The sequence below is a fragment of the Mucilaginibacter pineti genome (genome assembly GCF_900101875.1).
GTDB classification, from domain to species: Bacteria; Bacteroidota; Bacteroidia; order Sphingobacteriales; family Sphingobacteriaceae; genus Mucilaginibacter; species Mucilaginibacter pineti.
Genome location: NZ_FNAI01000012.1, coordinates 1 through 215,185, shown reverse-complemented (window position 1 = coordinate 215,185; position 215,185 = coordinate 1). Strand labels below are relative to the sequence as shown.

182 protein-coding genes and 1 pseudogene are annotated in these 215,185 nt (G+C 42.3%); 89 read left to right on the top strand and 94 right to left on the bottom strand.

The features are described from left to right. The 8 genes and pseudogenes from BLS59_RS23095 to BLS59_RS23060 all read right to left on the bottom strand — a co-directional run. Positions 1-317 (bottom strand): annotated as a pseudogene (locus tag BLS59_RS23095) (sugar phosphate isomerase/epimerase); the annotation flags it as partial. 6 nt (positions 318-323) lie between these two features. Then, positions 324-1,475 carry a Gfo/Idh/MocA family protein gene (locus BLS59_RS23090; protein WP_240315318.1) on the bottom strand — a complete coding sequence of 384 codons (1,152 nt, stop codon included), beginning with the start codon at positions 1,473-1,475 and terminating at the stop codon, positions 324-326. A 91-nt stretch (positions 1,476-1,566) separates the two neighbouring features. Then, positions 1,567-2,133 carry a gluconate 2-dehydrogenase subunit 3 family protein gene (locus BLS59_RS23085; protein WP_091153023.1) on the bottom strand — a complete coding sequence of 189 codons (567 nt, stop codon included), beginning with the start codon at positions 2,131-2,133 and terminating at the stop codon, positions 1,567-1,569. Positions 2,134-2,270: 137 nt separating this feature from the next. Continuing rightward, a complete protein-coding gene (locus tag BLS59_RS23080; protein ID WP_091153021.1) occupies positions 2,271-3,701 on the bottom strand; it encodes a Gfo/Idh/MocA family protein in 1,431 nt (476 codons plus the stop codon). A gap of 37 nt (positions 3,702-3,738) precedes the next feature. Next, a complete protein-coding gene (locus tag BLS59_RS23075) occupies positions 3,739-5,418 on the bottom strand; it encodes a GMC oxidoreductase (protein ID WP_091153019.1) in 1,680 nt (559 codons plus the stop codon). Between the two features lie 458 nt (positions 5,419-5,876). Further along, complete coding sequence (locus tag BLS59_RS23070) at positions 5,877-6,791, bottom strand: sugar phosphate isomerase/epimerase family protein (protein ID WP_091153017.1); 915 nt, start codon at positions 6,789-6,791, stop codon at positions 5,877-5,879. 170 nt (positions 6,792-6,961) lie between these two features. Next, positions 6,962-8,041 (bottom strand): fatty acid desaturase, encoded by a 1,080-nt coding sequence (locus tag BLS59_RS23065; protein ID WP_091153016.1) that lies wholly within the window; start codon positions 8,039-8,041, stop codon positions 6,962-6,964. Between the two features lie 377 nt (positions 8,042-8,418). Further along, a complete protein-coding gene (locus BLS59_RS23060) occupies positions 8,419-8,985 on the bottom strand; it encodes an acyl-CoA thioesterase (protein ID WP_091153014.1) in 567 nt (188 codons plus the stop codon). A gap of 201 nt (positions 8,986-9,186) precedes the next feature. Between BLS59_RS23060 and BLS59_RS23055 the strand changes: the two genes are divergently transcribed. Continuing rightward, positions 9,187-9,888, top strand: a complete 702-nt coding sequence (locus BLS59_RS23055; protein WP_091153012.1) for a toxin-antitoxin system YwqK family antitoxin — start codon at positions 9,187-9,189, stop codon at positions 9,886-9,888. 137 nt (positions 9,889-10,025) lie between these two features. Here the strand turns inward: BLS59_RS23055 and BLS59_RS23050 are convergent, their stop codons facing one another. Both BLS59_RS23050 and BLS59_RS23045 read right to left on the bottom strand, forming a co-directional pair. Then, positions 10,026-10,523, bottom strand: coding sequence for an FKBP-type peptidyl-prolyl cis-trans isomerase (locus BLS59_RS23050; RefSeq protein WP_091153010.1), 498 nt, complete (start codon positions 10,521-10,523; stop codon positions 10,026-10,028). Positions 10,524-10,549: 26 nt separating this feature from the next. Then, positions 10,550-12,559: a thioredoxin domain-containing protein gene (locus BLS59_RS23045; protein ID WP_091153008.1), complete on the bottom strand. Its 2,010-nt coding sequence runs from the start codon at positions 12,557-12,559 to the stop codon at positions 10,550-10,552. Positions 12,560-12,814: 255 nt separating this feature from the next. Between BLS59_RS23045 and BLS59_RS31800 the strand changes: the two genes are divergently transcribed. The 3 genes from BLS59_RS31800 (at position 12,815) to BLS59_RS23030 (ending at position 16,859) form a co-directional block, all read left to right on the top strand. After that, a complete protein-coding gene (locus BLS59_RS31800; protein ID WP_091153006.1) occupies positions 12,815-14,779 on the top strand; it encodes a M1 family metallopeptidase in 1,965 nt (654 codons plus the stop codon). A 188-nt stretch (positions 14,780-14,967) separates the two neighbouring features. Then, positions 14,968-15,339: a BlaI/MecI/CopY family transcriptional regulator gene (locus tag BLS59_RS23035; RefSeq protein WP_091153004.1), complete on the top strand. Its 372-nt coding sequence runs from the start codon at positions 14,968-14,970 to the stop codon at positions 15,337-15,339. Then, positions 15,336-16,859: a M56 family metallopeptidase gene (locus BLS59_RS23030; protein WP_091153002.1), complete on the top strand. Its 1,524-nt coding sequence runs from the start codon at positions 15,336-15,338 to the stop codon at positions 16,857-16,859. Before BLS59_RS23035 ends, BLS59_RS23030 begins: the two co-directional genes overlap by 4 nt. 60 nt (positions 16,860-16,919) lie before the next feature. Here the strand turns inward: BLS59_RS23030 and BLS59_RS23025 are convergent, their stop codons facing one another. Further along, the gene (locus BLS59_RS23025; RefSeq protein ID WP_091153001.1) at positions 16,920-17,864 is read right to left on the bottom strand and encodes a hypothetical protein; all 945 of its coding nucleotides are present in this window, start codon (positions 17,862-17,864) and stop codon (positions 16,920-16,922) included. A gap of 209 nt (positions 17,865-18,073) precedes the next feature. Here BLS59_RS23025 and BLS59_RS23020 point away from each other — a divergent pair, with 209 nt between their 5' ends. From BLS59_RS23020 to BLS59_RS23010, 3 genes are all read left to right on the top strand, one after another. Next, positions 18,074-20,371 carry an ATP-dependent helicase gene (locus tag BLS59_RS23020; protein ID WP_091153043.1) on the top strand — a complete coding sequence of 766 codons (2,298 nt, stop codon included), beginning with the start codon at positions 18,074-18,076 and terminating at the stop codon, positions 20,369-20,371. Positions 20,372-20,506: 135 nt separating this feature from the next. Beyond that, positions 20,507-20,875, top strand: coding sequence for a helix-turn-helix domain-containing protein (locus BLS59_RS23015; RefSeq protein ID WP_091152999.1), 369 nt, complete (start codon positions 20,507-20,509; stop codon positions 20,873-20,875). Between the two features lie 220 nt (positions 20,876-21,095). Then, positions 21,096-21,392: a hypothetical protein gene (locus BLS59_RS23010; protein WP_091152997.1), complete on the top strand. Its 297-nt coding sequence runs from the start codon at positions 21,096-21,098 to the stop codon at positions 21,390-21,392. A gap of 195 nt (positions 21,393-21,587) precedes the next feature. Here the strand turns inward: BLS59_RS23010 and BLS59_RS23005 are convergent, their stop codons facing one another. Then, positions 21,588-23,024 (bottom strand): tetratricopeptide repeat protein, encoded by a 1,437-nt coding sequence (locus BLS59_RS23005; RefSeq protein WP_091152995.1) that lies wholly within the window; start codon positions 23,022-23,024, stop codon positions 21,588-21,590. Between the two features lie 559 nt (positions 23,025-23,583). Here BLS59_RS23005 and BLS59_RS31795 point away from each other — a divergent pair. The 5 genes from BLS59_RS31795 (at position 23,584) to BLS59_RS31775 (ending at position 25,424) form a co-directional block, all read left to right on the top strand. Further along, on the top strand, positions 23,584-23,739 hold the full coding sequence (locus BLS59_RS31795; RefSeq protein ID WP_162842748.1) for a hypothetical protein: 156 nt from the start codon (positions 23,584-23,586) through the stop codon (positions 23,737-23,739). 63 nt (positions 23,740-23,802) lie between these two features. Further along, on the top strand, positions 23,803-23,946 hold the full coding sequence (locus BLS59_RS31790; protein WP_162842747.1) for a hypothetical protein: 144 nt from the start codon (positions 23,803-23,805) through the stop codon (positions 23,944-23,946). 42 nt (positions 23,947-23,988) lie between these two features. After that, the gene (locus tag BLS59_RS31785) at positions 23,989-24,138 is read left to right on the top strand and encodes a hypothetical protein (RefSeq protein WP_162842746.1); all 150 of its coding nucleotides are present in this window, start codon (positions 23,989-23,991) and stop codon (positions 24,136-24,138) included. A 67-nt stretch (positions 24,139-24,205) separates the two neighbouring features. Beyond that, positions 24,206-25,204 (top strand): hypothetical protein, encoded by a 999-nt coding sequence (locus tag BLS59_RS31780; RefSeq protein WP_162842745.1) that lies wholly within the window; start codon positions 24,206-24,208, stop codon positions 25,202-25,204. Between the two features lie 49 nt (positions 25,205-25,253). After that, a complete protein-coding gene (locus BLS59_RS31775) occupies positions 25,254-25,424 on the top strand; it encodes a hypothetical protein (RefSeq protein WP_162842744.1) in 171 nt (56 codons plus the stop codon). Positions 25,425-25,614: 190 nt separating this feature from the next. On the opposite strand, the gene BLS59_RS22990 is transcribed toward BLS59_RS31775, so the two are convergent. Together BLS59_RS22990 and BLS59_RS22985 are read right to left on the bottom strand one after the other, a co-directional pair. Beyond that, a complete protein-coding gene (locus tag BLS59_RS22990; protein WP_091152989.1) occupies positions 25,615-26,235 on the bottom strand; it encodes a dihydrofolate reductase family protein in 621 nt (206 codons plus the stop codon). Positions 26,236-26,302: 67 nt separating this feature from the next. Further along, positions 26,303-26,863, bottom strand: a complete 561-nt coding sequence (locus BLS59_RS22985; protein WP_091152988.1) for a dihydrofolate reductase family protein — start codon at positions 26,861-26,863, stop codon at positions 26,303-26,305. Positions 26,864-27,307: 444 nt separating this feature from the next. Between BLS59_RS22985 and BLS59_RS22980 the strand changes: the two genes are divergently transcribed. After that, the gene (locus tag BLS59_RS22980; RefSeq protein ID WP_091152986.1) at positions 27,308-28,684 is read left to right on the top strand and encodes a dipeptidase; all 1,377 of its coding nucleotides are present in this window, start codon (positions 27,308-27,310) and stop codon (positions 28,682-28,684) included. 186 nt (positions 28,685-28,870) lie between these two features. Continuing rightward, a complete protein-coding gene (locus BLS59_RS32570) occupies positions 28,871-28,996 on the top strand; it encodes a hypothetical protein (RefSeq protein WP_262492973.1) in 126 nt (41 codons plus the stop codon). Positions 28,997-29,069: 73 nt separating this feature from the next. Here the strand turns inward: BLS59_RS32570 and BLS59_RS22975 are convergent, their stop codons facing one another. Beyond that, entirely contained in the window at positions 29,070-29,528 is a 459-nt protein-coding gene (locus tag BLS59_RS22975) for a GNAT family N-acetyltransferase (RefSeq protein WP_205411337.1), read from the bottom strand. 13 nt (positions 29,529-29,541) lie between these two features. Continuing rightward, entirely contained in the window at positions 29,542-30,639 is a 1,098-nt protein-coding gene (locus BLS59_RS22970; protein ID WP_091152984.1) for a mandelate racemase/muconate lactonizing enzyme family protein, read from the bottom strand. A gap of 187 nt (positions 30,640-30,826) precedes the next feature. Between BLS59_RS22970 and BLS59_RS22965 the strand changes: the two genes are divergently transcribed. Continuing rightward, entirely contained in the window at positions 30,827-31,582 is a 756-nt protein-coding gene (locus tag BLS59_RS22965; protein ID WP_091152982.1) for a DUF4290 domain-containing protein, read from the top strand. A 78-nt stretch (positions 31,583-31,660) separates the two neighbouring features. Here the strand turns inward: BLS59_RS22965 and BLS59_RS22960 are convergent, their stop codons facing one another. Further along, a complete protein-coding gene (locus tag BLS59_RS22960; RefSeq protein WP_091152980.1) occupies positions 31,661-32,056 on the bottom strand; it encodes a protease inhibitor I42 family protein in 396 nt (131 codons plus the stop codon). Between the two features lie 251 nt (positions 32,057-32,307). On the opposite strand from BLS59_RS22960, the gene murA reads away from it, so the two are divergent. Then, positions 32,308-33,615: a UDP-N-acetylglucosamine 1-carboxyvinyltransferase gene (gene murA / locus BLS59_RS22955; protein ID WP_091152978.1), complete on the top strand. Its 1,308-nt coding sequence runs from the start codon at positions 32,308-32,310 to the stop codon at positions 33,613-33,615. Between the two features lie 193 nt (positions 33,616-33,808). Continuing rightward, entirely contained in the window at positions 33,809-35,374 is a 1,566-nt protein-coding gene (locus tag BLS59_RS22950; RefSeq protein ID WP_091152976.1) for an ArnT family glycosyltransferase, read from the top strand. A 14-nt stretch (positions 35,375-35,388) separates the two neighbouring features. Here the strand turns inward: BLS59_RS22950 and BLS59_RS22945 are convergent, their stop codons facing one another. Next, positions 35,389-36,261, bottom strand: coding sequence for a hypothetical protein (locus BLS59_RS22945; protein WP_091152974.1), 873 nt, complete (start codon positions 36,259-36,261; stop codon positions 35,389-35,391). A gap of 95 nt (positions 36,262-36,356) precedes the next feature. After that, positions 36,357-37,715, bottom strand: a complete 1,359-nt coding sequence (locus BLS59_RS22940) for a pyridoxal-phosphate dependent enzyme (protein ID WP_091152973.1) — start codon at positions 37,713-37,715, stop codon at positions 36,357-36,359. 170 nt (positions 37,716-37,885) lie between these two features. On the opposite strand from BLS59_RS22940, the gene BLS59_RS22935 reads away from it, so the two are divergent. Further along, entirely contained in the window at positions 37,886-43,765 is a 5,880-nt protein-coding gene (locus BLS59_RS22935) for a carboxypeptidase-like regulatory domain-containing protein (protein ID WP_091152970.1), read from the top strand. Positions 43,766-44,071: 306 nt separating this feature from the next. On the opposite strand, the gene BLS59_RS22930 is transcribed toward BLS59_RS22935, so the two are convergent. The 8 genes from BLS59_RS22930 to BLS59_RS22895 form a co-directional block, all read right to left on the bottom strand. Then, entirely contained in the window at positions 44,072-44,926 is an 855-nt protein-coding gene (locus tag BLS59_RS22930; protein WP_091152968.1) for an AMP nucleosidase, read from the bottom strand. 146 nt (positions 44,927-45,072) lie between these two features. Then, positions 45,073-46,311, bottom strand: a complete 1,239-nt coding sequence (gene clpX, locus BLS59_RS22925) for an ATP-dependent Clp protease ATP-binding subunit ClpX (protein WP_091152966.1) — start codon at positions 46,309-46,311, stop codon at positions 45,073-45,075. 169 nt (positions 46,312-46,480) lie between these two features. Next, positions 46,481-47,203, bottom strand: a complete 723-nt coding sequence (locus tag BLS59_RS22920) for an ATP-dependent Clp protease proteolytic subunit (protein WP_091152964.1) — start codon at positions 47,201-47,203, stop codon at positions 46,481-46,483. Between the two features lie 315 nt (positions 47,204-47,518). Continuing rightward, positions 47,519-48,874 carry a trigger factor gene (gene tig / locus BLS59_RS22915; protein ID WP_091152962.1) on the bottom strand — a complete coding sequence of 452 codons (1,356 nt, stop codon included), beginning with the start codon at positions 48,872-48,874 and terminating at the stop codon, positions 47,519-47,521. 92 nt (positions 48,875-48,966) lie between these two features. Next, the gene (locus tag BLS59_RS22910; RefSeq protein WP_091152961.1) at positions 48,967-49,968 is read right to left on the bottom strand and encodes a c-type cytochrome; all 1,002 of its coding nucleotides are present in this window, start codon (positions 49,966-49,968) and stop codon (positions 48,967-48,969) included. Positions 49,969-50,005: 37 nt separating this feature from the next. After that, complete coding sequence (locus BLS59_RS22905; protein ID WP_091152959.1) at positions 50,006-50,731, bottom strand: head GIN domain-containing protein; 726 nt, start codon at positions 50,729-50,731, stop codon at positions 50,006-50,008. Between the two features lie 118 nt (positions 50,732-50,849). Beyond that, positions 50,850-51,464 carry a GIN domain-containing protein gene (locus tag BLS59_RS22900; protein WP_091152958.1) on the bottom strand — a complete coding sequence of 205 codons (615 nt, stop codon included), beginning with the start codon at positions 51,462-51,464 and terminating at the stop codon, positions 50,850-50,852. A 230-nt stretch (positions 51,465-51,694) separates the two neighbouring features. Next, entirely contained in the window at positions 51,695-52,102 is a 408-nt protein-coding gene (locus BLS59_RS22895) for a hypothetical protein (RefSeq protein WP_091152956.1), read from the bottom strand. A 220-nt stretch (positions 52,103-52,322) separates the two neighbouring features. On the opposite strand from BLS59_RS22895, the gene BLS59_RS22890 reads away from it, so the two are divergent. Both BLS59_RS22890 and BLS59_RS22885 read left to right on the top strand, forming a co-directional pair. Further along, complete coding sequence (locus BLS59_RS22890; protein WP_091152953.1) at positions 52,323-52,565, top strand: helix-turn-helix domain-containing protein; 243 nt, start codon at positions 52,323-52,325, stop codon at positions 52,563-52,565. 195 nt (positions 52,566-52,760) lie between these two features. Then, positions 52,761-53,279, top strand: a complete 519-nt coding sequence (locus BLS59_RS22885; protein WP_091152951.1) for a hypothetical protein — start codon at positions 52,761-52,763, stop codon at positions 53,277-53,279. 167 nt (positions 53,280-53,446) lie between these two features. Here the strand turns inward: BLS59_RS22885 and BLS59_RS22880 are convergent, their stop codons facing one another. The 5 genes from BLS59_RS22880 to BLS59_RS22860 all read right to left on the bottom strand — a co-directional run bounded on the left by BLS59_RS22880 (position 53,447) and on the right by BLS59_RS22860 (position 59,691). Continuing rightward, positions 53,447-54,043: a GIN domain-containing protein gene (locus BLS59_RS22880; RefSeq protein ID WP_091152949.1), complete on the bottom strand. Its 597-nt coding sequence runs from the start codon at positions 54,041-54,043 to the stop codon at positions 53,447-53,449. A 313-nt stretch (positions 54,044-54,356) separates the two neighbouring features. Then, the gene (locus tag BLS59_RS22875) at positions 54,357-56,000 is read right to left on the bottom strand and encodes a M56 family metallopeptidase (protein ID WP_091152947.1); all 1,644 of its coding nucleotides are present in this window, start codon (positions 55,998-56,000) and stop codon (positions 54,357-54,359) included. Further along, the gene (locus BLS59_RS22870) at positions 55,997-56,365 is read right to left on the bottom strand and encodes a BlaI/MecI/CopY family transcriptional regulator (protein WP_091152945.1); all 369 of its coding nucleotides are present in this window, start codon (positions 56,363-56,365) and stop codon (positions 55,997-55,999) included. The genes BLS59_RS22875 and BLS59_RS22870 overlap by 4 nt, the downstream gene beginning before the upstream one ends. A 148-nt stretch (positions 56,366-56,513) precedes the next feature. Beyond that, positions 56,514-58,406, bottom strand: coding sequence for a RecQ family ATP-dependent DNA helicase (locus tag BLS59_RS22865; RefSeq protein ID WP_091152943.1), 1,893 nt, complete (start codon positions 58,404-58,406; stop codon positions 56,514-56,516). A 151-nt stretch (positions 58,407-58,557) separates the two neighbouring features. Continuing rightward, positions 58,558-59,691 (bottom strand): alpha/beta hydrolase, encoded by a 1,134-nt coding sequence (locus tag BLS59_RS22860; protein WP_091152941.1) that lies wholly within the window; start codon positions 59,689-59,691, stop codon positions 58,558-58,560. Positions 59,692-60,037: 346 nt separating this feature from the next. On the opposite strand from BLS59_RS22860, the gene BLS59_RS22855 reads away from it, so the two are divergent. The 4 genes from BLS59_RS22855 to BLS59_RS22840 all read left to right on the top strand — a co-directional run bounded on the left by BLS59_RS22855 (position 60,038) and on the right by BLS59_RS22840 (position 67,071). Then, entirely contained in the window at positions 60,038-62,980 is a 2,943-nt protein-coding gene (locus BLS59_RS22855; RefSeq protein ID WP_091152939.1) for a SusC/RagA family TonB-linked outer membrane protein, read from the top strand. 18 nt (positions 62,981-62,998) lie between these two features. Next, positions 62,999-64,600, top strand: a complete 1,602-nt coding sequence (locus BLS59_RS22850) for a RagB/SusD family nutrient uptake outer membrane protein (RefSeq protein WP_091152937.1) — start codon at positions 62,999-63,001, stop codon at positions 64,598-64,600. Positions 64,601-64,678: 78 nt separating this feature from the next. Further along, positions 64,679-65,707, top strand: coding sequence for a SusE domain-containing protein (locus BLS59_RS22845; RefSeq protein ID WP_091152935.1), 1,029 nt, complete (start codon positions 64,679-64,681; stop codon positions 65,705-65,707). A 215-nt stretch (positions 65,708-65,922) separates the two neighbouring features. Beyond that, on the top strand, positions 65,923-67,071 hold the full coding sequence (locus BLS59_RS22840; RefSeq protein ID WP_162842743.1) for a TlpA disulfide reductase family protein: 1,149 nt from the start codon (positions 65,923-65,925) through the stop codon (positions 67,069-67,071). A 297-nt stretch (positions 67,072-67,368) separates the two neighbouring features. Here BLS59_RS22840 and BLS59_RS22835 read toward each other — a convergent pair whose 3' ends face one another. Beyond that, positions 67,369-68,655: a citrate synthase gene (locus BLS59_RS22835; protein WP_091152931.1), complete on the bottom strand. Its 1,287-nt coding sequence runs from the start codon at positions 68,653-68,655 to the stop codon at positions 67,369-67,371. A gap of 155 nt (positions 68,656-68,810) precedes the next feature. Between BLS59_RS22835 and BLS59_RS22830 the strand changes: the two genes are divergently transcribed. Beyond that, entirely contained in the window at positions 68,811-72,095 is a 3,285-nt protein-coding gene (locus tag BLS59_RS22830; RefSeq protein WP_091152929.1) for a PAS domain-containing hybrid sensor histidine kinase/response regulator, read from the top strand. On the opposite strand, the gene BLS59_RS22825 is transcribed toward BLS59_RS22830, so the two are convergent. The 3 genes from BLS59_RS22825 to BLS59_RS22815 all read right to left on the bottom strand — a co-directional run bounded on the left by BLS59_RS22825 (position 72,088) and on the right by BLS59_RS22815 (position 76,073). Beyond that, on the bottom strand, positions 72,088-74,172 hold the full coding sequence (locus BLS59_RS22825) for a prolyl oligopeptidase family serine peptidase (protein WP_091152927.1): 2,085 nt from the start codon (positions 74,170-74,172) through the stop codon (positions 72,088-72,090). The two genes, BLS59_RS22830 and BLS59_RS22825, sit on opposite strands and share 8 nt — an antisense overlap. Positions 74,173-74,278: 106 nt before the next feature. Further along, positions 74,279-74,815 carry a DUF3347 domain-containing protein gene (locus BLS59_RS22820; RefSeq protein WP_091152924.1) on the bottom strand — a complete coding sequence of 179 codons (537 nt, stop codon included), beginning with the start codon at positions 74,813-74,815 and terminating at the stop codon, positions 74,279-74,281. Positions 74,816-74,825: 10 nt separating this feature from the next. Next, positions 74,826-76,073: an ABC transporter permease gene (locus BLS59_RS22815; RefSeq protein ID WP_091152923.1), complete on the bottom strand. Its 1,248-nt coding sequence runs from the start codon at positions 76,071-76,073 to the stop codon at positions 74,826-74,828. A gap of 225 nt (positions 76,074-76,298) precedes the next feature. Between BLS59_RS22815 and queA the strand changes: the two genes are divergently transcribed. Together queA and BLS59_RS22805 are read left to right on the top strand one after the other, a co-directional pair. Beyond that, positions 76,299-77,348: a tRNA preQ1(34) S-adenosylmethionine ribosyltransferase-isomerase QueA gene (queA, locus tag BLS59_RS22810; protein ID WP_091152921.1), complete on the top strand. Its 1,050-nt coding sequence runs from the start codon at positions 76,299-76,301 to the stop codon at positions 77,346-77,348. 195 nt (positions 77,349-77,543) lie between these two features. Continuing rightward, positions 77,544-78,263, top strand: a complete 720-nt coding sequence (locus tag BLS59_RS22805) for a 2-C-methyl-D-erythritol 4-phosphate cytidylyltransferase (RefSeq protein WP_091152918.1) — start codon at positions 77,544-77,546, stop codon at positions 78,261-78,263. Positions 78,264-78,304: 41 nt separating this feature from the next. Here the strand turns inward: BLS59_RS22805 and BLS59_RS22800 are convergent, their stop codons facing one another. The 3 genes from BLS59_RS22800 to BLS59_RS22790 all read right to left on the bottom strand — a co-directional run bounded on the left by BLS59_RS22800 (position 78,305) and on the right by BLS59_RS22790 (position 79,424). Next, positions 78,305-78,454: a lmo0937 family membrane protein gene (locus tag BLS59_RS22800; RefSeq protein WP_110585189.1), complete on the bottom strand. Its 150-nt coding sequence runs from the start codon at positions 78,452-78,454 to the stop codon at positions 78,305-78,307. A 108-nt stretch (positions 78,455-78,562) separates the two neighbouring features. Further along, on the bottom strand, positions 78,563-78,784 hold the full coding sequence (locus BLS59_RS22795) for a DUF2795 domain-containing protein (RefSeq protein WP_002996718.1): 222 nt from the start codon (positions 78,782-78,784) through the stop codon (positions 78,563-78,565). Between the two features lie 91 nt (positions 78,785-78,875). After that, entirely contained in the window at positions 78,876-79,424 is a 549-nt protein-coding gene (locus BLS59_RS22790) for a cob(I)yrinic acid a,c-diamide adenosyltransferase (RefSeq protein ID WP_091152914.1), read from the bottom strand. 226 nt (positions 79,425-79,650) lie between these two features. Between BLS59_RS22790 and BLS59_RS22785 the strand changes: the two genes are divergently transcribed. Continuing rightward, complete coding sequence (locus BLS59_RS22785; RefSeq protein WP_162842742.1) at positions 79,651-80,670, top strand: chitinase; 1,020 nt, start codon at positions 79,651-79,653, stop codon at positions 80,668-80,670. Between the two features lie 30 nt (positions 80,671-80,700). Further along, on the top strand, positions 80,701-81,489 hold the full coding sequence (locus BLS59_RS22780) for a hypothetical protein (RefSeq protein WP_091152911.1): 789 nt from the start codon (positions 80,701-80,703) through the stop codon (positions 81,487-81,489). A gap of 41 nt (positions 81,490-81,530) precedes the next feature. Here the strand turns inward: BLS59_RS22780 and BLS59_RS22775 are convergent, their stop codons facing one another. The 6 genes from BLS59_RS22775 to BLS59_RS22750 all read right to left on the bottom strand — a co-directional run bounded on the left by BLS59_RS22775 (position 81,531) and on the right by BLS59_RS22750 (position 87,307). Continuing rightward, positions 81,531-82,733, bottom strand: coding sequence for a sensor histidine kinase (locus tag BLS59_RS22775; RefSeq protein WP_091152909.1), 1,203 nt, complete (start codon positions 82,731-82,733; stop codon positions 81,531-81,533). A 132-nt stretch (positions 82,734-82,865) separates the two neighbouring features. Then, entirely contained in the window at positions 82,866-84,515 is a 1,650-nt protein-coding gene (locus BLS59_RS22770) for a serine hydrolase domain-containing protein (RefSeq protein WP_091152907.1), read from the bottom strand. A 105-nt stretch (positions 84,516-84,620) separates the two neighbouring features. After that, positions 84,621-85,361, bottom strand: a complete 741-nt coding sequence (locus tag BLS59_RS22765; RefSeq protein ID WP_091152904.1) for an ABC transporter ATP-binding protein — start codon at positions 85,359-85,361, stop codon at positions 84,621-84,623. Positions 85,362-85,500: 139 nt separating this feature from the next. Then, a complete protein-coding gene (gene gatC, locus BLS59_RS22760; protein ID WP_091152902.1) occupies positions 85,501-85,791 on the bottom strand; it encodes an Asp-tRNA(Asn)/Glu-tRNA(Gln) amidotransferase subunit GatC in 291 nt (96 codons plus the stop codon). Further along, entirely contained in the window at positions 85,788-86,519 is a 732-nt protein-coding gene (locus tag BLS59_RS22755) for a lysophospholipid acyltransferase family protein (RefSeq protein ID WP_091152900.1), read from the bottom strand. Before BLS59_RS22755 ends, gatC begins: the two co-directional genes overlap by 4 nt. A gap of 38 nt (positions 86,520-86,557) precedes the next feature. Beyond that, positions 86,558-87,307 carry a lysophospholipid acyltransferase family protein gene (locus BLS59_RS22750; RefSeq protein ID WP_091152899.1) on the bottom strand — a complete coding sequence of 250 codons (750 nt, stop codon included), beginning with the start codon at positions 87,305-87,307 and terminating at the stop codon, positions 86,558-86,560. Positions 87,308-87,346: 39 nt separating this feature from the next. On the opposite strand from BLS59_RS22750, the gene trpS reads away from it, so the two are divergent. From trpS to BLS59_RS22705, 9 genes are all read left to right on the top strand, one after another. After that, positions 87,347-88,342, top strand: coding sequence for a tryptophan--tRNA ligase (gene trpS, locus BLS59_RS22745; RefSeq protein WP_091152897.1), 996 nt, complete (start codon positions 87,347-87,349; stop codon positions 88,340-88,342). A gap of 139 nt (positions 88,343-88,481) precedes the next feature. Continuing rightward, entirely contained in the window at positions 88,482-89,096 is a 615-nt protein-coding gene (locus tag BLS59_RS22740; RefSeq protein ID WP_091152896.1) for a deoxynucleoside kinase, read from the top strand. A 117-nt stretch (positions 89,097-89,213) separates the two neighbouring features. Continuing rightward, the gene (gene kdsB, locus BLS59_RS22735) at positions 89,214-89,942 is read left to right on the top strand and encodes a 3-deoxy-manno-octulosonate cytidylyltransferase (RefSeq protein ID WP_091152894.1); all 729 of its coding nucleotides are present in this window, start codon (positions 89,214-89,216) and stop codon (positions 89,940-89,942) included. A gap of 167 nt (positions 89,943-90,109) precedes the next feature. Then, complete coding sequence (locus BLS59_RS22730) at positions 90,110-90,688, top strand: hypothetical protein (protein WP_091152893.1); 579 nt, start codon at positions 90,110-90,112, stop codon at positions 90,686-90,688. Positions 90,689-90,718: 30 nt separating this feature from the next. After that, a complete protein-coding gene (locus BLS59_RS22725; protein WP_091152891.1) occupies positions 90,719-91,312 on the top strand; it encodes a hypothetical protein in 594 nt (197 codons plus the stop codon). A gap of 195 nt (positions 91,313-91,507) precedes the next feature. Continuing rightward, the gene (locus BLS59_RS22720; RefSeq protein WP_091152889.1) at positions 91,508-93,118 is read left to right on the top strand and encodes a CTP synthase; all 1,611 of its coding nucleotides are present in this window, start codon (positions 91,508-91,510) and stop codon (positions 93,116-93,118) included. 26 nt (positions 93,119-93,144) lie between these two features. Continuing rightward, on the top strand, positions 93,145-94,977 hold the full coding sequence (yidC, locus tag BLS59_RS22715) for a membrane protein insertase YidC (protein ID WP_091152887.1): 1,833 nt from the start codon (positions 93,145-93,147) through the stop codon (positions 94,975-94,977). Between the two features lie 329 nt (positions 94,978-95,306). Further along, a complete protein-coding gene (locus BLS59_RS22710) occupies positions 95,307-96,671 on the top strand; it encodes an exonuclease domain-containing protein (protein ID WP_091152885.1) in 1,365 nt (454 codons plus the stop codon). Between the two features lie 327 nt (positions 96,672-96,998). Then, positions 96,999-97,535, top strand: a complete 537-nt coding sequence (locus tag BLS59_RS22705; RefSeq protein WP_091152883.1) for a pyridoxamine 5'-phosphate oxidase family protein — start codon at positions 96,999-97,001, stop codon at positions 97,533-97,535. Positions 97,536-97,704: 169 nt separating this feature from the next. Here the strand turns inward: BLS59_RS22705 and BLS59_RS22700 are convergent, their stop codons facing one another. From BLS59_RS22700 to pyrF, 5 genes are all read right to left on the bottom strand, one after another. Beyond that, on the bottom strand, positions 97,705-99,807 hold the full coding sequence (locus BLS59_RS22700) for a S9 family peptidase (protein ID WP_205411336.1): 2,103 nt from the start codon (positions 99,805-99,807) through the stop codon (positions 97,705-97,707). An 81-nt stretch (positions 99,808-99,888) separates the two neighbouring features. Continuing rightward, positions 99,889-101,877, bottom strand: coding sequence for a S9 family peptidase (locus BLS59_RS22695; protein WP_091152881.1), 1,989 nt, complete (start codon positions 101,875-101,877; stop codon positions 99,889-99,891). Between the two features lie 309 nt (positions 101,878-102,186). Further along, positions 102,187-102,411, bottom strand: coding sequence for a hypothetical protein (locus BLS59_RS32080; protein WP_205411340.1), 225 nt, complete (start codon positions 102,409-102,411; stop codon positions 102,187-102,189). Between the two features lie 35 nt (positions 102,412-102,446). Next, on the bottom strand, positions 102,447-102,707 hold the full coding sequence (locus BLS59_RS32075) for a transposase (protein WP_205411335.1): 261 nt from the start codon (positions 102,705-102,707) through the stop codon (positions 102,447-102,449). A gap of 159 nt (positions 102,708-102,866) precedes the next feature. Continuing rightward, a complete protein-coding gene (gene pyrF, locus BLS59_RS22685; protein WP_162842749.1) occupies positions 102,867-103,697 on the bottom strand; it encodes an orotidine-5'-phosphate decarboxylase in 831 nt (276 codons plus the stop codon). Positions 103,698-104,048: 351 nt separating this feature from the next. On the opposite strand from pyrF, the gene rho reads away from it, so the two are divergent. The 3 genes from rho (at position 104,049) to purS (ending at position 106,806) form a co-directional block, all read left to right on the top strand. Continuing rightward, positions 104,049-105,683, top strand: a complete 1,635-nt coding sequence (gene rho, locus BLS59_RS22680; protein ID WP_091152877.1) for a transcription termination factor Rho — start codon at positions 104,049-104,051, stop codon at positions 105,681-105,683. A 92-nt stretch (positions 105,684-105,775) separates the two neighbouring features. Then, the gene (gene pssA / locus BLS59_RS22675; RefSeq protein WP_240315317.1) at positions 105,776-106,513 is read left to right on the top strand and encodes a CDP-diacylglycerol--serine O-phosphatidyltransferase; all 738 of its coding nucleotides are present in this window, start codon (positions 105,776-105,778) and stop codon (positions 106,511-106,513) included. A 38-nt stretch (positions 106,514-106,551) separates the two neighbouring features. Beyond that, positions 106,552-106,806, top strand: a complete 255-nt coding sequence (purS, locus tag BLS59_RS22670) for a phosphoribosylformylglycinamidine synthase subunit PurS (protein WP_091152873.1) — start codon at positions 106,552-106,554, stop codon at positions 106,804-106,806. A 184-nt stretch (positions 106,807-106,990) separates the two neighbouring features. Here the strand turns inward: purS and BLS59_RS22665 are convergent, their stop codons facing one another. Beyond that, positions 106,991-107,368 (bottom strand): Hpt domain-containing protein, encoded by a 378-nt coding sequence (locus tag BLS59_RS22665; RefSeq protein ID WP_091152871.1) that lies wholly within the window; start codon positions 107,366-107,368, stop codon positions 106,991-106,993. A 12-nt stretch (positions 107,369-107,380) separates the two neighbouring features. Next, positions 107,381-107,869, bottom strand: a complete 489-nt coding sequence (gene folK, locus BLS59_RS22660; RefSeq protein WP_091152869.1) for a 2-amino-4-hydroxy-6-hydroxymethyldihydropteridine diphosphokinase — start codon at positions 107,867-107,869, stop codon at positions 107,381-107,383. Between the two features lie 87 nt (positions 107,870-107,956). On the opposite strand from folK, the gene sppA reads away from it, so the two are divergent. From sppA to BLS59_RS22615, 9 genes are all read left to right on the top strand, one after another. Further along, positions 107,957-109,744 carry a signal peptide peptidase SppA gene (gene sppA, locus BLS59_RS22655; protein WP_091152867.1) on the top strand — a complete coding sequence of 596 codons (1,788 nt, stop codon included), beginning with the start codon at positions 107,957-107,959 and terminating at the stop codon, positions 109,742-109,744. A gap of 66 nt (positions 109,745-109,810) precedes the next feature. After that, positions 109,811-110,287, top strand: coding sequence for a hypothetical protein (locus BLS59_RS22650; RefSeq protein ID WP_091152865.1), 477 nt, complete (start codon positions 109,811-109,813; stop codon positions 110,285-110,287). A gap of 112 nt (positions 110,288-110,399) precedes the next feature. Then, positions 110,400-112,073, top strand: coding sequence for a DNA polymerase/3'-5' exonuclease PolX (locus BLS59_RS22645; RefSeq protein WP_091152862.1), 1,674 nt, complete (start codon positions 110,400-110,402; stop codon positions 112,071-112,073). 102 nt (positions 112,074-112,175) lie between these two features. Next, complete coding sequence (rfaE1, locus tag BLS59_RS22640) at positions 112,176-113,159, top strand: D-glycero-beta-D-manno-heptose-7-phosphate kinase (RefSeq protein ID WP_091152861.1); 984 nt, start codon at positions 112,176-112,178, stop codon at positions 113,157-113,159. Positions 113,160-113,245: 86 nt separating this feature from the next. Then, on the top strand, positions 113,246-113,812 hold the full coding sequence (gene gmhA, locus BLS59_RS22635; RefSeq protein ID WP_091152859.1) for a D-sedoheptulose 7-phosphate isomerase: 567 nt from the start codon (positions 113,246-113,248) through the stop codon (positions 113,810-113,812). 205 nt (positions 113,813-114,017) lie between these two features. After that, complete coding sequence (rfaE2, locus tag BLS59_RS22630; protein WP_091152857.1) at positions 114,018-114,521, top strand: D-glycero-beta-D-manno-heptose 1-phosphate adenylyltransferase; 504 nt, start codon at positions 114,018-114,020, stop codon at positions 114,519-114,521. A gap of 10 nt (positions 114,522-114,531) precedes the next feature. Next, positions 114,532-115,497, top strand: coding sequence for a glycosyltransferase family 9 protein (locus BLS59_RS22625; RefSeq protein WP_091153038.1), 966 nt, complete (start codon positions 114,532-114,534; stop codon positions 115,495-115,497). A 112-nt stretch (positions 115,498-115,609) separates the two neighbouring features. Next, positions 115,610-116,305: a porin family protein gene (locus BLS59_RS22620; RefSeq protein ID WP_091152855.1), complete on the top strand. Its 696-nt coding sequence runs from the start codon at positions 115,610-115,612 to the stop codon at positions 116,303-116,305. Between the two features lie 125 nt (positions 116,306-116,430). Further along, positions 116,431-116,910, top strand: coding sequence for a SixA phosphatase family protein (locus BLS59_RS22615; RefSeq protein ID WP_091152854.1), 480 nt, complete (start codon positions 116,431-116,433; stop codon positions 116,908-116,910). 82 nt (positions 116,911-116,992) lie between these two features. On the opposite strand, the gene dprA is transcribed toward BLS59_RS22615, so the two are convergent. After that, positions 116,993-118,090, bottom strand: coding sequence for a DNA-processing protein DprA (dprA, locus tag BLS59_RS22610; RefSeq protein ID WP_091152852.1), 1,098 nt, complete (start codon positions 118,088-118,090; stop codon positions 116,993-116,995). 495 nt (positions 118,091-118,585) lie between these two features. Here dprA and BLS59_RS22605 point away from each other — a divergent pair, with 495 nt between their 5' ends. Then, a complete protein-coding gene (locus BLS59_RS22605) occupies positions 118,586-118,960 on the top strand; it encodes a BlaI/MecI/CopY family transcriptional regulator (protein ID WP_091152849.1) in 375 nt (124 codons plus the stop codon). After that, complete coding sequence (locus BLS59_RS32565; RefSeq protein WP_091152847.1) at positions 118,960-120,693, top strand: M56 family metallopeptidase; 1,734 nt, start codon at positions 118,960-118,962, stop codon at positions 120,691-120,693. The genes BLS59_RS22605 and BLS59_RS32565 overlap by 1 nt, the downstream gene beginning before the upstream one ends. 316 nt (positions 120,694-121,009) lie before the next feature. On the opposite strand, the gene rsmG is transcribed toward BLS59_RS32565, so the two are convergent. Genes rsmG through BLS59_RS22585 form a run of 3 tightly spaced genes read right to left on the bottom strand, consistent with a single transcriptional unit; the run spans position 121,010 to position 123,340 of the window. Further along, positions 121,010-121,636 carry a 16S rRNA (guanine(527)-N(7))-methyltransferase RsmG gene (gene rsmG, locus BLS59_RS22595; RefSeq protein ID WP_091152845.1) on the bottom strand — a complete coding sequence of 209 codons (627 nt, stop codon included), beginning with the start codon at positions 121,634-121,636 and terminating at the stop codon, positions 121,010-121,012. Continuing rightward, positions 121,626-122,231: an RNA polymerase sigma factor gene (locus BLS59_RS22590; RefSeq protein WP_091152843.1), complete on the bottom strand. Its 606-nt coding sequence runs from the start codon at positions 122,229-122,231 to the stop codon at positions 121,626-121,628. Before BLS59_RS22590 ends, rsmG begins: the two co-directional genes overlap by 11 nt. Beyond that, a complete protein-coding gene (locus tag BLS59_RS22585) occupies positions 122,222-123,340 on the bottom strand; it encodes a glycosyltransferase (protein WP_091153036.1) in 1,119 nt (372 codons plus the stop codon). Before BLS59_RS22585 ends, BLS59_RS22590 begins: the two co-directional genes overlap by 10 nt. Before the next feature lie 320 nt (positions 123,341-123,660). Here BLS59_RS22585 and tgt point away from each other — a divergent pair, with 320 nt between their 5' ends. The 5 genes from tgt to BLS59_RS22560 all read left to right on the top strand — a co-directional run bounded on the left by tgt (position 123,661) and on the right by BLS59_RS22560 (position 129,095). Then, on the top strand, positions 123,661-124,791 hold the full coding sequence (gene tgt, locus BLS59_RS22580; RefSeq protein WP_091152842.1) for a tRNA guanosine(34) transglycosylase Tgt: 1,131 nt from the start codon (positions 123,661-123,663) through the stop codon (positions 124,789-124,791). An 82-nt stretch (positions 124,792-124,873) separates the two neighbouring features. Next, the gene (locus tag BLS59_RS22575) at positions 124,874-125,977 is read left to right on the top strand and encodes an LptF/LptG family permease (protein ID WP_205411334.1); all 1,104 of its coding nucleotides are present in this window, start codon (positions 124,874-124,876) and stop codon (positions 125,975-125,977) included. After that, positions 125,977-126,876: a DMT family transporter gene (locus BLS59_RS22570; RefSeq protein ID WP_394330852.1), complete on the top strand. Its 900-nt coding sequence runs from the start codon at positions 125,977-125,979 to the stop codon at positions 126,874-126,876. Before BLS59_RS22575 ends, BLS59_RS22570 begins: the two co-directional genes overlap by 1 nt. A gap of 1,048 nt (positions 126,877-127,924) precedes the next feature. Beyond that, on the top strand, positions 127,925-128,203 hold the full coding sequence (locus tag BLS59_RS22565) for a LapA family protein (protein WP_091152840.1): 279 nt from the start codon (positions 127,925-127,927) through the stop codon (positions 128,201-128,203). Between the two features lie 4 nt (positions 128,204-128,207). After that, on the top strand, positions 128,208-129,095 hold the full coding sequence (locus BLS59_RS22560; protein WP_091152838.1) for an NAD(P)-dependent oxidoreductase: 888 nt from the start codon (positions 128,208-128,210) through the stop codon (positions 129,093-129,095). A gap of 190 nt (positions 129,096-129,285) precedes the next feature. Here BLS59_RS22560 and ispE read toward each other — a convergent pair whose 3' ends face one another. After that, positions 129,286-130,086 carry a 4-(cytidine 5'-diphospho)-2-C-methyl-D-erythritol kinase gene (gene ispE / locus BLS59_RS22555; RefSeq protein WP_091152836.1) on the bottom strand — a complete coding sequence of 267 codons (801 nt, stop codon included), beginning with the start codon at positions 130,084-130,086 and terminating at the stop codon, positions 129,286-129,288. Positions 130,087-130,483: 397 nt separating this feature from the next. On the opposite strand from ispE, the gene BLS59_RS22550 reads away from it, so the two are divergent. The 5 genes from BLS59_RS22550 (at position 130,484) to BLS59_RS22530 (ending at position 137,652) form a co-directional block, all read left to right on the top strand. After that, positions 130,484-131,305, top strand: a complete 822-nt coding sequence (locus BLS59_RS22550; RefSeq protein ID WP_091152835.1) for a thymidylate synthase — start codon at positions 130,484-130,486, stop codon at positions 131,303-131,305. A gap of 246 nt (positions 131,306-131,551) precedes the next feature. Further along, positions 131,552-132,034 carry a dihydrofolate reductase gene (locus BLS59_RS22545; RefSeq protein ID WP_091152832.1) on the top strand — a complete coding sequence of 161 codons (483 nt, stop codon included), beginning with the start codon at positions 131,552-131,554 and terminating at the stop codon, positions 132,032-132,034. Positions 132,035-132,149: 115 nt separating this feature from the next. After that, the gene (secDF, locus tag BLS59_RS22540) at positions 132,150-135,143 is read left to right on the top strand and encodes a protein translocase subunit SecDF (RefSeq protein WP_091152830.1); all 2,994 of its coding nucleotides are present in this window, start codon (positions 132,150-132,152) and stop codon (positions 135,141-135,143) included. 174 nt (positions 135,144-135,317) lie between these two features. Continuing rightward, positions 135,318-136,631 carry an NAD(P)/FAD-dependent oxidoreductase gene (locus BLS59_RS22535; RefSeq protein ID WP_091152828.1) on the top strand — a complete coding sequence of 438 codons (1,314 nt, stop codon included), beginning with the start codon at positions 135,318-135,320 and terminating at the stop codon, positions 136,629-136,631. A gap of 172 nt (positions 136,632-136,803) precedes the next feature. Beyond that, on the top strand, positions 136,804-137,652 hold the full coding sequence (locus tag BLS59_RS22530) for a hydroxymethylglutaryl-CoA lyase (RefSeq protein WP_091153030.1): 849 nt from the start codon (positions 136,804-136,806) through the stop codon (positions 137,650-137,652). A 615-nt stretch (positions 137,653-138,267) separates the two neighbouring features. On the opposite strand, the gene BLS59_RS22525 is transcribed toward BLS59_RS22530, so the two are convergent. Together BLS59_RS22525 and BLS59_RS22520 are read right to left on the bottom strand one after the other, a co-directional pair. Beyond that, a complete protein-coding gene (locus BLS59_RS22525) occupies positions 138,268-139,497 on the bottom strand; it encodes an ROK family protein (protein WP_091152827.1) in 1,230 nt (409 codons plus the stop codon). A gap of 332 nt (positions 139,498-139,829) precedes the next feature. Further along, entirely contained in the window at positions 139,830-142,247 is a 2,418-nt protein-coding gene (locus BLS59_RS22520) for a glycoside hydrolase family 3 N-terminal domain-containing protein (RefSeq protein ID WP_240315316.1), read from the bottom strand. Between the two features lie 153 nt (positions 142,248-142,400). Here BLS59_RS22520 and BLS59_RS22515 point away from each other — a divergent pair, with 153 nt between their 5' ends. Further along, on the top strand, positions 142,401-142,997 hold the full coding sequence (locus tag BLS59_RS22515) for a hypothetical protein (RefSeq protein ID WP_091152823.1): 597 nt from the start codon (positions 142,401-142,403) through the stop codon (positions 142,995-142,997). A gap of 255 nt (positions 142,998-143,252) precedes the next feature. Here BLS59_RS22515 and BLS59_RS22510 read toward each other — a convergent pair whose 3' ends face one another. From BLS59_RS22510 to BLS59_RS22495, 4 genes are all read right to left on the bottom strand, one after another. After that, positions 143,253-143,570: a ferritin family protein gene (locus tag BLS59_RS22510; protein WP_091152821.1), complete on the bottom strand. Its 318-nt coding sequence runs from the start codon at positions 143,568-143,570 to the stop codon at positions 143,253-143,255. 538 nt (positions 143,571-144,108) lie between these two features. Then, a complete protein-coding gene (locus BLS59_RS22505; RefSeq protein ID WP_091152819.1) occupies positions 144,109-145,446 on the bottom strand; it encodes a histidine-type phosphatase in 1,338 nt (445 codons plus the stop codon). A 190-nt stretch (positions 145,447-145,636) separates the two neighbouring features. Beyond that, the gene (locus BLS59_RS22500; protein ID WP_091152817.1) at positions 145,637-147,025 is read right to left on the bottom strand and encodes a polysaccharide lyase domain-containing protein; all 1,389 of its coding nucleotides are present in this window, start codon (positions 147,023-147,025) and stop codon (positions 145,637-145,639) included. A gap of 11 nt (positions 147,026-147,036) precedes the next feature. Continuing rightward, the gene (locus BLS59_RS22495) at positions 147,037-149,814 is read right to left on the bottom strand and encodes a TonB-dependent receptor (RefSeq protein WP_091152816.1); all 2,778 of its coding nucleotides are present in this window, start codon (positions 149,812-149,814) and stop codon (positions 147,037-147,039) included. Between the two features lie 255 nt (positions 149,815-150,069). Here BLS59_RS22495 and BLS59_RS22490 point away from each other — a divergent pair, with 255 nt between their 5' ends. Both BLS59_RS22490 and BLS59_RS22485 read left to right on the top strand, forming a co-directional pair. Then, positions 150,070-151,026 carry a hypothetical protein gene (locus BLS59_RS22490; protein ID WP_091152814.1) on the top strand — a complete coding sequence of 319 codons (957 nt, stop codon included), beginning with the start codon at positions 150,070-150,072 and terminating at the stop codon, positions 151,024-151,026. A gap of 77 nt (positions 151,027-151,103) precedes the next feature. After that, positions 151,104-151,949, top strand: a complete 846-nt coding sequence (locus tag BLS59_RS22485; RefSeq protein ID WP_091152812.1) for an endo alpha-1,4 polygalactosaminidase — start codon at positions 151,104-151,106, stop codon at positions 151,947-151,949. 26 nt (positions 151,950-151,975) lie between these two features. Here the strand turns inward: BLS59_RS22485 and BLS59_RS22480 are convergent, their stop codons facing one another. The 3 genes from BLS59_RS22480 to BLS59_RS22470 all read right to left on the bottom strand — a co-directional run bounded on the left by BLS59_RS22480 (position 151,976) and on the right by BLS59_RS22470 (position 155,778). Next, entirely contained in the window at positions 151,976-154,714 is a 2,739-nt protein-coding gene (locus tag BLS59_RS22480; protein WP_091152810.1) for a glycoside hydrolase family 78 protein, read from the bottom strand. 317 nt (positions 154,715-155,031) lie between these two features. Beyond that, positions 155,032-155,238, bottom strand: a complete 207-nt coding sequence (locus BLS59_RS22475) for a helix-turn-helix domain-containing protein (RefSeq protein WP_091152808.1) — start codon at positions 155,236-155,238, stop codon at positions 155,032-155,034. Positions 155,239-155,241: 3 nt separating this feature from the next. Next, on the bottom strand, positions 155,242-155,778 hold the full coding sequence (locus BLS59_RS22470) for a DUF2975 domain-containing protein (protein ID WP_091152806.1): 537 nt from the start codon (positions 155,776-155,778) through the stop codon (positions 155,242-155,244). 211 nt (positions 155,779-155,989) lie between these two features. On the opposite strand from BLS59_RS22470, the gene BLS59_RS22465 reads away from it, so the two are divergent. After that, positions 155,990-156,199 (top strand): DUF5808 domain-containing protein, encoded by a 210-nt coding sequence (locus tag BLS59_RS22465; protein WP_091152803.1) that lies wholly within the window; start codon positions 155,990-155,992, stop codon positions 156,197-156,199. Positions 156,200-156,288: 89 nt separating this feature from the next. Continuing rightward, positions 156,289-156,723: a hypothetical protein gene (locus BLS59_RS22460; protein ID WP_143014216.1), complete on the top strand. Its 435-nt coding sequence runs from the start codon at positions 156,289-156,291 to the stop codon at positions 156,721-156,723. An 87-nt stretch (positions 156,724-156,810) separates the two neighbouring features. On the opposite strand, the gene BLS59_RS22455 is transcribed toward BLS59_RS22460, so the two are convergent. The 3 genes from BLS59_RS22455 to fdhD are packed head-to-tail and all read right to left on the bottom strand — an operon-like array spanning position 156,811 to position 160,396. Next, positions 156,811-159,138 (bottom strand): FdhF/YdeP family oxidoreductase, encoded by a 2,328-nt coding sequence (locus BLS59_RS22455; RefSeq protein ID WP_091152799.1) that lies wholly within the window; start codon positions 159,136-159,138, stop codon positions 156,811-156,813. Positions 159,139-159,140: 2 nt separating this feature from the next. After that, positions 159,141-159,491, bottom strand: coding sequence for a DUF7009 family protein (locus BLS59_RS22450; protein WP_091152796.1), 351 nt, complete (start codon positions 159,489-159,491; stop codon positions 159,141-159,143). Continuing rightward, positions 159,491-160,396, bottom strand: a complete 906-nt coding sequence (gene fdhD, locus BLS59_RS22445) for a formate dehydrogenase accessory sulfurtransferase FdhD (protein WP_091152795.1) — start codon at positions 160,394-160,396, stop codon at positions 159,491-159,493. The genes BLS59_RS22450 and fdhD overlap by 1 nt, the downstream gene beginning before the upstream one ends. A 405-nt stretch (positions 160,397-160,801) precedes the next feature. On the opposite strand from fdhD, the gene BLS59_RS22440 reads away from it, so the two are divergent. After that, on the top strand, positions 160,802-161,245 hold the full coding sequence (locus BLS59_RS22440) for a KTSC domain-containing protein (RefSeq protein WP_091152793.1): 444 nt from the start codon (positions 160,802-160,804) through the stop codon (positions 161,243-161,245). 77 nt (positions 161,246-161,322) lie between these two features. On the opposite strand, the gene BLS59_RS22435 is transcribed toward BLS59_RS22440, so the two are convergent. Next, positions 161,323-161,907, bottom strand: a complete 585-nt coding sequence (locus BLS59_RS22435; RefSeq protein WP_091152792.1) for a nucleotidyltransferase family protein — start codon at positions 161,905-161,907, stop codon at positions 161,323-161,325. Between the two features lie 298 nt (positions 161,908-162,205). Between BLS59_RS22435 and moaA the strand changes: the two genes are divergently transcribed. The 5 genes from moaA (at position 162,206) to BLS59_RS22410 (ending at position 167,344) form a co-directional block, all read left to right on the top strand. Next, positions 162,206-163,195, top strand: a complete 990-nt coding sequence (moaA, locus tag BLS59_RS22430) for a GTP 3',8-cyclase MoaA (protein ID WP_091152790.1) — start codon at positions 162,206-162,208, stop codon at positions 163,193-163,195. A 111-nt stretch (positions 163,196-163,306) separates the two neighbouring features. Continuing rightward, a complete protein-coding gene (locus tag BLS59_RS22425; protein WP_091152789.1) occupies positions 163,307-164,503 on the top strand; it encodes a molybdopterin molybdotransferase MoeA in 1,197 nt (398 codons plus the stop codon). 135 nt (positions 164,504-164,638) lie between these two features. After that, the gene (moaC, locus tag BLS59_RS22420; protein WP_091152787.1) at positions 164,639-165,109 is read left to right on the top strand and encodes a cyclic pyranopterin monophosphate synthase MoaC; all 471 of its coding nucleotides are present in this window, start codon (positions 164,639-164,641) and stop codon (positions 165,107-165,109) included. Then, a complete protein-coding gene (locus tag BLS59_RS32065; protein ID WP_205411333.1) occupies positions 165,090-166,280 on the top strand; it encodes an NTP transferase domain-containing protein in 1,191 nt (396 codons plus the stop codon). Before moaC ends, BLS59_RS32065 begins: the two co-directional genes overlap by 20 nt. Beyond that, entirely contained in the window at positions 166,277-167,344 is a 1,068-nt protein-coding gene (locus tag BLS59_RS22410; protein ID WP_091152785.1) for a HesA/MoeB/ThiF family protein, read from the top strand. Before BLS59_RS32065 ends, BLS59_RS22410 begins: the two co-directional genes overlap by 4 nt. A 469-nt stretch (positions 167,345-167,813) precedes the next feature. On the opposite strand, the gene BLS59_RS22405 is transcribed toward BLS59_RS22410, so the two are convergent. From BLS59_RS22405 to BLS59_RS22365, 9 genes are all read right to left on the bottom strand, one after another. Further along, on the bottom strand, positions 167,814-168,236 hold the full coding sequence (locus tag BLS59_RS22405; RefSeq protein ID WP_091152783.1) for a molybdenum cofactor biosynthesis protein MoaE: 423 nt from the start codon (positions 168,234-168,236) through the stop codon (positions 167,814-167,816). Then, positions 168,236-168,661: a GNAT family N-acetyltransferase gene (locus BLS59_RS22400; RefSeq protein WP_091152781.1), complete on the bottom strand. Its 426-nt coding sequence runs from the start codon at positions 168,659-168,661 to the stop codon at positions 168,236-168,238. The genes BLS59_RS22405 and BLS59_RS22400 overlap by 1 nt, the downstream gene beginning before the upstream one ends. 142 nt (positions 168,662-168,803) lie before the next feature. Then, positions 168,804-169,046, bottom strand: coding sequence for a MoaD/ThiS family protein (locus tag BLS59_RS22395; protein ID WP_090464779.1), 243 nt, complete (start codon positions 169,044-169,046; stop codon positions 168,804-168,806). Between the two features lie 138 nt (positions 169,047-169,184). Continuing rightward, positions 169,185-170,345, bottom strand: coding sequence for an aldose epimerase family protein (locus BLS59_RS22390; protein ID WP_091152779.1), 1,161 nt, complete (start codon positions 170,343-170,345; stop codon positions 169,185-169,187). 44 nt (positions 170,346-170,389) lie between these two features. Then, a complete protein-coding gene (locus tag BLS59_RS22385) occupies positions 170,390-171,442 on the bottom strand; it encodes a UDP-glucose--hexose-1-phosphate uridylyltransferase (protein WP_091152777.1) in 1,053 nt (350 codons plus the stop codon). 343 nt (positions 171,443-171,785) lie between these two features. Continuing rightward, entirely contained in the window at positions 171,786-172,655 is an 870-nt protein-coding gene (locus BLS59_RS22380; protein WP_091152775.1) for a TIGR01459 family HAD-type hydrolase, read from the bottom strand. Positions 172,656-172,703: 48 nt separating this feature from the next. Further along, positions 172,704-173,741 (bottom strand): hypothetical protein, encoded by a 1,038-nt coding sequence (locus BLS59_RS22375; protein WP_091152773.1) that lies wholly within the window; start codon positions 173,739-173,741, stop codon positions 172,704-172,706. Between the two features lie 118 nt (positions 173,742-173,859). Next, on the bottom strand, positions 173,860-174,249 hold the full coding sequence (locus BLS59_RS22370) for a GxxExxY protein (RefSeq protein ID WP_091152772.1): 390 nt from the start codon (positions 174,247-174,249) through the stop codon (positions 173,860-173,862). A 197-nt stretch (positions 174,250-174,446) separates the two neighbouring features. Next, positions 174,447-175,805, bottom strand: coding sequence for a glutamine synthetase family protein (locus tag BLS59_RS22365; protein WP_091152770.1), 1,359 nt, complete (start codon positions 175,803-175,805; stop codon positions 174,447-174,449). 127 nt (positions 175,806-175,932) lie between these two features. Between BLS59_RS22365 and BLS59_RS22360 the strand changes: the two genes are divergently transcribed. Further along, positions 175,933-176,343: a gamma-glutamylcyclotransferase family protein gene (locus BLS59_RS22360; RefSeq protein ID WP_162842741.1), complete on the top strand. Its 411-nt coding sequence runs from the start codon at positions 175,933-175,935 to the stop codon at positions 176,341-176,343. A gap of 61 nt (positions 176,344-176,404) precedes the next feature. Here the strand turns inward: BLS59_RS22360 and BLS59_RS22355 are convergent, their stop codons facing one another. The 3 genes from BLS59_RS22355 to BLS59_RS22345 form a co-directional block, all read right to left on the bottom strand. Continuing rightward, positions 176,405-177,415 (bottom strand): glutamine synthetase beta-grasp domain-containing protein, encoded by a 1,011-nt coding sequence (locus BLS59_RS22355; RefSeq protein ID WP_091152766.1) that lies wholly within the window; start codon positions 177,413-177,415, stop codon positions 176,405-176,407. A gap of 378 nt (positions 177,416-177,793) precedes the next feature. Then, a complete protein-coding gene (locus tag BLS59_RS22350; protein ID WP_205411332.1) occupies positions 177,794-179,245 on the bottom strand; it encodes a tetratricopeptide repeat protein in 1,452 nt (483 codons plus the stop codon). A gap of 77 nt (positions 179,246-179,322) precedes the next feature. Then, a complete protein-coding gene (locus tag BLS59_RS22345) occupies positions 179,323-180,042 on the bottom strand; it encodes an RluA family pseudouridine synthase (RefSeq protein ID WP_091152762.1) in 720 nt (239 codons plus the stop codon). 146 nt (positions 180,043-180,188) lie between these two features. On the opposite strand from BLS59_RS22345, the gene BLS59_RS31335 reads away from it, so the two are divergent. Next, complete coding sequence (locus tag BLS59_RS31335; protein ID WP_143014215.1) at positions 180,189-180,674, top strand: hypothetical protein; 486 nt, start codon at positions 180,189-180,191, stop codon at positions 180,672-180,674. Between the two features lie 157 nt (positions 180,675-180,831). Here BLS59_RS31335 and BLS59_RS22335 read toward each other — a convergent pair whose 3' ends face one another. From BLS59_RS22335 to gatB, 3 genes are all read right to left on the bottom strand, one after another. Then, positions 180,832-181,521: a response regulator transcription factor gene (locus tag BLS59_RS22335; protein WP_091152760.1), complete on the bottom strand. Its 690-nt coding sequence runs from the start codon at positions 181,519-181,521 to the stop codon at positions 180,832-180,834. A gap of 106 nt (positions 181,522-181,627) precedes the next feature. Beyond that, positions 181,628-182,779 carry a TlpA disulfide reductase family protein gene (locus BLS59_RS22330; RefSeq protein ID WP_091152758.1) on the bottom strand — a complete coding sequence of 384 codons (1,152 nt, stop codon included), beginning with the start codon at positions 182,777-182,779 and terminating at the stop codon, positions 181,628-181,630. 72 nt (positions 182,780-182,851) lie between these two features. After that, entirely contained in the window at positions 182,852-184,321 is a 1,470-nt protein-coding gene (gene gatB / locus BLS59_RS22325) for an Asp-tRNA(Asn)/Glu-tRNA(Gln) amidotransferase subunit GatB (RefSeq protein ID WP_091152756.1), read from the bottom strand. A gap of 217 nt (positions 184,322-184,538) precedes the next feature. Here gatB and BLS59_RS22320 point away from each other — a divergent pair, with 217 nt between their 5' ends. After that, positions 184,539-185,078 carry a hypothetical protein gene (locus BLS59_RS22320; RefSeq protein WP_091152754.1) on the top strand — a complete coding sequence of 180 codons (540 nt, stop codon included), beginning with the start codon at positions 184,539-184,541 and terminating at the stop codon, positions 185,076-185,078. Positions 185,079-185,299: 221 nt separating this feature from the next. Here BLS59_RS22320 and alaS read toward each other — a convergent pair whose 3' ends face one another. Next, entirely contained in the window at positions 185,300-187,975 is a 2,676-nt protein-coding gene (gene alaS / locus BLS59_RS22315; protein WP_091152753.1) for an alanine--tRNA ligase, read from the bottom strand. 249 nt (positions 187,976-188,224) lie between these two features. Here alaS and BLS59_RS22310 point away from each other — a divergent pair, with 249 nt between their 5' ends. The 6 genes from BLS59_RS22310 (at position 188,225) to BLS59_RS22285 (ending at position 194,006) form a co-directional block, all read left to right on the top strand. Further along, positions 188,225-188,560: a MerR family transcriptional regulator gene (locus tag BLS59_RS22310; RefSeq protein WP_091152751.1), complete on the top strand. Its 336-nt coding sequence runs from the start codon at positions 188,225-188,227 to the stop codon at positions 188,558-188,560. A 113-nt stretch (positions 188,561-188,673) separates the two neighbouring features. After that, a complete protein-coding gene (locus BLS59_RS22305) occupies positions 188,674-190,776 on the top strand; it encodes a ComEC/Rec2 family competence protein (protein WP_091152749.1) in 2,103 nt (700 codons plus the stop codon). A 75-nt stretch (positions 190,777-190,851) separates the two neighbouring features. Continuing rightward, positions 190,852-191,502: a hypothetical protein gene (locus BLS59_RS22300; protein ID WP_091152747.1), complete on the top strand. Its 651-nt coding sequence runs from the start codon at positions 190,852-190,854 to the stop codon at positions 191,500-191,502. Between the two features lie 68 nt (positions 191,503-191,570). Further along, a complete protein-coding gene (locus BLS59_RS22295) occupies positions 191,571-193,448 on the top strand; it encodes an LTA synthase family protein (RefSeq protein WP_091152745.1) in 1,878 nt (625 codons plus the stop codon). Positions 193,449-193,539: 91 nt separating this feature from the next. Beyond that, the gene (locus tag BLS59_RS22290; protein WP_091152743.1) at positions 193,540-193,752 is read left to right on the top strand and encodes a hypothetical protein; all 213 of its coding nucleotides are present in this window, start codon (positions 193,540-193,542) and stop codon (positions 193,750-193,752) included. Beyond that, the gene (locus BLS59_RS22285; RefSeq protein ID WP_091152741.1) at positions 193,752-194,006 is read left to right on the top strand and encodes a type II toxin-antitoxin system RelE family toxin; all 255 of its coding nucleotides are present in this window, start codon (positions 193,752-193,754) and stop codon (positions 194,004-194,006) included. Before BLS59_RS22290 ends, BLS59_RS22285 begins: the two co-directional genes overlap by 1 nt. Positions 194,007-194,199: 193 nt before the next feature. On the opposite strand, the gene BLS59_RS22280 is transcribed toward BLS59_RS22285, so the two are convergent. Genes BLS59_RS22280 through BLS59_RS22265 form a run of 4 tightly spaced genes read right to left on the bottom strand, consistent with a single transcriptional unit; the run spans position 194,200 to position 197,503 of the window. Then, entirely contained in the window at positions 194,200-194,820 is a 621-nt protein-coding gene (locus BLS59_RS22280) for a hypothetical protein (RefSeq protein ID WP_091152740.1), read from the bottom strand. A 3-nt stretch (positions 194,821-194,823) separates the two neighbouring features. Next, complete coding sequence (bioA, locus tag BLS59_RS22275) at positions 194,824-196,089, bottom strand: adenosylmethionine--8-amino-7-oxononanoate transaminase (RefSeq protein ID WP_091152738.1); 1,266 nt, start codon at positions 196,087-196,089, stop codon at positions 194,824-194,826. After that, positions 196,086-196,529, bottom strand: coding sequence for an NUDIX domain-containing protein (locus BLS59_RS22270; RefSeq protein ID WP_091152736.1), 444 nt, complete (start codon positions 196,527-196,529; stop codon positions 196,086-196,088). Before BLS59_RS22270 ends, bioA begins: the two co-directional genes overlap by 4 nt. Continuing rightward, a complete protein-coding gene (locus BLS59_RS22265) occupies positions 196,529-197,503 on the bottom strand; it encodes a cation diffusion facilitator family transporter (RefSeq protein WP_091152734.1) in 975 nt (324 codons plus the stop codon). Before BLS59_RS22265 ends, BLS59_RS22270 begins: the two co-directional genes overlap by 1 nt. Positions 197,504-197,593: 90 nt before the next feature. Between BLS59_RS22265 and BLS59_RS22260 the strand changes: the two genes are divergently transcribed. After that, the gene (locus tag BLS59_RS22260; protein WP_205411331.1) at positions 197,594-198,787 is read left to right on the top strand and encodes a pyridoxal phosphate-dependent aminotransferase; all 1,194 of its coding nucleotides are present in this window, start codon (positions 197,594-197,596) and stop codon (positions 198,785-198,787) included. A 143-nt stretch (positions 198,788-198,930) separates the two neighbouring features. On the opposite strand, the gene BLS59_RS22255 is transcribed toward BLS59_RS22260, so the two are convergent. From BLS59_RS22255 to BLS59_RS22240, 4 genes are all read right to left on the bottom strand, one after another. Further along, positions 198,931-199,503, bottom strand: coding sequence for a hypothetical protein (locus tag BLS59_RS22255; RefSeq protein ID WP_143014214.1), 573 nt, complete (start codon positions 199,501-199,503; stop codon positions 198,931-198,933). A 409-nt stretch (positions 199,504-199,912) separates the two neighbouring features. Further along, entirely contained in the window at positions 199,913-203,086 is a 3,174-nt protein-coding gene (locus tag BLS59_RS22250) for an efflux RND transporter permease subunit (RefSeq protein ID WP_091152730.1), read from the bottom strand. Between the two features lie 74 nt (positions 203,087-203,160). Then, positions 203,161-204,336 (bottom strand): efflux RND transporter periplasmic adaptor subunit, encoded by a 1,176-nt coding sequence (locus BLS59_RS22245; RefSeq protein ID WP_091152728.1) that lies wholly within the window; start codon positions 204,334-204,336, stop codon positions 203,161-203,163. 71 nt (positions 204,337-204,407) lie between these two features. Next, the gene (locus BLS59_RS22240; protein WP_091152726.1) at positions 204,408-205,760 is read right to left on the bottom strand and encodes a TolC family protein; all 1,353 of its coding nucleotides are present in this window, start codon (positions 205,758-205,760) and stop codon (positions 204,408-204,410) included. A 366-nt stretch (positions 205,761-206,126) separates the two neighbouring features. Here BLS59_RS22240 and spt point away from each other — a divergent pair, with 366 nt between their 5' ends. The 6 genes from spt to BLS59_RS22210 all read left to right on the top strand — a co-directional run bounded on the left by spt (position 206,127) and on the right by BLS59_RS22210 (position 215,104). Further along, positions 206,127-207,332, top strand: a complete 1,206-nt coding sequence (gene spt / locus BLS59_RS22235) for a serine palmitoyltransferase (protein WP_091152724.1) — start codon at positions 206,127-206,129, stop codon at positions 207,330-207,332. A 93-nt stretch (positions 207,333-207,425) separates the two neighbouring features. After that, positions 207,426-208,544 carry a GNAT family N-acetyltransferase gene (locus tag BLS59_RS22230; RefSeq protein ID WP_091152722.1) on the top strand — a complete coding sequence of 373 codons (1,119 nt, stop codon included), beginning with the start codon at positions 207,426-207,428 and terminating at the stop codon, positions 208,542-208,544. After that, positions 208,541-209,530 (top strand): NAD-dependent epimerase/dehydratase family protein, encoded by a 990-nt coding sequence (locus tag BLS59_RS22225; RefSeq protein WP_091152720.1) that lies wholly within the window; start codon positions 208,541-208,543, stop codon positions 209,528-209,530. Before BLS59_RS22230 ends, BLS59_RS22225 begins: the two co-directional genes overlap by 4 nt. A gap of 211 nt (positions 209,531-209,741) precedes the next feature. After that, positions 209,742-211,064, top strand: coding sequence for an inositol-3-phosphate synthase (locus tag BLS59_RS22220; RefSeq protein WP_091152718.1), 1,323 nt, complete (start codon positions 209,742-209,744; stop codon positions 211,062-211,064). Positions 211,065-211,770: 706 nt separating this feature from the next. Continuing rightward, entirely contained in the window at positions 211,771-214,335 is a 2,565-nt protein-coding gene (locus BLS59_RS22215) for a DUF5686 and carboxypeptidase-like regulatory domain-containing protein (RefSeq protein ID WP_091152716.1), read from the top strand. A 28-nt stretch (positions 214,336-214,363) separates the two neighbouring features. Further along, positions 214,364-215,104, top strand: a complete 741-nt coding sequence (locus BLS59_RS22210; protein WP_091152714.1) for a CDP-alcohol phosphatidyltransferase family protein — start codon at positions 214,364-214,366, stop codon at positions 215,102-215,104. The last annotated feature ends 81 nt before the right edge of the window (positions 215,105-215,185 follow it).

The following is a 215,185-nucleotide window of genomic DNA, read 5'->3' as shown; positions in this document are numbered from 1 at the left end:
CGATAAGCTTCGGGTGCAAAGCCATCAAACAGCTGATCGTAAACCGGGTTTACCGCAACCAGCTGACCCTGCAAATGGGTTGAAAGTTCGGTAATCTCCAGTCCTGCGGCATTTACAATACCTTTTATTTCGTCGGCGTAAGTTTTGCTTTCGGCTGCTTTCTGTAAGTCGATGAAACGGGCATCAAGCGTTGGTAGCTGAACGCCTTTGTAGCCCAAACCTGCTGCCCATTTACAAATGGATTCCAGACTATTAAACGGGGCTGTATCGCCTATGAATTGGGCTAAAAATATTGCCGGTCCTTTAATGGTTGTCATATTATATTAGATTGTAAATTCAGTCCACTTTTTATCTGATTTGCCCGAGGCTATTACATTTTCAATAAATGCCATACCACGGATGCCTTCTTTAATACTTGGATAATCCTGTTCTTCGGGCGTAGCTATTTTACCTTCCAAACCAGCCTTAACCGTTAACGCGAAGTTGCGGTACAGGTTGGCAAAAGCTTCCAGGTATCCTTCGGGATGCCCGGCAGGTGTACGTGTGTTATGCGATGCAAAAGAACTTACATAGCCGCCGCCTGTACGCCATATTTCCGTTGGTTTATCAGTATACATAAGTGTCAGTGAATTGGCATCGGCCTGGTGCCATTCCAAACCGCCCTTTTCGCCATAAACACGAATTTTTACATTATTTTCTTCGCCAGCAGCTATTTGTGTTGCAGTTAGTACGCCGCTTGCGCCATTGTTAAATTTAAGCAGGGCCGCGCCGTCGTCATCCAGTTTTCTGCCTGCTACTACTATATTAATATCGGCGCAGATCTGCGTTACCTCTAATCCCGATACATACTCGGCAAGGTTAAACGCGTGTGTACCAATATCGCCCATAGCGCCTGCAATTCCGCTTTTACCCGGATCGGTACGCCATGATGCCTGTTTATTATCGTCACCCTCCAAAAAGCTGCTGAGCCACCCTTGTGGATATTCTACATAAATTTTACGGATGGTGCCCAGTTTGCCTGCCTTTATTAATTGCTTAGCTTCCTTGATCATAGGGTAGCCGGTGTAGGTGTGGGTAAGACAAAACAGCTTACCGCTTGCCTTTACTACTTTATCAAGCTCCTTTGCTTCGGCCAGCGAAAAGGTCATGGGTTTATCTAAAACCACGTGAAAACCATTCTCCAAAGCCGCTTTGGCCGGATCGAAGTGCACATGGTTGGGAGTTACAATGCTAATAACCTGCACACGCTCATTTTCAGGGATTTGTTTTTCCTTTTCAATAAGCTCGGTGTAGGAGTTGTAGATACGGTTGGCGGGTAAACCCAGCAACAAGCCGCTTGCCTGCGATTTTTCGGGATTGCTGCTAAAAGCACCGCAAACCAATTCATATTCGTCGTCGATGCGGGCAGCTATACGGTGTACGGCACCAATAAATGCACCCTGACCGCCGCCGATCATTCCTAATCTTAATTTCATTTGTAGTGAGTGGTTGATTAAGTTGATTAGTGAGTGGTTTCATTAGTTTATAACCATTCTCCACTCACCTAATCAACTAAAAACTAATTTATCAAGTTGCCCAGGCTTTATCGCCTTTTTTGTAGGGCAAATTACCATCGTATTTTCCGGGTGTTTCAATATAGCGTAAAGCTTGTGTAGCACCGGGTTGTGAAGTAAAGAAGCCAAGCAAGGTTAATTCCTTCATCATCCGGAAATAATGATTGGGCTCTTCGGGCTTTTTGGTTTTGGCGTAGGCTTTTTGTTCCTTATCCAAATCGGTAAGTAATTGGGTACGTTGTTGCGGCGTTGTTTCCATAAACTTTTTACCAAACTTTTTACCGCTTGCGCTGTCTACATCAGCCATGCCTTTCACAAATACCTTTTGATCATCGGGTGTATAACAATCCTGAACCATAACAACCATAAAGTTGCCAATATTGGCAGCCTTAGCACCCGGAGTTGTGGTAGCCGGGAGGATGGTTTCACCAACCTCATTCAAAAAAGCAACATCGTTTTCATTAAAAAGATCGTTAACTTTTTTTGCCGCCGGTTTACAGCCCGAAATAAAAAACTCGGCCCCTATTACGGTTCCGCCAAGTATTAAACCTACCCTGCTAATTGCATCTCTTCTGTTCATATTTCAATTGTTGAATTACTGAATTATTGAATTATTGAATATAAATAGCCAATCTGTTGAATTATCAATTTGGTTTGCGGTATTATTCGTTACTCAAAAATCAATAATTCAACAGATCAGTAATTCAATAATTAAACTTACGCTTTAAGTTCAAAACCTTCGCGGTATTGGCGTTTAATGTATTGGTTAACGGCATCAAAGTTGGTTACTTTCATAGCTGTGTTATCCCATACTAATTTTATACGGCCACCTTCCAGCTCATGACCACGAACCGCAAGGTTAGCCATCAATAATGCCTCGGTAAGCGGACCAGCTTTATCAAACGACGAGCTTAATTCTGTTTTACCATAACCAGCCAAACAACCTTCAACCCATTGCGCGTAATGACCATTGGCACCACCAGGTACACGTGCCCATTTTTGCGGAGCCTTGGCATCCTTGGTGCGTGCTGTTGGTAACAACGTTGGCGCATCAGAGTAAGTACTGGCGTACATTTTTCCTTTTGTACCAATGAAAAGAGTTCCGTTGCCTTCTTCGCCGCCAAATTGTTCGCTTGGTAACAATTCTTCTGGTCTTTCTGGCTGTATACCGCCATCCATCCAGTGCAGGGTAACATCACCTTTAGTTTTATTAGTTTTAGGGAACGTTAAGGTAATGTGGCTTGATGGAGGGCAGCTTTCAGGGAAGTGACCTTCTTTAAATTCATCAACATAAACACTACCAACGCTGGCCTGTACATCTTTGGCATATTGAATACCCAACACACGGAAAGGTGCCTCAACAAGGTGGCAACCCATATCGCCAAGGGCGCCGGTTCCGTAATCCCACCATCCGCGCCAGTTAAACGGCACTAATTTATCTACGTAATCTTTTTTAGGTGCTGTACCCAACCAAAGGTTCCAATCCAACTCTTGCGGGATGTTTGGCTGCGGCGCAGGCCATTTGATACCTTGCGGCCATACTGGGCGGTTTGTCCAGCAGTAAACGGTATGCACATCGCCAATTAAGTTGGCATCATACCATTCAGACATCAGGCGGGTACCATCATTTGATGATCCCTGATTACCCATTTGTGTAACCACTTTATATTTTTTGGCAGCCTCGGTTAATAAACGGGCTTCCCATATATCATGCGTCATTGGTTTTTGCACGTAAACGTGTTTGCCCAACTGCATGGCATGGTAGGTAATAATAGCGTGGTTATGATCTGGGGTTGAGATTGATACAGCATCAAAGTTCTTGTGCTCCTTATCGTACATCTCGCGCCAGTCTTTATAATACTTTGCTTTAGGGAACGAAGCGCGTGATTTTGCAGCTCTTCTGTCGTCCACATCACATAAGAAACCAATCTCGGCTTTACCGCTTTTATAAAAGTTAGCTATATCGCTTTCACCTTTACCGCCGGCACCTACACCTGCAATAACAAGGCGATCGCTGGGTGCAATAAAACCTTTACCGCCCAATACAAAGCGCGGAACGATCATGAAACTTGCAGCAGCTATAGAGCTGGTTTTAATAAAATCACGCCTTGAAGGACTTGGTGTGATGGGGTCTTTTTCTTCAGTCATAGATATTTGTTAATTAGTATCAGGATTAATTTAATATTTAGATCTCGTTCTTTTTTAACAACTCAACAGCATGATTAGCGGCGCGCGCGGTCATGGCCATATAGGTAAGCGAAGGGTTTTGACATGCCGATGAGGTCATGAATGAACCATCGGTAACAAAAACATTTTTAGCATCCCAAACCTGGTTCCACTCATTAAGTACCGATGTTTTAGGATCGCGGCCCATACGTGCAGTACCCATTTCATGGATGCCACGGCCCAAAAATGGATTAACGCTATAAGTTTGTACATCTTTTACGCCTGCAGCTTCCAATATTTCTTTGGCATCGCTTTCCATATCCTTGCGCATTTTCAGCTCATTATCTTTCAGCTCGGCATCAAAGGCAATTACAGGCAGTCCCCATTTATCTTTCTTGGTTTTATCCAGGCTGATCTTATTATCGTGATTTGGCAATGTTTCGCCAAAGCCACCCATGCCCATTTCCCATGAACCCGGTTCTGTCAGCGCATCTTTAAAGGCTCCGCCAATATTCATTTCGGCAATATCGCGGCTCCAGCCTTCGCGGCTTGCACTGCCCTGGTAACCAAACCCACGAATGTAATCGCGTTTATCGCCATTAAGGTTACGGAAACGCGGGATATAAAACCCGTTGGCCCGCCTGCCGAAATAGTATTTATCTTCATAGCCCTCAACCCGGCCAGATGCACCAACATTAAGGTGATGATCCATCAGGTTATGGCCCAATTCGCCGCTGCTGCTGCCTAAACCGCCGTCCCAAACATCGGTTGCTGAGTTCATTAAAATCCAGGCCGAGTTTACTGTAGATGCGTTGAGGAATACAATTTTGGCGAAGTACTGATAAGTTTGGTTGGTTTCGGCATCCAAAACCTCAACCCCTTTAGCTTTTTTGGTATCCTTATCATAAAGGATCCTGGTAACTATGGACCATGGGCGAACTGTTAAATTCCCTGTTGCCATAGCCGCAGGCAAAGTAGCAGACTGTGTACTAAAATATGCCCCAAACGGACAGCCTAACCAGCATTTATTACGATACTGACAATTAGTACGATTATTATGCGGCAAGGTGATATTTGCGGTACGCCCGATGATCATGGGGCGCAGCTCTTTGTAATATTCTTTTAAACGTTTAGCAACATCCTTTTCAACCACATTCATTTCCATCGGCGGCATAAAATCACCGTCGGGAAGTATGGACAGGCCATCGCGGTTGCCAGAGATCCCGGCAAACTTTTCGGCATAGCTATACCAGGGCGCTATGTCTTTATAACGAATAGGCCAGTCTACAGCTATACCATCCTTTAGGTTAGCTTCAAAATCAACATCGGCCCAGCGGTATGACTGCCTGCCCCACATTAATGAACGACCGCCAACGTGATAACCACGAAACCAGTCGAATCTTTTTATCTCGGTATACGGACTGTCTTTATCACTGGCCCAATAATCAAGATTTACCTCATTGAGCGGATAATCGCGCTTTAAAACGGGATAATCATCAATCATTTTTTGGGTACGGCCACCCCTGTGCGGAAAATCCCAGGGATTTTTTGTGGCGTTTACATAATCTTTAACGTGTTCAATGTTTCGGCCACGTTCCAGCATAATGGTCTTTAAACCCTTTTCTGTTAGTTCTTTGGCAGCCCATCCACCCGAAATTCCTGAGCCAATGACTATTGCGTCATAAGTGTTTGCAGACATACGATTTTATTATTGGTTAAAATAATTTAGCACTTAGGTTACTCCGTTAAATGTATGAATAAAAATTATTTTACAAATATTTCATAGTGTTTTTTTTACACCATGAAGGCAATTCACATTGATTTTCGCAATCGATTGCTGTTGCCACGTTATACCCTATTATTTTTTAATTATTACCTGTTTGATTGTCAGGTTATAAACTACTTTTTGCCGCCGAAAACAACCAGCAAACCATTAACGGCAACTCCTATATATTTTAAACTTTGCTAATATTTAACCACTTACTTTAAATTGATAAATGGTTTTAGCATTACTGAATTAATACTTGCGGAATATTTTGCAGGTATTAACTCATGAATTTATTTTGTTTTGGTTTTATAACGATATTAATGTGCTTGTTAATACTTGTTACAAGTAATAACTGTTCAAAAATTTCTGCGTAATGTAGGGGATTTAAATTAATAACCCCATTTTTTCATGATTTGTAAGTCAATTTTTACACAATCGATGGGGTCTTGTTCCTGGTATGATTCCTGTTCAACAATAAACAATGATGTGCCGCCTTTTTTGCTTGCTGCTTTTAAAATATCCTTAACAGGTAAAAGTCCTTTACCCAATATGCAGCTCTCTGTATCGTCGCCATCTTTGGCTACCGGAAGTTTTATCTCATCCTTAACATGCATTGATTCAAACCGACCGGGGTATTTATTAATAAAATCGAGCGCTTTACCGCCGGTGCTGAACATGTTGCCAATATCCATTTGCTGTGTTACCAGTTCGGCATCGGTATTTTGAATAATAAAATCATACAAGGTGATATCTCCCACCTTGGTACTGATCTCAAAATTATGGTTATGATAGCCAAATTTCATCGCCGATTTTTTACATAACTCGCCGCATTTGTTAAACTGCTCCATAAAGCGCTTTAAAGCCTCGGTGTCTGTCCGCACTTTTTCATCAAGCCAGGGGCTTATCACATATCGCTGGCCAATGATGGCGGCATCTTCAATTGTATATTTCCAGGCATCAGTGAAATCTTTTTTTGCATCGTCCCAGTGCTGAGCCGTCATTACGGTGTGGCCGCTTGGCATTTTTAAACTCAGGTCTGTAAGGATCTTTTTAAACTCCTTTGCGGTATAACCATAAAATTTACGATCAATATAATTGGCATGCTCTACATGAAAATAACCGGCATCGGCAATTTTAGTAAGCGTTCCTTTCGCATCTGCCTTCATAGCATCGCGCACACTATACAATTGAACCCCTACCCGCTGCAAACGACCTGTACCAGCCAGCAAGCTATCAGGTAATAAAGCAGCGCCGGCAACGGCCAATGCCCCTGTTTTTAAAAATGATCTGCGTGTGGTTTGCATAGTTAGTTGGTTTATTATTGGTTTACTAAGGTATAAAATACTGCTTGCAATTAGCTAATACTATCTTAACCACAACGAGATCTTTTAATCTATCATTAAAAAAGCTATCCCAAAAAAAAGGAGCAACCAATTACGGTTGCTCCTTTTCAAAATATCTTGATTATAAGGTATTATTCAACCACAACAAATACCGGCTTTGTTTTAACCAGGGCAATGGCGGGTTGTAGGGTTACTGCCTCTTTATTGCAATACTCTGCCAGGAATTGTTTTTTTGAATCGCGGTATGAACTTACCGCGCCTATAATACTCATGAATTTAATGTAACACCAGGCCAGATCAAGCTGATGGCGTTTAAAACCAGAGCGCGCACTCTTTGGAAACAGATGGTGGTTATTGTGCCATTCGCCGGCAACGTAGCCCGGCCATAATTGGTTTATTGACATATCATCGCGGTTATGGTCAACACCATCGCGGCGTTTATCCTGCCCCTTGCCATGTCCTTCGTAATTAAACGTACGTACACCTACTGCCCATACGCCTGCCGATCCGAATACCGCACAAGCTAATGGCATGCCCCCCATCAAATAAAAGGCGGTGAACCAAAATCCCCAATTAAGGATGATGCCTGCGATGGTACGGTAAGGGTTAGCTATAGTACCCCATTTTTGGTATTGTTTATAAGTGTTTGGTATTACCCCTACGTGTTTCATGAGGTTAACACATTTTTTATAATCGGCCTCGCTTAAATTGCGAGCCACCGGCTGGTGGTTAACATCGGCCAAAAAGCAATACAGAAAACCGCCTTGTGCGTTGTAAGGATCGCCGGGCTGATCTGATAGCGCATGATGAACGTGGTGCGATACCGCGTAAATTTCTTCAGGAATTATTTTCAGCGTAAGGTTTTGTGTAAAAAAACGCCAGAATTTATTAGTAAAGGTATAAGCGCCATGCGTACAGTAGCGGTGATGCCATATAGTACCGTGGGTACCCATGATAATCATACTATAAACAAAAGCTACTATAAGGCCTGTTACGGTAAAATATTTAAAAAAGAAAAGACCAAGGAAAGGCGCAAGGCACAATACCAGCGTCCAGCTTAAAAAGGATAACCAGTTTTTTTTATCCTTAAATACATTCAACCTCGAAAAAAATTCTTTTACAATTTTACCATTGGTGGGTTTTGAAAGGTTACCATCCTTATCGGTCCATCCGTATGAGGGTGGTTCGAGCACTGTGTTTAAGAAAGCCATTAAGTTTGCAGGGAGTTAAATAAATTTGATCGGCATTAAAATTAAATGTGAGTGTTTGGGCACAAAAATAAATTGTCACAATATAGTCAAAAAATAACCATATCGCAGTTTTATAAAGATATAAATGAGTTTGCTAAGTTTATAGATAAAGTTAAAACGTTTTCGGAATAATTAAATTGCTTTTAAACGAGTTTATATTTTAGCACATTGGGGAGTAACGGCTTGGTTTAAGTATAAAAGCTTATTCATTTATTAATACAAAAAAGGTACAATTTTTGTTAAGTATGCTTAAATTACCTCTAACGACGGCTGAAACTAAAGGAACTGCTACGGCAATTTTTTGAAATACTGATACCGGCTCATGTTAAGCATATAACTTACCCTGCTACGAGGCAGCGCTCGCCGGTAAGCATTTGAATACAATGCTCATAATTATCGGGCATTTTTATCTGCTCCACTTCCTTCACATAACTTTGTTTGATCTCTTTACGCCTGCGGGCCTCGATAAAGCGCCTCACCTGTTCACGGTGTTCCAGGATAAGGCCGGGTACTTTGGCGGGTTTATTACTATCGTCTTTAGCTACCATTGTAAAGTAACTGGTATTGGTATGCTTTACCGAGTTATTCTTGATGTTTTCAGATATCACCCTAATGCCCACTACTAATGATGTATTACCTACATAATTAACCGATGCCATAAGCGATACCAACTCCCCAACCTCAACCGGCTGCAAAAAATCGACCGTATCAATAGATGCAGTTACGCAATAATTACCCGCGTGCTTGGCTGCACATACATAGGCCACCTTATCCATCAGCGACAGCAAAATACCCCCGTGAATCTTGCCGCCAAAATTGGAATAGGAAGGTATCATTAATTCGGTAATGGTAGTTTCAGAAAAGCTTACCGTTTTATAGTCGGATTGATCAGTTAGGGCCGTCATAGGGGTTCAAAAGTTAATGCTACAAGTTTAAGCATCCGGTGCTATTAATGCAACAATAGGAACCATACCAACGCATTTAAATAATGACAGCAGAAACCAGGGAGGCTTTTAAACCTTTTTAACAGCTGGTGGTCTAATTAAATAGATTTGCTTTGATATTAATTTGAAGCTGTTTTATATTTACCAAAAACCCACTATCCTTTGAAAAATATTTTTCTGTTTATAACCTGCATATTTTTTATTAATAAAGGCTTTGGGCAACAAGCGCCCGAAACTACAGAGCGCAGTCACAAAATCTCTGACGATGTATCGGAAAAATTCCATGTACTTAAAGATAATAAGGGGATCAAAGAAGGCTTGTACCAAGCCTATTATAATAAAAAAACCGCTATAGCCAGCGGCATGTTCAGCAATGATAAAAAGGTGGGAGTTTGGCATTTTTTTGATTCAAAGGGCAATCTGCTGCAGAATTTTGATTATACCAGTAAAAAACTGCTTTATGAAGCACCCGAACTAAAGACAGACTCAAGGCTTGGGTATTTTGTTGATAAGGAATTAACAGACACCGACCGCACAACCAAACCTGTTAAAGCCGGCGGCAGGTATTACGGTTACCTGCCTTATGCCTTATTGTTTAAACTCCCCGGCAGCCTTATGGATATAAACAGGGTGGCTTCCTATGCGGTTATTGAACTACTGGTAAGCCCGGGAGGGCGACTGGCCGATTATAAGGTACACCTGGTTAGCGGCAATTTTCAAAAAACATTTAAAATGAACCTTAATGCGCTAAATGACGAGGACAAGGAGTTTATACCCGCCACAGTTAACGGCGAGCCGATAGGCTGCCGAATATCCATAACCTGCAGCATTGATTTCCATGGCAGGCTTAATTGTATTGAATAGGAGTGCCAGTGGTGGTAAGACCGGCGTAAAAAACTATCAGCTTTATATTAACTACAGCTCGAATTTATTTTATTGCACATAAAAAATAAGGCCCGTAATGTAAATTACGGGCCTTATTGATATAAAATCACCAGTAATTAGTGGGCGTGGTGACCATCCGGACCATGTGCATGGCCGTGTGATAATTCTTCTGGAGTGGCAGGACGAACGTTAAGGATATTACCTTTAAAGTGTAACTCCTGGCCAGCCATTGGATGGTTAAGGTCAACAATTATCGAATCTTCGGCAATTGATACTACCTGCGCCTGGAAACGGTTGCCGTTGTTATCCTGTAAAGGTAAAATGCTGCCAATTTCAGGAAGCTCTGTTCCCTGGAACATTTCTTTAGGCAGATTGGCTACTGCTTCGTCATCATATTCGCCATAGGCATCAGCTGCTGATAAGCGAAATTCGTAAGCATCGCCTGTTGAAAGGGTGCTTAAATTCTCTTCAAATTTGGGCAGCATTTGTCCGGCACCAAATAAAAAGGTTAAGGGTTGTTCTTGTGTGGCACTTTCTGTTAAAGTTTCGGTACCATCCTGGTCAACATACAAATCGTAAGTTAATGACACTACGTGCTGAGATTCAATCTTCATTGTAAAGTATTTTTATAAATAAGCAATCAGGCCTGCATTTGTTTTAATGCGTCGGCCGTGTTATTAGCAGGTAATCCGCAGGTTTTATCTTTACAAACAAAAATTTGTGTCGATGCGCCAAACTTATCCTGCAGCAAAGGTAAAATTCCTTTATTACCACCCAATATAATTTTATTGGGGATGTAATTATTTTCTATTTCAGTCCTAACAGTTTCGGCGTTGGCACCAGTTATAGCAACTTCATATACGCCAAACACTTCATCAAGCAATAGCATAGTCCAGTTTGAATAGGCGGTGCCGTACTTTGCAAGCAGCGGCATAATGTTGCGTAACAGCTGCGCCGAAACCGCTGCATAGCTTTCGTTATCAAAAAGCAAGCCTAACTTTTTAAGGTTACGCGCCATTGCCGAATTTGATGCCGGCGTAACGCCATCCATAATTTCCGATTTCCGCGCTATCAGTTGCTCGTCGTCATCGGCGGTATAAAAGAAAATGCCGTTGGTTTCATCATAATAATGGGCTATGGCGGTATCTGTAAGGTTTTTTGCATGGGTTAGCCAGGCTTCATTAAAAGTAACCTCATACAAAGCGATAAGTGCATCTATGATATTGGCATAATCATCCAAAAACGCTACGGTATTTTCAACTGCCGAATTGCCGCTGTAAACCCGTGATAATCTGCCATTTTGACTAAGCAAAGGGTTTAATATAAAATCGGCATTCTTTAAGGCAAGATCAAGATAAGCCGGTTTGTTAAATGCGCGGTAAGCTTCGCAAAGGCCTTTCAGCATTAAACCATTCCATGAGGCCAGTATCTTATTGTCCAACCCCGGCCTTATCCTATGCTTGCGGGCCTCGAATACTTTTTGACGGGATACCTTAACTTGCATCAGCAGGTCATCAACCCTAAGCCCTAATTTTTCGGCAAGCTGCTCATCCGTTTCTTTGCGGAACAGTACATTGGAGTGTTCCTCCTCCCAGTTTCCATCATCAGTTATATGGTAATAAATGCAAAACAGATCAGCATCCTTGCCTAAAATTTCTTCTATCTCTGTTTTAGTAAATATGTAGTATTTACCCTCCACTCCTTCGCTATCGGCATCAAGCGCCGAGTAAAAACCCAGGTTGGGCGAGGCCAGTTCATTCGTACAGAAATTGATTATTTGATCGACAATATCTGCGTACAATTCATCGGGTTGCCAGGTATATGCTTCGGCATAAAGTGTGATAAGCTGTGCATTATCATACAGCATTTTCTCGAAATGCGGTACATGCCAGCGTCCATCAACCGAGTAACGGGCAAAACCGCCGCCCACATGATCATAAATACCGCCGAAGGCCATTTTATGCAGGGTAAGCTTTACTTGTTTGGCAACGTCATCGTCATGCATAATATGCGCATAGCGCATAAGCAGCTGCCAATTATTAGGCTGTGGAAATTTTGGAGCACTGCCTGTACCACCTTCGTGTTTATCAAAGTAGCGCTTCCAGTTATCGCCGATCAACTGAATGTCGGCTTTTGTATATTCGGGTTGTTCACTTATAAATTCAACCGATTCATATTTTTGAATGCCCTCTGTTAAGCGAACGGCATAATCTTCGGCTTCGTCGGGTTTTTGTTTGTAAAAATCGGCCAGGTTAAACAGCAGCGATGTCCAATCGTTTTTGCGAAAGTAGGTACCGCCATAAATAGGCCGCTGATCTGGCAAGCAGATACAATTAAGCGGCCAGCCGCCCCTGCCGCTCATTAGTTGTACAGCGCTCATATATATCTGGTCAACATCCGGGCGTTCTTCCCTATCTACCTTAATGCAAACAAAAAACTCATTCATAACGGCAGCCACAGCCTCGTCCTCAAAGCTTTCATGCTCCATCACATGGCACCAATGGCAGGCCGAGTAGCCAATGCTTACCAAAATCAACTTGTTTTCGGCTTTGGCTTTATCCAGCGCCTCTTTACCCCAGGGGTACCAGTTAACCGGGTTATTGGCGTGTTGTAATAGATATGGTGATGTTGAATTTGCTAAACGATTCATAGTATGCAAAGGTGCGGATATAATTGAACCTGTAGGTTAAATAGGTTTTATTTAGAAAAGTTTTTACGGGAGGGTGATTAATAGCATTGACCATGCACATGCTTAGGCAAACATCTGGTTATAGCTCCGTAACATCTCCATTACAACCATCCAAAAATGTGTCAAATTCATTTATCTGCAATGCTTTAGCTGTTCAATTTACCAAACTCACAAAATATTTCCTTTTCTTTGCACCTTTATTACCAATATTTAAAAATGCGCTATTTAAGACTGATCAACATTTTAAGCGCTGTTGGCTTATTTGCAACTGCAACCCCGGCCGCGGCACAAACAACCGATTCGATAAAATACAATCACCAGGACCTCTTCGGCCCAATTACCTGGCCTGTTACCGGTCAAAGTACCCGTACCGCCAGCGGACAACCATCTGCTACCTATTGGCAAAACCGTGCCGACTACCAGATAAAAGCCTCCCTTAACGAAGGCAAAGACACTACCGTTACCGGCGAAGTAAACATCACCTATACCAATAACAGTCCTGACAAACTTGATTATTTATGGCTGCAACTGGATCAAAACCTTTTCAGGCCCGATTCGCGTGGTGCTGCTGTAACCCCGGTAACCGGCGACCGTTTTGATGTGCGTGGCTTTAGCCGTGGTGGTTACAACATTGCCTCGGTTACTGTTACCTACAAAGGCGATACCTATACCGTTACCCCAGTAATTACCGATGCCCGTATGCAGGTGCGCCTGAATGTACCTATGGATGGTAAAGGCCAAAAGATACAGGTTAAGGTTAATTACGATTTCGCTATCCCCTACTACGGCGCCGACCGTATGGGCCGCAAGAAATTTAAACAAGGTTATGTTTACGAAATTGCAGAATGGTACCCGCGCATGTGCGTTTATGATGATGTAGAAGGATGGAACACGCTGCCTTACATGGGCCTTGGTGAGTTTTATTGCGAATACGGCGATTTCGATTATTCCATTACCGCGCCTGCCAACATGGTAGTTGTAGGATCGGGCGATTTGCAAAATGCCGAAGAAGTGCTTACACCTGCACAGCTCGCCAAATACAACCAAGCAAAAAATAGCGACAAAACGGTAACAATCATCAGCGCCGAAGAAGTTGGCAAAGCCGCTACCCGTCCGTTTAAAGGAACTTTAACCTGGCATTATAAAATGCAAAACAGCCGCGATATTGCCTGGGGCGCTTCAAACGCGTTTATTTGGGATGGCGCAAGGGTTAACTTCCCATCGGGCCGTAAAGGTATTGCTATGTCTGCTTACCCGGTTGAAAGTTCTGGTAACGATGGCTGGGGCCGCTCTACCGAGTACCTGAAAAATAGCATGGAGATCTACTCAAAAGCGTATTTTGAATATCCGTGGAACTCGGCGGTAAACGTATCTGGTGTTGCGCTGGGTATGGAATATCCGGGTGCTATATTTTGCCTGAGCAACTTGAAAAAAGGTGGTCTTTGGGGCGATGTTACGCATGAGATAGGCCATAACTGGTTCCCGATGATTGTTGGATCAAACGAACGCAAATACATGTGGATGGATGAAGGCTTTAACACTTTTATCAATGAGTACGCCAGTCTGCAATTCAATAACGGCGAATATGCCGATACCAGCAAACAGGCGCAGCACATTCTGGCCGGTTTCCGCAAAAGTAAAGACCCGTTGATGACCGCTCCTGAGGCTATCGGCCTTAATGATTATGGTCAGTATTATAACAAAACCGCTTTAGGTTTAGATATGCTGCGCAACGTAGTGCTTGGTCATGATCGTTTTGATTACGCTTTTCATGAATACATTAAACATTGGGCATTTAAACACCCGCTGCCTTATGACTTTTTCAGGGCGATGAATGACGCCGCCGGCGAAGACCTTAACTGGTTCTGGAAACCGTGGTTCTTTACCACCTGGAAGCTTGACCAGGCTGTTACTTCTGTTAAATACGTGAAGGATAATGCTCAAAACGGCGCGCTTATCACCATCAGCAACTTGGAAAAAATGGCTATGCCTGTTGACATGCTGATAACCCAAGCCAATGGCAAAACCGAAACATTACACCTGCCTGTTAACGTTTGGCAGCGTAATGGCGTATGGACTTTCAAATATCCATCAACATCGGCCATAAAATCTATTGTGATAGATCCCGAGCATGAATTACCAGATGTTGACCTTCAAAACAATGTTTACAAGGCAGACTAATCATTAGTCATTAGTCAGAAGTCAGAATTGCAAAAGGCAGGGAGTGTTTTACTTCCTGCCTTTTTTTGTGCTTTTATTATCCTTTGTCCTTCTGTCCTTTAGTCCTTTCTCTCGAAATATTTAAAAAATATTTTGAATTGTGATTTTATACTCTACATTTGTAGAGTAGTTTCTAAAAACATAGAGCAATGAAGTTAACCACCGCCGAAGAACAATTGATGGAGTTCATATGGGAACTTAATGAGGCCTATATGAAAACCATTATTGATAGCTATCCCGAGCCTAAACCTGCCACTACCACCATCGCCACTTTACTAAAACGGATGCAGGATAAAGAGTTTGTAGGTTACAAACTCATGGGTAATTCCCGTTTATATTATCCACTGGTTTCCAAGTCCGATTATTTTTCTAAACATGTTAACAAGCTTATCAAGAATTTCTTTGGCAATTCGGCATTACAGTTTGCTTCGTTTTTCACCAAGGAAACAAACCTTACTCAAAACGAACTGGAGGATCTGAAAAAAATTATCGATAACGAAATAAACAAGAAAAAATCATGATCGGTTACCTGTTAAACTTCACGCTATGTTCGGCCGTGCTGCTTGTAGCGTATCACTTGTTACTTAAAAACAAAGCCATGTATAGCTTTAACCGGGTTTACCTGTTGGCAGGACTCATATTATCGTTGGTTATTCCATTAATTGCCATCAACCGGGAGGCTATTCCTGCACCCGCGGCGGCAATAATTACCCCGGTGCAGGAGCAATTAGCATATAATTTTACAGCTATAACAGATAATACCAATCAGCCCGATACTGTTAAAGAAGTAAAAAACACTGCTTATCATATCAACTTTTATTTGTTGCTATATGCTGCGGTGAGCAGTATAATCCTGTTTAGGTTTGCGAAGAACCTGTATACCATTCGTGCTTCCGCACAAAACAACAAGCGGCTTGATTATAGGGACGCTAAACTTATCCTTATTGAAAAAGAACTTACTCCCCACACATTTTTAAACTACATTTTTTTAAACAGTAATGAATATCATCAGCATAAAATTGAACCCGAGATATTAAACCATGAGTTGGCACATGCCCGGCAGCGCCACTCATACGATGTGATATTTATTGAATTGATTTTTGCGCTTTGCTGGTTTAATCCTTTCCTGCTGCTTTATCGCAAGGCCATGCAGCTTAATCACGAGTTTTTGGCCGATGCTGCGGTATTAAATGATAACCATAACGTTACCAGTTATCAACAGCTGCTGTTCAGTAAGGTGAGTCAATTGCAAAGCCTTGGTATCACCAGCCAGTTCAATTATTCTGTAACCAAAAAACGACTAATTATGATGACTAAAACCACCTCCAGCGCCACTGCATGGCTCACCCGGCTTGCCATTATCCCGGTAATGGCTATAGCTTTAGTGCTATTCTGTAACAAAACCAATGCGGCATTAAAAAATGTAACGATCCCCAAAATAGACCTGTCGCAAAAGCCAGAACCTTTAAAAAAACAGGATTCATTAAAAGTGAAACCTAAAATAATTTCGTTCGGCAAGTATCCCCATACCAAAAATGGTGTATCTGACGATCTGTTAAAAGAATACCAAACCTTAACAGACAAATACATTGACCCTAATGATAAGAGTGTTTTTAAACAAGTAAAATTCCCGCCCCCGGTTTCTGCAGCAGATAGAGCCCGTATGGACGCTATATTTAAACAAATGAGCCTTGAACAGCAAGGTGTACAAAAAATTGCATTTATTAAAAATGCAGGCCCCCTACACCGTGCCGTACCAACACAGGCGCAGTTAAATACCTGGAAAAACAAAAAAGTTTATGGCGTTTGGATCGACGAAAAACATATTGACAATGCCAAACTCGACAATCATGAGCCCAATGAGTTTGCTGAATATTTTGTAAGTAACCTACTGCCTGCAGCCCGCTGGGGCCTTAATAAAGGACACAGCTACCAGGTAAATATTATGACTACTCAGTATTATAACAATTACGTTAAGGAGTCGCGTAAGAGCATCATGCTTTTCCCATGGGATATGAAAGCCAGGGGTTATACCAAATAGTCAAAAAAATAGCGATGAGGGATTATACTTCATCACTATTTTAAAAAATGTGCTTGATATTTATTTAGCAGGTGCAACCAGCCCCTGCACATGTAATGATATCACGCTGGAATGGGGTATACCCAATGTAGTACCTGGCTTAACGTTAAAGTAAAGTTTAAGATAAGTATCCATTATTGCCGTCGACAGGCGCAGGTAGCTTTTTTTGAATTCTTCATCATCAAAAGCTATCAAGGGTTTCAGGTAATGCATTTGTCCTTTGTCATCAACCGTTACTGCAAATGAATAATAAAAATCCTTGTAAGATTTATTGATGGTAATGCTATATGTAGGGTCGAGATAATCGTCGGATGCATCAAAATTGTTCAGCATATCGGGCGGGGTTATGTCCTGCACAGCCTTCACCTGGTTACTTTTAGCTATCAGCTTAACCGGCTGCCTTGCAGAGAAAGCCTTGGTAATATCGGCATTGGCTTTTACCGATAGCGACCGTACATAAGCCGTATCTGCCTTGCTTGGGCGCCTTAATATGGAAGTATCGGTATGTAAAACATTTTTGATATAGCTATTGGCATAAAAAAGCATATAAACCTTTGAGCCTTTTATATCGATGGAATCGCCCTCGGCCTTTAAAATCTCAAGGATGATACTATCCTTGGTAATTTGCTTCACCTTAAACCATGAACGTGCCGCGTTAAAAACAGAATCGTAACCACGGGTGAGCGGAAAATTGATAAAAGTTTTTTTTGTAGGACTAAACACACTAACCGAATCATCTGTCACAAACTTCATTTTCCATTGGGGTTCCAACTGGTAGCCATAGTCATTAAAAGATAGTCCGTTCTTTTGGCGGCGGGATACCTCGCTGTAGTCGATACCGTTATAGTCCTTAAAGGAAATCAGCTTCTTCTCCCCTTTTTTACCGCCCTGGTTACAAGCGGTATTTATAAGGGCAATTGCCGAAAGGATTAATAATGTTAAGGTATTTATAGTTTTTGTGTTCATAGTAAGCATGCGGCCCTAAATATAATAATTCATGAACACGGTAGGTATAAATATGTTCATTTATCAATTTCTACTAATCGGCTACCCATTTACATTATCCACCTGAAAATTACAGTGTTGATATTTTTATGGCTGTATGCCGCTATTCTTACTTTCCCCTTTCAACCCAAAACCTTAATTTCGCTGTTTCAAGAAAAGAGGAAAAGATTTTGGATTATTTACAGGGTTTAAACCCCGAACAAAGGGCAGCAGTTGAACAAACTGAAGGTCCGGTGATGATAATTGCCGGTGCAGGTTCGGGCAAAACAAGGGTTATTACTTACAGGGTAGCACATTTGGTACGTAAGGGTGTAGATTCTTTCAACATACTGGTGCTAACCTTTACCAATAAAGCCGCCCGCGAAATGCGCGAGCGTATTACCAGCGTTGTGGGGCCCGAAGCCAAAAACATTTGGATGGGTACCTTCCACTCGGTTTTTGCTAAAATCTTGCGGGTTGAAGCTACCAAAATTGGCTACCCAAGCAACTTTACAATTTACGATACAGACGATAGCAAGAGCGTATTGCGCGCCATTATAAAAGAACTGAACCTTGATGATAAGCTGTACAATGTAAACTTTGTGCTTAACCGCATCTCGGCTTCAAAAAACAACCTTATTTCTTTTCAGGAATATAACAAGAACGAACAGATCCAGGCCGATGATATGTCGAGCGGTCGCGGGCAGTTGGGCAAGATCTATGAATCGTATGCTACCCGTTGCTACCGGGCCGGTGCCATGGATTTTGACGATTTACTGTACAAAACAAACGAACTGCTTAAACTTCACCCCGATGTGCTGAACAAATACCAGCACAAATTCAGGTACCTGATGGTGGATGAGTACCAGGATACCAACTTTTCGCAATACCTTATTGTGAAAAAACTGGCCGCCGTTAATGAAAACCTATGTGTAGTGGGCGACGATGCGCAAAGTATCTACGCTTTCCGTGGTGCCAACATCCAAAACATCCTGAATTTTGAAAAAGATTACCCGGATTTGAAGGTGTTTAAACTGGAACAAAATTACCGGTCGACCCAAAATATTGTGAATGTGGCCAACAGCATCATCAGCAATAATAAGGAACAGCTTAAAAAGAATGTTTTCAGCGAAAAAGAAGCCGGTGATAAAATAAAAATAATGCGTGCCTTCAGCGATAACGAAGAAGGCAAAATGGTAGCCGAGGCCATCATGCAGGACAGGAGCAATAAAGGCAACAAATGGCATGATTTTGCCATCCTGTACCGTACCAACGCGCAATCCCGTTCAATGGAGGAGGCCTTGCGTAAACTGGGCATCCCTTATAAAATATACGGCGGTTTGTCGTTTTATCAGCGTAAAGAAATTAAGGACCTGATAGCTTACTTCCGCCTTACGTTTAACCCTAATGATGAAGAAGCACTTAAGCGCATTATCAACTACCCCAAAAGAGGTATTGGCGATACCAGTGTTGATAAGATAATTGTAAGCGCCGATCAGCACAAAGTAACGCCCTGGGAGGTAATTGTTGACCCGGTTGCATATTTTGATGGTAAAGCCCCCTCAACCCTGAATGCTTTTGCCACCATGATACAGAGTTTTCAAGTGTTATCAAAAACCAAATCGGCATACGAATCGGCCTTGTACATTGCCCAGCATTCGGGCCTTTTGAAAGACCTTTACGAAGACAAATCTGTTGAAGGCCTTAACCGTTACGAGAATATACAGGAGCTGTTAAACGGTATAAAAGAATTTAGCGAGCGTGAGGATATTGAAGAAAAAGGTCTGGATATTTTTATGCAGGATATTGCCCTGCTCACTAACGACGACAAGGATAAAGACCCCAATGCCGATACCGTATCATTAATGACCATCCACAGCAGTAAGGGTTTGGAGTTTGGCCAGGTGCACGTAGTAGGGCTTGAAGAAAACCTTTTCCCTTCGCAAATGTCCCTTAATTCGCGCAGCGATCTGGAGGAAGAACGCCGCCTGTTTTATGTAGCTGTAACCCGAGCCGAAACTAAACTGGTGATAAGCTATGCTACATCACGGTTTAAGTTTGGTACACTCATTAGCTGCGAGCCAAGTCGCTTTTTGGATGAGATTGATGCCAAGTTCCTGGAGCTTGATTACAGCGCCAAACCGGCTACTGGCAGCAATAACCCTTTCTTTGACGATGACCGCAAGGCCTGGAGCAGCGGCAAACAAGCCGATGCTTTTTCTAAACCCAAACCGGCTACATCGGCACCGGTTAAAACAACATCCATATTAGCAAAGGCGCATGTGCCATCTGCCGGTTTTAAACCATCTGATACATCAAATTTACAGGTAGGTATGGAAGTAGAGCATGAGCGTTTTGGCTTTGGTAAGGTATTGAGTTTAGAAGGTAATAAGCCGGATATTAAAGCCACCATATTTTTTAAAGAGATAGGCCAAAAACAGCTTTTACTGAAGTTTGCAAAATTGAGTATAATCAACAATATGAACTAATGGTTAATTCCCTGTTTTGTAGAAACTATTCCCCAACTGTAATAGGAATGTTACAAAATATTATTACCTTTAAGCTAAATTAACGATGGCATAACGTTTGGATACGCTACCATAATTAATTATAGCGTAACCGAAATGAGCGAGAACACCAAAAAGAAAACAAACAAATTTGTAGGTAAAAACATCCGTACATTACGTCATCAGCACGGTTGGAGTCAGGAAGATGTTGCCAATCGTTTGGGTATCTCTATACCGGCATTTTCAAAAATAGAAACCGGCGTTACCGACATCAATCTATCAAGATTGGAACAGATTGCTAATATTTTTGAACTTAACGTGGTAAACTTACTTGCCCTTGATGCCGAAGAAATTGACATGACACCCTCAACCCTTAGCGTTGCTCAAAAGAAACTGATAGATCGTGAAACAGAAATAGCAAACTTACAACGTAAAGTCATCTTGCTTTATGAGGAATTGCGTAACAAAGCCAGCATTGCCATTTAATAAGTGTTCTGTAAACCTTACAGTTAACGGCTTACCATACATTTATTGCTACACTTTGTCTTATGCTTTATTTAGACAAATTAAACACTGGTTAATAATTTTTAATTAAGGGAAATTATTTGACCCTCATTTTAATATTTACATTATTAAATTTTATAATGTCCATAATTTAATGTTTGGAGTAAAAATTGTGGAATTACATATATAACAAAAAATGTATATGTCAAATTATCTTATATCCATTTCACAAAACCAGGCTTTGAAGGACGGTACCATTCATGACCCAAACAGCAAGCTAAAGGTTAAGGCATTTGATCTGCTAAAATCGAGGTTTAAACCCCGCAAGGGCGAAGTGAGGTTTTTTGTTACCGCCGGCACCGAAACAATGGCGTTTGAAACGCTGGGCTATAATAAACACCGGCAGCTGCTTATTTTGCAAATGATATCATCGTATTGCATATACCTGGGTCTTATTGAGGCCCAAATCCACTCAACATTACCATTAGCTTTTAATTAGTATTTCTGAGGACTGAGGACTGAGGACTGAGGACTGAGGACTGAGGACTGAGGACTGAGGACTGAGGACTGAGGACTGAGGAGGAATACTCCTTTGCACGGATTGTTTTAATTATTTAAAGGCTTTTCATTAAAACTACACTTTTACTTTTCAACGCGCTTTTTTAGAATTTAGAGCTTAGGATTTAGAGTTTTATTAATTTGTAGTCCTCGTTGGATTATGCAGCATATCGCTCATTTCAATAATCTTCTCATCTATTTCCGATACGCACTTATCCATCATTTCAATACATTCCTGCTGATCTACCAAACCTTCTTTTTCGAGGTTTATGAGTCCCCTGAGTGTGGCTATCGGCCCCCTGATCTGATGGGAAAGATAGGACGAGTGCTCCGAGAGTTTTTTATTTTTTATCTGTAAATCTTTCGTTCGTTCATCGATGATCTCTTCAAGATGATGGTTTATACGGTCGAGGTTGTCTTTCTGTCGGGATACCTCGCCATTAAGCAACGTTAACTGCGAGTTGGTTTTTGCTTTGCGTTTCACATTACCCACCAACAAACCTATTACCACCAATAACAAACCTGCCACTATTGTTACCGCCCAAAATTTTGTACGTTCAAAAGCCTGCCTTTCGGCGTTGCGCTCGGTTATTTTATCCTGCTCATCCTGTTTACGCTTAGCTTCAATAAGCTTCATTTGTACCGATGTATTGGTTTTATAGGTTGTACTATCGTACTTGTAAATTTCCTTTAAATAAAACAATGCCCGCTCGTAATTATTGCGGTTGTATTCAAGTTCATACGAAGTGTGCTTGTAATCGTAATCAAGTTTTGGGTCTTCGCTCAGCTTGGTATAAGCAATACCCTCCTTAACTATTTTCTCGGCGTCGTCAAACCGTTTCTGGTTCATGTAAATCGAAGCCAACGTAAGATCGATACTTGCAATCGCTTCATTTAAATCCTGGTGCTTAGCTGCCACGTTGGCCTCCAGGAGCAAACTTAATGCCTGTTCGTTTTGGTTAAGCTTAAAATAAATTACCCCTCTGTTTTGCAAGCATTGCACAAGGTTTACCGAATCATTAAGCACCTTGAACAGTGCATGGCTTTGATCATAGTATTTAAGCGCGGTATGTAAACTGTTTTGCCGATTGTAAACGTTACCTAAGTTGAGGTATAACGATGCTAACAGCCCCTTATCATGAATTTTATTGGCAATTTCAAGCGATTGAAAAAAGTATTCTTGGGCCCTCACTACATCATGGTCCCTGAATAAGTTACCCATGTTATTGTAAACCTTTGCCTCGCCTGCCAGGTTTTTAGCCTCTTTAAACCACGAGTTGGCATTCAGGTAACTTTCAAAAGCTTTCTCAGGTTCGTCCAAATAAAACCTGGCTATACCTAAAATACGGTATGATTCGCCCATACCATTGAAGTAGTTTATTTTTTTTGCAATTGCTAAGGCCCTGTTTGCCTCAGCAGCCATTTGTCTAAAATCTGTTAAACGATAACTGAATGCCTGCTTATTAATAGCAATTACTTCGGTTGTATCGCCGCCTGTCATCATCCCCTTATCCGTTGCGTATAAAGCAAATGTTATCAAAAAGAATATTAAAAATGTACAGACTCTTTTCATTAAAACATTTTTACGTTCAATCCCTGCGGAAAGTTATAAATTATGACGAATATATCTAATAAGATCACGAAAAAGATTGTGGAAAATTATTTTATATTTTTTTCGTAAAAATTAAAAAACATATTTATATTTGCTTCGTTAAACAATTGATAACCAATTGTTTAATTGAATAGTATTTTACTTTAAATAATATTTTTAGGGCACAAAAAAGCTGTTTTTAAACTACAGTTTTGCAGTAAAAAAATACTTTAAGGCATTATATGGATACTAATACACTATCTGATGATTAAATAAAATTAAATAAGTAAAACAATGGCTTATAAAAAATTGGGCTATTGTGTTTAAAATTAACAATTTATTTCATAAAAACATAAAAAAAATGATGATCTCTGCTTTAAAATATTTCGCCGTATTACCGCTGATTATCATACAATTTAAAGAGTAATTTAAAAAGAACACAACTTGTACAGACCGACAAATCGATCGTAACGTATTTTCAGGTCCATACTATTAAATATTAGTTAATAAAGTAAAATAATAAATATTAATTTTTACAATTATGAAAAAGATCATTTTTTTAATATCGCTTATAACCAGCACAGGGATCTTGTCATCACCGGTATTATCGCCATCGGCAAAAAAAGCAGATGCGCAGTTGCAGCCCGGCTTTATTAAAGTTGCAACGCTTAAAAGAGATCTGGCCAACGCCGATTGACAATACAGGAATACCAAAAACAACAAATAAGAATTATACAATAAACAGATATATACACGGATCATGAAAAAATTAATCACCATCACGTTAGCAGTTATTTTCACAGGAGCCATTTCATCATGCAAAAGAGAAATATCAAAAACTCAAAATGCCGGTATCCACTCTTTCGCCAACTGCGCTAAAAGAGACCTTGGTTGCGCCGATTAATCCTGATCCAATTTTTATAAACAACAAAAAGCTCAAACAGACATGAAAAAAATTATCATCATATCATTAGTAAGCCTAAGCACAGGCATATTATCAACCCAGGTAGCTACAACAGCAAAAGCTAAACCACAGGCATCAGTTACAATCAATTCAGCAACTCCGTTCAGAAAAGATTTAGGCACTGCCGATTAATTAGCCAACAACACACAAAGAATTATAAATAACATAAATAAAGACATCCCCCATACAAAATACAATCATGAAAAAATTATCAATAGTAGCAGCATTAGCTTTAAGCACATTCCTAACTTCATTCACAAACAATGCAAACGCGGTAACTGCCGATCCAAAAACAGAAGCAGTAAGTGCTAAAGGCGGTCCAAAAAGAGATTTAGGTAATGCTGACTTCGCTAAAGGTGGTCCGAAAAGAGATTTAGGTAATGCTGACTTCGCTAAAGGTGGTCCGAAAAGAGATTTAGGTAATGCTGACTTCGCTAAAGGCGGTCCGAAAAGAGATCTTGGTAATGCTGACTTCGCTAAAGGTGGTCCAAAAAGAGATCTTGGTAATGCTGACTTTGCTAAAGGTGGTCCAAAAAGAGATTTAGGTAATGCTGACTTCGCTAAAGGCGGTCCGAAAAGAGATTTAGGTAATGCTGACTTCGCTAAAGGTGGTCCAAAAAGAGATCTTGGTAATGCTGACTTCGCTAAAGGTGGTCCAAAAAGAGATCTTGGTAATGCTGATTTCGCTAAAGGTGGCCCAAAAAGAGATTTAGGTAATGCTGATTTTGCTAAAGGTGGTCCAAAAAGAGATCTTGGTAATGCTGACTTTGCTAAAGGTGGTCCGAAAAGAGATTTAGGTAATGCTGATTTTGCTAAAGGTGGTCCAAAAAGAGATTTAGGTAATGCTGACTTCGCTAAAGGTGGTCCGAAAAGAGATTTAGGTAATGCTGATTTTGCTAAAGGTGGTCCGAAAAGAGATTTAGGTAATGCTGACTTCGCTAAAGGTGGTCCAAAAAGAGATCTTGGTAATGCTGACTTTGCTAAAGGTGGTCCAAAAAGAGATCTTGGTAACGCTGATTTCGCTAAAGGTGGTCCCAAAAGAGATTTAGGTAATGCTGATTTCGCTAAAGGCGGTCCCAAAAGAGATTTAGGTAATGCTGATTTCGCTAAAGGCGGTCCGAAAAGAGACTTAGGTAATGCTGACTTCGCTAAAGGTGGTCCAAAAAGAGATTTAGGTAATGCTGATTTTACTGCATAATTATCATTAACGGCACAACTTCACAAACCCCAATCAAAGCATTAAAATCATGAAAAAAGTAATCATAGCAGCAGCCATTATACTAACAACTGGTATTACTGCATACTCATTAAACAAAAAAGCCGATAAGAGCACCGAAACAAAATTCCGCACTGAAAGCGCGCAATTTTCAAGTAAAAGCACAACAAGCCATAAATCAGATCTTGGTTCTGCCGATTAATTAAGCTGAATTTGTGCTGGACGCTCCTGATGGAGCGCTTCACAAACTGGGTCATGAATTAACATGAATTAATTGACACTCCCGGTTAAGTGGAGATTTTGGAAACCGGCAGCCGAATTTAGCACAAATGTTCAATTAACTCCGTCGGCCGCCATTGCGGCAAGACAATACCTTATCAGCGGCTTTGTTCTTATTTTTTCGTCAATGTGTATCTCAAGTGGGTTGTTAAGTCTGATGGTACTACTTCAACAATCTGAAGATCATATTTGTCTTTGTCAATGCCGTCAAACAGTCGGATGCCACTTCCCAAAAAAACTGGGGCAACATGAATGAAAAACTCGTCCACAAGCCCTGCATTGAGAAATTGTTGAATAGTATCCGCACCACCTTGTATCCTAATATCCTTTCCTTTGGCTGATTGCGTTGCTTTTTCTAATGCGCTTTGTATTCCGTCATTAATGAAATAAAAAGTTGTTGTCCCTTTTTGAACCCAAGGCTCGCGTTTTTCGTGTGTCAGCACATAAACATCTGCTTTGTATAGATCTTCTTTCCAATGAACTTCGCCTTCTTCAAACATTCGCTTTCCCATAATGTAAGAACCTGTTCTTGCAAACACATCATCAATTAATTCACTGTCTGCACCGTATTCTTCACCGCCTTCCATATTGATGTGTTTCCAAAATGCTTTTTGTTTAAACATCCATTGGTGAATTTTTGGCGAAACGCCTCCCATTGGATTGCCTGGACTCCTGTTATCGCCTGCGAAAAAGCCATCAAGTGATATCCCGCTGTCAAAGATAATTTTGCTCATAATTTTTATTTATTGTTTGTCAATATTAATTTTTGTTTGTTGATTTGATTGTTAGCACTGTCGCCCGCTACTGTTTTAAGTAACGGAGCGCAACAGCCCCCGACTTAAAACTGGTCGAGTCTACCAATTTTAAGTTTAATTTCTCTTCCAGGTTGATACCATCAAACAACTGCCTTCCTTCTCCCGTAACTATCGGGTAAACCACAAAATGATATTCATCAATCAGTCCAAGCGCTGCAAGTTGCGAAGGAATGGCTACACCACCAGTTAAAATATTTTTACCTTCTTCTTGTTTCAGCTTAATTACCTCGTCATGAAGCCCAGTATGAACTATTCTCGTTTTGTTTCCTTCTGGGCTATCTAATGACTGTGAGAAAACAATAATTTTGTCAACGGCTTCAAATGCCTGGGCAAAGTCGATATCTGCTTTTCTATCTCCGGAAGGATTTTTCGCCACATCGGGCCAATAAGGAACCATCAATTGATACGTTTTACGCCCGTAGAGGAATGTGTCAGCATCCCGGGTGAGCTGGGTAAAATACGCTATCATTTCTTCATCGGGATAAAATTTGGTATGGTCGCAGCAACCGTCTAAGGTTGTGTTGATTGCGTAAATTACATTTCGCATTTAATTGATTTTAGTTTTCCCGATCAGGTTTACATAAAGGTCAAAAATAAAAGACTGCGGCCATCACGGCAAGGGCGATTCGCGACAAAAAAGGGGCATTTAAGCCAAAAGCGCTATCGTCCCATCTAAAGCGATAAAACCAATCTCATCAAAAGAGAATGATTACAATACGGTCACCAAATTTAATATATAGTTGAGAAAAAAACATACCCCAATTATGAATAGGCATTCTGCATTTTCGGCTTATGTCTTTTACAAGTTCATTGTGTGATTATATTTCAACTTTTATACCTTATATATATACAACATTTTTCAGTGGCATTTTACCTTAAGTAATTTGTTTCTGCAATAACTTACCTCCCTACTTACTCGCATTGTTAACGGTCAATAACTACTGCTGTCAAAACCAATAAACATCAATATATTTGCTGCAAATAACATTGTATGCAGCACATAAAGCAATATGTAGATCAGAACAGGCAACGTTTACTCGACGAATTATTTGCCCTGTTGCGTTTCCCATCGGTTAGCGCCGATCCTAAATACAAACCCGAAGTTTTAAAGACTGCCGACTACGTTGCCCAAAAGCTGCGTGATGCCGGTGCCGACAATGTAGAGATTTGCCAAACCGCAGGCTATCCTATTGTTTATGGCGAAAAAATAATTGATGCCAGCAAACCAACCGTGTTGGTTTATGGCCACTATGATGTGCAGCCGGCAGATCCGCTGGAGTTGTGGAAAACCCCACCGTTTGAGCCTACCATACGCGATGGCAAAATATACGCCCGTGGCGCCTGCGACGATAAGGGCCAGTTTTATATGCATGTAAAGGCATTTGAACTGATGATGCAAACCAATACCCTGCCCTGCAATATTAAATTCATGATTGAGGGTGAGGAAGAAGTAGGCTCATCAAACCTGGGAATCTTTGTTAAAGCCAATAAAGAAAAATTAAAAGCCGACGTAGTATTGATCTCCGATACCTCGATGATCAGCATGGAGCATCCCTCATTGGAAACCGGCTTGCGCGGCCTTTCATACCTTGAAGTTGAAGTAACCGGCCCTAACCGCGATCTGCACTCTGGCGTTTACGGTGGTGCTGTGGCTAACCCTATTACTATCCTTACTAAAATGATAGCGTCATTACATGACGAGAATAACCATATCACCATTCCGGGCTTTTATGATAAAGTAATACCGCTTACTGCCGAAGAACGTACTGCACTTAACAACGCACCGTATGATGAGGAAGAATACAAGAAAGACCTTGATATTGCCGAAGTATGGGGCGAAAAAGGCTATACCACTTTTGAACGTACAGGCACCCGCCCCACCCTTGAGGTAAACGGCATTTGGGGCGGCTACATTGGCGAAGGTGCCAAAACCGTATTGCCATCAAAAGCACATGCCAAAATCTCTATGCGTTTGGTGCCAAATCAAACATCAGATGCTATTACTGAGCTGTTCACCAAACATTTCCTGAGCATAGCGCCAGCCAATGTAAAAGTAAAAGTTACCCCTCATCATGGCGGCGAACCTGCGGTAACACCAACGGACAGCATTGCCTACCGTGCGGCGCAGAAAGCTATTGCCGAATCTTTCGGTAAAGATCCTATCCCAACGCGCGGTGGGGGCAGCATCCCAATTGTTGCACTATTCGAGGCCGAGCTTGGTTTAAAAACCGTATTGATGGGCTTTGGTCTTGACAGCGATGCATTGCACTCGCCGAACGAGAAGTATGATATTTTTAATTACTATAAAGGAATTGAAACCATACCCTTATTTCATAAGTATTTTGCAGAACTAAGTTCAGCAGTATAGTTATCATTACAAGTTGATAAGTAATGGCTTATGTAGTTTAAAACGGCATAAGCCATTTTTTATTTAGCTATAATTCATGTGTATTCCAGGAAAGCTGCTTTCTGATATTTAAATGACACTTATTTATCATTTCACCTAAAACATTTCAACCATAAATTAAGTATAATAATATATAATACAACATTTATGGAAACCAAGGAAAAAGTGAAAGGTGAAGCAGCAAAAGAATCGCATGACCCCAAAGCCCTAAAGCAGGAAAAACAACCTGTTTCAAAGGCCGCTGTCAGGCCTAAAAGGAAACCACTTTTATAATATTTTGCCGCCCCGAAAATGCCGCCCCGACAGCTCTGGACGGCATTTTTGTTTTATCGCGTTTCGGGTAATATTAGTCAATATCAACCCGCATTTCCACCATGTGTTTTACAAAACCAGCTTTTTCGTAAGCTTTTATAGCAGGTTCGTTATCATTATAAACCTGCAGCCTTATTTCGGTTAAACCTTGCTTACGCGACCATTGTTTTAACGCTTCAACGATCAATTGATTAACGCCCCTGCCCCGGTATTGCGGCAGCACGTACATAAAGCCAAGGTACGCGTATGTGGCATATTTAAAATAAGGTTTGGGACTTTCCATAATGCGGGCATATCCGCAGCCGGCTAGTATATCATCAACTTCAGCCACCAAAAATTCAATATCCGGCGAGGTGATAAACTCTTCCAGATCATAATATTTTATGGCCGAATCAATAAGCGTGCTATCAAATGGCCGTTCGGCGCTTATTACACCTTGTTCAAATTGCAGCAGCGTGGGGATATCGTTTAAAGTGGCTTGTCTTATCAGCATAATTGAATTATTATTAAATGGTAAAATGCTCGCAGTGTTGCAGAAAATCGTCATTGGCATCGGCGCCAATTCCCGGGTTATCGTTTATATTTAACTTGTAACCGTCATAAGTTACGCCGCCCACACATGGATCGGCCAGGTGACCCAGCATACAGGTATCCATATCGTAAAAATGAATATTTGGACTGGCGTACACAAAGTGCAGTTTAGCACTAAGCGCTATCCGGCTTTCCAGCATCCCCCCCATCATACAGGCAATTCCCTTGGATGCAGCTACATCATGAATTTGCTTAGCCTCATATATCCCGCCCGATTTAGACATTTTTATGTTGATATAATGGCACGAGCCACTATCAATCTGCCTGCGGGCATCATGGTGGTTATATACACTTTCATCGGCCATGATTTTTACCGGCGATAGCTGCATTAACTGCGGCAGCAGATCATCATACCAGGTGCGCATGGGTTGTTCACAAAATTCGATATGGTAGGGTGCCAGGCTTTGTAAGGCAAAAACTGCGTCATCAAAGCTCCAGCCCTGGTTGGCATCAACCCTTATCCTAATTCCGTCGCCAACTGCTTCGCGAATCTGCTTGATGCGTTCCACGTCGTCTATGGCATTTTTACCCAGCTTTACCTTAAGGATATTGGCACCCGAAGCCTTAAAATCCAGCGCCTTCAAAGCCATAGTTGCAGGTCCGGCTATCCCGATGGTAATATCAGATTCTACCGCACGCCTTTCACCGCCTAAAAATTGATATAGCGGCAAACCTGCATTTTTGGCGGCTATATCATAAAGTGCCATATCAAAAGCGCTTTTTATAGTGGTATTGCCCGCAGTAAAACTATGTAATTGCTGTAACCGTACCGCGATATCCAATGCATCCTGCCCTATCCAAAGCCTGGCAAATTCGCGGGCCATAACAAGGCAGGTATCCTGTGTTTCGCCCGTAATGACGGGGAAAGCCGAACATTCACCAACGCCATAAATCCCCCCATCGGTGTGCACCCTAATGAAAACGTTTTGCGCATGATCCATAGTCCCGGTTGCAATGGTAAAAGGTTCCATGGGTATGCTGAAGCGGTAAATATCGGTATGGGTAATAATCATGAGGTTGATACTATTTTACATTCTTTCCTAAAGTAACATTTTAAGCTAATTGTTTGCACATTAATACTATTACATTATATTTGCGTTACTACAATACAGTAACAATTCAATTTTAGCCTCATTAGCCCTCAATTACACAGGGAAATTTGCCTGGCTAACTTAAAACTTTCTTAACAACAACAATTACATGGCTCAAGAAAACACGCCTGCAAATTTTGATTATAATTCAACCAGGAATAAACTTATCCTGTCGGAATATGGCCGCAACGTACAAAATATGGTTAAATATATTGTAGCGTTGCCAACTAAAGAAGAACGTAACCGCTACGCACAAGTAGTGATTGATTTAATGGGATTTTTAAACCCGCACCTGCGCGATGTTGCCGATTTTAAGCACAAGCTTTGGGATCACCTGCATATTATATCTGACTACCAGATAGATGTAGATTCGCCATATCCAAAACCATCACCAGAACAGATCCATCTGAAACCTGCACCACTGAAATATCCGCATCAGCGTATAAAATACAAGCACTATGGTAAAACTATTGAACTGATGATTGAAAAGGCGAAAGCCATTGAAGATCCTGAGCGCAAACGCCACATGGTACAGTCTGTAGCCAATTTTATGAAAATGGCCTATGTACAATGGAATAAAGATTCTGTTACCGACGAAAGTATTCTTTCTGATCTGTACGCTTTATCTGGCGGCACCTTAAAATTAGAGGAAAACGTTAACCTTGCCCGTGTTGAATTCAGGCCGAATAACTATCCGGCACAAAACACTAACAACAACAACCGTGGCCGTACCAATAACAATCAAAACAATAACCGTGGCGGCGGAGGTGGCGGTAGTCGTACCCAAAACAATAATAACCCACGCAACAACAACAATCAAAACAACCGTAACCGCAACAATAATGGCGGTGCCAAAAAATATTAATATAACCTGTTAACAAGCAATTATAAAAACAAGAAAGGCCGATGCATATATGTATCGGCCTTTCTTGTTATATAGAATTTATTTCACCGTGATCTGGTTGCTGAACAGCGATATTTTATCCGCCCCCTGCGTGCCCCGCGAAGCTGTAATTTCAAGGGTGGTAGTGCCGCTTCCCTTTGCGGTAAACTTCCAGGTATCATTACCAGCATCGCCAACCGCGTTGGTGGTGCTATTTTGATGTGTATGGCTTACCAACGTTAATACCGATGTTTTATATAGAGGATCATTTACCTGGTATCCGCCATCGCCTGGGTTGCCTAATGTTAATGAAATAGTTTCGCCCATGCTAACAGATGCTGTACTTCCCGCATCAGCTATGGTCAGTTGTTTAACAACCTCTGTTTTTTTGTCTTTATGGCAAGCTGTTACTGCTAAACACGCAATAATGCATATACTATTGTACAATAACTTCATGATCAGTTTGGTTTAATTGGTTTATAAAAGTAAGCGCTATTTATTAAATAGCCACACATTGTGTAATGACGTTGCCTTGATGCGAAACGCTACAGTTGGTTTTAAGTTAATGATGAACCAACTACACACAGAACAATACTAATGAACCGCCTACCGATTAAACTAATGAGCCAATGAACCAACAAACAGTCAGGAAATTTTATAATCTTTGCTATGTACAATGAACAATGATCTATCAATTATAAACTCCTATGACTAACGCATTTGTGATAAACGGCGGGAAACCGCTAAAGGGCGAGATTACTCCGCAGGGAGCAAAAAACGAAGCTTTACAGGTGATCTCGGCAGTATTACTAACCGAGCAGAAGGTTACCATCAGCAATATACCGGATATAAAAGATGTAAATAAACTGATTGAGCTATTAGGCGATATGGGCGTAATAGTTGAAAAAACTGCCAGCGATACCTATACGTTTATAGCCAAAGATATCGATCAGGATTTTTTCCAGTCAGAATCGTTTAAAACAAAGGGCGGCGGTTTACGTGGCTCTATTATGATAGTTGGTCCGCTTTTGGCGCGTTTTGGCAAAGCATCTATTCCAAAGCCAGGTGGCGATAAAATTGGTCGCAGGCGTTTGGATACCCACTTTTTAGGTTTCGAGAAACTGGGTGCCCGCTTTGATTACAACCCCGAGGATGGCTTTTTTAACGTTGATGCATCAAACTTAAAAGGAACTTACATTCTGCTTGATGAAGCATCGGTTACAGGCACGGCCAATATTGTAATGGCAGCGGTACTGGCCAAAGGCACTACCACAATTTACAACGCAGCTTGCGAACCCTACTTACAACAGCTTTGTAAAATGCTTAACCGCATGGGCGCAAAGATCAGCGGCATAGGCTCAAACCTGTTGACCATTGAAGGCGTTACCGTACTTGGCGGCACCGACCACCGTTTACTGCCCGACATGATAGAAATTGGCTCGTTCATTGGCCTGGCAGCGATGACTGGTTCTGAGATTACTATTAAAGATGTAAAATATCCCGAGCTGGGAATGATACCAGATGTGTTTAAACGCCTGGGTATAAAACTGGAACTGCGTGGCGACGATATTTATATCCCGGCACAGGATCATTACGAAATAGAAACTTTCATCGATGGTTCCATCATGACCATTTCCGATGCGCCGTGGCCAGGCTTTACGCCCGACCTGCTGAGCATTGTATTGGTTGTTGCCATACAGGCCAAAGGAGCAGTGCTTATTCACCAAAAAATGTTCGAGAGCCGTTTATTCTTTGTAGATAAACTGTTGGATATGGGCGCACAGATCATCCTTTGCGATCCGCACCGTGCTACCGTTATTGGTTTAGACAAACAGGTACAACTTCGCGGAATTTCCATGACTTCGCCGGATATCCGCGCCGGGGTTTCATTACTGATAGCGGCACTATCTGCACAAGGAAAATCTACCATCTATAACATTGAGCAAATTGAACGCGGCTATCAAAACATCGACACCCGCCTGAAAGCATTGGGTGCCGATATTACGAGGATATAAACTTTTTGCCGAAAGCTTAAAGCAAAAAGCCGAAGACTCGTTACGTTGAGATATGTAATGACTTTTAGCTTTTTGCCTAAAGCTTTCGGCTTTTTAATATATTTTTTTAGCTTTAAGCCCTAAGTATTTGGCTTTCTGCTCAATCAAACAGCTTTAAGTTTTCTGCTTTAAGCCTTTAGCTCCAATAAAACCAATGCCATACAAAAACCGAAAGTCAACTTATGTTTATTTCATACTGATTTTTGTATTCGTAAAGGTTATATTAAACTTATTTGCTATTGGCCATTTCGGTTTCCACCGCGATGAGTTTTTACATTTAATATTGGCCGATCACCTGGATTGGGGCTATAAAGAAGTACCACCCTTTATAGCTGTTGTGGCTAAGATCTCTGTCACCTTATTTGGGAACTCAGTTTTTGCAGCACGTATTTTCCCAACCATTTTCAGCGGATTGATCATCTGGTTCACGGGTTTAATCACCGTTGAATTTGGCGGTAAAAAATTTGCTATTACGCTGGCTTGCCTGGCTCTTATATTTTCACCTGCGTTTGCGGCAAGCGGTTATCTTTTTCAGCCCGTGGTATTTGATCAGTTTTGGTGGCTGATATCCGTTTGGCTGCTCATCAAATACCTTAATACCACCGATGTACGCTACCTTTACTGGCTTGGCGCCGCAGTTGGTTTTGGTATGCTTACCAAGTATACCATGCTGTTTTTTACAGTGGCGCTGCTTATAGGGATCCTTATAAGCAAACAACGCAAACTACTGTTTAGCTGGCACATACTTGGCGCGGCAGCAGTTACGCTGCTGATATGTATGCCTAATTTAATATGGCAAATTAACCATCATTTCCCGGTAGTTACGCATATGAAAACATTGCGTAAAGAACAGCTGGATTATATTACACCCGGTGAGTTTATAAAACAGCAACTTATGGTGCACGGCATCGCGTTGTTTGTATGGCTTAACGGGTTGGCTTTTCTTATTTTTTCTTTCAGACTGCGCAATTTTCAGTTTCTGGCAATTGCTTATGTGCTCATATTCCTATTTTTATTAGAGATGGACGGCAAAAATTACTACCTGTTTGGCGCCTACCCTATGCTGTTTGCAGCTGGTGGATTCGGTTTTGAGCGATTACTAAAAACAAGTGGTTATGCCTTGCGTACGGTGGCAATAGCGCTTTTTACCTTGCCAAACCTGGTTTTATTCCCCATGATATTGCCGGTGTTATCACTCAACCAAACACTTGGTTTCTTCCGCTTTGCCCACAAAAACATTTCTTTTTTTGATTTTGTGGTAACCTGGGAAGATCATAAAACACACCCCACCACCCAGGATTATGCCGATATGTTTGGCTGGGACGAAATGGCAAAAAAAGTGGGCGAAGCCTACCACAACCTCGCCCCCGACCAGCAAAAACAAACTATAATTTATGCCGATAACTACGGCGAAGCCGGGGCGCTGCACCACTATCGCAAACAGTTCAACTACCCCGATGTGATATCACTCAACAGCAGCTTTACACTATGGGCACCTGATAGCCTGAACTGTAAATACATGATCTATGTGGACGATAACGACGGCGAAAACATCCGCCAGTTTGTAGCCGGAAAAATGATAGGCTCATATCAAAAATTAGGCGAAGTACAACATTATCTCTCCCGAGAAAAAGGTACGGGAATTTATCTACTGATAGATATTAAGCAGCCGCTTAAAGAACGGTATAGCAAGGAGTTAGCGAAGAAACGGTTGGAGTAAAGTATTGTCAACATCTATTTAATCTCGCTTAACGAGTATTTCGTTTTAAAATTCGAGGTCATTATTCCCGATGAAACCATTGTTCCTAACCCTTCATAAGTTACCCACTTCCCCTTTTCAATCGAAAATACCGCTAAAGCCTGAAAAGTCATTCTCATGGTTGTTTTTATAGGGCCTTGGCTAACTGGTGAAATAAAATCACCATTTATATACTCGGCTATATCATATTTAAGCGTAACCAAATGCTCTCCTCCTTTATTCTCGATTTTTAATGCTGTAACCACATTCTTTTTCGATGAACTATCACATTTAAAATTTTGGTCGGCTGTTAATAAATTGACACTTAGCGACCAGGTATCGCCTTGCTTTATACTTCTGCCAGGCAATTCAAAGAACATAGCAAGGATATTTTTTTGATCTGCTTTTGTATAAAAACTTTCAATAGTACCATTTTCAGATATTTTACCGCGCAACATCACCCCACCATTCATTTTATTGAGTATTTGTAGCATTTCATTTGATTTGCTATTTGTGTCGCTTTTTGATTCATCAGCTTTAGCGGTCGTCGTAACATCAATTAAGCCTTTGCTCTTTTCGGATAGTTGAGTAATTAAATTAGACCGGTTTGTTATTGATTTTAGCTGGTCCAAAATTTTCTGAGCATCAGCCGCATTTATCGCAGAATCCATTCCTAAAGACTTCATAAAGCCAGTTATATTAAACCCGTTTTGATTTGCCGTATCAATTTGTTCCATTACAGTTTTATAGCTCAGAACTTCATTGGGCTTTAACTTCCACTTTAGGAGAACCGAATTGTTATTTTGAGGAAAAGCTGATTTGCAAATCGTTGCAAAAACACAAACAAGTATAATTTTAATACCGCGCATATAAGGTTAAGGACTTAATAGAATCAAAGCTAATAAAAAAGGTGTTACGCTCACAAGCATAACACCTTTTACTTTTAACCTTTATCCTTTCGCCTCTAAGCAGATATCGCGTTTATAATATCGTACTGGGTAATGATTTCAATCTTACCTTCATCCTCCACAAGTACCGCTATGTTGTCTTTATTTATCATGGCAGAGATCCTGTCGATAGAAGTATTCAGATCAACAAAGGGGAATGGTGCAGTGGTGATGTTTTTAATAGGCTGCGATTTGATAGATGGATTCTCGATCAGCGAATCAAGGATATCACTTTCTGTGATCTTACCTATCACCATACCTTTTTGCGTAACCGGAATCTGTGAGATATTGAGCGACTTTATGGTATTAATAGCCTCCAATACAGATTTTTCGCAATCTATGGTAATAATTTCCTGGTTCTCTTTTTTGCTGATGATGTCAGCGGCGGTAAGCTTGCCGTCTTTCAGGAAACCACGATCGCGCAGCCAGTCGTCGTTGTACATTTTGCCCAGGTAGCGCGTACCATGATCGGGGAAAATGATCACTACTACGTCGCCTTCTTTAAACCTATCCTTCATTTGCAAGGTACCTGCCACTGCCGATCCTGTTGAATTACCGGCGAAGATCCCTTCTTTCCGTGCTATCTCGCGGGTCATTAATGCCGCGTCTTTATCTGTTACCTTCTCAAAATGGTCTATCAGACTAAAATCAACGTTTTTCGGCAGGAAATCTTCGCCAATACCTTCAGTAATGTACGGGTAGATCTCGTTTTTGTCCATGATACCCGTTTCCTTATATTTCTTAAACACCGAGCCATAAGTATCAATGCCCAGCACCTGTATGTTTGGATTTTGTTCTTTAAGGTAACGCGCAGTGCCAGATATAGTACCGCCGGTGCCCACCCCTACTACCAGGTGTGTGATCTTACCTTCGGTTTGCTCCCAAATTTCGGGCCCGGTTTGCTCATAATGCGCCTGCGAGTTACTCAGGTTATCGTACTGGTTTGGCTTCCATGAGTTAGGTACCTCGCGCTCCAAACGCGATGATACTGAATAATACGACCGTGGGTCTTCCGGCTCTACATTGGTTGGGCAAACAATTACCTCGGCGCCAAAGGCACGCAGGGCATCAAATTTTTCTTTTGATTGTTTGTCGGTACTCGTAAAAATACATTTGTAACCTTTTATAACCGCCGCTATGGCAAGCCCCATCCCGGTATTGCCAGATGTACCCTCAATGATAGTACCGCCTGGTTTAAGCTTGCCGCTTTTTTCGGCATCCTCAATCATTTTAAGAGCCATACGATCCTTTATAGAATTGCCGGGATTAGTGGTTTCTATTTTGGCTAAAACCGTTGCAGGAATATCCTTGGTTACTTTATTTAACTTAACCAGCGGCGTGTGCCCAATGGTTTCTAATATATTATTGTACCACATATTTTAAATATCTACCAATCCGGTATACTTAGCCGGATTTATTTTCAAAAATAGGTTTATAAAGTGAAAATCCCTTTATGGAATTTTAAATAGATGTGCATCTTATATAAAAGTACAGCACAAACATTTATATTTAACCAAAGGCATATCAACCAAATCTACACCTTACTATGCAATCTACCTTAAAAAAAGCCTTATTAACTTGCCTGCTTTTATGGGCCGCCAATTACACCTTTGCCCAAAAAGCGTTAACCAATAGCCGCTACCAAAGTTATTATACCTACATCTACAAGATCACTACCGAAGATGTAGCCCGGCTTTACAAATTCCCCAATAAACCGCTCGATGAAAAAACCCTCCACAACCCGGTTGATTCGTTTAAAACCGATAAATATTGGGAAAACACTTTGCCCGCAGGCAATTATTTAAAAGTATTTGCTAACAAAAACCAACTCAGCTATTCGCTTATAGAAAACCACACGGCATTTATAAAACTGCTGCATAATGATTACGACCAGCGTTTTATTTTTTTAGATAAGCAGGGCAATACCATTAACAACGGCAAGGTGTATTTTAACGGTAAGCCTGTTTTATACGATGAAAAAAGCGCCACCTACCATGTTAAAAGCACAAAAAAAATAAACGTAGTGCAAATTGAGTATGCCGGTATCAGCAATTTTTTTAACGTTAAGCAAAATGAAAACTATGGCCTCTATAACAATAATAACAACCGCAGCTGGTTGCAATCAGTATGGGCATCAATAAAAGGGATCTTTAAAGAGGACAAACAGCACCGTCGTTACAAATACAAGCCAGGTCCTTACACCGGCTTTATGGTTTTTAATAAGCCTAAGTACAAGCCCAATGATACCGTAAAGTTTAAGGCTTATATATTAAACCAGCAATCTAAAAAGCCAATAGCTCAAAAAAGTCTGTTAGTAAAACTAAGGGAGGGCTATGGCAAAGATCTTAAGCTTATTGGTACGGTAAATAGCTACCGCGACGGAGGTTTTGAATACAGCTTTGTATTACGCGACAGTCTTGATCTTTCGCTTGATGAGGGGTATACCATTCTGTTGGTTGATCCCAATGCTAAAAAAACAGCCAAAGCAGATAATGAAAATGACAGCCAACCCTCGTTAATGAGCGGCGTGTTCAGGTATGAGGAATATGAATTAAAATCGACCAGTTTTAATATGCGGCTGGATAAAAAAGAACACTGGCGCGGCAATCCGCTGGCTGCCTATTTTAAAGCGACGGATGAAAACGACCTGCCCTCGCCCGATGGCCGTGTTACCTTAACATTAACCAAAAGTGGATCCAACCGTTATGCTAACAACTACACCTTTGTGCCTGATACGTTATGGGTGCATAAGTTTGCCCTTGAGCCGGTTGGCGAAACCAAAGTGATCATCCCCGATTCCATTTTCCCGGCAGCCAACGTAGATTATAATATTAATGCGGAATTTTTAAATTCAGAAAATGAATCGCGCAGCAAGGGCGAATATGTAAATTTCAGTAACAAAAAGTTCAATGTAACCACACAGTTAATTGGTGATACCTTAAAGGCAAGTTACCAGGAGTTAGGAAAAGATACCAAAGCCACAGCCTTTATAAGTGCTTTAAGCGCCGATAACGACACCATATCAAAGGTAAAGGTCACCCTGCCATCAAAAACCATCATTAACCCGGCTGCTGCTTCATACAATATTAAAACCGACAACACCGATACCGACATTGAACTTAAAGATTTCCAGGGTGATGTTTCCATTGCGGGTGGGCGCAATGGCGATTCGATATCTGTAAAGGTTAACAATCCTCGTAACCTGCATTTGTGGTATTCGGTTTTTGTAGGGGATAAATTAATTGATGAGGGTGAGGGCAGCGATATAGCCTACAAAAAAACTTATACCGGGACCAAAGTGGTAAGCTTTTGGGTAAACTACATCTGGTCCGGTGAAAGCAAAACCGAACACACTAATATAGTTGAACGCAAGGATATGCTTACCATTAACGTGAAGCAGCCGCTTTCTGTTTATCCCGGTCAGCAGGTAAAAACGGATATTGTTGTTACGGATGTTGCAGGCAAACCTGTTGCTAATGCCGATTTAACCGCCTGGGCAATCACACGTAAATTTGATTATTATCAAGCGCCACCTCCGCCCTACCTGGGGCGTAATTACATATTTCGTAAATCAAAAACTCCTTACGAAAGCGACAAAGTAAATGCTGATGGGAATTTAAAGCTCAAGTGGAACCGCTGGAGCAGGGATATGGGGCTGGATAGTATAAAATATTACCAGTTTACCCATCCAAAAACGATGTACAGCATTGAGGAACCGGGCATTGATACTGTTACACAAATTGCCCCATTTATAGTAAAGGACGGCGATATTGTGCCGGTGCATATCCTGTATATTGATGAAAAGCCGGTATATTTTAGTCAGGCCCAGCAATTGCAGCGGTATAGCTTTAAGGTATCGCCGGGTAAGCATATGCTCAGGTTCAGGACAAGCCACCTGAACATTAAGCTGGATAGCGTTATTGTTAAACCATCAAAAAAACTGATCATTAGTTTGAATGCCGATGCCTTTGCAGCCACCAAACAATCAGATACGCTTGACACTTATGAGGCCGACCTGATCAACAATTACATGATAACGGTGATTGATAACTTCGATCAAAAAATGGCAATGGTAAGGCAGGATGACCGCTTGTTTTTCCTTAATCCCTCGCCAATGGACAACTACAACTATCGTCGACAGATACTTACAGGCCCAATATCCGACAGAAACACTTACTTAGAGGTGCAGAACGAAGTACCAAGACAATTTGTGGCCGATGCCGGTTACAGTTTTCTTTTTGAGCCTGGCCTGCTAAAACAAAAAAGCATAGCCACAAAATATCCTTTTAATACCAGGTTATCTACCGCGCCGGGAGCAACTGATTATACCCAATATTTTTTAACCCAACATGATGCCGATAATGTGTGGGAGCATAACATGGAAAACCGCAGCCATAATATGCCGCTTTTCATCAACGACCCAATTACCGAAAAAGAAACCGGCCAGCTGAATATAGAAAGGGAGATCCATAAAACAGAGGACAATGAGCTTATAAAAAACGTTATCATTTACAGCGATAACAATCCCGATTTTATAAGGATATACTCCGGCAATACAACCGATTTTGGACAGCTGGCAACAGGTAAATACCGCCTTTTCTTTTTGTTGCATAATGATGCTTATTACATTGCCGAAAACATTGTTATAAAACCCAATGGGGTTAACAATTATAAACTGAACATTTTGCCTGTACATGCCAAAGATTCTGTAAGCATCAAAATCAGCAATGTGATCAACAACCGCACCGGCATCCGGAAATACAGTGACCGTGATATTGAAAATGATGCCCTGAAATTAAAAGAGGCATTTAATGAGCGTTACCTGAATACGGACAGCTATAAAACATTAATAACGGGTCAGGTAGTTGAAAAAAGTAGTAAACTGGCTTTGGCTGGCGTATCCGTAAAAATAAAAGGCACAACACAGGGTACACAAACCAACGCACAGGGAAATTTTTCTATTAATGTGCCTGCAAATGGCAAATTAATATTCTCCTTTATTGGCTATCAGAGTCAGGAGATAGCGATTAAGTCGGGCGACAAAGTTTATATAGTGCTCGAAGAAAGCCAAAAATCCTTGAATGAAGTGGCAGTTATTGGATATGGCTCGGTAAGAAAAAGAGAGATGACCGGCTCCGTATCTGTTATTACCGATGCGCCTGTAGCTAATATTGAACAGTTGCTGCAGGGTAAGGTTTCCGGGTTAATTGCCGGAGCACCGGGCTTCAGGGGCACTGTACAGATCAGGGGAATATCTTCAATCTCGGGATTGGAATCAAAAGTCCTTTACATAATTGACGGAAATATAGCGGCAGGTATGGATACCATTAATCCTGCTGACATTTTAAGTATAAATGTCCTTAAAGATGCTGCTGCGGTTGCCTTATATGGGGTACAGGCAAAAAATGGCGCTATAATTATAACCACCAAAAAAGGCAACAATGTACCTCAGGATGCAGCCACACAACAATCCAATGGCGAACCCACTTTACGCAAAAACTTTTCTGATTACGCCTACTGGCAACCAAAACTACTTACCGATGCACAGGGACATGCCAGCTTTACCGCAACCTACCCAGATGATATTACTAACTGGCGAACCTTTGTGACCGGTATTACTGATCATCAGCAAACAGGTTTTATTGAGAACCAGGTAAAATCGTACAAACCCATAAGCGCCAACTTTATAGCCCCGCAATTTGCCGTTGCGGGCGATGAGCTTAATTTAATAGGCAAAGTACTTAACTACAACGCGCAGCCGGTAAACGTTAACAGAACTTTTACTTATAACGGTAAACTGCTTAAACAAGGCGCCCTTGATGTAAAAAACTCCCTTATTGATACCTTAAATATTACTGCCGATGCTACCGACAGCCTTACCTTTGAATACAGCATAAAGGGCGATAAAGGCTACAGCGATGGTGAACGCCGAAAGATCCCGGTGATGGAGCAGGGTGTAAAGGAAACCAAAGGGATATTTGAAGCCCTGAACAATGATACCACTGTTTCCCTGAAGTTTGACCCCGCGTTAGGTCCGGTTACTTTTAGGGCCGAGGCTTCGGTATTGCCTGCCCTTGCAGAGGAAGCCCGCAAACTTAGAGAATACAAATACCTATGTAACGAGCAGTTGGCATCAAAGCTGATAGGATTGCTCAACGAACGGCGGATCAAAAAATTCCTGGGCGAGCCATTTAAGTACGGCAAAAACATTACCGAGGTTATTAAAAAACTACAGGACAACCGCAAAAGCACCGGCACCTGGGGCTGGTGGAAAGATACCGAAGAAGAACTATGGATAAGTCTGCATGCTGTAAACGCCCTGCTGGATGCCCAACAGAATGGTTATCAAATTCAGCTGGATAATAAAAAACTAACTGACTACCTGGTTTATCAATTGGAGAGCTACAAGGGCGCCGATAAACTCACCTGCCTGGAGCTGTTGCATAAACTGGATGCCAAGGTTGACTATGCTAAATATGCAGAGGCGATAACAAAAGAAAATGCCGCCATTAAATCAAAAACCGGCTATCCCCCTACCGGCTATGATAAGTTAAGGCTGATGTTACTTAAACAGCAAACCGGCGTTTCAATTAAAATTGACAGTCTGCTGTCCTCTCAGCACCATACCATGTTTGGCAATATTTATTGGGGCGAGGATAGTTATCGCTTTTTTGACAATTCCATCCAGTTAAGTGCCTTGGCTTACCAGATATTAAAAGAAGAAGGTAAACACACAAACCTGCTTGCCAAAATAAGGGGCTATTTTTTAGAACAGCGCAGCCATGGCGAGTGGCGCAATACCTACGAGTCGGCTTTAATATTGAATACCATTTTGCCCGATATGCTGGTTAACGGTGAGCAGGTAAAACCGGTTTCGATAACAATTAAAGGTTCAAAAACCGAAATTATAAGCCAGTTCCCTTACACGGCTACCCTTACTGATAAAGAGCTAAGCATCAGCAAAACCGGCACCTTACCTGCTTACATAACCGGCTATCAGCAATTCTGGAACGCCAAGCCCGAAAAGATAAACAAGGATTTTACCGTAAACACCTCGTTTGAGAAACAAAGCAAAACCATAACCCAACTAAAGGGCGGTGAAGCCGTTGAATTAAAAGCTGAAGTAACCGCCAAAGGCGATGCCGATTTTGTAATGGTAGAGATCCCTATCCCGGCAGGCTGCAGCTATGAAAGTAAGGAACAATCATGGACCAACAACGAGGTACACCGCGAATATTTTAAGGAGAAAGTAAGCATCTTTTGCCGCAAACTTAAACAGGGCAAATACACTTTCATCATTAAACTAATGCCGCGCTATGACGGCAAATACACCCTAAACCCTGCAAAGGCCGAAATGATGTATTTCCCCGTATTTTATGGGCGGGAAGGAATGAAGAAGGTGGTTATTGGTTCGGTGATTCATTAGTGCGGTCTTTGTCAATTTATTACCACCTTGTTATTCTGAGCGTAGCGAAGAATCTAATCGCCGACATGCAAAGCGTATAATAGATTCTTCGCTACGCTCAGAATGACAAGTTATGCGTAAAGAGCCTGTCACCCTTGTCGAAGGGTCGCGCGTAGAGGCCTTTGCCCGCTATGCTTCGACAGGCTCAGCATGACAGCCTTTTTTTTATACTTTGCCATGTCATTTCAACCTTCAGAGGCCACGGATTTTAAAATTCAGAATGACAGAACCAATATTGAACCAATGAACCATAAACAAATAAACTAATTAAAACTTCAGATGCTTAACCGTTAAACCGTTATTGATCAACTGTTTTAATGATTCAATACCTATACGCAGGTGCGTTTCTACATATTGTTCGGTTACTGTCGAATCGCTTTCGGCAGTTTTTACGCCCTCGGGAACCATTGGCTGGTCTGATACTAAGAGCAATGCCCCTGTAGGGATCTTGTTGGCAAAACCGGTTGTGAATATAGTTGCTGTTTCCATATCTACAGCCATGGCACGCAGATCTTTCAAGTATTTTTTGAATACTTTATCGTGTTCCCAAACGCGACGGTTAGTGGTGTAACAAGTACCTGTCCAATAATCGCGGGCAAAATCACGTATGGTGGTTGATATAGCTTTTTGCAGTGCAAATGAGGGTAATGCGGGCACTTCTGGCGGCAGGTAATCGTTTGATGTACCTTCGCCCCTGATGGCGGCTATAGGCAGTATCAGATCGCCGACATTGTTTTTACGTTTAAGGCCGCCGCATTTACCTAAAAATATTACCGCTTTAGGGTGAATAGCCGTAAGCAAGTCCATTACCGTAGCTGCTACCGAGCTGCCCATACCAAAGTTAATAATGGTAATACCATTAGCTGTAACGCTTTGCATGGGTTTCTCAAGCCCCATAATTGGCGCATCATCATTCCATTGCGAAAACAGCTGAATGTATTTAGAAAAATTGGTAAGTATAATGTATTCGCCAAATGCTTCCAGTGGCCGGCCGGTATAACGGGGCAGCCAGTTGGCCACAATAGCATCTTTAGTTTTTAAACCCGATTTTATGGGCGAGTGCACCTCTTTTACTACCGGTGCAGCAGTAGGGTCTTTTTTAACATTCAATTCTTCGTTCATAGTTCTATTTTTTATGCTTTTAATCTCCAAAGGCAGCCTTAAAAAAGACTGCCTGTTAAAAATTTCTGCTTATACAACAAACCCCGGCGTTGCACCAGGGTCTGCATTTACTTTAATAAAAATAGCTATTTAAATTTTGTCAAATGTTAAGCTACCTTTAATTTTTTCAGATCCGATTTTTCAAACTTTTCGTGTGCGTAATCCAAGGTTACATGCAAGCGTTTAACATCTTTTTTAGATGGAAACTCAAACATGGCATCTATCATAATTGCCTCACATATTGATCTTAAACCCCTTGCACCCAGTTTAAATTCCATTGCCTTATCAACAATAAACTCCAGCACTTCATCTTCAAAATCAAGCTTTACGTTTTCGTAATCAAACAGTTTTTTGTACTGTTTAAGTAACGAATTTTTAGGCTCGGTTAGTATATTACGCAATGCTTCCCTATCAAGTGGGTTAAGGTAAGTTAGGATTGGCAAACGACCGATAAGCTCGGGTATCAATCCAAATGATTTCAGATCCTGCGGGGTGATGTACTTGTACAGATTTTTCATATCTATCTCGCCATCATCACGCTTAAGCTTATATCCTACTGTTTGTGTACGCAGACGGTTGGCTATCTTACGGTCGATACCATCAAAGGCACCACCGCATATAAACAATATGTTGCTGGTATTAACAGTGATCATTTTTTGATCGGGGTGCTTACGGCCTCCCTGCGGCGGTACATTAACCATTGTACCTTCCAGTATTTTTAACAATGCCTGCTGTACGCCTTCGCCAGATACATCACGGGTGATGGAAGCGTTATCGCTTTTGCGGGCAATTTTATCAACTTCATCAATATAAACAATGCCTTTTTCGGCAAGGGTCACATCGTAATCGGCAGATTGCAGTAAGCGGGTAAGTATGCTTTCCACATCCTCACCTACGTAACCAGCCTCGGTTAATACCGTGGCATCGCAAATACAAAACGGAACGTTTAATATTTTAGCCAGCGTTTTTGCCAGCAGGGTCTTACCTGTACCGGTTTCGCCAACCATAATAATGTTTGATTTTTCAATCTCCACATCATCCTTATCAACGCGTTGGTTTAAACGCTTGTAGTGATTATATACAGCTACCGCGAGAATCTTTTTAGCATCATCCTGCCCAATTACATACTGATCCAGGTGGCTTTTGATCTCTGCCGGCTTAAGCAATGCTGGCGCCAATGGCGACGACTTTACTTTACGTACCTTTAACTCCTCAGCCAATATCTCATTAGCCTGGTTCACGCATTTATCGCAAATATGCGCGTCAAGACCTGCTATTAACATCAGGGAATCCTGTTTGCCGGCGCCACAAAATGAACACCTGATTTCCTTACTGCTTTTATTCATCTGATTTGTTTGTTAATCAAAATTAGTCATTTGAAGCGAGAAAACAAAGTTTCATAGTCCGTAAGACGGAAAAGTCAGTGAAGTCCGAAAGTAAAAAAATCACTTTGGGATTCCACTGATTTATTTTTCTTTCGGACTTTCCGGACTAAAAACTTCCGGACTTTTAAACTTATTTCCCTTTGCTTCCTTTTAAAATCTCATCCACCATTCCAAATTCTTTGGCTTCTTCTGCAATCATCCAGTAATCACGATCTGATGCATCCCAAACTTTCTGGAACGGCGCACCGCTATGATCTGCAATGATCTGGTACAGTTCTTTCTTCAATTTAGTGATCTCATGGTAAGAGATCTCAATATCAGATTGCTGGCCTTGTGCACCGCCGGATGGCTGGTGGATCATTACCCTTGCATGCGGCAATATTGCCCTTTTACCTTCGGTACCTGCGCATAATAGCACTGCTGCCATTGATGCCGCCATACCTGTACAAATTGTTGCAACGTCATTTGAAATGAATTGCATGGTATCATAAATTCCCAAACCTGCATAAACAGAACCGCCTGGTGAATTAATGTAGATCTGAATATCGCGTTTTGCATCGGCAGACTGCAGGAAAAGCAATTGAGCCTGAATAATGTTTGCAATATTTTCATAAATCGCATCGCCAAGGAAAATGATACGGTCCATCATCAGACGCGAGAATACGTCCATCTGGGCCACGTTTAACTGGCGCTCTTCAATAATATAAGGCGTCATACCGGTTGGCTGGTAAATACCGGTTGGCTGGCTGGCCCTATCAACACCAGCAATATATTTATCTACGTAGATACTGTTAATACGGTGATGTTTAACAGCGTATTTTCTGAATTCGTTCTTATCGATGTTACTACTCATGGTTTTTGTTTGTTATTTTTTAGGATCGCGGTTTTTATGTCGCAATAAATATAGTTTTTAGTTGAATACAATTTTTAAAAGATAGTTTTTATAAAGTAAAAATTATTTTGTGGTGAAGAGAGTCGGGAAGACCGGAAGTCGGATAGTCCGAAAGATATCGATTGTTACTTAGCATAACACCTGATACTCTTTTTTAAAACCTGCTGTCTTTCCGTACTTACGGACTTTTCAGACTTCCGGACTAAAAAACACCCTTATACACCAAAAGCAACCTTGTGAGTTGCTTTTGGTGATATATATACTTTAAAAAGTAGCTTATTTCTCGGTAACCAATTTACTGAATTCAGTGAAAAGGATATCTTTTTTATCTAAAGTGATAACACCTTTAATAAAATCAAACACCTTTAATGCTTTCACTTCTTCAAATATTTTGTTAGCATTCTCTTTGTTTTGCAGGTATTGTACAGTGTACTGGGCCAACTGATCTTCTGGGATCGGTTGCGGGCTGTACATCCTGAATTGCTGATCTAAACGTTGTTTTGCTACTGAAAAAACCTCATCGTATTTAATTTCGATGCTGTTATCACGGATCACTTTGTTTTCAATCAAAGTCCATTTAAGGTTTTGAGCAAAATCATTGTAACCGCCTTCCAGTTCTTCGTCGGTCAGTTTTTCGTTAGTAACCTTTAACCAGCGTTTTAAAAATTCGTCAGGTAAATTAAACTGAACTTTGTTGATGCTCATTTTGTAGATGTCATCCTGCAATTTGCGTTCAGAATCCTGCACCATCATTGTTTCCAGCTCTTCGGTAATTTTAGCTGTAAATTCCGCTTCGGTTGTTACTACACCTTCACCAAATAATTTGTCAAAGAACTCCTGATTTAAATCACCTTCTTCTAAACGGTTAACGTTTTTAACAGTTAGCTGAAAGTTCGATTTTAAACCGGCCGCTTCATCTTCTTCAATTTTTAATAAGCCAGCAACCTTGGGCGCATCGTTATCAAAAGCTTTCTGAATATCAAACGTCAGTACATCACCTTTTTTTACACCGATAAGGGAAGCTTTAATAGCTTCGTCCTTGATCTGATCTAATCTGATAGATGCTGTATTGCTTATACCGTCCTCAAAAACACTACCATCCGGAGAAAGTTGAACTAATTCTGAATAAAGCACGTCATCATCTGCCGATACGTCAGGATTTGTCATTTTGCCATAGCTCTTACGTATGTTTTTAATACGTGAGGCCAGCGTTTCGTCATCAACTTTAATTACATACTCGGTAAGGGTATCTTTTGATGAAAAATCGATACTGAAATCAGGCGCTAGGCCAAGTTCATAATTGAACTCGAAATTATCGTTAAAATCCCAGTTATATTCTTTGCTATCATCTACCTTTGGTAAAGGCTGACCCAATACTTCCAGTTTCTCTTCGTCGATATATTTGCTTAATGTATCTGATAAAAGGTTATTGATCTCATCAACCAAAATACTTTTACCGTACATTCTTTTTATATGTGATGCTGGCACCATTCCCGCGCGGAAGCCTGGCAACTTAGCTTTTTTTGCATTTTCCTTAATGGCTTTCTCAACACGTGGCTGATAATCTTCAGGGTTTATGTTAATTTTAACAACCGCATTCAGGGCATCTACTTTTTCCTGTGTAATATTCATCTTTTTACCGGGTAATTTTAATTTAATCTTTTTGAAACGTTACCGGAAGGTTAACTCCGGCTACACAAATTTCGAGGCGCAAAAGTATGAATTTATTTTGAATTTAATGCCCGTTGGCCGCCCGCTTCAAATTTTACAAATTGATGTTTCACCGGCTTAAGAGTTTTAAGGTAAGCATATATAGCTTCCAGATCGGTAACCTTCATACCACCGTATTTGTACCAGGGCATAATGGTTTGATATTCGCCGGGTTTTACGGCAACGGGCTTGTAATTACTATCTGCATATTGGGTAAATCGCTTCACAAACATGTCCTTAGTCCAGCTGCCTATGCCGGTTTCTTTGTCGGGCGTTATATTGGCCGAGCGTATTTTACCACCGCCGGGAAGACCATACTCCTGTCCGCCTGCATACTCCAAACCTGGTAAAAACGCCCCCTTATCGGCCGGACTATGACATTCTTTACAGGCCGAAATAGTGATCATGTATTCGCCATACTTAACCGTATCTGCAGAGCTTGGCACCGTGCCCAGTGTTGCCTTTTTCGGCATGGTATGTACCAGTATATTCAGCGGGAAATTAAGCGTATGCCCGGGATAAGTACCCGGCTGCGGTTTAAGCGTACGCAGGTAGGCAATAATGGAATAAACATCCTCCCGACTCATTTTTGAATAATATGGCCAGGGCATTATAGGAAATATAGCCGAGCCATCCTTTTTCACACCGGTGGTTATCGCACGGAAGAGTTCGCCGTCTGTATAGTTTTTTAAGTTGGTTGGCGTAATATTGGGCACGTAAACCTCGCCGGGGAAACCTACGTTATCGCCAAACTTTTCGCCCCCTGCCCCTATTATGTTTTGGTTAATGGGCGCTGCAAACTTTGTCCAGTCGCGGGTGGAGTGGCAATCAACGCAAGCGGCCACATTGTTGGCCAGGTATTTACCACGTTCAATACGCAATGGCGTGGCTTCTACCGTAATATTTTCCGGTTTGCCAACATTGGGCAGCGCCAGCGTAATATAGGAGATACCTGCAATTACAATTAACACTACAACTATAACTAAGTAAGCTGTGTACTTTAAAAACTTTTTCATGATAAGGTTAGGTTATTGGGTTTAAGTTAGGGCATCATCAGTCTACCTTGGTAATTTTTGATGCGCCTGTTTTATCGTTATTTATTGTTGATGGCGAACCTTTGTATTCAATTTCGGTTGCACCACTTGAACGTACATTCAGTGTTTTTAATACGTTGATCTTGCAGTGACTAACGCCCGATGTGCTGATGGTGTAATCGCCTACTACAAAATCAAAGGCATTTATTTTGGCGACCCCACTTGTTGCGATAGTATTTGATGCCGCTTGTCCGGTTAAATTTTGTTCGCTGGCACCGCTTATATTAGTGGTAACCCTTGCCGCATTAATATCCAGGTTAAGGTTGGTAGCTCCCGACAGATCAAAGTTGATATCACCCGTGTTTATCTTACCTGTAGACGAAACAACCGCTGCGCCCGATGATTTAATTTCACTGAGATTTTTGATACCTATATTAATAACAATACTATCGGCGTTGCACATATTCTTTTTGGCCTTAATATATAAGCGACCACCCGATACCGAGGTGCTGATGTATTTAAGCAGGTTATCATCGCCATTAATGGTGATGGTTAAAGAGCTATCCTGCTTTAAATGAATTTTATAGGCCTCGCCCGAAATATCAATTTTATTAAATTCTGTTGCTTTGCGGGTTTCGGTGATCTTGTTACCCGATGCGTGTGCGCACCTTACCCTGCATGCCGAAAATATATTAACCGATGCGCAGATAACTATTGCTGCTATGCCTAAACCTAATTTTTTCATGGTGTTTGTTTTGTGAAACGCTTGCTGTTAAATGCAAGTTACACCAAAAATAAAAAAAGCTACCGCATTGTGCGATAGCTTCTTTCAGAATATATGATGGACTTTTGCAAAAGTTGAATTATAAGCCTGCCAGCTCGTCGTTTTCTTTTATTACGGCAGTGCCATTTGTAAGCTTGTCTGTGTAATTGGTTGCTACAAATTTGTTGCTGTTTACACTTGATTGAGCATTGTGGTTAAGGTTGTATTGGGTTGCAGTACCGCTAAGCTCAATTTTTGCATGATCGGTAACGTTAATGTTAGCGTTGTAAGCATCAAGGTTAAGATTAGCTGTAGCATTGTTGTGCAGGTTAACATCCAAATCAATGATTGATAAGTTACCGAATGATTTTACTTCGGAGTTATCATAAGCGGTGATAGCGCGCAAATCGTTAGCTGTAACCCATACTACCAGTTTTTCGGCTTTGTATGAAGTGATGCGCAATACACCTTTTTGGTTTTGAACCAGGGCGCTTTCGCCATAGTAACGGTTGTAAACTTTAACCTGGTCTGTTTGACCGGCAGAAACATAAAGTTGCACGTTACCACGGATCTCGATTTTGTTGATGCCTTTTACATCATTTAAAACGGTTGCCACAACGGCTGCATTGTTATTATTTGTAGTTGCGAATGTTGAGTTTGTTAAGCCACCTACTAAAACTATTGAAGTGATGATGGTAAATAATGTTGATTTCATGATATTAATATTTTGATTGTCAATTAATTGTATTCCCTATTTTTTAAATACACTGATAAGACGCCCCCGTTTTTAAAACGTTACAGCAGTTTTGGGTAAATTAGATGTACACCCCTATTTCATCGGCGAACAGCGTGTTTATATCGGTGAATACCGTAATTATTTTTTGAGAAGAAAGGCAAAATTATAGGTGAACAGCCATTTGAGTTGTCATTGAAGACTATTCACTTTTAGAATACCAGCTTTAACAGCATGGGCACAACTATAATACCTACCGTTATTAACGCGTAGTTACGATAAAGCCTGCCTTTACTATCAGTATAAATGCGAAGCAGGTTTTGGTATCGGTTGTTATTAAAAATAAGCAGGTAATTTAATATAACAAAGAATACAAAGAATATAAGCGCGCCACCCAAAAAAGTATTAATAGCCCGAAAACCGGAGATATTTAATGATAACACTATAGGTGTACTGCCATTACTTATCCAACGGATTATAAAAAGAAGAGTTAGCAAATTGAGCCCTTGCAATACAGAGATTGGGATGATGGTAAGCAGCTTCCAGCTGCCGCTTTCGCTTTTTGATTTTTTTTGTATTACAATGGCATCAATCCATATCCTATAATAAGTGCGCAGCATATCCTTTTTTTAGTTATTACATTATCAATAACCTTTGATAGCGGGATAGGTTTTCATTTTTTAATTGGTGGGATTACAATAAATGTTTTATTCAAATTATTAATATCAATTTGAATAAAATGAATTAAAACAAAAATCAACAGAATTACTTATTTCATTGACTATCAATTTCCTTATCGCTATTTGAATAATCATCAATTATCTACCAGCATTAATTGTTATGCACCAAAATTTACAAAATTATAAGGTTGAAAATGTTGCCGTAAACATAAGGCATGCGCGTGAAGCATTATTTTATACCCAGGAGTACCTGGCGGCAAAACTAAAGATCTCGCAAAACAGCTACAGCAAAATTGAACTGGGTTATGTTAAGCTCTCGCTCGATAGATTTTTAAAGATCTGCCAGATCCTGGATCTTGAACCATCCAACCTGCTAAAAGGAGAAACGGCCGATGCGGCTTAAGCACCTATATTAATAAGATGCTGATGGTGAAACTAAACGCCTGCTAAACCTTCGTATTTATTTCAATAGTAAATACATTCACAAGACATAATATTCAAATAACATAATATATAATTTACATTATTGTAAGTTTTTATGCCAATATTTGCGGTATTATTAACATTTTTAAAATCACCCTAAATTTTATCAGTAACAATGAGATCAATTAAATCACTAATCCTGCTATCATTCGTATTTGGTGTTGTAACCTTAAATTCATGTAAAAAGGATAAGAAGGATGAGGACAATACCCCTTTGGCTACAATTTCGGCAAGTGTAGATGGTACCGCTACAAATTTTAATACCGGTGCTATAGCAGCTCAAGTAAGTATAAATGGTGCTAACTTTACCAGTTTAGAAGGTACCGCCGAAAACAAAACCAGCATGTCAATTATTATAAGCGGCACACCTGTAGCCGGAAAAACATATTCAAACGGCGCCAGCAACGACGAGGACAAACCGCTTTTAGCCTATTTTGTAAGCGACGATGAACGCTATTTTAGCGACGACAACGACCAAACTAACCCAGCAAGTTTAACCATCACCTCAGTAACTTCAACTACAGTTAAGGGTACATTTAAAGGCAATCTGGTTTACCTAACGGGAGCTAATGGCACTACAAAAAAGAAAGCTATCACTAACGGAAAATTCAACCTTACGCTTACGAAACAATAATATAAGCGATTTACATATTTAAATAATCAAATGGAGTTAACGCAAAAGCATTAGCTCCATTTTATTATTACCTAACACTTGCAGCGATAACGTTCACTATTGTCACTAAACAAAAAAAGCCACCCGAAGGTGGCTCTTGATATATAGGGTATTTGACAATTGCTTGATTATAAACCGGCGTACTCTGCTGTTTTAGCCCTGTCGCTCACGGCATCGTTTTCACGGTCGGTAACGGTAAGGTTGGTTCTGTTTAAGCTTGAAGCCATGCTGCGGGTAACATTGTACTGGGCTACATCACCGCTCAGGTTGGCTTTTGCGCGGTCATTCATGGTAATGTGGGTAGCAAAAGCATCAAGGTTAAGGTTAGCAGATGCGTTATTGTACAATTTCACGTCCAGATCGATGCTTGAAAGCTTACCGAATGATTTAACATCGGCGTTATCATAAGCAGTGATAGATGAAAGTTCGTTTACAGTAACCCATACTACCAATTTTTCGGTTTTGTATGATGAGATGCGTAACACACCTTTTTGTGACTGAACCAATGCGCTTTCGGCATAGTAGCGATTGTAAACCTTCACTTGGTCGGCAGGGCCATTTGAAATGTAAAGTTCAACGTTTCCGTAAACCTCAATTTTATTGATTTTGGTGATGTCTGTTAAAACGATGCCTTTAGCATTATTATCTATAGTTGCGTAGGTTGAAGTTGAGATGCCAAGTACTATAACAATTACAGTGAAGATGGCGATTAGGTTAGTTTTCATGATATTAATATTTTGATTGTCAGTTGATTAATTTATTGTTGTTTTTAAATACACACATATGACGATCTCAATTAATAAACGTTACAGCCGTTTTGGGGGTATTAGTTGTACGGCGGTTTTTAGTCGGTAAAGGGGATATTTTTCCCGGTGAAATGAGGAATAAATTTTGTGCCAAGAGCGGGGATTGAGGTGCTGGGATCGGGCTGCGAGAGCGAGTTACAGGGTTAGATGCGGATACTTAATACCAATAAATAAGCCGGTTTGCTTTTACAAACCGGCTTAAATCAAAATATAAGGATATTGCTAAGGCTGTTTAGCCGCGCTCATAAAATTTATTGAACAGATCGGGGTTCTTAAAACCGTAGTCTTTCTCGTCTTTGCTTATGGAAACCCAGTCATTAACATTATAGTCTTTATCACCGGTCTTAACTTCATGCACAAAGCGCAGGGTTACATGATCTCCCCATTCCAGGTCGGCAAAAGCGGGGGCGTTTTGTTTAAAGCGGAGGTTAAATTTGTAACCGTTCACCGTTTCAAGTACAGCGCTTTTCCATTTACCGTTATCAAATTTCACTATGTGGGTTACCTGGCCGCTGGTAAAGCGCACTTTGTTTGCCTCGTATAAAAATGCATATTTGGGTAAAGGCAACGCCTCAACTAATTGAAATATTTTGACACCATTTTTTATTACATAAGCCGGCGTAACATCTATCCCCTTATCTTTACTAAACGACCCGCCGCGTACTTTTAAGGTAATATTATCGCCGATATTAAGCTGCCCGTTCAGTTGTTTCTCTTGTCCGTAAAAAGTTGACATTTCATATTCCCGGTTATCATAAGCAATTAAAAAGCCTCTTGTCTTCCCGGTGGTTTTGTTCTTTAAAATGTCTTTTACTTCAACATTGATTTCTTTATTCCATATCTGGCCCAGCAAAGCCATTTTATTTTTAAAATCATCCGTCTTACGGTAGGCATCCATGCTATCGCGCTGTGTTTTTTGCTTTGCATTGACCTTTTGGCGATAGGTGATCTCCTGCTTTTGCTGCTGCCTTTTAACTACACTACTAATTTTGCTTTTAATGCCTGCAAAAGCCAGGCAGCTGATCATTACCACGGGTATGGCCAGCAGGTAAACTACTTTTTTCATATTTGTTGAAGGTTTATTAAATAACATGTGGATACGCCTTGTAACAGGCACATTGCTAAACCCATTATAAAGCCCAGCAGGCTTGTTAACAGCGAGGTTTAGGAGCAAACTGGCATAAAACTGTCTGTCGGTTTTGGAAGCAACCTTTTTATCAACTTCAAATTCATGATTGGCTGTAATTGCCCTGCCGTACAAATAAACAAATGGGTTAAACCAAAGTATGATGTGTACAATCTTTACAATAATCCTATCGACGGAGTGATACAGCTTAACATGCAGCATTTCATGGGCTATAATTTGCTGCAACTCGTCATGGGTTAGGTTATCTTCATTTAAAAAAATATAGTTTAAAAACGACCCGTTGCCCTGCGTTTTATGCGCGTTTAAAATATGTACATTCCCTATTTTGGTACCCGCCTTACCTTTAAGCCGCTTAAAGAAAACCGTTACAATAATCAGCAAATGCACAAACAAGCCCGTTGTAATGGTAAAGTACAACAGCCTTAGCAGGTTTATCCAGTTAACAGTATGAGGAATTACCGCATTTGGCAAGGGTTTGTTAATAGCCTGCCCCTGCACAATTACATATATGGTATTTACATATACCGCCTGCTTTACCGCCTCAACATAGTGCGGCTGCTCATCTAACTTAATTTTTAGTACAGGGATAATAAAACTTAACAGCAAAGTAAGCAGCAAATACCACCTGTTAATTGTAAAAAAAGTAAGCCTGCGCAACAGCACATAATAAAACATATAAAAAATACCGGTACATGCCGATACCTGCGCCAGATAGATCATTGCGTTCATAATTCCTGATTTTTATTAATAATGGCCTTTAGCTTATTAATATCATCCTCACTTAGTTTTTCTTCCTTTACCATAAATGATAGCAGGCTTTCGGCCGAGTTATCAAAATATCCGGCAAAAAACCTGGCGAAAAACGTTTTACGATAGTCGGTCTTTGAAATTTTAGGGAAGTATTCATAGGTTTTACCGTACGCCTTATAATCCAGGTAACCCTTTTTCTCCAGGAGCCTTACAACGGATGATATGGTATTATAAGGGGGCTTAGGGTCATCAGGCAAGGCCTCAATAATATCCTTTACAAAACAGGTTTTTAACTGCCATATAACCTGCATTACACGCTCTTCTGTCTTTGTTAATTCTTCCATAATCAAATCTAAAACTTAATTTTCAGTTATACAACTAAATTTTAAGTTTTATAACTTATTTTGCAGTTATAAAGAATAAAAGTATATAAAAACGTTATTCTCACAAATATACTATCTCAATAAAATAATGACTCAATGACCTAATGACCTATAGGTAATACTTCTCGCCGTCCGTTTTTATTTTCCCGGCATCAAGCAGCAGGCGGATGGTTTCCATTTTATCTTTTTCGGTACCGATGTTGATGCCAGTTACCAGCACGCCAATATCGGGGGTTGATATCGAGAGCAGCTGCACAATCTCGTTGGTGATATTATCGAAGATCTCATCGGCGTTTTTCTGTCGTTTTTCTTCCAGACAGATATCACAAATGCCGCATTTACGAGCGTTGGGCTCGTCGAAATAAGCCAGCAACATTTGACTGCGGCATTTTTTGTGGATAGCATAGGCAAAAACGGCCTCCATTTTTATGCGGTAGGTTTCCTTACGTTCTTCAATATATTTTTTGTTGATAAACAGGCGACTGGGGTGTTGTCTTGCCTTTAAATAAGTAACCTGCGGCTGGTCTGTTTGCTGCATATAGCTGATAAGGCCAAATTCCTGCAGTTGCAGCAATCCATCCACCACCTGCTGAACGTTCAGGTTTGTACGGCGTGAAAGGTCGTACTCCTTAATACGTACATAATTTTCAAACGAACCACCGTATGAGCGAAGCAAGGTTTTAATAAATGGGTCCCAACCGGCATTCTGGATCTGGAAATTATACAGCACCTCGTTAACTACCTCAAACCTGAAACGCGATGGCAAAAACACACTTTCGTTGAACGACAGGTATTCGTCCTTCTCCAAAAACTTGAGTGCATTGAGCGTTTTTATAGCATCTACCTTAAACCTGCTGCAAAAATCAGCCAGATCGAGATCAAAGCTCAAGCCTTCGCCTGCATCGTAGGCCAGTTGGTAGTAGTTAGCCAGGCAATGATAAATATGCTTAATCTCATCTACCGATGGGAAATTCAGCTCAAACATCTTTTCCTGCCTGAGCCTGTCGGCCGGGGTATACAGCAAAATACCGTATGCTTTGTTTTCATCGCGACCTCCTCTGCCGGCTTCCTGGTAATAGGCCTCCAGGCTTTCGGGCATATCCTTGTGAATCACAAACCTAACGTCGGGCTTGTCTATCCCCATTCCAAAAGCATTGGTGGCAACAATTACCTGCGTGCGGTTATTTTTCCAGCTTTCCTGCCGTTCGGCACGAATATCCATAGGCAGCCCAGCATGATAATAATCGGCCCGGATGCCGTTCTCGTTGTAATATTTGGCAATTTCGGAGGCGTCCTTACGGCTGCGTACATATACTATACCGCTGCCCTTTACCCCGCGTGCGATGTCCAGCATCCGGCGAAATTTGTTTTCGGCATATTGCACTACATAGCTGATGTTGCGGCGCTCGAAACTTTGCTGGTAAACAACACCGTTTTTAAACTGAAGCTTTTGCTGAATATCTTCCTTAACCTCGGCCGTGGCGGTGGCGGTGAGGGCTAAAACGGGCACCTCGGGATGCAACTCCCGCAGATCGGCAATATGCAGGTATGGCGGACGAAAATCATAACCCCATTGCGAGATACAGTGCGCCTCATCAATAGCTATAAGGTTCACTTTCATGTACTTGATACGCTCGCGTACCAGCTCGCTCAATAAACGCTCGGGCGATAGATACAGGAACTTTACGGTGCCATAAATACAGTTATCCAGCGCCAGGTCAATCTCCCGCCTACCCATGCCCGATACTATGGCCACCGCATTGATGCCTTTCTCTTTCAGGTTTTCAACCTGATCTTTCATTAACGCAATAAGGGGCGATATTACTATACAAATCCCTTCCTTAGCCAGCGCGGGCACCTGGAAACAAACAGATTTACCCCCGCCCGTAGGCAGCAATGCCAATGTATCATGACCCAACAGAACGGATTTAATGATCTCGGCCTGCATTGGCCTGAAGCTATCGTGTTTCCAATACTGTTTTAATATTCCCTCTATAGTCATGCTGAGTTCTGGGGTGCGGGTTCTGAGTTCTGCGCCAAAAGTCGTAAAATACTAAACATTTGCCTATACCATGTTTAATAAGATTTTAATTTTACGTTTGACGACCTGCACCAGCCCCAGAACTCCGAACTCACATCCCCGAACTCAGACCTCAGAATAGCCAATTGTAAAAATCAGGAAAATCGCCGTTCCATTGTTTTTCATTATGGCTGGCATCTTTTATGATTACAACGGGCGAGTTTTTTGTGCTCACACCTTTTTGGCGGACAATATCGGCCATCTTTTGCATATAGGTAACCATATATTCGCCCTCGGCACTGCCGCAAACGAAGTAAAAACGGGTTTTATTGGTAATTGCCTGCTGTTTAGCTAATTGGTAAATATCGGGCGCTATCCAAAATGCCGGCGAAAATACTCCGGCGTTACCAAATACCTTTGGATATTTTAGCACGGCGTACATCGAAATCAAGCCCCCCATTGAACTGCCCGCAATAGCGGTGTGCGCGGCATCTGTTTTGGTATGATAATGCGCATCGATATAAGGTTTCAGGTTTTTTATTAAGAATTGAATATAATCATCTCCCCGGCCCTTGCCATAATTGGAATCATAGGGGTCATATTCACTTATGCGATAATCGCCGCCATGATCAATACCTACCACTATACATTGTTCTTGGGGCGATAGCTTTTCCATGAACTCATCAATCCCCCACTCGCCGTAGCCGCTGGTGTATTCATCAAACAGGTTTTGGCCGTCGTGCATGTAAATTACCGGGTAGCGTTTTTTCGATGATTCATAACCTGCGGGCAAACAGATCCAAACCCTGCGCTGCCTGCCCAGCTGCGGCATCTCGAACTTATCGTTAATGATATGCACCTGCGTCGTTGCCGTATGCTTCTTTTCGACGGCTGCAAAACTATCCTGCCAGCCATCTACAGATAGGGTTACGGTGGTATCATGAAGGAGGCTTAGTGTACGGTTATCAACACCTTTACCAGTTGAGGTACACTCTACTGTGTTCCAGCTGCCACGGGTTATTTTGTAGGTGCTGATACCCTTGGGCATGTCCTTCATAAGCAGGTAGCTGCCTGCCCCGTCGGGCTGCAATTGCCAGGTGCTATCGGCCGGGTTCCAGCCATTAAAAGTACCCGCCAAAAACAGGTGTCCGGAGGGCTGTTTTGGAGCTGCAATTTTGCGTGTTTTAAAGATGATTTTCACCTGTGAAAAAACAAAAAAACTTTGGCCAAAAAGCAAAAACGCGCAGAAAATATTTTTTTTTCTCATTATTAATTGTTCAATAAACAGTTAATTTCCGGGAACGTTCCCGGAAATCCGTTACGTATTAGGAAAATTACGAATTGTGTAAAACAGACACTTTGCTTATTACAAATCTTTGTCAATTTGCAAATTTATAGTGAAAATATGTATAAATTGTTAAAAAAACTTTCTCCAAACCAATTTCGTATAAGTTAATACAACCTTAATTAATTCGGTCAAAATTATCTTTTATATAAAATTTGCTTTTATAATTTCTAAATGTAAATTAGGCACATGCTGTTTCAGCAAAAATATAAGACCAATTAAAGCCGGCAAAAAATTGCCTTTTTTATTCACACAAACCAATAAGTAAATGAGAAAAAATTACTCAAAAAAGTACGTTCTTCTTTGTGCCTTTCTAATGATGTCAGTAATGGCATTTGCCCAAACAGGAAGCATCAAAGGTAAGGTATTAGACGAAACAAATCAGCCCCTACCCGGCGCTTCTGTTAGTATTGATGGTACTACAATGGGCTCCACCACTGATTTAAACGGTAACTACACCATTTCTGGCGTAAAGACCGGGAACGTTACCGTAACTGCAAAATTTGTAGGCTATACGCCCATAAAGAAAGCGGTTAGTGTAAGCAGCGGGGTAAATGAGCTAAACTTCGGCCTGAAACCCGACAATCAAAATCTTAACGAGGTTGTGGTTGTGGGTTACGGTACCCAACGGAAAAAAGACCTTACCGGTTCAGTTGTATCTGTAACTGCTAAAGATTTTAACCAGGGCCCCATTACTACACCAGAGCAATTGATAACCGGTAAAGTGGCCGGTGTGCAGATCACCTCAAACAGCGGTGCACCGGGTTCAGGTAGCACCATCCGCATCCGTGGTGGCGCATCACTAAGCGCCAGTAATGATCCGCTTATTGTTATTGATGGTATACCGTTAAGTAATACCGCCATTAGCGGTGTAGCCAATCCTTTAAGTCTTATCAACCCAAATGATATTGAGTCGTTTAACATCCTGAAAGATGCATCAGCAACCGCTATTTACGGTTCACGCGCATCAAATGGTGTAATCATCATTACTACCAAAAAAGGTAAAAGCGGTAAACTGAGCGTTAACTTTAACTCGTTAAGCTCACTTTCTGAGATCACTAAAGAAGTAAGCGTATTAAACGCCGATCAGTTCAGAACTGCGGTACAAACTTACAGCCCGGATCATGTTGCCTTATTAGGTAAAGCAAATACCGACTGGCAAAGCCTTATTTACCGTAAAGCTTATACGTATGATAATAACATCAGCGTTACCGGCGGTATTAAAGGTATCCCCTATCGCTTGTCGGTTGGTTTCTTAAACCAGGATGGTATTGTTAAAACAGACAATCTGAAGAGAACAACAGCCACGTTCAATATCAACCATGACTTTTTGGACGGCGACCTTAAAGTTGACCTGACCTTAAAAGGGGCACATACTGAAAGTCATTTTGCTGCAGATGTTATTGGTTCGGCTGTTAGCTTTGATCCTACCCAATCTGTTTACTCTAATGATAAAACAAAATTCGGTGGTTATTTTGAATGGCTTGATAGTGGAAACCCCAACACACTTGCCCCGCGTAACCCTGTTGGTTTACTAAACGAGCAAAATGCGGTGGGTAAAAGCACCCGCGGAATTGGAACTTTAAGCTTAACCTATATATTCCCGTTTTTAAAGGAATTGCAAGCTAATGCAACTTTCGGCGGCGATTTGTCAAATGGCGAAGGCTCTAATCTTATCCCGGCTACTGCTGCATCTAAATTTGCACAAAAAGGCTCGTATACATCTTATTATAACCAAAACTATACCTACAACACCGATTATTACCTGAAATACAGCAAGGACTTTAAGGATATAAAAAGCCACTTCGATATACAGGCTGGTTACTCCTACCAATACTATAATACCTACGTAAAAAATTTCCAGGAAAAAACAGGCGATAAAGTAACTCCTGTAAATTCATTGGTTGATCCAACTTTTGGCCAGTATTACATCGAATCGCCTTTTGCCCGTGCAAATTTCTCCTTTGATGATAAATATTTGTTAACTGCCAGCATCAGGGACGATCGTTCATCACGTTTCTCTGAAAAATACAGAAACGGTTACTTCCCGTCGGTTGCGTTTGCATGGCGCGCCAAAGAAGAATCTTTTTTAAAGAGCGTGGATGTACTTTCTGATTTAAAGATCAGGGCAAGTTACGGTATCACCGGGCAGCAGGATCTTCCAACCAGCTATTTCCCATACCTCGCGGTGTATGACCCAAGTAACGTATCGGCCCAATACCAATTTGGCAGTAGCTTTGTTAACACCCTGCGTGCCGATAGCTATAACGTTAACCTTAAATGGGAATCAACAGCTACAACCAATCTTGGTTTAGATTACGGCTTCTTTAATGGTCGTTTAACCGGTAGCATTGATGTTTACAACAAAAAAACAAAGGATCTGCTCCTTAACGCACCTATTGCTGCAGGAACCAACCTAAGCAATTACCTATACGTTAATGTGGGTAACCTTACCACCAAAGGCTTGGAATTTAATGCCAACATTGCTGCTATAGCTTCAAAAGATCTTAACTGGAATATCGGCTACAATGTGTCGCTTAATAAAAGAACTATCACCAATATCTCTTTAACCGGCGACCCTAACCAAAAGATAGCTACAGGCGCTATACCTGGCGGCGTGGGTAATACCATACAGCAATGGCAGGCAGGCCAAAACCCAGGAGCATTTTTTGTATACCAGCAAGTATATAACAACGGCATACCGCTTGAAGGTGTATATGTTGACAGGAACAACAACGGCACTACCACCGACGACAAATATCTGTACAAACAAACAGATCCAAAGGTGTTTATGGGCCTTAACTCAAACGTGAACTACAAGAGATGGAACCTTGGTTTTAGCGCAAGGGCAAGCTTGGGTAACTATACTTACAATGCGCAAGCCGCAGCTAATGCCGCCTATGTTGGTTTAAAATTCTCTAAATATTTAGTTAACCTGCCATCAAGCGTATTAAAAACCAACTTTACGCAGTACCAGTTATACTCAGATTATTATGTAGAGAACTCATCGTTCCTTCGTATGGATAATGCAACCCTGGGATATACTTTCGGAAAAACAGGCGGACCATATACTTTAAGGGCATCATTTAATGTTCAAAACGTATTTGTAATAACCAATTATACTGGCCTTGATCCGGAAGGCAGCGGCATCGACAATAATTTTTATCCACGTCCGAGGATTTATTCACTTGGATTAAACCTGGGATTTTAACTATAAAATATTTTAATTATGACAAAAAGAAGTTTAATATACCTGCTAACTATCATAGTGATAGGTATATCGGTTAGTGTTACTTCCTGTAAAAAGGACCTGACACCTAAAAACGCCATTATTACTGCAGACGCTTACAAGAACTTTGCCAACTACAAGCCCATATTAGCTAAACTGTACTCGTCATTTGCACTGAGCGGTCAGCAGGGGCCTGCTGGTAAACCGGATATTTCTGGTATTGACGAAGGTTTTTCGAACTACCTGCGTGAGTACTTTAACATGCAGGAATTAACAACTGATGAAGCCGCCATTGTTTGGAATGACGGAACCATCCACAACCTGCACAACATGAATTGGAACTCACAAAATGAGTTCATTACAGCCATGTACAACCGTATTTTTTACATAATTAGTTTGGATAATGAGTTTTTACGCCAAACAACCGATGATAAATTAGCCAGCAATGGCATCACCGGCGATAACTTAACCCAGGCAAAACAATTCCGTGCCGAGGCTCGCTTTTTAAGAGCGCTTACTTACTGGCATGCTATTGACCTTTTTGGTTCGGTACCATTTATAACCGAAACTGATAAAGTTGAAGTGTTTTTCCCTAAACAAAAATCACGCGCCGACATTTTTAAATATATCGAAAGCGAACTACAAGCTATCGATGGTGACTTAGGCGCCCCGAAATTTGAATACGGCCGTGTTGATAAAGCTGCTGCCTATATGCTGCTTGCTAAATTATACATCAACGCAAAAGTATACACAGGTACAGACAGAAGCAGCGATGCCATTAAATATGTAAACAAGGTATTAAGCGCAGGTTATTCACTCGAGCCCCACTTTAAAAACCTGTTCCTGGCAGATAATAACAACTCAAACGAGATCATTTTCCCAATTACATTTGATGGCCTGCATACACAAAGCTACGGCGGTATGACCTACCTGGTACATGCACCCGTTGGCGGTAAAATGGTACCTGCAGATTTTGGTATAAATGGCGGCTGGGCCGGTTTCCGCACCACTAAGCAATATGTTAGCTTGTTTACCGATAACAGTGGCAATACCGATAAAAGAGCTGTATTTTTTACCGATGGCCAAAACCTGGAGATCAATGATGAGTACGCTTTTGGCGATGGTTATGCCATTCAAAAATTCAGAAACGTAACATCTGACGGCAAAGTAGGTTCAGACCCATCCGGCAACTTCCCTGATACCGATTTCCCAATGTTCCGTTTAGCTGATGCTTATTTAATTTATGCAGAGGCAGTGTTACGCGGCGGTTCAGGCGGCGATTTGGGTACTGCTTTAACTTATGTTAACAAAGTACGCACAAGGGCTTATGATGGCAGCACAACTGGCAATATCAAAGCGGCAGACTTAAACCTCAATTTTATATTGGACGAAAGAGGCCGCGAGTTTTTATTTGAAATGCACCGCAGAACAGATCTTATCCGCTTTGGTAAATTCACTGGCGACAGCTACATCTGGGCCTGGAAAGGTGGTGTTAAAGATGGTATAAGCGTTGCTGATAACTTTAACCTGATGCCTATCCCATCAACTGACATTGTTAACAATCCAACCCTGGTTCAAAATCCTGGTTACTCAAAAAATTAATTATGCTGCAGGGCAGCTGGCTACCCTGCGGTTTATTTATATAGAAAAAGACACATTATTAAAATTGATTAATAAAAAATGAAAAAGCTTTTAACCATTATATTAGCAGTTACGGGCGTAGGTCTGTTATTGCTGTCGTCCTGTAAAAAGGATCAGACAAAGGTTGTAACAAACGTTGGCAAGGTTGGTACCTTATCGGCCAATAACTTAACCCCCGTTTTAACAAAACCAACAGCAGCCGATGCAGCCGTTACATTTAACTGGCAAGCCACAAATGTATCGGGCTATGCGGCCCCAATCAGTTATACCCTGCAAATGGATGTTAAGGGAAATAACTTTGCATCGCCAAAAGAAGTTGCCGTAAGTACAGTAACCAAAAGCTTTACTGTAGGGAGCTTAAACGATGTTTTATTAGGCTTAAAACTATCCTTTGATGTTAATACTGATGTTGAAGTTCGTGTAAAATCAACCGCAGCAGCCAACCTTGCTCCTACCTATTCAAATGTATTGGTTTTAACAACCAAACCATTTAAAGCGGTAAGCTACGTATATGTACCCGGTGATTACCAGGGCTGGAGTCCGGCAAGTGCCGACAGCTTAAAATCGCCAAATAGTGATGGTGTTTATGACGGCTTTATTGGCTTTGCAGCAGGCGGAACACTTGAGTTTAAGATCACGCCTACCAAAGCCAGTGATTTTGCAGGGGCTTATGGTGATGCCGGTGCGGGTAAACTAAGTACTTCTGGTGGTAACCTAAAAGTACCAGCCCCAGGTTATTATGCTTTGCATGTAGATTTAAATACACTCACCTACACGGCTACACCGCACGTTTGGGGAATTGTTGGTAATGGTACCCCCGGCGGCTGGAACACCGATACCGATATGACCTACAGCCAAACTTCAAAAACATGGAGTGTAACGCTTGCGCTTACTGCCGGTCCGGGTTTGGCCATGAAATTCAGGTATGATCATGCATGGGACGTAAACCTTGGCGGATCAACAGATGCCCTTACCCAGGGTGGGGGTGATATAACCGTTCCTGCTACCGGTACCTATAAAATAGTGCTTGATGTTAATGCAGGCACGTTTACATCCACCAAACTATAAGAGTTTTATTGATAACGTTTGATTGATTTGGAAGGCCCGTTTGGTATAAACCAGCGGGCTTTTTTGTTTTTACCTCGCCTGTATATATTATTACAGCCCCCAACTTTAACAAGGTTACTACCTCATCGGCTAATTGCATCTAAAACATTAACAAGATTTAACAAACACTAATATTTTTCTATATGTACATTTGTATATACATTAAACATAATACAATGATAAAGAAAAAGTTATTAGTTGCCGCTGTGTTTATATGCAGCCTTAATGAATTAGCGGGAGCACAGGAAACTACGGTTATAAAAGGCAATGTAAATGGAGATTTGCAGGGCTATAAAAAAGTTTACCTGTATGGTAAAGGCCATGCTACAGATTCGACAGAAATTGTAGATGGGCATTTTCAATTTACTATCCCCTATGAAAAATCATTTATTCCGCTGTTATATGATGAATACAGCTTTAAAAAACTCGGCGGCATAAGAATATTCCCAATACTTGTTGACAGGCCCGGAACCGTAGAAATAAAAGATATAAATATTAAAGAAGGAGTATCAAGCGGTAAAATAACAGGTATAAAATCGGCCGAAGATTTTCAGGACTTTAGCACGCAGCAAAATACTTTGATGAACGATGTTAATATCGAGCTGCAAAAAAAACACGGCAGTATACCGGCGTTTCCGGCCGACGGAAAAATAACGCCCGAGTTTGATGCTTACATGAAAGAACAGCAAACACTTATTAACAAAAAATTGCCGGCATTAATGGAAAGCTTTATTAAAAGTCACCCCGATTCATACGCTACAATTTTTATTTTAAGTGGTACCGGCGTTGGCTCTTTTGATACTGCCGATTTGAAAAGGCTGTTTGATATGCTTCCTAAAAACATGCAGCAATCAGATGAGGGTAAAGAAATTACTAATTACCTGGAAGGGATTAAAAAGTCGGAAACGGGTAAACCAGTTGCGGATTTTACATTAAACAATGCTCAAGGAAAGCCAGTAAACTTTAAAGATCTGAAAGGCAAATATATACTAATTGATTTTTGGGCAAGCTGGTGCGGCCCTTGTAAGCAATCGTTTCCGCATATGAAAGAAATTTATAGCAAGTTTAAAGGCGATAAATTTGAGATCTACAGCATTTCAATAGATAAAAACAAGCCCGATTGGATCAAAGAACTTAAAGCTCAACAACTTCCCTGGATACAAGGTATTGACGATAAAAGCATAGCACATAAGTATTTTGGTGTAACCGCCGTTCCTACAACCTTTTTAATAAGCCCCGACGGAAAAATCATCATGAAAGAAATAGGCTTTAGCCAGAATGGCGATATGGAAAAGAAACTTGTTGAATTATTAGCAAGCAAATAAGAACAATGTTTAAACAAAAAGCGGTTGGCCCTATACAGGTACAACCGCTTTTTGTTTAATGTTACTGATGTTTAGAAGCTGTTTAAATTTGATTTGGATTATTTAAGTATCCTATAAAATTCATTGCCGTTGACTTTAGTCAACGGAATAATGAGTAGAAAACGAGGGCTTTAGCCCAAATGTCGCTTGGGTAATTGGGCTAAAGCCCGTAATAATACCTTTTATTACCGTTGACTAAAGTCAACGGTAATGAATAAATTTCGTCTTTAGACAGTTTCTGAGTAATGAACCAATGAACTATCTTGCTTTCAGCTCAACGTATTCTTTATCAGTATCGCCGGTGTAAATTTGGCGCGGGCGACCGATAGGCTCTTTGTTCTCTTTCATTTCTTTCCATTGTGCAATCCAGCCTGGCAGTCTGCCTAATGCAAACAGTACGGTGAACATTTCTGTAGGGAAACCTAATGCACGGTAAATAATGCCCGAGTAAAAGTCAACGTTAGGATAAAGCTTACGCTCTACAAAGTATGGATCTTTCAGTGCTACTTCTTCCAGCTTTTTAGCTATCTCCAGTACCTCATCATTGATGCCCAGTTTTTCTAATATATCGTCGCAGGCCTTTTTAATGATCTTGGCCCTTGGGTCAAAGTTTTTATATACACGGTGTCCGAAGCCCATTAAACGGAAAGGATCATTTTTATCTTTCGCCTTAGCAATCCATTTATCGGTATCGCCGCCATCGTTCTTAATTTTCTCCAGCATTTCAATAACTGCCTGGTTAGCACCGCCATGCAGCGGGCCCCAAAGTGCAGAAATACCTGCCGATATAGATGCATATAAATTAGCATCGGATGAACCAACAATACGTACAGTGGAGGTTGAACAGTTTTGCTCATGATCGGCATGCAGGATCAGTAATTTGTTCATTACATCAACCACTACCCTATCTACCTTATAATCTTCTGTACGCTCGGCAAATGTCATGTACAGGAAGTTGGTAACGTAATCGTACTTGTTTTGCGGATAAACAACCGGGTGACCTAATGATTTCTTGTAGATCCATGATACTACGGTACTCATTTTAGCCAGGAGTTTTATAATTTCCAGGTTTACTTCTTCGGTTGACAGGCCTTGCTTTAACGATTCGGGGTTAAACGCAGCCAAGGCACCAATTAATGAAGAAAGTTGCCCCATAGGGTGCGATTTTGACGGAAAACCATCAAAAAACTTTTTCATATCCTCATGGACCAAGGTATGGCGGCTTATCTGATACTGAAACTCGGTCAATTGCTCCTCGTTTGGCAAATCGCCGTAAATCAGCAAATGAACTACTTCAATAAAGCTGGCATTCTCGGCCAGTTGTTCTATAGAATAACCGCGATATTTAAGGATGCCTTTCTCGCCGTCTAAAAACGTGATGGCACTTTTTGTAGCCCCTGTGTTCTTGTAGCCGATATCCAGCGTAACATATCCGCTTTGATCCCGTAACTTCGAAATATCAATCGCCTTTTCACCTTCTGTACCTTCAATTACCGGGAGGTCAAATGTTTTGTCCCCAATTTTTAACTGTGCTGTTTCCGACATAGAAATTTTTGTATCTGCAACAAATGTAATTAAATCTGCGTATTAATAGCCGCTAAGATATTTACAGTTTGTAAAATTTTAGCTGCAAATTTATTAATTAAACTATAGTTATATACGTAATTTACAACCCTAAACTATTAAAAAACCCCTAAGTAATGTCGTTGAAAGTTAAACCACTGTTAATGATCCAAAACGACGATACCATTTACAGACTTTTGCTTATAGGTTTATTCATAGCAAGCCCATCATTATACTATTTGTGCTATAATAACTCTTATGATCCCGTTTGGTTTAGGGTAATCAATAGTTTTTTATGCCTCGCTGCCTTAGCATTTTCCTTCGGCATCAATAAAACTGTTTATAAGGCCAGCACATACGTTACTATCTTATCGTTTCTGGTTATTAATAATTGTATTTTATTGGGTAACAACGGCTTTGATCATGCATACCTGTTTAGCTCCATTACCATATTTATAGCACTTACCCTTTTTTGCAAAAAAAGATGGGAGTTTATTGTTATAAGTTCGGTTAATTTAGTTGCTATAGTAATCGCCTATTTTATAGCGCCTAAGCCCGAGATTTCGGCCGTTGTGCTCGCTGTACTCCTTGGCATTTTCACGCTCATAGCATACGTATCTTTCCTGGTGGTTTTAGCTTATCAATATAAATTAAGTAACGCCGTTAACAAGGTAATGGACCTCAATACCGACCTCTTGAACAACGACGGTATGCTACGCGAAAGCCGGGAACACTTAACCTCTCTTATTAACTCCCTAAACGATATTATTTTTGAGTTTGACGAAAATAAGGTTTGCCTTAACGTATGGTACAATGAACTTACAGAACGAATTGTTAACCCCGGCATAATGATCGGGAAACGCCTTGACGAAGTATTACCACCAGAAAAGGCCGAAAAATTTATCACTGCGCTTGATTATGTGATTGCCAACAGGCTCCCTACTTCCATAGAATACATTTCTGACTATGGCACCGGGCATTGGTTTACCTGTAATATGATGCCGGTATTTGACCGCAACGGTGCGTATGCCGGGCGAATTTCAGCCGCCGTTATTGACATATCCGAACAAAAGAAATATGCCGAAGCACTAAAAGCAAACGAAGCTTTACTGCTGGAAGCGCAGGCCATATCAAAAACCGGTAACTGGTGGTATGATCACGGCACCAGCGAAACCTATTGGTCTGATAATTTATACACCTTGCTTGAAATTGACCGCATCCCTGCCGAGATGAGCAAGTTTCATTACTACATAAGCCTCATCCATCCGGATGATCGTGCCAATGCCGAAAGCTTTTTATCATCTATCCATAAAATACAGCAGCCGCAGTTTGAACATAAGTTCATTACTCCAAAGGGCAATTTAAAATACATCAAGATCATCCGCGGAGATTTATTGCGCGAAGATGATGGCAATCATAAGCGCATTTTTGGTGTATTGCAGGATATTACCGAAGCCAAATTATCAGAAAAAGCGGTGAAAATAAGCCAGGTTGAGCTGATGGAGGCGCAGATAATAGCTAAAATTGGTAACTGGAAATGGGATTTGACCAGCAACCTGCTGTCATGGTCTAATGAGCTGAATACAATTTATGAAACAACTTCTGCAACCACAGGAGCACGAAATTTCTTAAAGCTGTTATTAAAATTTGTGCATCCTAACGATGTATATATATTAAAACGTTTGTTAAAAAACCCCGAAGGTTTAAAAGATATATCGCATGAATACCGCATTGTAACACCAGGCGGCAATGTAAAATACCTGAGTATAATTATAGGTAAACTAATGTATCGCGAAGATGGTACGCTGCGCAAGGTAATAGGTACCCTACAGGATATCTCTGAACGCAAACAGGCCGAACTTGATTATCGCCAGGCCGAAAATAAATACAAACTGGTATTGGAAACCATAAGCCTTGTTGCATTATCGTTAGATAAAAATGGGGTTATTATCTTTTGCAATAAATACCTGGCCAACCTGGTGGGTTACTCGCAAACAGAGATAATTGGTATGAACTGGATGGATCACTTTGTGCCCGACGATTTGAAGGACTTTTTGAAAAACTGGTTTAAAACCAATAGCGTTATCGGACATTTTGTTAACCCTATTGTTTGCCGCAACGGCGAACAGCGTATTATAAGCTGGCAAAATACCGTTAGCTACGATGAAAACGGCGGTCTTAAAGAAACCACAAGTATTGGTGAAGATATTACCGATCAGCAAAAGGCGCAGCAAGAACTGATCTGGGCAAAAGAGATGGCTGAGAAATCATCCAAGTTCAAATCGGAATTTTTATCGATCATGAGCCATGAGATACGTACGCCAATGAACGCGGTTATTGGCACTACCAATTTGCTCATCAGCGAAAATCCAAAACCCGAGCAACTGGAATACCTTAATACCCTAAAATTCTCGGGCGAAAACCTGCTGGCTATTATCAATGATATACTGGATTATAATAAAATAGAGGCCGGTAAATTAGAGTTGAATAATTCGCAATTTAATCTCCTGCAGCTCATCAATAATATAAAGCAGTCGTTTTTACCAAAAGTTACCGAAAAACAGCTGACGCTTGATTTGTTCATTGACGAATCTATCCCCGAAAATGTAACCGGCGACTCGATGCGTTTAAGGCAGGTATTGAATAACTTAGTAAGCAATGCCGTAAAATTCACCCACACAGGCACGGTAACCATTAAGTTAGAGAAGGAACAGATTCACGATACCAGCGTTACCGTTAAATTTACCATTGCCGATACCGGGATAGGCATCTCGCCCGAAAGCTTTAATATAGTATTTGATCCTTTTATGCAGGATCAGCAGGTTATTAACAACGAGTATGGCGGTACAGGCCTGGGCCTTGCCATTACCAAACGTTTAATTGAGCTGCACAACAGCTCCATAGCCGTAAGCAGCGAGTTGGGCAAAGGCACTATATTTACCTTTGCAATAGCATTTAAAATTGAGGCTAAAACCATTGGCGATAACCCAATTACCCAATCGGTGCCGGGTGTAGCGCTCAACCTGCATGGCATGAACATATTGGTGGTTGATGATAACAGGATGAACCTGATGATAGCATCGCGCTTTTTGAAGAAATGGCATGCCAATGTAGATGAAGCCATGAACGGCGAAATTGCAGTTAATATGGTGGCCAATAAAGCCTATAACCTAATTATTATGGATTTACAGATGCCTGTAATGGATGGGTTTGAGGCAACGGCAATCATTAAACAAAGCTATCCCCAAATACCAATTATAGCACTAACTGCTGATGCCATGCCAGAAACACACAACAAAGCCTTTGAAGCTGGCATGAGCGACTATTTAACCAAACCTTTTATGCCAGAAACCTTGTTTGAAAAGGTGGTAAAACACTCCATAAAAACAACGGCAGGGATAAATAGCCAGAATGTTATTTAAGTGTTTCAATTATAAAAGCATAAAGGCTTGCTTTTTCCTCCAGTTCGGCTACCAAGCTGTTATCGCCGGTGCCGTAGTGCCCCGCCTGTTTATTAACCAATAACAATATAGGATTGGTTTGAACAGGCCTGCTCTGCAGCTTTGCGGTAAATTTAAAGGAGTGCAACGGAGGTACCCTATCATCATTTTCGGAAGTAATGATAAGCATTGACGGATAGTTAACGTTGGCCTTTATATTGTTATATGGCGAATAATTATACAACTGTTTAAAGCCCGCACTATCGGCCACACTGCCATATTCGCCGGTGTGAAATTGCCCTACGGTAAAGTTTTCGAAACGAAGCATATCCAGCGGAGCTACAACAGGTATTGCTGCTTTAAACAGATCGGGCCGTTGAATGGCGGCTTCGGCAACCACCAGTCCACCATTTGATGCGCCCGATATGGCCAGTTTTGCCGGGCTGGTATAACCTTGTTTTATGAGGTATTCGGCACCGGAGATAAAATCATTAAATGAGTTTTGTTTATTTAAACCCTTACCTCCTTTTGCCCATTGGTTACCCAACTCTCCACCGCCTCTTATACAGGCATAGGCATATACACCGCCATTATTTAAAAAATACACAATACCGGGATCAAAGCTTGGCGTATTTATAACACCAAAGCCACCGTAGGCTTCCAAAAGCGTTGGGTTATTGCCATTAAGTTTAAGCCCCTTTTTGTAGATAAGCAAAATAGGTACCTTAACAGAATCATGGGTCACGTATTCCGATTCCTGGTAAACAAAATTTTCGTAGTCGAAACGAACAGTTGACGGTCGGGTTAACGTGCTAACATAATTATCTGTATTAATGCTAAACACCACTGGCGGTCTTGTGTACGATTGATAGCTGTAAGATAGTTCCTTATCATCTGGCAAACCCCTTAATCCACGAATTGATGTGCCAATGGGAAAAGAGCGTTTGCCTAATACTTTACCATCATAATCCGTGGCAACTATTTCAGGGTGCAGTTTGGCTTGATAAACCGAAATTATTTTATCCTTTAATGGCACTGTTTTCATTAACACCGCTTCGGAATATGAGGGCGCTAAAGGTTTCCATTCCCTGGGATTCGCCGGGTCAATTTCAACTATACTTCCGTTATCTGCTTCGTGAAGGGTTGTGGCTATTAGTTTACCGTTATGGCTATCTATAACATCAATCGCAAATTTTAAGTTAAGAAGCAGGGGTTTTAAAGTTGGCTCTGCATCTTTATAATCAATATAAAAATAATTGTTCTTACCTGTATTAGGATTATGTTCGCTCAAAACAAAAAAACGACTATCGCTGGTGGTTAAAAAGTTAAACCGGATGTTAGGGTCATTCCGTTTAAAGATTAGCGAATCCGAACTTTGCGGCGTACCAATTTTGTGATAATATACAGTTTGCCCCTGCGTTTTGCCCATATTGCTAACCGGCGGATATGTTGAGTAAAAGAAACCATTACTTTGCCACGCAATATTGGAAAACTTTACATTTACCAAATGGTCATCGAGGCTTTGTCCCCTAATAACCGTAACCATAATTTCGGCCCAATCGCTGCCATTGCGACTAAATTCGTAGGCCAGGTATTTTGAATCGGCGGATACCTCATAATCCTTTAATACAATCTTGTCTTTATGTGATATAAAATTAGGATCTACAATAATAGTTGGATCATTATCCTTTATAGTGTTTTGGACAAACAAGGCCGGCACATCATAATCGTTTTGGTAGGCATAAGTAAAGTAATACTTTCCCTTTTTAACAGGATCTTTATAGATAACGTTTGCTATTCCGTCAATATACCGGTAGGTATTGTTTTTACCTGAGGCTCTATTTATAAATTGATTGGAGATCTTATTTTCATCATTCACCCATTTTTTCAGTTCGGGATCGCGCAGATTTTCCATCCAGCGGTAATCATCAATAATCTTATATTTATTATAAAATTCCTCAGTAACGGGTCTTACGCTTGCTACCGGATAGGTTATTGTTTGAGCAAAAGCTAAGTGGAAACAAACCGAGAAAAATAACGTGAAAAAGAAAGGCTTCATAAATAAAAAGGGTGCAAAAAGCACCCTGCTAAAATAAGCTATAATTATAAATGGCAATATTAATAATATGTAACAAAAACAGTACTTACTGTACCGCCAAGTGATATTAATTAATCTCCTCTTTAACCTGCCCGCACTCTTTCATATGCTCAGGAAAATAGGGATTTTCTATAGTTTTAGTTAGCGAGAGCCAGTAACCACCTTTTCCAGCGTCGACCATTGGGCAGTAGTCAACGTAAATTGGGGGTGTTTTAAATTTGGCGCCTTTTATAAGCGTAATAATATCTTTACTTAGCAGTAAAAACTCGGCACGCTGGTTTTTTACATCATCAGTGGTGGCAATTTTGTGCGCGGTTACGGCGGTTTCGGTGCAGCCCTTTATACCAGTCAGCTTGGTTTCCAAAGCCGTGGCAGCACTTTTAATACCTCCAACATCCGACTTCAGGAACTGATCTTTAAGCGCGATATAACCTTTAAACACATCGGCAGTGTTGGCCGTATCAACCGCTACCTGGGCAATAGTTGATACTTTTGAGCTATCCGGTTTAGCCGCAGCAGCTGCCGAAGGCTTTGTGGTTTGATTACAGCTCTGGATAGTTACAATTGCCGCAGCTATGGCAATACTATTGATGATCTTTTTCATAAGCGTGTATTTAGTTTGTACGTATCGCCTCCACCGGATCAAGCCGTGAAGCAAAATACGCAGGAATGATTCCCGAAAATACACCTATTGCTACAGATATTGTCATCCCCCTGATAACATTATTTAAATCGAGCACAACTTGTATATCTGCTGCTGCCTTTACCGCAAATGTTAACAAGTAAACAGCAAACAACCCTATGAGCCCCCCGAGCAGGCATAACACCACGGCTTCGATTAAAAACTGCAATAAAATAAAGTAATTTTTAGCACCTAATGATTTCTGGATACCGATGATATTAGTACGCTCTTTTACGGATACAAACATGATGTTGGCAATACCAAACCCGCCCACAACTACCGAAAAACCACCGATAATGGCACCGGCAATATTAATGATACTAAACACCCTATCCAACTCATTGGTAAGCATGGTGGTGCGGTTCAGCGCAAAATTATCTTCCTGGTTGGGCCTTAAACTGCGAATAGATCGCATTAATCCACGAATCTCACTCTCTACATCATCAACCGGAATCCCCTTCTTACCGCGCACGATAAGCGAAGGCCCATATCTTTCGCTTTGAATATCAATTATATTACGGGCAAAATTAAGCGGTAATAAAACCTGCTTATCTGTTGATATGCCCAGCATATCATTACCTTGTTTTGAAAAAACACCAACAATGGTTACGTAACGTCCCATTACTTTAATCTGTTTCCCTACACCATCACCGGCAGGGAAAAGGTCCTTAGCTATATCGAAACCGATAATAGTTATAGGTGCACCTGTTTTTGATTCCATTTCGGTAAAATACCTGCCCCCTGCAAAATCAAAATTCCAGGTTTTGTTATGATCTTTTGATGCTGCACTTATGCGCGCACCATCAACAGTGTTGCTTTTATATTTAATGGTGCGTCTGTCAATACCAACTTCATAAGATACCGCTTCGGCCGTTTGGCTGCGGCGTTCCAGTTCATTAAAATCACGCAGTTTTGGTTCTGGCCTTTGCAGATATTTCCACCAAGGGAAGTCGCTGCCACCTACCCAGGGCCATTTTTCAACGTAAACGCTGTTATTGCCCAGCTTATTCACGCTGTTTTGCAGATTATTGCGTAACGTATCAACCGCCGATTGCACCGCTATAATAGTAAATATGCCTATTGTTACACCCAGTAACGACAGTATGGTGCGCAATTTATTTTGCCTCAACGCATCGTAAGCAAACAAAAAGCTCTCCCTGAAAAGTTTTAAAAATAGCATATAACTTATTTTGGTTTCAATGGTTATTACATTGTTAAGCCTATATTAGGGCGAAACAATTATAACGGTTGAATATTTTTAGATTTTAGACGTTGCAGCATCAATTAAGTTACATTATTTTTTGATTAAACTGAATACCACGAAAACAAATCGTTCATAAAAAAATCTACCAAATTAACAAAAAAAATTCATACATTTGCGCCCTGAAAATTCATATACACAAGCATGAAATTATCTCAATTCAAATTCAATTTACCTGAGTCACTAATAGCACACAACCCTTCTGCAACCCGCGATGAAGCTCGCTTAATGGTTTTACACAAAGATTCAGGAAAAATTGAGCATAAAATATTTAAAGATGTGCTGGATTATTTTGATGACCAGGATGTAATGATCCTGAACAATACCAAAGTATTCCCTGCGCGCTTATATGGAAATAAAGAAAAAACCGGCGCAACCATCGAAGTTTTTTTGCTGCGCGAGTTAAACAAAGAATTACGCCTTTGGGATGTATTGGTTGACCCCGCACGTAAGATACGCGTAGGCAACAAATTATATTTTGGCGACGACGATTTGCTGATTGCCGAAGTTGTTGACAATACCACATCACGCGGCCGTACCATCCGCTTTTTGTTTGATGGTACGGAAGAAGAATTTCGCCGTAATGTGGAGATCTTGGGCGAAACACCACTGCCTAAATACATTAAGCGTAAAGCTACTGCCGAAGATAAAGAACGTTACCAAACTATTTTTGCCAAACACGAAGGCGCTGTTGCAGCCCCTACAGCTGGTTTACACTTTAGCCGCGAGCTAATGAAACGCCTTGAACTTAAAGGTGTTGATTTTGCCGAGGTTACCCTGCACGTTGGTTTAGGAACCTTCCGCCCGGTTGAGGTAGAGGATTTAACCAAGCATAAAATGGACTCAGAGCAGTTTATCATTGAGCAAAAACAAGCTGATATTGTAAACCGCGGCATCGAACGTAAATCACGCATCTGCGCTGTTGGTACAACTTCAATGCGCGCTATTGAATCGGCTGTATCTGCAGGTAAAACGCTTAAACCGGCTAACGACTGGACCAGCAAGTTCATTTTCCCTCCGTATGATTTCAGCATAGCCAATTCAATGATCACCAACTTCCACACACCAGAATCTACCTTATTGATGATGGTATCGGCATTTGGCGGTTATGAGCATGTAATGAACGCTTACGAAGTTGCAGTAAAAGAAAAATACCGTTTTTACAGCTATGGCGATGCCATGCTGATCATCTAATTATTTAGATTTCAGATATAAGATTTGAGATATGAGTTTTTTTCATATCTCATTTTTTTTGCCTTAGATTTGAATCATAGATTATGCTAATGGGCTGTCATGCTGAGCCTGTCGAAGCATAGCGGGCAAAGGCCTCTGCACTCAACCCTTCGACAAGCTCAGGGTGACAGGCCAACCAAGTACCATTAATAAACAATGACCGATACCACACCTCACACTCCCCACCTCACACCCCACAATTATGTGATCATCGTTGCCGGTGGTTCTGGAAGCAGGATGCAATCTGCGGTGCCAAAGCAGTTTTTGTTATTGCATGGCTTGCCGGTTTTAATGCATACCATGCAGGCTTTTGAGCAAACGGTTATTAAGCCCGTTATCGTATTAATAATGCACCCTAATTTCCATGCTTACTGGCAGGAACTATGTTCCAAATACAATTTCAATATCCCCCACCAATTGATATCTGGCGGCGAAACGCGTTTTAACTCGGTAAAAAACGGGCTCGACCAAATAGATTGCGACAGTAATGCCCTAATTGCCATACATGATGCCGTAAGGCCGATTACCAGTGCCGGCATAATTGAAGCATCGTTTGCGTACGCCGCGTTGCATGACAACGCTGTTACGGCCGTTAAAAGCCGCGATTCTATACGGCAGGTTAAAAACGGCGTATCGGTGAGTTTGTTAAGAGATGAGATTTACCTGGTACAAACCCCGCAAACGTTTAAAGCAGGCCTGCTTAAAAAAGCTTACGAACAACCCTATACAGAAAGTTTTACAGATGATGCCAGCGTTGTTGAACAATATGGCATTGCCATTAACATTACCGAAGGCAGCTATGAGAATATAAAAATCACCTTTCCGGAGGATATTGCCATTGCCGAATTGCTTTTAAGCAAAAAACCATCGGCCTAAGATTGCCGATGGTTTTATTTTCATTTAGTAATGATTTTGGGTTATGCCCGTCGGATAACTCCTAATAGTACAGCTATAATAGCTATAACTAAAAGTATGTGAATTAAGCCACCACCAAATGGGTGAATAAATGCTCCGAACAACCATCCTATAACCAGGATAACGGCGATAATGTACAATAAGCCTCTCATGTTTATGTTTTTTAGTATTAGTGATAAATATTTTAAGCCTAATACTAAAATCATTCCAAAAAGTAGTGCCCAATAAAAAAGCCCTTAAAAAAGGGCTTTTTATGTTGATTAATATTCGTCTTCGTTGAAAAAGAAATCATCCTTGGTCGGGTAATCCGGCCATATTTCTTCAATATTTTCATACGGTTCACCATCGTCTTCCAGCGCCTGCAGGTTTTCAATAACCTCAACAGGAGCTCCAGAACGAATAGCGTAATCAATTAATTCGTCTTTTGTTGCGGGCCAGGGCGCATCTTCAAGGTGAGATGCCAGTTCAAGTGTCCAATACATGTTTCTCTATATTTTATAATTATCAGTAAATTTACTTTTTCGCAAAAGTATAATATTTTCAATTGGAATATCAATATTTTTTTTCACATTTTCAAATACGTGGTATCCATTGATTTTCAGGAATATTGTGCTCGTTTGCAACCTTCCTGCTTAAAGTGAACAGGTAATCGCTCAATCTGTTCAGATAAATATTCACTTTTTCATCCACTGTACTTTCCTGCGCCAGGTTTACGGTAAGCCTTTCGGCCCGGCGGCAAATACATCTTGCAATATGGCAAAACGAAATGGTATTACTGCCCCCCGGTAATATAAAATGACGTAACTCCGGCAATTGCTCGTTCATGGCGTCCATTTCCTGCTCCAGTAGTTCTACATCGGCCATATGCAGGTCGGGAATTATCATTTTTGATTTTTCGGGATCAGATGCCAGTGAGGAGCCTATTGTAAACAACCTGTCCTGTATCTGCTTCAATAACTCTTTATCATGGGCGGTTATATCCTGATCGCGGATGAGGCCGATGTAGGAGTTAAGCTCATCAACGGTACCATAGCTTTCAATACGCAAATGGTGTTTGGCCACGCGAGTACCTCCTATTAATGATGTATAACCCTTATCGCCTGTTTTAGTATATATTTTCATGTAAGTATCAATTTTAAAATGCCGTACACGGTAAAGCACATTGGAACGGCAAGTCTGTTTTTACCAAAGTGAATATATAATTTTTACCGGTAAAAGCCGTGGCTCATTAACGCCGATAAGCACTCATTTTTGTTTTAGTATAATTTTTGCTGATAAAATGCAGTTTATAAAGCAACAGCTTTAACGCCTAATTTGTAATATTGTGAAACGTATTTATATGTACCCAATGAAATCCATCATACAATCATCCAAAATATTGTCTATCATAGCCGCCGGGCTTGTAATGTCGGCCTTTAGCTGCGGCGGTGCCGGTAATACTAAAGCAGCCGACTCGGCAAAAACTACAGCTGTTGCTAAATCCAAAACCTCCATCAGCAGTATTTTAACAGAGAAACAGTTTAATGACCTTTTTCCGCAGCGCGATAAATTTTATACCTATGCCGCTTTTATTAAAGCAGCTGACGAATTGGGCCAGATAGATATTAAGATCAGTCGCCGGGCTGTTTCGGTTTACCAGTTTATACGTACCGATAAAAAAACAGGCAAAAGCGCTGTGGTAAGGCAAGACGGCGATTGGAACGAGGAATGGGCCAAAAAGAAACCCGACAGTGTGTTCACTGTTGATTACGGCGAGTTTTGTACTGCCTTTGGTGCCGATGCCAACAAGAAAGAGCTGGCGGCCTTCTTTGCGCAGATAGCACATGAAACCCGCCACGGCATGAACGGCAGCTATACTGATGGCCTTATGCTCATCCACGAAAGCAATACAGAAAATACCTACGTATCTGACAGTGACGAATACCCGCCCGTTGCAGGTAAAAAATACTACGGCCGCGGACCAATGCAGTTGAGTTACAATGGCAATTACGGCTTTGCATCAAACATTATTTTTGGTGATCCAAAGATTCTCCTGAACACGCCCGAACTGGTGGAGAACGACCCGGTAGTAGCCTTTAAAGCAGCCATATACTTCTGGATGACCCCCGAAACGCACAAACCATCGGCACATGATGTAATGACCGGCAAATGGCAACCCAACGCGGTAGACAAGGCCCACGGGCGCACTACACCGGGCTTCGGTATGACCATTAATATTGTAAACGGCGATGTGGAATGCAACAAAGGAGAAGACAACTACGGCATGAATGATCGTATTGGGTTTTACCAATTCTTTTTAAAGAAACTTGGCGTTACCGATGCCAACTGCGCCTGCTCATGCGGCAAAATGGAACCTTATAAGTATTAATATATAAAAACCAACCGGCACCCTAACCTTATGAAAAAATTATTAATCCTGGTGCTACTCATCAACCTTTGCACTTTTGCAAAAGCGCAAACCGAAGCAAATAGATTAAAAAACCAGGAATTAAGCAATGATAGATATATGGCCGAAGATGTTAAAGACCATTTTAAAGGCTTGGATCTATCAATGCTTTGGACTATTACAGAAAATCAATTTATTTACGGCTTTATTGGCAATGAGCACCAGCGTATCTACATTAAATTTATAAAGGTTACTAAGTCACCCTCGAAGGCACATGTGTATGAGGTATTTGGAAAATCAATGGTAAAGAATAATGTTTGCGATTTTCATGGCACTATTACTATTACCAACATCCGCAAAGTGAAGTTCACATCAACCGGTGTTGATAATGAGTATAAAAACAAAGGTATTAAAGGCCAATATCGCACCCTCGGCGATTACAATTTTGCCGAGAATAAAACCCAACCGCATTCGGGTATATTTAAAGGGCACTTTGAAACCAATTTTTATGTAGATAAAAATAACAATGTTAATTACGATGCTCTTGAAAAAGAAGCGGATGGATTTAATAACAACCAATTTGCCGGGATTTGGATTCCTTACAATGGTAAAACAAACAAAATTTGCAACTGGGGAGATTACCGCATACTCAACAGCGGCGACTTTGATGGCGGCGCAGGTGAATTTTCTCCTACAGATAAATATTTGAAACTGGGATGGCAAAGTGTTAGGGATGCCTACGGTAACGGCCCAAATGCCAAAGCAGCGTTAAAAGCAGAACAGACTAAGTGGTGGAAATAGTATTGGCATAAACCCTTACAATTGCAAGTTTATAGTACAGCTTACTTCTTCAGCGTAAAAGTAAACCTTGTATACTCCCCAACTTCTGAACTCACGTTTATTTTACCGCCTAAAGCCTCAACCAAACTTTTAACGGTACACAAACCAATACCAGAGCCATCTTTATTAAAACGATCCTTAGTGCCCAGCGTTGTTCCCGATTTAAAGATCATTTCAAAATTTTCAGATGCAATGCCAATCCCGTTATCGGTAACGTTAAAAGTGTAAAACCAGTTATCTTCAGCAAAATCTACCTTAATAATTCCCTCGGGTTTGTTGTTATATCGTATTGCATTATTGAACAGGTTAATCATAATTTGTTCAAAAGCCACTAACGAGGTGGTTATTTTTATAGGTCGCAAGGGTACCTCTATTTTAAACTCCAGCGGTATATCAATCAGCTTCACTACGCCTTCCAATAAATGTAAAACCTCGGCTTCCTCTTTATTTTGAGCGAGTATTTGGTTTGATTTGGAGTAGGCCAGCATCTTCTCTAACAAGCCTATAAGCTTATGCGATGAGTTGTTGATGATATCCAGAAACTTATTGCCCTTTTCATCCAGCTTATCCTTAAAACGATCTTTAAGCACCTGGCTGGTGAGCAAAATATTGGTGAGCGGGTTACGGATATCATGTGCAGCCATTACTGCAAACTTTTCCAGGTACTCGTTTGATTGTTCCAGTTCGCGGCGGGTATTGTTAAGCTCTGTTACCTTCTTTTTCAGCTCGAGCTGGGCCACAACCTGGTTTGCCAGTGCTTTGAGTGCTATAATCTGGCTATCATTAAGTTCGCGGGCTTTATGGTCAATAACGCAAAGCGTACCCAGTGCATACCCATCCGGGTTAATGAGCGGTACACCTGTGTAAAAAATAACTTTGGGGGTACCAGTAACCAGCGGATTGTCGGCAAATCGTTCGTCGGTAACCGCATTTTTCACTACCATTACCTCCTGGGGTTCCAAAATAGCATGGGCGCAAAATGCAAGTTCCTTTGGGGTTTCGCTTACTTCCAGGCCTTTGTTCGATTTAAACCACTGCCTGTCGTTATCAATTAAGCTAACCAAAGATATTGGCGTTTGGCAAATTTCAGATGCGATGAGGGTGATCTCGTCAAAACCTTGCTCGGGCAAAGTATCCAGAATTTGGTATGAATTTAAAGCCGCAAGGCGTTCGCGTTCATTTTCGGGAATTGGGGGTTTTAACATTAATAATTATAAAAACTTTATAGCAGGTAAGTTACAATTATAAGTTTATAAACTTTACTTGTAATTTAATTAATTGCAGATACGAAACCAATGAAAACCCGGATTGTTTTAGGGCCACAAATAAGTTTACAACTATCGCATTACAGCAGGCAAAATATACTGCTGCATCATTTTATCAACCTGCGGATGCGCATATGCCGCATTATAGGCTGTTGCTGTTATGATAATTACCAGCGGCTGATCTTTAAACACAAATATTTTATTGCCGCCGTTTCCTGAGCAATAAAAGGTTTCATAAGGTTTGTTGTTTACCAAATAGGTTTTATTCCAAAACAGGTAACCGTAAAACCCGTCGCCTACTACATCTTTTGGTAATGCCAGGTGCTTGGTGAATGATTGCTTAATCCAATTTTCCGGAATAAGCTGTTTACCTTTCCATAAGCCGCCGTTTTTATACAGCTGCCCAAATCGCGCATAATCTAACGACCTCATTTGCAAGCCTCCCGCGGTGCTGGGTATGTTTTGTGGTGTGTATTGCCATTGATATTTTTTTATACCAAGCGGCTTAAACAATTTTCCATCAGCATATTTTTCAAAACCACCAGGAACAGATTTATTAAGCACATCGCCCAAAACTACTACCCCGGCCGTAAAATAATTCCATTGTTTGCCGGCTATTTTAGTACTATCTACCTTTAAACCAAGTGTAAATTGCACCCAGTTGGGTGTAGGGTACATATTTTCTTCATAACCCGGCGAATTGTCGTCGTTATCATCGGCATCAAAAACAGAGCTCATGGTAAGCAAGCTTTTCAGGGTAATGTTTTCTTTTAACGGCGAGTAGTTGTTGAATTTTTTAAGGTCGTAAAAATCTTTCAGCATTTGGTTCTCGCTTTTAATATACCCGTCATGAATGGCTATCCCCATTATGGCCGAGGCAAAGGTTTTACCAACAGATCGCGGGTTATGCAACGAATCGCGGCTGCTGCCATTAAAATATTCTTCTATAAGCAGTTTGCCGTTTTTTATAACCACTACGCTGGTAATATCCTTAAATTTGTTTTGCGCTATCTGTTGGTTCAGCGCCTTTATCTTTTCTTTATCATAAGCTTCTGCAGATACCGGCCAACCACTGTTTGGTTTAATAACTTGCGGCTCAATAGCTTTAGCACTAACTGCGGGCATTATGATATTTATTTGTCCCAAGGCTATAACCGGTCCGGTTTTTAGAGTTGTGGTGTTAACATACGGCCTTGCTTCTATTTTAAGCAAATGTGTGCCGGTGGTAAACGCGTCATCGCCACCGCCAAGCAGGCAAAACCTAACCCATAATGAACGTCCCCATGAATCTTCGCCCCGGTTGCTGATCAGCGGTGCATGCACCGTGGTTTTAATATTTTTATTGACAGCCAGTCCTGCCCCTTTATTTAAATTTTCTGTGTAGAGCAATTTACCATCCACATAAAAAGCAAATTGAAAGTTCCCCTTATTGAACTGCTCTACCGTTAATGATGAATCAACCTGGTGTTGATAATTTGTTAGTGAATTGCCCATGAAGATCCGCATATACAGGTTATTTGCGGGTTTCAGTTCAAAGCTGTTTAATAAATCTGTTTGTTTAAGTTTTTGCAGGCTGATGGTATCTCCAACAAATACAATTTTGCCAATATTGGCCTTTTGTATAGGTAAAGTGATTGGTTCGGGTGTAGTTATATTTGTTGTTTGTGCAAACAAATTACCCGCGAAAACCAAGGCTAAAGCTAAGATGCAATAAGGTTTCATAGGCGTAACGATAATTGGGGGTAACATGTAGTACAGGCTCACACGTTATTGCCAAGCCGTGTTAATTAAAAAATATCGAACAATGAACCCTGGTTATACTAAGGTCTATACCTCCTCAACCCGGCGACTAACGGTTTGAATCTCGGTATTTTTGTAATCTTTTTCAATCAGTCCATCGCGCATACGTACTATACGGTGGGCATGCAGGGCTATATCCTCTTCGTGCGTTACCAATATAATGGTATTGCCTTTGGCATGAATATCTTCAATAAGGCCCATAATTTCAATGGAGGTTTTGGTATCGAGGTTACCTGTAGGCTCATCGGCCAATATGATAGATGGATCATTGATCAATGCGCGGGCTACGGCTACACGCTGGCGCTGACCACCCGATAACTCATTGGGTTTATGATCTACACGGTTACCAAGGCCTACGTTTTTGAGGGCATTGGTGGCACGTTCGGTACGTTTTATTTTGTTGATACCGGCATAAATAAGCGGCAGGGCAACATTGTCAAGCGCGGTACTACGCGGCAGCAGGTTAAACGTCTGAAAAACGAAACCGATCTCAGAATTACGTACTTCAGCCAGTTCGTTATCGCTCATGTGGCTTACGTTTATCCCGTTGAGGATGTATTCGCCTTTGGTTGGGGTATCTAAACAGCCCAAGATATTCATCAGGGTTGATTTGCCCGAACCTGAAGGACCCATCAGTGCTACAAACTCGCCTTTATTAATAGTTAACGAAACAGATTTAAGCGCGTGGATCACCTCGGCACCTATCACATATTTGCGTCCGATATCGTTAATGGTTATTAATGGCTTAGCAGTATTCAATGGCTCCATGTAATTTTTTTTGTTTGGACTACGGGAGTACCTTAAATGTTACAAAGGAAAGTCAAAATTCAAAATTAAAAAGTCAAAATGCCTTTTAGCTTGCCAAACAGTGCAAGCCCTTTTTGAATTTTCACTTTTGAATTTTGACTTATTTTTCAATAACCTTAGCTACCAGGAAAAAGTCCTTATCGTGCTTAGGGGCGTTTTGCAGTCCTTCTTCGTGGGTTATTTGTTGTTTAACAACATCCTCCCGTAATACGTTGGCGCCCTCAGTCATATAAACCAGCGGCTCCACGCCAGATGTATCCAGTTCGTTAAGCTTGGCCATAAAATCAAGGATCTTGCTCATGTCCACTATCATTTCCTGTTTTTCGGTTTCGGTGAGTTCTAAACGGGCCAGGTGGGCAACTTTTTCAACTGTTTCTTTATCTATGGTCATGCTTGCTGCAATTTTTTAGTAATAATAGCGTGAACCTCATCGCGCAGGGCGTCGGCATCATCAATGGTTAAATGGGCCGTTTCAATGGGTTTATGTACAAATATATTACAAATTCCGGGTCTGCTGCCATATTCTTCGCCGGTATCCCAAAGCACCTTCCAGGTATCAAGGGAGGTTATGGGTATTATGGGCACCTTCATTTCAATGGCCAGCCTGAAAGCACCGTTCTTAAAAGGGTATAAAACAGGCGGATACTCGTCGGGAATGGTGGCTTCTGGAAATATCACCACGCTTACGCCATTCTTTATCCGTTCGGCAGCCGTCTTAATAGCGCGAAACGATGAAATCTTGCTTTCACGGTTCACCGTTATATCAATTGTACGGAAAAACAGCCCCAGCACATAATTGTGCAGCAGTTCTTCCTTCCCTATAAAACAAAAATTATTATGCAGATGCTGGCTTATGGCCGAGATATCAAGATTGGAAGTATGATTAGGGCAGATAACATAGGTACGGCTCCAGTCAACAGGCTGCTCAAACTTAGCCCTGTAAAATATGCCCGATAAGCTGGAACTTAAAAAGATGATGAGTCGCCGGATCTGGTTGATATATTTATAAAGTTTAGGCTTTTTGCTGAGCGGATACAGCACGGGCCAACATAAGGTAAAAAAGAAAGCGACACTAACCCGGTAAAATTGGGTATGGATCTTTTTCAATATCAATTTCATGCTTACCAAAAATAACAAAAACTTATTTAAGCCAAAGCCTAAACTTGGGCAGGCTGTAACCCTCCTTCAAGTTTTGCTTTCATAATGGCATAAACGTCATCACGCAGCGTATCGGCATCATTAACGGTAAGGTGTGAAGTATCGATGGGTTTATGGATGTAAAAATTACAAACGCCGGGACGGCTGCCGTATTTGGTGCCGGTGTCCCACAAAATTTCCCAAGTGTTGGCGCTGGTTACAGGTAAAATAGGGATCTTTAATTCAATAGCCAGGCGAAATGGACCGTTCTTAAACTCGCATAGTTGTGGCGGATACGTTTCGGAGATCATTCCTTCGGGGAAAATGATGAGGGTGATACCTTCCTTCAATTTTTCCTCGGCTTTTTTAAATGCCCGGAATGCCGACATTTTACTATCACGGTTTACAGGAATATCGACCGAACGGAAGAATAATCCGGTAACCAGACCGTCCGCTAACTCCTGCTTGCCCATAAAGCTGCAATTGTTGTTAACCAGTACACACATGGCCGAAATATCAAGGTTGGAGGTATGATTTGGGCATACGATATAGGTTTTGCTCCAGTCGATAGGCTGCTCATATTCAAACCTATAAAAGATTCCTGCAAAGGCCGAACTGATAAGTGCCCACCAGCCGCGCAGCTTATTCATTGCCCGGTAACGCGATGGCTTGCGCGAACAATATTTGAAAAAAGGCCAAAACAGAAAATAGGAAACCGCAACGCTAAACACATAAAAATAGATGTGCACTTTTTTCAATATCATTTTCATCGACATCAAAAATAGAAAAATTCCTTACTTTCGCACACTATGGAAACTGTTGTTAGTGGCATCCGATCAACCGGAAACCTGCACTTAGGAAATTACTACGGCGCATTGCAAAACTTTATAAAAATGCAGAGTGAATTTAACTGCTATTTTTTTATTGCCGATTTGCATTCGTTAACCACGCACCCTACCCCTGCAGATTTACATACCAATGTGAAGCAGGTTTTAGTAGAGTATCTGGCTGCCGGTATCGACCCGGAAAAGGCTACTATTTATGTACAAAGCGACGTACCTGAAATAGCCGAACTATATTTATACCTTAACATGAACGCCTACCTTGGCGAACTGGAACGCAGCACTTCATTTAAAGATAAGGTACGTGCCAATCCCGAGAATGTGAACGCTGGCCTGCTTACCTACCCGGTATTAATGGCTGCGGACATTATTATTCATAAAGCAACCAAAGTGCCTGTTGGTAAAGATCAGGAGCAGCATCTTGAAATGGCCCGCACTTTTGGGAACCGTTTTAACAGGTTGTATAATAACGATTACTTCCCCGAGCCTTATGCGTTTAACTACAGCAGCAACCTGGTAAAAATCCCGGGACTGGACGGTAAAGGAAAAATGGGTAAATCAGAAGGTGAAGGCAATGCTATTTTCCTTGGCGATACGCCCGAGGCTATCCGCAAAAAGGTTATGCGCGCCGTTACAGATGGCGGTCCGACTACCGAAAATCAAACCAAACCACAGGAGATCCAGAATTTGTTTGACCTGATGAAGGTTGTTTCATCGGCCGATACTTTAACACATTTCGATAACCTGTATAACACCATGAGCATCCGTTATGGCGACCTTAAAAAGCAGCTTGCCGAGGATATGATCATAGCCACCGCCCCCATCCGCGACCGTATAAACGAAATTGCCGGCGATGCCGAATACCTGCGTAAAGTAGCCCGCCTTGGTGCCGATAAAGCTCGTGAAAGCGCTCAAAAAACCATTAAGGAAGTACGCGAAATTATAGGGTTTAAGAATTTCTAAAGGGTTCATGGTTGATAGTTCATGGTTCATAGTGTATATTAGTCGGAGTTTCATTGCATAGCAAATGATTGATATATTAGATTTTATACAGATCTATGAACTATGATCTATGAACCATAACCCATGAACTAAAATAAATATGCACATAGCGATAGTAGGAAACATTGGTGCCGGTAAAACTACCCTCACCGAAATGCTGGCCAAAAATTATGGTTGGGAACCATTGTATGAAGCCGTTGACAACAACCCCTACCTGGAAGATTTTTACAGCGACATGAAACGCTGGAGCTTTAACCTGCAGATCTATTTCCTGAATAGTCGTTACCGCCAGATAATTGACATTCAAAAGAGCGGGCGCAACATTATACAGGATCGTACAATTTATGAGGATGCTTACATTTTTGCCGAAAACCTGCACGATATGGGCCTCATGACCACCCGTGATTACGAAAACTACGAATCGATATTTGATAATATTACCGAGTATATAAAACCACCTGATCTGTTGGTTTACCTCAAAGCATCGGTGCCTACCTTGGTAAGCAACATACAACGCCGCGGTCGCGAATATGAAATAGGCATCCGCCTTGATTACCTTTCAAAACTTAACGAAAAGTACGACAAGTGGATAAAGAACTATAAGCTGGGTAAATTGCTGGTGCTGGATAAAGATAACCTCGACTTTGCCAACAACACCGAAGATATGACCACCATAGTGAACCTCATAGAACGGGAAGTTAACGGACTGTTTTAGGCGAGGTTCGGGTTACGGGTTGCCAATTTCGAGTATGTATACCCGCCTACACAAGTCACTATCAATTTTAATCAACACTATTAACTCGCCACAGGTAACACGTTCCACGCAACACAAATGAAAATCCTCGGCATAATTCCTGCACGTTACGCATCTTCACGATTTCCGGGGAAGCCATTGGTTGATATTGCGGGTAAAAGCATGATACAGCGGGTTTATGAACAGGCTAAAAAATGCAATGATTTAACCGAAGTTATTGTAGCTACCGATGACGACCGTATTTTTAACCACGTACAAGCCTTTGGCGGCGTAGCGGTAATGACCGCCGCCGATCACCAAAGCGGCACCGACCGTTGTGCCGAAGTGGCCTTATTACACCCCGAATACCATGTGGTTATCAATATACAGGGCGATGAACCATACATTGATCCCGAGCAGATCACCAAGCTGGCTGCCTGTTTTATCAATCCCGATACACAGATAGCCACCTTGATAAAAAAAGTGCTTACTGTTGAGGAACTGCACAACACCAACTCGCCTAAAGTGGTGATCAATAAACTATCCGAGGCTATATATTTTTCACGCTCGGCCCTGCCGCATATACGCGGACAAGAACCCGAAAACTGGCTGGAATTTTACACTTATTTTAAACACATAGGCATTTACGGTTACCGTGCCGATGTGCTGCAGCAGATCACCAAGCTTCCAATTTCGGGCCTCGAAAAAGCCGAAAGTCTGGAACAGTTGCGCTGGGTTGAGAACGGCTACCGCATAAAAGTTGCCGAAACCGAACTGGAAACCCATGCCATTGATGTTCCTGAAGATCTGTTGAAGCTGAAGTTGTAGACGTAAACCTACTTGCAAATGCTCCATGCCTAGCTTAAATAATTGTTGTTATATTATGCTATATAAATCTTTATATATTTGTATAAATACGAGCAATATATAAGAAGATACATTCGCCGCCTGCACCCGGCATTGGATATCGCAATAATATAATACTTAACCTTATCATGAAATTAACCATCACAAAAGCCCTGCTTTGCATTGCGGCTTTATTATTTACGCAAAGCCTGCGTGCTCAAGATCAGGATTACCTGCTTACCTTAAAAGGCGATACGTTATTTGGCAAAGTATCCCAATCATCTGTAGATCATACAAAGTTTAAATACAAAACAGCCAAAATGAAAAAGGCTGAAGATATAACCGTTGATTCTATTAAAGAATTTACTTGCAACAGGATACCCCTGGTTATGCGGGCGGTTACAATGGAAGGTGTAAAAAAGCCCGTTTTCATGATCGTGGTTGAAAAGGGAGCGATATCACTGTACAGCCTTATGGAGTGGAATGCGATGGAATCAAACCGGATACACTCCAGCATGGAATTTTACGTGAGCAAAAATTGCGATTCGGTAAGATTGTTAAAATCAAATTACAATACTGATAAACCAAAGGAACAAATATTAGATGAATTTGCCGAATTACTAAAAGACAAAAAAAGCATTTACGATAAATTTAAAGCCAAAGAATATTACAATTTCACTTATTTATTTAAGCTGATACATTTTTATAATACCGGATTAACGTTATAATTATTTCATATAATACCACCCAAACTTATAATGAAACTACCTATCCTTAAAGCGCTGTTTTGCGTTGCCGTATTGTTGTTTACCCTAAAAACACAGGCACAGGATTACATTATAACCATGAAAGGCGATTCGATACCTTGTAAAACGAACCGAGCATTAGGCGGCGTAAAATTCAGGTATCAAACCTCAGAAATGAAAAGTAATAAAACCATTAAACCAACTGAGATAAAAGAGTTTAAAAACTCAGAAGAAAATGTGATCCTGAGGTCGGTAGTTATAAAAGGCGAAGACAACCCCAAATTTCTGGCACTTGTTGAACGTGGAACAATTTCATTATATTATGTTTTGGGACGGCGACACGTTAACCACTATGGTTTTTTAAACGTTACCGATGCCATCGACGAGTTATATGTAAGTAAAGGATCTGACACCGTAACTTTACTTAAATCAAATTTGGTTACCGAGTTAACAAGAGATCAGCTCAGGCACAATTTTGCAAAATTACTCATAGACAAAAAAAGCCTTTACGACCGTTTTTTAGCCAACGATGGTTATGCCACTTTTTATTTATATAAAATCGTCCACTTTTATAATACAGGTTTACTGCTCAATCCAAATGATTAATTTGATTTGAATACAGCCCGCCTATCGCTACCCCTTCATAATAAATGCTTTATCGCCAGCCTTTGGTCATAATCAAAAAGCACAACCGTTTTTTTGTGCACAAGTGTTCCTAAGCCTAAAAATTTTCTTACTTTTGTATCCCGTACACAAACATTTGGTTTCCGCATAAAACAGGGGCCATTTTCAAAAAAAATCATGACTAAATATATTTTTGTTACGGGTGGCGTTACCTCGTCGTTAGGAAAAGGTATTATCTCAGCCTCATTAGCCAAACTACTTCAATCGCGCGGTTATCGTGTTACCATTCAAAAGTTCGATCCCTATATCAATATCGATCCGGGAACATTGAACCCTTATGAGCATGGTGAATGCTACGTTACCGAAGATGGCGCCGAAACAGATCTTGACCTTGGCCATTACGAACGTTTCTTAAATACTCCTACCTCAAAAGCAAACAACATTACAACCGGTCGTATTTACCAAAATGTGATCAATAAAGAGCGTGAGGGTGCTTTTTTAGGTAAAACCGTACAGGTAGTACCGCATATTACCGACGAGATAAAACGCAACTTCCGCATCCTTGGCGAAAACGGCGAATATGATATTGTGATCACCGAATTGGGCGGTACCGTAGGCGACATCGAATCATTGCCATATATTGAGGCTGTACGTCAGTTCCGCTGGGAAAACGGTTCTGGTAACTCATTGGTTATCCACCTTACCCTGGTTCCATTCCTTGCCGCAGCAGGCGAACTGAAAACCAAACCTACCCAGCACTCTGTTAAAATGCTATTGGAATACGGGATCCAGCCAGATATTTTGGTTTGCCGTACCGAGCACCACCTTAACGCAGATATCCGCAAAAAAATAGCCCTGTTCTGTAACGTAAATATCAACGCCGTTATCGAATCTATTGATGCATCAACCATTTACGATGTTCCGTTGCTGATGTTGAAAGAGCAATTAGATAAAACTGTACTTACCAAACTAAAACTTCCGCTTAAGAACGAACCCAACCTCGAAAACTGGAAAGATTTCCTGGGCAGGTTAAAAAACCCGACTGCCGATGTACGCATTGCCCTGGTTGGTAAATATGTTGAGCTGCCGGATGCTTATAAATCAATTACCGAAGCATTTATACATGCCGGTGCCAATAAAGAATGCAAGGTAAGGGTTGAGTACATTCCGTCGGAATCCTTAACGCCAGAGAATGCTATTGAAAAACTTAAAGGCATGCATGGCGTACTGGTAGCACCGGGCTTTGGCGAGCGCGGCTTTGAAGGGAAAATACAGGCTATACGTTATGTGCGTGAAAATAATATACCTTTCTTTGGTATTTGTTTGGGTATGCAATGTGCCGTTGTTGAATTTGGCCGTAACGTTTTAGGACTGGAGAACGCCAACAGTACCGAAATGAACCCCGAAACACCACACCCGGTTATCGGCATGATGGAAGAGCAAAAAACGGTTACCAACAAAGGCGGTACCATGCGTTTAGGCGCCTACCCTTGCGATTTGAAAAAGAACAGCAAAGCCGCAGCTATATACGGAAAAACCCACATTTCTGAACGTCACAGACACCGTTATGAGTTTAATAACGAGTATCTTAAACAATATGAAGCCGCAGGTTTAACCCCATCGGGCATTAACCCGGATAACCAATTGGTAGAGATTGTTGAGCTTAAAAACCACCCGTTTTTCGTAGGCGCACAATTTCATCCCGAATTAAAATCAACAGTTGCTAATCCGCACCCACTTTTTATTAACTTTGTCGCCGCTTCACTGGCTTACGCCCGTAAGAAATAAAGAATATTTGTACGATACAATAGATAATGGATAAAAATACGTTTACAGGACTATTCCTGATTATGGCTATTATAGCTGGCTCAATTTACTTTTTAAAGCCATCTGAAGCCGAACTTAAAAAAGAACGCCTGGTACAACACCAGGATTCTTTAAAAAAGGCCGGTTTGGCCAAAGCAAACACACCTGCAACAGCCGCAGCCGCAAAAGCCGATACAACAAAGAAAGCTACAGCAGTAACCGATTCGCTGATCTTAAAAAGTCCGTTTGGTGCAGCCTCTGTAGGTACCGAAAAACTGATCACCTTAGAAAACGCCGAACTGATCGTTAAACTAAGCACCAAAGGTGGTAAGGTTGCATCTGTTGAATTAAAAAACTACAAAACGTTTGATAAAAAACCGCTGATACTTTTTAACGGTCCGCAAACACATTTTGGTTTAAACTTTGCCGCAGGTAACAGCAATATCAACACCGATAATTATTATTTTACGTCGACAGCTACTGATCTTAAAGTTAAAGGCAGCGATTCGTCATCAATTACCTTACGCTTAAGCTACAGCCCTACCCAGTATATTGATTATATATACAGTTTAAAAGGCGAAGGCTTTAAACTGGGCCTTACTGTTAAGCCAACCGGTTTAGATAATATATTGGCCAATGCCAGTCCTGTTAACCTTAATTGGGCCGCCAGTCTGCACAAACAGGAAAAGGATATTAAACAAGAGCGTTTATATTCAACCGTATATTATTTTAATAATGAAGGTAATGTTGACTACCTGAGCGAAGCCAAAGACGATCAAAAAGATGTGAGTGATAAAAAAATGCAATGGATTGCATTTAAGCAGCACTTCTTTTCAAACGCGCTGATAGCTAAAAACGGTATCACCAGGTCAAACATGGCAGTTGCTACAGACGTAGCCGATACCAGCGATGTAAAGCAAATGAAGGCTGATCTTACGCTGGCCCGTTCGGCAGATGGCAGTATACCATTGGAGTTTTATTTTGGTCCTAACCGTTACTCTACCCTAAAAGCACAGGGCGTTGAATTGCAGAAACTGGTAAACCTTGGCTGGGGACCATTAAAATACATTAACCAGTTTGCGGTATTGCCTTTATTTAACGTGCTTAAAAACTTTAACTGGAATTACGGATTGGTGATACTAATCCTTACCATTGCGCTTAAGCTGGTATTATCGCCGCTTACCTATAAATCATACCTTTCAATGGCTAAAATGCGTGTGCTGAAGCCCGAAATGGATGAAATAAAAACTAAGGTTGGTGAAGATAACCCTACCCTGCTGCAACAGGAATATCTCAAGCTGTATAAAAAGGCCGGGGTAAATCCGCTGGGTGGATGTTTGCCATTACTTATCCAGATGCCAATTGTTATTGCGTTCTTTAAGTTTTTCCCAAGCTTATTTGAACTGCGCGGCGAAAGCTTTTTGTGGATGCATGACCTATCAACCTATGATGCGGTTGTTACATTCCCAACCATACCTTTCATTGGCGATCACATCAGTTTAATGTGTTTACTGATGACGATATCAACACTGATATATACTTATTTCAACAACCAGATCTCGGGTGCAACCGGCCAGATGAAATACATTGGCTACATTACACCTATCATATTCCTGGCTACACTGAACAGCTATCCGTCAGGCTTAAACTATTACTACTTCCTGGCCAATATGCTTACCTTTTTACAACAATACCTGATTAAATTCATGGTTGATGATAAAAAGATCCATGCCCAGATCCAGGAAAACAAAAAGAAACCAGAAGAAGCTAAAAAGAAAAAATCTGGTTTCCAGGCCCGCATGGAAGAAATGATGCGCGCTCAGCAACAAGCTAAGAAATAGTTCTTTAGAGCAAGGATTTTTAGAACAAAGAATAAGGACTTTTAAATAAATGCAAAACGGCCCCGGGAGATGATCTTCCGGAGCCGTTTTTGTATAATATAATCATTTGTCATTGCGAGCGTAGCGTGGCAATCCCATAGGACGGGTAACGACTTTGCACTACCATCTTACCTGATGAGATTGCTTCGTGCCTCGCAATGACAATGTGGTGGTTTGGTGTGTCTTATTAAAAATCAAAAATCCATCATCCAAAAATCCTTGCTCCTTCCTCCCAAAATCTTTCATCTAAAACACTAAAATATTTAGCAAATAAATATTACATTTGAAATATGTATGCTATTGTTGATATTGAGACTACCGGGGGGCATGCCAGCGCAAATGGCATTACAGAAATTGCCATATGCATACACGATGGCAAAAAAGTAGTTAAACGTTTTGAAACACTTGTAAATCCTAACCGGGAAATCCCGATATATATCAGCGCCTTAACGGGCATCAGTAATGAGATGGTGCAAAGTGCACCGCCGTTTGAGGATGTAGCTGCAGACATTTACCACCTCATTCATGGAAAGATCTTCGTAGCGCATAATGTAAATTTTGATTACTCTTTTGTACGCTACCATTTAGCGGCAGCCGGGTATGATTTGCAGTGCAATAAACTATGCACCGTTCGCCTTGGCCGTAAGATATTGCCGGGGCTTCCCTCCTATAGTCTTGGTCGTTTGTGCAGGCATTTGGGTATTGATAACGAAAGCCGCCACCGCGCCGGAGGCGATGCTGAAGCTACTGCTGAACTGTTTACTCTTTTGCTGAACAGCGATACCGATGGTCATATAAAGCAGGCCCTTAAACAAAACTCCAAAGAACAGGTATTGCCAGCCAATCTCCCTAAAAAAGACGTGGAGAAATTACCGCAATCGCCGGGGGTATATTATTTTCATGATCAAAAGGGCAAGGTAATTTACGTAGGCAAGGCCAAAAACATCAAAAAACGGGTAAGCAGTCATTTCACCGGTAATAATCCGGGGCTGCAACGGCAGGAGTTTATGCGCAATATACACCAGGTAAGTCACCAGGTTTGCGGTACCGAACTTATTGCCTTTGTACTGGAAGCCATTGAGATCAAACGCTTATGGCCTAAATATAACCGTTCACTAAAACGCTTTGAAAACGCTTATTGTCTTTACGCATTTGAAGACCAGCGTGGCTACCTGCGCCTTGCGGTTGATAAGCGCCGCAAATACAGCACCCCTATTTATACCTGTAATTCCCTGCTTGATGGGTATAACCTACTCAATAAACTGATAGAGGCTTTTAACCTTTGCCCAAAACTTTGCTTTGTACAAACCAACACCGATTTGTGTACAGGCAGCGCCGGCAGCCAATGCGCCTGCGAAGGCGTTGAATCTGTAGACGAATATAATAGCAAAGTGAACACCGCTATCGATGAATTAAAACGCGCCCTGCCAACCTACGCCATCCGCGATGAAGGCCGTACAGGTGATGAACACAGCTGCATACTGGTAGAAAAAGGCCAGTTTTATGGCATGGGCTACATCTCCCACTACTTTGATGCCGATAACATACAACAACTAAAAAATTACCTCACCCCATACCCGGGTAATGATTATATCAAAAATATTGTATCCAGCTATGCTACGCGATATCCTGATAGGATGGTTGTGTTTGCGTAAGTTATAAATAGTATGTCATTCTGAGCGAAGCAAAGAATCTGTTAACCAGCGTTGCATCTTGAATTTGTCCTACTCGCGCGGGTTTAGCGTATCGTAACCCGTGTGAAAACATTATTTAAGCTTCCAGCTTAATCGGCTGAAAGCCGAAACTATGCTACGTCACGGGCTGAAAGCCCGCGCCAGTGAAATTGCCACGCTACGCTCGCAATGACATGGTTTATATCGCAAAACACAATCACGAAATTATCATATAAATTAATTTCATTAACACAATATAGATTTCGGTTGGTTATACCTATACATCCACCAACAGAAAAACTATAAATAATGAATAGTATTAATCAACAACAGCCCGAGGAAAACATGAAGGACCTGGGCGGCGCGGAAGCCATTGCCAAGATCAAGGAAATGGTTGATAGCGCAAAAAGCTGTTTCTTTTTAACCAATATTAAATCGGGCTTGCCGGTTTCTATGCGCCCAATGGCCGTACAAAAGGTAGACGATGAAGGTAACTTCTGGTTCCTGAGTGCTAACGACAGCCATAAAGATTGGGAAATATCCAAAGACCCAATGGTACACCTGCTGTTCCAGGGATCGCCCCACTCTGATTTCCTGAACATTTACGGCATTGCCGAAGTAAGTGAGGACAAGGAAAAAATAAAGGAACTTTGGGAACCTATAATGAAAGTTTGGTTTACCGAAGGCCAGGACGATCCGCGCATCTCCGTTATTAAAGTTGAGCCAACCGAAGGTTATTACTGGGACAATAAACATGGCAACGCTATTGCGTTTGTAAAAATGCTTGCCGGCGCGGCCATTGGCAAAACCTTTGATGATTCTATTGAAGGTAAGCTGGAGGTTTAGAATCTCCATATTTTAAATAAAAAACGTCATTGCTTCCTACCGCAATGACGTTTTTTTTAAAGGCCTGTCACCCTGAGCCTGTCGAAGGGTTGCACTTAAAGGTCTGCCCACTATGCTTCGACAGGCTCAGCATGACGGGCCATGTTCTCGGCGTTACCTTATTCTTAAATTATTTTAACGGATCAACGGGCTTTAAAAACTTGTTATACCATTCTATATATCGCTGCAACCTATCAACCTGGTAGCTGGGTACTGTTATGCCATGATACTGGCCGGGATACAACACCATTTGTGTTGGTACCCCTTCCGATTTTAGTGCTTGGTACATTTGTTCGCCGCCGGAAGTAGGCACGTTAAAATCCTTTAAACCCGACATAAATTGCGTTGGCGTTTTAATTTTATCGGCATGGAAAAACGGATATGATAGTTTGATATATTTATCGGCGTTTTTCCAGGGCTGACCAAGTTCGTTATCATATTGTACCACCCATTGGTCGCTGCCATAAATAGACAGCTGCAATGCGCTGCCTGCTCCGCTGCTGGCCGCTTTAAAACGGGTATCTGTAGCAATGGTGTAATCGGTAAGGATACCGCCATAGCTCCAACCGCCAATACCTAAATGATCTTTATCGGCAACGCCGGTTTTTACCAATTCGTCTACAGCGCCCAAAAGGTCTGTTACTTCCTTGTTCCCCCAATCGGCATAAATAGCTTTGGTATATTCCAATCCGCGGCCTGTACTACCTCGATAGTTAACAGCCGCTACGGCATAGCCAGCACAGGCAAGGGTTTGCCTTATTACATCAAACTCAAACTCGTCCTGATCTGTAGGGCCTCCGTGGATATATAATATAAAAGGTAACTTTTTGTTGGCTGTGCTATCATCCGGTGTATATAATATACCCGATACCAGCGTACCATCGCTGCTAAACGACTGAAAGCCTTTTACCTTTGCCAGCTTAACGGTACTCAACCATTTATCCTGGTGAAAAGTTAGCCTGCGGATACGGCCGTTTTCAATAGCGACAAGCTCGTGCGGCATATATGGCGTAGTCATCTTTGCTATCCAGTTACCCGGCGAATGGCCAATAAGGCTTTCAAAACTACTTTCGGTACCTTTATTTATAACTGCTGATTTGCGGAGCAGCACGTTATATTGCGCCACGTAACGGATGCGGTCATTACTTACCAGGTAAACAATGTCTTTACTATCTCTGCTCCATGCGTGGTTGCTAACGGGCCTGTCTAACTGGGCGGTGAGTACGCGATTATTTTTGCCATCGGCATCCATAAGGCATAATACGTCATGCTGATAGATATAATAATTGGCATCACTTGTTGATCGTAAATAGGCTATGTGCTTACCATCGGGACTCCATAAAGGGGCTAAGTCATGACCTGTAAAAGTGGTGAGCTGTTTAATTTCGCCATCGGCTTTGGCTTCCACGGTAAAAATATCCGTATTTTCATTTTTATCCGGATCAAAAGTATGATTGCTCACATAGGCAATGGTTTTACCATCGGGGCTCCAAACGGGGGCTTCATCGTCCTGATCGCCATCGGTAAGGGTATCAATTTTTTTTGTAGCGATATCATAAAGGTATAAATGCTGATGCAGGTGTTGCAGGTACCCTTCAACATCCTGCTTAAAGTGATAGCGGTCTATTTTTATAGGTGGCGTGGTTTTGGGTTCCTTACCGTTGTTTTCCTGATCTTTTAACACCAATACCAGCTTTTTGCTATCGGGGCTCCAGGCATAATCCTGAATATCGGCTTTAATATCGGTAAGCTTTTTACCCTCGCCCCCTCGCCTGTCCATGATCCAGATCTGCCCGCCGTTTTTTGATTCACGTTCAGACACAAAAGATAAAAACTTATTATCAGGGCTCCATTTTGGCGACGATGCCGCTTCGGGACCATTAGTTAATTCTATAGATTGTTTGCCGTCATAACTCTGCATCCAAAGGTGCGATACGCGACTATCCTTAGCGGTATCCACTTCAGCCAGGCTATAGGCAATCCATTTACCATCCGGCGATAATTGCGGATCGGCCAGGGTTGGTATATTATTAATGTCGGCCGGCTTTAACGGACTTTTAGCTGCTACCAATGCAATTGCCGGGGTAATTACCAAGGCAGGCTTAACAACGTGTTTAACTTCCTTAACCGGAGCAGTAGCACGCGGCTTTACAACGGGCTTGCTTTGCTGGGCTGTTGCCATGCTGTATACTAAAAAGACCGGGGTAACAAGAAGCAATAGTTTTTTATTCATGGCGATGATAAGAAGAATGCTATTTGCTATTTAAATTTAATGATCATTTCTGAAGAGATATAGCTTCACAATAGATTGTTACTAACGCGTGGCCGATCCTTTTTTCAAATATTTATTATACCAATCTACATAGCGCTGCAACCTGTCCACTTGATAGCTTGGCTTGCTGATACCATGAAACTGGTTAGGATATAATATCAGCTCGGTAGCTATACCCTGCGATTTAAGTGCCTGGTACATTTGCTCGCTGCCTGCAGTTGGCACGTTAAAATCTTTTAAACCCGACATAAATAACACCGGTGTTTTTATTTTATCGGCATGGAAGAATGGGTACGAGATCTTGATCCATTTCTCTTCATTTTTCCAGGGCTGGCCAAGTTCGTTATCATATTGCAGCACGTATTGGTCGCTGCCATAAACCGATAGCTGCAGGGCACTGCCGGCACCACTGGCGGCCGCTTTAAAACGGGTATCGGATGCGATGGTATAATCGGTAAGGATACCGCCGTAGCTCCAGCCACCAATACCCAAATGATCGGGATCGGCAATGCCTAATTTCTCTAACTTGTCAACCGCACCTAAAAGGTCTTTTACCTCTTTATTACCCCAATCGGCATAAATAGCTTTGCAGTATTCCAGTCCACGACCATTACTGCCACGGTAGTTTACACCGGCAACAGCATAACCGGCCATCGCAAGTACCTGCCTGGTAACATCAAATGAAAACTCATCCTGCCCAACGGGGCCGCCGTGTATAAACAATATCAGCGGCATTTTTTTTCCGGGGATGCTATCCGGTTTCAACACAATCCCCGATACCTCCGTACCATCAATACTGGTAGATTGAAAGCCATCTACCTTGGCCAGCTGTACCGTATTTAACCAGGCCTGCTGATGGTAAGTTAACCGACGAAGCTTCCCGCCCTCCACCGCAAACAGTTCGGTAGGTGTGTAAGGATCGCTTTTTTGCACCACCCAATTGCCAGATGTATTTGAGCTTATACCACTTATAACATATTCTCCCTTGCTAACAGGCGTTATTTTGCCATTGTTTAAAGTAATACTGGCCAGGTAACGCTGCCTATCGTCGGTTACTAAAAAGGAAATGCTTTTGCCATCCTTAGCCCAAACCTGGTTGGTCACGGGCCTGTCGAGCAGTTGGGTATGCATTTTGGTATTTGAGCCCACAATATCTGTTGTGCACAATATATTTTGATCATACATCATATAATCCGCATCGCTGGTTGTGCGCAGGTAAGCAATCGTCTTGCTGTCGGGGCTCCATTGCGGGTTAAAATCGCGACCTTTCCAACTGGTTATTTGCAGGATGCTGGCATTGGGCCGGGCGTCGATGGTAAAAATATCCGTATTTTGATTTCTGTCGGGGTCGGTAGTGCGGTTACTTACAAAGGCAATCGTTTTCCCATCGGGGCTCCACGCCGGTGATTCTTCGTCCTTATCGCCTTTGGTAAGCGTATCCAGTTTTTTGCTGTTAACATCAAGCAGGTACAAATGCTGGTGCTGGTGTTGCAGGTAACCTTCGTTATCCTGCTTAAAATGGTAGCGATCGATAACTATGGGCTTAGGCGTTTTAGGTTCTTCTTTCCCTCCATTCTCAGGATCGCCAATTACCATAACCAGCCGCTTACTATCCGGCGACCATGAAAAATCGCTCAGATCGCCTTTAATATCTGTCAGTTTGTTAGCCTCGCCGCCGCGACGGTCTATCATCCAGATCTGCGAACCATTTTTTGAATCGCGAGATGATAAAAAAGCCAGGTATTTACCATCCGGGCTCCAACGTGGCGATGAAGCCGATTCAGCACCGTGGGTGAGTTCCAATGTTTCCTTGCCGTCCCAGCTTTGCATCCACAAGTGCGATATACGTTTGTCTTTCGCTGTATCCGTTTCGGCCAGGGTATAGGCAACCCATTTTCCATCCGGCGAGATCTGCGGATCGCTCAATGTGGGAATACGGTAAATATCAGCTGGTTTCAGGGGCTTTTTGTCCTGGGCCGATACGGACAATATAAAAGATAAAGAAATAACAGAAAGTAAGGCTCGTTTCATTGGCAAATTACTTATTGGGTGTAATTTAACAATTAGTACAGGAAGTTGTTCTGGAATGAGGGTAATGGTGTAAAATTTACATTTACTTGGCTGAAATGGGAGTAAATATCTGAACCAGGATTAAGCGGATTTATCAGATTTAAGGATTTCTTTTGTTGATAAAATCTTTTAATCCGACGGCATGTTCGGGCGTCCACGCCCGAACGGTTCAAAAGGTAAGCGTCCACGCTTACTATTTTGAATTCTCTTTTCTGGAGCGTAGACGCTCCAGTTTGTATAGTTCAAGCGTGGACGCTTGAACTAGCGTAATTAACCAATAATTGACAAAGGGCTATCTGGATTTGCGCTGCTATACCAATATTCATGCGCCGAACCAACAAAACCCGCCTTAACCGGATTATTATGAATATAGTCTATTTTCTGTTGGATAAAGTCTGGTGAATAAAGCAAAACAGGATAATTACCGTTTTGCCAAAACTGATGATGTTTATTTTGTGGATTTTGTTTACCGGCAAGTTCAAAGGCGTTAAACAACCAATCACGCCTGCTTTCGGATGGATTGTCAGCAATTAATTAACCAACCCTTTTGATGTATAAGTTTTAAAATCGCGCAAAATATTACTTAATGAGCCATCTTCAGCATTGGCAATTAAATGCAAATGATTTGTCATCAAAACATAGGCGTATATGTTCAGTTTTTTATTTTGCTGGCAATAATTAAGATTTTCAATTATAAAATCGCTGTAGATTCTTCGGGTAAATACGTCTATCCAATCGGTTACTGTTAACGTAACAAAATATAATTCATCAGTTACAGCCGTTCTTCGCATTGGATAAATTAAATTAAAACAGCACGTTCGGGCGTCTACGCCCGAACGGTTCAGAAGTAAGCGTCCACGCTTGCTATAAATTTCCTGGAGCGTGGACGCTCCTTAATATATAGTTCAAGCGTGGACGATTGAACTTGCACAATCAATTATTCGGCTAAGCTATATCACGCCTGCCTTTTCCAGTTCCACCTGCATTTGCCGTTGCATGCTTAATGCTTCGGCACGGGCGGCATCGGCAAAATCTTCGCCGTTGCTGGCATAAATAATGGAGCGGGATGCGTTTACAATAAGACCGCAATCTTTGGTGATGCCATATTTACACACATCAGCTAAACTGCCGCCCTGTGCGCCAACGCCGGGTACAAGCAGGAAGTTATCCGGCGCATATTGGCGAATGTTGGTAAACTCGGTACTTTTTGTAGCACCAACTACATACATGATCCTATCGGCACCGGCCCAGGTATTGGCCTTTTTGATAACGGTTTCATATAGATAGCCATCGCCGGTTTGCAGGTATTGAAAATCTTTGCTACCTACTGATGAGGTAAGCGCCAGTATAATTATCCATTTACCCTCATAGGCCAGGTAAGGCGTAACACTGTCATTACCCATATAAGGTGTAATTGTAATAGCATCGAAACTCATACCCGAAGCGTTTTCGTCAAAAAAGGCTTTGGCGTATTTATCAGATGTGTTGCCGATATCGCCGCGTTTGGCATCTATTATATTTAAGGTATCGGTGGGTAAATATTTCCAGGTATCAATAAGGCTTTGCAAACCTTTAATACCCCGGGCTTCATAAAAAGCAGCGTTGGGTTTGTAAGAAACGCACAGATCTTTAGTAGCATCAATAATGCGTTTATTAAATTCCAGTATCGGATCGGGATATTGTTTTAAAAATTCGGGAATCTTATCTATATCAGTATCCAGACCAACACACAAAAATGACTTTTTTTGCTTAATCTGTTCTATTAGTTGCTTACGCGATATCATGGGCGGGTGTTAAATATTCTAACTGTCAAAAAAACTAAAAATTTAGCTCAATTGTTATATTACTGTAGATATTTATTTAATTAATTTGAAATTAACAATTATTTGATTACCATTGCATCGTTTTCCTTTGAATTTTTCTTGTACTAAAGAAACAATTTAAAACCCCTCGATATTTATTACGTTAATACTTTACCAGGGTTTGGATGTTTACTTAAAACAAAGTTTCAGGATCAATCTCTTTAAATAATACCCCGTTTAGTTGCAAAACTTAAAACTAACGCGGCGGCTTTATTACCGTTTGAAAACTAACAACGATATTAAAAATCCCATTGAACTATAATTCATATCATGTCTGATAAAATCGAATTGAACGACAAACTCGTTTCAGAGTTGCGCGAAATTGCAAAAAATTTAGGTATAACCGAAGCTGATGAGCTAAGGAAGCCACAACTAATAGCTCGCATTATTGAACAACAACAGTTAATTGAAGCCGCAAGGGCACAGCAAAACGTTGTTGAAAGCAACTATTCAGAAATCAACGCCCCTGCCCCTGCAGAGGAAAAAGCACGTAAAAGAACCCGTGTTTTAAAGCCAAAAACGCAACCGCGCGTTGAAGTTCCTTTGGATGATACCAACTTATTTGATGAGCAGGATGAAGAAGAGCAGGTTGACGAAACCGTTACCGAAGCACCTGCTGCCGAACCTGTAACCGCCGAAGCACCTGCTGCCGAAAGCCAGCCAGGAGAAACAGCTCCTAAAGCCGAAGAACAACCAACCACTGTACGCCCGCAAAAATTTGACAGGCGCCAGAATGGTGCTAATCCTAATCAGCCGCAAAAAGCACAGGAGCCGCCTATCAACATGGATTTTGATAACGTGATTGTGAATGAAGGTGTTTTGGAAATTATGCCCGATGGTTACGGATTTTTAAGATCATCAGACTATAACTACCTTACTTCTCCGGATGATATTTACGTATCACAATCGCAGATAAAATTATTCGGTTTAAAAACCGGCGATACTGTTCGCGGTAGCATCCGCCCTCCAAAAGAAGGCGAAAAATATTTTCCGCTGGTACGTGTGGAAGCCATTAACGGTCGTATCCCTGCCGAAGTGCGCGACCGTGTACCTTTTGATCACTTAACACCACTTTTCCCGTCAGAGAAACTGAGCCTGTTCACCGATGCCGGTAATTATTCAACCCGCATCATGGACCTGTTCTCGCCTATTGGTAAAGGTCAGCGTGGTTTAATTGTGGCCCAGCCAAAAACAGGTAAAACCATGTTGTTAAAGGATGTGGCCAACGCCATTGCTAAAAACCACCCTGAGGTTTACCTTATTATATTACTGATTGATGAGCGCCCGGAAGAGGTAACAGATATGGCCCGCAGCGTACGCGCCGAAGTAGTATCATCAACATTTGATGAGCCTGCAGAGCGTCACGTAAAAATTGCCAACATTGTTTTAGAGAAAGCTAAACGCATGGTAGAGTGCGGTCATGATGTGGTGATCCTGTTAGATTCCATTACCCGCCTTGCGCGTGCCTACAATACGGTTGCCCCTGCATCTGGTAAAATACTATCGGGTGGTGTGGATGCCAACGCGTTGCACAAACCTAAACGCTTTTTTGGTGCGGCCCGTAACATCGAGGATGGCGGTTCATTAACCATTATTGCTACTGCTTTAACCGAAACCGGCTCAAAAATGGATGAGGTTATCTTTGAAGAATTTAAAGGTACCGGCAACATGGAGCTGCAGTTGGATCGTAAGTTATCTAACAAACGTATCTTCCCGGCTATTGATATCACTGCATCAAGCACCCGTCGTGATGATTTGCTGCTTGACCGTGAAACATTGCAACGCATCTGGATTTTGCGTAACCACCTTGCCGATATGAACTCCCAGGAATCAATGGAGTTTTTACAAGCACAGATCCGTGGTACCAAAACAAACGAAGAGTTCCTGATTTCCATGAACTCGTAATAATTTAGTTATAATGAAGTTATATAATAAACACAAAGTTTATTTGTAACTTCATTATTACTTAATAATTTTCTGATAACTTCATGGCCGAAATGAAGAGACGCGTAAAGAAACATCTCCCTAATGCTATTACCTGTGCAAACCTGTTTAGTGGCTGTATAGGCATAGTATTTGCTTTTCAGGGTAACCTGCTTATTGCATCCTATGCTATTTTTTTATCGGCAATATTTGATTTTTTTGATGGCCTGGCCTCGCGCGTGCTCAACTCCTTTTCCTTTATAGGTAAAGATCTGGATTCGCTGGCAGATATGGTAAGTTTTGGCTTTTTACCGTCGGCCATTTTATATGAACTGTTTTTAAGATCGCCTCAAATTAATAAGGTTAGCGATTATTTATGTTATATCGCTTTCGCTATCACCGTGTTTTCGGCCCTGCGTTTGGCTAAGTTTAACGTTGATACCCGCCAGGCCGAAAGCTTTATTGGCTTACCTACGCCTGCAAATGCAATATTAATTGCCTCGCTGCCATTAATCATTCAACAGTACGAAACATTGGATCATATTATATTAAACCCGTATGTTTTAACCGGCCTTGTGGTGGTAATGTGTACCCTGCTGGTGGCCGAAATACCCCTGATGTCGCTTAAATTTAAGAACCGCGACTTTAATCAAAACATTTTCCGTTATTTACTGCTCTTGTTTTCGGCAATACTCATTCTATTTTTTAAATTTGTGGCAGTTCCGGTGGTTATATTCATATACATCACCCTATCATTAATTCAATTAAAAATAACGAGTGATCACCATCATGAGCAGCCTACAAAGGCATAACATGTTGCCGATAGCTTCAAATTAAAACACAAACACAAATGACAAAGTTCCTGGCTGAAATTGACGTAATGCCCAAAAAAGAAATACTTGACCCACAAGGAAAAGCAGTAACCGGAAGCATGAAAAACCTTGGTTTAGCCGAAATACAAAACGTGCGCATTGGCAAACACATTACCCTTGAAATTGAAGCAGCAAGTGCCGAAATTGCCAACGCCAAAGTTGACGAGGCATGCAAAAACCTGTTAGCCAACCTAATTATGGAAAGCTATACTTTTGAAATAAAAGAAGCCTAATTTAGGTTAAAGGCGAAAGGTCAAAGGCAAAAGGTTTTCCTTGTAGAAATATAGCCCTTTAAGACATAAAAAAGGCGAAAGGTAAATCCTTTCGCCTTTTTCTTTTCATTTTTTTTACCTTTTGATCTTTACAGTTAGCTTTCTCCTCTCCCAAAAAGCCTTTTACCTTTCGCCTTTCACCTCCTTATAAAGATGCTTCTTTCTCGGCTTTTATTTGTTTAAGGGTGATGAGGTTTGCACCTACAGATGATTTTACCTGGTTAAATTTTTCAAATATCTGGGTGGGGTTTTCGCCGCCGGCTTTGCAGGCCAGTTCAACTTCCTGTATAGTAGCCTGGCTTATGGGCATTCCAAAAAAACCAAGATTAGGTTTTAGTTTATGCGATGCCTGGCCGGCAGTTACCCAGTCGCTGGCATTAAGTGCCGCTTCAATTGTGGTTAATAACTGTGGTGTTTGTTCCAGAAACATCCCTATAGACTCTACAATAAATTCGTCGCTGCCATCAGCAATTTCGTATAAAAACGAAAGATCAAAGTCCTGCTCTGGTGATATATCTGACATATAAGTTTATGATTACTCTAATTTATACTTTTTTACGATCAAGTCGTCTATAAGTTCTGTTTTAAGCTGCAAAATATTTTTATTTAACACCGGATGCACAAAATCGGCAGCAATCTCGGCAAGCGGCTCTAACGTAAAACGGCGTTTGTGCAGTTCGGGATGCGGCACATGCAAATGAGGCTCGTTAATAACAGCATCACCATAAAACAAAATATCGATATCAATAATACGCGATCCCCATTTTTCTTCGCGCTTACGGCCCATTAATGTTTCAATAGCCAGCACCTTGTTAAGTAAAAGTTTAACAGGTAACGTTGTTTGCAACCGCAGCACCTGGTTCAAATAATCGGGCGCATCTGTTTTACCCCACGATTGTGTTTCAAATACCGACGAAGCCACCGTAAGCGGCGCAATATCCGCTTCGATATAATTAATTGCCTGCTGCAGAAACAATTCACGATTGCCCAAGTTACTGCCTGTGAGTAAAAAAACATCAATCATGTTGTAACAAATAATATGAACATGGCTCTTAACATTATACGGTATTGAATTACTAAGTTTGCATAGATAAAAATATTTACAACATTAATGAAACAATTCTTCAAATTCGTTCTGGCCTCTATGTTAGGTGTGTTTATAATGGGTATCATAGTTGTGTTGATACTGGCAGCCGTAATTGCCGGCGTAGTATCATCTGCAGGTAGCGAAAAAAGCACCGATGTGGAACCCAACTCCATAATGCACATGGCTTTTACAACGCCCATTACCGAGCGTACCCCCAATAATCCACTGGCCGGACTGAGCTTTTTAGGATTGAACAGCGAAAAATCAATCGGACTTAATGATATACTGGCTAATATTAAGAAAGCCAAAAAAGACGGTAATATCAAAGGCATATTCCTGGACGAAAGCTACATGTCATCTGGCCAGGCTACTACCGAGGAGATCAGGAATGCCCTTATCGACTTTAAAAAATCAAAGAAATTTGTTATTGCCTATTCAGAAGTTTATACACAGGGTTTTTACTACCTGGCTACCGCTGCCGATAAGGTTTACATAAATCCAAAAGGTATTTTTGAATTTACCGGCTTTAGCTCGCAAACCACATTTTTAAAGGGCGCGCTTGATAAACTGGGTATAGAAGCGCAGATAATAAAAGTAGGTACATTCAAAAGTGCTGTTGAACCCCTGGTACTTACCAAAATGAGCGACCCAAACCGATTGCAGGTTACCTCCTACTTAGGCTCATTATATGATCATTTCTTAACCGGCATCAGCAAAAGCCGTGGTATTAATAAAGATTCGTTATTTAACTATGCCAATGAAGGCAGCGTGCAGTTCCCTGAGGATGCATTGCGCCTGAAACTGGTTGACGGTTTGAAATATAAAGACGAGATACTGGACGATTTAAAAACCCGCACCGGCACCCCGCTAAAATCAAATCTTGCCAGTGTTGAACTTGGCGATTACACCAAAAGTAAATCAGATAACGTAAAAGATGACGACGACGATGCATCAAGCAACCGCATAGCCATAGTTTACGCCAACGGCGAAATTACCGGCGGCGATGGCGATGACAACAGTATAGGGTCTGAAAGAATTTCAAGGGCTATCCGTAAAGTACGTTTAGATAACAAGGTAAAAGCGGTTGTACTGCGTGTTAACTCCCCCGGCGGCAGTTCATTAGCATCAGACGTGATCTGGCGCGAAGTTGCCCTTACCAAAAAAGTGAAACCTATTATTGTTTCCATGGGCGATTACGCTGCATCTGGCGGTTACTATATATCATGTGCTGCCGATTCGATATTTGCAGAACCGAATACCATTACAGGATCAATAGGCATATTTGCCATATTACCCAATATGCAAAAGCTGTTCAACGATAAATTGGGCGTAACGTTCGATGGTGTAAAAACCGGTAAATATGCAGATCTGGGCGATATCAGCCGTCCCTTATCTCCAGAGGAAAGGGCCATACTGCAAAACAACGTAAATCACGGTTACGATGATTTTACAAAAGCAGTGGCTGCTGGCAGAGGTAAAACGCAGGAATACATTAACAGCATTGGCCAGGGCCGTGTGTGGACAGGTGCGCAGGCTATAAAAATCGGACTTGTTGATCGTTTAGGCAACATTAATGATGCAGTTGCATCGGCTGCTAAAAAGGCCAAGCTTAAAAACTACAACCTGGTAGCCTACCCCGAACAAAAAAGCATTTTTAACCAAATAGATGGCGACCTTACCAGCCAGATGCGCACCAAAATGATGCAATCAGAACTGGGCGACAATTACCGGGTTTACATGCAAATAAAAGGCATTACTCAAATAATGCGCACACCGCAGGCCCGCCTGCCTTATGATATTGTGATTAAATAAATTTTAAATACATATTTTGATTGAAAGAAAAGCTGTTCGGAAGGATGGCTTTTCATATTTTAGGGGATGATATCATTTTTCAGAAAAAAGAATATTAATCAGGACTTTATCAAACGTATTTCTGTTTATATTTCCGAAACAGAGGAACAAATCATTATAGCACCTTTTCATAGGAACAATAGCGGGCTATTTTACGAGCAAGATATATGTTCAATTTTAAATTATCCGGTTGACGATACAGCTTTGGGTGAACAGGTTATAAGAAATCTGGATTTATGCGAAGTAAAAGATAAAAACCTTAAAGGCCTGCATAAGAAAGAGTGGCCCGCATATAAATACAGTAAATTAAAAACATTAAAGGCCTTTGAAATGGCTTATAAAAGAATTAGTATCAGAGGAGCTAATACGAGTAATATTATCTTAGTTATTGAATGTGATTTATCAAGTGATAAAGAGTTGAGTATAACATCTGGCATATCCGCCAATGCAAATAAAAAGGACATTGGTAAACGCATCATGAAAGTTTTTCTTAATTCCCTGTAAACTACAATATAATTAACAGCGTCCCTCCGCAAATCCCCCCCCACCTAAAACAAACACACAGCTCAGGCTGTCTTTACAATGCCTTTTTGTATTTTTACGGCTCAATTTCATTATGGAAAATAAACCCATAGCACGCAAGCTTCGTTTACTATCGCAACTCATGGAACTCCATGACGTTAACCCGTTTAAAATAAAGTCGATAGCTAACGCTGCCTTTAAGGTTGATAAGCTGCCCTTCCCCATTGCAGGCAAAACACTTGCCGAACTGGAAAAGGTTGATGGCATTGGCAAAAGTATTGCCGGCAAAATAATTGAACTTTTTGAAACCGGCACCATTGCCGAACTGGAAGATCTGCTAAACGAAACCCCCGAAGGTGTGGTTGAAATGATGCACATCAAAGGCATCGGCCCTAAAAAAGTGGCCATTATTTGGCGCGAACTTGCCATTGAAAATACCGGCGAGCTTTATTACGCCTGTAACGAAAACCGCCTGATAGAGGCCAAGGGTTTCGGATTAAAAACGCAGGAAGAAATTCGTAAGGCTATTGAATTTAGGATGGCCAGCAACGGCAAGTTCCTGTACGCCCAGGTTGAGCAGGAAGCGCGCGAACTGATGGAAGAGATTAAAAGCATTTTTCCCGGTGCGCTTAAACATTTCGCAGGTGAGTTTCGCAGGTTTAACGAAATCATTACCGAAATTGTAATAGTTGTGGGCAGTATAGACCAGGATGTGGCCTATGATACCCTGCTGAACTCTGCAATTTTAACCAACGTATCGCAAAATGAAAACCACATCTCAGGCGAGTTGAAGAACGGCTTGCTTATTGATATCATTTGCGTTGATAAAGACGAATATTACAAAGAACTTTTCCTGAACAGCGGAACAGACGATCACGTTCAGGAAGTATTGCAACGCATTGGCAACCCGCTGGAGCAGCCGCAAAGTGAGGAGATCATTTACCAAAAAGCAGGCCTCGTGTGGATGCCGCCAGAATTGCGCGATGGTGCTACCTTTATTGATCGCGCTGAAAGAAATGAGTTACCAACGCTCATTAACCTGCACGATTTAAAAGGCAGTCTGCACAACCACAGCACCTGGAGCGATGGTGTAAACACTGTTGAAGAAATGGCCCTGTATTGTCGTGATAACCTAAAACTGGAATATTTAGGCATGTGCGATCACAGCAAAAGCGCCTTTTACGCTAAAGGCCTCAGCATTGAACGCGTGTTACAACAACATGAGGAAATTGATCACCTCAACAAAAAACTTGATGGCTTTCATATATTTAAAGGCATCGAATCTGACATATTATATGATGGCGCACTGGATTACCCGGATGAAATCCTTGCAAAATTTGATTTTATTGTGGCATCTGTACACTCCATCCTTAAAATGAGCGAGGATAAAGCAACATCGAGATTGATAACCGCTATCGAAAATCCATATACTACCATATTGGGCCACCCTACCGGTAGGTTGCTGTTAAGTCGCGCTGGTTACCCTATCGATCATAAAAAAGTGATAGATGCCTGTGCTGCCAACAATGTGGTTATTGAAATAAATGCCAACCCGTTCAGGCTTGATCTGGACTGGCGCTGGCACCAATATGCACTTGAAAAAGGTGTTAAACTTTCCATAAATCCCGATGCCCACCGTGTAGAAGGTTTCCTGGATATGCACTACGGCGTTTTGGCCGGTCGCAAAGGCGGATTGTATAAAGAAATGTGCCTGAACGCGCTATCTCTTGTAGAAATAACCAAAGCTTTTAAAGACAAAAGACCGTAATTCTTGGGATAAAGGACTTTTGGAATAAGGATAAAAGACAAAAGTTAATTGGCATACCAATGAACTAATGAACCACTGAACTAATGAACTTCCTCCGAACTAATGAACTTAATAAATAAAATACGCCATATTCAAGCATCAAACAGCCAGCCTGCCATATTGGTTATCGGCGATCTGATGATTGACCATTACATTTTGGGCAGCGCAAGCCGCCTCTCTCCCGAAGCGCCGGTGCCTATTGTGAACGTAAAAAAAGACACGTATACACTTGGCGGTGCGGGTAATGTGGTGCAAAACCTGGTTTCTCTGGGGGCGAAAGTAATGGTATCGGGCGTTATTGGCGATGATACGGCCGGCGCGCAGATCATTGATATTTTAACCAGCGAGGGCGTTGAAACCCACACTATTATTAAAGATACAGGCAGACCAACCACCGTTAAAACCCGTGTTATGGCCGGTAGCCACCAATTAGTTAGGGTTGATAGGGAAATTACCGACGCGGTTTCTGCTGAAATTGAAGATGAATTGATCGGAAAATTAAGCGGCTATATTGCTCAGGCAGATATCGTACTCCTATCCGACTATAACAAAGGCCTGTTTTCGCCATCATTAACGCAACGTGTTATTATTGAGGCCAATAAACAGGGTAAAAAAGTAGTTATCGATCCAAAAGGTTTAAATTACGAAAAATACAAAGGCGCTTTTATCATTAAGCCCAACCGCAAAGAACTGGCAGACGCTACCAAGGTCGAGAAAATAAATTCGATAGAAACCCTGCAGGAAGCTGCAAAAGTTATCTTCGCGCAAACAGGCACGGAGTACCTTATAGTTACCCTATCCGAAGAAGGCATGGTGATACTTAGCGAACTGGCTTACAAGCTATTGCCTGTTAAAGCTACCGAAGTATTTGACGTAACAGGTGCAGGAGATACTGTATTGGCAACCATTGCCTACTTTATTGCCGCAGGCTTAACCGTTGAAGAAGCCAGCGAACTGGCCAACCACGCCGCAGCCATAGTGATACGCAAAGTAGGCAGCGCCACCACCACTATTAACGAGATAGTTGGAGACATAGAAAAAAACTGAAAGCTGAAAGCAAAAGGCTGAAAGCTAAAACCGTGAGCTGCGCACCGATAAACCAGTAAACGAATGAACAAATGAACGTGTAAAGAATGAGCTCAAAAATATTAAACGAATTAAAAGACCACCAGCAGCTGATACAGCGGGTTATTGATACCCTTACCGGCGATATCGAAACTGCCTGCGAAATGATAGTTACTGCGGTACAAAGCGGCAACAAGGTTTTAATTGCAGGTAATGGCGGCAGCGCCGCCGATGCCCAGCATTTGGCAGCCGAGCTAACAGGTCGCTTCGTAAAAAACCGCAAGGCCTTGCCGGGAATTGCATTAACGGTTGATACTTCGGCACTTACGGCTATTGCCAATGATTATGGGTACGATTACGTTTTTGCCCGCCAGGTAGAAGCCTACGCTAAACCGGGCGATCTGTTTATCGGGATCTCGACTAGCGGTAACAGCCAGGGTATTTTAAACGCCTTTGAAACAGCTAAACAATATGGCTGCAAAACGCTGGGATTATCCGGCAGGAACGGTGGTAAAATGAATGGTATTTGTGATCTGAATATTATTGTACCATCGGAATTTACCGCAAGGATACAGGAAATGCACATACTCATAGGGCACATTATGTGTCAGTATGTGGATGATCTGTTTGAATAATACTTTTTTATACCGTAGCTTGTCATTTCGAACGAGGTACGATGAGAAATCTTCTTCGATATGCAATTTAAGTTCTGTATCACGTAGAAGATTTCTCTTTCGCACCACACTTTTGCCCACACGCTCTATCGAAATGACAAACTTTTTATTTGTTTATAATCATCACACATAATAACACAAATATGTGTCTCTACATAGAAACCAAATGCGAATCGACCTTGAAAAAACACTTACCGGTAAAATAACCGACTTACCCTCGCTTAAAAAACAGGTGCAAAGCTGGCAGGCCGATGGTAAAAAAGTTGTTTTTACCAATGGCGTGTTCGATCTGTTGCACATCGGGCACATTACTTACCTCGCTAAAGCCGCCGAATTGGGTGATAAGCTTATCATCGGACTGAATGCCGATAGTTCAGTAAAACGGATCAAAGGGGAAAGCAGACCTGTGAACGATCAAAATAGCAGAGCAGCTATACTGGCGGCGCTGTTTTTTGTGGATGCAATTGTTGTTTTTGAAGAAGATACCCCACTTGACCTGATCAGCACCCTCCTGCCAGATTACCTGGTGAAAGGTGCCGATTATACTATTGAAAATATTGTTGGCGCTAAAGAAGTGATAGCCAACGGCGGCGAGGTAAAAACTATTAATTTTGTAGAGGGATATTCGTCCACATCAATAATTGAAAAGATCAGGAACCAAATTTCCTGATAATGCAAAAATGAAGATACTCGTGATCCGCTTTAGTTCCATGGGCGATATTATTTATACCACGCCTGTTGTTCGCTGTCTTAAAAAGCAAATTCCAGGAGCCGAGGTTCATTTTTTAACAAAGCCCGCCTTCAAGTACATCTACGATAATAACCCATATGCAGATAAGCTACTGCTGCTAAAACCCTCGTTATCAGATACCATTGCGGAGATAAAGGCCGAAAATTACGATTACATTATCGATCTGCATAACAACCTGCGTACAGCTATCATAAAGCTGCGCACAGGAATCAGATCATCAACCTATAAAAAACAGCCAATACGCAAATGGCTTAGTTTACGGTTTAAATTAAAGCTGGTAGCGCCCGTTCATCTGGTAGACAGGTACCTGAAAGCCGTAAAATTCCTGGGTGTTGTTAATGATGGAAAGCCGATTGACTACTATGTAAAAGCCGATCATCAGCTTAATAAGCTTTTACCCGCATCACATCAAAACGGATATGTTGCCTTTATAATTGGTGCAACCCACTTCACCAAACGCATGCCTAACGATAAGATCATCAGTATTTGCAGCAAGATTGATAGCCATGTAGTACTATTGGGCGGCAACGACGTAAAGGCCAACGCTGATATTATTGCTGCAGCGGTAGGCACAAAAGTTTACAATGCCTGCGGCACAACCTCGCTCGATGAATCTGTTTACCTGGTATCGCAAGCCAAAAGCATCATCGGTTTTGATACCGGCCTTACCCACATTGCCGAGGCTTTTGATAAGCCCATTGCATCTGTTTGGGGGGGTACCGTGCCCGAATTATTGGGTGTACAACCTTATATGGTTAAGGATGTGCTGATTGCCGGTGTTGACATTTCCTGCCGTCCCTGTTCAAAATTTGGGTTGGAGAAATGCCCGCTGGGGCATTTTAAGTGTATGAATGATATGCCCGAGGATGGTATTGTAGAGTTTTTAAATAAGTAAAACGCCGCCATCGGCAACCTTACTTATGCCTGCGTCCATGAATTAATTATGGAAATGACAGATATACTTATTAATTTCATCCTTATTATACCAACAACCTATTCTTAACCATATGAAAAAACTCCTACTTTCACTGCTTTTAGCAGGCATTTCGCTGTTAAGCTTTGCCCAAAGCACAACTTTTGGTATCAAAGGAGGTGTAAATTTTGCAACTCTCAGCGCATCCGGAACACCAAATAATGTAGTCGCCGGTACCAATTTAATGGCATCATCGGGTTCTATAACATCATTTAATGCAGGCATATTTGCCGATATTAAACTGGGCCATTTTTCTTTACAGCCTGCCGTTAATTTCACGGGCAAAGGCGGCACATTTCACGGTTTTACAGGCCCTATCCCTACCACTACTCCGGGAGAAACTTCGACAAGTGAAGTTAACAGCAACTATAAATTATATTACCTGCAGGTGCCGGTAAATGTAGTTTACCATATCCCCGTTATAATTGGTGATATCTACTTTGGGGCCGGTCCATATGGTGCTTTCGGCCTTTCGGGCAAAGTTAAACTCACAGGTACTAATACTAAAACCGGCGCTATATCACTCGGCAATGATGTTAAATTCGGCAACGATTCGGGCGACATTAAATCAAAAGATTTTGGTGCCAACGCTATTGCAGGTATTAAATTAAAAGGCGGTTTGCTCTTAAATATCAACTACGATTTGGGTTTAACCAATATACTTCCGGATGCCGATGGTAATAAATTTAAAACCCGGGTTTTAGGTGCATCAATAGGTTACGCATTTTAAAGTACTTACTCATTGTGTTTTTAAGGGAGCCTGTGGCTCCTTTTTTGTTTACAACAACGAAACTTAATTAAATATGCCGCCGTTATATTAAATTAGCCATTAGTAAATAACAACAGCCTGCCATTATGAAAAAGCTATTATTAATACGCCATGCCAAGGCAACCCACGAAAGCGGTTATGCCGATTTTGAACGACCATTAAAACCATCGGGTATGGAGGATGCCGAATTAATGGCATCGGTGGTAAAAAAACATGGCGTTGTACCACAGATAGTAATTAGCAGTCCGGCTTTACGTACACAAAGCACGGCCGATATTTTTACGGAGCAACTGTCATTACCAAAAGCCGGCACCGATAAAAGAATTTACGAAGCCAGCGAAGAAACCTGGATAAAAGTGATCAATGATTTACCAGATAAGCATGAATTTATAGCTATCGTGGGTCATAATCCGGGGATCAGCCAGGCCTTATATTACCTTACCGGGCAAGTACGCGATCTGCCAACCTGCGCCATAGCACTCATCACCTTTGATAACGACGACTGGCAATCCATCACCAGCGACGATGGCCATCTCACATTTTTTGACTCGCCGAAAGGGGCATAAGAACAGGTGCGGGGAGCGGGTTGCGGGGTGCGTGAATTGAGGAAAAAGGGTTGCGGGTTGGGGAGTGCCTCTCTATAATCACCTAACTGATCTTGTAAGTTTTGCCCGGTAACGACCGGATGTAGCCTTGCATTTCCATATTCAGCAGGTTCATGGCCAGCATACTCATGGGGAGGTTAGCTTTTATGGTAAGTTCGTCGATAGCTAAGGGCGCTTTGTGTTCGCGTAATATATCAAATATCAGCTGCTCGTCTTTGGTAAGATCGAGCGCTAAGGTGAACTGTTCAGCGGGTTTTGCATTGTCGTCTTTTTCCCAGCCCAGGCTAAAGGCAAGGTCGGCAACGCAGGTAAGCAAATGGGCTTTGTTATTACGAATGAGGAAGTTACATCCTTCAGAAAACTCATCACCTACTCTACCGGGGAAAGCAAATACATCGCGGTTATAGGAGTTAGCTATCTCGGCGGTAATTAAAGCGCCGCCTTTTACACTGGCTTCTATCACAACTGTAGCATCGGCAATGCCGGCCACAATGCGGTTTCGCTGCGGAAAGTTTTCCCGATCAGGCGCAGTACCCGAGGGATATTCTGTGAGCAGGGCGCCGTTCTCCAGCATTTTTTCGGCGGTAGCGCGGTTCTGACTGGGGTAAAGCCTGTCGAGCCCATGACCCAACACACCTATCGTTGGCATATCAAGTTTAAGGCATTCTCTGTGTGCAGCCACATCTATACCCAGGGCTAAACCGCTTACTATTAATACATTGTATTGCTGCAATTCTTCTATAAGTTGTTTGCAAAGTTGCCGCCCATAATCGGTAGCATTACGGGTACCCACAATGCTGACCACCTTTGGCAGATTCAAATCCATTTTACCTTTGGCGTAGAGCAATATGGGCGAATCGCCACAGTTTTTTAAACGTTTAGGGTACCGGGCATCTGTGTAGTAAATTACCTCTATCTCATTTTTATCAATAAAGGTTAGTTCCTTTTCGGCTTTTTTCAGGGCATCGGCAAAGTTCCATTGGGTGGCGCGCTTTTCGCCAATACCCGGGATGGTAGCCATTTTAACCGGCGATGCCTTGAATACCTCTTCTGCACTCCCCAGGTAAGCTATCAATGATTTGGCGGCCACCGGACCCAAATTTTTAACAAACGATAAAGCTACGTTATGAAGTAATGACATATTTAGATGTGCAGATTTTAGATTACAGATTTCAAATGTGCGGGTTATTGATTACAAATTTCAAATGTGCAGATTTCAGATTGTTTTTTTATCTGCACATCTGTAATCTGAAATCTGCACATCTATAACCTGCACATCTGAAACGCTAATGTATAAATTTTCCTAAAAATATTAGTAAATAATATATCGATTTATCCGCGTTAGGGATGGCAATGGATACCGGCCCCGCGCGTAAGGCCTGCAGGCGTATGAGTGTACAGCCCGGGCCGCAGGCAACGCCCATAATATTTGTCTGAACCGGGATTAAGCGGATTAAAGGATAAACAGGATTCCTTTATATAAAAATCCAAGAATCTGGTAAATCCGCTTAATCCCGGTTCAGACAATTTCCCTTCAAATTCCCCCCCTCTAAAATAAATTTTAAAAAAACTATAAAAATAGTTTGCAAACTATAAAAATAGTTTTACCTTTAACTAACTATAAAAATAGTTTGCTATGAATATCAAAGAACTCACCAAAGCCGAAGAGCAGATAATGCAGATACTCTGGACGTTAAAGGAAGCCATTGTAAAAGACATCATTGAGCAAATGCCCGATCCTAAGCCCGCTTACAACACCGTATCGACCGTGGTAAGGGTACTGGAAGGCAAAGGCTATATTGATCATAAGGCTTATGGCAACTCGCACGTTTACTTCCCCCTTGTTACCGACGACCAGTATAAGAAGTTTACGTTTGATAAGATGATGAAAAACTATTTCAGCAATTCGTACCAAAGCTTGGTATCATTTATTGTTGACGAAAAAAAGATCAGCGTAAAGGAACTGGATGAACTATCGTCGCTTATTGATAACCTTAAAAACAAAAACTAATGAACTGGCTGCATTATTTACTGGAGGCTAATTTATACCTGGCGGTGTTTTATGCCTTTTATTACCTGTTTTTAAATAAGGAAACGCACTATACACTTAACCGTGTTTACCTGCTGCTTAGCTGCATTATTGCATTTATACTGCCTGTTATGCAAATAGGGGCATTAAAACCGAAAGATGAACCCGTGCAGCAGACCTATACAACCGTAGTTCAAAACAGTTATGTTGTTCAGCCAATAGTTACTTATGAGGCACCGGTAAGTCATTTTACTTTACAGGATGCAGTTTGGTACGCCTATTTACTGGGCATAGTGGTCATGGCGCTTATTCTTATCATAAAAATAGGGCGACTTATTAAAATGACCACCAGCGCTAACAAACTGGTTGACAACAAGTATAAGCTGATAGCCTTACAAGGAACAAACGCTGCATTCTCGTTTTTCAATTACCTGTTCATTGGCTCAAAAACGACAAGCAGCGATATCATCATCAGGCACGAGCTGGTGCATATAAGGCAAAAACATTCGGCAGATATTGTTTTTATGGAGCTTATTAAAATAGTGAGCTGGTTTAACCCTATCATTTATTTTATGCAAATGAGCCTTAAAACCGTACACGAGTACATTGCCGATGAGCAAACCGCCGCCCATGAAACCGATGCGCTCACCTATTCGTCGTTTTTGGTAAATAACGCCTATGGCTTAAATGGCGTACCCCTTTCACATTCATTTTTCAATTATAACCTGTTAAAAAAGAGGATCATTATGTTAAACCAAAAACGTTCGGGGAATTTAGCCAGGCTAAAATACCTCGCTGCTGTGCCCATTTGCGCGGGGATGCTTTGCGCATCTACACTGGCATTCAGCAAAAATTATGGCTGGGTTGATCTGGCACCGGCTCACAAAAACGCGCCCGCCAGCTTTAAAACGGCTTCGGTGGCCGATACTTCACATACCGCGCGTATCAAGCACGGGGATGTAACCAATAAGGGTTACAAGTACGAAGAAACCGGTTACTTGATAGACAAAAAAACCGATTTTCGGGTAATTATTGATGATAAAGGCGAGCACAAAGAGTACTATAAAAGCAAAGCCAAACCGGCAGAGCTTACTATGCTCCAGGAAAAATACGGCTACACATTCCCTAAAATGTTGATTTTCCCAAAACTTCCACCGCCGCCGCCAGCACCTCCTGCACCGGGAAAGCACTTATTGAAAAGTAAATTAGCCCCGCCACCGCCGCCTGCCCCGCCGGTTAGTGAAAAAATACCACCGCCACCTGCACCACCAACACCACAAGTTAGCGAGGTGACACCACCGACACCGCCAGTTGAGCCCAAAAAACCACTTGATAGCCTGTATAAATACATTATGAGGATGGCCAGGTATCCAAGAAGCGCACACGATAATCTCATTGGTGGCCGGGTGATACTTGTTTTAACAATCAACAATGGCAAAATTGATGATGTAAAACTTGCAAGGCCACTTTATGATGATATTGATAATGAGGTTATAAGGGCAATTAAAAGCTACAATGCCCCCCTTGATATAAAGCCTGGTGCATATAGTTTACCAGTTTCCTTTTCACTCCTTGATGAGCAAGATAAGCGGGTAGAGCACGCGCCAGAAAACTATAAGCAAAAAAACAAATCTAACAACATTCAAGGCGACCCCGGTACGTTGTATTCTCTGAATGAAATTTTTATAGTTGGCTACGCCACAAAAAAATTATAATGGATTTGCAGTAAGCAACAAAAGCAGACTAATAACTTATGCTGAACGGCTTAAAACCGCTTCGGCATTTTTCCATGTAATGCCCTCTCCCCTTTTTTAACAGCATATCGTTGATAAACAACACCGTCTACCGTCGCTCGGCTCCTGCCGAGTGACCTATATCCCGAGGCGTTCCGCCGCCGTTAAACTTTTAGATGAGTAACCCGCAGGCCGGAGGCCAGTTAATAGTTGTCACTCGGCTGGAGCCGAGCAACAGCAGAGATGGCAATGGAATAATTTGCATATCTGCACATCTGGAATCTGCACATCAACAAAACTACCCCTTCACGTATATCACCTGCTTGGTGTCAAAAAATTCTTCGCTGAAATGATCTTTAAGATGATATTGCTTTACTTTAAGGCCGCTTTCTTTTATCTCCTGATCAAGATCCCCACCTTTTAGGTACAGGATGCCGTTTGGCAGGGTATTTTCAGATTTTTTATTGAACTTACCACGAATCCAGGGGTAAAAATCTTTAAGCTGCGTAACCGCGCGGGATACCACAAAATCAAACTTTTCATCTATTTGTTCTACCCGCGCATGGGTTGCCCTTACGTTGGTAAGCCCCAGCGCCTTGGCTACTTCCTGCACAACTTTTATCTTTTTGCCTATAGAATCAACCAAATGAAACTGTGTATCAGGAAACATGATAGCCAGTGGGATACCGGGAAAGCCGCCGCCGGTGCCCACATCCAACACATTTTCGCCGGGTAAAAAGGACATTATTTTGGCAATGCCAAGCGAATGCAGCACATGGCGCTCATATAGCAAATCAATATCCTTACGGGATATTACGTTGATCTGGCTGTTCCAAATATTATATAACTCGGGCAATTGCTCAATTTGCGCACGTTGCTGCGCGGTAAGCTGGGGGAAATATTTAAAAACGATATCAGATGTCATCCCTGTTAAAACGGTTTATGATGTTGCCAAGCAGATACCTGGCCCTAAACAATTGTGCCTTAACCGTACCAAGCGGCAAATCAAGCTGCTGGGCAATTTCCTCGTATGATAGCTCGTCGAAATAACGCAGGGTTATCAGGTTTCGGTAACGTAAGGGCAAACTTTCTATAAGTAATTTAAGCTCCTGGGTTTGCTGTTTTTTGATGGATGTTTCTTCGGGATTTAAAACATCGGCCTTAATTTGCAGCGGTTTTTCGTCGCCATCCTCATCCGTCATGCCATGAATGGACTGCGTATTGAGTTTTTTCTTGCGAATAAAATCGATACAATTATTGGTGGCAACCCTAAACAACCAGGTGCTAAAAGCATAATCGGGCTGGTATTTTTCCAGTTTTTCAAAGGCTTTGGCAAAGGTTTCAACGGTGAGATCCATAGCGTCCTCCTTGTTGTTCACCATTTTAAGCACCATAAAATAAATGGAGTCCTTGTAACGATGCATCAGATCGGCATAAGCTTTCTGATCGCCCTGACGGGCTCTTACCACCAGGTGAAAATCGTTCTTGGCGTTCTCGGTAAAGTTTGCGTTTATTTCCATTGGGTGGTTTTTATGAATGTCCCAATTGTTCCAAAAACATTTAAATACATATAATATATAATGTCAAAAAATGGCAAATACCAGATCAGATCGCGCCCGTCGAGCTTTTTAAAGATCCGGCTGTATATACTTAGCTGTAATATGAGCCTAAGTGCGAACAAACCTAATGCCAATAAAGGTTCATATTTAAAAACCAGGCATAATACAAGCAATATATAAAATAAGAAGCCGCTCATGGCATCAAAGCTAAGCATTCGGCGGTGCCTGTTTTTATATAATTTGCCTACGCCCATGTGTCGTTTTTTTTGCCTGTACCATGATGAAATGGTGGTTTTGGCACTGGTAAACATAAAAGCATCGGGGTGAATTTCTATAGTTGTATTATCCCGCGTGGCATGCTGATTCACAAACAAATCATCATCGCCAGATATCACGTGCATGTGCGATGCAAAGCCCTTTGCGCTAAAAAATAGCGTTTTTGTATATGCCAGGTTACGGCCAATACCCATATATGGATCGCCGCTTAAAGCACCAGACAGGTAGTTAACGGCAGTTTTAAGCGTTTCATACCGGGTAAAGCGGTTCAAAAAATTACGGGTTTTGTAATACGGCGAGTAGCCTAAAATTATCTGCGCATTGGTTCCAAAATTAGCCGCCATCCGGCCAATCCAGTTTTCCGAAGCGGGTTTGCAATCGGCATCGGTAAACAAAAGATATTCGTTTTTTGCGGCTTTTATTCCCAGGGTAAGTGCAAACTTTTTCCCGGTTTTAAAACGCTGATGCTCGGTAATAGTAACCACTTTAAGCAGCGGATATTGGCGTTGCAGGTCTTCAAGTACCGTATCTGATGAATCGTAAGAGCAATCGTTTATTACTACTACCTCAAAATCGGGATAATTTTGCTGCAATATAAAGGGCAGGTTTTCCTGCAGGTTTTGGGCTTCGTTACGGGCGCTTATAATTACAGAAATGGGGATCAAAACAGGGGGTAATTCCTCCGCAGGTTTATAGCCCGCAAGGCGCGTATGGTTACTTACCAGGTAATACAGCTGAACAATAAAACAGAGCTGAAATAGTATAAATAGTACGGCGTGTATATAAGTTTCCAAACAGTTAAAATAATCAGGCAAAGTTGTTAAAAATCAATGAAATTTATCAGGTAAATCAGCGTTTATTTGAAGTTTGGGCCATATTGGTAAATGTATTTTTCCACACTTATATATTAAGGTGCAAATTATGTGGAGAAAGCGAGCCTCACCCAAACCCTCTCCGAGGGAGAGGGCTTTTGATTTGCATGAATTAATACGAATAATAGACCTTGCTTTTTGACTTGCATGAATATCAGCCGTTTTATATGTCTTTTTTTGCCGCCCCTTATAAAAGCAGGGGCCGGGGTGAGGCTTTTTTTTGCTAATTTTGCAACCTCGAAATGAAATTTAAACTAACAGCACAAGACCCGCTTTCAAAAGCCCGCGCAGGTGAAATGACTACCGACCACGGCGTTATTGAAACCCCCATATTTATGCCCGTTGGTACCGCGGGAACTGTAAAAGCCGTGCATCAACGCGAGCTTAAAACAGATATTGAAGCGCAGATCATCTTAGGAAATACCTATCATTTATACTTGCGCCCAGGCCTGGACACCATTGAGCGTGCCGGCGGACTGCACAAATTTAACGGCTGGGACGGCCCAATTTTAACAGATAGCGGCGGCTACCAGGTGTATTCGCTGGCCGAAGTACGTAAGATAAAGGAGGAAGGTGTTACCTTTCGCTCGCATATTGATGGCTCCAAACACCTGTTTACACCAGAGAATGTGATGGACATTCAGCGTACCATTGGTGCCGATATTATCATGGCTTTTGATGAATGCACCCCCTATCCATGTGAATACGGCTACGCCCGCCGCTCCATAGATATGACCCACCGCTGGCTTAAACGCTGCTGCGACCGATTTGACAGCACCGAGCCAAAATACGGGTACAACCAAACATTTTTCCCTATTGTACAGGGCTCAGTATACAAAGATCTGCGCGTAAAATCGGCCGAAGCTATTGCTTCTTTTGAGCGTGAAGGCAATGCTATAGGTGGTTTATCCGTAGGTGAACCAGCCGAAGAGATGTACGCCATGACAGAAATTGTGTGTAATATATTACCAGAGCAAAAACCACGTTATTTAATGGGTGTAGGTACACCTATTAATATATTGGAAAATATTGCGCTTGGAATTGACATGTTTGATTGCGTTATGCCAACCCGTAACGCCCGCAATGGTATGCTTTTCACTAAAAACGGCATTATAAATATCAAGAACGAGAAGTGGAAAAACGACTTTTCGGCTATTGAAGATGATAGTGATCTGTTTGCCGACAAGGAATATAGCAAGTCGTATTTACGCCATTTGATCCACTCGGGAGAGATGCTGGGCGCGCAGATTGCGACCCTGCATAACCTGCATTTTTATCTTTGGCTGGTGAAAGAAGCACGCAAAAAGATCATTGCCGGGGAGTTTTACGACTGGAAAAACAAGATGGTTAAGCTGCTTGGTCAGCGATTATAATAGCCACATCACATTAAAAAATGAGGATAAATAAACCTAACTTACACGGTATGCGCAGGGATTTTAAAACACAAATAACCCAATGATAAAGGCTTTTTTACATGAGCACCTGAAGGTTATTGACAGGTTTATTATCAAGAAATACCTGGGCACTTTCGCGTTCACTTTGGGAGTATTTGTGGTGATATCCGTAGTGTTTGATATCTCAGAACACCTGGATAATTTCACGGGAGATAAGTCAACCCTGCATGATATTGTGTTTCAGTATTACGCTGGCTTTATCCCTTTTTACCTCAATTTGCTATCGCCGCTGATTAACTTTTTGGCCGTAATTTTGTTTACCGCCAAGATGGCAAACCAAACCGAGATCATCCCGATACTGAGTGGTAAGGCGAGTTTTAACCGCTTTTTAAGGCCTTATTTCATATCATCTACCATCATATTTATCATCTCGCTTTTTGCCAACGTATACCTTATTCCGTATACAAATCACCTCAAAAACGGCTTCGAAAACGTGCACTTTCATGAGGTTGACCCCACCAAAAGCGAGGTACATATGCAGTTGGATAAGCATACTTTTGTATACCTGCAAACGTACGATCCGGTGGTGCATACGGGCTACCAGTTTATCATGGAAAAGTTTAATGGCGATACCCTGCGAGAGAAGCTAATTGCCCAGCGTATTAACTTTGATTCGGTAAAAAAAGTATGGTCATTAAAGAGTTATTCTGTTAAATACATCAACGGATTGAAGGAAAAATTACTCATAAATCAACCCCAAAAAGACACCGTTTTGGACATGCACCCGAGCGATTTTATTGTATATGATAACGTGTATACGGCCATGTCATTAAGTGATTTGAACAAGGATATTGATAAGGAAAAACTACGCCGCCCCGAGGTTTTGAACGAGATCTATTTCGAAAAATTTCACCGTTTTGTGTACCCAATGTCGGCCTATGTACTCACCATAATGGGCGTGGCGCTGTCATCACGGAAGGTACGCGGCGGGGTTGGCTTGCCTCTGGGGATAGGTATTTTGCTATGCTTTGCGTACATCATAGTGGAGAAATTTGCCATTGTTTTCTCCATAAAAGGGGGTATGACACCGCTCATTGCAGTAGTAATTCCCAACATTTTATTTGGTGTATTTGGATACTATTTACTCCTAAAAGCACCAAAATAGTGATAAAAAGCGTGCAAAATACCGTTAATAAGAACCTGCTTATTCTCCATTTTACGGTTTTTATATGGGGTTTCACGGGTATTTTGGGTGCATTAATAACCATTTCTGCAGTACAATTGGTGTGGTACAGGGTATTTATCGCTTCAATTTCGTTGTTTTTGTACTTCAAATTCAACAAAACATCTATTAAAGTAGATGTAAATACGCTCCTTAAAATGGTATTTACAGGTGCTATTGTGGGCGCTCACTGGATACTTTTCTTCGCTTCCATCAAGCTTTCTACCGTGCCGGTAACGCTGGTTTGCCTTTCCAGTATCACCTTGTTCACCGCCGTTCTGGAGCCGCTGATCAACAAAACCAGGATCTCCAAACTGGAGATTTTGGCTGGGCTTTTAATCATTACAGGTATAGTACTGATATTTAAATTTGAAACACAATACACTAAGGGCATCATAGCCGGCCTGGTAAGCGCGGTTTGCGCAAGCCTTTTTTCTATCATCAATTCAAAACTGGTAAAGAAAAACGAGGCCCCTGTAATTGCTTTTTATGAGCTGGGAGGCGCCTTTTTTTGGATCTCCTTGTACCTTTTATTTACCGGCGGCTACAACCGCTCACTGGTTTTAAACCCTCATGATATTGGTTACCTGCTGCTGCTGGGTACCGTTTGCACCTCCATGGCGTACGTTGCCGGGGTATCTGTAATGCGCGAACTATCGGCCTTCAGGGTGGCCCTCATCACCAATTTAGAACCAGTTTATGGTATCCTCATGTCATTTCTTTTTTTTAAAGATACCAACAAAATGACCCTCGGTTTTTGGATTGGGGCACTGCTTATCCTATCTACCATCTTCCTGTACCCGGTAGCGCGCAAACAAATTTCGCGTCGTAAAGTGGCTTAATTCCCTGCCTTAACTTCCTTTAATTTTTTCCTGCACATACCAATCAGCATCATTTCACAGCACATCTTTGCAACTATCCCGGCTCTTATACTACACCACATTTCGTGATGTAATCTCCAAACACCTCCCGATAGGGGATAAACCGGCAGCCAATTACAGACCATTTTTAAGCCTTGTGAGCCATTATAATTTTTCGACACATTTCTCACCGTTCAAATGATTTTGAGCGCAACAGCGCCAATTTTCAAAATTTAGTTAGTGTATTTATTTCGTTTATTAAAAATACTGTTGATTTTACAAATTATGAATTTAAATGGGATTATTTTAAAAATTAAAAGTTGATTATTAGATTTATATAGTAAATATATAATTCTAATAATCAGACATATAAATAATTTATAAAAAGCAATTATTTAAAACATCGTCGATAACTTAAAACACAAAAAACTAATAAAATTAGCCAATATAAAAAACCTATTCATTTAAGATACTTATAAATCTATTAATCAGTATATTAAAGCTTCCTATATGAGCAAAAAGTTTATCAAGGCTATTTAAACCAAAACATCCGACTAAGTGTAATGAAGTAAATTATGAGGATTTTAAATTAAACACGGCATCCCTCCCATCTGTATACAAAATCAAAAATATAGCGTGAAATTTTGGATTCTCAGGAGAGAAAAACAAGGCAGATAATTGACATAAAAGCAATGAAAAAAGTTCAGGATTTTTTAGGCGATTGTGAACAGTTGGGAATCTGCCATGAAATTTAACTACACTATCGAGTTGGAGAAATCCAATTTTACGGTTGTCATCCTGAACGTAGTGAAGGATCTATTATACAGCCTGCATATCGAAAATGCATTGGTCGCGAACAGATTCTTCGCTGCGCTCAGAATGACAAATCGTTTTTTAACTCCGAAATCAAACATCCGGAATCCCAAATCTTTTTAATTCCGAAATCGAACATCCAAAATCCGATATCTGAAATCATTTTCATTAAACATTTAAAAACCGCATATTGTATTAACTGTTAAACCAGGCAATCATGAGTATCAAAACCATCATCATTTTAGTCATCGCTGTTTTACTAACCGTTGTGCTTATGCAAAACACAGACAGTGTTTCGTTTACTTTTCTATTCTCGCATTTTTATGTTTCCAAACTAATGCTGCTGGCAATTGTGGCGGTGGTGGCTTTTATTTTGGGCATCCTGGTTGGCAGACCTAAAAAAGCGAAGTACGATATTGAAGCCTATCACGACAGCATCCACCAAAAAGAAAATCCCAATACACTAAGCGACGAAGACCGGGACTACATCAACTAACATTATGGAAAAGAAAATTGGATTTATCGGCCTTGGCAACATGGGCATCAACATGGCCAAAAACCTCATCAGCGAGGGATATCATTTACAGGTTTACAACCGCAGCATCAACAAAGCTGACGAGTTGAACGCTGCCCACATCACCAAATGCCATACCCCGGCAGAAGCCGCCGCCGGCGTGCCATTTGTGATCACCATGCTATCAGAAGATGAGGTGCTGCGAGAATCGACTGTAGGTGCCGACGGAATTTTAAAAAACCTACAGCCAAATGCTGTACACATATCCATGAGCACTATCTCGCCGGATACGGCCAAAGAACTGGCAAAGCTGCACACCGAAGCCGGTAGCCATTACCTTGCCGCGCCGGTGTTTGGCAGGCCCGAAGCAGCAGCGGCGCGCAAGCTTTTCATCTGCGTATCCGGTGATGCGGAAGTGAAGAATCTGGCCCGGCCGGTGCTTGATTGTTTGGGCCAGGGTGTGTTTGATTTTGGTACCGAAGTTGGCGGCGCCAACGTGGTAAAAATAGCGGGCAATTTTATGATCATGGCCTCGCTTGAAATGATGGCCGAGGCATTTACCCTTGCCGAAAAAAACGGGCTCGACCGCGCGCAGGTGGCCAACTTTTTTGGCTCCACTTTATTCAACGCACCTATCTACCAAAACTATGGAAAGCTCATTGCCAACAAGCAATACGAGCCCGTAGGTTTCAAAGCCAAATTGGGCTACAAAGATGCCCGCCTGGCGTTCAAACTATCGCAGGCAAGTGAAACACCCATGCCAACCGTAAACACGGTTCACAGCCGCTTATTAACAGCCGTAGCCAAAGGCTGGGGCGACAGGGATTGGGTAGAAGGTTTCGGACGCGGTGTAAGTGAAGATGCGGGAGTGTAATTTCGGAATTGAGATGTTCGACTACGGAATTTTTTAATTTATGCACGTTGTCATCCTGGGCGGAGCGAAGGATCTATTGTGCGGCCTGCATATCGAAATTGCAATGGTCGCTAACAGATTCTTCGTTCCTCAGAATGACAACTTAATTTTTAATATTTAAAATACGAAATTGGACATCCCAAATCCGAAATCAAACGAAGAACACTTCGTTCTCTTCCTCTAAAAATTTCACATCGGGCTCGTGGTCAAAAATGCCAAACACGGATGCACCGCTGCCGCTCATGCTGGCGTAGATGGCACCGGCTGCATAAAGCGCAGCCTTGATACCGCGGATCTCTACATGGTTTTTAAAAACCGATTGCTCAAAATCATTCTTGATATTTTTTCGCCATTCGGTAATTGGGTCGGCAATAAGTTCCAGTAGTGAATCTTTTACCGGGGTAGGTTTAACGCCGCCGTAGGCTTCGCCGGTTGATACGTGCACATCGGGCATTACCAAAACAATTTTGTAGGGCGATAGGTCAAGCCGGATGGGTTCAAACTCATCGCCCTTTTCAAAAGCAAACACGGGTTTGTTTTCAATGAAGAAAGCACAGTCGGCACCCAGGCGGCAGGCATAGCCGGTCATGTCATCAACCGACAGGCCAAGCTTAAACATATCGTTCATCAATTTTATAAAAAATGCCGCATCTGCCGATCCGCCACCCAGACCTGCCCCTATCGGGATATTCTTATGCAGATGGATATGAACGGGCGGCAGATGGTGATCCTGTTTCAGCATGTGGTAACCCTTAACGCAAAGGTTATCCTCCTCCCTGCCCGGAATTTCCAATCCGGATGAAGTAAAGCGCAGTTCATCGCTAACCACAACTTCCAATGCGTCTTTAAGATCGATAGGGTAAAAAACAGTTTCGAGGTTATGGTAACCATCGGACCGGCGTTCGGTAACGTTAAGGCCGATGTTAATTTTTGCGTTGGGGAATGTTATCATGGGTTGGTGAGTGGTTGAGGGGGTTGAATGGTTGATTAACTGGTGATGGAGGCCTGTCAGTCTGAGCCTGTCGAAGACTCGCGCGGAGAGGCCTTTACCCGCTATCCTTCGACAAGCTCAGGATGACAGCCCCTTTTTCTTTTTCCTTTAGATCGTCCGGATTTTATTATTCGCAATGACGGATCTTTTAAAATCAAAACAGCTTTCAACATATTTTAAAAATGAACTAACACCTGATGTATTTTTGCACATCCGTTAGGATACCAAAATTAGATTATTTTTCTTTGCAGTTGGTTTATTAATATCATTTCCCGCAGGTTGCGAAATATAACTTCGGCTATATGCAACACATTGCAAAGACCAATGAACTATTAAACAAATGAACCAATAAACAAAGATGAAACAGTATCTCGATCTGATGAGCCATGTAATGGAAACCGGCGCGCAAAAGCACGACAGGACAGGAACCGGTACGGTGAGTGTGTTTGGCTACCAGATGCGTTTCAACCTTAAAGATGGCTTCCCGATGGTGACCACCAAAAAGCTGCACCTTAAATCCATCATTCATGAGTTGATATGGTTTTTGAGCGGCGATACCAACATCAGCTACCTCAAAGAAAACGGCGTGCGTATTTGGGACGAATGGGCCGATGCCGAAGGCAACCTTGGGCCGGTGTACGGTTACCAGTGGCGATCATGGCCAAAACCCGATGGCGGCCACATCGATCAGATTACCCAGGTAGTAAACCAGATAAAAAACAATCCAGATTCGCGCCGCATGATTGTATCGGCATGGAACGTTGCCGATGTTAACCAAATGGCACTGCCGCCATGCCATAGCCTGTTCCAGTTTTATGTAGAGCCCGCCAACCCGGCAAAAGGCGAAACCAGGGGCAAACTATCATGCCAGCTTTATCAGCGCAGTGCCGATATATTTTTGGGTGTGCCTTTCAACATTGCATCATACGCGCTGCTTACCATGATGATGGCGCAAGTGTGCGATCTGGATTATGGCGACTTCATCCACACTTTTGGCGATGCCCACCTGTACAATAACCATATGGATCAGGCCCGCCTGCAGTTAAGCCGCGAACCACGCCCGCTGCCAACCATGAAAATAAATCCCGATGTGAAAGACATCTTCGCCTTTAAGTTTGAAGATTTCACTTTGGAGAACTATGATCCATGGCCGCATATAAAAGCTGCGGTAGCGGTATAGTTTATCTGAATCAGAATTTTCAGGATTAAAAAAATTAACAAGATTTTGGGATCGTACCAACAAATATAGCGCAGGCTGCGAACGTAGATTATACGTTATGTCATTGCGAGGCACGAAGCAATCTCACAGGAAAGGTGAAGAACTTGGTTGATGAGATTGCCACGCTACGCTCGTAATGACAGAGGTGTTTAATGCATCGGCTTAATAAATGACCGATGCCCCAATGACAAATGACAAAATGACCCAATGACAGTTTCAATAATAGTGGCCATCGCCAAAAACAACGCGATTGGTAAAGACAATAAATTACTTTGGCATCTACCAAATGATTTGAAGCATTTTAAGGACGTAACCAGCGGGCATACCGTTATCATGGGCCGTAAAACTTTTGATTCGGTTGGCAGGCCGCTGCCAAGGCGCAGGAATATTGTGGTTACCAGGCAGCCTATCAGTATTGAAGGTTGCGAGGTGGTGAGCTCCATTGAGGGTGCCCTGGCACTTAGCGCCGGGGAGGACGAAGTGTTTATAGTTGGCGGTGCCGAGATCTACAGACAGGCTATACCGCTCACAAATCGCATCTATTTAACCATTGTTGATGAGGAATTTGAGGGCGATACTTTTTTTCCCGAGCTAAACGCCGCGGAATGGAAGGAAACAAAACGCGAAAATTTTGAGCCTGACGAAAAAAACAAGTATAGCTACTCGTTTATTACACTGGAACGTGGCTAACATTTTTTGTCATCAATTTGTTTTAATTTAAAATTTTGTGCTTGCGAAATTTTATTAGATTTGCTGCCTTATTAAAAAAAAGCTTATAAACTAATTAATTACATATTATAATTCGATGCAAGGTAAAGGGGTTATTAAATTTTTCGCCATTCTGCTGGCTGTTGTGTGTTTATACCAGCTGTCGTTTACGTGGGTGGCCCAAAAGGTTGAGAGTGATGCCAAGGCATACGCGAAGGGAAATCTGGAGAAAGAGAAGGCATACCTGGACTCAATGTCTACACAACCGGTATATCCGTTATTGAAACACAACTATCAATACGTTAAGCAAAGAGAGCTTGCTTTAGGTTTGGACCTAAAAGGTGGTATGAACGTTACCATGCAAATTTCGCTTGATGAACTGGTACGTAAAATTTCGAACAACAATCCGGATGTTACATTTAACCAGGCTTTGGCAAATGCCGACAAGTTACAGGCTGACGCTAAAACCAGTCAGAAAGATTTCATCGCTTTATTTGTAAGCGAGTACGAAAAGTTAAACCCTACTGGTAAACTGGCTGCCATCTTTTCAACAAAAGACAACCAGGACCACCTGAAGTTTAATGCTTCAAACAGCGAAGTTGAATCGTACCTGAAAGATTTGGCTAATACTGCGGTTAAACAATCATTCACAGTTTTAAACACCCGTATTGACCAATTTGGTGTAACCCAGCCAAACATTCAGCTGGAAGCAAGCTCAAATCGTATATTGGTTGAGCTGCCAGGTGTAAAAGATCCGGAGCGTGTTCGTAAATTATTATCAGGATCAGCCAAATTGGAGTTTTATCAAACATTTGATAATACCGAGGCTATTCAATATTTAATAAACATTGATAACCTGCTTGCTGCTAAAAACAAAACAGCAAAAGCCGATACCGGTAAAGCTGGCGCGGCTACTGCTGCCACAGCAAAAACTGATACCGCTGCAAAAGCAGGATCATTGTTAAGCAAGGTTCAAAAAAATGCGGCTAAGGATACATCTGCTGCTGCATTGGCAAGCAAAACCCAGCAAGCCGCATTGCACCCACTGTATGCCGTATTGCAATTGAACATTAACCAGGGCCCTAACGGTTCACAGCCAGCTCAAGGCCCGGTTGTGGGTTATTCGCCTTTACAGGATACTGCACGTGTTAACGCTTACCTGCACAGCGCCGATGTACAATCGGTAATACCGCGTAACATGAAATTCCTTTGGGAAGTAAAACCGGTAAAAACTGCTAAAGACAAAATATTTGCTTTATACGCCATTAAACTTACCGGTGCCGATAACGGCCCTGTATTAGCCGGCGATGTAATTACCGATGCCCGTGCCGATAACGACCAGAGAGGTAACCCTGAGGTTGTGATGATCATGAACTCGGTAGGTGCACAGAAATGGCGTACCGTTACTGCCGAAGCTGCTGCTGGTGTAAATAAAAAAGCTATCGCCATTGTTCTTGACGATAACGTATACTCTGCACCAAACGTGCAAAACGAAATTACAGGTGGTGTATCTTCCATCACAGGTAACTTTACTTTAGATGATACCAAGGATTTGGCCAACGTATTAAAGGCTGGTCGTTTACCGGCTCCTGCCCACATCGTTTCAGAATCGGTAGTAGGTCCGTCATTGGGTAAAGAAGCCATCAGCGACAGTATTACATCATGTATATTGGGTTTAGTTGTGGTATTGGTATTTATGGTTGCTTACTACAACCGTGCAGGTACTGTAGCGGTAGTTGCGGTAATCATCAACATCTTCTTTTTAATGGGTGTATTAACCAGCTTAGGCGCGGTGTTAACCGTACCGGGTATAGCTGGTATCGTGCTAACACTGGGTATTGCGGTTGATGCCAACGTACTGGTTTATGAGCGTGTTCGTGAAGAAATGGCATTGGGTAAATCATTAAGATTGTCTATAACAGATGGTTTCAAACATGCTTTATCGTCAATCCTTGATTCGCAGATCAGTACATTCCTTACCGGTTTAATCCTGTTCATCTTCGGTTCGGGCCCAATCCAGGGTTTCGCAACTACATTGATGATAGGTATCATTACTTCTTTGTTCTGTTCATTATTGATCTCAAGGGTTATATTTGAGTGGATGCTTGACAAAGGATGGGATATCAAATTCTCAAACCCATGGAGCTCACATACCTTTAAAAATGCAAACTTCGCGTTTGTTAAAAACCGTTTTAAGTTTTACATATTCTCTGGAGTATTTATCACTGCAGGCTTAATCTCTATTTTCACCCGCGGCTTTAGCTACGGTGTTGACTTTGAAGGTGGTCGTAACTACATCATTAAATTCCCAGATCAAACAGTAACTGTTGAGGACATCCATAAAACCATTGATGCTGCAGGTACTATTGACCGTGGTACAGAGGTTAAAACAATGGGTGCCGATAAGATCAGCATCACCACCAACTACCTGTTTAGCGAAAACACTACCGTTGCAGATGCCAAGGTTAGGAAAACACTGGTTGAGGTTTTAAACACCAGCCCTAAAACACATATCGCCGATAGCGACATATTAGGACAATCAAAAGTAAGTGCAACCATTGCCGAAGAGTTAAAAACATCAGCCGTTTACACCGTATTGTTCGCCATATTTGTGATCTCGGCTTATATCCTTATCCGTTTCCGCAAATGGCAGTTTAGCTTAGGTGCCATGGTGGCAACAGCGCATGATGCGTTGCTGGTGTTATCGTTCTTCTCTTTATTCAGAGGCTTATTACCATTCTCACTGGATATCGACCAGGCATTCATTGCGGCTATATTAACGGTAATTGGTTACTCCATTAACGATACCGTGGTAGTGTTTGACAGGATACGTGAGTACCTTGACCTGCACCATGCCAAAACAGATAACCCTGAAGAAGTTATTAACCAGGCTATCAACAGCACATTAAGCCGTACTATTATTACCGCCTTAACCGTGGTATTCGTACTGATAGTGTTGTTCATATTTGGTGGCGACGTTATTAAAGGCTTCTCATTCGCGTTATTGATCGGTGTAATTTTCGGTACATATTCTTCTATCTGCGTGGCAACACCGGTAATAGTTGACTTTGGAAAGAAAGACCTGAGGTAATAAAAAATAACAATTATTTAAAAGGCTCCAAAGAACATTTGGGGCCTTGTTTGTTTGTATGTGTGTAAGCAAGATGGAAAGAGATGCGGGAAATAGTACAGCAGCGTATATTTGCAGCTCCCGGAGAAAGGTATTTGCTCCATCTTCAAATGATATATAAATACAACCTGCAAAATGGATACAAAAGATAGCTCAAAATTCCCCTTGGTAGTTATTGTTGGCGGCGGCTTTGGCGGCTTGCAAGTGGCAAAAAAGCTGGCAGATAAGCCTGTAGAGGTTTTAATGCTGGATAAGCATAATTACCACACCTTTCAGCCATTGTTGTACCAGGTTGCTATGGGTAGCCTCGAATCAGAATCGATAGCGTTCTCCTTACGTAAAAATTTCGATCAGCAAAAGAATTTCCGGTTCCGGATAGCCGAGGTATTAAAGGTTGATGCCGAAAAGAATACTATTGACACCACCATAGGCCCTATAGCTTATGATTACCTGGTGATAGCTACCGGATCAACCACCAACTTTTTTGGCAACAAGGAGATTGAGAAGTTTGCTATGCCGATGAAATCAATCCCCGAGGCATTAAACCTGCGTTACTCCATCCTCCAGAATATTGAAGAAGCGCTGCTTAAAAACACTAAGGAAGAGCGCGAGCCCCTGCTTACCTTTGTACTGGTAGGCGCCGGACCAACAGGTGTGGAACTCTCCGGCTCGCTGGCCGAACTGCGCAACCATATTTTAAGCAAGGACTATCCCGAGCTTAAAAAGGAGGATATGAAAGTTTACCTGGTAGATTTTTTACCCAAGGTACTCGGCCCCTTTTCCGACGAGGCATCAAAGGCAGCCAAAGGTTTCCTTACTGATATGGGCGTTGAAGTATTGCTGGGCATGAAGGTGGAAAGCTACGATGGCAACGAAATAAAATTTGAAGGCGGCAAAGTTATCCGCACCAAAAACGTGATCTGGAGCGCCGGCGTTATGGGCGTTGTACCCGAGGGTATCAGCAAAGACGTTATGGAACGCGGTAACAAAATAAAGGTCGATAGTATTTGTCGCATGGTGGGCAGCAGCAACGTATTTGCCATTGGCGATGTAGCGGCCATGATAACCGACGAAACGCCGAAAGGTCACCCCGGTGTGGCGCAGGTGGCTATCCAGATGGGCGCGCATGTGGGCAAATCCATCGGGCAATTGATCAATAACGAACCAACCGCACCGTTCAAATATAACGACAAAGGGTCGCTGGCTACTATTGGCCGCAACAAAGCCGTGGCCGATTTGGGTAAAATAAAGTTCCAGGGATTTTTTGCCTGGCTGGTGTGGATGTTTGTGCACCTGATATCGCTGTTGGGCGGTCGTAATAAGGTGATCGTGTTTATTAACTGGGTAGCCAGCTATATCAGCTATAACGGCGGCACACGCCTCATCATCCGCAAGTTTGAACGCGAAGGACTAACCGAACAGCAGCATTTGCCCGAAACGGTGGATTGAGGTTTCGGTGTTGTGTGATCGGTGGTGTGAGTTCTGAGGTGTGGGATCGGAGATGGGGTTGACAGGAGAATAGTTACCTATGTTGCAGGTTTTAATTAAAATTGATAATCTTGTATTAACGCAGACCACAGAAAACACACCTCAGACCTCAGTAAAAAGACCTCAGAACTCAATGATAAAAATAACCGAATGCCCCCGCGATGCCATGCAGGGCTTCATCCATTTTATTCCTACCGATATAAAGGCCACCTATATCAACCTGTTGCTGCAGGTGGGTTTTGATACCATTGATTTTGGGAGTTTTGTATCGGCAAAGGCCATTCCTCAATTGCAGGATACCGCACAGGTACTCAGTAAGCTTGATATGGGCAGTACGCAATCAAAACTGCTGGCCATTATTGCCAACTATCGTGGTGCCGAAGATGCTGTTAAACACGAGGAAATAACTTACCTGGGCTATCCGTTTTCTATATCCGAAACTTTTCAACTAAGAAACACCAATACCACCCTGCCGCAAGCCTTTGACAATGTTAAACGGATGCAGGAATTGAGCATTGCTAATAACAAAAAGCTGTTGGTTTACCTTTCCATGGGCTTTGGCAACCCCTATGGCGACGAATGGAACACCGGCATCATTGAACAATGGACGGCCCAATTAACCGCTCTCGGCATCAAAAACATTGCCCTGGCCGATACCATAGGTATAGCCAATGCAGATCAGATAAGCAGCATTTACCCGGATCTATCCAAAAAATTCCCTGATACCGAGTTTGGCATCCACCTGCATAGTACACCAGATACCTGGCAGCCAAAGATAGCGGCCGCCTACCAAAGCGGCTGTAAACGGTTTGATGTTGCCATAAAAGGATATGGCGGCTGCCCAATGGCCGCAGACGACCTTACAGGCAATATCGCCACCGAAAACTTAATACACTACCTCCAAACCCAAAACGAGCCCCTGGGCCTTAATATGGCCAAATTCCAGGAAGCTATGGATTATGCGGGAAAAGTATTTATTTAGATGTGCAGATTTTAAATTTCAGATGTGCAGATGGAAAGTAAGAGTATGTGCGATTCCTTCCTTGGGGAATGAGGAGGCAGGGGTTTAGCCGGCCTTATAAATAGACGTAGCGCGCAGAAACCCCTCCCTGCCTTTACGCTCATCCAATCGCACTCCTCCCGTTGGTAATAGCCCATGAGTAGACAGAGATATCATAAATAAGTTTGATAGGCTACATGCCCGCCCTTCGGGGCTACGTGTTTATAGTTTAATATAATAGAGGCTTGGCTCCGTAGGTGCCTCCTTATTTAACAGGAAGCTCCTATGGAGCTATTGATACCCATAAAGTACCTATAAACACGATACTCCTACGGAGTTAGAAAATCTGATTACGTTTTTATGGCTATTGATGGGCTATTACTCTCCCGTTGGGAGGGAATTAAAAATTAGTTTCGAAAAAAGGTTTTTCATCCTGAGGCACGAAGGATCTATTGGTGAGTAAGCACAGCTGCACAACAGATACTTCACTCCGTTCAGCATGACAAGTTGATAATAAATCCGGCCAATCCTTAAATCCCAAAAATCCAGGTTCAGACAAAATCATCTAAAATCTGCACACCTGAAATTTGAAATCTGTTACACCGCTGCCTTAGCAGATTTTGCAACTTTGGCTTTTACAGATTTATCGAAGTTTTCCATTACCAGTACGGCTGCGCCTATCAGTTCGGCATCGAAGCCCAGCTCAGATACCAGCAATTCTGTGCCGGTTGATAAGCGCGGGATGCAATATTTATGCAAGGCCTGTTGTATGGGGGCCATTAATATTTTGGCAACCCTTGCCCCCCTGCCGCTTAGTACAATGGTAGCCGGGTTCATGATGTGGATCAATATGGCCAGGGCCTTCCCTATTTTATAACCTGCGTCTGATAGTAATTCTATCGCAAACTGATCGCCGTTATTGGCGGCTTCCAATATAGCATCGCCCATGAGTTTGGAATGGTCGTTTTCGTTGTATTTGAGGCTGGTAACACGGCCTTGCTTAATACCGGCGATAGCCTTTTGGGCAACTACCAGTAACGATGCCTCGGCCTCAAGACAACCGCGTTTACCGCAATCGCACAGCGAACCATCTTCGGATAGCGGAATATGACTAAGCTCACCGGCAAAACCGGTGTGGCCCCTGAAAAGTTTACCATTTACGATCATACCCAGGCCTATACCCCAGCCCAGGTTAATTACCATAACCTCCTGCTGCGATTTGGCTATGCCAAACTTTTGCTCGGCAAGCGCAATAAGGCTGGAATCATTATCTATGTAAGTTACAATGCCGGTTTTGGCTTCAATATATTTCGTGAGGCTTTGGCCGTTTGCATCAAGATAGGTGTAGTTTATGCCTTCGGTTACGTTGATGAAACCGGGCATACCAATACCTATGCCTGCTATTTTATCTTTAGATGCACCCGAATTTTTGATATAATCGTCTATCTGGGCGGTAAGTGTGGCAAGCGAATCGGGGTTATTGTGCAGTTTAAGTTCAAAGGTGCGCATTTCTGCAACGGGGTTATTGAGCAGATCCACCAGTTGAATGCGGGCAGTTAACTGATCAAGCGCCACTGCCAGTATATACATAGCATTTGCTTTTACCGAGTACATTAAGGGCCTGCGGCCACCGCTTGATGGGGCGTAACCATCCTCTACCACAAAACCCTCATGCATTAACTCATTTATTGCCTTCGCAATCGATGGAATACTTTTATCAAATAATTCGCTCAGTCCGGCGCATGACATCGCTTTATTAAAATAAAGCTTTTTGATGATCATATTTTTTAGCTGACTGCCCTTTACACCTTTATTTTCGGCTTCCATTTAATAAGTTTATAGTAAGATTAGTACAAAAGTAGACTAAAGTGTTAAAACTTTATAAAAATATAAATAAAGTTTTAAATTATAACTGTAACAAATACAGTTAGTAGCTAACTATTTGTAAGACAACAATTATAAAACAATGGTTACAGTAAAAGATGTTAACTTTTTTGTTACAAAGGAAAAGTGGGTGCAGAGTTGACAGCAATTATTTCAGAGCGACAATAAAGTTGATCCTATATTTGAGGATGTAGACAAAAACACTTACGAAGTTTTAAAAACTTCGTAAGTGTGTAAGGACACTTCGTGGAATGAGATTAGTGGTAAAGGACGTGCTACTCCACCTCAAACTCCTGTTTCAGTCTGATATCTTCTGATGAGCTGCCTATCATTACCATAAACTTACCGGGTTCAACGGTCCAGTTCATGTTTTTATCCAACAGGGCCAGGTCGTCGGGGTGCAGGGTGAATTGAATGGTCTTTTTTTCGCCGGGATTGAGGCTCGTACGCTCAAAACCACGCAGGTCATAATCATAAGTGGTAACGCTGCTCACTTCGTCTTTAAGGTATAACTGTACCACATCGTCACCTGCGCGGGCGCCGATGTTGGTTACATCAACGCTTACCTGTATATCGCCCTGGGAATTGCCTTTTTGCGGCGATACCTGCAGATTGCTATACTCAAATTTAGTATAACTAAGCCCGAAACCGAAAGGATACAGCGCCCCGTTAACGCTGGTTTTACCCCAGCTATTTTGTCCGCCCTGGCTTGCCTGTGAAGCTGGTTTAAACGGAAAGTTAAACTCAATTTGCCCCGTGGTTTTAGGAAAGGTGATAGGCAGCTTACCGCCGGGGTTGTTATCGCCAAATAAGGTTTCGGCAATTACACGGCCGCTTTGCACGCTCGGGAACCAGGCTTCCAGTATAGCGGGCACGTATTTGTTTTCCCAGTTAATGGTAAGCGGCTGCCCGTTTATCATCACCATAACTAAAGGTTTACCTGTAGCCTGCAAAGCCTGTATCAGCTTTAATTGACGCCCCGGCAGGTTTAACCCCGTGCGCGACAGGCTTTCGCCTACCCTGTCCACATCTTCGCCTACAACGGCTATAATTACATCGGACTGCCGGGCTTGCACCACGGCCGAATCAATAGCGGCCTGTTCCTGCGGGGTAAGCGGTGTTTCTATGATCTCGCTTTCGGGCCAGGTGGCATCAACAATATTACAGCCTTTGGCATAGTTAACCTTTACGCCGGTGCCCACATAGTTTTTAATTCCATCCAGCACATTGGTAACCGCGTTATGCGAAGGCCCGTACCTGCTAATGGCATAATTTGTTTCCGTAGCAAGCGGACCAGTTACCAGTATATTTTTAAGCTTCTTTTTATCCAAAGGCAACAGGCTACCCTCGTTTTTGAGCAACACCATGGATTCGCGGTTCATTTTTAATGACATGGCCTCGTCGGTAACGGTGTGCACAACCTTATCGGCAGCTTTTGGGTCCTTTACATACGGACTATCAAACAAACCCAGTCTGAATTTTACCCGCAACACATCCCCTACCCTCGAATCGATAGTTTTCATGGAAATCTTGTTCTCTTTTATCAATTCGCGCAGGGGCATAATAAAGGTTTGGGGCATGGTAAAGTTGGTACGCACGTTAAGTCCGGCCTCAACAGCCTGTCTTACAGCCTCCTTGTAATCGGCAGCTACATGGTGTTTGGAATACAAAAACTCAACTGCCTCGCTATCACTTACCACATAACCGTTAAAACCAAATTGCTGGCGAAGCAGTTGCGTTAAAAAGTAATAACTGCCGGTAATGGGCACTCCATCCCAATCGTTATAACTGCTCATTACGCCCATTGGGTGCGCTTCCTGAATTACCCGGCGAAAAGGGTACAGATAGATCTGGTGCATTTCTCTCGGCGCCACATGCGGATCTGTACGGGCGCTGCCATCACGGCCACCTTTTGGCACGCTGTAAACCGCATAATGTTTTAAGGTTGATGCCACACCCTCCTCCTGGATGCCCAGTACCATTTGCTTGCCCATTTCGGCAATCAGGAAAGGGTTTTCGCCATAACATTCAACCACCCTGCCCCAGCGCTGATCGCGTGCGGGATCAAGTATGGGCGCGTAAACATTGGTATAACCCAGGGCCTTTGCCTCGCGGCCAACAGTTTCACCGGCCTGCCTAACCAGCTGTTTATCAAACGTGCTGCCTATGCCTATGGGTGCAGGCAGCGGCGTGGCCCTGTCATGGTTAAGACCGTGGATGCCCTCGTTTGTAAAATCGACCGGGATACCCATGCGGGTTTCTTCCACAAACCATTTTTGGATAGTGTTTATAGCAGATGCGTGTTTGCTGAAAGGATAGGAATATTGGGTTGGCGCATCATCAGTATGCGAGGTAAGGTTGTTCAGTTCTTCGTCTATATTGGCTATGCCGTCTTTCCAAACCTCGGTTTTCCATTTGTCTACAGGCATTTCATCTTTTAAAACACGCTTATAACCGTAAAGGGTAGCCATTTGGCAGGTTTTCTCATCTACCGTCATCTGGTTTAACAGATCGGCCACACGCTTATCAACGGTTTGCGATGGATCTTCAAAAACATCCATCCTGCCGTTCTTATTAAAATCTATCCAGCCCTTGTGGTAAATATTTTTTTGCTGTGCCGATGCCGGTAAAATAAAAGCCCCCACGAGCGCGACAGCCATACAGGCGCGCGGCAGTTTATAATTCATACTCATTGCAGATGAAATTCGGTTAGTAATTTCAAATATATGGTATAAGTATAATGTTTGATAGGCATCAGGTTGTACAAACTACTACAACGTTTGAGAAGATCAACACAACCTATGGAAATTATCTATAAATTTGATCAGATCTAAATCAAACTCATAATGCTTAAGTGTGCAAATACTTTTTTGCTATTGATCATTGCCTTATCTACAGGTTTCACCACTAAATTGGATGAAGTAACAAATTATTATGGCATTCCTGAAACCCTCACATTTGATAATGTAGATTTTAAACTATCATGGAGCTCGCATCCTAACGCAACTTATTACAAACAGGAGTATCTGCCTAAAAACAACACTTCAGAGCACTTTGATGATATGTTAATAATAGATTTTATTGTAACCGATCTGTCCGTAAAGGATGCAGTAGGCGCTCAGATAAAAACATTAATGGAGCGAAAAAAGACGGATGCGATCTGCAATTATTCGGTAGCTAAAAGTCCAGACGGCAACGAATATATTCTTGATTTTTTAATGAGTGAAAGCGCCGGAGATAAAATTAGCATTATTGAATGGAACGGCTATCATTACAAACCATATACCGATAAAGCAGGACACAACGGCGTATTGTTATTTGCCATAAGTCACCGTGCTTATTCAGACCAGGCCATTCCATTTTTAAAGTCGCTAAAAACATACAAAACAGAACAGGTGACGAAGCTGCTTAAATACCCTACTCCGGAGATTCAGCTTAAATAACCTGTTATAAAGGTGTGAAGATTAACTACGTGAGGGCTTCGCCGTTTCAGATTACAAATGTGCAGATGATTTTTGTATGAACCGGGATTTTTGGGATTTAAGGATTTACTGGATTAATATAGATTGTCATGCTGAACGGAGTGAAGCATCTATTTAACGCCATGCAAATTCACAAATAGATCCTTCTTTCCTCAGGATGACAAACATAATTTTTTAATCTGCACATCTGAAATCTATAATCTGCACATCCGAGATTTAATCCTCGGCTGCTTCTTCGCCTTTGCTGCCCAGTTCAACTATGTCGCCTTTTTGGAAAAGGATGGCTTTAAGCGTGGTGCGCCATACCGGTTTTTTACGCAGCAGAAATTCAAGGTCCATGCCGAAGTGTTTAAACTCTTCTTGCTGAGCGTTTTGCATAATGGCCTTGGCATCCTTGTCGGTTTCAACAGAAATGCGCTGTTCGTACCAGTTAATGGCTTCGGCCTCTTCGGTTAGCGAAACAATCATGCGGGCAAAAGTGCGGGTTTCGGCAGATAGCTCGCTGGCGGGTTCGTGGTATTGATCAAATGACATAATAGGTTTTTCTAATTAAAACATTATGTCGGCCTTTTGTTTGGGGCTATTGAAATTTAGAAGGATTATGGATTGGGTTTGGTCATTGGTCATTGGTCATTGGTCATTGGTCATTGGTCATTGGTCATTGGTCATTGGTCATTAAGGCCAACTTCAATCCGGACCCTATGTTTTAAAAACTCTGATCATTCTTTAATTTTATAATTCAGATTCAGATAAAATTCATGTTCAGACATATTCTGAAAATTCTTAATTCTGAGAATCCTGATTCAGACAATCATGGCGTTACCTTCGGCCCGCGCTATCCGCTCATACGGCACAGGGCATTAGGCTCGGGGCCGGTATCCGCTCCTATCGCTAACGCAGGAAAATTTGTCTGAACCTTGATTTTTAGGATTAAAGGATTGACAGGATTTTTAATCAACCTAATCCAACATGCCAATCAAAATCCCAAAATCACACAAATCCCCTTAATCCTGGTTCCGACAATTAAATTCTACCAATGAACTAATGATAACAATGAACAAATGAACCTCAACTACTTCACCGCCTTCAAAAACGCCACGGCATCATCCCCTAATTTGTAATGCAGCTTTGCCAGTTTAGCTACGTACAACTTACGTACATCGCTCCATTTGTAATAGGGAAAACCTGTTTTCAAACCGGTGATATGTGCCTCCTGTTCGTTCAACAGTATTTTTACACGATAACCGGCGGTGCCTTTCTTCTTGTAAAAGATCCATTGAATATTAGAGCTAAGCGGGATCACTTTGGCGGCCTGCCAGTTGGTATCAAACTTATTAATATCTGCCGCAACCTTATCCGCTGTTACAATACCAAGCAATGCCGCAAACGGCGATATGGTTTCGGCATGGGCAAAGCGCAGGCGGGCATTATAGTTGCCTGTTTTTATAAATTCATCGGTAGTGGTAATAAAATTGGCCAGTAGCGGGGCAGCAATTATTACCTGCAAGCCATTGGGTTTTACCCCAGGCCCTTTAACCAGGAAATCCTCCGCAGCATCAGCACGACCGAGTGCTTTCAGTTCATCGCAAGTATACAACGAGGTAAAATTCAGGTCTTCAGCTTTAAGTCCCACTTGTATAATTTCATCATGTAACGAATAAACTATGGTGGCGAAACCCCATATGTCATTAATTATTTTTTCTTCGGATTTTGGGTTGAGCGTTTTTAGCAACTCATCAGTAAAAAGTCTTTTGGTGATGGCTGCATTTATCTCATCAACATGCTCTGCCTTGGCTATAATGGCTTTGTACTTTTGCCAATCGCCATCTTTTTCATAACTGCTATAAGCCGGCGACTCGTCATAAAAACGGAGGTTTACATCGTCGGTAGCTTCGGCAATGCTAACAGAATCTCTTAGGTTATCCTTCAGACCTACCAGGAACGCATCGGCACTTTGTTTGGTTCTTATTTCTTTGGTTATATCTACCGTTATTTTAGGCTGTTTTGCAAATACATTGGCATTGCCGTTAAACATACGTTCGCCAATAAATTTTAGCTCGGTACGGCCCTCGGCAGATATGGATTTGGTGTTTCCCTTCTCCACCTTTTGCAGATTAAGTACCATTTTTTTCAACTGCCGACCCTTCTCGGTAAGCTGGCCGGCGCTATCGGCCTTTAGCAGAAAGCCATAGGTAAATGTTGTGCTTACATCCTTGGTTAAATGCCTTGCGCCGTGCCTGCCCACATGGTTTATAAATACGGGCTGATACCCTGCCGGGGCAGGCGTGTAACGCATTTTACCAATTTTGTACAGTGTTTTTGTGCCTAAAAACCCGGTGCCGCAGTCCTGGGCATGGGCTGCAATTCCAATAACACTTAAGAACAGGGAAAACAGAACGGCTTTTTTCATGGGTGTATATTACAAAAGCATCCCGATAAGATGCTTAAAATGTATTAAAAAGGGTGTCATCCTGAGCCTGTCGAAGGGCGTGCGTAAAGGCCTCCCCACAATGCTTCGACAAGCTCAGCATGACACCACCACTGGTTTATGGTATATTTTTTTGTAAGAAACTGCAAATTATCCTACAAATTCAATTCAATTAGTGCTGGTTGCCTGTACCATCATTTTGGTAGGCACCAATATCTTTACCCGGAGGGGTTATCGTTGTACCGTAATCGCCGGTGGTGGTTACGGCTGCCATTGGCTGAAAATCAACCTTACCGGCTCCCAGGCCTTTTGATGCAGCCTGCAACCTGAAATTCGAGGTGCCCACTGTTACCACATAAGGCGTTTGCGCGCTTACCGTAAGCGGACCAGGATTGGCTACATAATCATATTTGGTTAAATCGTACCCGTAAAACAATGGGTCGTTATCCTTTGCTGCGTCCGAATGAATATCGCCGGGCTGAAATGTGGCCACGCCATCAGATGCCAGGAATTGCCCTGCTATGCCGGTGGTAACGCCATAAAAATATTGGTTATTATATTTCATGTTCTGCAAATCGGCATCTTTGGTTACCCTTAATCCAAAACGACAGTTGGCTATCAGGTTGTTATAAACCTGCCCGCTTGCGGCTTTTTCAAAGTTGATGGAACCACCCCTACCAGATTTGGTTTGCCTGAAACCGCAATTAACTATTGTATTATTATACATATTAACATTGGTTTGTATACCTGAACCGCCCGCATCAGATGCCTTTAAAGCGTTGGTTGCCGCGCCTATCATGAAGTTATAAGCCAAATCGCCAAGGGTACCGCTCTTCATGTTAAAGAACTCGCCGCCGCCCTGGCCGCAAAGCTCAAAGGTGTTGCGCATAACGCTTATTTTACCACCGGCTACCCTTATACCATCATCCTTACTGCCAAATAGCCATGAATCTTCCAGGATAAAGTTTTTGGTGATGTTGGCAAAGTAGATGACGTAACGAGGGTCGCCTTCCGTATAAGCATCGAGCGTGCCGGGACCTGCCGGACCACCGGCAAACTCTAAGTGTGTCCATTTAAGAACCACATCTCCACCTGTTGGCACAGGCTTACCATCTATTACCGGGCCTGGGGTACATATTATACCTCCCCACCATCCCTGAAAAACGTTACTATAGTTCTGCGCTTCTGCCTCGGTATGTAATGCAGCCGAATTTTGAACGGTGATATAATTAGGGTTTTCTTTGGTTCCAAGGCTAATGAATGTACCATGCATAATTATTGCGGGTGCTGTTTGGTAGGTTTTACCATCACCTAAGGCTATTAGCCTTACGCCAGCCTGCATTTGCAGGGTATCGCCGTCGTTAACGGTAATATCCTTGCTGAAATAGTAGGTTTTACCGGCAAGCATAGTGCCTTTTATAGCTCCCTTAAGCGTATCAGATGTAATAGCGTTACTCACCTGTACAACCGCGGGCGATATGTAGGCCAGCTCGGCCTTGTGGCATGCGCTTAATGCTAATGCACTAAAACAAGCCAGGTATATATTTTTTAAAGTCTTCATTTTTATATTAATTATAATTTATACCGTAAACCAATGATGTAATATTGCCTGTACAGATCGCGGCGTACAGCGGTGTTTTTACCAACTTCCTGTAGTTCCACGTCAACGCCATCTTTTGGATATGGCCTTCTTATTTCCAGTTCATAAGGTGTATTAAGCAGGTTTGTTGCTTTAACGTAACCGTACAAACCTTTAAACAGGCGTTTCTCGGTCGAAAAATCAAGCGTTGTAAAACCCTTTTGCCATATGTCATTATCCAGGTAAGGCGATACGGTATTCAGGCGCGCGCCAGTGTATACGAATGATAATTGTGCGTTCAAAGCACTTTTTGCCTCGCGGTATAGCAACGAGAAGTTGGCGATGTTTTTTGATTGCCCCTGTAATGAGCGGGTTTGCTGTACCGTGCGGTGGGTTACGCGGCCCTGATCATCGCGGTAGCCTTCTTCCTTATCGGTAGTTATTTTTGAATTGGTATTGGTATAGTTGGCCCTTACACCAAAATTGCTGAAGTACTTGGTAAAATCAAGCTCGAAACCATAGTTATGCGCATTACCAAAGTTTTCGGGTGTCAACACATAGCTGGTAAGTCGTTTTTCAATGGAGTACTCAATAGGATTTTTGATAGTTTTATAAAAAACGCCTACCAATAGCTGGTCAAGCGCCTTGGGGAAAAGCTCATACCTTAAATCAAAGTTGTTAGCCGTTGTACGTTTCAGGAAAGGATTACCCTCTTCATCATAATCAGCATCCGGGTCGCCGCTTGTATGTGGCACAAGCTCATAAAAGTTTGGCCGGCTAATGGCAGAATAGTATGACAAGCGCAGATCCTGTTTTTCATTAAACTGGTATTTAAAATTCAAGCTTGGCAACAGATCATAGTATTTAATGGTACCATCTTTACCAGCAACAGTTTCGGGAGCCTGGGTATGCCATAGCTGGTAAGTATGCTCGTATCTTAAACCACCAATGGTTAACAATTTACCGGCAGTAAATTTAAACTGCCCATAACCTGCACCTACACGCTCGGTGAAATCATAATTAAGGGCGTTGCTTGGTGTACCTTGTGTGGTAAACAAAAAGAAGGTATTCTCATCAATATTGCCATTAAATTGCTGTGCGGTATTATCCAGTCCGGGTCTTATGCTGTATTTGTCATAGCTGCTGTGCCTTGTTTTATCGCGGTACATTCCACCGGCGGTAAACTCAACTTTGGTATCAAATATTGTTGGGTTGTAGGTAAAATTCAGGAAACCCGTTTTATCCTCATCGGAGTTTTTGGTGAATGTTCGGGTCTGTGCGTTTTCGCCATCAAAAAGAACTGGCTGCTGAACTACGGTACCATTGGCCTGCTTGATATTACCTGTAACCAGGTTAAGATCGGCACGATCGGGCTCGTTGGCGGTAGCTTTGGAGTAAAGCGCGGTCCAGTTCATGCTGAAATCGTCGCTTAGCTTATGATCACCGTGTAAGTTTAAGTTGTAGATCTTTTGGATGGTGCGATCGCTGCGGTAATCCTGGCTTACACGACCGGTTGATACGCCTACCCTGCCCAGCTCCAGACTGGTATCTGAACTAAACCTGAAGTTGTTTTGGGTTAGGTTGATATAATCGGCATCAAGGGAGATCTTGTTTTTCTTGTCAAACCTGTAATCAAACTTGGTAACAATACCGGTACGCTGCTGCTGAATATTGTAAGTACGTTTTTGAACGCTGGTTACCAGCGGCTCATTGGTAGCCGGGTTAGCTTCGGTTCCAAAAAACGTTCCGTTTGTTTGGCGGTAAGTGTTTTGGTAGCTTACCGATACAATGGCACCGAACTTTTTATCGGCACTACGGCCGCCTATGCTTAAACCCAATATTGATGCCAGCGGAACCTTCTTTTCACTGTAATAAAAGGGGTTATTCTTAAAATCGGCCAGTGAAGCGGTGCGGCCATCGGCACGCGGCGATGCTTGCTCACTGCTGCCATGATCAAACTGGGTAAAGCCCTTACCTATAAAGTTGGCAGCTAAGCCGGTACCTACGTTGGCACGCACGGTAAAATCTTCTGGGGCATCTTTCAGTACCAGGTTAATGGCGCCACCTATAGCATCGCCTTCCATGTTGGCGGTAAGCGATTTTGAAACCTCTAAACGGTCAACAATATCTGCCGGGAAAATATCCAGCGGAATGTACCTGTTCTTGTTATCGGGGCTGGGAATCTTAACGCCATTTACAAGGGTGTAAATATAACGCTGATCCATACCGCGGATGATGGCGTACTGCGCTTCGCCATTACTGCTGCGCTCAACAGATACGCCAGACATACGCTGGGTTACATTGGCTATGGTAATATCCGGAGATACCTCAATGGTACGGGCCGATACCGCGTTTAATATCTGCGGCGAATGGCGCTGCGCGTTGGTAGCCGACTGATCTGAAGTATGATCTGCACGACCAGAAATGCTTACTTCATTCAGCGCGTTCTCTTTGGATTTTAACGCCAGTTTAACGTTGGTGATAGCACCATCGTTAACTTCAATATCAGTTTCTTCCTTTTGGTACGATACGTATTTGGCTTCTATTTCGTACTTGCCTGCAGGTACGTTTTTAAAAGAAAAACTGCCATCAAGGCCAACGCCTGCGGTTTGTTTATAACCTGTTGTTTTATTTTTGATCTCTACACTTGCGCCAACCAGGGGTTCGGCGGTGTTTTTGTCAATAACGGTTCCTTTGATGCCTCCGGTTGCAAAAGCAAAACTGCTTATTGCAAGTTGAAACAGAACCAATAGTGGTAGGAGTTTCTTCATTTGAATGGGATTAAAAATCCCTGCAAAGAAACTCCGCGCGTTTTATCAGCAAGTAACCCCTATATTAACATATTGTTAAGCAATAGCCAGGTATTAATTTATGATTGATGTTAGTGTAACAAAGCTGTGGCAACCTTTTAAACTTCAGATATCCGAAGTTTAAAAACGGCTATGATATACACGCACAAATAATCTCAAAACTCAGAACATTATTATCTCGTTTTGGTTACATTAGTCGTTATTAAACTTATCGTGTTGAAATTCAATCTCCTGCTTGCATTTTTTATACTTTTTGCAACGCTTACAGTCCGCGCGCAAAACCCCCATCCGGATACGGTGAAAACCGGCATCTATGTTACCAGCATTCACGACATAAATTTTAAGGATAAAGAATATACCGTTACCCTGTGGCTATGGCTTAAATACACCAACAAGGATTTTGATTTTTTGCACAACCTGGAGATCCCGCAGGCAAAAACGGTAACCACCTCTTTCTCCACCATCGACTCTACCCAGAACAGGATCTACCTGCTCATGAAGCTGCAATGCGTAATGAAGGATTCATGGGCCATAGATAATTTTCCGTTTGATAAGCAAACGCTGCGGTTTTCAATAGAGAACTCGCAGTTTGATTCGCACGCGCTTATGTTTGTGGCCGATACGCTGGGCAAACATTTCGATCCTCGTTTTACCCTGCGGGGATGGAATATCGACAGCCTGAACATTTATACCGGCAACAAGGCCTACGAAACTGGCTTTGGCGATGAAACCCTAAAAAAGCCCCATACCGAATACAGCAGCTTTAAAATGAAAACCATTATCCACCGCGATGCGATGGGCCTGTTCTGGAAAATGTTTTTGGGCATGTACGTGGCATTCCTCATTGCTTACATGTGTTTTTATATCCATACCGATAGTATCGACTCGCGCTTTGGCCTTAGCGTGGGGGCGCTTTTCGCGGTGATTGGTAATAAATACATCATTGATTCCTCGCTGCCCGAATCAACTACGTTTACATTGGTTGATACGCTGCACGGCATCGCGCTGCTGTTTATACTCGTCATTATCATATGTACCTCCTACTCGCTCAGGCTCATTAAGCAGGAAAAGTCCGACAAAGCAAAAAAGTTCGATTTTGTATGCGCGCAGGTATTGCTTAGCCTTTATGTACTGCTGAACATTTATTTTATTGTTATGGCGAACAAAGGGTAATACAATCCCCTAACAAATGCCAATACGCAAATACTATTCGCGCTCATTTTAAGTTATACAAGCTAAAATGACATTTAATGCGCAAAATTACATTCCTTTTACTGGCCGTTTTTTCATTAGCAGCCTGCCATAAAAACAATGCAGATACCGACACTGTAAATACTGTAGATAGTACTTCATTAAGCAACAATAAAAACACCTGGTGGCAGCCCGTTGCGGGTGTTAGTTTCGATTGGCAGCTTGATGATATAAGCAGTGCCGACGTTTTTAGCGGTAACGTGGTAGATGTGGATGCCTTTACAACATCTGCCGAAACGGTGGCTGCGCTGCATGCTAAAGGCAAAAAGGTTATCGCCTATATGTCTGCCGGAACGTTGGAAAACGACCGGCCCGATGCCTCGTTGTTGCCAAAAGAAGTTATAGGCAAGGTTTACCCCGAGTGGCCCAATGAAAAATGGCTGGATATAAAACAGTTGGATAAACTAAAGCCCTGGCTTAACTCCCGGTTTAACATGATCATAAAAAAAGGTTTCGACGGCGTGGAACCCGACAATATGGACAGCTATACCAACGAAACCGGATTTAACATTCAACTGGCCGATGCTAAAAAATATGCCGACTATCTCATTTCAATAGCCCATAGCAATGGCCTTTCCATAGGACAAAAAAACGTACCCGAATTTACTGTTGATTATGCCGCAAAATTTGACTGGGCCCTAACTGAAGATGCCTTTAACCAGGGCTGGCAAAATGATATGGCACCTTATATCAAAAACAACAAACCCGTTTTCGCGGTAGAATATACTGATGTAACCAGCCAAAGCACCTTTGAAAACAACATTTGCCCGGCGGCCAAAGCGTTAGGTTTTAGCGCCATCTTCAAAAAAAGAGATCTGAGCAAATGGGTTTACAAGTGCAATTAGCCGCTTGTAAACCCATCATCAAATAATTATCCTTTTTTGCTGCTAAAGTGGTAACTGCCCGAGCCAACTTCAAACACCTTAAAACCGGGAATAACCGCGCCTGCCTTAATATCTTTATTTGCCGACACTGGTTTACTGTTTTCAGAAACAACACCATTATCATCCGGAATGTAAACCGTAGCCGTTGTATTGGCGGGGATGATAATATCCATATAAAAAGTATCGCCTTCGGTTTTCCAGTTGGAGCTTAGCTTGCCGTATATGGTTTCGTAAGTAGCATTAGCAAAGGTTAACTTACCGCCAACAGTAGGCTTTATGCTGATCTGTTTATAACCCACACCTTCATTTTTAGTGTCGATACCGGCAATTACGCGATACATCCAATCGCCAATAGCACCATAGGCATAGTGATTAAAGGAGTTCATTGATGGGGTTTCAAACTCACCATCGGGACGGATACCATCCCAACGCTCCCAAATAGTGGTGGCGCCTTTTTTCACAGGGTAAAGCCATGATGGGTAGCTTTCCTGCAATAATAGTTTATAAGCTACATCAGCATAGCCAAAACGGCTCAGCACATCGCACAAATAAGGTGTACCTAAAAAGCCGGTGGTTAAATGATTATCATAACGTTTAACATTAGCGGCCAGCCTTCCAGCAGCCTGTTGACGCAGGTTTTCGGGCAGCATATCAAACTCCAGTGCCAGGGAATAGGCGGTTTGCGTATCCGAAGAAACAAGACCGTTGCCCGTTACATATTCCTTTACAAAGGCATCCTTTATTTTCCCGATAAGGTTGGTGTAATAATCTTCATCGGCCTTGTTGCCCAGCACTTTTGCCGCGTTGATCAGCAATTGCGTTGAGTGCGCGTAAAAGCATTGCGCTATTAAATATTTACTGGTAATGGCCGATGCGCCGTCCATATCGTTACTAACGCTGTAAAACAGCCAGTCGCCAAAGTGGCCGCCGGTATTCCACAGGTTATCTTTGGCCTGGTGCTGCATATAATCAACCCAGGCTTTCATACTCACGTACTGATCGGCGAGGATTTGTTTATCGCCGTAAGCCAGGTACATATTCCAGGGAACAATGGTAGCCACATCGCCCCAGCCAGTGCTGCCGCCGTCGCGCTCCGATCCGCCGCCGGAAAATATATCGGGAATAATATGCGGAACGCTGCCGCTTTTAAACTGATCGGCAGTTAAATCCTTTAACCACTTGGCAAAAAAGTTATGCACGTTCATGTTGTAAGATGCTGTGCGCGAAAATACCTGCGCGTCGCCCGTCCAGCCTAAACGCTCATCGCGTTGTGGGCAATCGGTAGGTACATCCAGGAAGTTTCCTTTTTGTCCCCATTGAATGTTATGCTGTAATTGGTTCAGCAGCGGGTTTGAGCAGCTGAAAGTACCCGTAAGCGCCATATCTGAGTAGATGACCTGTGCCGTAAAGTTATCCAGGTTCAGGTCGCCGGCTATGCCTTCAACCTTTATGTACCTGAAACCCTGCCAGGTAAACTGGGGTTCAAAATATTCATCGCCCGTACCTTTCAGGATGTAGATATTTTGCGCTCTTGCGGCCCGCAGGTTTTCGGTATAAAAATTACCGGCCTTGTCCAGCACTTCGGTATGTGAAATTTTTATCGTGTCGCCGGCTTTACCGTTAAGCTTTACTCGTACCCAGCCTACCACATTTTGCCCAAAGTCAATCACCTTTTCCTTTTTTGGAGTGGTGATAAGTTTTTGTGCTTTGAAGGTTGTTTGTTTTTTAACAGGCTCGTTATAAGTAGCAATTAAATTGTCTTTATTATAATCCTGCACTTTTACGCCAGCCCATGCCTGGTCATTAAAACCTGCCTGCGCCCAGCCTTTTTGCTCCATGCGGGCATCAATGGTGGCACCATTATAAATTTCGGCATAACGCAGTTCGCCGGTTGATGATTTCCAGCTTTCGTCGGATATAATGGTTTCACTTGTACCATCGGTATAGGTTATCTGTAATTGAAAAAGCAAACCAACATCGTTACCATAATGGTTAGGACTTGGATTTGATGGCCCCAGCGGGCTCCTGTACCATCCGCTGCCTAATTTAGCGCCTATAGCGTTCTGGCCTTTTGTCAGCATGGTGGTAACATCATATACCTGGTATTGCAGGCGGTTGTGATAGCTTGTCCACCCCGGTGTAAGGTAGGCATCGCCAACTTTTACACCGTTTATCTGCGCCTCGTAAAATCCGTGCGAGGTAATATAAGCCACAGCGCTTTTTACCGTTTTTGTTACCGTAACAGCCTTTCGCAGCATTGGGCTGGGCTTATTCACGGCATCATCCGGATAACCGGGGCCTATCCATTTTGCCTTCCAATCGGCCGGCGAAAGTAAACCCATGCGCCAGTAAGCCTTGGCACTCCAGGCCGAAACACGGCCATAATTATCCCAGATCCTCACCTGCCATGAATATTGCACGCCAGATTTCAAGGCATCGCCTTTATAAGGTATATACACCGATTGGTCGCCAGCTACCTTACCGCTTTGCCAGATCTGAGCATCTTTGCCCAGCGGTGATATCTCGCCCACCTTAATTTCATAGGCCGACTGTAAAACGCTGTTTTTATTACCGGCCAAAACCTGCCAGCTAAAACGCGGCATCTTAACATCAATACTAAGCGGATTTGACTGACTTTCGGTAAGTAAGTGTGTTACGCTCAGCTGCGCATAGCAATTCAGGCCAAAAAAACAGGCCAACAGGAAAACAAGGAATTTCTTAATCATTGGAATGTACTTCTCAAAATTTATGGTTAGTGCAATTTATAAAGCAAGGTACAATAAACCGTCATGAACTGTCCGGCAGACAGCATGGCTTCTTATTTACTGCTAAAAAGCTGTCTAAATTTGATTTAGATTATTTATGTATCATGTAATCATTGCCGTTGACTTTAGTCAACGGAATAATGACAGAGAAACGAGTGGCTTTAGCCCAAATGTCACCTGAATAATTGGGCTGAAGCCGCAATAATGCTTTCCGCTACCGTTGACTAAAGTCAACGGCAGTGAATGATTTTCGTTTTTAGACAGTTTCTTAAACACCGCTATTCATTGCTATACTCCAGCAGATCGCCGGGCTGGCAGTCCAGTACTTTGCAAATGGCTTCCAGCGTGCTAAACCGTATGGCCTTTGCCTTGCCGGTTTTCAGGATGGAAAGATTGGCCAGCGTAAGATCTACCTTCTCTGAAAGTTCATTGAGCGACATTTTTCGCCTGGCCATCATTACATCCAGGTTTACAGTTATTGGCATAGGTTATACGGTTAACTCGTTTTCGGACTGAATTTCTATACCGCGCTTAAACACCTGCGAAATAATGAACACCAGGCCCGCCATAAACAAATACTCTCCCATTGGTTCGTTTCCGTATTGTACCCCGGTTGCTTTCTGTAGCCAGTCTGCATGGGCACCGTTTGAAACCGAAACAAGCCAGGTTATAAATAATACGTAGCCTATTTTTTCCAGCCTGTTTGCCACTTCCCATTTAAATGGATTGGTAAGGTTTATATCTGAAAGAATTTTCATGACCAGGAACCACACATAAGCTTTTAACAGTGCCAAAAGAACCAAAAAATAAATATGTACTGTATAATGCCAAAAGCTGAATTGTTTAAGGTCGTAAAAGTTCAATTCCTTGTACAGGTGTTTTGCGCCCTCAGGGCTTATGCAGCTTACTAAAAAAGACGTGATCATTGCACCGCCTTCTACCATAAAGCCAATGAATGCTATCCATGCTACAATGTTCAATAGCTTTAGAATTTTACCGGTTCGGGTTTTGGTTTCTATTTCCATATTTTTTCATTTTATCGTTTTGAATAATTAATCAAATATGAATAAATTTTTATTGATAAACAATAAATAAAAAATGATTTTCGATAATTTTATGAAAATAGTTTTGGCGATAGGGGTCGACATTCACCGCTTCAAAATAAATTTAAGATTAGCGATCAGTCGCCGGATTAAAATTAATTAGGATTACCCTGCCAAATAAATAAATTTGTACATGAATGATTTTGACCGCAATAATTATAAGTACTGGAAATGGGGCATGTTTTACAAAAATCCAAATGATCCCTCGGTTTGGGTGCCCAAAAGAACCGGCATGGGGTGGACGCTGAATTTTGCCCACGCGCTTGCCTATGTGTACCTCGCGCTTATTATTATAGCGCCTTTAGTATTTACCCTTTATAAAACCGGTGTATTTAAGTTTTAGAGGAGATTATTGTTAACTATTGTTTAATTTATTAAATAAAACTTTAAAAGCTTATTCCCGTTAGCTATATTAGCGATACAGGAATGCTTATGCGATATACCCCCCTATTTATACTGCTGCTTACTGCCCTGCCCTTTTTTTGTTTTGCCCAAAAAGCTTACGAATTAGAATGCTATAGTGGCAAACTAAATGGCAAAACAATAAGACTTGATTTAGCCAATGGCTTTATTGGCGCCACCCAAATCGTAATCCCAAGAAAAAGCGGACTGGCACCGGTAATCTATTATGCCAACAGCGGTACGCCCGAAACCAATAACACCATGTTATTTCAATCGAAATATTTACAGAAGAAGGATTATTTTATCCTGGATAATATGAAAGAGGCCTACGAGGATTTACCACGCTTTATAACCGGAAAATACTACTTTAGAAAACAGCTTATTAAGGTTAAATTTCTCTTTTTATTAAGTAATTGCTGTAGCTTTTATTACAAGGGTAGCGCCTATGGCGCAAATGTTAATTAGGACGATTTTTCTACTACTACAAACAGGTAGCACCTACGGTGCATTTTGACCTTACTTATCTTCTAATATTACTCACTTACGTCAAGCTTATTTATCGGCTTTCACTACATGCCTTTTTATACTGATGAACACCAGTTTTGAAGTAGGCGTGTTGCTTTTTTCGGCCACACTATCAATGGGGATCAGCACGTTTGCTTCGGGGTAATAGGTAGCTGTATTGCCTTGGGGAATATTGTAAGGCACAACCACAAACAAGCGGGCTACGCGTTCCCTGCCGCCAAAATTATTGTACAGGTCAACCTGTTCGCCTTCTTTAAAACCTGCTTCGGCCATGTCCTGCTCGTTCATGAAAATTACCCGCCGTTCGTTATGTACGCCTCGGTAACGGTCGTCGAGCCCGTAAATGGTGGTATTAAACTGGTCATGACTGCGGATGGTGGTCATGCGGTACTCGCCGGCCGCCATATCATGCTTAGGCAAATCGCTCATGGTAAAATGTACTTTGGCATCATTTTGCCCGCTTTCAAACTTCCCCTCTCGCGGCGCGTTGGGCAGGTAGAAGCCTCCCGGTATGCGCACCTTTTTATTGTAATCCTCAAAACCGGGAATTGCTTTGGCTATTACATCGCGTACGGCATCGTAACTTTTTTCGTAAGTATCCCAATCAACTACCGACCGGCTGCCCAATGTAGCCTTAGCCAGGCGACAAACAATCTGATTTTCGTTTACCAGATCTTTAGAAATAGGCTCCAGTATCCCTTTTGACATCTGGACCACCCCCATCGAGTTTTCGCAGCTGATAAACTGGGCCTCGCCGTTAACCACATCCTTATCACTGCGCGACAGGGTAGGCAATATCAGCGTTTCATCTCCATGCACCAAATGACTGCGATTGAGCTTCGTGGATACATGAACTGCCATTTCCAGCTTGCGCATAGCGTCGGCAGTGTACAAAGTATCCGGCGTAGCCGAAAGGAAATTGCCCCCCATTGCAAAAAAAACTTTTAGTTTTCCTGCATGCATAGCCTGTATGGATTCTACCACATCGTAACCATGATCGCGCGGCGGTTCAAAGCCAAACACTTCCTTTAGCTTATCTAATTGTTTGGGCTTGGGTTTGTCCCATATCATCATGGTGCGGTTTCCCTGTACGTTGCTATGTCCGCGCACCGGGCATAAACCAGCCCCTGGTTTGCCTATAGCACCTTTGAGGATACTCAGATTCACTATCTCTTTTACAGTTGCCACCCCATTTTTTTGCTGCGTAACACCCATAGCCCAGCAAATTATAATGCGACTGGTGTTTTTAAGCATGTCTGCCGCCTGTTGAATTTGCGCCACCGGGATTCCCGCCTCAGCAGCCAGGTACTCAAGCTCAAACTGGTTGAGGTGGTTTAGGAATGCTACATAACCTTCGGTATTGTTCTTTATAAATTCATGGTCGAAAACTTTGCCAGGCGTTTCCATTTCGGCTTTGTATAGCAGTTTTTCAATGGCCAGCAGCAGGGCCATATCGCCATTGATCTTCACCTGCAGGTACAAATCTGCCAGATGGGTGCTGATGCCCAGTAGGCCCTTAACCGTTTGCGGGTTTTTAAACCCCATAAGTCCGGCCTCATGCAGGGGATTTACGGCGATGATCTTTGAACCATTTTGCTTTGCTTTTTCAAGCGCCGAAAGCATGCGGGGATGGTTTGTGCCGGGGTTTTGCCCCATGATGATAATTACATCGGTATCGTAAAAATCATTAAGGGTAACTGTTCCCTTGCCTATCCCAATGGCATCAGCCAGGCCAACGCTTGTTGATTCATGGCACATGTTGGAGCAATCGGGCATATTGTTAGTACCGTACTCGCGTACAAATAGCTGGTAGGTAAATGAAGCCTCGTTGCTGGTTCGTCCGGATGTATAAAAGGCGGCCTCATTGGGCGATGCCAGGCTGTTGAGCTTGGCGGCAATCTGTTTAAAGGCATCATCCCAACTAATGGGTTGGTAATGTGTAGCACCTTTGGGCAGGTAAACCGGCTGGGCAATGCGGCCTTTTTTGCCAATTTCGTAATCATTTAATTTAGCCAGCTCTTCCACCGAATTTTGGGCAAAGAACTCGGCAGTGAGTTTTTTTGTGGTGGCTTCTTCCGCAAGTGCTTTGGCCCCATTCTCGCAATATTCGGCAATGGGCGACCGGTCGTCATCCGGATCGGGCCAGGCGCAGCCCGAACAATCGAACCCGCCTTTCTTGTTCATTTTAAACAAGCCCTCCATACCGCGCACAAAGCCTGCCTCCTGCAAAATATCAACCATAGCCGCCGATACCGCCGGGATGCCCGCCGCCCACTTTTCGGGTTTTGTTAATTTCAGATCGAGCAGTTCCTCAGGATTTTCTGCCGCCGGTTGTTCTTTGCTATGCTTATTCATGGTTATTTCGCCGCTAATGGGTTGGGATAATTATCGCTTTGGTCTTCGGCTACGTTATCTAAACAGGTAAAATCTTTTTCAACAAGTAAATGGAAGTTGCCGTGGGTGCCTTCATAACCTACCTTATCTGTATTTACAAATTCAATGATCACGCTTTTAGGTACATAAAGTACAATGGTATTTTGGTGGTAGGTAGCCGATAAATGTTCATCATCCACAACCTGAAGGGCATAAAAAAGCTGCTGGCTGCCAAATTCAACCACCTCCTTAATATATCCCTCTTCGGCCAGCCTGGCCATATCTGTGCGAGTGAGCCGGTAGCGTAAATAATTACCTTTAATACGAATTTTCATTAGTGCTGTATATTTTCATTGGCGATGGTATTTTCCTCGCCAGCTGGTTCATAATTTGCCATTAACACCCGGTGCGCTGCGGTGTAAATATTAAAATGATCGTTACGCAAAAAGCCGATGAGCGTAATGTTAAACTCCTGCGCCAGCTGCACCGCCAGGCTTGATGGCGCGCCAATTGCAGCCACTATATTAATGCCTGCCATTACTGCCTTCTGTATCAGCTCGAAGCTTGCCCGGCCGCTAAGCAGCAATACCGTTTGGTGCAAAGGCAGCCAATTGTAATTAAGCGCCGCCCCTATTAGTTTATCCAGTGCGTTGTGGCGGCCAACATCCTCGCGCAGCAATAAAAGCTCGCCCTGTGCCGAAAATAATGCCGAAGCGTGTAAGCCCCCGGTATCGTCAAAAATACGCTGGTGCCTGCGCAGGATGCCAGGTATCTGGTATAAAACACCGGCGTTAATGGTATCATTATCTGTTGTTTGCGTGTCAAAGCTCCCGACAGTGCGAATAGCGTTTATAGAGCCTTTGCCGCAAACCCCGCAGCTGGATGTGGTATAAAAATTACGTTCGGTATTTTGCAAGTTAGGAACAGCGCCGGGGGCTAAACTTACTTGGATCACATTCTCTTTATTTTCGGCACAGGCAATAAAGCAGTGCGATGCTTTTTCAATATCATCCAAACTTTTTACAATGCCCTCGGTAAATAAAAAGCCGGTAGCCAGCTCGCCATCATGGCCCGGTGTGCGCATGGTTACCGATACATTTTGTACCTGCCGCTGATCTTTATCGCCATGTTCAAGTCTTATCTCAAGGGGCTCTTCCAGGGCAAGCACATCCATAGCTGCCGTGCTTTTGTCGGCATTTACCTTTATAATTGGCAGATGTTGGGTGGAATTGGTAACCATAATTAAAGATACAATTTATGGGTTGGTATTGTTTAAAGTTTTGATGGGGTTTGTGGCTATTTGACTCACCCGCCCATCGCTGCGCTTGGGCACCCTCTCTTCGCCTGTGGCGGAAAGAGGGGATTGCAATGTGGATATTTAGAGGGAAGTAATAGAAGAATAAAAAAATTCCCCACCCTCTTTCCAGCGAAGCTGAAGAGAGGGCCGACGAGCGAAGCGTAGCCGGGGTGAGTCGAACCACCATGCAAAGCTTCTAAGCCAGTCTATATCCCTAATATTATCATTTCGTAAACAAGTTATTTTAGTACGGTTTAAATCTGTACCTTTGCGCAATTATTTTCTTGAAAAGAATGCGTTAATTATCAATGCTTTTAGCTTCAACGACAATAAAAATAAAATATCAGCATGAAAAAAATTGTCGACTACAGGAAGCTTTTAGACGTTACCGAAGCAGCAGAACTACAGGAATTAAAAACCAACTACAGGAGCCTGATGAAAACCTGGCACCCTGATAAGTTTCAGGATGAAAGCCGCGTTGAGGCCGAAGAGAAAAGCAAAACCATTATTGAAGCTTACCACTTTTTGGTAAGTATAGCGCCCGAAACACGTAACCAATCGTTTGCTGAGTATACGCAAACCACTACATTATCGGCCATTGCCGATTTTGAATATAAATCGCAGGTGTTAAAAATCGTTTTTACCGATGGCAACACTTACGAATATTTTGATGTACCCAAGGCAATTTATGTAAAGCTCATCAATGCAGATTCGCCGGGACGCTTTGCACGCAGGCACATTTATTCTGAATATGTTTACAGGAGCATCAGTAAACTGGTTGCCACGGCATAAGGTTTAAAATAGATAAACAAGCAAAAAGGCTTCGTCTGGCATTGGCCGGGCGAAGCCTTTTTTATATAGTTCAAGTGCTAAAAATGCAGGCGTTCGTAATCTTCAATGGTGTCGATATCTATTGCGCCTAAAGCAAACGGTACCGACATTACATCATCCGCATGGGCGGTGATAAGTTTATTAGCGCCTTCGCTCCCGGTAAGTTTTTCCAGCGATTTAAAATATTTAGCATCAAAAAGAGCAGGCACGCCGTAAATATTTTTATAGGCCGATGCTACGATGCCATTATCATTTTCGGCTTTCCTGGCAGTTAACTGGTAAAGCAGTAAAGAGTCAACAAATGGCTGGTCACAAGGCATTATAATGACCGAAGTTACCAATGGTTCAAGCCGTTGCAGTTCGGCTACTCCCTTTCTGATAGATGATGCCATTCCTTCCTCCCAATCAGAATTATAAGTAATATGTATCTGTTGATCTGATATATTTGGCCGAATAATGCCTTCATTAGCGCCCAATACCACCAGCACACTTTCGCAGCAGGCCGATGTTAAAGCAGTATGTATAGCCCGCTGCAGCAATGTTTTACCCTGGTACATCAAATTTTGTTTTGGTGTACCCAAACGGCTCGATGAACCCGCAGCAAGAATAATGATCCCTGTCATTCTTAAGTTTAAATTAATTTTTCATAGGTTGCTGCCCAGGCAGCGAGATGACTTTAATACGAACTAACTGTAATTATAGTTGTGTATGGTTTTAACAATACGCCCATCACGGGTGGGTATTGCGCAAGTTGTGCTTATCCAGTTTAACCACTCCATTATTTTAACACATTTGCCCTGAACAGCCCACGTAAAAAGTACATTTAAAAAACAGTGTAGCCATTTGTAATAATTACTTTTACGCTATACAATCCTTAAACTTAAAAGCTTCAGGCTTGTATTAATAATATATTTATATCCCTTGCTAAAAGATAACCACGGTCGAAACATCAATTACCTGCGCCTTGCGGTAACAGACAGGTGTAACCTGCGCTGCTTTTACTGCATGCCCGAGGATGGCCTTAACTGGCTGTCGCGAACAGAACTAATGACCTATGAGGAGATGTTGCGCAGCTGCAGTCTGCTGGTTAAAATGGGGATAGAAAAGATTCGCATTACCGGCGGCGAGCCTTTTGTACGTAAGGATATTATGCAGTTGCTTACGTCCATATCGCAATTGCAGGGTTTAAAGGAATTGAGCCTTACTACTAACGGCGTATTAACCGCGCCTTATGTGTCTGAACTTAAAAAGATTGGTGTACGATCGGTAAACCTGAGCCTGGATACGCTGGATGCCAACCGTTTTTTCACCATTACCCGCAGAGATGAATTTGCCAATGTAATGGCGGCTTTAGATGCCCTGTTAAAGCACAACATCGAGGTAAAAATAAATGCCGTGGTAATGGACGGCAAAAACACGCAGGATATCATCCCCCTGGTTGAAATGACCAAAGACCTGCCAGTAAGCGTACGGTTTATTGAGGAAATGCCTTTTAATGGCGATGGACATTTGTACACCGGATTGCAATGGGATTACGTGCGCATTCTTGAAGAAATAAAAACGAAATATCCGCAGGTACAAAAAATAACCGACCCGGCTTATTCAACCGCATACAACTATCAAATACCGGGACATAAGGGCAGCATTGGTATTATAGCGGCCTATTCGCGCACGTTTTGCGGTACCTGCAACCGCATCAGGATAACGCCACAGGGTGAGTTAAAAACCTGCCTGTATGATGATGGCGTGCTGAACATTAAAAATCTGATGCGCAGCGGCACCGCCGATAACGAACTGCAGGGCATATTACTGAATGCCTTTGGCAACCGCCCCAAAGATGGCTGGGAGGCAGAGCAGCTGCGGGTACAGCACCCCGGCATCCATGAATCAATGGCCACCATTGGAGGGTAATATAGTATCAGGCATCAAGATTTTTTAGGATAATTGATAATTAATGGCGATTTGAGAAACTGTCTTGATGCTTGATACTAACTACTTGATACTAAACACCAACTTGATAGAATGACAACCGTTGAAGAAGCCGAAAAACTGGTATTGGCCCAATTAAAAGATTATGGTACCGAAACCACCCCTTTTGAGCAAGCCACCGGCAGGGTACTGGCCGAAGCCCTGAAGGCCGACCGTGACCTCCCTCCTTTTAACCGGGTTACTATGGATGGCATCGCCATAAATTATACGGCGCTCCAAAACGGCATCAATACCTTCCGCATAAAAGCAACCCAGGCCGCCGGCGAGGAACCCATTGCTATTGATGAATTAAACGAATGTATAGAGATCATGACCGGCGCCGTACTCCCCGCAACAACAGATACAGTGATCCGGTACGAAGATGTGGAGATCCGCGCGGGATTAGCCAGCGTTCACGTTCAGAGTATTAAACAAGGACAAAACATACACCCGCAGGGCATAGATAAAAAACAAAATGATGTGGTAGCCGCATCGGGCCAAATGGTTACGCCGGCCATTATCAGCATTGCGGCATCAATAGGTAAAACCCATTTACTGGTAAAAAAACCACCCCGAGTGGCCATTATATCATCGGGTGATGAACTGGTAGATGTGGACCAGGTACCCTCAGCATACCAGATCCGCAAATCAAATAGTTATACGGTAAAGGCTGTTTTAGAGCAGCATGGCTTGTCGCCGCAGATCCTGCACATCCCGGATGATCCCGAAGTAACCAAACAGCAGATTGGCCATTGCCTTGAAAACTACGATGTGTTACTGTTGAGCGGCGGTATCTCCATGGGTAAGTTTGATTACATACCTCAAGCGCTGGAAGATTTACAGGTAGAAAAGTTTTTTCATAAAGTAGCCCAACGCCCCGGCAAACCATTTTGGTTCGGCAGGCACAAAAACGGCGCGTTGGTTTTCGCTTTTCCCGGCAACCCGGTGGCTACCTTCATGTGCCTGCACCGGTACTTTTTACCCTGGCTACGCGCCACGCAGGGTTTGGCAGAACAATTGCCGCTTTACGCAGTTTTGAGTAAAGATTTCAGCTTTCAACCGGCTTTAGAATATTATTTACAGGTAAAACTTGCCAGTAACCCAAAAGGACAACTAATAGCATCGCCCGTTGAGGGAAATGGTTCAGGTGATTTTGCTAACTTAGCAGATACAGACGCTTTTTTAGAACTCCCCCTGGAAAGGAATGAATTTAAAGCGGGTGAGATTTTTAGGGCGTGGAAGTTTGTCTGAACCAGGATTAAGGGGATTAAAGGATTACCGGGATTCAGGAAGATTTAAAATCAAAATCCTAAAAATCTGATAAATCTGCTTAATCGCGGTTCAGACAATTCCTGTTAATCCTGTATAATCATTAAATAGTGTACAATGTTAACCCATATAAATAAACAAGGCAATCCATCAATGGTTGATGTAACCGAAAAGCAGGTTACCCACCGCACCGCCACCGCGCGCAGTGTAGTTGTATTGCCCGCCGAGGTACTTGCCCATTTGGTTAAAGGCGATTTAATGAGCAAGAAAGGGCCGGTATTTCAAACGGCCATTATTGCCGGCATTATGGCGGCAAAAAAAACCGGCGACCTGATCCCGCTTTGTCACCCCCTGGGGATGGATAATTGTAATATTACTGTTGAGGTGAACGAAAAACAGGAAATTGTGATAGATTGTACTGCCAGCATTACCGCCAAAACCGGCATCGAGATGGAGGCATTGGTTGGCGCTTCAATAGCGGCGCTTACCGTTTATGATATGTGCAAGGCCATGAGCCATGATATTGTGATAAAAGAAACCAAACTGATAGCAAAAACAGGAGGTAAACGTGACTTTAAACGAGCATAACAAGCCCTCGGGCCAACACCGCAAACACGCTAAACTCGCCCGGCCTGCAACCGGCAATTTCGGTCGTAACGAATGGGCCATCCTGGGCGGGCCATGTACCGTAATTAAATTACTGGCCGATGATGTTATCGCGGCTCTATCGGCAACCTATAAATGTGCCTACGTTGATACATCGCACAATGATGATATTACGCTGGTTCCTGGCAGACTCAATAGCGGGGCTATTGTTGATTATACCGATCAGATCAACTACCAGCAGCTTAACTTTCAAAACCCGCTGATGACCTACCAGCTTAAGCAGCAATTTGCCAACGCCGATCTGGTTTTGGTAAACGGCAATCACCAGCAGGCCAAAGCGCAGGTAGTTATTATCGATATCAACAAAAGGGCCTCGTTATTAAAAAGAGCCACTCAGCTCACCAATATCGAACTATTTTTATTGGCCGATAACAGCGACGACGTTTTTGATTTTATAAAAGAAACCATCCCCAACTGGCAGCAGATGCCGGTTTATAAACTGGCTGATAGAGATAAAATAATCGGATTTTTTGAAGATAAACTACAAAAAGCCCGTCCGGTACTAAACGGGCTGGTACTGGCCGGCGGCCAAAGCCAGCGCATGGGGTTTGATAAAGGCAATATTAACTGGCATGGCAAACCCCAGCGCTACCACATGGCCGATATGTTGAAGCCCTTTTGTAACGATGTATTTATATCGCACCGTACGGGGCAGCATAACCACACTGACCAACAATACCCCGTTTTAGAGGATACTTTTACCGGGCTTGGCCCATTCGGGGCTATCCTATCGGCATTTCGTGAAAAGCCGGATAGCGCATGGCTGGTATTAGCCTGCGACCTGCCACTGATGGACGAGGCTACGTTGCGTAATCTGGTGGCCTGGCGCAATAGCTCGTCGGTAGCTACGGCTTACCATAGTACGGTTACCGATTTCCCGGAGCCACTGATTACCATTTGGGAACCTAAGAGCTACCCTATCCTGCTGTCGTATCTGGCACAGGGATATTCTTGCCCGCGCAAGGTGCTTATTAATACCGATATCACCCTGCTAAACGCACCCGATCCGGAGGCGCTCACCAATGTGAATACGCCCGAGGAACTGGAGAAAATAAAAAGAATTATCTACCAAAAAACAGCTACAACCCCATGAATGCTGATGATATAAGATATAGCTGCCAGGTGGCGCTTCCCGGTTTCGGTGAGGCTGGTCAGGCACTTTTAAAGCAGGCAAAAGTACTTATTGTGGGTGCCGGGGGATTAGGCTGCCCATCGGCCCAGTATTTAACTGCAAGTGGTATAGGTACCCTGGGCATTGCCGATTATGATGTGGTAGCTATCAGTAACCTGCACAGGCAGGTATTATATACCCCCGCCGATGCCGGGCGGCTAAAAGCTACCGTTGCATGCCAGCGCCTGCAAAAACAAAATCCGGGTGTTAAACTGATACCACATACCGATAAAGTAACGTCAGACAATGTGCTTGACCTGGTGAGGCAGTACGATATTATAATTGACGGTACCGATAATTTTGAAACCCGTTACCTGCTCAATGATGCCTGCGTTTTAAGCGGCAAGCCATTGGTTTACGGTGCTATTTACCAATTTGAAGGCCAGGTAGCCGTTTGGAATTTGCTAAACAAGGACGGGATGCGCTCACCAAATTACCGCGATCTTTTCCCCGATGTTGATGCCACACAGATCCCCAATTGTACCGAAGGCGGCGTAATCCCAACGCTTGCCGGTATCATAGGCTGTATGCAAGCCAACGAGGTTATCAAATACGTTACCAAAACCGGCGAACTGCTGGCGGGTAAAGTGCTCATTTTTGATGCGCAAACCATGCAAAGCCGCATCATCAAATTAGGTCCTGTAAGCAAAACAAACATCCGCAGGCTAAAAACTACTGTTACCATCCCCACTATAACCGCAGATGAGCTTAAACAGCGCCTGCAAAACAATGATGACACCATTGAGCTTGTTGACGTGCGCACCGAACAGGAGCGCGACGCTTTCGATATCGGCGGCACCCACATTCCCCTTGATGAACTGGAAGGTTATCTTGCTTTTTTTACCGGCCCCAAAACGAAAGTACTTTACTGCGCAACCGGCAACCGAAGCGAAGAAGCCGTAAAGCTGATACTAAGAAAGCTTCCGGAAGCCGATGTACTTTCACTGGAGGGTGGGTTGAAGGAATATATTTTGGCGGGAGATTAGTAAACCATCGCTATAGCCCAGCAAATTCACGATAGATCCTTCGTTCCTCAGGATGACAAAGTGTAAATAATAAGTTTGTCATGCTGAACGTAGTGAAGCATCTATTCAACACAATGCAAATTCACAAGTATTACTTTTAGATTTTACCTCTCGCGCGGGGTTTAGCGCAGCGTAACCCGTGTGAAAGCATGATTTAAGCTTCCAGCTTAATCGGCGGCTGAAAGCCGCAACCATGCCGCGACACGGGCTGAAAGCCCGCGCCAGTAAAGAGTTTTAATTCACCTCCTGTCATTGCGAACGAAGCGCGGCAATCTCATAGGACAATTAGTAAACTTTGCAAGTCGATTTGCGGGATGGGATTGCTTCGTACCTCGCAATGAAAAGGTGGGCTATTGGGATTTGATTTTAGAATTTGATCCTTAAAATTTCCCTTTTTAGAATTTAGAATTTGATCTTTAGAATTTCAAACTCATGGATGCGCTGCTACCCACACTTCTCCATCCTCAAAAATTTCTTTTTTCCAGATGGGTACGGTTTGTTTTAGGGTATCTATAATATAGCGACAGGCTTCAAAAGCGGCGGCACGATGTGCAGCGGATACAGCTATGATAACGGGAATCTCCCCTACCTGCAACGTGCCTGTGCGGTGATGGACAAGTACCTTTTGTACGGGCCATTGGTCAAACGCCTGCCTGCAGATCTTCTCCATTTCGCTTATTGCCATTGGCTCATAAGCCTCAAACTCCAGTCTTAGAACAGATTTACCCTTGGTAGCATTACGAACCGTGCCTATAAACACATCTATGCCCCCGGATTGGGGCGACATGATCCAATTGATGCAGGATGGCACATCAAGTGTATCGGCGGTTAAAATTACCTGGGTATGCTGCATTAGCTTACAAGTGATTTAAAAAAGTATTTCGGCGATTCCTGGTAACCCTGCCGTTCGTAAAAACGATGCGCATCAACACGCCGGGTATGGCAATGTACCTCTATCCTATCGCAATTGCGTGCGCGGGCCAGTTGGGTTAGATGATCTTCAAGCGCGTTACCAATGCCAGCGCCGCGTGCATCGGCATCTACCGCAAAGCAGCTGATACGTGCAAAATCGCCCTTAACCACTAACTGCGGAAGAAAATCGAAAGCGATAAAACCAGCTACCTTACCATCAAGCTCATAAACCAACACATGCGTTAAAGGCTGCCCAAGCATAACCGCCAGATTATCTTTCAAATAGCTTTCTGTACCAGGATAGCCCAATTGTTCCAATAAACTTGATAATACCGGCACATCTGCCAGCGTAGCTTTTCTAATCATTTTTTTGGAACAAGGATTAAAAGAGAAAAGAATAAAGATTTTTTCTCCATGTTATTTTTTATACGTTTAATGTCGATCTCAATTTTGTCCTTACTCTTTTGTCCAACAGTCCTTACTCTTTTGTCCAAAAACTCCCAAAAAACTATCCCCCGCTAACCGGCGGAATAATGGCTATTTCGTCGCGTTCGTGAATGGTATCTCCGGGCAGGGCGTATTCGTTATTAACTGCTACCATGTATGATGCCAGTTGCTTTAGGCGCGGGTATTGCTGCTCCAGCAGGTATTTTAAATTATAAATGGTAGCATCGTTTGTTAATTCAAGGCTAACTAATGAACTGCCGAATATCTCCTTTGCTACCCCAAATGCCAGCACGTTAATCTTCATAATCCAAATTTAAACCAAATCACCTTAACTGGGGTATTAAATTTTCATTAAATGAACTTGCCGTAACTGCTATCGTCCAATAACAAAAAAGGCCCGGCTTTATGGCCAGACCTTTCTTACTATCATTAAAACGGATGCTTATTTGGCAACCGAGAATTTGTATAACGATTGTGTTTTATAAACCTGACCAGGTTTTAACTCCGTTGAAGGGAAGTTAGGCTGGTTTGGTGAATCTGGGAAATGCTGAGTTTCCAACGCAAATGCTGTACGTGGATCATCCTTCAAACCGCGTTTCATTACATTTTTTGATTGCATGAAGTTACCGCTGTAAAACTGGATGCCTGGCTCCTCGGTAAACACTTCCATTTTTATGCCGGTTTTGTCGCCGGTGATGGTAGCGATAGGCGTTTTAATATCATGCTTGTTGAGCACAAAGTTATGATCGTAACCTTTACCATTCTTTAACTGTTGGTTATCGTCACCAATCCTTTTACCAATGGCTGTAGGGATCGAAAAATCAAACGGGGTACCTTTAACGGTTTCAATTTTACCGGTAGGGATCAGTGTTGAATCAACAGGGGTATAATTATCCGCAGCTAACTGCAATACGTGGTCAAGAATGGTGCCGCTGCCTTCACCGTTAAGGTTAAAGAAAGCGTGGTTTGTTAAGTTAACAACGGTGTTTTTATCGGTAGTTGCTTCATATTCGGCCTTAAATGAATTATCATCGGTAATACTGTAGATAACCTTTACAGTAAGATTACCCGGGAAACCTTCTTCCATATCTTTTGAAAGATAGGTTAATTCCAGTTTAGATGAATCTATCTGTTTGGCATCCCAAACTACGCTCTGGTAACCGTTTTTACCACCATGCAGCGTATTTGGCGGGTTGTTTATTGATGATTGATAATCCTTACCATCCAGCTTAAAATGGCCTTTGGCAATACGGTTACCGAAACGGCCAATAGTTGCGCCAAAATATGGCTCGGTTGATTTTTCAAAGCCTTCTACACTTTCAAAGCCTATAACCACATCGGTAATTTTGCCATCCTTATCGGGCACAAAAAGACTCACCACGCGACCGCCGTAATTGGTTATGGTAGCGCTAACGCCGTTTTTATTTTTGATGGTGTACAAATGAGTTTGTTTACCGTTAATGGTTTGCTCGAAAGCAGCTGAAGGGTTCTTGGTACTATCCGTCATGTCGGTTTTTTTCTTATCTGTTGATTGATTACAGGCGGCCAAAGATATGCACGCCGGCAAAATTATTAAAGAGAGATTTTTAAATACTTTTTTCATAAAACAGGTGAGGTTTATAATTTTTTAAAAATAGTGTTTTTTACTTATCCTTTAACTTTATAATGCACTTCGCTTAAATCTCTTAATTTATCGGCAGCATATTCGGCAGTTATGTCGCGCTGCGGGTTGGCCAGCATCTCATACCCTACCATGAATTTTTTTACCGTTGCCGAACGCAGCAAAGGCGGATAAAAGTGCATATGCCAGTGCCAGTACGGCTGCTCGCCCATGTTTACCGGCGACTGGTGCATACCTGCCGAGTACGGAAACGAAGTTTCGAACATGTTATCATACCTTACGGTGAGCCGTTTTATAGCATCGGCAAGGGCAAGTTTTTCTTCATCGGTAAAATAAAGAATACTGGTGATGTGCCTTTTGCTCACTATCATAGTTTCATAGGGCCAAACTGCCCAAAAAGGCACCAGCACCACAAAATGATCGTTCTCAAAAATAATGCGTTCCTGCTTTTTTTGTTCCAGTTTAATATAGTCGGCAAGCAGGCTGCGGCCTTTTTCTTCAAAGTATAACTTCTGCTGCTGGGTTTCTTTAGCTACCTCAACCGGGATGCTGTTTTGTGCCCAGATCTGGCCATGCGGGTGCGGGTTGCTGCAACCCATAATATCGCCCTTGTTTTCAAATATCTGGATGTGCTTTATCCAGGGATATGATGCCAGGTCCTCAAACTCCGATTGCCAAACATCAACAACCTTGCGTATCGCCTCTGTTTCCATTTGCGGCAGCGTAAGATCATGCCGCGGCGAAAAACTGATAACCCTGCAAATACCTTTCTGGCTGTTGGCTACCAGCAACTCATCGTCGTTAATGCCACCATCAGGCGTGTTCAGTAACAGCGATGAATAATCATTGGTAAAAACAAAGCTGGTTTTGTAGTCGGGGTTTTCGCTGCCATCGGCCCGTTTGTTGGTGGGGCATAAATAGCATTGCGGGTCGTAAGCGGGGCGTGTATCAGCTTGTGTAGCTTCTACTTTACCCTGCCATGGGCGTTTTGTACGGTGCGGCGATACCAGGATCCAATCGCCTGTTAAAATATTTAAACGGCTATGCGGATGCTCTTTCAGATCAAAATTATTGTCCATTTTTTATTCAGGTTTTATTTGGGGCTATTGTGCCAGGCAATTGGTTGGTGCCTTTGTATTTTCAAAAATATAAAAATAAATGTAAAGTATACATTTAAAATAAAAAAAGGCTCACCCCGACCCTCTCTAAGGGAGAGGGAGGCAAAAAAGGCTTAATAATGAGGATGGATATTTTATATGAAAAACACACAAAAGGTTATCATTTCGATACGAGGTACGAGTGAGAAACTATCTCTTGAGCGATAGCGAAAAATCTTATACGATATGCAATGGGGCTTTGTATTTAGTATAAGATTTCTCGCTATCGCTCGAAATGACAACCTTTTTTGGAAGATGCGGCTCCCTAAAACCCCAACTCCCCGTACTCCACCACTGCCGAATCGCAGATGTAGGTGGGCACTATACCGGTTGCGATTATGCGGGTTTCGGCATCTATGGCCTGGGTATTGCCGGATAACACAAGTACGGTGTCCAAACCAAACTTATTACCGCCCAGGATATCGGTTTGCAGGGTATCCCCCACCATTACTATATCTTTTTTGCTGATGGCGCCTTTTTCGCGCAGCAGGTCATAAGCAAACATGAACATCTGCGAATCGGGTTTACCAAAACGAATGAACTCCTTGCCTACTATCTTTTCAATCATGTGTGCTAAGCCGCCTACTGCAATGGATACGTCATGCTTATTAAGCGGATAGGCATGATCTGTATTGGCTACTATGGCCGGGATAGTTCGCTTACGCAGGATATTTACGGCTTTGTTCAGGTCTTCGAACCAGTTGAAACCTTCATCATCCAAAAATACAAGGGCATTTACCTTATCAATATTGCTGGCATCAATCTGGCTTACAGGTAGGGTGTGCAAACCCGAGCTATCAATATAATGGGCCGAATCCGGCGTGCCGAGGTAGGCCACGATCCCGTCGTTCACTTTCAGGTCGAGGTACTCTTTGGTAAGCATGCCCGATGAAATAATATGATCGGGCGTAATGGCCAGCAGGCCCTTTGTATTATATGATTCGGCAAGTTGCACCGGACTGCGTGATGCATCGTTGGTAACTATATAGTATTCCTTATTTTGCTGCTGCAGGTAGGCAAAAGTGTTTTCTATACCCGGCAGCAGGCCTTTGTAGTTTTTTAAAACACCAAAAGCATCAAAAAAAACAACCTTATACCTGTCAATTATCGATTTAAAGTTGTCGGTTTTATACATGTTTTATGTGTTAATATAATGTTGGCGTAATATGGTTAAAACTATTGTCTATTTTAATTTAAGTGCTTCGATAATTTTTTCGGCATCAAAATCCCTGTCGACAGAAGGCAGATAAACGTTAAATGCTTCCGACTGTAATTTTTGCGCATATTGCTCGCTAAAGAAGAATTTGCCATCCTTAATTACATAATTTAATATAAAAAAGCGATAGGCTTCCTTCATAAACCTTATTTCATCGGCAGTAAGCGGGTTTACTTTGTGGTATTCTTTCAGGAAAAGGATAAACCTGTCTTCCATCATAGTGTTGATCACATAGCTGAAAACGGTACGGTCGCCAATATCAGATACCACGCGGCTGAAAAAGTAAAAATCTAACACACGGTAGCTCATCCTGAACCAATCATAATCCCAGCGGGAATACAACTCCAGACTGGGTGTTACCGAGAAGTTGCCGATATTCCAGTCGATAAATACCGGGATGATCTCGAACGAGCTCATGTTATATTTTGATCTGTTCTTGAGGAATGTTTCGCAGTGGTATTTTAAAAAATCAACCTGCATGGCGCTGCCAAACTGTTTCTCGTTGCTCTCCAGGCTGTTCATCAACGACGAAATATCTGTACGAAGCGTTTTTGACGATTTCGGCAGTACGTTTTTAACCCTTGAACAAGCCTTATGGAACTTACCTACCTGCTGACCCAGCTTTTTGATATGGTTATCATCAAGCCGGCGCGGCAAACGGTTAAGGATGCGCGTAGGGTTATAAAACACCACCCAGGCATCTGTTTTGCCATGTTTGTAATGATAAATATATACGCGGTTATTTTTTAATAACGACCGTGCCAATAAGTTTTCGAAAGGGTAAAGCAGATTATTAGCCAGGGTTTGGATGATGCGGTGATCCTCCTTAAAGTGCTCAAACTTGCCAAAATAAGATAACTTGGCAATTATTATATCATCATCATCAAAAGTAATGCGGTACACATGGTTGGTTGATACCATGGCGCTGATATCCTCAATAAGCCGGATATTTTTCGACGCATCGTACCCCTCCCATGCCTTTTTAACAATATTAGAAAAATCCATTTACATAATTTAGGCTACAAAGATTATATAATATTGTGGAATAACGAATTTTTTGTATGAACCAGGATTAAACAGATTTATCTGATTTTTGGGATTTTGATTTGCATATCCTTTATGATTAACCCCTCTTAAATTTTTTATTAAGCAGGCGTTTAAAAGTTAATGATTTACTTCCAAAGTTTATCAATAATCCAATCTCCATACTATAGGCTTCAAGATAATTAATAGATTGTGCTAAATGGACATCTTCTAATTGAATGATTGCTTTAAGTTCAACCATAATAAGTCCTTCAACAAAAAAATCGACACGCCTGGTACCTATTTCTTCACCTCTGTAATAAATAGGCATTTCTTTTTCACGCTCAAAAACGAGTCCATGCAAAGCCATTTCTATTTCAAGCGCCCGCTGATAAATCACCTCCTGAAAACCATTGCCAAGTGTAGTATGGACCTTCATAGCGCAACCGATGATTTTGCCGGTTATATCGTCATGCTTTAGCTGATCCATTAGTTTTGGGTTATTTGATTGTCTGAACCGGGATTAAACGGATTTAGCAGATTATCAGATTTTTGTTTTTTTTATTATAATTCTTGAAACTGCCTGAATCAGGATTTATCAGATTTTTTTATTTGCAATTCAAAATCCCTTAATCTGCTAAATCCGTTTAATCCTGGTTCAGACAATTTCCGGTTCAGATAATTCCCCTATATAATCTCAAAATACCTTTTCAATTCCCAATCGGTAACGTGTTTGGCGTATTGGCGGTGCTCCCATAGGCGGGTTTGCGTGAAGTGTTCAACAAAGCCTTCGCCAAAGAGCTCCTTTGCAATGGCCGAGTTTTGCATGGCGATGGAGGCATCATAAAGGTTGGAGGCCAGTACGCCATTCTTTTTATCCTGATAGCCGTTACCAACGGTTGGTGCAATATTTAGGGCAAGTTTATTTTTTATGCCGTAAAGACCCGATGCCAGCGCGGCTGCAATGGCCAGATACGGATTGGTATCCGATCCAGGGATGCGGGTTTCTAAACGGGTGTAGCCTGGGGTAGTATTAATTACCCGGAGCGCCGTTGTGCGGTTATCTACTCCCCAGGTTATGGTGGTTGGTGCCCAGGCCCCTTCTACAAGGCGCTTGTAACTGTTGATGGTTGGCGCGTACATAGGCAGCAGGTGCGGCATGCAATACAGCTGCCCCGCAAGGTAATGCTTATGCAGCTCACTCATCTTATTGGCGTCATCGGCATTGTAAAACAGGTTGTCTGTTTTATCGGGGCTCCAAAGGCTTTGGTGAATGTGACCGCTGCAACCGGGCAGCGTTTCTGTCCACTTGGCCATGAATGATGCCATGATGCCGTGTTTGTAGGCTATCTCCTTAACAGCGGTTTTAAAGAGTACGGCTTTATCGGCAGCGGCCAAAACCTCATCATGTGCTATGGCGGCCTCATACACACCCGGACCAGTTTCGGTATGTAAACCTTCTATCGGGATATTAAACTGCGTAAGCAGGTTAAACAAATCGTAATAAAACTCGCTATTTTCTGATGTACGCAATATGGAATAGCCAAACATGCCTGGCGTAAGCGTATTGATATTGGTAAACTGCTTATCATTAATGGATTGCGGTGTTTCCCTGAAATTGAACCATTCAAACTCCTGCGCAAACTCGGCATGGTACCCCAGATCGGTACATTCTTTAACTATCTTTTTTAACAAACTACGCGGACAAGCGGGCAATGCTGTTCCGTCAGGATCACTATAATCGGCTAAAAAAAACGGGATATTATCCTGCCACGGAATGGTGCGTAAGGTATTCAGATCAATACGGCAAAGCTTATCGGGGTAGCCGGTATGCCAGCCGGTTAACTGCACATTGTCATAACAGGCGTCGTTGCTATCCCAACCAAAAACCACATCACAAAAACCGTAGCCGCTTTGCAAACCTTCAACAAACTTTTTAGTGTGGATAACCTTTCCACGCAGTACGCCATCAATATCGGCAAAGGCGAACTTTATTTTCTGGATGTTATTTTCTTCTATATATGCTTTGATCTGCTCGTTATTCATGGTATAAATATAAGGTAGGCTACGCGTAAGCAAGATAGCCAATATGATGTAAACATAAAAAAATTGCTATGCTTGTTAATGTGTATTCATACGAATTTGACATTATATTTGTTTAAACCAATTTAAGTTGACACCAGCAGCTAACCAGTATTTATTTGTTTATGGCACCTTACTGGTGGCAGGCAACCCGTATGCCGCTTACCTTAACCAGCATTGTAAATTCATAAAAACCGGCAGGTTTAAAGGCAGGCTTTATGACGTTGGCGAATACCCCGCTGCACTGGCCGACCGCTCATCCAGGTTGTTTGTACATGGCAGTATTTATTTGATGGATGAGCCGGATAAAACCCTCACTTTTATTGACCAATACGAAGGCATTACCGCCAGTGAACCCGCACCACACGAATATGTACGCGTATTATTGCCTATTGAAACAGATACGAGTGCGCTTACCTGCTGGGTTTACCTTTATAACTGGCCGGTAGAGGGCTTGTCTAAAATAGTCAGCGGCGATTACCGGTTGTATAAGGAACAATAGGGCAAAAAAAATCCCCCGGCTTTTGCGGCCGGGGGAAGAAGTTAAAGTTATATGCGGGGGATTAAACTTTCGCAGATTTTACAGTTTTGATGATAACTGCAGCTACTTTGTATGGATCGGCCGCAGAGTTAGGGCGACGATCTTCTAAGTAACCACTCCAGTTATGATCAACTGTGTATAATGGGATGCGGATAGAAGCACCACGATCAGATACACCGTAGCTAAAATCAGTGATTGAAGCAGTTTCGTGTTTACCTGTTAAACGCAGTTCGTTATGGGCACCGTATACTTCCACACACTCAGCAACAGCCGGGCGGAAAGCTTCGCAGATAGCTGTGAAAGTTTCTTTGCTGTTTGCAGTACGTAAAGTAGTATTTGAGAAGTTAGCGTGCATGCCAGAACCATTCCAGTCTAAAGTACCTAATGGTTTGCAATGCCAGTTGATGCTAACACCATAGCTTTCGCCAATTCTTTCTAATAAATAACGTGCAACCCAGATCTGGTCACCGGCTTCTTTAGCGCCTTTAGCAAAAATTTGGAATTCCCACTGACCAGCTGCTACTTCGGCATTGATACCTTCAACATTTAAGCCTGCATCTAAACATACATCTAAGTGCTCTTCAACAATCTCACGACCGTAAGCGTTGTTTGCACCTACTGAACAATAGTATGGGCCTTGCGGACCTGGGTAACCACCTGCCGGGAAACCAAGAGGTTTATCGGTTTTAGGATCCCATAAAAAGTACTCCTGCTCAAAACCAAACCAAAAATCGTTATCATCATCCATGATGTGTGCACGACCGTTTGACTCATGAGGCTGACCTTTTGAATCTAAAACTTCGCACATAACCAGGTATGCATCTTTTCTTTGTGGATCAGGGCAAATAAAAACCGGCTTTAAAACGCAATCAGACGAACCACCCGGTGCCTGCTCAGTTGATGAACCATCAAAGCTCCAAAGCGGACAATCTTCTAATTTACCGCTAAAATCCTTTTCAATTTTTGTTTTGCTACGCAGGCTTTGTGTTGGTTTGTACCCATCAAGCCAAATGTACTCGAGTTTAGTTGCCATTTTTTAATTAATTTGTAAAGTTGGGGTTCTATTTATAGTTTTTCTGTCAATCTGACTAATTATTGGGACGAATTTAAACTATTTTTATAAATTTCATCATAAAAGTTTGATTTTTTTATAATTTTTTTCAACAAAGCCCACTTTTCAACTATAAATACATAATTATTAATACAATAAATAATCATATTGCCAATATCGCATTTATCACCATCAAAATACAATCATTATTGCCAAAAATGCAAAAACATTAAATTGACATAAACTAATTGTTATTATTTGCACTAAAAACGGCATCAAAAGCTCTTTTTAGCTGAAAATACGACAGATTTTTTTGGCTTATAAATAAAAAGCACTAAACAGCGGCATCAAATCAAAGTGTTAGTCACTTAACTTCCGCGATACATTTTTGAGATTTTTATCAAGTTCCTGGGCCGAGTATTGTAAATAGGCCTGCGTTTGAAGCAACTCCTCTTTGGTATCACAATCTCTCATAATGTCAAGCAACCCTAATATGTTCGACAGGTGGTTGCGTACCTCGTGCGAGTTTATGAGCGCAAGCTCTCGCTTTTTACTTTCAAACAGCAATTTTTCATAATGACTTTTTTGACGGTTACTGCGGTAAAATATGGCAAATATTATAACCATACAGCCAGTCATTACAATGGAAAAAATGAGCCATAGGCGTTCGTGTTTATACTTTAGTACATTCATATAATACCGGTCCTGCACTTCATCAAGTTTAATTTTTGATGATATATCGCCTACCTGTGTTAGGTTGTTAATGTTTTGTTTGGATTGCTCAAGCGCCAGTTTAAAGTTATAGGCGGCAAGCTTATCATCTTTTTTAATTTGAGCAATATTGCCCAACAGCTCGTACAAATGGTATTTTATTTCGGGATGATTACTTATGGATGGCTGCACAAGCAAAACGTTAACTATGTATTGGGCCGAGTCAATTTGCCCGTTGCTAAAGTAGGCATCGGCCAGGTTTAAATGCTCTGCATCGCTTTTTATGTACAGGCTATCTTTTACAAGCTTATTAATAAGCTTTATGGCGCCTTTATAATCGTGTTTTAGCAAATGCAGATAATACGCGGTACGCTTTTGATAGGTATGCAGCTTATAAGTGCGGTTAAGCGAGCCATTCAGCTTTTCATTACATAGCTTCAGCGAGTCGTAATTTTTCATCCGGAAATAATTCTCGGCACGGTTATAACTCAGCAAACTATAAATATTAAGCCGTTTTAGCGTGTCATTTATTTCCTGTACTTTATTAAGGTATGATAACGATTGGGCATATAAGCCACTTTTATAATATATATCAGATATATTTACGTTCAGCAGCACTTCAAGGTACGGGTCATTGAGTTTTCGGGCTTCGTTTTTTGCCAAGCCGTAACTGTAAACCGCATCAATGGCATTACCCTGGTCGGTTTGTAAAAATGCTTGGTGCGAAAAAAACAGGTAAAGCAGGTAATGGTCGTCACTTTTATGTGCCTCATTAATGGCACTCATTAAAGCCCTCCGCGATTCATTGAACTTTAAGAGCTGTCTTTGATATACGCTCTCTAAAAAATGGACAATCGCCTCTTTATTATCAAACGAATAATTGGCAAAAGTGTGAACTATGGCTTGCTTTGTTGAATCGGCCTTTTCAACCGGCAGGTTTTGAAAGGCCGATTTAATATACCTCGTCACCTTTCGTTCCCGCTGGCCCTGATCTTTTAACTGGATAAAATTGACGAGGCTATCTTTTTTAACATGGGGCTGCGACAAAGCTGCTTTAAAACTGCAGCAGATAAGCAAAAGCGACAAGGAAAGGCGCAGCATTTTTAACATGCAAGCTATTTTCTTATAAATTTACGCTTGCATACGGTAAAAACAAACATTATCAATAAAATAACAGTTTAACTATCAAACTTTTCCAGCAATTTCAGCAGGGTTTCAAAGTCTTTGGGGTATGGGGCATGTATGGTAATTGCGGTATCGGCATTTATTTTAAATGTTACCTCGTAAGCATGCAGCGCAAAGCGTTTCATGATAGGCAGTTCTTCCTGATCTTTCCCTAAATGATACTTACGTTTTATCTTCGACAGGAAAACCGGCTCGCCCTTGTACATATCATCACCCGCAATAGAGGCCCGCTGCGTGGCCAGGTGAATCCTGATCTGGTGCATACGGCCGGTAACCGGGCGGCACTCAACCAGGGTATAATGCTTAAAATATTTTAATGATTGAAACCATGTTTCGGCGCGTTTACCCTCTTGCCTGCTAATGGTTACGTTGCCTTTACCCACGTTAAGGATAGGCAGATCTATCAGCAAATTATCAAAAGTATGCGTACCATCAATAATAGCATGGTATACCTTTTTAACCTGGCGTTTTTCAAACTGCATAGATACCAGGCGATAAGCCTCGGGATTTTTGGCGATGATAAGCGCGCCCGAAGTTTCCTTGTCCAAACGGTGGCAGATCTGGGCATCGTCCCAATAGGCTTTGGCCAGGCGCAGTAAATTCACCTCTCCCCCTTCGCGCTCATCAAGCGAACTTAAAAAGGGTGGTTTGTTCACCACAATCACGTCATCGTTTTCAAACAGTATCAGATCTGCAAATTTCGGAAACTTCATAGCCGGCAAAAATACGGTTTATAATTTAAACCTCGCTTAAAGTGTATCAGCATAAAATCATTTGTTAACCGGTTGTAAAACAAAGTATAACCATGCTGGTTATTACAACAAATAACAATTATTAACAAACACCTATAGTAAACATCATGAGCAATAACTCAACCCAACCCGAAGAAAAAGGATTTTTTGAGAAGGTTAAAGAAACAATTGAACATCTTTGGGATGGTACCAAAGAAACAGCCGAAGACGTAAAAGATGCAGCCGAACACAAAATAGAAGACATAAAAGAAAAGGTAACAGCCAAAAAAGCGACAGCCACTAAAGAAGCAGCTGCTACAAAAGCAGCAGTTACCAAAAAAGTAGCAGCCACTGCCGCCAAAGCCAAAACTGTAGCCGCCGATGTTAAAGCAAAAGCCGAAACCAAAACAAAAGCCATTACAGCCAAGGTAAAAGAAGACGTTGCCGACGCCAAAAAAGCTACTGCCGATGTTAAAGCCAAAGCCAGCACCAAGGCCAAAGCCATTACAACCAAAGCCAAGGAAGAAGCTACCGACGTTAAAAAAGCCGTGGCAGCAAAAACAGCCAAAGCCGCAACCGCTGTAAAGAAAAAAGCTACAGCCGCATCCAAGTAAGCAGCAATTTATTTAAAAAACAAAAAGCGCCGGAAGAAAAACTCCAGGCGCTTTTTTATTATACCATAATTCCTAAATCAATCTAAAATCTGCACATTTGAAATCTAAAATCCCCCATCTGCACATTTGAAATCTAAAATCTGCACATCTAAAAAGACTATCCGTCAAACTTGTAGCCTACTCCTTTTACGGTAGCCACGCAGTCGTCGCCCAGTTTTTCGCGTAGTTTGCGGATGTGAACATCGATGGTGCGATTGGTAACCACAACAGAATCTTCCCAAATATTTTTCAAGATCACCTCACGGGTGTATACCTTGCCTGGTTTTGAAGCCAGCAGGTAAAGCAATTCAAATTCTTTTTTGGCCAAAACCACTTTAGCACCGGCTTTATAAACCAGGTACGCCTCGCGGTCAATAACCAGGTCGCCAATTTCAAGTTTGTTTTCCGGTGCATCCTCTGTAGGGCCATTACGACGCAGGATAGCGTTTATACGGCTTACCAATGCACGCGGCTTAATAGGTTTGGCTATGTAATCATCGGCACCTACGTTAAAGCCGGCAATTTCTGAATATTCCTCGCTGCGGGCTGTTAAAAACACCATAAAGGTATTTTTAAACTCGGGCATGGTGCGCATAATGCGGCAAGCCTCAATGCCGTCCATTTTGGGCATCATTATATCAAGCACTATTAAATCGGGCAATGATTTTTTGGCCTCGGCCACGGCTTCCTGACCGTTGCGGGCTAAAAACACCTGGTAACCTTCTTTTTTCAGGTTGTATTCAATCAACTCCAAAATATCCGGTTCATCATCAACAATAAGAATTTTCTGTTTAGTAGCTGTGCTCATGATGCGTTAATTTTTTTGTATAAAAGTATACACTTTACAAAAGCTAAAGGTTAAATCAATATTAACAAATTGTTAATGGTTACCTTATATTAACAGTTATTTCAGGTTATTTGAATGTTTTGTTTAAAAAAGCTTCAAGATCGGTGCCTGTAATATTTTTTGCGGCGATATTTCCCTGAGGATCAATGATAAAATTTGATGGTATAGCCTCGATATGATAAAGCCTTTCTGTAGCACCTTCAAAGCCATTAAGGTCTGACCCATGCTGCCATGTTAACTTATCATCGTTAATGGCTTTTTGCCAGTCTTTTTTCTCCTTATCTAAAGAGATACCAAGTATATTCAAGCCTTTTGAATTAAACTTAGCGTACTGCTTAACCACATTTGGATTTTCCTGGCGACAAGGTGCGCACCATGATGCCCAAAAATCAAGCATTACGTATTTACCTTTATAATCAGACAGCTTTATTGGTTTACCATCAATACCTGCTACCGTAAAATCCGGTGCTTTATGGCCTATGGCAACCACTTTAACCTTTTCCATTTGTTTGATAAACTGCTGTATGCCGGGATTATCATCAAAAGTACCTTTTATAGCATCAGAATAAGTTATCAGCTGCGGCTCATATTTAATAGGATCAAGCGATGTTGCCGCATAAAAGCCAGCAAGGGAATGTTTATTGTCGTTCACAAATTTCAGGGTAGCGTCGCTCAGGTCTTCTATATTTTTCTGATAAATTGGCAATAAAACTTTAAGCAGCGGGCTATCAACCTGTTTGTGTTCGGCCTGCAATTTTGCCTGGTACTGCTCGCCCAGTTTAATATTTTTTGAGGCGTAAACGTTGCTCAGCTTATTAAACTCCTGTATTTTGCCCGATTCGTCTGACCCTTTAATGGTATACGCATGCGCGGCATCATTGTTATCGGTAGTAAATTCAATATCATCACCATTTTTAGCTATCAGGTCATACACATTGCTTGCTGCGCCGGCCATTTCGCCGCTGCCGTTGGTGCCTATCCTTAATTTGTAAAAATTAGCGTAAGTGGATGAATGTTTAAACTGAAATTTACCGCCCTCGCCCAGCGTGGTAGAGTCAACCACCTTTAGGCCTGTGCTATCGTTTTCAACAAGGTATACCAGTTTTATAGTGCCGGGGTTTTTAAGTTCGCCGTTAATGGTAAAGGTTGAACTATTTTTACAAGAAAAAGCAAATACGGTAAGCAGCAATACGCAGGCTGCAATAATGCGGTTCTTCATTTTTTTGAACTATTTATTTATATAGGTGATGCAAATTATAAGCAGCGTTTAAGCAACTTAATACAGCTTCATTTATTTCGATTCTAATTCCTTTATCAGCAACTGGTTGGTTTTCTGCGGATCTATTTTCCCTTTCGAGCTCTTCATGATCTCGCCCATGAACAAGCCCAAAACGCCTTTTTTGCCCTTTTGGTATTCCTTAACCTTATCTGGGAATTTGGCTATAGCCGCACGGATAAAACCGGTTACATCGTCATTATCGGCACTTATGAGCAGGTTAAGCTCTTTAGCCAGCTCCTCGGCACCTTTGCCCGGTTCCTTTATCATGGCCGGGAATAACTTATGCGAAGCTACAGAATTGTTTATCACTCCTGCGTCAACTAATTTTATTAAGTCGGCTATGTCTTGTGGTGTAACAGTAAAATTACTAATGGTAACGCTATGATCATTAAGGTATGATTTTACGGCACCCATAAGCCAGTTTGCGGCAGCCTTGTAATGATCGGTAGCCTTTATCAGCTGCTCAAAATACAGGGCAAAATCCCTATCGGCAGTAATTACCGACGCATCGTATGCCGACAGGCCAAGCTGCTCGGTATATTTATGGTACAGCTGATTTGGTAGCGCGGGCAGGCCTTTGCGAATATCATCCACATATTGCTCTGTCAGCATCAGCGGCATCAGATCGGGCTCGGGGAAATAGCGGTAATCGTTCGCCATTTCTTTGGAGCGCAAAACCGATGTTTCGCCGGTATCAGCATTAAAATTCAGGGTATTTTGATCTATACGACCGCCATCTTCTATGATATTTACCTGGCGGATAAATTCGTGTTCAATAGCACGCTGTACATTGCGGATGGAGTTGAGGTTTTTCACCTCGCAGCGGTTGCCGTATTGTGTGGCGCCTTTAAGTCTTACAGATATATTGGCATCGCAGCGCATACTGCCTTCCTCCATATTACCATCGCAAATATCAAGGTAACGGAGTATTTTACGGGTTTCGGTTAAAAACTGACCTGCTTCTTCGGCACTGCGCATATCCGGTTCAGATACGATCTCTACCAATGGCACCCCGGCCCGGTTCAGGTCGATAAGCGAATCGGCGTGGTGCTGGTCGTGCATGCTTTTACCGGCATCCTCTTCCATGTGGATATGGTGAATGGCAATGTTCTTTTGCGTACCATCGGCCAGTTTAACGGGTACAAAGCCACCCAAACAAACCGGAGCCTGATCCTGGGTTATCTGGTAGCCCTTTGGCAGATCGGCATAAAAATAATTTTTACGGGCGAAGGTATTATTAAGGTTGATGGTGCAATTACAGGCCAGGCCCATTTTTACAGCGTATTCAACCGCTTTTTTATTAAAGAAAGGTAAGGTACCCGGATGCCCTAATGATACGGCACTGATATGCTGGTTAGGCCCGGCACCAAAGGCGGCTGAATCTGCAGAAAACGCCTTGCTTAAAGTAGATAACTGGGCATGTACTTCGAGGCCTATCACCACTTCGTACTTTTCACTTATCCCGTTTGTGAGAACTGTCATAAAAATTAAAATTCAGCTAAATTTCACTGATCGAGCGTCAAATATATAAAAGTTAATACAGTATAAACATCATTTGGGTTTTAAACAAGCTCAAAATTTGCATACCGCTATAAAAGTTGCTTTATTAAACCTTTGATAACACTAAGCGTCTATCCTGTAACCCGGCACAATAATTGAATATTGCCGCATAACTAACTTACAAGTTTTAGAAGATACCATGAAAAAAATAATTTTAGGATTGCTGGCCGGATTTGCGATGATGGCCGCAACAACTACCCAAACAAAAGCACAAGTTAATTTAAGCGTACAAATTGGCGCATGGACTCCACCCGCAGAATACAGCGGCGTTAACTACTATTACCTGCCCGATGTGGAAAGCTACTACTATGTACCAACCCACCAATACGTTTACCAGGAGCGCGGCAGCTGGGTTTTCAGAAACTCATTGCCACCACGTTATGCTACGTACGATATCCGCAACGGCTATAAGGTTGCCGTTAACCGCCCAAGGGCATATACTTATTATAATGTCGATCGTCCCCGTTATGCACGTTACAGGGGCACACGTAACGTAATTGTGCGCGATCACTACGTAGTGCATAACCGTGTGGTACATGCAAGGCCTCGTGTTGTTAACCGTACCCGCGTGGTACATTCAAGGCCGCGCGTGGTTAACCATACCAGGGTTGTTAACCGCACCAAAGTGGTACACCGTCCGGCTAACAATGGTCACCATTCAGGACATGACAAACATTAATTTTGTTTAGTTCCCTTATATAATAGTTACAAAAAAAGACCGTCGGTTGGGCGGTCTTTTTTTGTGATCTTGAAACTTATTCTAATTGGCCAGTCGCTCGGATCCGGCCGAGTGACGACTATTAAACGGCGTCCCGCCGCACTGTTTCGCAGGCCGGAGGCCTGTTAATAACGGTCACTCGGCTGGAGCCGAGCGACGGCGTGGGGTTTAATAGGTCATGCTTAGGCTATAAAACTCTTTGCCTTCACCAATGCATTATCCAAGCCGCTTGCATCACTGCCCCCGGCTGTTGCGAAGAAAGGCTGACCGCCGCCACCGCCTTTGATTTCTTTGGCCAGTTCTTTAATGATATTGCCGGCATGCAACCCTTTTTCCTTTACCAGGTTTTCGGCTATCATAACCGTAAGGCTTGGTTTACCATCGAAATCGGCAGCCAGTACCAGGTACAGGTTGGGTACGATATCTTTTAGCTGGTACGCCAGGTTTTTAACGGCCTCGGCGTTGGGCAGGGCAACTTTTTGGGCAATGAAGTTTAAGCCGCCTATAGCTTCGGCTTTTTGCGCCAGTTCGTTTTTAAGGCCCGATGATTTTTCGAGGATAGATTTCTCTATTTCTTTTTTCAGTTTACTGTTTTCTTCCAGTAGACTTTCAACGCTTTTTGGCAGGTCTTTAGGGTTTTTAAGGAGGTCTTTAAGCTGATTCACCAGGTTGCTTTGATTAGTAATGTAAACCTCAGCAGCAACCCCGGTAATGGCCTCTATACGACGCACCCCGGCAGCAACAGCGCTTTCGGATATTATTTTGAAGTAACCAATTTGCCCGGTAGCCTGTACGTGCGTACCGCCGCAAAGCTCCTTACTAAACTCTTCCTCGAAGGTGATCACGCGTACATACTCGCCGTATTTTTCGCCAAACAGGGCAGTTACGCCGCTGGTGATGGCTTCGGCATATAGCACGCTGCGTTCTTCTTTAAGGGGAATATTCTGGCGAACCTTTTGATTTACGATAGCTTCTATCTGCGCCAGTTCCTCGTCGGTTACCTTGGCAAAGTGCGAAAAATCGAACCGCAGGTAATCGGAATTAACCAGTGAACCTTTTTGATTTACGTGACTGCCTAACACCTGTTTCATAGCGGCATGCAGCAAGTGTGTAGCCGAGTGGTTGCTGTTGGTTTGGCTGCGCAAAGCAGGATCAACAATGGCCGTAAGCGCATCCTCAATATCCTCGGGCAGGTTATCTACAAAGTGAACGGTTAGGCCATTCTCTTTTTTGGTATCGGTAACTAAAATAATGGTTCCATCAGGGAATACCAGCTCGCCCTTATCCCCTACCTGGCCACCGCTTTCGGCATAGAAAGGTGTTTTATCCAGCACTATCTGGTATTGCTCCTTTCCCTTAGCTGTAACCTTGCGGTATTTTACCACATGGGCAATGGTTTCGGTTTCATCGTAGCCGGTGAAGGTAGAGGTTTCGTCATCTTTGAGGACTACCCAATCTTGCGTGTCAATAATTGAAGCAGCACGGGAACGGGACTTTTGTTCTTGAAGAGCGGCTTCAAATGTTTCCATATTAATCAAAGTATCTCTTTCACGAGCCATAAGTTGGGTTAAATCTATAGGAAAGCCATAAGTGTCATATAGTTTAAAAGCCATTTCGCCCGGAAACAACAATTGAATCTCATTCCCATCAGAGGTTTTTCCTGTCCTAACAAATGTCTTTTCGTAATAATCATCAAAATATTTTATCCCCTGTTCTAACGTTCTCAAGAAAGAAACCTCTTCCTCCAAAATCACCTTCTGCACAAAATCCTTTTGACTGTACAAATTATCAAACACGCCTTTAAATTGCTCTGCCAGCAAAGGCACCAATTGGTTAAAGAATGGTTCTTTAAAGCCTAAAGTTTGGTAGCTGTAACGTACCGCCCTGCGTAATATCCTGCGGATCACGTAGCCTGCTTTATTGCTTGCTGGTAATTGTCCATCGGCAATGGCAAAGCTGATGGCGCGGATATGGTCGGCCAGTACGCGCATAGCTACGGCGCTGCTCCAATCGGCATCGCCGGGTTTGGCGGCGCTGTTATAGGTTTTACCGCTTTTCTCTGCAATAAACTGGATCATTGGCTGAAAAACATCCGTATCATAATTAGAGCTTTTGCCTTGCAGCACGCGCACCAGGCGTTCAAAGCCCATGCCCGTATCTACGTGTTTGGCGGGTAATGGCTGTAAGGCGCCGCCCTTTAAGCGGTTAAATTGCATAAATACATCATTCCAGATCTCGATAACCTGGTCGTGATCGGCATTTACAAGGGTTGCACCGCTTACCTCGGCACGCTCATTATCCGGGCGGCTATCAAAATGAACCTCCGAACACGGACCGCACGGACCGGTTTCGCCCATTTCCCAAAAATTATCTTTTTTATTGCCGGGGAGAATGTGCGCCTCGTCTACATACTGTTTCCAGAGGTCGTAGGTTTCGGTATCTTTTTCCAGACCTTCTTTTTCGTCGCCTTCGAAATAGGTAACGTATAGGCGGTCTTTAGGTAGTTTATAAACTTCGGTAAGCAGTTCCCAGCTCCAGGCAATGGCTTCTTTTTTAAAGTAGTCGCCAAAGCTCCAGTTGCCCAGCATCTCAAACATGGTATGGTGATAGGTATCAATCCCCACCTCTTCCAAATCGTTGTGCTTACCGCTTACCCGCAGGCAGCGTTGCGTATCGGCCACACGAGGGGCTTTGGCAGGTGCTTCGCCCAAAAATATATCTTTAAACTGGTTCATCCCCGCGTTGGTAAACATGAGGGTGGGGTCGTTTTTTATAACAATAGGTGCAGAGGGAACAATGGTATGTCCCTTTGAAACAAAAAAATCAAGAAAAGCCTGTCGTATTTCGGTAGCTGTCATAGGATGCAAATGTAATTATTAGTCGGGAAGTCAGAAAGTCCGGAAGTCGGAAAGTCAGAAAAGGGTTAAAAAGTCGGGAAGTCAGAAAGTCCGGAAGTCGGAAAGTCAGAAAAGGGTTAAAAAGTCGGGAAGTCAGAAAGTCCGGAAGTCGGGAGGAAAAATTCAAGAGTAAATGATTGTAGCTAAAACTTCCGGACTTTTCTGACTTCCGGACTTGCGGACTTAAAAACTAAAAACTTACATTTGCATATGCCTTACAAAGACCGCGAGATAAGCAAAATGTATTACACCATGGGCGAGGTATCGGCCATGTTTGATGTGAATCAGTCGCTTATCCGTTTCTATGAAAAGGAATTTGATGTGTTGCAGCCCAAGAAAAACAAAAAAGGCAACCGTTATTTCACCCCCGAAGACCTCGAGAATTTCAAGATCATCTTCCACCTCATCCGCGATAAGGGCTATACCCTGCAGGGCGCAAAGGATCACCTTAAAAACAACATGGGTGATACCAAAGAGAACCAGCGCGTTATCAATTCGCTGGAAGATATAAAAAAATTCCTGCTCGAAGTACGCGACCAATTATAGATATGAGATGTTAGATTTGAGATATGAGATATTTTTTATCTTTCTTAACTCCTATCTTACATATTATATTTTGTCTCAAATCTCATATCTAACATCTCATATCTCAACAGCATATGATCGCGAATCATAAAGGCGAAATTCCTGTTGTTGTGCTGCTTATGCCTTATTTATTGGGCGTTGCTTTGGGCATCGGCTGGGTTAGCGCTATATGGTTACCTGTTTTGTGGGGTGTATTTATTGGATTGGGCGCCGTTTTCATCCTGCTTAATTTAACATACCTGCAACTTGGCGTTTATAAATTCAGGTGGATGGGAGGCCTCCTGATGGGCTTTATTATGCTCGCGGCAGGTTGCATCAGCGCTATCAGTAATAATGAGCTGAACAATACAAGCCATTTTTCTAAATCGCCGGCCAAACACCTGCTGGTAAAGATCAGTAACGAACCGCAGCTAAAGAACGGATTGCTCAGGTTTACCGCCAGCGTTCAGCAAACAGTAAATAACAACCAAACTCACGATGCCTCCGGCACCCTGCTCATCACCATAAAAGACAGCACCGCAACCGGCCTGCAATACGGCGATGAACTGCTGGTACCAGGCACCTACACTGCTATCGACCCACCATTTAACCCCGGCGAGTTCAATTATAAAAAATACCTGGCGCATCAGAATATTTATTACCAATTGTTCCTGTACCCCGGCTTGTACCATGTAATTGAGCACGATACCGGCAACCCGCTCATTGCCTATTCGCTCAGGTTACGGCAGCAAATGGTGCAGGCCTTCAAGCAAAAAATGCACAACGCGGATGCCATAGCCGTAGCATCAACCCTCATATTGGGTTACAAGGCCGATTTAAGTAATGATATTTTGCAGGCTTATTCAAAAACGGGCACTATTCATGTACTGTCGGTTTCGGGTGCGCATGTGGCTATTATTTATGTACTGCTGCAGGGCTTGCTGGGTTTTATGAACGGGCGCAGGTATGGCAGGTATTTAAAAATGGGCATTATTGTTATGCTAATTGGGTATTATGCCATGCTCACCGGCTTTTCGCCAGCGGTTTGCCGGGCGGCGGTAATGATCAGCATGGTTATCATCGGTAAAAACTTTGCACGGCACATCAACATGCTGAATATCCTGGCTATATCGGCTTTCTTACTACTACTTTACAATCCTTTATATATTACCGACGTTGGTTTCCAGCTCTCCTACCTTGCCGTTGCCGGCCTTATTGTTTTGCAGCCGGTTGTTTACCGGTGGATGAAATTTAAAAACAAATGGGCCGATAAATTATGGTCGGTTTGTTCGGTATCCATCGCTGCGCAGGTAATTACTTTTCCGCTGAGTGCGTTTTATTTTCACCAGTTTCCGGTTTACTTTTTGGTAAGCAACCTGCTTATTATAATCCCCACAGCGGTTATTATGTACAGCGGTTTGGGTTACCTGCTTTTGTCATGGGTACCCGGCCTGTCAACCGTATTGGCATGGGTGCTGGAACAAAGTATTTTGCTGATGAACAAAGCCCTGGCCTTTATTGAACATACGCCCTTTGCCAGCATCAACAAAATATGGCTTACCATACCCGAGTATTTGTTGCTGTACGTACTTATTATCAGCCTGTTTTACTTTTTGTACGATAGAAAGCGCTGGCTGTTTATTACGGGGATGATCTGCCTGTTTTTACTTGCCGCCAGTATCAGCCTTAAAAAATACAATGCGGGTAATACCCGTTCCATAGCATTCCTTAACCTGCGCAAAAACGTGGGGATGGTGTTCAAAAATGGCAACCAAGCCTTAGTGTTAACCAACCTTGCCGATACTGATAAAAACTACAGCTACTCCATACAACCCTACCTGGATAGCAGCCAGGTAAGCAATGTAACTATCATAAATCCGCAGCAAAACGTTAGTCTGAATTACCTGCATAAGCGGGGCAACTTCATAGGATTTTATAATAAACGAATCTTGTTGTTTGATAAAAGTTTGGAACAAAGCCAGCTTCCGCAAAAGTTAAACGTGGATTTTGCATACATCACTGGCAGCCCGCATACCGATATTGCTTTTATACAGCAGAATTATAATTTTAATATGCTGGTGATGGACGAGAGCAATAGCAATGCCCTGATAGCCAAATTAAAGGCCGAAGCAGATACACTGCATATAAATTATAAAATATTGAAGCGTAACATTTCGTTAGTTACGGTATCTAATTAGCAGCAATTAAACTAAAGACCAATAAATTTGTCTTTAAACTAAAAAAAGGTAAATTGGTATAATTAAACAGAAACTATGAATATTAAATTTTTTAATGTTGCCCTGGGACTTGCCCTTACTGCAACAGCAATGAGTGCAAGCGCGCAAAAAAAGATAAGTGAAGGTGTTATAAATCTTGAAATGTCTATCCGCGGACAGGCTATTCCTGCTCAAAACTATTTCAGATCTGATTCAAGTGCTTACAAACTTAATTTTGGACCAGCCGCTGTTAAAATACTTAACGACGCAGCCGGAAAATCATTCGCCAACGTGGTTGAGGTACCGGCTTTTGGTGTTAAAAAAGCAGCAATAGCTACGCCAGATGAAGTTGACCAGATGGTAGCAGCGTTCCCGGTATTGGAATTTACACCAACAACCGAAACCAAGCAGATCTCTGGTTTTAACTGTAAAAAAGTTATTGCCAAGGACACCAAAAAAGGTGCAACTTATGACATATGGATCACTAATGATATTGAAGTACCATTTGTAGGTCTTGGAAAATACTACGCCAAAATTGGTGGTTTCCCTGTTCAGTATACTTCATTTAGCGCACAAGGTAATGCAGAAGTTACCGTTAAAAGTGTTGTTGAACAAAAAGTACCCGCAGGCACATTTGGTATCCCTGCCGATTTTGACAGGATCAGTCTGGATGATCTTGCAGCAATGCAAAAAGGCGGCGGTCAATAACAGCCCAGCTAACAAATATTTAAAGGTTTCTTAACATTTGGGTTAAAGTACTATTTTTGTACCCCTTTATGTTAAGAAACCTTTTTAGTTTTATCAGATTCTTTGTTTTCTGGCTGGTGTTTTTCGCCATCACCAGGGCAACATTTGAATTGTACTTTTGGCTTAAGCTTGGCGCCGCAAGTTTTGGCGAAATTATGCAAACCTTTTACTATGGTTTACGGCTTGATGCTTCGGCGGCGGCTTACATCAGTGCCCTGCCTTTGTTGGTTTTTGTTATTGGCTGGTGGTTTCCGTCATTAACTATCAAACCTATATTTTTAAAGGTGTACGTTTGGTTTTGCCTGTTCCTCATCTCTTTAGATACCTCTTTAAATTTCAATATTTTTCGTGAGTGGGGTACTAAGGTTACCTTCAGGGTTTTCACATCGTTATACCATGCCCCGTCAGAAGCTATGGCTTCTTCGGGCTCGTCGCCGGTTGGCCGGTGCGTGCTGATTTGTTTGGCACTCATTGCATCGGGCGTTATACTTGCCCGGTACATTATCAATTTCGATTTTAAAAAGCCGGTACTTGAACCCAAATTCAAGGCGTTTTACATTATTATACTACTGTTTTGTAATTTGATATTGATGCGTGGCGGCCTGCAAACCGAACCGGTAAACCAAAACTCCGCCTATTTTTCCGATATCGAGATCCTGAACCAATCGGCACTTAATACCGAGTGGAACCTGTTTAATAACATCGTCGAAAACCTGCGCACGCCTTATAACCCTTACCTGTTTATGCCGCCGGGTCAGGCTATTAAACTGGTGCAGGATGCCTACAAGATACCCAATGATGAATCGCTTCGGATACTGACTACCACTCGCCCCAACGTGGTGATCATCCAGATGGAAAGCTATACAGCGGATGTTATTGAATCGCTCGGCGGCGATAAAGGTGTAGCCCCAAACTTTGAAAAGTTTATAAAAAACGGCCTGCTCTTCGATAATATATATTCATCCGCCGATCGTACCGACAAAGGCATCATATCTATCATGAGCGGCTTCCCCTCTCAGGCTATCCGCACCATAGTTTCAGATACCACAAAGCAGAAGAAACTACCCGCCATAGCCACTATTTTAAAAGGCGCGGGCTACCCTACCAGTTATTTTTACGGCGGTAAAAGTAGTTATATGGACTTTAATGTTTTTATGAAAAGCCACCATATTGATCAGATAACCGACGAATACAGCTTTGATAAAAGCCAGGTAAAAACCCAATGGGGCGTTTATGACGATGTACTTTTTGCCAAGCACCTGCAATACGCGCAGCAGCAAAAACAACCATTCTTTACCTACCTGGAAACCTCTACCAATCACGAGCCATTTGTGCTGCCCGTAAAAGCGCATTTCCCAGAAGATACCGATGGCGATGCAGCCAATAAGTTCAGAAGTACCGCTTACTTTACCGACTCATGCCTTAACGCCTACTTTGAGCAGGCCAAAAAGCAAGACTGGTACAAGAACACCCTTTTTATTTTAGTGGCCGACCACGGGCACCGCTTGCCGCACAATAACGCAGGGGCATATAGTCCGGCTAAATACCATATTCCGCTGTTGTTTTTTGGCGATGTTGTAAAACCCGTGTATCGTGGTAAAAGGATCAGTAAAATGGGCGGCCAAACAGATATCGCCGCTACCCTGTTAAGTCAGCTTAATTTACCGCACCAGGAGTTTAAATGGTCGAAGGACCTGCTTAACCCCAACGTTGCCGACTTTGCATTTTTTAACTGGGATAATGGCTTTGGTTTTATGATGCCGCAGCAAACAGTTTCCTACGACAACTCAGGCCGCCGCATCATCTACCGCAGTAACAAAAATGCCGATCCAAAGGATACCGAGAAATCACTCATGAACGGCAAAGCCTTTTTACAGCAGGTGTATACGGAGTATATGGGGTATTAAGCACGATTTAAGGATTTTACAGGATTAAATTGATCTCTTTCCCTTTTATTATCCTATTTGCAAATGGGCTGCTATTAGCTTAAATTTGTATATGCTTACAGTAACTCCTCAATATATTACCGATAACGCAGGTAAGAAATTATCTGTAGTACTTCCTATTAATGAATTTAACAGCATTATGGATGAGTTAGAAGAACTGGAAGATATAAGGTTATATGATGATGCCCAAGGTGATAAAGAACCATCCATCCCAATAGATGAGGCTTTTAAAATGATTGAAGAAAAACGTCACCTTAAAAAGTAATGGCTTATCGGGTTACTATTAAAAAAAGGGCGATCAAGGTATTAGAAACCATTAACGAGCCTTATTACTCAAACGTTAAAACTGCAATTCTGGCTTTAGCAGAGAATCCCCGCCCACAGGAATATATTAAATTAAAGGGTCGCGATGGTTACCGCATCCGTGTTGCAGACTATCGTATCATTTACAATATTTTTGATGATATTCTTTTAATAGATGTGATCGACCTCGGCCACAGGAAGAATATCTATGAGTGATCTTAATTCCTTAGCGAATTTATAAGATTTCTATTTAAATAGTTTGTCATCCTGAGGAACGAAGGATCTATTCACAGACCATGTATCGCCTAACAGATTCTTCGTTCCTCAGAATGACAGGTTGAAAAAAACAAATCCTAAAAATCCTTTAATCTGTTTAATCCAGGTTCAGACAACCTGCACATCCCATATTTTAAATTTTAACTTTTGAATTCAAAGAAGCGTCTAATTGCTCCACCCACATATTAAACAACCTCGTTTCAAACTCAACGGCCTTGTTGGCGTGGCGTTCCCAGTCGGGTGAGAATTTATGGAGCTGATTGAGCATTTCTTCCAGGTGGCCTTCTTCTTCGAGGATGATTGATTTTACGTTCACTTTACTGCCGGCTTCGTCAAGCGCGTCCTGGTAAATTGGGTAAAGTTCATCGGCACGTACTTCAATGGCATAGGTTACCAGTAGGTAGGCCGCAAAGCGCAGTTCGGCACCTGTTAAGGACAGATCAGCTTTCAGGTAACGGCAAACGTCAATATCCAGTTGATTTAAATAATATTTACTTGAGCCGGGAGCCAGCAGGTATTCGGCGGCGTAAGTTGGCAGCTCCACACCGGTTTTTTCCAGCTGTTTTTTCAGATAAAAAGCGTGGCGATGCTCTTCGGCAGCATGTTTCAGGATAATATAGGTAACCGTTAGCGGATCTTCACTGGCGGATATTTTACGCGCCCCGGTGTTTTCCATCAGCGACAGCGTGTTTAACCAGCGCGAGTGCAATTCGTTATCGGCAATTATTTGCGGTAGTATGGTATTTAACTGCATAGTTTATATCTCTGTAAGGGCCTGCTCAATTTTGCTGTAAACATAGGCCAGTTCGTCATTAGTAATGCAATATGGGGGTAAAATGTAAATAATGTTACCCAATGGCCGTAAAATTATGCCTTCGGCCAAAAAGTACTGGTACAATTTATCGCGCAGCGAACTAAAGTATGAAGTATCATCGCCGGTTTGCCATTCCATTGCCAGTATGGTGCCGGTTTGCCTTACGGCCTTTATTTTAGGGTGATGCTGTATTTTAGCAGCAAATTGCTCGTGTTTGGCTTCGATCCGCTGTATGTTGGCCATAGTGGCGGGTTCCATAAACAAATCCATACTGGCCAGTGCCGATGCGCATGCTATTGGATTGGCCGTAAAGGAATGCCCGTGGAAAAGCGTTTTCAGCTTATCATCAGACAGGAAGGCATCATAAATATGCTGCGTGCAGGTGGTAAGTCCCAGCGCCATTGTACCGCCGGTGAGCCCTTTGGAGAAACACATAATATCGGGCTGAACAGTCACATGATCGCAGGCAAAACGCTTGCCTGTGCGGCCGAAACCGGTAAACACCTCATCGTCAATCATCAGCACGTTTTCCTGCCTGCAATGCGCCATTAGCTCGTTCAGATATTTGGCCTCGTACATCAGCATCCCGCCTGATCCCTGCACCAATGGCTCGAATATAAAGCAAGCCGTTTGAGATTTGAGATCTGAGATTTGAGATTTGAGATTCTGGATGTTATTCTCGTTTGGGGTGTCTATAAATTCTACCTCGAACAATAAGCTATCAAACGCTTTTGTGAAGGCGCTGCGGCCGCTTACGGCCATGGCGCCAAAGGTATCGCCGTGATAGGCGTTGTTGAAGGCTATTATTTTTGTACGCTGATCGCCTTTGTTGAGCCAGTATTGAAGGCACATTTTTATAGCCACCTCAATAGCGGTAGATCCGTTATCGCTGTAAAAAGCCTTTTGCTGATTGTTTGGTAAAATTGCCAGCAGCCGCTCGGCCAGTTCAACCGCGCCCTGGTGGGTAAAACCTGCAAATATTACATGCTCCAATTGCTGCAATTGCGCGGCTACCTTGTGGGCTATGTAAGGGTGGGCATGCCCGTGGATATTTACCCACCAAGACGATACCGCATCAATATATTTTTTGCCATCCTCATCATACAAACAAGTGCCCTCGCCCCGTACTATGGGGATGGGTGGGGCGGCCGTTTTCATTTGGGTGTATGGATGCCATATAACTTTAAGGTCACGTTCTGTTAAACTCATAGTTCTGCTCTTAATAATTCAACCACACGCTTATCTGTAGGGAAGGTTACGTTATCCGGAAATAGCTCGCTTATTTTAACCCACCTGAAAGCCTGCAGCACATCGCCTTCACCGTCAAAATCATATTCAACAGTTTTTATGGCGAAATTTATTGGTGTTATATTTTTTACTTTATAGTATACACTGATAATCTGCGAGTTGTTAAAGGCCGACCGCACGAAAAAATCGGTAGTATAAAAATGACCGTTTATTTCAACCTCCATCTCGCACTCTTCCACAAACTCGCGTTTAAGGCCGTCAATCAACCCCTCGCCTATTTCCAGGCCGCCGCCAGGGAATTTTATAAAACGGTTGCCGTACTCCTGTTCGTCGCTCACCAGCACCTCATTTTGCTCGTTTATCAGCAAGCCATATACACGTACGTTAAAATACTCAGCCATTACTCAAAGTGTTTTTTATTACGTACAACTTTATCCAACGTCCAGGGAATGGTTTCTGTTTGTGCCTCGCTGCGGATGGGGCAATTGGGCATACTGCAATAGTGGCAACAATTGGGCAGGCATGGGTCGGCATGTATAAAAAGTTCGGTTTTTATGCCCACCTCGCTATTTATCATCTTATCAACTAACGAAATTTCGGTATGTACCGTATTCAGATCAAAGTAGCTGGGCAGCGTCATGTGGCAATCTATATGCAGTTCGTTACCATATTTTTGGGCGCGAAGGTTATGCACATCTATCCATGACTCCCTGCGTTTATCGCCTAATACTTTAATCACATCGTTCACCACCAAAAAATCGGCCTCATCCATCAATCCCCCTACAGATCTGCGTACCAGTTTATAGCTGCTATATAATATATATATACCAACGGCTATCGATAAGGCGCTATCCAGCCATAATATTTTTGTAAATTGTATCAGCAACAATCCTATAACAAGTCCGCCGCTGGTCACCATATCGGCCAGCAGGTGGTGGCCATCGGCTTCAAGGGTAATGGATGGGATCGACTTGCCCTTTTTTATCATATAATAACCAAGCGCACCGTTTATAGCCCCGGTTACGCCAATGATAGCAGCACCGGTAAACAGGTCATGGATGCTATTTGGATTAAACAGGCTGTAGATAGATTTCACGATGATCATAACACCCGCAATACCAATGAGGGAGCCTTCGATAAAAACAGAAAAGTATTCGATCTTTCCGTGGCCATAAGGGTGATTTTCATCCCGTGGGAGCGATGAAAGGTAAATACTGAAGAACGCGAAGGAACTTGCTATTACATTTACAATGCTTTCGGCGGCATCGGTTAGTACAAAATTGGATGCGGTTAAGAAGTATGCCCCAAACTTCGCTATCATCAGCACTATACCCGTTACCAGCGAAATTAATATGATCCTTTTTTGTTGATTCAAAGCAATCTGTATTAGGCCGCAAATTTATAAATAACAAGCGTAAGTAGCAGTAAACTTATTTTCTATATTTGCCGCGATAACATAATTTATATGAGCGCATTAAGTAACCGGATAAATAACCTGTCCGAATCTGCAACGATTAAGATGGCCAAAATGGGCCGCGAACTTGCCGCAAAAGGTGTTGACGTGATCAGCCTGAGCTTTGGCGAGCCTGACTTTCATACTCCCGAGCACATAAAGGAGGCCGCGAAGCAGGCCATGGATAAAAACATGACCTATTATACCCCCGTAGCCGGCTATCCCGACCTGCGTAAGGCCGTGGTTAATAAGCTAAAGACTGAGAACGGCCTGGATTACGAACCAACTGACATTGTGGTTTCTACAGGTGCCAAGCAGGCTATTGCCAATGCCGTGCTTTGTTTAGTTAATCCGGGCGAAGAAGTGATTATCCCTACCCCGTACTGGGTATCATACAGCGAAGTAGTGAAGCTTGCCGAAGGTGTGAGCGTATTTATAAATACTACCGTTGAGCAAAACTTTAAAATTACCCCTGCACAATTAGAAGCCGCTATTACGCCAAAAACCAAGCTGTTCATGTTTTCATCGCCATGTAACCCTACAGGTAGTGTTTACAGTAAGGATGAGCTGGAAGGTTTGGCTAAAGTATTTGAAAAGAATCCGCATGTTTATATCCTGAGCGATGAAATTTATGAGCACATCAATTATATTGACAAACATGAATCAATTGCCCAGTTTGATTATATTAAAGATCGTGTAGTGATCATTAACGGATGGTCAAAAGCTTTTGCCATGACCGGATGGAGAATTGGCTACACCGCAAGCAGCAAGGAAATTGCCACCGCCTGCGATAAAATGCAGGGACAAATTACCTCTGGTACTTGTTCTATCACCCAGCGCGCAGGTGTTGCTGCTTACGAGGGCGGTTTAGAAACCGTACTTGAAATGCGCAAAGCCTTTAAAAAACGTCGCGACATTGTATACAAATTATTAAGTGAGATTGATGGTCTGCAGGTTAACCTGCCCGATGGCGCGTTTTACTTTTTCCCTAATGTTACCTCGTTCTTCGGCAAAAGCTACAATGGCAAAACCATTAACGATTCTGACGAGCTGAGCATATTTTTACTGGAAGAAGCCCATGTAGCAACCGTAGGCGGCGATTCATTCGGCGATCCTACTTCTATCCGTTTATCATACGCCGCTGCGGAGGATAAGCTGATTGAAGCTGTAAGAAGGATCAAAGAAGCGCTGGCTAAACTATCTTAATGTGCAGATTACAGATGTGCAGATGAAATCAAAAAAATCTGATAGATCTGCTTAATCGAGGTTCAGACAAATTCCCTAAAAACAAACAAAGCCCCCCGTTATCACAACGAGGGGCTTTGCTATTATTGGTTTAGTAACGATGCTTACAAACCAAATCCGTAAGCTAAACGTAAGCCTACAAGACCGTAGTTATTGCTCTGTCCAGAATAGTTTTCATAACGTACACCTACATCCCATGATTTAGTTGCATAACCTACACCTGGAGAAAGAATTAATTTTGTGTCTTTTTGACCACCTTCAACAATTGGGTGAACTTCAAAACCGGCACCTACTTCACCAGAGAAATAAAATCCGCTACCAACAAATGCCTTGATACCGGCTTTAACAGGAATCATACCTAATGATCTGCCTTTAAACGAAACGGTAGATGTACCTGTTGGGGTAGTTACAGATGATGAAACGGTTTTACCAAAGAAATTGTAATAACCCGAAGTTAATGTTAACGCCAAATCATTGCTTACACCGTATTGCAAACGTGCTGTACCACCTAATTCAAAATTTGATACATCATGTGCGTTACCTGTTGGCGCGCCAACTTCTAAACCTACACCAAAACGTATAGTGTTTGCGGGGGTAGTTTGTGCATTAACATTTGTTCCGATAAATATAGCTGCAGCTGTAAAAGCTCCGGCTATCATTTTTGTCATTGTTTTCATAGTTGTGTTTTTTAGTATAACTCTACAATTTTCATTGTATTAACACCATCTTAACAAATACTTTGCCAGCGTGCCAATAAAAAAAGCTTATGATATTGGCATGACTAAGCTGTATTTAACTATATCAACAATTACTTTCGACAGATTGAAGGCTTTATTACTGATTATCAGCAGGTTTTTACAGGTAAAATACACCGATTAGGGCAACTGTTCAAACATTGGCACCTGCTAAATAAAAACGAAAAAAGTGTATAGTACCACTCTTAAAAAGTGTAGTCTATTCCTGACTTTTGTGCTATTTAGGTTAAATTCTGATTAAAACACCCAACATTTAACAGCACCGAAACCTTGCCAAAACAAAAAAAGAGCGGCATAGCCGCTCTTTTTAACATTTAAATTACTTTATTAATTAATGATCATGTTTAGGATCATGCTTGTAATTCTTTTCCAGCTCTTCCAGTTTTTCTTTACCGTATGCAAATTTGGTAATGATGTAATACAGCACCGGCACTATAAATATAGCCAGCGATGTTGCGGTAAGCATCCCGCCAAATACTGTCCAGCCGATGGTTTTCCTGGCTTCGGCACCTGCACCTGATGCTATCATAAGCGGCACAACACCCAATATAAAGGCCATCGAGGTCATGATGATTGGCCTTAAACGCAGCCTTACGGCTTCCAGCGTGGCTTTTTCGAGGTTCATACCGGCATCCACACGTTCCTTGGCAAATTCCACTATCAAAATAGCGTTCTTCGCCGCCAAACCTATCAACGTTATCAAACCAATTTGTGCGTAAACGTTGTTGGTTAAATCGGGCCAGAAGCTCAGGAACAGAATAGCCCCGAACGCCCCAAGCGGTACCGCCAGCAATACCGAGAACGGCACCGACCAGCTTTCATACAACGCGGCCAAAAACAAGAACACAAAGCCTATTGAAAGGGCGAAAATGTAAATGGTTTTTGAGCCCGACAATAATTCCTCACGACTTAAGCCCGAAAACTCGTACCCAAAACCCTGCGGCAGTGATTTTGCTGCTACCTCTTTCAAAGCGGTTATTGCGTCGCCGCTACTGTAGCCCGGTTTGGTACTACCGTTTATTTCGGCCGAGCGGAACAGGTTATAATGCGCAATAAGCGGCGAGTTTTCAATTACCTTGTAGGAGGTAAGCGTACTCAACGGCACCATAGTACCAAACTGGTTACGCACAAAATACTGCCCTATATTGGTGATATTACTCCGGAACGAGGTATCGGCCTGGGCCACTACCCTAAAGTTTCGACCGTAGATGGTAAAGTCGTTAATATAGGTACTACCCATGTAGGTTTGCAGCGCACTGTTAATATCTGCTATGGATACACCCAGTTTCTTGGCCTTCTCCCTATCAATAGTAAGCTGATATGCAGGTGTACTTGCGGTAAAGAAGGTAAAAGCCCTTGCAATTTCGGGGCGTTTGTTAATTGCTCCCACAAAGTTGCGCAGCGTTTTTTCAAATACCTTGATATCGCCGCCTGCTTCTTTTTCTTCTAATATGAAAGAGAAACCACCGGTGCTACCCAAACCCGGTATAGCAGGCGGTTGAATAACAATTACGTTGGCCTCTTTAAACCTGGCTAATTTTGCATTTAACTTACCCACGAGGGCGGTTATCTGCTGCGATTTTTCTTTACGCTCGTCCCAGGGTTTAAGCTGCACAAACATGGTTGCACTATTGGCCTTACTTGCAAAGCTGATGGCATTTAAACCACCCAATGCCGCGTAATGCGCAATCTCGGGTACGCTGTCCAGTGTTTTCATCATCTGGTGCAGCACATCAACAGTACGTACGGTTGATGATGCTTCGGGAAGGTCATAGGTGATATACACACGACCATCATCCTCCAGCGGAATAAAGCCAGATGGTTTTCTGCCGAATAAGATAATGGTACCCGCTATGATACAAACCAGTATAATAACTATGTATTTTGAATTCTTGATCCCTTTATCAACCGTATTACGGTATCTGCCGGTTATCCTGGTAAACCACTCATTAAACTTAAAGAAGAACTTATTAAGCCCCGTTGATTTTTCATCAATCTTATGCGGACGAAGCAAAATGGTACACAAAGCAGGCGTTAATGAAAGCGCCACAAAGGCCGAGATCAATACCGAGATAGCTATGGTGATCGCAAACTGCTGGTAAAGCCGGCCTACTATACCCGGCACAAAACCTACCGGTACAAACACCGCCGCCAAAATTAAGGCGATGGCAATTACCGGGGCCGAGATATCGTTCATGGCATGCTGTGTAGCATCCTTAGGGCTCATGCCCTCTTCATCCATATAATGCTGAACGGCTTCCACCACCACAATGGCATCATCCACCACAATACCTATCGCCAGTACAAAACCAAACAGTGTAAGTGTGTTAATGGTAAAGTGCAGCGGTATAAAAAATATGAACGTACCTATAATGGATACAGGAATAGCCAATACCGGGATAAGGGTTGAACGCCAGTTTTGCAGAAACAGGAACACTACAATAATAACCAGTATTAAGGCTATCACCAGTGTTTCTACCACCTCGCTAACAGATACCTTTACTACGGTTACGGCTTCAAAAGGCACTACATAATCAATATCGGCAGGGAAGCTTTTCTTAAGCTCATCCATAGTGGCGTAAACATTCTCGGCAGTTTCAAGCGAGTTACTGTTTGGTGCCTGGTAAACCAGCAGGTATGATGCCCTTTTACCATCAACAAATGAATTACCGGAATAGTTGAACTTACCCAGTTCAATACGGGCAACATCTTTCAAATGCACAATAGCGCCGGTGCTTGGTACGGTTTTAATAATTACGTTACCAAATTCCTCGGGCTTGCTTAAACGGCCTTTTACCAGTACAGAGTACTCAAAAGTTTGTGCTGTTTGTTGCGGCGTAGCACCAACGGTACCGGGGGCTACCTGCGCATTTTGCTCGGCCAGGGCCGCGGTAACATCACCGGCAGACATACCTAACGACGCCAGTTTATCCGGGTTAAGCCAGATACGCATACTAAAGTCATCGGCACGGGTTACCACATCACCCACGCCTTTGGTACGCAGTATCGCATCCTTAATAAATACGTTGGTGTAGTTATCTGTAAAGGTTACATCATGGCTGCCCTTTGGCGAAAACATGGCAACCAGCATTAAAATACTTGGGTTACGTTTACGTACCACCATACCCAAACGCTGTACTTCCTGCGGTAAGGTAGGCAGTGCAATCCCCACACGGTTTTGCACATCAAGGGCGGCTATATTAATATCTGTACCAACATCAAAGTTAACGGTCATACTCATTTGGCCGTTGCTGCTGCTGTTACTTTGCAAATAGGTCATGCCGGGTACACCGTTCACCTGTACCTCTACAGGGGTGGCCACCGTTTGCTCAACCGTTAGTGCATCGGCACCCGTATAGGTACCCGTAACAGATACTGTTGGCGGCGTAATATCCGGGTACTGCCCTATTGGTAAACTGGTCATTGACAAAATACCAACAATAACTATCACTACTGAGATAACTATGGCGGTAACCGGTCGTTTTATAAAAGTATCTGCGATCATTCTTTCTGTATATTAAGTTTTGCAGGGGACTTAACCCCTGCCACTCGCTTAAATCTCTCTCTTATTTAATAGTATTACTTTTTAGGGGCAGCTCCTGCCGGCGGGGCACCTGAACCTAATGTGATGCGGCCGCCATCGCGCAAACGCTGGAAACCATCGGTCACCACCTTGTCGCCGGCCTTAATACCATCCATTACTACAATACTGGTGTTAACGCGTGGGCCAAGCTTCACTTTAGTTTGTTTAGCAATCGTATCCTGCCTGTCTTTTACAGTTTTATCGGCTGCTGTATCCTTAACGGTGGTATCCCTTGTTACGAAAACAAAAAATTCGCCCATTTGCTCGGTTACGGCTTTATTAGGAATTTGCACCCTGCTGCCAGATTGATCATTAAGGACCTGTAAAACGCAGCTCATACCATCTTTAAGTACATCCTGCTCATTAGGAAACTGGATCCTTACTTTGATACTTCCTGTTCCGCTGCTTACACCGCGATCAACAGCTAATACCTTACCGGCCTTGTTATAAGTGCTGCCATCAGGCAGTTGCAGTTTAAAGGTAGTATCGGTACTGGCTTTTTGCAGTGCATAAAAACGGTTAATGTCCTGCTCGTTTATAACTACATCCACACCAATCGGGTGCTCGGCAGATATGGTATTCATAAGCGTAGTACCGGCAGTTACCTGTGTACCCAGCCTCACCTGCGAGATCCCTATCCGGCCAGTGAACGGCGCGGTAATGGTAGCAAAGGAAAGATCGGTACGGGCCGATTCAACACCCGCTTTGGCAACCGCCACGGCGCTTTTGCTGGTTTCATATGCCGCTGTTGCCTGATCCACCGTTTGGCGGGCAATCGCATCGTTCTTTAACAGCATATTATAACGGTCAACATCTTTTTGGGCCTTTACCAGGTTAGCCTGTGCGCTTAATACATTGGCTTGCGCCTGCTGATAGGCGGCTACGTATTTACGCTTATCAATTTCGTAAAGCACTTTTCCCTTTTGCACAACATCACCCTCTTTAAAAAATATGCCTGTTACAAAACCCGGCACCTGGCTGCGCAGTTCAACCGTGTTTATGGAAACTACTACGCCCTGGTAACTGTCGTAATAAGCCGCATCGGCTACTTTTGCCTGTGCAATGCTAACCGGGGTTGGCGGTGCGGGGGCATTTTGTTTTTGAGACTTACCACATGATGCCCATGTTAATAATGCCGCGGGGGCTACCCAATATATATATCTGTTCTTCATTATAGTGATTTGTTCGTTTATGTTTATTTGGAGTGATGTTGCTGTTTGTTACTATATATTATAAGGTGTTCTTACTGCATTACAACCGGTAATGTACCCAATGCCCGTTGCAGATCTATCCTGCTGGACAGCAGCTGAAACAGCGAGTTATAATAGTTAAGCTCGGCCGTGCGCAGGTCAGATTGTGCTATGATAACATCCAGATAGGTTTTAACACCTTCGCGGTATTGCAGGCTTACTACTTTATATACATCTTTTGCCAGATCAACATTTTCGCGAATGAGCTGGTAAGTAGTGTAATTGCTTTTATAGCTTGCTAAGGCTTGTACGTATTCGGTGTTGATGCTGTTTTGTGTATTTTGAATATCGAGGTCAATACGTTCAACCTGTAACCTGGCCTTGCTTAAATTTTGCAGGCGGCGCGTACCCTGAAATATAGGTAAGCTAAGTGTGATACCCGCGTAACCCGTTGGATATGATTTATCATACAGATTTGAAAAATCATGACTAAAAAAAGCCGCGTTATAACTACCTACTGCCGATATAGATGGCAAAAATCCGTACTTATAATAATTAACGTTGATGTTGCGCAGCACTTTATTGGTTTGCAGCAAACGGTATTCAATACGATTATTTACATCAAGCCTTTGGTTGGTATCAATATAAGCCTCCTGCTCGTACCGGGTAGAATCGTAAGACAACTCCAGCGGTTTTGATCCATCAACCCCCATTATTTGTTTTAGGTAGGCAGTTTTAGCTTTTATCGCTTCTTCGGTTTGTTTACGCGCCGCTATTGAATTATTAAGGGCTATAGTAGCCTGTTTATAATCTGTTTTATCAGATACGCCCGCCTGGTATTTATTAAAGGCATCTTTTAAACTGCGCTGTAAACGGGTAATATCCTCGTTGGTAATGTTCAACTGTTTTTGCGACAGCAGCACATCAAAAAAGGCCTTGCTCACGTCTGATACTACATCTATCTGAACGCTCTGCGTATTTTCCTTGTAATACTGGCGCGAGTATTTTGAAGTTTTTGAGGCCAGCAGTACATCATTATTATATAACACCTGCGATGCCGTTAACCCCAGGGTAGACAGGTTACGAATACTGCCCGCACCTGACGGAATGTTGGCGCCAGATGCACCTGCCTGGGGCGTACCTTTAAAATAATAATTGTACAGACCCGATGAATTAAGCTGTGGCAGCCATGATGAAAGCCCTATTTTAATGTCGCGCTCGTTGATCTGTTCATCAAGCGAGGCCTGCCTTGCAGCGGGCTGATTCCGCAGCGCATACTCCACGGCTTGTTTAAGCGTGATGGGACCGCCAAGGCTGTCAACCCCTGTTTGCGCCCAAATTGGCGAATGTAAAATTAATGTTAAGCCGACTACAATAAGAACGGAGAGGTACCTTTGTTTTTTCATACGGAGATATAAGATGTCAGTGATATCCAACTCAAGTTACAAAAAAGTAACGCAATAGTTTGAGTTGATTTGCACCGGGGGAGTGCGAATATGTGATTAATATAAGCAAATAGAAATCAACCACAAGAATTTTACGTAAATTTTATATAAACCCGACAAAAAGCGGTGTTTTTAGGGTTTTTACAAAAAAATGAAAAATTGTGATGCGAAATAAATAAAAAAATTAATTAATTTGCCGAGTGAATAATGTTGGCTACTCATTGATTTAAGTACCTAATAAGCATTTTTAAAAAAAATTTACGTTCACCATATAAGTTTTATGCTTATTCATGGTATTTTTACAAAAAATTTAAGCAGAGTTAATACATGGTTAAAAAACTACATGGGAAGATCGCCGAGTTCCAGGTCGCAAATATGCTACGGGAAAAGGGATTGTATCCTTATTTCAGGCCGATTGAGTCTGCTCAGGACACTGAAGTATTAATAGATGGTAAAAGAGTGTTGATGTTTGGGTCTAATTCATATTTAGGCTTAACTAATCACCCTAAGATCAAAGAGGCTTCAAAAAAGGCTATTGACAAATACGGCACAGGATGTGCCGGGTCACGATTTTTAAATGGTACACTTGATATACACATTGAGTTAGAGAACAGACTTGCCGAATATGTTGGCAAGGAGGCTGCCGTTTTATTCAGCACTGGTTACCAGGTAAACCTTGGTGTACTTTCATGCATAACAGGTCGTAATGATTATCTTATTTTAGATGAGTATGATCATGCCTGTATCATTGATGGCAGCAGGCTTTCGTTTTCGAAAGTATTGAAATATGCCCACAATGACATGGATGACCTGCAGCGCAAACTGGCCCTGTTGCCAGAAGAAGCTGTAAAAGTTATTGCTGTTGATGGTATCTTTAGCATGGAAGGTGATATTGTTAAACTGCCGCAGATTGTTGAGCTGGCAGACCAATATGGTGCAAACATCATGATTGATGACGCGCACAGTCTTGGTGTAATTGGTAACAAAGGTGCAGGTACTGCCTCGCACTTTGGCCTTACAGATGATGTTGACCTTATTATGGGTACCTTCAGTAAATCGCTGGCATCTTTAGGTGGTTTTATTGCTGCCGATAAGGATACGGTTGATTACATTAAACATCGCGGCCGCTCACTAATGTTTAGCGCCAGCATGACGCCGGGCTCTGTAGCCAGCGTACTTTCTGCCTTGGAGATCATGGAATCTGAACCCGAAAGGATGCAGAAACTTTGGGATAACACCCACTACGCCATGAAACTTTTACTTGACGAAGGTTTTGACCTTGGCCCTACCGAAAGCCCGATATTGCCTATTTATGTACGTGATAACGAAAAAACATTCCTGGTAACCAAACAACTGCAGGCTGCAGGTATATTTGTAAACCCGGTTGTTTCTCCGGCTGTACCTTCAGATTCATCTTTACTGCGTTTCTCACTAATGGCCACACACACCTTCGAACAAATTGACGAAGCTGTTGATAAATTGGCTAAAGTATTTAAAGAAGTAGGTGTTACTTCTATTAAAGAAAAAATTTAAATAAGCAGAAAGCCTAAAGCGGAAAGCTTAAAGCAGCCATACTTTGGCTTTCTGCTTTAAGCTTTCCGCTTTTTGCTCAAACAGCTACTACTCATGATAAAAATTGTAACAGTTAATTCTAAAAAAGAATTGGCTTCATTTATTGATTTTCCGCATGATTTGTATGACGGCGACCCAAACTACGTTCCCGAACTTTTTATAGCCCAGCGAGATCTGTTAACAAAGCACCCATTTCATAAACACAACACGGTACAACCGTTTTTAGCCTATGATGGTGATAAGGTTGTTGGTCGTATTGCCGCTATCCTTAACAACGCACACAACACCTATAATAAGGTTAACGACGGTTTCTTTGGTTTTTTTGATTGCATTAATGATCCGGCAGTATCGGCATTGTTATTTGAAACCGCTACCAACTGGCTTAAGCAAAAAGGTGTAACAGGTAAATTACTGGGCCCGGTAAACTTTAGCACCAACGAGCCATGCGGCCTGTTAGTGAAAGGATTTGATAGCGCCCCGTTTTTAATGGATACCTATAATGCCCCATACTACGAGCAACTTGTTGAAGCCGCAGGGCTTACCAAGGATATCGACCTGATTGCCTGGCATTGGGACGGGCAGGCTTATGACGATAAATCCGTAAGGCTGTTAAAATCATTGGAGGAGCGGTTGAAGCGCAACAATATTGTTATCCGTAAAATAAACCTTAAAAACTTTAAGGAAGAAGCCGCCAAGCTGCGCGAGGTTTACAACTCGGCCTGGGACAGTAACACCGGCTTTGTACCTTTAACCGATGAGGAATTCGACTACCTGGCCAAGGATCTTAAACTCATCCTGGACCCTGACTTTGCACTGGTTGCCGAGCAGGATGGGAAAATTGTAGCTTTCGGCCTGGCATTGCCCAATTACAACGAGATCTTCCAGAAAATAAAACGCGGCAGGCTATTGCCAACCGGTATATTCAAATTACTTTTCGGCAAAAAGAGTATCACCAGCATCCGCATATATGCGCTGGGCGTTATTGACGGTTACCGTAAAATGGGTATCGAAGCCTGCTTATACGGTACCATCATCAGAGAATACAAAGCCAAAGGATTTAAACACGCCGAAGCCGGCTGGACTTTGGAAAACAACGATATGGTGAACAGGGCCATCGAAGCCATCAAAGGCGATCCATATAAAACATACAGGTTATACCAACGGGCAATATGAGGGAGCGGGTTTTAATAACCGGTGCAAGCGGCTTTGCTGGCTATCATTTAATTGAAGAAGCTTTACACAACAACCTGGAGGTTTATGCGGCCATACGTAAAAACAGCAAGGTAGAACACCTTAAGCAACTGAACATTACCTTCATAACACTCGATTATAAGAACCCTGCCGAGTTAAAAGATCAACTCATTGATCTTAACCCCGATTATATCATCCACGCGGCTGGTATAGTATCTGCACGGTCGCAGGCCGAGTATAATTATGTGAATGCTACGCATACCCGTAACCTGGCTTCGGCGGCGGTTTGGGAAGGCAGCAAATTAAAAAAGTTTGTGCTTATCAGCAGCCTCGCAGCTATTGGTCCGCTTGAAACGTTAACCGGATTAATAAACGAAAATACCAGGCCTCACCCTGTAACCGCCTACGGTCGCAGTAAATTACTGGCCGAAGAACAGTTAAGGACAGTTGAAAATTTAAATTATACCATATTGCGCCCCACGGCTATATATGGCCCTCGTGATACCGGCATCTTTATATTTTTTAAACAGCTGGCAAAAAACGGTATCGAACCCTATATTGGCGATGCACAGCAAAAGCTAAGCTTTATATATGTAAAAGATGTGGCAAAAGCGGCTATAAAGGCGCTGCATAGCACTAATAACGAGGCTTATAACCTTAGCGACGGCAACTTTTACAGCAGGTACGAACTGGGCGATTTAACCAAAGAAATTTTAGGCCTCAAAACCATCAAGTTTCATTTGCCTGTAATATTTGTAAAAATAATAGCATCGGTAGCAGAAAAAGTTAGTTCTTTGAGCAACAAAGCAGCGGTACTAAATACCGAGAAGCTAAATGAGCTGATGGCCGTAAACTGGTCATGCGATATTGAAAAAGCAAAAGCCGAACTTGGTTTTTATCCGTCATATAACCTTAAAGCCGGATTAACCGAAACATTAAAATGGTACAAAGCCAATAAATGGCTTTAATCACCGTTTAAACAACAAAAAATTTAATTAATTAAACAGCGATAAGAGCACAAAAATAAAAAGTTACGAAAACGATTAAGTAAATTGTAAATCAAATACTTAGCTATTTTCAACACTAAAATATTTAACAATAAAAATTTAACCAAACACAACAACCGGTGCTAACACTAATAACGGTAATAGCCCAATATTTAAACAATAAACAAATACAATGAAAGTCAACATTACTCCTGCTGAAGGTAAACTGGGTATATTGATACCGGGTTTAGGCGCAGTAGCCACCACACTAATTGCCGGCGTTGAAGCTGTAAAAAAAGGCATCTCGCAGCCAATAGGCTCATTAACTCAAATGGGTCACATCCGTTTAGGAAAAAGAACCGAAAACCGTCATCCATTGGTTAAGGACTTTGTTCCTTTGGCAAACTTAAATGACATTGTTTTTGGTGGCTGGGACGTTTTTTCAGATAACGTTTATGAATCAGCATCAAACGCACAGGTGTTAGAGCCATCTTTACTAAACGCTGTTAAAGCCGAATTGGAAGCTATTGTGCCAATGAAAGCAGCTTTTGATAAAAACTACGCAAAAAACCTTACTGGTACACACGTAAAAACAGGTACCCGTTACGAGCTGGCCCAGCAGGTAATGGAAGACATTAAAAACTTTAAAGAAAGTAATGGTCTTGACCGCGTTGTATTGGTATGGTGCGGATCAACAGAAATATATTACGAAGCATCGGCTATTCACCAAACACTGGCTGCTTTTGAGCAGGCTTTGCTTGATGATGATAAATTGATTGCGCCAAGCATGATATACGCTTACGCGGCTTTAAAATTAGGTGTACCGTTTTCAAATGGCGCGCCTAACTTAACAGTTGATATCCCGGCATTGATCGAGCTGGCTAAATTAACCAAAACCCCAATTGCAGGTAAAGATTTTAAAACCGGGCAAACCTTAATGAAAACCATTTTGGCACCAGGTTTAGCTGCACGTTCATTGGGCGTACACGGCTGGTTCTCAACCAACATTTTGGGTAACCGCGATGGTTTGGTACTTGATGATCCGGATAACTTTAAAACAAAAGAAGTATCAAAATTAGGCGTGCTTGAAGATATCTTTAAGCCAGAAGATAACCCGGAATTGTACGGTAACATTTACCACAAGATTCGTATTAACTACTACCCGCCGCATGGCGATAACAAAGAAAGCTGGGATAACATCGACATTTTTGGCTGGTTAGGCTACAAAATGCAAATCAAGATCAACTTCCTTTGCCGCGACTCTATCCTGGCTGCTCCTATCGCTTTGGATTTAGCCATCTTTAGTGACTTAGCTAAAAGATCGGGCATGAGCGGTATCCAGGAGTGGTTATCATTCTACCTTAAATCGCCGCAAACTGCCGAAGGTTTACATCCTGAGAATGACATCTTTAAACAACTTATTAAGTTAGAAAATACCCTACGCTACCTAATGGGCGAAGATTTGATCACCCACCTTGGACTTGACTATTACGAAGAGGCTTTTGCCGAAGTGTAAAGCACGTTTCAAACACAATTAAACAACAAGCCGTATGTGGGTAACCATATACGGCTTGTTGTTTTTAGGGGAGTTTCTAATTTTTCGTAGAGACGCATAATTGCGTCTCCCGCATGCAGATCAGATATGCAAATTTGCCCTGCCTGGTTGGAGACGCAATTATGCGTCTCTACAGAAAAATATTAAAAGGTTAATTATTGTTAAATATTAAACCCACTCCACTCCTGCTTATAACCCGCTTTTCGCTAACAAATGCCCTATTTAATAATACTGCCTGCATTTACATCTAAAATACAAAGCCTTACGTATTTAGTTAGCTAAATGATAATAAAAGCCGGCATAATATTTACAAGCCGCAACCGTTTGCACAATAATATAATTTGAACGTAATATAATTTTAACAGCCCTGTTTTATACTCAACGCGCACAACATTTGACTTTTTGACCACATTAGTCTGTAAGGATTTTTTCTACCTTTGAAGCGCATTTACGAGTTAATAATAGGGTTACGGCAGGTGCAATGTGCTTTTAGGTGTTTAAACACCGGCACAATTAAGGATGATACTAAATAAACCGGGGCAAAACAGTAACAATTGTTTAATATTAACCGGTAATTAAAACATCAATTTTAACAACAGCAGTTTATGGTAAATAGCTATAATCATCAACCCAAAAAGTTTGTATTTGCATAATTGCATTAAAGTACATGGATTTTAAAAAGTTTTATAAAAGTTTATTTTTCTCAATATTCTTTTTTTCTGTTACCTCGCTATTTGCACAAACTACCGTAGTTACCGGTACGGTTACTGATGCAACAAACAAGCAAACCCTACCTTACGTTGTTGTTGCATTTACAGGCACTACCAATGGCGTACCTACCGATAACGACGGTAAATACCGCTTGGTTACCAACAATCCTAATTACAAACAAATCAAAATATCATTCCTGGGTTATAAGGATGCTTTTTTAACGGTTATACCGGGTAAAGAGCAGGTGATAAACGTTAAGCTTTTCCCGGCATCAACACAACTCAACGAGGTTGTGGTAAAATCGGGCAAAAAGCCAAAATATCGTAATAAAGATAACCCGGCTGTTGAGCTTATTCGTAAGGTTATAGAAAATAAAGAGAAGAACCGTCCCGAGGCTTATGATTATGTAGAATATCGCGAATACGATAAAATGATGTTCTCGTTAAGTAACGTATCGGCCAAATTCTCCGACAGAAAATTTTTCAGGAAATATAAATTCATCCTCGATAACCGCGATAGTTCGCTTATCCCCGGTAAATCATTATTGCCGCTTTACCTTGATGAAAAACTCATCCAAACCTATTACCGCAAAAACCCCGAGAAAACCAGGGAAACCGTATTAGGCCAAAAAGGTGTAAACTTTGGCGGTTCTATTGATAACGAGGGTGTTACCCAGTACTTTAAACACCTTTACAGCAAGGTTAATATTTACGATAACAACATATTCCTGATAACCAGCCAGTTCCTTAGCCCGATATCAGACAATTCACCAAACTATTACAAGTTTTTCATCAGCGACACCGTTACCGATGCCAATAATAAAAAACTGGTTGAGCTGAGCTTTACCCCCCGCAATACCAATGATGTACTGTTTGAAGGTAAAATATACATTACGCTTGATGGTAACTACGCTGTTGAAAAAGCTACGCTATCTGTAAATAAAAACATCAACATTAACTTTATACGCTCGATACGGGTTGACCTGGAGTTTGAACAAAACCCCGATGGCCGTTACCACCTGAGCCGCAGCAATACCCTGGCCGACTTTGGCGCATCTAAAAAAGATGCCAAGAGCGGGTTGTTTGGTATGCGCACCATAACGTATAAAAATTACATAGTTAACAAGCCGCATCCAGATACCACATATTCCGCCCCTACCGAGTTTGAACTATCTGACGAGGTAAAGCACCGCAGCGACGCTTTCTGGAACCAAAACCGTTTGGATACACTGTCAACAGCCGAATCGAAAGTTTATAAAAATGTAGATAGCTTAAGGAACATGCCTTCGTTTAAGCGTACTATGGATATTGCTACCCTGTTGCTTGCCGGTTACAAAGGCTTTGGCTGGTTTGAAATGGGCCCTGCAAGTACCTTTTACAGCTTTAACCCTGTTGAAGGTTTAAGATTGAGGCTGGGTGGGCGTACCACTGCAGAACTCAGCAAGCGCTATTATTTTGAAACCTATGCGGCCTACGGCTTTAAGGACGAACGTGCCAAATATTTTTTAAGCGCCACTTACTCGCTTAACAATAAATCGGTATACCGCTTTCCGCAGGACTATTTCAGGATCAGCTATCAGCACGATACTAAAATACCGGGGCAGAGCCTGCAGTTTGTACAGGAAGATAATTTCTTGCTGTCGTTTAAACGCGGTGTGAGCGATAAATACCTGTATGATGATTTTTACAGGTTGGATTATGTGCATGAACTGGCCAATCACCTTTCATTTGCCGGAGGGTTCAAAAAATGGACGCAGGAACCTGCCGGATCATTATATTTCAATAATATAGTGAACGGCTTGCCAAACTCCATACACACCCTTACCACTACCGAACTTACAGGAAGCATCCGTTATGCACCGCATGAGGAGTTTTACCAGGGTAAGCTTTACCGCGTACCTATCCCAAACAAATATCCGCAGCTTGAGCTTGATTTTGCAGCGGGCGTTAAAAACTTTTTTGGCGGCGAATACAATTACCAAAGGCTGGATGCCCGTATAGATAAACGTTTATACGAATCGCAGTTGGGCTATGCAGATATCAATGTATCGGCAGGTAAACTGTTTGGTCAGGTTCCGTTTCCTTTGTTAACCATTCACCAGGCCAACCAAACTTATGCGTATGATTTAAATGCGTATAACCTTATGAACTTCCTGGAGTTTACCAGCGATCATTACGAAAGCATCAGAATAGATCAGCACTTTATGGGTTTTATATTCAACAAAATACCGTTGTTTAAAAAATTAAAATGGCGAGAGGTTGCATCTATCAAAGCATTATACGGCGGCGTTACCGATAAAAACAATCCGTCGCTTCATCCGTCATTATACCAATTTCCGGTTGATGCCAACGGACAACAGATCACTTACGCACTTGGTAAAACACCGTACGTAGAGGGTAGTGTTGGTATCGAAAATATTTTTAAATTTATACGAATTGATTTTGTGAAACGATTTAACTACTTAGACCACCCTGATGTTGCAAGCTGGGGCTTCCGTACAAGGGTTAAATTTGATTTTTAATTTTGCAGATTAGCGATATTACAGTAACATGGAGCAGCAAACCACAACCACACCTACCTCGTTAAGAACCAGCCTTCAGCTGGGCATTTACAAGGTAATTGATCCTTTTGTAAAGGTGATGATAAAAATTGGCCTAACCCCAAACGCGGTTACCTCAATTGGCTTTGTACTTAATGTTGGCGTAGCAGCCATATTTATTTTAGGTGCTGAAGTTGGCGCGCGCGGCGATCTGAGCTATATAGGCTGGGCCGGCGGTCTTATTTTATTTGCCGGTTTGTTTGATATGCTTGATGGGCAGGTTGCCCGTTTGGGTAACATGAAATCAACCTTTGGCGCGCTGTATGATTCGGTACTTGACCGCTACAGCGAACTGATCATGTTTTTAGGCATTTGCTATTACCTGGTTGCCCATCATTATTTTATGAGCTCGATAGCCGCCTTTGTGGCGCTTATTGGTTCCATGATGGTAAGCTATGTAAGGGCCCGTGCAGAAGGCCTGGGTGTTGAAGTTAAAGGCGGACTTATGCAACGCCCCGAGCGTGTGGTTACCATTGGCTTGTGTGCTGCGCTGTGTGGTATTGTTGCACAATACCTTGGCGGTAACTATAAATTGTTTGTACCGGGCATTAAGTTTCACATATTTGAAACAATATCCATTTTTACCATACCAATTGTGCTACTGGCCGTGCTTACCAATATAACCGCTTTTAACAGGTTAAGGGAAGCTAAAAAAGCACTAATGAAACTGGAAGAAGAATCTGAGGTGTGAGGTGTGAGGTGTGAGGTGTGAGGTGTGAGGTGTGAGGTGTGAGGTGTGAGGTGTGAGGTGTGAGGTGTGAGGTGTGAGGTG

Excerpts from the sequence above, each read along its gene's own strand:
- BLS59_RS23090 (WP_240315318.1), bottom strand. The coding sequence starts at position 1,475 with ATGAAATTAAGATTAGGAATGATCGGCGGCGGTCAGGGTGCATTTATT.
- BLS59_RS23085 (WP_091153023.1), bottom strand. The coding sequence starts at position 2,133 with ATGAACAGAAGAGATGCAATTAGCAGGGTAGGTTTAATACTTGGCGGA.
- BLS59_RS23080 (WP_091153021.1), bottom strand. The coding sequence starts at position 3,701 with ATGACTGAAGAAAAAGACCCCATCACACCAAGTCCTTCAAGGCGTGAT.
- BLS59_RS23075 (WP_091153019.1), bottom strand. The coding sequence starts at position 5,418 with ATGTCTGCAAACACTTATGACGCAATAGTCATTGGCTCAGGAATTTCG.
- BLS59_RS23070 (WP_091153017.1), bottom strand. The coding sequence starts at position 6,791 with ATGCAAACCACACGCAGATCATTTTTAAAAACAGGGGCATTGGCCGTT.
- BLS59_RS23065 (WP_091153016.1), bottom strand. The coding sequence starts at position 8,041 with ATGGCTTTCTTAAACACAGTGCTCGAACCACCCTCATACGGATGGACC.
- BLS59_RS23060 (WP_091153014.1), bottom strand. The coding sequence starts at position 8,985 with ATGACGGCCCTAACTGATCAATCCGACTATAAAACGGTAAGCTTTTCT.
- BLS59_RS23050 (WP_091153010.1), bottom strand. The coding sequence starts at position 10,523 with ATGAAGATTGAATCTCAGCACGTAGTGTCATTAACTTACGATTTGTAT.
- BLS59_RS23045 (WP_091153008.1), bottom strand. The coding sequence starts at position 12,559 with ATGAATCGTTTAGCAAATTCAACATCACCATATCTATTACAACACGCC.
- BLS59_RS31800 (WP_091153006.1), top strand. The coding sequence starts at position 12,815 with ATGCGCTATTTAAGACTGATCAACATTTTAAGCGCTGTTGGCTTATTT.
- BLS59_RS23035 (WP_091153004.1), top strand. The coding sequence starts at position 14,968 with ATGAAGTTAACCACCGCCGAAGAACAATTGATGGAGTTCATATGGGAA.
- BLS59_RS23030 (WP_091153002.1), top strand. The coding sequence starts at position 15,336 with ATGATCGGTTACCTGTTAAACTTCACGCTATGTTCGGCCGTGCTGCTT.
- BLS59_RS23025 (WP_091153001.1), bottom strand. The coding sequence starts at position 17,864 with ATGAACACAAAAACTATAAATACCTTAACATTATTAATCCTTTCGGCA.
- BLS59_RS23015 (WP_091152999.1), top strand. The coding sequence starts at position 20,507 with ATGAGCGAGAACACCAAAAAGAAAACAAACAAATTTGTAGGTAAAAAC.
- BLS59_RS23010 (WP_091152997.1), top strand. The coding sequence starts at position 21,096 with ATGTCAAATTATCTTATATCCATTTCACAAAACCAGGCTTTGAAGGAC.
- BLS59_RS23005 (WP_091152995.1), bottom strand. The coding sequence starts at position 23,024 with ATGAAAAGAGTCTGTACATTTTTAATATTCTTTTTGATAACATTTGCT.
- BLS59_RS31795 (WP_162842748.1), top strand. The coding sequence starts at position 23,584 with ATGAAAAAGATCATTTTTTTAATATCGCTTATAACCAGCACAGGGATC.
- BLS59_RS31790 (WP_162842747.1), top strand. The coding sequence starts at position 23,803 with ATGAAAAAATTAATCACCATCACGTTAGCAGTTATTTTCACAGGAGCC.
- BLS59_RS31785 (WP_162842746.1), top strand. The coding sequence starts at position 23,989 with ATGAAAAAAATTATCATCATATCATTAGTAAGCCTAAGCACAGGCATA.
- BLS59_RS31780 (WP_162842745.1), top strand. The coding sequence starts at position 24,206 with ATGAAAAAATTATCAATAGTAGCAGCATTAGCTTTAAGCACATTCCTA.
- BLS59_RS31775 (WP_162842744.1), top strand. The coding sequence starts at position 25,254 with ATGAAAAAAGTAATCATAGCAGCAGCCATTATACTAACAACTGGTATT.
- BLS59_RS22990 (WP_091152989.1), bottom strand. The coding sequence starts at position 26,235 with ATGAGCAAAATTATCTTTGACAGCGGGATATCACTTGATGGCTTTTTC.
- BLS59_RS22985 (WP_091152988.1), bottom strand. The coding sequence starts at position 26,863 with ATGCGAAATGTAATTTACGCAATCAACACAACCTTAGACGGTTGCTGC.
- BLS59_RS22980 (WP_091152986.1), top strand. The coding sequence starts at position 27,308 with ATGCAGCACATAAAGCAATATGTAGATCAGAACAGGCAACGTTTACTC.
- BLS59_RS32570 (WP_262492973.1), top strand. The coding sequence starts at position 28,871 with ATGGAAACCAAGGAAAAAGTGAAAGGTGAAGCAGCAAAAGAATCGCAT.
- BLS59_RS22975 (WP_205411337.1), bottom strand. The coding sequence starts at position 29,528 with ATGCTGATAAGACAAGCCACTTTAAACGATATCCCCACGCTGCTGCAA.
- BLS59_RS22970 (WP_091152984.1), bottom strand. The coding sequence starts at position 30,639 with ATGATTATTACCCATACCGATATTTACCGCTTCAGCATACCCATGGAA.
- BLS59_RS22965 (WP_091152982.1), top strand. The coding sequence starts at position 30,827 with ATGGCTCAAGAAAACACGCCTGCAAATTTTGATTATAATTCAACCAGG.
- BLS59_RS22960 (WP_091152980.1), bottom strand. The coding sequence starts at position 32,056 with ATGAAGTTATTGTACAATAGTATATGCATTATTGCGTGTTTAGCAGTA.
- murA (WP_091152978.1), top strand. The coding sequence starts at position 32,308 with ATGACTAACGCATTTGTGATAAACGGCGGGAAACCGCTAAAGGGCGAG.
- BLS59_RS22950 (WP_091152976.1), top strand. The coding sequence starts at position 33,809 with ATGCCATACAAAAACCGAAAGTCAACTTATGTTTATTTCATACTGATT.
- BLS59_RS22945 (WP_091152974.1), bottom strand. The coding sequence starts at position 36,261 with ATGCGCGGTATTAAAATTATACTTGTTTGTGTTTTTGCAACGATTTGC.
- BLS59_RS22940 (WP_091152973.1), bottom strand. The coding sequence starts at position 37,715 with ATGTGGTACAATAATATATTAGAAACCATTGGGCACACGCCGCTGGTT.
- BLS59_RS22935 (WP_091152970.1), top strand. The coding sequence starts at position 37,886 with ATGCAATCTACCTTAAAAAAAGCCTTATTAACTTGCCTGCTTTTATGG.
- BLS59_RS22930 (WP_091152968.1), bottom strand. The coding sequence starts at position 44,926 with ATGAACGAAGAATTGAATGTTAAAAAAGACCCTACTGCTGCACCGGTA.
- clpX (WP_091152966.1), bottom strand. The coding sequence starts at position 46,311 with ATGAATAAAAGCAGTAAGGAAATCAGGTGTTCATTTTGTGGCGCCGGC.
- BLS59_RS22920 (WP_091152964.1), bottom strand. The coding sequence starts at position 47,203 with ATGAGTAGTAACATCGATAAGAACGAATTCAGAAAATACGCTGTTAAA.
- tig (WP_091152962.1), bottom strand. The coding sequence starts at position 48,874 with ATGAATATTACACAGGAAAAAGTAGATGCCCTGAATGCGGTTGTTAAA.
- BLS59_RS22910 (WP_091152961.1), bottom strand. The coding sequence starts at position 49,968 with ATGAAAAAGTTTTTAAAGTACACAGCTTACTTAGTTATAGTTGTAGTG.
- BLS59_RS22905 (WP_091152959.1), bottom strand. The coding sequence starts at position 50,731 with ATGAAAAAATTAGGTTTAGGCATAGCAGCAATAGTTATCTGCGCATCG.
- BLS59_RS22900 (WP_091152958.1), bottom strand. The coding sequence starts at position 51,464 with ATGAAATCAACATTATTTACCATCATCACTTCAATAGTTTTAGTAGGT.
- BLS59_RS22895 (WP_091152956.1), bottom strand. The coding sequence starts at position 52,102 with ATGCTGCGCACTTATTATAGGATATGGATTGATGCCATTGTAATACAA.
- BLS59_RS22890 (WP_091152953.1), top strand. The coding sequence starts at position 52,323 with ATGCACCAAAATTTACAAAATTATAAGGTTGAAAATGTTGCCGTAAAC.
- BLS59_RS22885 (WP_091152951.1), top strand. The coding sequence starts at position 52,761 with ATGAGATCAATTAAATCACTAATCCTGCTATCATTCGTATTTGGTGTT.
- BLS59_RS22880 (WP_091152949.1), bottom strand. The coding sequence starts at position 54,043 with ATGAAAACTAACCTAATCGCCATCTTCACTGTAATTGTTATAGTACTT.
- BLS59_RS22875 (WP_091152947.1), bottom strand. The coding sequence starts at position 56,000 with ATGAACGCAATGATCTATCTGGCGCAGGTATCGGCATGTACCGGTATT.
- BLS59_RS22870 (WP_091152945.1), bottom strand. The coding sequence starts at position 56,365 with ATGGAAGAATTAACAAAGACAGAAGAGCGTGTAATGCAGGTTATATGG.
- BLS59_RS22865 (WP_091152943.1), bottom strand. The coding sequence starts at position 58,406 with ATGACTATAGAGGGAATATTAAAACAGTATTGGAAACACGATAGCTTC.
- BLS59_RS22860 (WP_091152941.1), bottom strand. The coding sequence starts at position 59,691 with ATGAGAAAAAAAAATATTTTCTGCGCGTTTTTGCTTTTTGGCCAAAGT.
- BLS59_RS22855 (WP_091152939.1), top strand. The coding sequence starts at position 60,038 with ATGAGAAAAAATTACTCAAAAAAGTACGTTCTTCTTTGTGCCTTTCTA.
- BLS59_RS22850 (WP_091152937.1), top strand. The coding sequence starts at position 62,999 with ATGACAAAAAGAAGTTTAATATACCTGCTAACTATCATAGTGATAGGT.
- BLS59_RS22845 (WP_091152935.1), top strand. The coding sequence starts at position 64,679 with ATGAAAAAGCTTTTAACCATTATATTAGCAGTTACGGGCGTAGGTCTG.
- BLS59_RS22840 (WP_162842743.1), top strand. The coding sequence starts at position 65,923 with ATGATAAAGAAAAAGTTATTAGTTGCCGCTGTGTTTATATGCAGCCTT.
- BLS59_RS22835 (WP_091152931.1), bottom strand. The coding sequence starts at position 68,655 with ATGTCGGAAACAGCACAGTTAAAAATTGGGGACAAAACATTTGACCTC.
- BLS59_RS22830 (WP_091152929.1), top strand. The coding sequence starts at position 68,811 with ATGTCGTTGAAAGTTAAACCACTGTTAATGATCCAAAACGACGATACC.
- BLS59_RS22825 (WP_091152927.1), bottom strand. The coding sequence starts at position 74,172 with ATGAAGCCTTTCTTTTTCACGTTATTTTTCTCGGTTTGTTTCCACTTA.
- BLS59_RS22820 (WP_091152924.1), bottom strand. The coding sequence starts at position 74,815 with ATGAAAAAGATCATCAATAGTATTGCCATAGCTGCGGCAATTGTAACT.
- BLS59_RS22815 (WP_091152923.1), bottom strand. The coding sequence starts at position 76,073 with ATGCTATTTTTAAAACTTTTCAGGGAGAGCTTTTTGTTTGCTTACGAT.
- queA (WP_091152921.1), top strand. The coding sequence starts at position 76,299 with ATGAAATTATCTCAATTCAAATTCAATTTACCTGAGTCACTAATAGCA.
- BLS59_RS22805 (WP_091152918.1), top strand. The coding sequence starts at position 77,544 with ATGACCGATACCACACCTCACACTCCCCACCTCACACCCCACAATTAT.
- BLS59_RS22800 (WP_110585189.1), bottom strand. The coding sequence starts at position 78,454 with ATGAGAGGCTTATTGTACATTATCGCCGTTATCCTGGTTATAGGATGG.
- BLS59_RS22795 (WP_002996718.1), bottom strand. The coding sequence starts at position 78,784 with ATGTATTGGACACTTGAACTGGCATCTCACCTTGAAGATGCGCCCTGG.
- BLS59_RS22790 (WP_091152914.1), bottom strand. The coding sequence starts at position 79,424 with ATGAAAATATATACTAAAACAGGCGATAAGGGTTATACATCATTAATA.
- BLS59_RS22785 (WP_162842742.1), top strand. The coding sequence starts at position 79,651 with ATGAAATCCATCATACAATCATCCAAAATATTGTCTATCATAGCCGCC.
- BLS59_RS22780 (WP_091152911.1), top strand. The coding sequence starts at position 80,701 with ATGAAAAAATTATTAATCCTGGTGCTACTCATCAACCTTTGCACTTTT.
- BLS59_RS22775 (WP_091152909.1), bottom strand. The coding sequence starts at position 82,733 with ATGTTAAAACCCCCAATTCCCGAAAATGAACGCGAACGCCTTGCGGCT.
- BLS59_RS22770 (WP_091152907.1), bottom strand. The coding sequence starts at position 84,515 with ATGAAACCTTATTGCATCTTAGCTTTAGCCTTGGTTTTCGCGGGTAAT.
- BLS59_RS22765 (WP_091152904.1), bottom strand. The coding sequence starts at position 85,361 with ATGGAGCCATTGAATACTGCTAAGCCATTAATAACCATTAACGATATC.
- gatC (WP_091152902.1), bottom strand. The coding sequence starts at position 85,791 with ATGACCATAGATAAAGAAACAGTTGAAAAAGTTGCCCACCTGGCCCGT.
- BLS59_RS22755 (WP_091152900.1), bottom strand. The coding sequence starts at position 86,519 with ATGAAATTGATATTGAAAAAGATCCATACCCAATTTTACCGGGTTAGT.
- BLS59_RS22750 (WP_091152899.1), bottom strand. The coding sequence starts at position 87,307 with ATGAAAATGATATTGAAAAAAGTGCACATCTATTTTTATGTGTTTAGC.
- trpS (WP_091152897.1), top strand. The coding sequence starts at position 87,347 with ATGGAAACTGTTGTTAGTGGCATCCGATCAACCGGAAACCTGCACTTA.
- BLS59_RS22740 (WP_091152896.1), top strand. The coding sequence starts at position 88,482 with ATGCACATAGCGATAGTAGGAAACATTGGTGCCGGTAAAACTACCCTC.
- kdsB (WP_091152894.1), top strand. The coding sequence starts at position 89,214 with ATGAAAATCCTCGGCATAATTCCTGCACGTTACGCATCTTCACGATTT.
- BLS59_RS22730 (WP_091152893.1), top strand. The coding sequence starts at position 90,110 with ATGAAATTAACCATCACAAAAGCCCTGCTTTGCATTGCGGCTTTATTA.
- BLS59_RS22725 (WP_091152891.1), top strand. The coding sequence starts at position 90,719 with ATGAAACTACCTATCCTTAAAGCGCTGTTTTGCGTTGCCGTATTGTTG.
- BLS59_RS22720 (WP_091152889.1), top strand. The coding sequence starts at position 91,508 with ATGACTAAATATATTTTTGTTACGGGTGGCGTTACCTCGTCGTTAGGA.
- yidC (WP_091152887.1), top strand. The coding sequence starts at position 93,145 with ATGGATAAAAATACGTTTACAGGACTATTCCTGATTATGGCTATTATA.
- BLS59_RS22710 (WP_091152885.1), top strand. The coding sequence starts at position 95,307 with ATGTATGCTATTGTTGATATTGAGACTACCGGGGGGCATGCCAGCGCA.
- BLS59_RS22705 (WP_091152883.1), top strand. The coding sequence starts at position 96,999 with ATGAATAGTATTAATCAACAACAGCCCGAGGAAAACATGAAGGACCTG.
- BLS59_RS22700 (WP_205411336.1), bottom strand. The coding sequence starts at position 99,807 with ATGAATAAAAAACTATTGCTTCTTGTTACCCCGGTCTTTTTAGTATAC.
- BLS59_RS22695 (WP_091152881.1), bottom strand. The coding sequence starts at position 101,877 with ATGAAACGAGCCTTACTTTCTGTTATTTCTTTATCTTTTATATTGTCC.
- BLS59_RS32075 (WP_205411335.1), bottom strand. The coding sequence starts at position 102,707 with ATGCGAAGAACGGCTGTAACTGATGAATTATATTTTGTTACGTTAACA.
- rho (WP_091152877.1), top strand. The coding sequence starts at position 104,049 with ATGTCTGATAAAATCGAATTGAACGACAAACTCGTTTCAGAGTTGCGC.
- pssA (WP_240315317.1), top strand. The coding sequence starts at position 105,776 with ATGAAGAGACGCGTAAAGAAACATCTCCCTAATGCTATTACCTGTGCA.
- purS (WP_091152873.1), top strand. The coding sequence starts at position 106,552 with ATGACAAAGTTCCTGGCTGAAATTGACGTAATGCCCAAAAAAGAAATA.
- BLS59_RS22665 (WP_091152871.1), bottom strand. The coding sequence starts at position 107,368 with ATGTCAGATATATCACCAGAGCAGGACTTTGATCTTTCGTTTTTATAC.
- folK (WP_091152869.1), bottom strand. The coding sequence starts at position 107,869 with ATGATTGATGTTTTTTTACTCACAGGCAGTAACTTGGGCAATCGTGAA.
- sppA (WP_091152867.1), top strand. The coding sequence starts at position 107,957 with ATGAAACAATTCTTCAAATTCGTTCTGGCCTCTATGTTAGGTGTGTTT.
- BLS59_RS22650 (WP_091152865.1), top strand. The coding sequence starts at position 109,811 with ATGATATCATTTTTCAGAAAAAAGAATATTAATCAGGACTTTATCAAA.
- BLS59_RS22645 (WP_091152862.1), top strand. The coding sequence starts at position 110,400 with ATGGAAAATAAACCCATAGCACGCAAGCTTCGTTTACTATCGCAACTC.
- rfaE1 (WP_091152861.1), top strand. The coding sequence starts at position 112,176 with ATGAACTTAATAAATAAAATACGCCATATTCAAGCATCAAACAGCCAG.
- gmhA (WP_091152859.1), top strand. The coding sequence starts at position 113,246 with ATGAGCTCAAAAATATTAAACGAATTAAAAGACCACCAGCAGCTGATA.
- rfaE2 (WP_091152857.1), top strand. The coding sequence starts at position 114,018 with ATGCGAATCGACCTTGAAAAAACACTTACCGGTAAAATAACCGACTTA.
- BLS59_RS22625 (WP_091153038.1), top strand. The coding sequence starts at position 114,532 with ATGAAGATACTCGTGATCCGCTTTAGTTCCATGGGCGATATTATTTAT.
- BLS59_RS22620 (WP_091152855.1), top strand. The coding sequence starts at position 115,610 with ATGAAAAAACTCCTACTTTCACTGCTTTTAGCAGGCATTTCGCTGTTA.
- BLS59_RS22615 (WP_091152854.1), top strand. The coding sequence starts at position 116,431 with ATGAAAAAGCTATTATTAATACGCCATGCCAAGGCAACCCACGAAAGC.
- dprA (WP_091152852.1), bottom strand. The coding sequence starts at position 118,090 with ATGTCATTACTTCATAACGTAGCTTTATCGTTTGTTAAAAATTTGGGT.
- BLS59_RS22605 (WP_091152849.1), top strand. The coding sequence starts at position 118,586 with ATGAATATCAAAGAACTCACCAAAGCCGAAGAGCAGATAATGCAGATA.
- BLS59_RS32565 (WP_091152847.1), top strand. The coding sequence starts at position 118,960 with ATGAACTGGCTGCATTATTTACTGGAGGCTAATTTATACCTGGCGGTG.
- rsmG (WP_091152845.1), bottom strand. The coding sequence starts at position 121,636 with ATGACATCTGATATCGTTTTTAAATATTTCCCCCAGCTTACCGCGCAG.
- BLS59_RS22590 (WP_091152843.1), bottom strand. The coding sequence starts at position 122,231 with ATGGAAATAAACGCAAACTTTACCGAGAACGCCAAGAACGATTTTCAC.
- tgt (WP_091152842.1), top strand. The coding sequence starts at position 123,661 with ATGAAATTTAAACTAACAGCACAAGACCCGCTTTCAAAAGCCCGCGCA.
- BLS59_RS22575 (WP_205411334.1), top strand. The coding sequence starts at position 124,874 with ATGATAAAGGCTTTTTTACATGAGCACCTGAAGGTTATTGACAGGTTT.
- BLS59_RS22565 (WP_091152840.1), top strand. The coding sequence starts at position 127,925 with ATGAGTATCAAAACCATCATCATTTTAGTCATCGCTGTTTTACTAACC.
- BLS59_RS22560 (WP_091152838.1), top strand. The coding sequence starts at position 128,208 with ATGGAAAAGAAAATTGGATTTATCGGCCTTGGCAACATGGGCATCAAC.
- ispE (WP_091152836.1), bottom strand. The coding sequence starts at position 130,086 with ATGATAACATTCCCCAACGCAAAAATTAACATCGGCCTTAACGTTACC.
- BLS59_RS22550 (WP_091152835.1), top strand. The coding sequence starts at position 130,484 with ATGAAACAGTATCTCGATCTGATGAGCCATGTAATGGAAACCGGCGCG.
- BLS59_RS22545 (WP_091152832.1), top strand. The coding sequence starts at position 131,552 with ATGACAGTTTCAATAATAGTGGCCATCGCCAAAAACAACGCGATTGGT.
- secDF (WP_091152830.1), top strand. The coding sequence starts at position 132,150 with ATGCAAGGTAAAGGGGTTATTAAATTTTTCGCCATTCTGCTGGCTGTT.
- BLS59_RS22535 (WP_091152828.1), top strand. The coding sequence starts at position 135,318 with ATGGATACAAAAGATAGCTCAAAATTCCCCTTGGTAGTTATTGTTGGC.
- BLS59_RS22530 (WP_091153030.1), top strand. The coding sequence starts at position 136,804 with ATGATAAAAATAACCGAATGCCCCCGCGATGCCATGCAGGGCTTCATC.
- BLS59_RS22525 (WP_091152827.1), bottom strand. The coding sequence starts at position 139,497 with ATGGAAGCCGAAAATAAAGGTGTAAAGGGCAGTCAGCTAAAAAATATG.
- BLS59_RS22520 (WP_240315316.1), bottom strand. The coding sequence starts at position 142,247 with ATGAGTATGAATTATAAACTGCCGCGCGCCTGTATGGCTGTCGCGCTC.
- BLS59_RS22515 (WP_091152823.1), top strand. The coding sequence starts at position 142,401 with ATGCTTAAGTGTGCAAATACTTTTTTGCTATTGATCATTGCCTTATCT.
- BLS59_RS22510 (WP_091152821.1), bottom strand. The coding sequence starts at position 143,570 with ATGTCATTTGATCAATACCACGAACCCGCCAGCGAGCTATCTGCCGAA.
- BLS59_RS22505 (WP_091152819.1), bottom strand. The coding sequence starts at position 145,446 with ATGAAAAAAGCCGTTCTGTTTTCCCTGTTCTTAAGTGTTATTGGAATT.
- BLS59_RS22500 (WP_091152817.1), bottom strand. The coding sequence starts at position 147,025 with ATGAAGACTTTAAAAAATATATACCTGGCTTGTTTTAGTGCATTAGCA.
- BLS59_RS22495 (WP_091152816.1), bottom strand. The coding sequence starts at position 149,814 with ATGAAGAAACTCCTACCACTATTGGTTCTGTTTCAACTTGCAATAAGC.
- BLS59_RS22485 (WP_091152812.1), top strand. The coding sequence starts at position 151,104 with ATGCGCAAAATTACATTCCTTTTACTGGCCGTTTTTTCATTAGCAGCC.
- BLS59_RS22480 (WP_091152810.1), bottom strand. The coding sequence starts at position 154,714 with ATGATTAAGAAATTCCTTGTTTTCCTGTTGGCCTGTTTTTTTGGCCTG.
- BLS59_RS22475 (WP_091152808.1), bottom strand. The coding sequence starts at position 155,238 with ATGCCAATAACTGTAAACCTGGATGTAATGATGGCCAGGCGAAAAATG.
- BLS59_RS22470 (WP_091152806.1), bottom strand. The coding sequence starts at position 155,778 with ATGGAAATAGAAACCAAAACCCGAACCGGTAAAATTCTAAAGCTATTG.
- BLS59_RS22465 (WP_091152803.1), top strand. The coding sequence starts at position 155,990 with ATGAATGATTTTGACCGCAATAATTATAAGTACTGGAAATGGGGCATG.
- BLS59_RS22460 (WP_143014216.1), top strand. The coding sequence starts at position 156,289 with ATGCGATATACCCCCCTATTTATACTGCTGCTTACTGCCCTGCCCTTT.
- BLS59_RS22455 (WP_091152799.1), bottom strand. The coding sequence starts at position 159,138 with ATGAATAAGCATAGCAAAGAACAACCGGCGGCAGAAAATCCTGAGGAA.
- BLS59_RS22450 (WP_091152796.1), bottom strand. The coding sequence starts at position 159,491 with ATGAAAATTCGTATTAAAGGTAATTATTTACGCTACCGGCTCACTCGC.
- fdhD (WP_091152795.1), bottom strand. The coding sequence starts at position 160,396 with ATGGTTACCAATTCCACCCAACATCTGCCAATTATAAAGGTAAATGCC.
- BLS59_RS22440 (WP_091152793.1), top strand. The coding sequence starts at position 160,802 with ATGAAAAAAATTGTCGACTACAGGAAGCTTTTAGACGTTACCGAAGCA.
- BLS59_RS22435 (WP_091152792.1), bottom strand. The coding sequence starts at position 161,907 with ATGACAGGGATCATTATTCTTGCTGCGGGTTCATCGAGCCGTTTGGGT.
- BLS59_RS22425 (WP_091152789.1), top strand. The coding sequence starts at position 163,307 with ATGACAACCGTTGAAGAAGCCGAAAAACTGGTATTGGCCCAATTAAAA.
- moaC (WP_091152787.1), top strand. The coding sequence starts at position 164,639 with ATGTTAACCCATATAAATAAACAAGGCAATCCATCAATGGTTGATGTA.
- BLS59_RS22410 (WP_091152785.1), top strand. The coding sequence starts at position 166,277 with ATGAATGCTGATGATATAAGATATAGCTGCCAGGTGGCGCTTCCCGGT.
- BLS59_RS22405 (WP_091152783.1), bottom strand. The coding sequence starts at position 168,236 with ATGCAGCATACCCAGGTAATTTTAACCGCCGATACACTTGATGTGCCA.
- BLS59_RS22400 (WP_091152781.1), bottom strand. The coding sequence starts at position 168,661 with ATGATTAGAAAAGCTACGCTGGCAGATGTGCCGGTATTATCAAGTTTA.
- BLS59_RS22395 (WP_090464779.1), bottom strand. The coding sequence starts at position 169,046 with ATGAAGATTAACGTGCTGGCATTTGGGGTAGCAAAGGAGATATTCGGC.
- BLS59_RS22390 (WP_091152779.1), bottom strand. The coding sequence starts at position 170,345 with ATGAAAAAAGTATTTAAAAATCTCTCTTTAATAATTTTGCCGGCGTGC.
- BLS59_RS22385 (WP_091152777.1), bottom strand. The coding sequence starts at position 171,442 with ATGGACAATAATTTTGATCTGAAAGAGCATCCGCATAGCCGTTTAAAT.
- BLS59_RS22380 (WP_091152775.1), bottom strand. The coding sequence starts at position 172,655 with ATGTATAAAACCGACAACTTTAAATCGATAATTGACAGGTATAAGGTT.
- BLS59_RS22375 (WP_091152773.1), bottom strand. The coding sequence starts at position 173,741 with ATGGATTTTTCTAATATTGTTAAAAAGGCATGGGAGGGGTACGATGCG.
- BLS59_RS22370 (WP_091152772.1), bottom strand. The coding sequence starts at position 174,249 with ATGGATCAGCTAAAGCATGACGATATAACCGGCAAAATCATCGGTTGC.
- BLS59_RS22365 (WP_091152770.1), bottom strand. The coding sequence starts at position 175,805 with ATGAATAACGAGCAGATCAAAGCATATATAGAAGAAAATAACATCCAG.
- BLS59_RS22355 (WP_091152766.1), bottom strand. The coding sequence starts at position 177,415 with ATGGCAACTAAACTCGAGTACATTTGGCTTGATGGGTACAAACCAACA.
- BLS59_RS22350 (WP_205411332.1), bottom strand. The coding sequence starts at position 179,245 with ATGCTGCGCCTTTCCTTGTCGCTTTTGCTTATCTGCTGCAGTTTTAAA.
- BLS59_RS22345 (WP_091152762.1), bottom strand. The coding sequence starts at position 180,042 with ATGAAGTTTCCGAAATTTGCAGATCTGATACTGTTTGAAAACGATGAC.
- BLS59_RS31335 (WP_143014215.1), top strand. The coding sequence starts at position 180,189 with ATGAGCAATAACTCAACCCAACCCGAAGAAAAAGGATTTTTTGAGAAG.
- BLS59_RS22335 (WP_091152760.1), bottom strand. The coding sequence starts at position 181,521 with ATGAGCACAGCTACTAAACAGAAAATTCTTATTGTTGATGATGAACCG.
- BLS59_RS22330 (WP_091152758.1), bottom strand. The coding sequence starts at position 182,779 with ATGAAGAACCGCATTATTGCAGCCTGCGTATTGCTGCTTACCGTATTT.
- gatB (WP_091152756.1), bottom strand. The coding sequence starts at position 184,321 with ATGACAGTTCTCACAAACGGGATAAGTGAAAAGTACGAAGTGGTGATA.
- BLS59_RS22320 (WP_091152754.1), top strand. The coding sequence starts at position 184,539 with ATGAAAAAAATAATTTTAGGATTGCTGGCCGGATTTGCGATGATGGCC.
- alaS (WP_091152753.1), bottom strand. The coding sequence starts at position 187,975 with ATGACAGCTACCGAAATACGACAGGCTTTTCTTGATTTTTTTGTTTCA.
- BLS59_RS22310 (WP_091152751.1), top strand. The coding sequence starts at position 188,225 with ATGCCTTACAAAGACCGCGAGATAAGCAAAATGTATTACACCATGGGC.
- BLS59_RS22305 (WP_091152749.1), top strand. The coding sequence starts at position 188,674 with ATGATCGCGAATCATAAAGGCGAAATTCCTGTTGTTGTGCTGCTTATG.
- BLS59_RS22300 (WP_091152747.1), top strand. The coding sequence starts at position 190,852 with ATGAATATTAAATTTTTTAATGTTGCCCTGGGACTTGCCCTTACTGCA.
- BLS59_RS22295 (WP_091152745.1), top strand. The coding sequence starts at position 191,571 with ATGTTAAGAAACCTTTTTAGTTTTATCAGATTCTTTGTTTTCTGGCTG.
- BLS59_RS22290 (WP_091152743.1), top strand. The coding sequence starts at position 193,540 with ATGCTTACAGTAACTCCTCAATATATTACCGATAACGCAGGTAAGAAA.
- BLS59_RS22285 (WP_091152741.1), top strand. The coding sequence starts at position 193,752 with ATGGCTTATCGGGTTACTATTAAAAAAAGGGCGATCAAGGTATTAGAA.
- BLS59_RS22280 (WP_091152740.1), bottom strand. The coding sequence starts at position 194,820 with ATGCAGTTAAATACCATACTACCGCAAATAATTGCCGATAACGAATTG.
- bioA (WP_091152738.1), bottom strand. The coding sequence starts at position 196,089 with ATGAGTTTAACAGAACGTGACCTTAAAGTTATATGGCATCCATACACC.
- BLS59_RS22270 (WP_091152736.1), bottom strand. The coding sequence starts at position 196,529 with ATGGCTGAGTATTTTAACGTACGTGTATATGGCTTGCTGATAAACGAG.
- BLS59_RS22260 (WP_205411331.1), top strand. The coding sequence starts at position 197,594 with ATGAGCGCATTAAGTAACCGGATAAATAACCTGTCCGAATCTGCAACG.
- BLS59_RS22255 (WP_143014214.1), bottom strand. The coding sequence starts at position 199,503 with ATGAAAACAATGACAAAAATGATAGCCGGAGCTTTTACAGCTGCAGCT.
- BLS59_RS22250 (WP_091152730.1), bottom strand. The coding sequence starts at position 203,086 with ATGATCGCAGATACTTTTATAAAACGACCGGTTACCGCCATAGTTATC.
- BLS59_RS22245 (WP_091152728.1), bottom strand. The coding sequence starts at position 204,336 with ATGAAGAACAGATATATATATTGGGTAGCCCCCGCGGCATTATTAACA.
- BLS59_RS22240 (WP_091152726.1), bottom strand. The coding sequence starts at position 205,760 with ATGAAAAAACAAAGGTACCTCTCCGTTCTTATTGTAGTCGGCTTAACA.
- spt (WP_091152724.1), top strand. The coding sequence starts at position 206,127 with ATGGTTAAAAAACTACATGGGAAGATCGCCGAGTTCCAGGTCGCAAAT.
- BLS59_RS22230 (WP_091152722.1), top strand. The coding sequence starts at position 207,426 with ATGATAAAAATTGTAACAGTTAATTCTAAAAAAGAATTGGCTTCATTT.
- BLS59_RS22225 (WP_091152720.1), top strand. The coding sequence starts at position 208,541 with ATGAGGGAGCGGGTTTTAATAACCGGTGCAAGCGGCTTTGCTGGCTAT.
- BLS59_RS22220 (WP_091152718.1), top strand. The coding sequence starts at position 209,742 with ATGAAAGTCAACATTACTCCTGCTGAAGGTAAACTGGGTATATTGATA.
- BLS59_RS22215 (WP_091152716.1), top strand. The coding sequence starts at position 211,771 with ATGGATTTTAAAAAGTTTTATAAAAGTTTATTTTTCTCAATATTCTTT.
- BLS59_RS22210 (WP_091152714.1), top strand. The coding sequence starts at position 214,364 with ATGGAGCAGCAAACCACAACCACACCTACCTCGTTAAGAACCAGCCTT.